This is a genomic window from Delftia acidovorans NBRC 14950 (assembly GCF_001598795.1).
GTDB lineage: Bacteria > Pseudomonadota > Gammaproteobacteria > Burkholderiales > Burkholderiaceae_C > Comamonas > Comamonas acidovorans.
Genome location: NZ_BCZP01000004.1, coordinates 1 through 226,678, shown reverse-complemented (window position 1 = coordinate 226,678; position 226,678 = coordinate 1). Strand labels below are relative to the sequence as shown.

The window sequence follows — 226,678 nt, the reverse complement described above, 5'->3', positions numbered from 1 at the left end:
GCCAAAATCTTCTGTGTCGCCAATCAAAAGGGCGGGGTCGGCAAGACCACCACCGCCGTCAACCTTGCAGCGGGCCTGGCCAAGGTCGGCCAGCGCGTGCTGATGATCGACCTGGACCCGCAGGGCAATGCCACCATGGGCTCGGGCGTGGACAAGCGTGCGCTGGAGCTGTCGGTCTATGACGTGCTGCTGGAGAACGCCAGCGTCAAGGAAGCCGCCGTGCGTTCCGATGCCGTGGGCTACGACGTGCTGGGCGCCAACCGCGAACTCAGCGGCGCCGAGATCGAGCTGGTCACCCTGGAGCGCCGCAACGATCGCCTGAAGGGCGCCCTCAAGGCGGTCGATGCCGACTACGACTTCGTGCTGGTGGACTGCCCGCCCAGCCTGTCCATGCTCACCTTGAACGGCCTGTGCGCGGCCCATGGCGTGGTCGTGCCCATGCAGTGCGAGTACTTCGCGCTCGAAGGCCTGACCGACCTGGTCAACACCATCAAGCAGGTGCATGCCAACATGAACCCCGACCTGCAGATCATCGGCCTGCTGCGCGTGATGTTCGATCCGCGCACCACGCTGCAGCAGCAGGTCAGCGACCAGCTCAAGGAGCACTTCGGCGACAAGGTGTTCGACACCGTCATCCCGCGCAACGTGCGCCTGGCCGAGGCGCCCAGCTATGGCGTGCCGGGCGTGGTCTTCGACCCGGGCGCCAAGGGCAGCAAGGCCTTCATCGATTTCGCGCACGAGATGGTGCGCCGCATCAAGAAGATGTGAGAGCCATGCAGGTGCCACATGAAACGCCGGGGCAGGGCGTTGCTGCCGAGGACATCTGGCTGCTGCCCGGCTGGCAGAACTCGGACGCCGACCACTGGCAAAGCCGCTGGGAGCAGCGCCACGGCTACCGCCGCCTGGAGCAAAACGACTGGGACCGCCCGCTGCGCGGCGACTGGAGCGCCAGGCTGCAGGAGACGGTGCTCGACGCGCCGCGCCCCGTGGTGCTGGTGGCGCACAGCCTGGGCTGCATCCTTGTGGCCTGGTGGGCGGCGCATTCTCCGCTGGCCGCCCGCAAGGTGCGCGGCGCGCTGCTGGTGGCCCCCGGCGATACCGAGCAGCCCCAGCTGCGCGAGCAACTGCCCGGCTGGTCGCCCGTGATGATGCAGCGCCTGCCGTTTGCCTCCATCGTGGTCGGCAGCGACAACGACATTTACTGCAGCGCCCAGCGCGTGCAAGCCATGGCCGATGCCTGGGGCGCACGCTTCGTCGACGCAGGGCCTTCGGGCCATCTCAACACGGCCAGCGGGCTGGGCGACTGGGACAGCGGACACGCGCTGCTGGCATCGCTTTGACAAGGACAACACCATGGTGACCAAGAAACCCAAGGGACTGGGACGCGGGCTGGAAGCCCTGCTCGGACCCAAGGTCCACGACAAGGAAGAGGGCGGCGGCCCGGTGGCCGAGACCGGCCTGCCCAGCATCCTGCAGCTCGACGTCATGGTGCCCGGCCAGTACCAGCCGCGCACCCACATGGACGAGGGCGCGCTCTACGAGCTGGCCGAAAGCATCAAGGCCCAGGGCATCATGCAGCCCATCCTGGTGCGCCGCCTGGCCAAGGGCGACCACGCCGGCAAGTACGAAATCATCGCGGGCGAGCGGCGCTTCCGTGCGGCCCGCATCGCCGGCCTGGCCGAGGTGCCGGTGCTGGTGCGCGAGGTGCCCGACGAGGCCGCCGCCGCGATGGCGCTGATCGAGAACATCCAGCGCGAGGACCTCAACCCGCTGGAAGAGGCCCAGGGCCTGTCGCGCCTGGTCAAGGAGTTCGGCCTCACGCACGAGCAGGCGGCCCAGGCCGTGGGGCGCTCGCGCAGCGCGGCCACCAACATCCTGCGCCTGCTCAACCTGGCCGACCCGGTGCAGACCATGCTCATGGCCGGCGACATCGACATGGGCCATGCGCGTGCCCTGCTGTCGCTGGACCGCGCGGCCCAGATCACGGCCGGCAACCAGATCGCGGCCAAGAAGCTGTCGGTGCGCGAGGCCGAGGCCCTGGTCAAGAAGATCGGCGCCGACTTCAGCCTGGTGCGCCAGAAGTCCAAGAAGGACGGCAAGTCGCGCGACATCAAGCGCGTGGAAGAAGAGCTGTCCGACCTGCTCATGGCCGATGTCGAAGTGCGCATCAAGAAGTCCGTGCGCCGGGGCGGCAAGCTGCAGGAAATGGGCGAAGTGGCGATCCAGTTCGGCTCGCTCGATGCGCTCAACGGGCTGATCGAACGTTTGCGCGGCGATGCACCCGAGTGATGACAACAGCTTGTAACCGTCTGTGATCTGTCGTTCTCCAGCAAAGCAGCGCTTTTTCGCAAGGGTGAATCCCGGTATATTTGCGCGCTGTTATGCGGGGTAATTGTGTGTAATCGCTGACTGGCGACGCTGCCAGTGCGTGGACGCCCATTGCCCTGGCGCTGATTCACCTAGACCAGACCAAGAGGATTACAACGTGAAGAAGTATCTTGCCCTGACTGCCATCGCTGCCGTGGCGCTGACCGGCTGCGTGACAACCGACATGCGCATGGGCTCGCCCGAAGCCAAGACCGTGGCCACGGGCGCCGCAGGCGGTGCCAGCGCCGAGAACGCCAACACCGAGCTGGAGCGTTGCGACTCCTCGCTGGGCACCATCTCCCTGGTCGAGAACCAGACCGCGGGCTGGTACACCATCCTCACCCAGCAGTACCGCCTGCCGCCCACCTCGCAGCTGCTGCGCCTGATGATCCAGCAGTCCAACTGCTTCATCGTCGTGGAACGCGGCGCGGCCGGCATGGGCGCCATGGCGCGTGAACGCGCGCTGATGGACTCGGGCGAAATGCGCGGCGGCAGCAACCTGGGCAAGGGCCAGATGGTGGCCTCCGACTACGGCCTGTCCCCCGAAGTGATCTTCAACCAGAGCGATGCCGGCGGCATGGGCGGCGCCATCGGCGGCCGCGCAGGCGGCATCTTCGGCGCGCTGGCTGCAGCCACCAAGACCCGCGAGGCCTCGGTCATGCTGGCCCTGGTGGACAACCGCTCGGGCGTGCAGGTGTCGGCTTCCGAAGGCTCGTCCTCCAAGACCGACTGGGGCGGCATGGGCGCGCTGTTCGGCGGCTCCGCTGGCGCCTCGCTGGGCGGCTACACACGCACGGCCGAAGGCAAGGTGATCGCCGCCGCCTTCATGGACGCCTACAACCAGATGGTGCGCTCGCTGCGCAACTACAAGGCGCAGACCGTCAAGGGCCAGGGCCTGGGCGGCGGTGGACGCCTGGGCGTGGACGGCGGTGCCGCACCGTCGCAGACATCGGCTCCGGGCGCCAATGCCGCCGGCATGTCGCTGCGCGCGGCCCAGCAAAAGCTCAATGCCCTGGGCTACACCGCAGGCACGCCTGACGGCTCCATGGGCAAGAACACCCAGAACGCCCTGCGCGAGTTCCAGCGCGACCAGAGCCTGCCGCAGACCGGCCGCCTCGACCGTGCCACCTCGCAAGCACTGCAACAGCAATGAGATGCAGCACCCCCTGAGTCGCTTCGCGCCTTCCCCCTCTCCTGCGGGAGGGGGACGACAGCCTCGCTGCGGGGCGGCCCTTGCTCGCTGTCCCTGGTTTGGGGCGTTTCGGGCGCATAGGTCGCGCTCGTTTCATGGGCTGTGGGAGGCGCGTCGCGCAATGAGGCTCTGACATGCGGCGCCTTCCCTGGCCGGCCCCGGCCCTTCTTGCCTGGGCGGGCGCCTGGCTTGTCTACGCCGCGCTGCAATCGACTCTAGGGCCGCTGGCCGCCTGGCTGGCGGCCTGTTTTTTGGGCGTGCTCGCCAGCCTGCTGGCCACGCCCTGGTGGCGGCGCCTGGCCGTGGCGGCGGGCTTTCCGCTGTCCTGCCTGATGCTGTGGGGGCCGGGCGGCCTGGCCGCCATCAGCCCCTGGCTGTGGCTGGCGGCGCTGGGTCTGCTGACCCTGGTCTACCCGCTCAACGCCTGGCGCGATGCGCCGCTGTTTCCCACGCCGACCGATGCGCTGCAAGGCCTGGCCGATGCTGCGCCGCTGCCCGATGGCGCCGCCGTGCTCGATGCCGGCTGCGGCCTGGGTGACGGCCTGCGCGCGCTGCGCGGGCAGTACCCGCAGGCGCGGCTCAACGGCATGGAGTGGAGCTGGCCGCTGCGCTGGCTGTGCGCGCTGCGCTGCCCCTGGGCCCGCGTGCGCCGCGCCGATATCTGGCTGGCCGACTGGAGCGGCTACCAGATGGTCTACCTGTTCCAGCGCCCCGAAAGCATGAGCCGTGCGGCCGTCAAGGCCGCCACGGAGCTGCCTGAGGGCGCCTGGCTGGTCAGCCTGGACTTTGCGCTGCCCGGCGTGGAGCCCTCCTGGCAGCGCCAGGGACCGGGCCGCCACAGCCTCTGGGTCTACCGCATGCCGCTGGGCGGTGCCGGCGAGGCCGTGGTGCATGTGCCCGAGCCCGAGGAAACGCCTTACGAAAAGGCGCGGCGGGAGCTGCAGCAGCGCCGGTGAGAGCCTGTGCCGCTCCAGCCGTGGCGTTGCACGGCCGGGGCCAGGCACTGAGTCCGGACGGCGGGCCCACACACTTCGCGCCTTTGTCTTACAGGAGAAAGGCAGGCTCTCCATGCTCCCCGGAATTGACTCTTTGTGTACGTGCGCAAGACTTGCTGTGCCTGCCATCCACAGATGCAGGACCTGCAAGCCTTGACCCATCTGCTGCGCCAGGCTGCGGTGCAGATGACAAACACAAAGATCGCCAAGATGGATATGGAACTGTCTCGTGCATGCACGGCCCGCAGCCGCATGCGTTCGCCTTCTTCTTCGCTGCCTGTGCCCCCTCGGTCCGCGTTGAAAATCCTGGCATGGGGCGTGGCCTTGTGCTGCACCCAGGCGCAGGCCCAGACGGTCACGTCCACCGGCGATGTGGTGCCTGTCCAGGTGCCCAACCCCTCGCCCAGCTGGAATGCGGGCACCACGCTGCACGTCGGCAGTACGGGCACGGGAACGCTCACCATGGACAGCGGAGGCTCAGTGACCCACTCCGGGGTCGGCACCGTGGGCTACGACCTGGGCAGCAATGGCACGGTCACCGTCCGGGGCCCGGGTTCCACGTGGAACGGTTCAGGCAATCTCGTGATTGGTGGCAGGGGCACAGGCACCTTGAAGGTCGAAGATGGGGGCGTGGTGTCAGGTGTGGTGGGTGCTTTGGGCGATGTCCCTGAAGGCGTGGGCACGGCGACGATCAGTGGAACAGGCTCGGCCTGGCGCAGCACCCAGGATTTCTTCACCAGCTTCAACGGAACGGGCACGGTCACCGTGCGCGATGGTGGTGCGCTGTCTGTGCAGGGGGGCGCCGGGACCATCACCATGGATGCTGACGCGGGTGCCGTCGGAACCCTCCAGGTGGGCGGTGGACCGGCCGACGCCGCCATGGCGCCCGGCGTGGTCGATGCGGCCCGCATCGACTTCAGCCTGGGGACCGGCACCCTGCATTTCAACCACACGGGCGCCAACCTGGGCTTTGCGCTTGCGCTGTCCAGCGTCGATCCCGGCACGCACCGCATCACCCATCAGGCCGGCACGACCACGCTGTCGGCCGACAGCTCCGGTTTCTCGGGCAGCACCGCGGTCTCCGGGGGGCGGCTGGTGGTCGCCAATGCGCTTGGCGGCACGGCGTCGGTCACGGGCGGGCAGCTGGATGTCGATGGCACGCAGGGCGGCACCGTCACGGCCAGCGGCTCCGGCGTGGTGACCGGGGCGGGCACGGTCTCTGGCGACCTGGACCAGACCGGCGGCGGCGTGCTGCTGGGCCAGCAAGGCCGCAAGCTCAGCGTTGCAGGCCTGGCGACGCTGGGCGGCGGTGCGGTGGTACAGGCGGGCCTGGGAGCGCCTTCGGTCACGGCCTTGTTCGATGTGAACGGCAATCTCACGCTGGGCGGCACGCTTGGCATCAATGACCTGGGCGGCTTTGGCGCAGGCGTGTACCGGCTGTTCGACTATCGCGGCACGCTGGCCGGGAGCCTGGCCTTCGGCGCGCTGCCGCCAGGCGTGGTGGCGGACAACCTGACCCTGCAGACTTCGGTGCCCGGGCAGGTGAACCTGCTCTCCACGGTCGGCGTGGCACTGGGCTATTGGGATGGTGGCAATGCCGCGCTCAGGGACAACAACGTGGTCAACGGCGGCACAGGCGTCTGGCGCGCCGATGGCCGCAACTGGACCGGTGCGGGCGGCGCGCTCAACGGCCCTTATCAACCCAACCCCACCGTGGCCCGGTTCCAGGGCCTGGCCGGTGTGGTGACGGCGGATGCTGGTGCGGGGGCCATCGGCATTACCGGCATGCAGTTCGATGTCGATGGCTACCGGCTCCAGGGTGCGACCCTGGGATTGCAGGGCGCGGGAGCCAACACGGTCAACGTGGCCAGCGGCGCGACGGCGACGGTGGCATTGGTGCTGTCCGGCCCGGGTGGCCTGGCCAAGGCCGGCACCGGCACGCTGGTGCTGGAAGCTGCCGGCAGCTACGGCGGCGCCACCACGGTCCAGGGCGGCAGTCTGCGTGCCGGCGCTGCCAATGTGCTGACCAGCGTTTCGGCCCATGAGGTGCAGGCTTCGGGCGTACTGGATCTCGACGGCCTGGCCCAGACCGTGGCCAGCCTGGTGAACGCGGGCACGGTGCGCCTTCCCAGGAACGGCGCTCCGGCCGTACCCGGCACCACGCTGAGCGTGACAGGCAACTACAGCGGCGGCGGCGTGCTGGCCATGGCCACGCAACTGGGCAATGAAGCGTCGCCCAGCGACCGCCTGGTGGTGAACGGCAGCGTGACGGCAGGTGCGCCCACGCGCCTGGACATTGCCAACGCCGCAGGCCTGGGCGCGGCGACCGCGGGCAACGGTATTTTGGTCGTGCAGGTCAATGGTGCGGCATCGCCTGCAGGTGCCTTCGTGCTGGCGGCGCCGCTGCAGGCCGGAGGCTACAGCTACCAGCTGGTGCAGGTGGGCAGCCACTGGTATCTGCAGTCACGCCTGGCGGGTGCCACAGGGGTGCAGCAGATTCCCGCGCTGGGCACGGCGGGTCTGGCTGGCCTGGCCCTGATGCTGGGCGGGCTGGCTGCCTGGCGGCAGCGCCGCCGCCCGGGCGCCGTGCGGGACTGAGCACGGCGGCCTGCCTCTACTTCTTCGCGCTGGCCTTGCTCACGTAGAGCGACAGCGCGGCGATCTCGGCCTCGCTGAGCGTGGCCTTGAACGAGGGCATGGCGCCTATGCCGTCGCGCAGGGCACGCGCCACGCGCGCGGCGTCGGGCTTGAGCTCGTCGAGCACGGGGCCGATGGCGCCCTCGGCGCCCGCGTCCTTGAGCGTGTGGCACAGCGCGCAGGCGGGCGTGGCCGTGGCGAACAGCTTCTTGCCCAGGGCCATCTGGGCCGCTTCATCGGCAAAGGCGGGGGCGGACAGCAGGGCGCTGCCGAGCAAAGTGCTGCCTAGCAGGGCGGTGTGGATCAGGTGTTTCATCGTGAACATGGCAATGGGGGTACGGGCCCGCCACGGTCTGGCGCCGTGTGCGGGAAGTGACGGGAGTGAAGAGAAGGGGTGGCGGGATGAGCGCGCGGGCCGTGCTCAGGCCACGGTGACGGTCACGGCGTGGTCGGCCCAGCTGGTGTTGTTGTAGCCACTCTGGTTTTCACCGCGCGTCTCGGGCTGGACCCGGCCGCGCGCGTCGGTGGCGCGGCTGGCCAGCACATGCGTGCCCTTGGGCAGGCGCGCCTGCAGCACGAACTGGCGCCAGGCGTACTTGCCCAGGTCGGGGCCGACCAGGCGCGCGGCCTGCCAGCTCTTGCCGCCGTCTGTGGACACCTCCACGCCCTTGACGGCGTCCATGCCACCAAAGGCCACGCCGTGGATCTGCACCAGGCCGGCGGCCTGCCCGCCGTCCTCGGGCAGGGGCGAGTTGATCCAGGACTTGACGCTCATCTCCTGCACCGAGGGCTGGCTCGGGTCGCCCTTGCTGCCGGGTGGCGAGATGCGGTAGCCGTGGGACATGATGTGGGCCTCGCTCTCGCGCGGCGTGAAGGCCAGTTGCTTGATGTACTTGATGTTGTTCACGCCCGTGTAGCCGGGCACGATCAGGCGCAGTGGCCCGCCGTGGGCCAGCGGGATGGGCTCGCCGTTCATCTCCCAGGCCAGCAGGGCGTCTTCCATGGCCGACAGCGGCACCGAGCGCTCGACGATGACGCTCTTGGGGTCCAGCCCCGCAGGCAGCACCTCGCCGCCCGTGCCCGTCATGTAGAGACCGCCGTCTGACACACCGCCCAGGGCCTTGACCACCTCGCGCACGGGCACGCCGCTCCAGACCACGCAGCCGGCCGCACCCACGGTCCAGGCCGTGCCGCTGGGCTTGCTGGGAAAGAAGGCCCGGCCATTGCCCGAGCACTGCAGCACCATGGCCACGGTCTCCAGTCCCAGGGACTTGAGCTCGCGCACGCTGAGGCTGCGGGGCTGGCGCACGCCCTCCACCTGCAGCTGCCAGGCATCGCGGTCGGTCACGATGGATTCGGGCGGCGTGGGCAGGTTGTTGCGCACATAGAGCTGATCGCTGGGCGTGATCACGCTGGTGCCGAAGGCGCCGCGCCGCGTCTCTATGGTGGTGGAGCTGTGGACGATGAGGGCATCGGCCTTCTTCCAGCCCGCGTAGCCGGGCAGGGGCTTGGTGGCCGGTGCTGCCGCAGCTGTCGGTGCCTGGGCCTGGGCCTGGGCTTGGGCTTGGGCCAATGCGCCCTGGTGCAGGCCGGCCAGGCCTGCGGCGGCCAGTGCGCTGGCACTGCCGGCCAGCAGGCTGCGGCGGGCGGGGGAGGTGGGCGATGTCGGCAAGTGGTTCATGGTTGTCTCCTCGTGGTGGTTGTCAGGGGGCGTGTCATGCGGCGTCTCATGGGGCAGGGGTGCCCAGGGCCTTGCTGGCCACGGCCAGGGCCTGTTTCTTCTGGGCCACGAGCACCAGCGGCCGGCCTTCGCGTGAGCGAACGACCTGCCAGTGCATGTTGGCCCACCAGCCCTGGCCGTCGGCCAGGCGCTGGGGCTGGTCGAAGGCCAGCACGGTGACGATGCCGCCCTTCTCGAAGAAGGTGGTCAGGTGGTAGGCGCGCGTGCCGTCGATGTCGCAGGGCCGCATCAGCTGGGTGTAGCCGGGCAGCTTCTCGCCGGCCGGCAGGTCCATGCGGCGCGCGACCTCGGCCTCGGGCATGAAGCTGCCGCGCAGCGTGCGCTCGTAGTACTCGTGCTCGATGGCGGCGCGCACCAGTTCAGGCGGGCGCATGGCAAACACGGCGGTGGCGGCCGAGCTGCCCACCAGCAGCGCGGCGATCAGCCGGCGCACGCCGCTGCGCGCATGCCAGGGCGTGTGGCGCAGCAGATGGGCGGGCGGCTCGCCGTGCGGCCCGGGGTCGAAGGCCAGGGCCAGTTCGGCGCGTGCGCGCAGGTCGAAGGCCGATTCGTCGGTTGTGTCCGGGGCAGTCATTTCAAGCCTTGGTATCGTGTGGCGCGCAGCGGGGTGGGGCGCAGCGGGATCACGCTGGCAGTCTCTGGAGCAGGCGCCGGGGCCGCCTGCTCCAGCGCCGCCTTCAGCGCATCGCGGGCGCGTGACAGGCGCGACAGCACCGTGCCCGGCGCAATGTCCAGGGCCTCGGCCATCTGGGCCGTGGGCATGTCGTCGAAGTAATAGAGCACCAGCACCTCGCGGTGGATGGGCGCGATGCGCGACAGCGCCTTGACCACGTCGAGCCGGTCGTCCAGCGCCGAAGGCGAGGGGGTGGGGGCGGGGTGCTGGTCCAGCGCCTCGTCATCGCTGACCAGATGGGCCGATGGCGCAAGGTGCCGGAAGGCATGGCGGCGCATGATCTGGAACAGCCAGGCCCGCGCCATTGCGGCCTCGCGCAGCTGGTGGCGAAAGCGCCAGGCGCTGGTGAAGCAGTCCTGCACCACGTCCTCGGCCAGCGCGCGCGAGCCGGTCAGCGCCCAGGCGCTGCGCAGCAGGAATCGGTAGTGCTCGCGCACCCACTGGTTGTAGCGCGACTCGGCGGTGGAGATCATGCGGCATAAGAGCACGCAGGGCGCCGCCGCATTCCATGGCCTGCCCATCGGCAAACCCTATATCGGATCAGCTATCGCGAAGAGGCGATGGCTCCCCGTCATTCCCTGATCGGCCGCGATACAGCGCCTGTTCCGACCCTGTGGGCAGCGGAGCCGGCCTGCTGCCCGAAGAACCGTGCCGGAGGCATGCCCACCGTGCGGTGCACCATGGCGCTGAAGGCGCTGGGGCTGTAGCCCAGCTCGGCCGCGATCTGCTGTATGGGCAGGCCGCGCGCGGCCAGGCTCAGGCCGTGGGCCAGCACGACTTGCTGGCGCCAGGTGGTGAAGCTGCAGCCCAACTGCTGCTGGAACAGCCGGGCCACGGTGCGCGGGCTGGCGCCGGTGTCGGCTGCCCAGTCGGCCAGGCTCTCGTGCTGGGTGGGGTCGGCCACCACGGCCTCGCAGAGCATGCGCAGGCGTTTGTCCTGGGGCATGTTCACGCCAAGGTGGACTTCGCTGGCCCGGCGCAGTTCTTCCAGCAGCAGGGCGCTGAGGTGGTGCTCGCGCTGCAGCGTGGCGGCGTCGGGTGCGGGCTGGTCATCGCTTTGCTTGGGCAGGGCCGTGATCAGCTCGCGCATCAGCGGCGAAACCTCCAGCACGCGGCAGCGTGCCCAGTCCTGCGGGTTGCAGGCCACGCCGCAGGGCGGGAGGTCCGGCAGTACGGGACCCTGGGCCGGATCGTCCTGCAGCACGTAGATGGAGACGAGATCGGCTTCCTCGACCATGGCCACGGCGTGGACCAGGCCGGGCGGAATCCACACGGCCTTGGAGGGTGGGGCGATCAGCGTGCCCTGGGGGGCCGACAGGTGCAGCACGCCGTCCAGCGAGATGGCGATCTGTGCCCAGCTGTGGCTGTGCGGTATGACGCGCGTGCGTGCCGACAGGCGGTGCTGCTTGGCGCGCACGGGGCGCTGGGGCGTGGGCACGAACAGGTGCGGATGCAGGGCCTCGACCGGCTCCATCGGCCGGGCCCTGCGCACCGACCGCAGTGCGGCTGCGGGGCAGGCGCTGGGCAGGATGTCGGCACAAGTGTCGGCAAGGGTGTGGGCAGGGGTGCCGGGCGTGGAGACAGGCTTTGGCATGTTTGCGACAGAAGTTGGCAGACTATCGCATACAAGACGAAACGCTGCTGCCTAAGATGCGGCCCATGACCGCCTCTTCTTCTTCCATGCCGGACGCCGTGGCTCCGGACCCGCTGCGCAGCGATGTGCGCACCATCGGCCTGATCGGCCTGGCGCATGGTTCCTCGCATTTCTTCCACCTGCTGCTGCCGCCGCTGTTCCCGTGGCTGATCGCCGAGTTCGGCTACAGCTATGCCGAACTCAGCGTGATGGTGTCGCTGTTCTTCGTGGTCTCCGGCGTGGGACAGGCCATGGCCGGCTTTGCCGTGGACCGCTTCGGCGCGCGCCCCATTCTGTTTGCGGCGCTGGGCAGCTTCACCGTGGCGGGCGTGGTCGCCAGCCTGGCACAGGGCTATGGAATGCTGATGCTGGCGGCCTTCTTCGCGGGCCTGGGCAATGCGCCCTTCCACCCGGTGGACTTCACCATCCTCAACAAGCGCGTGTCGGCCAAGCGCATCGGCCATGCGTTCTCGGTGCACGGCCTGTCGGGCAATATCGGCTGGGCGCTGGCGCCGCTGTTCATGGCGGGCATCACCACGGCCACGGGCTCGTGGCGCCTGGCCTGCCTGTGCGGCGCGGCCCTGGCCGCCGTCATCCTCACCATCATGGTGCTCAACCGCGAGGCGCTGGACGACCGTGCGGCCGATGCCCAGGCCCCCGCGGCGCGCGCCGCTGCGGCCGCCGTGCCGCAGGAGCATCCCATGGCTTTCCTGAAGCTGCCCTCGGTCTGGCTGTGCTTCTCGTTCTTCTTCTGGAGCACCTGCGCGCTCAGCGCCATCCAGAGCTTTGCCAGCCCCGCCATGCAGTCCATGTACGGACTGCCGCTGAGCGTGACGGCGCTCATCGTCACGGGCTACATGCTGTGCGGCGCGGCAGGCATGCTGGCCGGCGGCTTCCTCGTGGGCCGCGTGCAGCGGCTGGAGAAGGTGATCTCCATCTGCATGCTGGGCTCGGGCGTTGCGCTGTTCCTGGTCGGCACGGGCTGGCTGCCGGCCATGGCGGCTGTGGCCGTGGCCTCCATCGCGGGCCTGGGCACGGGCCTGGCCGGTCCCTCGCGCGACATGCTGATCAAGCGCGCCGCCCCGCCCGGCGCCACCGGCCGCGTCTACGGCACGGTGTATTCGGGCCTGGACCTGGGCTTTTGCCTGGCCGCGCCGGTGTTCGGCTACATGCTGGACCATGGCATGAGCCACGGCGTGTTCTACGGATCGGCCATTGCCCTGGTGCTGAGCGTGGTGTCGGCCGTGGTCGTGGGCGATGGCGTGAGCAAGAAGGGTGGCATGGCGCTGAGCGCGGGCTGATCCCGGGTCTCGCTCCCCACAAGGCCCCGCAAGCCAAGGCTTGCGGGGCCTTTGCTTTGGGCGGTGAGATGGACAAAACAGGCACGGCAATTGCGTGCGCCCTGCGCGGCGCCTGCTATCGTGCAGGCACAACTTTTTCAACACAGGAGACCTGTCCATGCGTTCCGCCTTCGCACCGCTTTCCCTCATGTTCCGCAGCGCCCCGCTGGCGCTGGCCCTTGCCATGGCCGGCCTGTCCGGCAGTGCCCTGGCTGCGCCCAAGGCCGATATCCAGGCGCTGGCGCAAAAGCACCAGCAGCCCTTGCTGGACACGCTGCGCGACCTGGTGCACATCGAGTCGGGCAGCAAGGACATGGAGGGCGTGGAGCAGATCGCCAACTACGTGGCCGGCAAGCTGCGCGAGCAGGGCGGCAAGGTCGAGATCCTGCAGCCCACCGACGTCTACCGGCTGGGTGACACGCCCGAGAAGATCGGTCCCATGGTGCATGCCGAGTTCAAGGGCAAGGGCACCAGCCGCATCATGCTGATCGCCCACATGGACACGGTCTACCTGCGCGGCATGCTCAAGGACCAGCCGTTTCGCATCGACGGCGAGCGCGCCTACGGCCTGGGTATTGCCGACGACAAGCAGGGCGTGGCCCTGATCCTGCACACCGTGGCCATGCTGCGCCAGCTGGGCTTCGACAACTACGGCACGCTGACCGTGCTGATGAACAGCGACGAGGAAATCAGCTCGCCCGGCGCGCGCAGCACCATCACGCGCATGGGCGCCGAGCAGGATGCGGTCTTCTCGTTCGAAGGCGGCGGCACCGACGGCGGCGTGCGCCTGGCCACCAGCGGTATCGGAGCGGCCTACCTCAAGGTCGAGGGCAAGGCCTCGCACGCGGGCGCCAAGCCCGAGGACGGTGTCAACGCGCTGTACGAGCTGTCGCACCAGCTGCTGCAGATGAAGGACCTGTCCAAGCCCGAGACCGGCCTCAAGCTCAACTGGACCGTGGCCAAGGCCGGCACCAACCGCAACGTCATTCCCGCCGAGGCCACGGCCCAGGCCGATGCCCGCGCGCTGCGCGTGGCCGACTTCACGGCGCTGGAGCAGGCCATGCAGGCCAAGGTGGGCCACAAGCTGCTGGACGCCAGCAAGGTGCAGCTCAAGTTCGAGGTGCGCCGCCCGCCGCTGGAGGCCAACGAGGCCTCGCGCAGCCTGGCCAAACAGGCGCAGACCATCTACAGCGATGAGCTGGGCCTGAAGATGAGCGTGATGGAAAAGGCCACGGGCGGCGGCACCGACGCGGCGTTTGCGGCGCTCAAGGCCAAGGGTGCGGTCATCGAGGGCTTTGGCCTGAGCGGCTACGGTGCGCACTCCAATGATGCGGAGTATGTGCAGCTGAACACCATCGTGCCGCGCCTGTACCTGGCCACGCGCATGATCATGGACCTTTCCAAGTAAGGGTCGGCTATCAGGCTGCACTCCTGCGTTAAGCCAAAGCCAGACGGTGGCTTGAGTCGCTTTTTCTGACCCTGCCGGGTGGTTGTTTTTCGAGGCCGGGTTTCGGCCCGGCAGCCGACTGCCCTTTCTTGTTTCGCCAAGAAAGGTCAGGTCAAAGAAGGCGACCCGGACGTCCGCGACCCTCCGCTTCGCTGCGGGCAACCTGCGTCGTGGCGGTTGCGGGGTTCGCTGCGGAACTCGCTGCGTTCACTGCGTGAACTCCGCTCAGACAACCGCAGCGAGTCAGTTGACGAAGCAGTCCTGTCCTTCGGCAGGACTGCAACCCCGCAACCACCACGCCGCAGGCGCGGCCATACGGGAGTGAACAACAGGCGCCCAGCATTTGCGGACGCAAAAAAGGGCATGCCTTGCGGCATGCCCTGAAGGCGCATCGTGGGGCGCTCTGTGTTCTTTACTGCGAAGAGATGTTCTTGTCCTTGGCGATCTTGCTCCAGCGCGTGAAGTCGGCGTTCAGGCGTGCCTTCATGGCCGCGCCGTCCTGGTAGGTGGCGATGGCGCCTGCGGCCAGCATCTTCTTTTGCAGCTCGGGCTCGGCCAGGATGAGCTTGAGCTCCTGGTTCAGGCGCTGGACCACGGCGGGAGGCGTGTTCAGCGGGGCGATCAGGCCGCCCCAGGTGTCGGCGTCGAAGCCGGGGAAGCCCTGCTCGGCCACCGACTTCACGTTCGGCAGCAGCTGCTTGGCCTTTTGCGAGCTGACGGCAATGGCGCGCAGCTTGCCCGCCTGGATGTGGGGCAGGGCCGCGACCACGTCGGCGAACATCACGGCGATCTGGCCGCCGATCAGGTCGGTCACGGCCGGCGCGCTGCCGCGGTACGGCACGTGCTGCATGTCGAAGCCGCCCAGGTCCTTGAGCTGCTCCATGGACAGGTGGCCGAAGCTGCCCGTGCCCGAGCTGGTGTAGTTCAGCGCCGGCTTGGCCTTCTTGGCGTGCTCGATCAGCTGCTGCAGGTTGGTCACGTCCGGCAGCTCGCGCGGGTTGATGACGATGGCCATGGGCAGGTCATAGACCGTGGCCACGGGCAGGAAGTCCTTGCGCACGTCGTACAGGTTGTTGTTGAACAGCATGGGCGCCAGCAGCGCGGGCATGCCGAACATGGACAGCGAGTAGCCGTCGGGCTGCGACTTGATGAAGGCCGCCGTGCCCACCGAGCCCGAGGCGCCGGGGCGGTTGTCGATGACGATGGTCTGGCCCAGGCGCTCGGTCAGGCGCTGGGCGACGATGCGCGCGGCCGTGTCGGTGGGGCCGCCGGGCGGGAAGGCCACGGTCAGCTTGATCAGCTTGTCGGGCCACTGGCTCTGGGCCCGGGCGGCGGGGGCCAGCGTGGCGATGGCGGTGGCGCAGGCGGCGGAAAGGATCTGGCGGCGCGAGGCCTGGAAGGGGGTGGAAGTCATATGTCTCCTCAAGCGGGAAGGGGTGGAAATGAGAGCCGTGGAGCGGTCTGGGTGGGAACGTCTGCGCGCTCTCAGATGATGTTTTTGGCGCGCAGTGCGGCGCGGGCCTGTTCGTCCAGGCCCAGGCGCTGCTGCAGCACCTCGTCGGTGTGTTCGCCCTGGTGCGGCGGCGGGCGGCGCACGGGCAGGCGCTGGCCGTCCAGCGCATAGGGCGGGGCCAGCACGGACTGGCTGCCGGCCTCGCTGTCCTCGAAGCGGTGCAGCAGGCCGGCGTCGGCCGTGCGCTGCGAGTTCAGGGCCTCGAACAGGCCCAGCACCTCGCCGCAGGGAATCTGCGCGGCCGTCAGGCATTCGAGCAGTTGGGCGCGCGTGAAGCGCAGCAGCTCGGCCTGCACCAGCGGCATCAGCAGATCGCGGTTTGCCGAGCGTGCGGTATTGGTGGCAAAGCGTTCGTCGGCGGCCCACTCGGGCTTGGCGATGACGTCGGTGCAAAAGCGCTGGAACTGGCCGTTGTTGCCCACGGTGATGACCAGCGGGCCGTCGGCCGCCTCGAACACGCCGTAGGGCACGATGGACGGATGGGCGTTGCCGAACTTGGGCGGGTCGCCGGCCTTGAGCAAGGCCTCCATGCCGTAGTAGCTGGTGATCATCAGGCCGCAGTCGTACAGGGCCATCTGCACATGGCGGCCGCGCCCGCTGCGCTCGCGCTCGTAGAGCGCGGCCAGGATGGCCTGGGCCGAGTACATGCCCGTGAACATGTCCACGGCGGCCACGCCGAACTTCAGCGGGCCCTGGCCCTGCTCGCCGTTCATGGCCATGATGCCGGACTCGCCCTGCACCACCAGGTCGTAGCCGGGCCGCGTGGCCTCGGGGCCGCTGCGCGAGTAGCCCGAGATGGAGCAGTACACCAGGCGCGGGTTCAGTGCCGACAGCTGCTCGTAGCCCAGCCCCAGCTTCTCGGCGCCGCCGACCTTGAAGTTTTGGATGACCACGTCGCTGTCGGCCGCCAGCTCGCGTGCGATGCGCAGGCCCTCTTCGGCCTGCAGGTCCAGCGTGACCGAGCGCTTGTTGCGGTTGGCGCTGTTGAAGTAGGAGGTGTTGCGCTGGCCCACGCGCACGCCCCAGTCGCGCGTGTCGTCGCCACGGCCCGGGTGCTCGACCTTGACGACATCGGCGCCCAGGTCGGCCAGCGCCATGGCGCACATGGGGCCGGCCAGCACGCGTGAAAGATCCAGTACGCGCACGCCGTCCAGCGGCAGGGAAGAGGGGAGAGCACTCATGCGAAACCTTGTCGAACCACGAAAACCGCAACGGGCCGGTGATGCCCGGGCAGGCCCGCATTCTTCATTCGTTTATGGACTTTGACAATCGTGCTAAAAAATGGACATTGTGTGTACTGAGGTTTGACAATGGATCTGGGCGGACTGTCCCTGCTGGTGGACATCATCGAAGCCGGCAACCTGAGCCGCGCCGCCGTGCGCCTGGGCATGAGCCGCGCCAACGTCAGCCACCGGCTCAACCAGTTCGAGCGCCAGATCGGCCAGCAGCTGCTGCGCCGCACCACGCGACAGGTCGAGCCCACCGAGCTGGGCCTGCGTCTGTATGCCCATGGCCGCGCGATACGCCAGGAAGCCATGGCGGCGGACGAGTCGGTGGACAGCCTGGGCCAGAGCCTGCAGGGCACCGTTCGGCTGAGCGTGCCCAGCGGCTACGGCCAGCTGCAGATGTCGGGCTGGCTGACGGAGTTCATGCGCATGCATCCGGGCATCACGCTGGAGGTGATCTTCGACAACGACATCGAGGACCTGATGCAGGGCGCGGTGGACTTCGCCGTACGCGTGATGACCGAGCCGCCCGAAAGCCTGGTGGCCTGCAAGCTCGGTGACGTGCTCTACGAGGCCTGCGCCACGCCGCAGTTCCTGGCTGCGCATGGCCATCCCGATTCGCTGCTGGCGCTCAAGCGCGTGCCGCTGATCACCTCGGCGCTCACGGGCCAGAAGCTGCGCACGGCCGGCATGAACGGCGCCCGGCCCACCGAGCTGCGCATACGCCCGCGCCTGATGTCGCCCAACTTCCACTTCCTGCGCGATGCCGTGCTGCAGGGCCTGGGCGTGGCCGTGGTGCCGCGCTACATGGTGGCGGCCGAGCTGGCCAGCGGAGCGCTTGAGCGCCTGCCGCTGCCGCCGGGCAGCCTGGACGTTCTGGCCACGCGCCAGTACCTGCTGTACATGCCGTCCCACTACCAGACGCGGGCCATCACGACGTTGATCGACTTCCTGCGCGAGAAGGCCGCGGCGGAGGGTCTCAGAGGCTGAAGATTTTCCCGGGGTTCAGGATGTTCTTCGGGTCCAGCGCCTGCTTGATGGAGCGCATCATCTGCACCGCGCCGTCGCCGGCTTCCTCGCGCAGGAAATCCATCTTGTGGATGCCCACGCCATGCTCGCCCGTGCAGGTGCCGCCCAGGGCAATCGAGCGCGACACCAGCTGGTGGTTGAGCTGCTCGGCGCGCGAGCGCTCGTCCTCGTTGTCCGGGTCGATCAGGTAGCCGAAGTGGAAGTTGCCGTCGCCCACGTGGCCGACGAGGAAGTAGGGAATGCCGCTGTCATCGGCCTCGCGCACCGAGTCCAGCAGCGCATCGGCCAGGCGGCTGATGGGCACGCAGGCATCGGTGGTGATGCAGCGGCAGCCGGGGCGGCTGGAGACGGCTGCGAAATAGGCGTTGTGGCGGGCCGTGAACAATCGCGTGCGGTCCTCGGGACGCTCGGCCCATTCGAAGGCGTTGCCGCCGAACTCGCCCGCAATGTCCTGCACCATCTCGGCCTGCTCCTTCACGCCCGTGGGCGAGCCGTGGAACTCCATCAGCAGCATGGGCTCCTCGCGCAGGGTGAGCTTGCTGTAGGCGTTGACCATGCGCACCGAGTTCACGTCCACCAGCTCCACGCGGGCAATAGGCACGCCCATCTGGATGGTCTGGATCACCGTGCGCACGGCGGCCTCAATGCTGGGGAAGGAGCAGATGGCCGCGCTCACGGCCTCGGGCAGCGGGTACAGGCGCACCGTGATCTCGGTGACCACGCCCAGCGTGCCTTCGCTGCCCACGATCAGGCGCGTGAGGTCGTAGCCCGCGCTGCTTTTCTTGGCGCGCGTGCCGGTGCGCATCAGCTCGCCGCTGGCCGTGACCAGTTCCAACGCCAGCACGTTCTCGCGCATGGTGCCGTAGCGCACGGCATTGGTGCCGCTGGCGCGCGTGGCGGTCATGCCGCCGATGGAGGCATCTGCACCGGGATCGATGGGGAAGAAGAAGCCCGTGTCCTTGATGGCATCGTTGAGCTGCTTGCGCGTGATGCCGGGCTGCACGGTGACCGTGAGGTCCTCGGTGTTGACCGAGAGAATGCGGTTCATGCGGCTCAGGTCCAGGCTGATGCCGCCCTCGACGGCCAGCAGATGGCCTTCGAGCGAGGAGCCTGCGCCGTAGGGGATGACCGGCACGGCATGCTGGTCGGCCAGCTTCAGCGCGTCCTGCACGTCCTGCGTGCTTTCGGCAAAGACCACGGCCACAGGCGGGGGCGCCTGGATGGCGCCCTCGTCGCGGCCGTGCTGTTCGCGCACCGCCAAAGCCGTGGAGCACTGGGCGCCGAAACGCTGGGCCAGGGCTTGGAGGAAGGCTTCGGGGATGGGGCGCTGAGCGAAGTCAGGCTGCAGGCGGACGGGGGCGACAGGGGCGTTCATCGGTGTTCTCCAGGGGGAACTGGAAAGAATACCACCGGCCCTGCCGCCCAACCGTGTGGGTCAGCCGCCAGGCATCCGGGTGTCAGCGCGGCTGGACAGCCTTGCTGAATTCATCGCGCGACAGCGATCCGTTCTTGTCGGCATCGATCTGCGCGAAATTGCTGCTCACGGCGGGCAGGGCCTCGGCCTCCTTCTTGCTCAGCTTGCCGTCCCGGTTGGTGTCGGCGCGGTCGAATGCGGCTTGCACGTCGTTGGCGCCGGCCGACGATGGAGTGGGTGCGGCTTGCACACCAGTTGCAGGGCCGCTACCGGCTCCAAAGGAGGCCTGCGAAGGAGGCGCAGCGGGAGTAGATGTCTGCGCCATGGCAGCAACGCTGCCCAGCGAAATGGCCGCGAACAACATCACGCTGCGGATTTCAAAACCAGAGACTTTGCGCAGTTGAGAGGTCATGTGTCGAACTCCTTGTCGAACGTGGAACATGACTGCATTCCACCTGTTGCAGCGCAGCAGGGCCAGCACTTTTGCCGGCTGTTGCCTGCTACAACATTTGCGTGCCGCCTGTAACGCACAATTGGGTGTTGGGCCGTTACGGGTCCGGCTTTCCACCCCCGCACCGCCAAGGAGAACGCCCATGGGCAACCGTTTGACACAGATCGCCACGCGCACCGGAGACGACGGCAGCACGGGCCTGGGCGACAACACGCGCGTCTCCAAGAACAGCGGCCGCCCGCACGCCATGGGCGATGTGGACGAGCTCAATTCCCACATCGGCCTGCTGCTGTGCGAGGCCCTGCCCGACGACGTGCGCGAACTGCTGGTCGATGTGCAGCACCAGCTGTTCAACCTCGGTGGCGAGCTGTCCATTCCCGGCTATGAACTGCTCAAGGACGACGCCCTGCTGCAGCTCGATGAAGCGCTGGCCCACTACAACGCGCAGCTGCCCCGGCTGCAGGAATTCATCCTGCCGGCCGGCAGCCGTGCCGCTGCCCAGGCCCATGTCTGCCGCACCGTGGCACGCCGCGCCGAGCGCATGGTGGTGGCGCTGGAGCAGGGCGAGGCCATGCGGCCCGCGCCGCGCCAGTACCTGAACCGCCTTTCCGACCTGCTGTTCGTGCTGGCGCGCGTGCTCAACCGCATGGATGGCGGCGACGACGTCTACTGGAAGAGCGAGCGGATGGCCCGCGCGCAGTCCGCCGAAGAGTGAACCCGCGCTGATCCTGCGCTAATCCCGCGCTAATTCCGAGTTTAGGACGGCCCATGCGCCTGCGCCACATCGAGGTCTTCAATGCCGTCATGCAGACCGGCAGCGTCAGCGCTGCCGCACGGCTGATCAACATCACCCAGCCGGCCGTCAGCCGCACCCTGCAGCACGCGGAGCTGCAGCTGGGCTTTGCGCTGTTCCAGCGCGCACGCGGGCGGCTCACGCCCACCAATGAGGCGCTGGCGCTGTTCCCCCACATCGAGAAGCTGTTCGAGCAGCTCGACGAGGTCCAGCGCCTGGCCGACAACCTGCGCCATGGCCAGGCGGCGGACCGGCTCACCGTGCTCACCGTCTTCGCGCTCAGCCGCGAGGTGCTGCCGCGCGCCGTGGCCGGATTTCGGCGCCGCCACCCCCAGGTGCAGGTCCATGTGCAGGCACTGCACACGCCCCAGGTGGTCTCGGCCCTGCTGCTCCAGGAGGCCGACGTGGGCTTCGTCATCAGCTCCGTGGGCCAGCCCGCGCTGGAGCATGAACTGCTGGCCGAGGTGGACATGTTCTGCGTGCTGCCCAAGGGCCTGCTGCCGCCTTCGCGCGTGCGCGAAGAGGGGATGGAGCTCAAGGACCTGGCCGAGCTGCCCGTGGTCGCGCTTGATGCGCGCGACCCGCTGGGCATGCGCCTGGGCCAGGCCTGCCGCGAGCACGGCGTGGGCCTGTCGCCCGTGGTCACCGTGCAGACCTACCACGCGGCCCTGTCCATGGCCGAGTACGGCCTGGGCGCCGCCATCATGGACGGCTGCACCGCCCTGGCCGCCGACCGCCGCAAGGTCCATGTCGTGCCCCTGCTGCCGCGCATCACGGTGGGTGTGAATGCACTCAGCCTGCCCCAGCGGCCAGGGTCGGTGCTGGCGCGGGCAATGACCGAGGAAATGCGCAAGGCCTTGCGCGAGTTGCTGGCTGGTTGAGGCCTGCGGGTTTCAGGCCTCCTCCATCTGCCCCACCAGTCTCTGCGCCGACCCGAACGCTAGCGTCAGCCCCAGCGCGCCATGCCCCGTCTGCAGCCACAGGTTGCGCGGACCGCCGCGCTGGCGGCCGGTGAGGGGCAGGCCGGTGGGCGTGGCGGGGCGCATGCCGGTCCAGGGGTGGAGGTTGCCGTCCAGCGGCAGGTCGGCGAAGACCTCCTGCGTGGAGCGGCGCAGGCTGGCGATGCGGCGCGGGTCGGTGCGCGTGTCCCGGCCCACGATCTCCACCATGCCGGCCACGCGCAGGCGTTCGCCGATGCGTGCGAAGACGACCTTGCGTGCGGTGTCGGTGACGCTGACCCGGGGCGCGGCGTGCGGCAGCTGCGCTGCGGCATCGGCGGTGATGCTGTAGCCCTTGAGCGGATAGACGGGAATGCGCAGGCCCAGCTGGCGCGCGTGGACCGCGCTTTCCCAGCCGCTGGCCAGCACGTAGTGGTCGGCGCGCAGCGGCAACGGGCCTGCGGCGGTGCGCAGGCCGGTGATGGCGTCGCCTTCACGTTCGAAGTCCTGCAGCTCCACGCCGTAGCGCAGTTCGGCGCCGCGTGCGGTGAGCCGGGCGGCCAGTTGTTCGCACAGCAGGCGGCAGTCGGCGGCGGCCTCGCTGGGCGTGTGTACGGCGCCTGCAATGCGCTGGGCGTAGCCGGCGAGCGCGGGTTCGATGCGCGCCACTTCGGCGGCGTTGACGATGCGCTGCGGCGCGCCACCCAGGCCCGCTTGCAGTGCCACCTGCTGCGCGGCGGCATCCAGCGCCTGCTGGGTGGGGTAGAGCACCAGCTTGCCCGGCGTGTGCAGGTCGCAGGCCAGTGCCTCGTCGGCCTGGAGCGACTCGAAGGCCTGGCGGCTTTCGGCGGCCAGGGCCAGCAGGGCGCGAGTGCCTACGGCCGAGGCATGGGCATTGCAGGCGCCCAGAAAGCGCAGTCCCCAGGCCCATTGCGCGGGGTCGGCGCGCAGGCGGAAGGCCAGCGGCGAATCCTTTTGCAGCAGCAGGCGGGGCAGCATCTTCCAGATGCCGGGATCGGCCAGCGGCTGCACGTAGGAATAGCTCAGCTGCGCGCCATTGCCGCCGCTGGCGCCCTGGGCGGGGCCCGGTGCGCGGTCCAGCACCGTAATGCGGTGGCCGGCCTGCTGCAGCGCCCAGGCCGTTGCCAGGCCGACGATGCCGGCGCCCACGATGCAGACATGCATTGATCGTTTCTCCATGCATCCGCACTGTAGGCCGCGCGCGGCGGGCCGGGCCATGGCATTTGGCACACGGGCCATGCACGCAGGTTATGGCCGGGGGCTGCTGCTGCGGGCAGGCGGCCAGCCCATAACCGGCGGGCATGGACCGGCCCGATATTGTCATTCCGCAAAGGCCGCCGCCCTTCCTACACTGGCCGCACATCCACCAAAGACGAGGAGACAAGCATGCAACTTCACACCACCGCGCTGTGCGCGGCCCTGGCCCTGGGCGGCCTGGCTGCGGCCCATGCCGACACGCTGGCCAAGGTGCGCGACAGCGGCCGCATCACGCTGGCCTACCGCGAGTCCTCCGTGCCCTTCAGCTACCTGGACAACGGCAAGCCCATCGGCATGACGGTGGAGATGTCCCAGGCCGTGGCCGAGGCCGTCAAGAAAGCGGTGAACCGGCCCGATCTCAAGGTGCAGTGGCAGGCCGTGACTTCGCAGAACCGCATGCCGCTGCTGGCCAACGGCACCATCGACCTGGAATGCGGCTCGACCACCAACAACACGGTGCGCGGCAAGGAGGTGGCCTTTGCCATCAACCATTTCTACACGGGCACGCGGCTGCTGGTGAAGAAGAGCTCGGGCATCAAAAACTACGCCGACCTCAAGGACAAGACCGTGGCCATCACCACGGGAACCACCAACCTGCAGGTGCTGCGCAAGGCCAATGCCGACAAGGCCTGGGGCATGAACATCGTCATGGCCAAGGACCATGCGGACGGCTTTCTGCTGGTGGAGAACGACCGCGCCGCGGCCTTCGGCATGGACGACATCCTGCTCTTCGGCCTGATCCCCACGGCCAAGAACCCCGGGGACTTCGAGGTGGTGGCCGACTCGCTGCAGGTCGAGCCCTATGCCTGCATGCTGCGCAAGGACGACCCCCAGTTCAAGCAACTGGTCGATGGCGTGATCGGCGACATGATGAAGTCGGGCGCGTTCGCCAGGCTGTATGACAAGTGGTTCATGCAGCCCATTGCCCCGAGGAACGTGGCCCTGGGCCTGCCGATGAGCGAGCAATTGCAGAAAAACCTGCAGGACCTCAGCGACAAACCCGCTTTTTGATTTCGGATCGCAGCATGCAGCAGCAGCTTCAGCCCCCGCGCGCGGTGGGCATTCTCGGGGGCATGGGGCCGGCCGCAGGCGCGGATTTCGTGCGCCTGTTCGTGCAGGCCTGCACGGCGCACCTGCAGCAGCAGGGCCTGCCCGTGCATGACCAGGCCTATCCCGAGCACTGGCTGGTGCAACTGCCCATGCCCGACCGCAGCGCGGCGCTGCGCCAGGACCCGCAGTCGCCCACGGGGCCGGCCCAGCACCTGCTGCAGGGCGTGGGCCGCATGGCGGCGCTGGGGGTGCGCAGCGTGGCCCTGGCCTGCAACACGGCCCATGCCTGGCATGGGCAGCTGCAGGCGCTGTTTCCGCAGCTGCATGTGCTGCACATCGCGCGCCAGGCCGCCCTGCACCTGCAGGCCGGCGGCGCGCAGCAGGCCATCGTGCTGGCCACGCAGGGCACCTATGACAGCGGGCTCTACGACGCGGCGCTGAGGGAGTGCGGCATCACCGCGCTGCAGCCCGATGCGCAGGGCCGCGCGCGGCTCATGCAGGGCATCTACGACGGCGTCAAGCAGGGCGACATGGACCTGGCCGCGCGCTGTTTCGGCGAGGTGCTGGCGCCGCTGCTGCAGCGCCATGGCGATGTGCCCGTGATCATGGGCTGCACCGAGATCCCGCTGGCCCTGCCGCAGTCGCCGCTGGCGCGCGGCGCCGAACTGGTGGACCCGGCCTGGATCTTGGCCCAGGCCCTGGCCAGCGATGCGTATGGGCCTGTGGCGATTCAATAAGTCTCCAGATGCAGCCGGCCTTCGCGCTTGAGGCGCGCGCCGACCTGCTCCCAGTCCAGCCCGGCTTGCTGCGCCACGTCGCGCAGTGCCAGCACCACGCCTTCCTCCATGCTCTTGAGCCCGCAGACGTAGAAGTGCGCGTTGTCGTCGCGCAGCAGGGCCGCCAGGTCGGCCGCACGTTCGCGCAGCAGATCCTGCACGTAGCGCCGGGGCTGGCCGGCCACGCGCGAGAAGGCCAGGTTGTTGTCAATGAAGTCGCGCGGCAGGCTTTGCAGCGGGCCGAAGTAGGGCAGCTCCTGCGGCGTGCGTGCGCCGAAGAACAGCATGAGCTTGCCGCCCTCGAATTTGCCGCTCTTGCGCAGCCGCCTGCGCCATTCGGTCATGGCGCGCATGGGGGCGCTGCCCGTGCCCGTGCAGATCATCACGATGTGCGAGCGGGGATGGTTGGGCATCAGGAACGACTGGCCAAAGGGGCCTATGACCTGGACCCTGTCGCCGATGCGTGCGTCGCACAGGTAGTTGCTGGCCACGCCGCGCACGGGGCGGCCCTGGTGGTCCTGGGTGACGCGTTTCACGGTCAGCGCCAGGTTGTTGTAACCGGGCCGCTCGCCATTGCGCGCACTGGCCACCGAGTACTGGCGCGCCACATGCGGGCGGCCCTGGGCATCGGTGCCGGGTGCGATGACGGCGATGGACTGGCCTTCGAGCACGGGGAACGGCTGGCTGCCGAAGTCCAGCACGATGTGGTGGGTCTCGCTGTCGAAGCCCGCCTCCGTGCAGTTGAGGTTGCCGACCACGGTGGCCGTGACGGGGCTCCTGGGGCCATGCAGGTTGGTGTACGGATGGGCGGCCGACCAGGGCGGCACGGTGGCGCCGTAGCTGGCGCTGCGCAACACCTGGGTATCGGCCTGGTCGTCGGGCCGGGCCGCATCCGCACCGCGCGTGGCCGCCGCCGCGATCACGGCCTGGGCCTGGCTCAGGTCCTCGGCGGCAGGTGCGTCCCCTGTGTCCTGTGCCTGAACCAGCGCCTCAGGCGGCAGCTCCTCGGGCAGCTCGTCCCAGAGCAACTGCTCGGCCACGGGATAGGCGCTCGCCAGCGGCACCTTGCGCCAGTTGTCGATGGCGCCCGTGGGGCAGGGCGAGACGCAGTCCATGCAGCCGTTGCACTGCTCGGCCAGGACCACGTAGTTGCGGTCATCGTGCGTGATGGCGCCCACGGGGCAGGTGGCCTCGCAGGTGTTGCAGCGAATGCAGATCTCCGGGTCGATCAGGTGCTGCGTGAGGATGCCGTGTTCTACCAAGGCGACTGTCATGGGCGACTCCCTGCTGGCGCGGCGCTTCAGTTGAAGCGCACGTATTCGAAATCCACGGGCTGGCGGTTGATGCCCATGACCGGCGGCGCGATCCAGCCCGCGAACTGGCCCGGCTCCACGCAGCGGCCCATGAGCGAGGCGACGAAGGCGCGGTCGGCGTCCGTGGGTAGCCATTCGCCCTCGCGCATGCGCCATTCCTGCTCGCTGACCACGCGGCCGTCGGGGCTCATGCGCACGCCGGCCAGCGCGCCGATCTGGCGGTTGAAGGCCTTGTGCGGCACGGTAAGGCGGAAATCGATGCCGGCCTTTTCCATGACCTTGTTCCAGCGGCCCACGCCCGCGTTGGAGTCCTTGATGTAGTCGTCGCGCAGCACCTCGTTGAGCGCGTTGAGCATGGGCACTTCCTTTTCCTGCAGCCTGCCGTCCACGACCTCCAGCACCTTGTAGTGCTGGTCGTGCAGGCGGTGGTCGTCCGCGCGCTTGCCTTCCTCGTAGCGGCCCTTGAGGCCGCTGCTGTAGAAGGTGGCGGCATTGCTGGACTGGTCGGCGCCGAACAGGTCGATGGTCACGCTGTAGTGGAAGTTCAGGTAGCGCTGCAGCGTGGGCAGGTCGATCACGCCGGCCGCGCGCAGGCGGCCCACGTCGTCGGTGCGCAGCTCGTTCATGACCTGGCAGGTGCGCTGCAGCACGCGCGAGACGCCGGACTCGCCCACGAACATGTGGTGGGCCTCCTCGGTCAGCATGAATTTGGTGGTGCGCGCCAGCGGGTCGAAGGCGCTTTCGGCCAGCGCAGCCAGCTGGAACTTGCCGTCGCGGTCGGTGAAGTAGGTGAACATGAAGAAGGACAGCCAATCGGGCGTCTTCTCGTTGAAGGCGCCCAGGATGCGCGGGTTGTTCTCGTCGCCGGACTGGCGCTCCAGCAGGGCCTCGGCCTCCTCGCGGCCGTCGCGGCCGAAATGCTTGTGCAGCAGGTAGACCATGGCCCACAGGTGGCGGCCTTCTTCCACGTTGACCTGGAACAGGTTGCGCAGGTCGTACATGGACGGCGCGGTCAGGCCCAGGTGGCGCTGCTGCTCCACCGAGGCGGGCTCGGTGTCGCCCTGGGTGACGATGATGCGGCGCAGGTTGGCGCGGTGCTCGCCGGGCACGTCCTGCCAGGCCTTCTCGCCCGCGTGATCGCCGAAGTGCACCTTGCGGTCGGCCTCGGCCGGGTTCAGGAAGATGCCCCAGCGGTAGTCGCGCATCTTCACGTGGCCGAACTGGGCCCAGCCCTGGGGGTCCACGCTGATGGCGGTGCGCAGGTAGACGTCGTAGTCGGTGGAGCCTTCGGGGCCCACGTCGCCCCACCAGTTCAGGAAGTTGGGCTGCCAGCTCTCCAGCGCGCGCTGCAGGGTGCGGTCTTCGCCGAGGTTGACGTTGTTGGGGATCTTCTCGCTGTAGTTGATGGCGCTCATGGTGGGGTCTCCGTGGATGTTTCGGGGCGTGCCTGCGGTCAGACGCGGTTGAAGTCGAAGCCGGCCTTCTGGCCCGTGCCGTAGAGCTTGAGAGCGCCCTTGTCGCCCACGGCATTGGGGCGGTTGAAGATCCAGTTCTGCCAGGCCGACAGGCGCCCGAAGATGCGCGTGACCATGTTCTCGCGGCTGGCAAAGCGCAGGTTGGCCTCCAGGCCCGTGAGCGCATCGGGCGACATGGCGGCGCGCTCTTCCATGGCGATGCGGATCTCGTCGTCCCAGTCGATGTCGTCGGGCGCGGCCGTGACCAGCCCCAGGGCCAGGGCCTGGTCGCCGTCCAGCGCGCGGCCCGTGGCGGCGCGCGCGGCCTCCAGCGGTGCGGCTTCCTCGTAGAAGCGGCGCTGCAGGCGCGACTGGTCGTTGACCAGGGGCAGCAGGCCGAAATTGAATTCGTCCAGCTGGATGCGCGGGGCGCGCTCGGTGTCATCGGGCAGCACCAGTATGTAGGCGCGGTCGGCCGCGAAGGCCAGCTCGGCCAGCATGCCCACGAAGCAGGAGCCGGGCTCGATCAGCGCGAACAGCGTGCGCGAGGACACATCGAGCCGCGCAAAGCTGCGGCGCAGCAGGCCCAGCGTCTCGCGCGCCAGCCAGTGGTCCTGGTGGGCCAGCAGGGCGGCGCCTGCGGCCAGCACGGCGGCGGCATCGCCTTCGGTCTTGAGCAGCCAGGTGCCCACGTCCAGCTCGTTGGTGCGCAGGTGCAGGATGGCGTCGTCCAGCTCGCGGCCCATGGCCAGCGGCCACCAGGCGTCGCCGGCCTGCTCGATGGCTTCAAGGGTGTCGGGCTGCGGACCCTGCCCAAGCGTGGGCGCCTTCACGGTCAGCGTGGCGCTGCGGCGCGCGCGGTCGATCTGCACGCTGACATGGCGGTAGTGCAGCGCATCGTCCGTGGCCTCGCGTTCCAGGCGCGTGAGCGTGATGCCCTGCGCATTGGCGGGGCGCGTGCTGCCTTCGGCCAGGCGCTGCGCGCGCTCGGCCACCACGGCCTCGAACTGCGCGGGCTTGGCCACGGCATCCACCAGGCGCCAGTCCACGGCGCGCTGGCCGCGCACGCCTTCCACGCTGGTGCAGAAGATGTCGGCCAGGTCATGGCGCACATGGCGCTTGTCGGTCACGCGCGTGAGGCCGCCCGTGCCGGGCAGCACGCCCAGCAGCGGCACCTCGGGCAGGGAGACGGAGGAGGAGCGGTCGTCGATCAGCACGATGTCGTCGCAGGCCAGGGCCAGCTCGTAGCCGCCGCCTGCGCAGGCGCCGTTGACGGCGGCCAGGAACTTCAGGCCCGAATGGCGCGAGCTGTCCTCGATGCCGTTGCGCGTCTCGTTCGTGAACTTGCAGAAGTTCACCTTCCAGGCATGGCTGGACACGCCCAGCATGAAGATGTTGGCGCCCGAGCAGAAGATGCGGTCGCGCCCGCTGGTGACGATGACGGTGCGCACCTGCGGATGCTCGAAACGGATGCGGTTGAGCGCGTCGTGCAGCTCGATGTCCACGCCCAGGTCGTAGCTGTTGAGCTTGAGCTTGTAGCCGGGCCGTATGCCGCCGTCCTCGGCGATGTTCAGCTGCATGCGGGCGATGGCGCCCTCGACGGTGAACGACCAGTGGCGGTACTGGGCGGGCTCGGTGCGGTAATCGACAGTGGGGCTGGACGGGTGCATGGACGGCCTCTTGGATGAAAAATAGTGCAGTCGCAGATACGGTGCAGGCACAATTATGCAGATTCATCCAGAAAATGCACGCAACAACACGCACGATAGTGCGTGTTTTGGGTATCTCCAGGGTAAACACCAGCCAGCACAGGCGAAAAAATCCAGGCCTGGGGCCTGGATGCCGTGGGTTGCTGCCGCCGTCTCAGCGTGCGGGCAGGAACAGTGCCTTCAGCTGATCGAAGCTCTGCTCCAGCGTCTGCCCGCTGGTATCCACCACGTGGTCGGCCTTGGCGTAGAAGCCGGCGCGGCCTTCGAGGATGCTGCGCAGATCGTCCATGGCCTCGGGATTGGCGGCCATGGGGCGGGTGTCGCCCTGGGCCACGACGCGGGCCATGTGCTCCTCGGGCTGGGCCTTGAGCCAGACCGTGGTGCAGTGCGACAGCAGCTCGTTGAAGGTGGCCGGGTCGGAGACGATGCCGCCCGGCGTGGCGATGACCACGTCGCTGTAGATCTGCACGGCCTCCTCCAGCGCGCGGCGCTCGTAGCGGCGGTAGGCGTTGGCACCGTACAGGTCGTGGATGGCGCGCACGCTGCAGCCCGCAATGCGCTCGATTTCCTGGTTGAGTTCGAGGAAGGGCACGCCCAGCTGCTCGGCCAGCATGCGGCCCAGCGTGGACTTGCCCGCGCCGCGCAGTCCGATCAGGGCAATGCGCGTGTGGCGCTGGCGGTCGCTGGGCGCCGTGCCCAGCAGCTCGCCTGCGGCCAGGCGCACGCGGCGCAGGGCCTCTTCATCGCGGCCTTCCAGCAGCTCGCGGATCAGCAGCCATTCGGCGCTGGTGGTGGTCACGTCGCCCAGCAGCTCGGCCATGGAGCATTGCAGCGCCTGTGCAATATGGTGCAGGACCAGCACCGACACATTGCCCGTGCCGTATTCGAGGTTGGCCAGATGGCGCTCCGAGACATCGGCCGCCGCCGCCAGGGCGCGCCGCGTCATGCCCCGGCGCGAGCGCAGGCTGCGCACACGCTCGCCCAGCGCCTGCAGCACCTGGTTCCTGGGGGCTTCTGAGAGGGAATCCGCCGCCCCGGCGGACTGGGCTGCCGTCTCGAACTGGTCCATAGAGTTTCCTTGAAGAGGGCGTGAATGATAAACAGTCGGGGTTAACACCAGCCATGCAATATAGTGCTTGACGCTCGATGGTGTTCTAACTATCTTTCTGATGCACGCACAATATTGCATGTTGTGCGGAAGATCACAAGTCGGGCCGGATGCCCGATGTCGAAGGAGACCCCGATGATCGACTTCACCCAGCCCTTCAATTTCGCCGCGCACCTGTTCGCGCTCAATGAGGGGCGGCCCGGCAAGATCGCCTACATCGACGACCACGGCACGCTGAGCTACGGCCAGCTGCAGCAGCAGGCGCAGCGCATGGCCAGCGGCCTGCTGGCGGCAGGCATCCACCGCGAGGAGCGCGTGCTGCTGCTCATGCACGACCGCCATGAATGGGCCGTGGCCTTTCTGGGCGCGCTGTATGCGGGCGTGGTGCCGGTGGCGGTGAACACCTTGCTCACGGCCGACGACTACGCCTACATGCTGGGCCACAGCCGCGCCCAGGCCGTGCTGACCTGCGATGCGCTGCTGCCCCTGCTGCGCCAGGCGCTGGACCGGGCGCCCAACGAGGTGCGCCATGTCTGGGTGGCCGGCGACGAAGCGGCGGCGCGCGCCGCAGGCTTTGCGCCCCTGCAGCCCTGGCTGGCGGCGCAGCCGCCGCTGCCCGCACCGGCGCCCACGCTGGGCGATGACCCGGGCTTCTGGCTGTATTCCTCTGGCTCCACGGGCAAGCCCAAGGGCGCGGTCCACACGCATGCCAATCCGTACTGGACGGCCGAGCTCTATGGCGGCCCGGTGCTGGGTCTGGGCGAAGGCGACATCTGCTTTTCCGCCGCCAAGCTCTACTTCGCCTACGGCCTGGGCAATGCCCTGAGCTTTCCGCTGAGCGTGGGCGCCACCGTGCTGCTGATGGCCGAGCGGCCCACGCCCGAGGCCACCTTTGCGCGCTGGGTGCAGCACCGGCCCACGGTGTTCTTCGGCGCGCCCACGGGCTTTGCGGGCATGCTGGCCTCGCCGCTGCTGCCCGCGCGCGAGCAGGTCAGCCTGCGCATGTGCTCCTCGGCCGGCGAGGCGCTGCCGGCCGAGATCGCCCAGCGCTTCAAGGCGCATTTCGGCGCCGACATCGTGGACGGCATCGGCTCCACCGAGATGCTGCACATCTTCCTGTCCAACCGGCCCGACGACATCCGCTACGGCACCACGGGCAAGCCAGTGGACGGCTACCGCGTGGAGCTGCGCGGCGAGGACGGCCGTCCCGTGGCCGATGGCGAGGTGGGCGACCTGTTCATCCAGGGCCCCAGCGCCGCCCTCATGTACTGGGGCAACCGCGACAAGACGCGCGAGACCTTCCAGGGCGGCTGGCTCAAGAGCGGCGACAAGTACGTGCGCGACGCCGATGGCTACTACACCTATGCCGGGCGCAGCGACGACATGCTCAAGGTCAGCGGCATCTATGTCTCGCCCTTCGAGGTCGAGGCCACGCTGATGCAGCACCCGGCCGTGCTGGAGGCCGCCGTGATCGGCAAGACCGACGCCGACGGCCTGCTCAAGACCAAGTCCTTCGTCGTGCTCAAGGACGGCTGCAGCGCCACCGAGGCCGAGCTCAAGGCCTTCGTGAAGCAGCGCCTGGCCGCCTACAAGTACCCGCGCTTCATCGAGTTCGTGGACGAACTTCCCAAGACCGCCACCGGAAAGATCCAGCGTTTCAGGCTCCGAGAGCGCGAAGCCAGTACACCCCCTGAGCCGCTACGCGGCTTCCCCCTCTCTACTCGCTGAGCGAGGGAGGGGGACGACACCCTCGGTGCGGGGCGGCCCTTCCTCGGTGTCCCTCGCTTTGGGACGCGCCAGTTTCAAGGGGCGTGGCAGTGCCATGGAGAACCGAAATGAATTGTGTGAGCAAGACCCGCAAAGCAAGACCCATCGACCACAAGGAGACACGCATGAACACCGATCGCAAACACTGGGCCGTCCTCGCCCTGACGGCCTCCCTGTCCTGCGGCGCATATGCGCAGGACAGGATCAAGGTCGGCTTCATGCTGCCCTACAGCGGCACCTATGCGGCGCTGGGCTCGGCCATAGAGAACGGCTTTCGCATGTTCGTGAACGAGCAGGGCGGCAGGCTGGGCGGGCGCGAGATCGAGTTCTTCAAGGTCGATGACGAGTCCGATCCGGCCAAGGCCACGGACAACGTCAACCGCCTGATCAAGCGCGACAAGGTCGATGTGCTGGTGGGCACCGTGCATTCGGGCGTGGCCATGGCCATGGCGCGCGCGGCCAAGGAAAGCGGGACCGTGCTCATCGTGCCCAATGCGGGCGCCGATGCGGTCACGGGCGCCATGTGCGCGCCCAACATCTTCCGTTCGTCCTTCTCCAACTGGCAGTCCTCCTATCCCATGGGCGTGGTGGCGGCCAGGCAGGAAGGCAGGAAAACCGCCATGACCATCACCTGGAAATACGCGGCCGGCGAGGAGATGACCAATGCCTTCAAGGAAGGCTTCGAGAAGGAGGGCGGCAAGGTCAGCAAGCAGCTCACCGTGTCCTTTCCCAACGTGGAGTTCCAGGCCCTGCTGACCGAGATCGCGGCGGCCAGGCCCGATGCGGTGTTTGCCTTCTTCGCGGGCGCGGGCGCCGTCAAGTTCGTCAAGGACTACCACGCGGCCGGCCTGCACAAGACCATCCCGCTGTACGGCTCGGGCTTTCTGACCGACGGCACGCTGGAGGCCCAGGGCGAGGCCGCCCAGGGGGTGCTGACCACGCTGCACTACGCCGACGAGCTGGGCACGGAGCGCGACCGGCGCTTTCGCTCCGCCTATGCCCAGGCCTACAAGCTGATGCCCGATGTGTATGCCGTGCAGGGCTACGACGCCGCCCAGATGCTGGGCGTGGGCCTGAAGGCGGCGGGCGGCGACATCGCGAAGAAGGCCGAGTTCCGCCAGGCCATCGAGAAGGCCACCATCCCCAGCCCGCGCGGCGACTTCACCATCAGCAAGTCGCACAACCCCGTGCAGGACATGTACCTGCGCAAGGTCGTGGGCAAGGAGAACCAGCGCATGGGCGTGGCCATCAAGGCCCTGGGCGATACCGGCCGCGGCTGCCGCATGTGAGGCGCGGGGCGCACTCATATACGGACGCATACGGACATCGCCATGGACCTTGCCACCTTTCTCGTGCAGTGCCTGAACGCCGTCCAGTACGGGCTGCTGCTGTTCCTGCTGGCCTCCGGCCTGACGCTGATCTTCGGGATCATGGGCGTGATCAACCTGGCCCATGGCAGCTTCTACATGATCGGCGCCTACATGGCCTTTGCGCTGTCCCCGCTGCTGGGCCAGCACTTCATCACCATGCTGCTGGCCGGCGTGGCGCTGACCGTGGTGCTGGGCTATGCGCTGGAGTGGGCCTTCTTCAGCTACCTCTACGAGCGCGAGCACCTGCAGCAGGTGCTGATGACCTTCGGGCTGATCCTGGTGTTCGAGGAGCTGCGCTCGCTGCTGGCGGGCAACGACGTGCATGGCGTGCCGCTGCCCGGCTGGCTGTCGGGCAGCTTCTCGCTGGGCGGGCTCATGAGCTATCCGTGGTACCGGCTGTTCGCCTCGGGCGTGTGCCTGCTGGTGGCGCTGGCGCTGTACTGGGTGGTCAACCGCACGCGCCTGGGAATGATGGTGCGCGCGGGCGCCAGCAACCGCGACATGGTGCGCGGCCTGGGCATCGACGTGAAGCGCCTGTACCGCATCGTCTTCGCCATCGGCGTGGCGCTGGCGGCACTGGCGGGCATGATCGCCGCACCCATGAGTTCGGTCTATCCGGGCATGGGCGGCAACGTGCTCATCATCTGCTTCGTGGTGGTGGTGATCGGCGGCATCGGCTCGATCACGGGCGCGTTGCTGGCCTCGCTGCTGGTGGGCTTTGTCGATACCTTCGGCAAGCTGTTCTTCCAGGAGCTCAGCGGCATGAGCGTCTACCTGCTGATGGCGGTGGTGCTGGTGTGGCGGCCCCAGGGCCTGATGGGGCAAAGGAGCTGAACAATGGCCGTATCCAATCCTTCTCCGGCCCTGCTGGCAGCCGCCGTGCAGCCTGTTCAGATGCCGAAGCGCGCCTGCCGATGGCAGGCCTGCGCCGTGCCGCTGGCCTGCGTGGCGCTGCTGGCGCTGGCCGGCCCCTGGTGGTCGGACTATCTGTCGGGCCTGGTGGTCAAGACCATGATCCTGGCCATCTTCGCGCTCAGTCTGCAGCTGCTGGTGGGCGGCACGGGCCTGGTGAGCCTGGGGCATGCGGCCTTCATGGGCCTGGGCGCCTATGCCGCCGTGCTGTCCGCAGGCAACGAGGGCGGCAGCCTGCCGGCCATGCTGGGCTGGGCGCTGCTGGCCTCGGGCGGCTATGCGCTGCTGGTGGGCCTGCTGAGCCTGCGCACGCGCGGCATCTACTTCATCATGGTGACGCTGGCCTTCGCACAGATGGCCTACTTCGTGGTCCACGACACGGGCATCGGCGGCGGCAGCGACGGCATCTACCTGATGGCCCGGCCCGCGCTGGGCGCCATCGACATGGAAATCCCGCGCGTGCAGTACTACGTGGTGCTGGTGGCCCTGGTGCTGGTCTATGCCTTCCTGGCCGGGCTGCGCCAGTCGCGCTTCGGCGCGGCGCTGGCGGGCATACGCGTCAACGAACAGCGCATGCGTGCGGCCGGCTTCACAACCTACGGGTACAAGCTCGCGGCCTTCGTGCTGGCTGGCATGCTGGCTGGCGTGGCGGGCTTTCTGCTGGCAGTGCGCGATGCCGTGGTCAACCCCGAGCTGCTGTCCTGGCACCACTCGGGCGAGGTGCTGCTGATGGTCATCCTCGGCGGCCTGGGCTCGCTGCGCGGCGCCGTGCTGGGCACGGTGGCCTTCATCGCGCTCAAGGAGGTGCTGTCCACGCATGCCATCGTCGGCCCCATGGCCGATCACTGGCAGCTGAGCCTGGGCCTGGCCATCATCGTGCTCGTGGCCCTGCTGCCGAAAGGACTGATGGGGCTGATCGGGCTGGCGGGCCTTGCTCGGCAACGCGCTGGAGTGCACAACGAGGCCCGCCACAAGGAGGCCGACCATGGCTGATGCGGCACTGCTTTCGGTGCGCGGCCTCACACGCCGCTTCGGCGGGCTCACGGCCGTGGGCGGCGTGGACCTGGACCTGCACGAGGGCGAGGTCCATGCCGTGATCGGCACCAACGGCGCGGGCAAGTCCACCCTGGTCAACATGCTCTCGGGCGAGCTGGCGGCCAGCGCGGGGCGCATCGCGCTCGCGGGCCAGGACGTCACGCGCATGCCCCAGCCCCGGCGCGCGCGTGCCGGCGTGGGCCGCAGCTACCAGCGCACCACCATCTTTCCCGAGTTCTCGGCGCTGGAGAACTGCCGGCTCGCGGCCCAGGCGCAGATGGCGCTCAGGCCCTGGCAGCTGGGCCTGTCCGCACAGCGCTGCGCGGCCAGCCTGCGCCAGGCCCATGCGGCCCTGGAGCGTGCGGGCCTGGCCGGGCAGGCGCTGGCCGTGGCCGGCACGCTGAGCCATGGCGCCAAGCGCCAGCTGGAAGTGGCCATGTGCCTGGCCACCGGCCCGCGCGTGCTGCTGCTGGACGAGCCGCTGGCCGGCATGGGCGCCGAGGAAACCGAGCGCATGCTTGCCCTGCTGCAGGAGCTCAAGCGCGGCCATGCGGTACTGCTGGTCGAGCACGACATGGACGCCGTGTTCCGCATCGCCGACCGCATCACCGTGATGGTCAACGGCAGCGTGGTGGCCACGGGCACGCCCGCGCAGATCCGTGTCGATCCGGTCGTGCGTACAGCCTACTTGGGAGAAGACCATGAGTGAGCCCATGTTCGCCATCGACGAGCTGCATACCTACTACGGCGACAGCCACATCCTGCAGGGCGTGAGCCTGGCGCTGGGCGCGGGCCAGGCCGTGGGCCTGCTGGGACGCAACGGCATGGGCAAGACCACGCTGATCCGCACGCTCATGGGCTATGTTCCGGCACGCTCCGGCCGCCTGCGCGCCGATGGCCACGACTGCACGGGCGCGCCGCCCGAGCGCATGGCGCGGCTGGGCATTGGCTATGTGCCAGAGGGGCGCGGCATCTTCCCCAACCTCAGCGTGCGCGAGAACCTGGTCATGAGCGCCCGCCCCGGCCTGCAGGGCGAGCGCCACTGGACGCTGGAGCGCGTGCTCGACACCTTCCCCCGGCTCGCGGAGCGCCTGGCCAACGGCGGCGACCAGCTCTCTGGCGGCGAGCAGCAGATGCTGTCCATAGGCCGCGCGCTGATGACGCACCCGCGCCTGCTCATCCTCGACGAAGCCACCGAAGGCCTGGCCCCCCTGGTCGTCGCCGAAATCTGGCGCGTGATCGCCGCCATCCGCAGCACCGGCATCTCCACCCTGATCGTGGACCGCGACTACAAAAAGGTCCTGGCCCACACCGACCGCGCCGTGGTCATGGCCAAGGGCCGGCTGGCGCTGCAGGCCGACTCGCGGGAGCTGCTGGCGCAGCCGGAGCGCCTGTCGGAGTTGCTGGGGGTTTGAGATGGTGGTGGGCGGAGGACTTCCACGCGGCATCAGAAGATGCCGCATTGCTGGAATTCCTCTCGCAGCCTTGCCACGACAGGGGCCAGCTCCAGCGTTGCAAGCCGGTTCTTCTTCAGGAAGGCGGCCCACTGCGCCTGCTTGGCCGCATCGCTGCTGAAGCCATCGCTCAATCCGGCAGGCAGGCCTGCGGGCAGCGCGAGTTGGCGGCGTTTGAAGGTCGCTGCCGTGGCACGCCGCAGTTCGGCAGGGTCCAGCGTGCCTTCGGTCATCAACACCCAGAGATCGAAGTAGTCCTTCATCCGGGTATTGGCCATGCCCAGCAGGCATATCGCGTGGAGTTTTTCGGCCACCACGGTGTACTTGGGGTAGCTGCGCAGTTGCGGTGCGGGCAGGCCGTCGAGCAGCACGGGGTAGCGGATGGTTTGTGGCGATGGTGTCACGGCATCGCCGAAGCCTATGTCCACCTGCAGCGTGATGCGTGCACCGTCCAGCGTGGCGCGCAGGTCAATCCGTACTCCGCCATAGCCGGCTTCCTTGCGGATGGCGGTTCCACGCACCGACGCGGCATCGAAGGCAATGCCGTCGTCCACGGCAATCCGGCAGATCTGGCGGAAAGCGCTCACCGCCGAGTCAACGTCGTCCAGGCCAAAGCCCAGCAGATCGGCGTCGCGGGTCGGCCTGTGCGGCTGCTCGTACCAGATGGCAAACAGCAGTGCACCCTTGAGCAGATAGCTGTCTGCATGGGGCGAGATGGACAGGCGGTACAGCAGGCGCTCCAGGCCATAGTGGGTGAGCGTGAGGTTGAAGTCCTGCCGGCGGGCGTCCGCGCATTGCTTCAAACGTGCACGGATCGAGGCTGCGATATCGCGGCTCATGATGCGGCGATGCTTTCGAGATAGGGGCGCATCACATTGCTGACGCGGTCGATGGCGGCGTAGTGCCAGAGCGCGTCGGCCGTCAGCTTGCGTTGTGCCCATCCGTCGCGCAGTGCTTCCAACGCCACATCCAGGCCGATCTTGTTGCGGTACTTGAAGCAATCGGCCACGGTCTTCGATGCGTTGAAGACGGCGACACCGACGCCATCGATCTGCAGGGTTTCCACGCCTTCGGACAGTGCCGCACCGGACATGCGGATGGCGCGCAACGCAGGCTGGTCTATGCGAGGCGTGGGCGAGTGATGGGGAATGGCCATCCACACCTCGAAGGGTGCCTGCGTTCCTATGCCGTGGACCCGCAGCGCGGACAGCAGGCAGACCACGCCCTGCGGCACGCGCAGGGCCACTTCCGCCAGCGAGCGGTGCTCGCTGAGCGGCCGGCCCGGCAGGCTGTACAGGCCGCGTGCAACACGTTCAAGGCGGCCTGCCGCGACCAGCCGGCTCAGCGCCATGGTCGGCAGGCCAAGCGCGGCAAGGTCGCGTGCGCGCAGCAGCGGCCGTTGTTCGGCCAGTGCCAGAACGGCTTGTTCGAGCGCGGAGCCAGGAGCGGGCATGCCGGAGTCTGTTGTATTGATTAGGCAATTATCAATAACTGAAGAAGAAATACAACGGACAACAGCAACGTGACCGAGAACGCGACGGTTCTCGGTCCATCAAGCGGTCAGGGCTGGGCCGCCACCGGCGGCTGCGCCGCGAGCTTGACGTTCTGCGCATGCGTGGGCGGCAGCAGCGCCATGGTCAGGCTGCAGGTGCAGGTCAGGCGGCCGGTTTCGTCGTGCAGTTCGATGGCCCAGACATGGGTGGTCTGGCCCAGGTGCACGGGGCGGGCCGTGCCCGTGACCCAGCCCTGGCGCGCGGCGCGTACATGGTTGGCCGAGACGTTCAGGCCCACGCTGCGCCAGCCTTCGGGGATGGAGCAGGCCGCGGCCACCGAGCCCAGGGTTTCGGCCAGCACCACGTTCACGCCGCCGTGCAGGATGCCGTAGGGCTGGCAGGTGCGCTGGTCCACGTGCACGCGGCCGCGCAGGAAGTCGTCACCGATCTCGGTGAACTCGATGCCCAGGTGCGAGACGGCCGTGTCGGCGCTCAGCGAGGTGATGTCTTCAAGGGTGAAGCTGCGCTTCCAGATCGGCATGGGAGAAGTCCTGTGGGTGCAACGAAAAATACGGCCCCGTGGGCCGTCCTTGCATGCTACGCCAGTCCAGGCAGCCATGCCGATGGCTGCCTGTAGCCCAGGAGACTGCGCGCTGGCGCGCTTGCGCGCCTCAGGCGCGCATGTCGCCCGTTTCGACAAAGCGCTGGTGCCAGCTCAGCGCTTCGCCCAGGATGTGCGGCGTGTGCAGCGCGCCCTGGTGCTGGGCGCGGTCGAAGTAGTCTTGCAGCTGGGGACGGAAGTCGGGATGGGCGCAGCGGTCGATGATGACCTGGGCGCGCTTGCGCGGCGACAGGCCGCGCAGGTCGGCCAGGCCCTGCTCGGTGACGATGATCTGCGTGTCGTGCTCGGTATGGTCCACGTGCGAGCACATGGGCACGATGCAGCTGATCTTGCCGCCCTTGGCCACCGAGGGCGTGACGAAGAAGGACAGGTAGCCGTTGCGCGCGAAGTCGCCCGAGCCGCCGATGCCGTTCATCATCCCCGTGCCCATGACGTGGGTGGAGTTGATGTTGCCGTAGATGTCGGCCTCGATCATGGAGTTCATGGCGATCACGCCCAGCCGGCGCACCAGCTCGGGGTGGTTGCTGATCTCCTGGGGGCGCAGGATGATGCGGTCGCGGTAGAAGTCGATGTTCTCCTCGAAGTCCCTGTAGGCGCTGCCGGACAGCGAGATCGAGGTGGCCGAGGCGCGGCTCATCTTGCCCGCGCGCAGCAGGTCCAGCATGCCGTCCTGCAGGACCTCGGTGAAGCCCAGCAGGTTCTCGAACGGCCCCGTCAGCAGGCCGGCCAGCACGGCGTTGGCCACGTTGCCCACGCCCGACTGGATGGGCAGCATCTCCTTGGGCAGGCGGCCCATCTTCATCTCGTGCGCGAGGAAGTCGATGATGGACGCGGCGATCAGGTTGGAGTTGGCGTCGGGCTGGGCGAAGACGTTGTCGCGGTCGCCCTTGTGGGTTTCGACCACGGCGACCACCTTGGCCGGGTCCACGCGCAGGTAGGGCTCGCCGATGCGGTCATCGGCATGGGTCAGGGCAATGGGCACGCGGCGCGGCGGGATGGCCGTGCCGTAGTAGATGTCGTGCATGCCTTCCATCTTGGCCGGCGGCTTGGTGTTGACCTCCAGGATCACCTTGTCGGCGATCTCCAGCCAGGTCTTGTTGTTGCCCACGGCGGTGGAGGGGATGAGGCGTCCGTCCTCGGTCACGCCCAGCACCTCGACCACGGCCACGCTCATGGGGCCCAGGAAGCCGAACCACGCATGCTGGGCCACGTGGGACAGGTGCATGTCGATGAAGTCGATCTCGCCGGCATTGATCCTGGCGCGGCAGGTCGGGTCGGTGTTGAAGGGCAGGCGCTGGCCCAGTGCGCCGGCCTCGGCCAGGGCGCCGTCCATCTCGGCGGCCGTGGAGGCGCCGGTCCAGACATTGATCTTGTAGGGCCGGCCGGCCGCGTGTTCGCTCTTGGCGTGCTGGGCGATGGCCTGGGGCAGGGCCTTGGGGTAGCCCGCGCCCGTGAATCCGCTCATGCCGACGTTGACGCCGTGGGGGATCAGGGCGGCGGCCTGCTCGGCCGTCATGGTGCGCGAAAGGAATTCTGGGAAACGTACGCGGTCTGCGAGGGACATCTATGGCTCCGGCTGACGGCTCGCGCCAGCCGGCAGGGTGCCGCAGCGCTGGCTTGCAAGCCTAAAAAAAACCGCCCCATGCAAGAACGCAAGGGCGGTATATCTCCGGAAACCGATGGTAGCAGCGCTGGCAGGGGCCCTCGGGTTTCCCCGTAAAGGCCCTGCCGCGCAGTCAAAGGCTCAAAGAATGTTTGCGTGTGCTCACATTCAGTGAATCAGTGGCTGATCGTCGCGTGCATGATCCAGCAGCGCGTACAGGATGATGGCGCCGAAAGTCGCGGTCCCGATGCCGCCCAGCGCGAAGTCGCCGAACTTGAGCGTGAAGTCGCCCGTGCCCAGGATCAGGGTGATGGCTGCCACGATCAGGTTCTTGTTCTGCGAGAAGTCCACGCGGTTGTCCACCCAGATCTTGGCGCCGGCCACGGCGATCAGGCCGAACACCACGATGGACACGCCGCCCATCACGGGCAGCGGGATCGCCTGGATCAGCGCGCCGAACTTGGGCGAGAAGCCCAGCAGCACGGCCAGGACGGCGGCCACGAAGAACACGGCCGTCGAGTAGATGCGCGTGGCGGCCATCACGCCGATGTTCTCGGCATAGGTGGTCACGCCGGTGCCGCCGGCGGCGCCGCTGACCATGGTGGCCACGCCGTCGCCGATGAAGGCCCGGCCCATGTACTGGTCCAGGTTCTTGCCGGTCATGGCGGTCACGGCCTTGATGTGGCCCAGGTTCTCGGCCACCAGGATGATGACCACGGGCACGATGAGCACCATGGCTGGGCCGCTGAACACGGGCGCGTGGAACTGGGGCAGGCCGAACCAGGCGGCGTTGATCACGCCCGACAGGTCCACGGGCTTGCCCATGCCCAGCACATTGGTGAACAGGCCGTACAGCAGGCTGGCGGCGATCAGGCCCACCAGGATCAGCAGGCGCTGCACCATGCCGCGCGTGAACACGGCCACCAGGCCCACGCAGACGAAGGTCAGGGCCTGCATCCACGACTCGAAGTTGTTGGCCGCCATGTTCTTGACGGGGATGGCCGCCAGGTTCAGCCCGATCACGGCCACCACGGCGCCCGTGACCACGGGCGGCATGAAGCGCTCGATCCAGCGCGTGCCCACCATCTGCACCACCAGGCCGATCAGCGCATAGACCGCGCCGCAGGCAATGATGCCGCCCAGCGCCACGCCGATGTTGCCGTTGGCACCCTTGCCGCCATAGGCCGTGGCTGCGATCACCACGCCGATGAAGGCAAAGGACGAACCCAGGTAGCTGGGCACCTTGCCGCCCGTGATCAGGAAGAAGATCAGCGTGCCGATGCCGCTCATGAGCACGGCCACGTTGGGGTCGAACCCCATGAGGATGGGCGCCAGCACGGTGGAGCCGAACATGGCGATCACGTGCTGTATGCCCATCAGCCCGGTCTGTGGCCAGGGCAGGCGCTCATCGGGGCCGATCACGCCTCCCCGTTGCAGCTGGTTGGCGGATTTTTCCGTCCATTGGAAAAGGCCCATGTGGCATCGCTCCTTGTAAAAAATTGGCGCGATATTAGAGGCATTTGTTTTCTGGCAGGTGGGGTGAAGCGGAAATTTTTTCCCAGTGTTTGTGCGGAGATACGCGATCCGGCCCGCAGACTTTGTCGCCCAGGTGCCAGGCTAGTGGCTTTCCCGTCTGGGCTCGCGGGCAGCGCGCGCGTACCGTGGCCGGTCATGAGCCATACCCCTGCCTTCATCCCCCAGATCCGCCTGTACCAGGACTGGCTGCGCGAGCGCCACGGCCTGCAGTTCGACAGCTACGACGCGCTGTGGCGCTGGTCGGTGACCGACCTGGACGCCTTCTGGCAAAGCATCTGGGACTACAACGCGCTGCAGTCGCCCACGCCGCACACGGCCGTGCTGGAGCGCAACACCATGCCCGGCGCCCAGTGGTTTCCGGGTGCCCAGATCAACTACACGCGCCAGGCGCTGCGCCATGTGGATGCCGCCCATGCGGCCGGCATGCCCGCCGTGGTCAGCCGCAACGAGACGGGCCGCCACCGCGAACTGTCCTGGCCCGAGCTGCGCCGCCAGGTCGCCGCCCTGGCCCTGCACCTGAAGGCCCAGGGCGTGGGCCGCGGCGACCGCGTGGCCGCCTACCTGCCCAACATCCCCGAGGCCATGGTCGCCCTGCTGGCCACGGCCAGCCTGGGCGCCGTCTGGAGCATCTGCGCGCCCGACATGGGCACCAACGCGGTGCTGGACCGCTTTCGCCAGATCGCGCCCAAGGCGCTGATCGCCGTCGATGGCGTGCACTACGCCGGGCGCGATATCGACCGCATGGCCGTGCTGGCGGAGCTGCGCGCAGGCCTGCCCAGCGTGGAGCATGTGGTCCTTGTGCCCAACCTGGACCTGCAGGCCAGCCTGGCCGATGCCGCCGACTACGGCCAGGTCACGGCCCGCGACGACGCGGCCACGGCGGCCTTCGAGCCCGAATGGCTGCCCTTCGACCACCCGCTGTGGATCGTCTACTCCAGCGGCACCACCGGCCTGCCCAAGCCCATCGTCCACGGCCATGGCGGCATGGTGCTGGTGGCCCTGCAGCTCAAGGCCCTGCACAACGACGTGGGCTGCAGCTACCACCCCAACAGCTGGGGCGAGCGCTACCACTGGTACAGCTCCACGGGCTGGGTGATGTGGAATGCCCAGGTCTCGGGCCTGCTGGGCGGCACCACCTGCGTGATCTTCGACGGCAGCCCCGGCGGCAGCAAGGACAGGCCCGACTGGGGCGTGCTGTGGCGCTTCGCGGCCGAGACCGGCGTGACCAGCTTCGGCTCGGGCGCGGCCTTCTACGCCAACTGCATGAAGGCCGGCGTGGACCTGGCCCAGTGCGGCGACCTGTCGCGCATCCGCAGCCTGGGCACCACGGGCTCGCCGCTGTCGCCCGAGGTGCAAAGCTGGGGCACGGCGCAGTTCGCAGGCATGGGGCGGCCTGATATCTGGTGGAACAATATTTCCGGCGGCACCGACTTCGCGGGCGCCTTCATCGGCGGCCACCGCGAGCTGCCCCAGCAGCCGGGCATCATGCAGTGCCGCCAGCTGGGCGCGGCCGTCGAGGCGTGGAACGAGCAGGGCCAGCCCGTCATCGACGAGGTGGGCGAGCTGGTCTGCACCCAGCCCATCCCGTCCATGCCTCTGTACCTGTGGGGCGATGCGGACGGCAAGCGCTACCTGTCCAGCTACTTCGACATGTACCCGGCCGGCCATGGCCGCGCGCCCGGTGGCGGCGACGGCCCTGCCGCCATGGGCCCGGTCTGGCGCCACGGCGACTGGATACGCATCCTCCCGGAGGGCGGCTGCATCATCTACGGCCGCAGCGACGCCACCATCAACCGCCACGGCCTGCGCATGGGCACCAGCGAGATCTACAGCGCCGTCGAGGCCTTGCCCGAAGTGCTGGACTCCATGGTCGTGGACCTCGAATACCTGGGCCGCGAAAGCTACATGCCGCTGTTCGTGGTGCTGCGCCCGGGCGTGGATCTGGACGACGCCCTGCGCGCCCGCCTGCAGGGCGCCATCCGCCAGGCCCTGTCGCCGCGCTTCGTGCCCGACGAGATCGTGCAGGTGGCCGAAATCCCGCGCACGCTCAGCGGCAAGAAGCAGGAGCTGCCCATCAAGAAGCTGATGCTGGGCCAGCCGCTGGACAAGGTGGTCAACAAGGAGGCCATGGCCAACCCGGGCTGCCTGGACTGGTATGTGGGCTTTGCGGCGCAGCATGCCAAGGCACAGGCTGCCTGATATTCAAACGGTATCAGTGGCGCGGTTTTTAATATTGGACTGCGACAGACCGGCTGCCTAGAGTGGGGTCCAACCATGGAGCCCTGCAATGAGCGTGCTTGATTCCCTTGCCCTGACCCGCATCCCCGCCGAGGACGAAGCCCTGCGCGCCGAGGTGCGCGCCTTCCTCGCCCAGGCCATAAGCGGCCTGCCGCCCCATGTGCGTGCGCGCTCCTGGGGCGGCTACAGCGCCGAACTGAGCCGGCAACTGGGCGAAAAGGGCTGGATAGGCGTCACCCTGCCGCGCGAGTACGGCGGCGGCGGGCGCAGCGCCTTCACGCGCTACGTGCTGGTGGAGGAATACTTGGCCTGCGGCGCTCCCGTGGGCTCGCACTGGATTGCCGACCGCCAGAGCGGCCCGCTGATCCTCAAGTACGGCACCGAGGCGCAAAAGCGGTTCTACCTGCCGCGCATCTGCCGGGGCGAGGCCTTCTTTTGCATCGGCATGAGCGAGCCCGGCGCGGGCTCGGACCTGGCCAGCGTGAAGACGCGCGCCGCACCGAACGACAAGGGCTTCGTGCTCAACGGCCAGAAGATTTGGACCACCAACGCCCACCACTGCCACTACATGATCGCCCTGGTGCGCACCTCGGGCGAGGCGGGTGACCGGCACAAGGGGCTGTCCCAGGTCATCGTGGACTTGTCGCTGCCGGGCGTGACCGTGCGGCCCATCACCGACCTCTCGGGCGACAGCCATTTCTGCGAAGTCTTCTTCGACAACGTGCAGCTGCCGCCCGACGCCCTGATCGGCCAGGAAGGCCAGGGCTGGGAGCAGGTCACGGCCGAGCTGGCCTTCGAACGCAGCGGGCCCGAGCGGCTGTTCTCCAGCATCGTGCTGTTCGACGAATGGCTGGCCTGGCTGCGTGCAACGGGCGAGCGCAGCGAAGGCGCGCTGCGCCTGGCCGGCCGCGTGTTCACCGAGCTGGCCCCGCTGCGCGCCATGTCGGTGGCCGTGCAGGACAAGCTGGTGCGCGGCGAAAGCCCCATCGTCGAGGCGGCCCTGGTCAAGGAGCTGGGCACGACGCTGGAGCAGTCCATTCCCGCCGCCATCGCCGACGACCTGTTCGCACGCGAGGCGTCCGAGGTTCCGCTGGAGCTGCTGCGCACCCTCAACTACGTGACGGAGGTTGCGCCTTCGTATTCGCTGCGCGGCGGCACGCGCGACATCCTGCGCGGAATGATCGCGCGTGGCCTCGGCCTGCGTTGAATAAGGTTCCCCCTGAGTTGGGGCGCGCCAGTTTCAAACGGAACGCCCAAGGCCTGGCGTCATGTGTCATGAATGGAGAGAGACATGGAAGACGATTTGTTTGCCGACGCCGCACGCCAGTTGCTGCAGGGCGAGTGCACGCCCGCGCGGGTGCGCGCCATCGAGGCCGGGGGCTCGCCCCGGGCGCTGTGGCAATCGCTGGAGCAGGCCGGCTTTGCCGATGCCCTGGTGCCCGAGCACGCGGGCGGCGCGGGGCTGGCGCTGGCGCAGCTGTTCGATGTGTGGTCGCAGGCCGGCGCCCATGCGCTGCCCGTGCCGCTGGGTGAAACCATGCTGGCGCGCGCGCTGCTGGCTGGCGCGGGGGCGGAGCGTCCACCAGGCGCCATCGCGTTGGCGCAAGGCCTGCTCCAGCCGGATGGCAGCCTGCACTGCGAACCCGTGGGCCTGGGCGCGGTGGCGGACAGCGCGCTGGTGCAGCATGCGCAGGGCTGGAGCCTGCTGCCCGTGGCGCAGGCGCAGTCCGAGCCGGCGGCCTTCTGCCTGGACGTGAACCTGCGCTGGAGCGCCGATCAGGTCCGCGCAGCACCTGCTCCCGCTATCGCCCTGCCGGGTGGGCTGGACCTGCGCACGCTGCAGGCCGGCCTGGTGGCGGCGCAGCTGGCGGGCGCGCTCATGGAGGTGTTCCAGCGCACGCTGCAGTACGCGAACGAGCGCCAGCAGTTCGGCCGCCCCATCGGCAAGTTCCAGGCCATACAGCACCAGCTGGCGGTGATGAGCGAGCATGTCTTCGCCGCGCGCATGGCGGCCCGGCTGGGTTGCGCGGGGCAGGGCATCTTCCCCGATCGGCTGCGCGTGGCCGTGGCCAAGGCGCGCTGCAGCCAGGCCGCGCTGGCCGTGGCCGAGGCGGCCCACGCCATCCACGGCGCCATGGGCTTTACCGAGGAATACGACCTGCAACTGTTCACGCGCCGCCTGCATGCCTGGCGCCAGACGGCCGGCTCCGAGTCGTACTGGCACGGTGTGGCAGGCGCCGCGCTGGTCCATGGCCACGCGGGCAGCACGCTGGACCTGATCCGTTCGACCACCGACATCACCGCATAAACCCTTGCTCAAGGAGTCTTCTCCATGTCCTTTCTGAACATCGCCCGCGACGGCGCCATCTGGACCCTCACCATGAACCAGCCCGAGACGCGCAATGCGCTCACGGGCAACACGGCCGTGGAGGAATTCGTGCAGGTCTGCGACGAGATCCGGCGCGACGCCTCGGTCAAGGCCGTCATCCTCACGGGCGCCGGCCCCATCTTCAGCTCGGGTGGCAACGTCAAGGACATGCAGCGCTTCTTCGACGACGCGCTCACGCCCGACGCCATCCGCGAGGAGTACCGCCAGGGCATACAGCGCATTCCGCGTGCCCTCAACCAGCTGGACGTGCCCGTGATCTGCGCCGTCAACGGCCCGGCCATCGGCGCGGGGCTGGACCTGACCTGCATGTGCGACATCCGCATCGCCAGCGAGACGGCCACCTTTGCCGAGAGCTTCGTGCGCGTGGGCATCGTGCCGGGCGACGGGGGCGCCTGGCTGCTGCCGCGCGCCGTGGGCCGCGCCAAGGCGGCCGAGATGGCATTCACGGGCGAGGCCATTGACGCGCAGCAGGCCCTGGCCTGCGGCCTGGTCAGCCGCGTCGTGCCCGCCGACCAGCTGCTGCCCACGGCGCGCGAGCTGGCCGACAAGATCGCCGCCAACCCCGGCGCCGTGATGCGCATGACCAAGCGCCTGCTGCGCGAGGGCGAGCACAGCACGCTGGAGTCGCTGCTGGAGCTGTCCGCCGGCTACCAGGCCCTGGCCCACAAGACCGCCGACCACCGCGAGGCCGTGATGGCTTTCGTGGAGAAGCGTAAGCCCCGGTTTCAGTGACCGGGCCCGCCCGGCCCCCGCCACGGGGGCATGGGCCGTGTGTGACACAACACAAATGGACACTCCCCGGTGCCGGCCTCCCGGCGGGAGTGGGCGCCCATGTACTGCGCACACAGTACACTTTGCGCGTCGAGAGGCAACTCTCCCATCCACCGCACTCCCAGTCCCATGGCCGTTGAAACGACGAGTACTGCCCGCCCCAGCTTCGACCTCAAGAGCGCGCAGCTGCCCGTGGTGGCCGTGGCCCTGCGGGATACCGACGTACGTGCGCTCGTGGCCGACCTGGCCCAGCGCCTGGCCGACGACCCGGATTTCTTCGACAACGACCCCGTACTGATCGACCTGGCCCATGTGCGTGATGCCGAGGAGGCCATCGACTTCGCCGTGCTCGTGGAGGCGCTGCGCTTTCACCGCACCGTGCCCGTGGCCGTGCGCGGCGGCAGCCCCGCCCAGATGGAGGCGGCGCGTGCCGCAGGCCTGGCGCCCGCGCCCGAGGCCGCACCCGTGCGGCCCACGGTGCCCGAGATCGAGATCCAGGAGGTCGTGCGCGAGATCGAGGTGGTGCGCGAGGTGCCTGCTCCCCAGGCCGACGCCCTCATCGTGGACAAGCCGCTGCGCTCGGGCCAGCGCGTCTATGCGCGCGGCACCGACATCGTGGTGCTGGCCATGGTCAGCTATGGTGCCGAAGTCATCGCCGACGGCAACGTCCATGTCTACGCGCCGCTGCGCGGCAGGGCCATCGCCGGGGCACGCGGCAACACCGAGGCGCGCATCTTCAGCACCTGCATGGAAGCACAGCTGCTGTCGATTGCCGGCATCTATCGCACAATCGAGACCGATCTCCCAGCGGACGTGGCTGCCAGGCCCGCCAAGGTGCGTCTCGACGGCGAGAAAATCCTCATCGAGCCGGTATGACACCGGACCCCTCTTCTTTGCTCTCCAGTCTTTAAGGAACCGTGCAAACATGGCCAAAATAGTCGTCGTGACCTCCGGCAAGGGTGGCGTGGGCAAGACCACCACCAGTGCCAGCTTCGCATCGGGCCTCGCATTGCGCGGGCACAAGACCGCCGTCATCGATTTCGACGTGGGCCTGCGCAACCTGGACCTCATCATGGGCTGCGAGCGCCGCGTGGTCTACGACCTGATCAACGTCATCCAGGGCGAGGCCAACCTCAACCAGGCCCTGATCAAGGACAAGCAGTGCGACAACCTCTTCGTGCTGGCCGCCTCCCAGACGCGTGACAAGGATGCGCTGACGCAGGACGGCGTCAAGAAGATCCTGGACGACCTGTCGGGCATGGACTTCGAGTACATCATCTGCGACTCGCCGGCCGGCATCGAAAGCGGCGCGCTGATCGCCATGCACTTCGCCGACGAGGCCCTGGTCGTGACCAACCCGGAAGTCTCCTCCGTGCGCGACTCCGACCGCATCCTGGGCATGCTCAGCTCCAAGACCGCGCGCGCCATTGCGGGCGAGAGCGTCAAGGAACACCTGCTGATCACGCGCTACAACCCCAACCGCGTGCAGGACGGCCAGATGCTGTCGCTGGAGGACATCCAGGACATCCTGCGCATCGAGCTGATCGGCGTCGTGCCCGAATCCGAAACCGTGCTGCAGGCCTCCAACCAGGGCATTCCCGCCGTGCACATGCAGGGCTCGGACGTGGCCGAGGCCTACCAGGACGTGGTCGCGCGCTTCCTGGGCGAGGAAAAGCCCATGCGCTTCACCGAAGCGCAAAAGCCCGGCTTCTTCAAACGCATGTTCGGGGGGAGGTAAGCGGCCATGTCCATGCTCTCTTTCCTGCTCGGAGAAAAGAAGAAGACGGCCTCGGTGGCCAAGGAGCGCCTGCAGATCATCCTCGCGCGCGAACGCGTGGGCGGCAACGGCGGCGGTCCCGACTACCTGCCTGCGCTGCAAAAGGAGCTGATGGCGGTGATCTCCAAGTACGTGGACATCGACGTCAACGACATCAAGGTGCACCTGGAGCGCCAGGAAAACCTGGAAGTGCTCGAAGTCAAGATCGAACTGCCCGACGCCTCGCGCTGAGCGCCGCCCGGCGCTGTGCTCAGCCCAGGCGCAGCGTGCAGCGCAACCCGCCCAGCGGGCTCGGCCCCATCTCCAGCGATCCACCATAGGTCTCGGCGATGTCGCGCACGATGGCCAGGCCCAGGCCGTGGCCCTGGGCCTGTTCGTCGAAGCGGACACCGCGTTCCATGGCCTGCGCAAGATGCTCCGGCGCCAGGCCTGGGCCGTCGTCATCGATCTGCAGCAGCGTCGTCGTGCCATCCTGGCATACGGTCAGCGTGACGCGGCTGCGTGCCCACTTGCCGGCGTTGTCCAGCAGGTTTCCCGCCATCTCCTCCAGGTCCGAGGCCGCGCCGCGCCAGCGCAGCCCATGGCCGGGCAGCGGCGTGGAGGTCTGGATGGACCAGGACAGGCGCCGCTGGGCGTGGATCTGGCGCATGGCATCCAGCAGCCGGGCCAGCACCTCATCCAGCGCCACGCTGCCGGCGCTGCCGGCGCCGCTGGCGAAGCGCGCCAGATGGCGGTCGATGGTGTGGGACATGGCCTGTACCTGGTCACGCAGCCACGGGCCATCGACCTGATGGCCGCGTGCCTGGATGCCGAGCACGGCCAGCGGCTTCTTGAGCGCATGGCTCAGGTCGGCCGCCTGGTGGCGCGCGCGCTCCACGACCTGGGCATTGCGCTGCAGCACCTGGTCCACGGCCTCGGCAATCGGGTCCAGGTCGGGGCCGAAGTGCCGCCCCAGCTGCGTGCGTGTGCCGTCTTCCATGTCCTGCAGCGCCTGCTGCAGGCTGCGCAGCGGCTGCAATCCCAGGCGCACCAGCGCCACCGTGCACAGCAGCAGCGCGGCGACCAGGCCCAGCTCGGTGACCAGCAGGATGCGGTCGATGCGGCGCCATTCCTGGCGCGTACCGTCCAGCGGGCCGAAGACATGCAACTGCACGCGCCTGCCCGCGACATCGAAGCTGCGGCGCAGGCCCAGCAGTTCGCGCCCCTGCGGCCCGCGCAGCGACAGCAGCGTCTCGCTGCCCTTGTGCCGGGGCCAGGGACGGGCGTCGTCCAGCTCCAGGCTGTCGTCCCAGACCGAGCGCGACTGCTGCATCCGCCCGTCCTGCTCCAGTGTCCAGTACCAGCCCGAGAAAATGCGGCCGAACTCGCCGCGATTGAGCCGCGTGCCCTGTCCGGTCAGGGGCCCAGGGGACTGCAGCTCGGCCTGCAGCCGTTCGGCACGGTCCTGCAGGCCGGCCTTGAAGCTGCGCAGCACCGCGTCGTGCAACTGCTCGCGCAGCAGCCAGCTGGCGGCCGTGCCGCAGGCCAGCGTGGCCACCAGGCTCAGTGCCAGCAGGCGCTCCGACAGGCCCCAGTGCCTAGGACGCATGGTCGCCGCTGGCCTGCTGCAGGCGAAAGCCCCGTCCGCGCTCGGTATGGATCAGGCCATGCGGGGACAGTTTGCTGCGGATGCGGCCGACCAGCACGTCCACGGTGTTGGAGTCCGGGTCCAGGTCGCGTGCGTAGACGTGCTCGCTGATGTCGGCGCGGCTGACGAGCTGTCCATGCCGGTTGGTCAGAAAGCTCAGGATGCGTTGCTCCTGCGCGGTCAGCGCAAGCGGCCGTCCTTCGAGCGTGAAGCGGTCTGCCATGGTGTCGTAGGCCAGCGGGCCTATCTGCACCAGGGGCCGGCTGCCGCCTGCTGCGCGCCGGTGCAGCACGCGCAGCCGCGTGACGACCTCCTCGTGCAGAAAGGGCTTGGTCAGGTAGTCGTCTGCGCCGGCCTGGAAGGCCGTGAGCTTGTCGCTCCAGCGGTTGCGGGCCGTGAGCACCAGCACGGGAAAGGAGCGGCCCTGCTCGCGCCAATGGCGCAGCACCGAGACGCCGTCCTGTCCTGGCAGCCCCAGGTCCAGCAAGGCGGCGTCATAGTGTTCGACGCTGCCCAGTTCCTGGGCGAGGCGGCCGTCCGCGCAGCACTCGGCCAGCATGCCGGCCTCCTGCAGGATGGCCTGCAGGCCTGCAGCAAGATCGGCGTCGTCTTCGACGATGAGCACCCGCATCAGCGCAGTCCGTCCTCTTCGATGGGCTGGCCGCTGTACGCATCCACATGCACTTCGATGCTGCGGCCGGCGCTCAGCTGCAACTCGACCTCGTAGTAGGCGCGCTGCCGGACGTCGATCTTGAGCTCGGCCTCTGTGGCGCGGGCCTGGTACTTGCGCTCCAGTTCCTCAAGAATTCGCGGCAGCGGTTGCAGCGTGGCGGCCTGCTCCCGGCTCAGGACAGGCTCCACCAGGATGCGGCCCGTCTGGGCGTCGGCGCGCAGCAGCTGCTCACGGCCTTCGCGCGTGAGCAGCTGGATCTCGTAGTAGGGCCTGGGGCTGCGCGTTTCCTCCAGCTCGATCTGCAGCACGGTGCCGGGATGCAAGCGGGTGACGGCTGCCGCCACGGCGGACATGGGTATCAGCACGGCGGTGGTCGCGCCCGGCCGGGGGATGTCCTGTCCCGTGACTGCATCGATATAGATCTCCGTGCGCTGGCCATTGGCGAGCTTGATTTCGTACCAGCGCCGGCCGTCGGCGCCGCGCTCGAGTTCGATGTCGATGACGCGCCCTTTGTGGCGCTGCTGCACGTCCTGGAGGATTTCCGCCAAGGGCCGCAGGCGCTTCGACTGCACCTCGCGGCGCACGCTTTCATGCTCCGCTGGCGTGGTGGCAGAGGCGGGCGCCAGCGGCAAGGCCAGCAAGGCAGCAAGTGCGAGGCGGAGTTTCACGGCCACGCATCTTATGTGCACGTTCTTAAACAGTGCATGAACGCGCCATTCATGCGCGGTTTAGGCGCCTTTGCCGACACTGCAGGCGGTTGCACCGATGGCCCCGCCGCGGTGCCTTTTCATCTGTTTCTTTCTGGCATCGAACACCATGCATTTTCTTCGCTTTTCCCGCTCTGCCCCGCCATTGCACCGGGTCCTGGGCGCTGGCGCGCTCTCGCTGTCCGTGCTGCTGGCCGCCTGCGGCGGTGGGGCTGACAAGCCCTCCCCCACGCCGGTCACTCCCAGCGCCAGCTATGCGTCGGGCACCATTGACGGCTTCGGCTCCATCCTGGTCAATGGGGTGCGGTATGACGAGCGCCAGGCCCGGATCACCGATGGCGATGGCGTCCTGCTGGCCAGCGATGCGCTCAAGCTGGGCATGGCGGTCCATGTCACGGCCGACCCCGTGACCACCGGCAGCGATGGTGTGGCGCGCGCCATGGCCCGCCAGATTCTTGTGCGCAGCGATCTGGAAGGTCCGTTGAGCGCGGTCGTGGGCGACCGGCTGACCGTACTGGGCCAGACCGTGATCGTCGATGCGGCCACGGTGTTCGAGGACGGCCGCGCGGCGGCGCTGCAGGTCGGCCGTGTGCTGGAAGTCCACGGCCTGCGCGATGCGCAGGGCCGCATTCTTGCCAGCCGCATCGAGATCGAGGATGACGCCGACGAGCCCTGGCGCCTGCGCGCGCCTGTCGATGCCGTTGACGCGTCGCGCCGCACCCTGCGCATCGGCGAGGCCGTCGTCAACTGGAGCGGCGTGCAGGTTGCCGCCGCGCTGGCTGCCGGCGACGTGGTCAGCCTGCGCCTGGCGCGCCAGCCCGATGCCGCCGGCCTGTGGGTGGCCACCGCACTGTCGGTGCAGCGTCCCACGCTGCCCGAACAGGCGGGCGTGGAGGCCGACGTCACCGGCCATATCACCCGCATGGACTCGCCGACCCGCTTCGTCGTGGACGGCCTGAGCGTGGACGCGGGCAGCGCCACACGCCTGCCCGCCGGCCTTGCCGTGGGCGACCTGGTCGAGGTCGAGGGCATGTTCCAGGACGGGGTGCTTCGCGCCTCCGAGGTCGAGCGCAAGCTGCGGCTGGACAGTGACGATGGCTTCGAGATCGAGGGTCGCATCACCGCTGTCGACAGCCTGGCCGGCATCTTCGAGCTGCGCGGCGTGCGCGTGGACTATCGCAATGCGCGCTTCGAGGATGGCAGCGCTGCCCAAATTGCCGTGGGGCGCGTGGTCGAGGTCAAGGGCCGGCTCTCGGTCGATGGCGCGATGGTGGTGGCCACCGAGGTCGAGTTCGACTAAGGCCTGTACACACTAGTGTGGTTCGCGTTCGCCGCAGGCCGCATCGCCTCGCTCTGCGCACGCGCGGCGGCGGGGCGCACCCACAGCAGGTAGGCGGCGCCCAGCAGCACGATCCACAGGCCGCCCACGACCAGGGCTGCACGGGTATGGGGGAAGTAGCCGAGCACGCCCAGCACCAGCAGCATGAAGCCGATGGCCGCCAGCGGCGCGGCGGGCCACAGCGGGACCGGGAACTTCAGCGCGGCCACCTGCTGCGGGCTCATGCGGCGCCGCGCCGCGAACTGCGACAGCAGGATCATCAGCCAGACCCAGACCGTGGCGAAGGTGGCGATGGAGGCGATCAGCAGGAACACGTCCTCGGGGATCAGGTAGTTCAGCGCCACGCCGGCCAGCAGCGCCACGGCCATCACCACCACCGTCATCCAGGGCACGCCATGGCGCGAGACACGGCCGAAGCCGGCGGGGGCCTGGCCCTGGTGCGCCATGCCGTACAGCATGCGGCCGGCACCGAAGATGTCGCTGTTGATGGCCGACACGGCCGCCGAGATCACCACGATGTTGAGGATGGTGGCGGCCGAGGAAATGCCCAGGCCGCTGAAGATCTGCACGAAGGGGCTGCCCTGGCTGCCGATCTGCGGCCAGGGGAAGATGCTCATCAGCACGAACAGCGTGAGCACGTAGAACAGCAGGATGCGCAGCGGCACGGCGTTGATGGCGCGCGGGATCACGCGCGCCGGGTCCTTGGCCTCGCCGGCCGAGATGCCGATGATCTCGATGCCCCCGAAGGCGAACACCACCACCGCCAGCGAGGCGATCAGCCCCGAGACGCCATGGGGCATGAAGCCGCCGTGCACCCACAGGTTCTGCACGCCGGTCGGCGCCTGGTCGGCCGCCATGCCGAAGCCGAACACCATGATGCCCAGGCCGCCGCCGATCATGGCGATGATGGCCGCCACCTTCAGCAGGGACAGCCAGAACTCCATCTCACCGAACACCTTGACCGAGCACAGGTTGAGCGCGCCGATGAAGCAGACGATGGACAGCACCCAGATCCAGCGCGGCACCTCTGGAAACCAGAAGCCCATGTAGATGCCGAAGGCCGTCACGTCGGCCAGGCAGACGATGACCATCTCGAAGGTATAGGTCCAGCCCGTGACGAAGCCGGCGAGCGGCCCCAGGTAGTCGCTGGCGTACTGGCCGAAGGAGCCGGGCACGGGGTTGTGCACGGCCATCTCGCCCAGCGCGCGCATCACCATGTAGACCGCCGCGCCCGCCAGCAGGTAGGCGATCAGCACCGAGGGGCCTGCCTGCTGTATGGCCTTGGCCGAGCCGTAGAACAGCCCCGTGCCTATGGCCGAGCCCAGTGCCATGAAGCGGATATGGCGGGCCGACAGCCCTCGGTGCAGGCTGCCTGCAGATGGTGAACTCATGCGCTGTCTCCCCCCGTCATTGGTGAAATGGCTGCCGCACCCACAGGCTTCATCAGCCTGCGGATGGGTCTGCGATCAGATGTATAAGCCTGTATATACAATATGCGCAGACACCGATTTCCCGGACCGGGGATTACCCGGAGGCGGGAAGGAACGGGAATGGGGGAGCCGCCGAAAGAGGCGACGAGAGTGCTGCCGCGGGCCCGGGCTCAGCCCAGGCCGCCCGTGTGCATGCGGCCTGCGTGGTACAGCAGCGGCGTGTGGCCGGCCTGGTGGCTGCACTGCTCGACCTCGCCGATGAAGATCACATGGTCGCCCTCTTCATGGCGATGGCGGTTGCGGCACTCGAAGACGGTGGTGGCTTCGGACAGCAGCGGCACGCCCTGGGCCGAGCTGCGCCAGGCGGTGTTGGCGAAGCGGTCCACGCCCTTGCGCGCGAACAGCTCGGCCAGGGGCTTTTGCGAGGCCGACAGCACGTGGATGGCGTAGTGCGAGCAATGCTGGAACACGGGCAGCGAGGCCGCCGACAGCGCCATGCTCCACAGCACCAGCGGAGGCGTGAGCGAGACGGAGTTGAACGAGCTCACGGTGACGCCCACCGGATGGCCCTGCGGGCTGCGTGCGGTGACGATGGTCACGCCCGTGGCGAACTGGCCCAGCGCGTCGCGGAACTCGCGCGACGAGAACGGGGACTGTGGAGGCAGGGCGGCCATGGCGGCGGAAGGCAGTGCGGAATTCACGGGTGCAAGAACCAGGCGGCAGCAAGGCCGCAGCAGGGCTGCAGCGTTTGGGACGGGCGCCCGGAGCCGGGCAGCAACCTCGCATTATGGGTGCGGATGCCGGCAGAAGCGGCCGATGGGGCCTCTGCCAGGGAGGTCTTTGCCCTGTGTGCGCGGCGCCGGCTCACAGCGCCATGCTCATCTGGGCGGGCGCGGCGTTCTCGTTCAGCCAGGCCGTCATGCGGGCCCGCGTGCAGCGCTGCAGCTGCATCAGCAGGGCATGCTCGGGCCAGGCCAGCGCGTGGCGCCGGCACAGGTCCTGCTGCATGCGCGCCAGCAGGGCGGCGGCCATCTCGGCATCGGCCAGCGCCCGGTGGGCACGCTCGGCCACGGGCAGGCCCAGGTGGGCGGTGAGCCGGCTCAGGCTGTGGCTGGGCGCCTCCGGGTAGATGCGGCGCGACAGCAGCACGGTGCAGGCAAAGGGCTGGGGTGCGGCCTCGCCGGCCAGGGCCAGTTCGGACTGCCAGAACTTGCTGTCGAAGGCCGCGTTGTGCGCCACCATGGGGGCGCTGCCCACGAAGCGCGCGGCATCGCGCATCACCTCCTCGGCGGGCGGCGCGGCTGCGACCATGGCATTGGTGATGCCCGTCAGCCGCGTGATGAAGGGCGGTATCCAGGCGCCCGTGCGCATCAGGCTCTGGAAGCGGTCCACCACCTGGCCGCCCTCGATCAGCACGATGGCGACCTCGGTGGCACGCGCGCCCTGGGCGGGCGCCATGCCCGTGGTTTCAAAGTCGATGACGGCAATCGGCTGCGGCATGGGGCGATTGTGCCCGGCAGTGCCCGACCGGCGTGCCGGGGCGGCTATTCCTCGGCCTGGCTGCCGTCGGCCGCGCCCAGGCGCTGCACGACCTGGTCGAGCAGGGCGTAGAGCTGCTCGATCTCTTCATGGCCCACCAGGCGCTCGATCTCGGCATAGGTCTCGGAGGAATGCGGCGCGATCTCGGCCACGATGGCGTGGCCGGCCGCCGTGAGCTCGAACTCGGCGCCGCGCATGTCGCTGGCGTGGCGCGAGCGCTCCACCAGCTGCCGGCCTTCCAGCGTCTTGAGCAGGCGCGAGAGGCTGGGCATGCTGATGTAGGTGGCCTGCGACAGCTCCATGGGCCGCAGCCTGTGTGTGACCGCCGCCATGGCGCGCAGCACGCGCCACTGCTGTTCGGTCAGGCCATGGGCGCGCAGCATGGGCCGAAAGCGCACCATGACCGACTCGCGGGCGCGCAGCAGCGCCATGGGCAGGGAGCGCGAGAAGGCGCGCAGCGGCTCGGGGGCAAAAGAGGGCGTGGTCTGGGGCATGTTCGGCAGCATCTGTCGGCTGGATTCTATGCAGCCGCCGCTCCCTCCCCGGAGCGGCGTTGCGGGCGCCTTGTCAGGCCGGGGCCTCAATAGGTCTGGCTTTTCGGCGCGGGGGCCGCTGCCTGCTTGAAGCGCGCAGCCAGGGCGCTGGTGGCCTGCACCAGCACGCTGGTGTCCAGGCCCACGGCCGTGAAGGTGCAGCCCAGCTCCAGGTACTTGCGTGCCAGGGCCTCGTTGGGCGTGAGGATGCCGGGCGCCTTGCCCGCGCGGCGTATGCGCGCGATGGCGTCGGCAATCGCCTCCTGCACCTCGGGGTGGCCGGGGTTGCCGATGTGGCCCATGGAGGCCGACAGGTCGGCCGGGCCGATGAAGACGCCGTCCACGCCCTCGGTGGCGGCAATGGCGTCCAGGTGGGCCAGCGCCTGGCGTGTCTCCACCTGCACCAGCACGCAGACCTGGGCGTTGGCTTCATGGGCGTAGTTGGCGCGCCGGCCCCAGGCCGAGGCGCGTGCGCCGCCCATGCCGCGGATGCCGCCCTGGCCGTCGGCCTGCGGATAGCGCGCGGCGCGCACGATGCGTGTGGCCTGCTCGGCCGTGTCCACCATGGGCACGAGCAGGGTCTGCACGCCGATGTCCAGGTACTGCTTGATCAGCATCTCGCCGACCTCGCCGTGTCCCATGGGCACGCGGGCAATGGCATGGCTGTCGGGATAGGCCGCGATGGCCTGCAGCTGCGCCAGCAGGGTGCGCGTGTCGTTGGGCGAATGCTCGCCGTCGATCAGGAGCCAGTCGAAGCCGGCGCCCGCGCAGATTTCCGCCGAATAGGCGTCGGCCAGGCCCAGCCACAGGCCGATCTGGGGTTGGTCGGCCGCAATGGCGGCCTTGAAGCGGTTCACAGGTGTCTGCATGGTGTGATTGTCCGGGCCTCAGTGGCCCATGCACAGGTACTTGGTGCTCAGGTATTCCTCTATGCCGGCGGCGCCGCCCTCGCGGCCCATGCCCGACTGCTTGACGCCGCCAAACGGCGCCACGGCCGTGCTGATGATGCCGCTGTTGATGCCCACCATGCCGTACTCCAGCGCCTCGCCCACGCGCCACACGCGGCCGACGTCGCGGGCGTAGAAGTAGGCTGCCAGGCCGTACTCGGTGTCGTTGGCCATGCGGATGGCCTCTTCCTCGGTCTTGAAGCGGAACACGGGCGCCACGGGGCCGAAGACCTCTTCCCTGGCGATGCGCATGCGGTCCGTGGCGTTGGCCAGGATGGTGGGCTCGTAGAAGGTGCCGCCCAGCGCATGGCGCCGCCCGCCCAGCACGACCTCGGCGCCGTTCTTCACGGCGTCGGCCACCAGCTCCTCGACCTTGTCCACGGCGGCCTGGTCGATCAGCGGGCCCTGGCCCACGCCGGCCTCCAGGCCGTTGCCCACCTTGAGGGCCTGCACGGCGACCTTGAGCCTGGCCATGAAGGCGTCGTACACGCCGTCCTGCACCAGCAGGCGGTTGGCGCACACGCAGGTCTGGCCGGTGTTGCGGTACTTGGAGGCCATGGCGCCCTCGACAGCGGCATCGAGGTCCGCGTCATCGAAGACGATGAAGGGCGCGTTGCCGCCCAGCTCCAGCGACATCTTCTTGAGCGTGGGCGCGCATTGCTCGGCCAGCACGCGGCCCACTTCGGTGGAGCCCGTGAAGGTCAGCTTGCGCACGGCCATGCTGGCCGTGAGCACGCCGCCGATGGCGCGCGAGGAGCCCGTGATCACGCTGAACACGCCTTCGGGAATGCCGGCGCGCTGGGCCAGCTCGGCCATGGCCAGGGCCGACAGCGGTGTCTGCTGCGCGGGCTTGACGATGATGGTGCAGCCCGCCGCCAGGGCCGGCGCGACCTTGCGCGTGATCATGGCGGCCGGGAAGTTCCAGGGCGTGATCGCGGCGCAGACGCCCACGGGCTCCTTGGTCACGATGATGCGCTTGTCGGCCCAGGGCGCGGGCACGGTGGAGCCGTAGATGCGGCGCGCTTCCTCGGCAAACCACTGCACGTAGGAGGCCGCGTAGGCGATCTCACCGCGCGACTCGGCCAGGGGCTTGCCCTGCTCGCTGGTCATGATCAGGGCCAGGTCCTCCTGGTTCTCCATCATCAGCTCGAACCAGCGCTGCAGCAGGCGCGCGCGGGCCTCGGCGGTCTGCTGCTTCCAGAGGGTGAAGGCGCGCTCGGCGGCGGCGATGGCGCGCTGCGTCTCGGTCTCGCCCATGCGGGGCACATGGCCCACGGACTCGCCCGTGGCGGGGTTGTGGACGTCGATGCGGCTGCCATCGTCGGCGGCCAGCCATTGGCCGTCGATCAGGCAGAGGTTCTTGAGCAGGCTGGGGTCGCGCAGTGCAAGCGGCATGGGAAATCTCCAATAAGGGCGGGGCAGGCGTCGGGACGACGGCGCCTAGACAAAACGGAATTGCAGGCGGCCCAGCGGGCCGTAGTCGGCATCGAACAGATCGCCAGGCTTGGCGGCTACGGGGCGCGTGAACGAGCCCGCCAGCACGGTCTGGCCGGCCTCCAGGGCCTCGCCCCAGGGCGAGAGCTTGTTGGCCAGCCAGGCCACGCCGATGGCGGGATGGCCCTGCACGCCGGCAGCCAGGCCGGTCTCCTCGACCACCCCGTTCTGGCGCAGTATGGCGCCGCACCAGGGCAGGTCAAGCACCCCGGGAACAGCCTGCCCGGCGCCGACCACGATGCCCGCATTGGCCGCGTTGTCGCTGATGGTGTCGTAGACCTTGCGTATGGCCTTGGTGTGGCGGTCGAACTGCTCGATGCGCGCGTCGATGATCTCGATGGCCGGCGTCACATGGTCGGTGGCGTCCAGCACGTCCTGCAGCGTGATCTCCTTGCCGCCGGGCAGGCCCGGGCCGCGCAGCGGCGCCTTGAGCACGAAGGCCAGCTCCACCTCCACGCGCGGCGCGATGAAGTTCGCGGCCGGGATGTCCAGCACCTGGCCCGGCGTGCAGCGGTAGAGCATGCTGTCGAGCAGGGTGCCGTAGTCGGGCTCGTCGATCTGGCTCGATATCTGCATGGCGCGCGAGGTCAGGCCGATCTTGTGGCCGATCACCTTGCGCCCCGCCGCGATCTGCAGGCGCACCCATTCGCGCGAGACGCGGTAGCCATCCTCCACGGTCATGCCGGGAAAGCGCTTGGAGAAATGCTCGACCTGCACGCGCGTCTTCTCGCTGCGGTCAAGCTCCTGGGCCAGTTGGGTCAACAGTTCTTGGGAAAACATTTCAAGGCCTGGAAAAGAGGGGGTGGAGGGTGCTGTGCTTGCCGTCGTAGACCTGGCCCGGGCTTTCATCGACCTGCACGGTCAGGCCCAGGTGGCGCTGCGCGAACAGCGGCTGCAGATGGCGGCGCGCGCAGGCCAGCAGGGCGTCGCCGGCCTGCTGCTGCACGGCGGCTGTGCGGCCCCGGCCCATGCGCAGGTTGATGTAGATGAAGCCGTAGTCGCCATCGCCGCCCGCTGCGCGGCCCGCAGCCCCGCCATCGGCCACGGCGCTGTGCGGCGCGGGGTAGGCCAGCACGCGCGTGCCGCCCGTGGGAAAGACCTGGGCGCCGTCTTCGGCACGCACGGTGAGCATGGTGTCGGCCAGGGCGCGGCACAGCTGCGTCATGTCGGTGTGCGCGTCCAGGCTGGCCGTGTAGAGGATGACCACGTGCGGCATTCAGGCCACCTCCATGGTGGCGGCCGTGCAGCTCACGGCGAAGATGGGAATGGGCTGGCAGTACAGCACCTGGCCCGCGCCGCGCGCGGCGGCGGCCACGGCGATGAAGCTGCGGATCTCGAAGCCGCCCTGGCCGCCGTCGCGGTAGGTCTCGGCGTCGGTGTACGACAGCAGCGCGTCCCGGTCGTTGCGGCACCAGCGGTCCATGAACTGCTGGTCCCACTCCCAGTTGACCTTGCCCGAGTCGGGCGTGGCCGGCCAGTGCGAGATGCCGCCCGTGCCCACGATGGCGATGCGCTCGGGCGCCTTGTCGCAGGCGCGGCGCAGGGCCTCGCCAAAGGCCCAGGCGCGGTGCAGCGGCGTCAGCGGCGGGCCCTGGCAGTTGATGTTGACGGGGATGATGTCCTTGTCATAGGCCGGCGTCAGAAAGTGCAGCGGGACCATGATGCCGTGGTCGAACTTCCACTCCTCGGCAAAGGCCACGTCCACGGTCTGCATGACCTCGGTGATCAGGCGCCGCGACAGCTCGGCATTGCCGGGAATGCGGTGCCGCTCTATGCCCAGCCAGGCCGGGTCCTCGATGGGCCCTTCGTAATGGTCTGCCATGCCGATGGCATAGGCCGGCATGTTGTTCATGAAGAAGTTGGCGAAGTGCTCGGCCGCGATGACGATCACGGCATCGGGCCGCGCCGCCTCCAGCCGTGCGCCCATGTCGCGGAAGGCGGCATGGAAGGCATCCCTGGTGGCCGGATCGGCCAGGTGTGCGCGGCCCGTGATGCCGGGCGCATGGCTGCAAACGCCTGCAAATACCAGACTCATCTCAAACTCCTGCGATCTTTTCGTTGGTGGCTGTCGTCATCGCGTAGACGCCCGCGCGCACCGGTCCGTGCTTTTGCACGCCATCGCGCATGGCCTGCAGGTAGTCGGCCCAGGGCATGCCCAGCAGCGGCGCGAAGTGCATCAGCAGCTGGCCGTTGCAGCCCAGCACGTAGAGCTTGCCGATGTCGCCATGGAACATGGCTTCGTACTCCTCGGGCTCCAGCGCGTACTCGGCCAGCAGCGCGGCGCGGTCCTCGGCGAAGCGCCGCTGCACCTCGGGCTCGCGGTTGAGCTGGAACAGGAATTTCTGCATGGTGTACAGGCTCATGGCGGCTCCCGGTGTCGGCCTCAGCCCAGCGTGATGTTGGCGCGGCGGATGATGGCTTCGTACTTGGCGATTTCGCTGGTGACGAAGGCTGCGAACTGCTGCGCCGTGCCGGCCTGCGAGACGATGCCGCCGCGCGCGAAGGCATCCACCACGGCGGGCTCGGCCAGGGCCTTGACCACGGCGGCATTGATGCGCTGCACCAGCGCATCGGGCGTGGCGCCCGGTGCCAGCAGACCCTGCCAGGAGTTGGATTCCAGCGCCACGCCCTGCTCGGCCAGCGTGGGCACCTGGGGAGCGAACTGCGAGCGCTGGCGCGTGGCCATGCCCAGTGCCACCAGCTTGCCGCTTTGCACATGGCCACGGAACTCGGGCCAGTTGCCGAACATCACGTCCACCTGGCCGCCCAGCAGGTCGGCCAGCGCCGGGCCCTGGCCCTTGTAGGGGATGTGGACCATCTCGATGCCCATCTCCTGGCACAGCAGCGCGCCCGACAGATGGGCCGAGGTGCCGTTGCCGAACGAGGCATAGCTGAGCTCGCCGGGCCTGGCCTTGGCGCGGCTGCGCAGGTCGGCCAGCGTCTTCAGGCCGCTGCCCGGGTGGGTGGCCAGCACATGCTCGGACAGGCCCATCAGCGCCACGGGCTTGAGGTCGCGCGTGGTGTCGTAGGGCAGGTTCTTCACCAGCGTCTTGTTGGCCGTGAAGCTGTTGGCCACGCACACCAGGGTGTAGCCGTCGGCCGGCTGCTTGGACACATAGTCCACGCCGATCACCGTGCCCGCGCCGGGCTTGTTCTCCACGATCACAGGCTGGCCCAGGGACTTGCCCAGCTCGGTGCCCACCAGGCGCGCCACCAGGTCGGTGGTGCCGCCCGGCGTGAAGGGCACGATGATGCGCAGCGGCTTTGCGGGCCAGGTGCCGGCCGGGCTACCGGGCTGGGCCTGGGAAAGGCCCGGGAGCATCAGCGCTGCGGCCGTGGTGGCTGCGGTGGATTGCAGGAAATGGCGGCGTTGCATGTCTTGTCTCCTCGGTTCTCTTTGTCGTTGTCGCTGGTCGCCCGTTCAGACGCCCCAGTGCGGAATATGGTGCGAGCCCAGCGAGACGGCCACGTTCTTGGGCTCGCAGAAGACCTCGTAGCTCCAGCTGCCGCCCTCGCGGCCCGTGCCCGAGGCCTTGGTGCCGCCGAAGGGCTGGCGCAGGTCGCGCACGTTCTGGCTGTTGACGAAGCACATGCCGGCCTCGATGGCGGCGGCCACGCGGTGGGCTCGGCCCACGCTCTCGGTCCAGACGTAGCTGGACAGGCCGTACTGGATGTCGTTGGCCAGGCGCACGGCCTCGGCCTCGTCGCTGAAGGGGATGATGCAGGCCACGGGGCCGAAGATCTCGTCCTGGGCGATCTGCATGCGGTTGTCCACATCGGCAAACACCGTGGGCAGCACGTAGTTGCCCTTGCGCACGCGCTCGGGCAGCACGGGCGCATCGAGCCCGCCGCACAGCATGCTGGCGCCTTCCTTCTGGCCCAGTTCGATGTAGTGGCGCACCTTGGCCAGGTGGCTGGCGCTGATCATGGGGCCGACGATGGTGGACTCCTCCAGCGGGTCGCCCACGGTGATCTTCCTGGCGCGCTCCACGAAGCGCTCGACGAATTTCGCGTAGATGCTCTTTTGCACCAGGATGCGGCTGCCGGCCGTGCAGCGCTCGCCGTTGTTGGAGAAGATCATGAACACGGCCGCATCCAGCGCGCGCTCGAAGTCGGCGTCGTCAAAGATCACGAAGGGGCTCTTGCCGCCCAGCTCCATGCTGAACTTCTTGAGGCCGGCGGCCTGCACGATGCGGTTGCCGGTCTGGGTCGAGCCCGTGAACGAGACGGCGCGCACATCGCGGTGGCGCACCAGGGGCTCGCCCGCGTCCTTGCCGTAGCCGTGCACCAGGTTGAGCACGCCGGGCGGAATGCCGGCCTCCAGCGCCAGCTCGCCCAGGCGCGCGGCCGTCATGGGCGACAGCTCGCTCATCTTGAGCACGGCCGTGTTGCCGAAGGCCAGGCAGGGCGCCACCTTCCAGGTGGCCGTCATGAAGGGCACGTTCCAGGGCGAGATCAGCGCGCACACGCCCACGGGGTGGAACAGGGTGTAGTTCAGGTGCGTGGGCGTGGGATAGGTGTGGCCGTCCACGCGCGTGCACATCTCGGCAAAGTAGTAGAAGTTGTCGGCCGCGCGCGGCACCAGCTGCTTGCCCGTCTGGGCGATGACCTGGCCGCAGTCGTTGGTCTCGGTCTGCGCGATCTCGGGCACATGGCGGGCGATCAGGTCGCCCAGCTTGCGCACGAGCTTGGCGCGTTCGGTGGCGGGCGTGTTGGCCCATTTCGGGAAGGCGTTCTTCGCGGCGGCGACGGCGGCCTGCACCTCGGCCTCGCCGCCAGCGGCAACCTCGGCCAGCACCTCCTGGGTGGCGGGGTTGACGGTCTCGAAATAGTCCTTGCCGGCGACGGCCTTGCCGTCGATCAGGTGGTCAATGCGCATGGGGATTCCTTGGCGTGTGCGATGGGTTTCAGGAGGCGGCCGGCGCGTCGCCGACGATGGTGTTGACCAGGCGGCCCAGGCCTTCGATCTCGGTGACGATCTCGTCGCCCACGCGGGAGTCGGCCACGCCGTCGGGCGTGCCGGTGAGGATGAGATCGCCGGGGTTCAGCGTCATGAAGCCCGACAGGTGGGCGATCAGCGAGGGGATGTCATGCACCATGTCGCGCGTGCTGCCGTCCTGCTTGAGCTCGCCGTTGACCCAGCTGCGCAGGCGCAGGTTCATGGGGTCGGGCACATCGGCCGCATCGACGAACCACGGGCCCACGGGCGTGGCGCCGTCGCGGTTCTTCACGCGCAGGTTGGGCCGGTAGAAGTTCTCCAGGTAGTCGCGTATGGCGTAGTCGTTGGCCGTGCAGTAGCCGGCGACCACGCTGTAGGCGTCTTCGCGGCGCACGTTGCGGCAGGTCTTGCCTATGACCACGCCCAGCTCGCACTCGAAGTGCATGTAGGCCACGTCGGCGGGCCGGTACGTTCGGCCGTGGTGGCCGTTCAGCGTGTTCGGGCCCTTGAGGAAGACCAGCGGTTCCTCGGGCGCCTTGTTGAAGGCGATTTCCTTGGCATGGTCCGCATAGTTCAGGCCCAGCGCGAAGACGGTGCCGAACTGCAGCGGCGGCAGCCACTGCACGGCGGTCTCTGCCACCAGGCGGCCATCGGGCAGCTGCACCTGTCCGTGCGGGCCTTCGGTGACCTGCAGGGTCTGTCCTTCGAGGATGACGCGTCCGTGCTTCATGCTGCTGCTCCCTGTTCTGCCACCACCGAATGCGTGAGCCGGCCCAGGCCGGGCACCTCGATGACCACGCGGTCCCCGGTCCGCGCCAGCGGCGCGCCTTCGCCCGGGCCCAGCAGCAGCACGTCGCCGGGCGACAGCGTCATGAATTCGGTCACGTCGGCCAGCAGCCTTGCGGGCGAGCGCACCAGGTCGGCAAAACCGCGCTGCCAGACCTGTTCACCATTGATGGACACCGTGAGTTCTGCCGCTTGCGCATCGAAGCCTGCGCCGCGCACCAGCGTGCCCAGCGGGCAGAAACCGTCGCGGCAGCGCTGGCGGATGGCGGGGCGGTAGTAGTTCTCGTGCGGCAGCGTGAGGTCGCTGGCGATCAGCCAGCCGGCCACATGGTCCAGGGCCGTTGCTTCGCTGGCGCGCGTGGCGCTGCGGCCGATCACCAGGCCGATGCTGGCATCGACGCGGACCTCGCCGGGATCGGCCGGCACGGCCACCGATGCGCCGTCGCGTGCCCAGGTGTTGCGTGGCTTGAGGTAGAGCACGGGGGCGCGCGGAGCGGCCTTGTAGGGCGCGCTGTCGAACTGCGGCGACAGGCGCTGCACGGTGGCCTGCTGGTTGAGCAGCGTGCCGTAGACCGTGCCCAGCGCAAGGCCGTCATCCAGGAGAAAAGGCTGAATCTGCATGGTGTGGATTTAGTTAACGTGGTAATTATTGTTTTTGCAACAAGCCCCGTCAACACGGTGGATTCAGGGTTTTCCCAGGCCGCAGCAAAAAGCCCCTGCGCGGCGAACCGTGCAGGGGCTTGGTGGGGGTACCGGGTGCGGCCAGGTGCGGCCAGGTGCGGCCGGTGCAGAAGGCGCGCGGGCGTCAGCCGCGGCGGCGGCGCAGTGTGGCGATGCCTCCCAGGGCCAGCGCCAGCAGCGCCTGGGCCAGTGTGGACAGGCCGGGCACGGGGGTGGCCGTGGCGCCGGGCGGCAGGGCCGCAGGCGCGGCCACCGCCACGGGGTCCACGATGACGCCGTTGACGGTCAGGTCGCTGTCTCCCGTCTGCCCGTCGGTGATGTCGAAGCTCACCGAGCGGCGGTCGGGTGCGAAGCGGTAGGCCGACGCGGCCAGCTCATACCAGTGCGCCGTGGGCGTGGCGGCCGTGGGGCCGTACTTCCAGAGCGTGGCCTGGGCGGGTGCGGCTTCAGGCAGGTCCATGCGGATGGTGGCCATGGAGCCTGGCGTGCCGCCCATGAGCACGAAGCTCAGGCTGCCGTAGGGCAGGCGCAGGTTGCCCGGCAGCGGGCTTTGCGAGGGCGCGGGCTGAAAGCCTGCCGAGTTCGAGGCGAACTGCCACTGGTCCGCACCCACATTGCCCGTGCCGTTGCTGACGCCTGCCGTGTTGCTGCCCGTGCCGATCTGCGTGCCGATGGGCGTGGGCTTGCTCAGGGCCAGCACAGCCGGCGCGCTGGCCGTGCCCGATGCCGGCAGGTTGACCGCATGCACGCGGTAGCTCACGGCGGGGTCCAGGCCGGTGAAGGACAGCGTGGCAGCGGTATTGGCCGCGGTGCTGACCGTGTTGCTGGCAGGGGCCGGCAGGCCGGCGGCATCCAGGCCGGCCATGACCTGTTCCCAACTGGGGACGGGCGCATTGGCAGGCAGGGCCACGGCGCGCAGGCTGCCGGCCACGCCGGGCGTGGCCTGGACCACGGCCGATGTCTGGTCCACGGCCTGGGCGGACAGGGCCACGGTGGACAGCGCCGGCACCGCCAGGCTGTCCAGGCGCGCCTTTTTCCAGGCGGCATAGGGCAGGTCCTTGGCCACGGTGCCATCGCCGTAGAAATCGGCATCGCCGCAGTCGCTGATGATGTCCACGCTGCCGCCTGCGTCCAGGCTGGCCGGCATGGCGCCTATGCCTTCGGCCGAGCAGGCGGTATTGGGCACGGTGATGGCGGCCAGGTCGGCAGCGCGCGGGCGCAGGTTCAGGGCCAGGCCTGCGGCGTTCACGCGGCCATCCCAGGAGTAGAGCTGGAAGTTGCGCGGCGCGGTGCCCGTGGCGCTGGCCGAGGGGCCGGCAATGATCAGGTACTCGCCCGCCGCGTTCTTGCGGATTTCGCGGATGCCGCGGCCGCCCAGATCCAGGCGAATCGGCTGGCCCATGGTCGCGCTGCCCTTGCTGCCGCCATCGGCCGCAGGCAGGGCCGCGAAGTTGGTCACGGGCACGATCAGCGCATGCGTGCGGCCCGTGGCTTGGTCGGCCGTGACGGCGGGCGCGCCCGGCGCCGGCACCAGCGGCGCGCGAAAGCCCAGCCAGGCGGCGCCGTTGTCGGGGCTGGTGGACATGCCTTCGATGGAAAAGCCGCTCATTGTCTCGGCCTCGGGCGCCTTGGTGGCGCCGCCGTCCGAGCTGGCCACCAGGCCCAGGTAGTTGGCGGCAAGGCCGTCATGCGCGGCCGCGTCCCAGCTGCGCAGGTCCTCGCGCAGCCAGCGGTAGTAGCCACTGGCGGCCAGAGCCGTGGAGGCGCCGGAGCCGGTCACATCCATCGCCGCCAGGCGCCAGCGGTCGGTGCGCGACTTGCCGCTCTTGTTGTTGGAGTGCGAGCCCGCCACGTACACGCGGCTGCCCAGGGCAAAGCTGGCCTCGATGTCCATTTCCTCGTCGCTCTTGCAACTGTCCAGGCCCGTGAGGCCGGGGGCGGCGCAGGCGGCGGCATCGGCCAGGCCCAGGGCGGTCTTGTCCAGCATCAGCGGCTTGATGGGCAGCCCGCCGGCCGGACCATAGGCCGAGAAGGAGTTGCCGGCCGGCAGCGCATTGCCCGAGGCATCCTGGGCGGGCGCCTCGTCGTCGCCCACCAGCATGGTGGCGGCATCGATGACGATGGCCGTCGATGCGTCCGAGCGCCCGGCCAGCCAGCGCGGGCTGGTGTTGGCTGCGGTGTTGGCCGAGGCCGCGTACTTGATGGTGCGGCTGACGGAGGCGCCGCCCGCGTTGGTCAGCGTGACGGTGATGTCGGCATAGCCCACGCCGGTGGGCGTGATCTTGAGCACGGCGTTGCCACCGCTTTGCGTCGCCACCAGGCCGTTGGCGGCGACCACGGCGAGATTGCTGGACGTGGCGCTGACCGTGGCGGCCGGATCGCTGACGGTGAAGGACAGGCCCGTGCCCGCGAGGACATCGCTGGCATCGCCGACCACGCCCGAGTACGCGGTCAGCGCGGGCAGGGAAGTCGTCGGGGGCGGGCTGGTGGTGACGGGCGCGGAAACGCCGGCCGCCCCGCCGCCGAGGCTGTTCACCGCACGCACGCGCACCTGGTGGCTGCCGGCCGCCAGGCCGTCCACGGTCTGGCTGGTGCCGAACACCGCCAGGCTGTGCGACACGGTGGTGAAGCCGTCGCTGGACAGTTCGACCAGGTAGTAGGACGCGCCGCTCACGCTGGCCCACTGCGCCTGCACGCTGTTGCCCGAGGCGCTGGCATTCACGCTCGCAGGGGCTGCGGGCACGGTAGCCGGCGGGGACACTTCGGGTGCCCAGGCCAGGCCGTACAGCACGCCGTCGATGCCCGACGCCAGCGGCTGCGGCGTGCCCGCCAGCGTGCCGGTGCGGCCCGAGGCATCGAACAGGCGATACAACTGCCCGTCGGAGCCGGTGGCCAGCAGCATGACCGCGCCCTGGCCCAGATGCACGGCTGCCAGGCCATGGGCGCCTGCCAGCGGCGCCGAGCCCCGGGCCACCCAGGTGCCCGCTTCCAGCGTGTACTTGCGCACCGTGCCGGTGCCATCGTTGTTGGCGGCCACGTAGAGCGTGTCTGCGCCCGGCGTGCCATCGAGATCGAGGAAGGCCAGGCCGCGCAGGTTGTTGCCCGCCAGGCCCGGCAGCGCGCTGACTGCGGGCGTGCCTGTCGTGGGCAGCCCGGTTCCGATCCTGTTGAGCGTGTCGCCGCTGGCAAAGGCCGCGTAGAGCTGGCCATCGGCCATGGTGATGCCCTGGGTGTTCTTGTTGCTCAGCTGGGTGGCGCTGGTGGCATCTTTCTGGACGAACCAGATGCCGCGGTTGGCGCTGGGGCTGCCGCTGCCGCTGGCCCAGGCGCGGCTGCAGTCGTCGCTGACCACGCTGCGAAAGGCATCGCCGACCAGGGCCGTACCGCCCAGCCGCGTGCCATTGCCCACCACACCGTCGGCATCGACAAAGGCCACGCCGCGTGCCGCCGCCGTCTTGGGATCGGCGCCGCCCGGTGCCACCGCATAGCCGGGGACCGTCAGGCACAGGCCGTTGGCCGAGCGGTTGAGCAGGCCTTCCGAGCCCGTGCTGCTGGCCGTCAGCGGCGTTGCACCGCCTGACAGCGGCAGCGATTGCACCAGGGTGCCGTCCACGCGGTACTCGTCCAGATACACAGGCAGGGCGCCCGTGCCGGTGCCCACGCGGTAGGCCACCAGGTTGCCCGGGGTGAACGGCGCGGACCATGCAGCGCCACACAGGGCCAGGCAGGCCGTTGCAATTGCCTTGTGCCGCCAATCCAAAGTATCCATGCGCATGCTCACCATCCCCTGTGTGACAAATCGCGCGACTGTAAAAGGCGGCTGTGACAGCCCGGTGACGGCAGGCCATGCACGACGGCGGCAAGCTGCGATGAAAAAAAAGACGGCTCCCGCGGGGGAGCCGTCTTTGGTTCATTGCGCCGTGAAGCCTGCGCTTTGCTTTTTCTGGTTATGGGCGCCGCATGTCCACGGTGCAGCGGATCAGCGGATCAGCAGCACCGGCACCTGGCTGCCGGCCAGCACCTGGGTGCTGACCGAGCCCATGACCAGGCGGCCCAGCGCGCCATGGCCATGCGTGCCCATGACCAGCAGGTCGAACTTGCCTTCCTCGGCGGCCTTGATGATGGAGTCGGCGACCGGGCCCACCTTGCTCAGGCGCGTGGCCTGCACGCCGTGTTCGGCCAGGTAGCTGCACACGGGGTCCAGCACCTTGGTCGATTCCTCGGCGTAGTACTCGTCCACCACCTCCTTGCCCAGGGCGGCGCGCGCGCGGGCCGGCAGCTGGGGCTGGACGGTGATGGCGCTGTAGCTGTGGGCGGAGCCCAGGATCTCGGGGTGCGAGGTCAGGTAGGCCAGCATCTTCTGGGTGTAGGGGCTGCCATCGACTGCGAGCAGGATGTTCATGAAAGTCCTCCTTTGGTATGGCCCAAGACTAAGCCCAAGCCGGGATGGAGTGCTTGATCCAGGTCAAGCGCGGACCGGCGCATCTGCCACCTCTGCCGCCCCTGCGGTCACGTGCGCCGGCAACTCGATGGTAGAGCGCGGGAAAAAGCCCTCCTGCTCGCCCTTGCGTGCATAGCCCAGCGGGTTGGCCACCACGCGGCAGCGCCAGGCGCTGCCATCGTCGCGCAGGCCCTCGGCCACATAGTCGCTGGGCGAATGCAGGTGGCCGTGCAGCCACAGATCGGCAAAGGGCAGCAGGTCGTCGAGCACATTGCAAAAGCCGGCCGTGCCGGGCACCAGGCCATAGCGCGGATCGGCGCTGCGCAGGCTGGGCGCGAAATGCGTGACGGCCACCGTGGGGCCGTCGAAAGGCCGGGCCAGCGCCTGGCGCAGCCATTGCTGGCAGACCAGCGACTGCTCGCGCATGGGCTCGGCCAGAAAGGGCTCGCCGCCGCGCGTGCCGCCGGTCTTGTGCAGGTAGAAGTTGGCGGCGCGGAAGGCCTTCTCGCGCAGCTTCAGCAGCCGGGTCAGGTCGCTCACGCCTTCGTGCATGGACATGGCGTCGTAGTCGCTCCACAGCGTGGTGCCCACGAAGCGCACGCCGCCCAGCACGGCGGTCTCGCGCTCCAGCCAGACCATGCCCATGCGCTCGCAGGCGGCGCGCAGGCGGGCATGGGCGGCGTCGAAGTCCTGCATGTCGTACTCATGGTTGCCCGGCACGAAGATCACGGGGCAGGGCCAGCCCGCGTACTGGGGCAGGGGAGAGAAACGCTCCAGCCCGAAGTGCTCGCCTTGCAGCAGGCTGCCGCTTTGGTAGGAGCCTATGTCGCCGGCCAGCACCAGCACGTCGGCATCGGGTGCGGGCTCGGCGATGAAATGCGGATGGGCCTCGAGGTGCAGGTCGGACAGCAGCTGGATCTTCATGCGGCCAAGTGTAGAACCTGCGCTGGCGCGCGCCCCCGCAACACGCTCTCAGGTGTGCGGGAAGGTGGCCTCGGCCGAGCGCGTGAGCGTGCGCAGCAGCCAGTCGTAGGCCTGCGGATGCTGGCCGCGCCGGCGCCACAGCGCGTCCACATGCACGGGCTGCACGTCGAAGGGCAGCTCGCGCAGCACCAGCTTGTCGGCCATGCCGGTCACGGGCACGAAGTGGCGCGGCAATATGGTCAGCAGGTTGGAGTTCATGACCACGCGCCCGGCCGTGAAGAACTGGTTGACGGTGAGCACCACCTGGCGCGTGCGGCCCAGCGAGGCCAGGGCCTCGTCGATGAAACCGAAGGAGCGGCCCGAGAAGCTCACCAGCATGTGGCGCGCCGCGCAGTAGTTGTCCAGCGTCAGCGGCACATCGGCCAGGGGATGGCCCTGGCGCATCACGCACAGGTACTCGCCTTCGTACAGGCGCCGGCTGTCGAAGGCCACCAGGGCGCCCGACTGCGCGCGCGCCGTCAGGTCGGCCAGCGCGGCGGGGAAGTAGCCCACGGCCATGTCGGCCTCGCCGGCCTCCAGCAGGCCGCGCGGGTCGCGCGTGGTCAGCGGCAGCACGCGGATGCCCACGCCGGGCGCCTCGCGCTCCAGCAGGCTGAACATGGGCGGGATCAGCGTGGCGGCCGTGGCGTCGGCCATGGCCAGCACAAAGGTGGCGGTGGCGGTGGAAGGATGGAATTCGCCCGGCGTCAGCGTGTCCTGCAGCTGCTGCAGCGCCTCCCGGATCACGGGCCACAGCGCCAGCGCGCGCGGCGTGGGCTCCACGCCCTGGCCCTGGCGCACCAGGAGCTCGTCGCCCAGGGCCTCGCGCAGGCGGCGCAGGGCGTTGCTCACGGCCGGCTGGGTGATGGCCAGCTTGTGTGCCGCCCGCGTCAGGCTGCGCTCTGCCATCACCTCGTCGAAGACGCGCAGCAGGTTCAGATCCAGTGTGCGGAAGTTCAGGGCAGACATGGCGGCGGGCGCTGAGTCATCACTGGCGTGAATGCTACAGATTCAAGATATAAATTTGAAGAGCTCTAGGGTAAACCCTATAGTTACACCTAGTCGCCCGCCACGCCGTCAAAAGCGGCTATTTAACTGGGTTTATCTGCCATGAGCAACTTCATTTACAACTCCTACTGTGTCGAGCACCCTGGTGTGGTGCATGTCTATCAAGCCGCCGATGACCGCAAGAGCGCTGCCAAGCGTTTCTCCGGCAAGCGTGGCGCCAGCGCCCTGCTGCTCGCTGCCCTGGTGGCCGCGCTGATGGTGGTGGTCAACGAGGTCGCCCACAACTGGACCGACGGCCACATGCTGGGCGCCTGGGTGGTGCTGTGGGTCGCCGCCTTCATGGGCTTGGCCCTGTTCTCCGCTCCCGCCCGCCGCGCTGCCATCATGGCCCGCGCCGGCTACCGCGCCTGGACCGAGAGCCGCCAGCAGGCCGCTGCCGACGAGCGCATCTGGAATGCCGCCCTGCAGGATGCCCGCCTGATGGCCGACCTGGCCCGCGCCATGGATCGTCAAGGCAACTGATCTCTGCCTGGGGCGCCTTTCGGCGCTCCTCCAAAAAAGCCGCTGCCCACAAGGCGCGGCTTTTTTGTTGTCTGGGGGGCGTCGTTGAAACGCCACAAAAAAGCCTCGCACTGCGAGGCTTTTTCCATGGGCTGGCGCCGGATCAGGCCGCCAAGCGCTTTTCCAGTTCGGCCTTGGTCACCAGCAGCTCTTGAGGCAGCTTGTGGGCCAGCTTGTCGAAGTGCTCGGTGTGCAGCTGCATTTCCTCGGCCCAGGCGGCCTTGTCGATGCTGGTCACGCTGGCGAACTGGTCGGCGGAGAAGTCCAGGCCGGTCCAGTTGATCTCGGCGTACTGGGGCGCAATGCCGAAGGCGGTCTGCTCGCCCTGTGCCTGGCCTTCGAGGCGGTCGATCATCCACTTCAGGACGCGCATGTTCTCGCCGTAGCCGGGCCAGACGAACTTGCCGTCGGCGTTCTTGCGGAACCAGTTGGTGGTGAAGATCTTGGGCAGGACGGCGCCCTGGCCTTCGATCTTGGCGCCCAGCGTGAGCCAGTGCTGGAAGTAGTCGCTCATGTTGTAGCCGGCAAACGGCAGCATGGCGAAGGGGTCGCGGCGCACCACGCCCTGGGCGCCGAAGGCGGCGGCGGTGGTTTCCGAACCCATGGTGGCGGCCATGTAGACGCCTTCGGTCCAGTTGCGGGCCTCGGTCACCAGCGGCACGGTGGTGGAGCGGCGGCCGCCGAAGATGATGGCGTCGATCTTCACACCCTTGGGATCGTCCCAGGCTTCGTCCAGCGCGGGGTTGTTGGTCGCGGCCACGGTGAAGCGGGCGTTGGGGTGGGCGGCCTTGGCGCCGGTTTCGCGGGCAATCTGGGGCGTCCAGTCCTTGCCTTGCCAGTCGATCAGGTGATCGGGCTGCTTGCCGGTGTCCTTGTCCATGCCTTCCCACCACACGTCGTTGTCATCGGTCAGCGCGACGTTCGTGAAGATCACGTTCTTGTCGAGGCTGGCCATGCAGTTGGGGTTGGTGTGGTAGTTCGTGCCCGGAGCCACGCCGAAGTAGCCAGCTTCGGGGTTGATGGCGCGCAGCGAGCCGTCGGCCTGGGGCTTGATCCAGGCGATGTCGTCGCCGATGGTGGTGACCTTCCAGCCTTCGAAGACCTTGGGCGGCACCAGCATCGAGAAATTGGTCTTGCCGCAGGCGCTGGGGAAGGCCGCAGCCACGTGGTACTTCTTGCCCTGGGGGTTGGTCACGCCCAGGATGAGCATGTGCTCGGCCAGCCAGCCCTGGTCGCGGCCCATGGTGGAGGCGATGCGCAGCGCAAAGCACTTCTTGCCCAGCAGGGCGTTGCCGCCGTAGCCCGAGCCATAGCTCCAGATCTCGCGCGTCTCGGGGTAGTGGACGATGTACTTGGTCTTGTTGCAGGGCCAGCTGGTCTGGTCCTTCTCGCCTTCGGCCAGGGGCGCGCCCACGGTGTGCACGCAGGGAACGAACTCGCCTTCCACGCCGATCACGTCATACACGGCACGGCCCATGCGGGTCATGATCTTCATGTTGACGGCCACATAGGCGCTGTCGGACAGTTCCACGCCCACGTGGGCGATGGGCGAGCCCAGCGGGCCCATGGAGAAAGGCACCACATACATGGTGCGGCCGGCCATGCAGCCGTCGAACAGCGGCTGCAGCGTGGCGCGCATCTCGTTCGGGGCCATCCAGTTGTTGGTCGGGCCCGCATCTTCCTTGTTGGCCGAGCAGATGTAGGTGCGGTCCTCGACGCGCGCCACGTCGGACGGGTCGGACCAGGCCAGGTAGCTGCCGGGGCGCTTGACGGGATCGAGCTTCTTGAAGGTGCCGGCATCGACGAGCTGCTGGCACAGCTGCTCGTACTCTTCCTGGGAGCCGTCGCACCAATGGATCTTGGCGGGCTTGCACAGTGCGGCCATCTCGGCCACCCAGGCGATCAGTCGGCTGTTCTTGACGTAGGCAGGGGCCTGGATGTTCAGGCCTTGCATGACGGGTGCGTTCATCGCGGAGCTTCCTTCAATTGAAAAAACCAGTTTTTCAAAGGGGACGCGCCTGTTGCCGCGCCAACTTTGAGAAACGGGCTCTTGTTCAGTCGGCGCGCGAAGGAAGCTCTTCTCGGGGCGGCGAGGCGGCGCTGGCGGAAGCTGGCGGCGCACCGGCTGGGGATTCGATTCTAGGGAGCGGTCACGAATTTGTCAGCAAACGAATGGCAAAAACTATGCATTCTGTGCATTGAAATATGCAAGATGATCTGTCTTTTTGCCTATGCAATAGGCAAACAAAAAGCCCCGCAAAGCGGGGCTCGGTGCAGGGGGCGAAGGGGCCGTATCAGGCCATGTTGACGGCGATGAAGGCCAGCAGAAACATCATCACGGCGCCCGCCAGGGGCAGGATGACGGGCATGTAGGGGACGATGGCCTCGGTGGCGTCTTCGGGGGGCGACTGCTCGCCGTGGTTCGCTGCGGGATCATGCGACATGCAAAAGCTCCTGGCTGCCAATGGGGATGCCCCATTCTAGGCAGGCCTGCCCGCCGGCGCCTTCGGGGAAAGCCATGACACAGGGGGCCAGGGGCCTGCTAGGGCTCTAGACGGCGTTGACCTGCATGCCTTCGGCCTGCAGGGCAGCGATGACCTCTTCGATGTGGGCCTTGTTGCGGGTCTGCAGCACCAGCTCGATTTCCACGCTCTGCGCGGCCAGCATGGTGAAGGCGCGCTGGTGGTGGACTTCCTCGATATTGGCCCCCGCCGCCGCCACCGTGGCCGTGATGCGCGCCAGCACGCCGGGCACGTCGCGCGCGCTGACCTTGATGCGCGCCAGCCGCCCGGAGCGCACCATGCCTCGCCCGATGATGGCCGCCAGCAGCAGCGGATCGATGTTGCCGCCCGACAGGATCAGCCCCACCTTCTTGCCCGCGAAGTGCTGCGGATGGCGCAGCAGCGCGGCCAGGCCCGCGGCGCCCGCACCCTCGACCAGGGTCTTCTCGATCTCCAGCAGCATGAGCACGGCCTGCTCGATGTCGCCTTCATCGACCAGCAGCATGTCGTCCACCAGGCGCGATACGACTTCCTGCGTGATCGCGCCGGGCTGGGTGACGGCAATGCCCTCGGCGATGGTCGAGGTGCCCATGGGCAGCCCGGCCTGGCGCACGGCATTGAACATGGACGGAAAGCGCTGGGTCTGCACGCCGATGATCTCGATGTCCGGGTTCAGCCCCTTGGCAGCCGTGGCCACGCCCGCGATCAGGCCGCCGCCGCCGATGGCCACGATGAGCTGGTCCAGGTCGGGCTGCTCGGCCAGCATCTCCAGCGCCAGCGTGCCCTGGCCCGCCGCGATCTGCTCGTCGTCATAGGGGTGGACGAAGCACAGGCCCTGCTGCTCGGCCAGCGTGTAGGCATGCTGGCGCGCCTCGGCCAGGGAGTCGCCGTGCAGCACGATCTCGGCGCCGAAGCCGCGCGTGCGCTCCACCTTCACGCCCGGCGTGAAGCGCGGCATGACGATGACGGCACGCACGCCCAGGCGCTGCGCGTGGTAGGCCACGCCCTGGGCATGGTTGCCGGCGCTCATGGCGACCACGCCGCGTGCGCGCTCCTCGGGCGAGAGCTGGGCCAGCTTGTTGAGGGCGCCGCGTTCCTTGAACGAGGCCGTGAACTGCAGGTTCTCGAACTTGAGATAGACCTGCGCTCCCGTGATCTGGGACAGCGTGCGCGATTCCACGCAGGGCGTTTCGAGCACGGCGCCGCGCAGGCGGTCGGCGGCGTTCTGGATGTCTTGGAGGCTGAGCATCACGCATTGTGGCGCACGGCGGCCCGGGCGCGCGGCAGGGCACGCCATGGATTCCCCGCAGAAAGCGCCGCACCGGCGCGATCCATAAAATGAGAATCATTCTTGTCTTTGGGGCGCACGCCGCTCCGGCTGGCCATGGCTCTTTCCTCTGTCCAAACACCTGCACGCCCTCCGCGCTGGCTGGGGCGGGGCACGCTGCGTGCCTGCGACTTCAGCGGTCCCGACTACCGCATTCTCGATGCCGAGGTCACGGCCGAGGACGCGCTGCTGGCCGGGCACCTGCAGTCCTGGCAGGTCCAGCCCGGCCTGTGGCTGCATGGCGTGGAGGCGCGCGACCTGCGCACCATGAGCACGCGTTCGCCGGCCGTGCCGGGGCTGCATCTGGTCGTGCTGCTGGAGGGCTGCGTGGACGTGGCCTTCGGCAGCCAGGGCCTGCAGATGCAGGTGGCGCCCGCCAGCCCGGCCGGTGCCCATGTGCAGGCCTGCGGCGCCGTCATCCATTCGCGGCCCGGCGACATGTTCATGCGGCATTGGCGGCGCGGCAAGTTCGAGCGCAAGCTCAGCATCACCGTGCAGCCGCAATGGTTTGCCGCCCAGGCCCTGCCCATGGTCGCGCCACCGCTGCTGCGGCACTGGATGGAGCAGCAGTTGCTGGCCATACAGCCCTGGCAGCCATCGCCGCGCGCCGTGGCGGTGGCCGAGCAGATCATCCAGCTGGCGCGCGAAGGCTCTGCGCCCCTGCTGCTGGCCAGCCGCACGCTGGAGCTGGTGCACGAGGCCGTGCAGGCGCTGGACGCGCCCGAGCCCGATCCGGCGCAGACCGTGCCGGGCGTGCTGGGCGTGCGCGAACACCGGCGCATGGCGCGCCTCAAGGCCTTGCTGGACAGCGGCGGCGACGGCTGCCGCCCTCTGGCCGAGATCGCGCGCGAGGTCGGCCTGAGCGCCAGCGCCCTGCAGCGCCAGTTCCGCCTGGCCTACGGATCGAGCATCGACGGGTACCGGCGCGAGCAGCGGCTGGAACGCGCCTGGGCCGCGCTGGAGCAGACGGGCTGCAGCGTCTCCGAGGTCGCGCATGCGGCCGGCTATTCCAGCGCCGCCAATTTCTCCACGGCCTTCAAGCGCCGCTTCGGCATCTCTCCCAAGCTGGTGCGCGCCAGGCTCTGAGGGCCAGGGCCGCCGTATGGGCTTATGGGCTTATGGGCTTATGGGCGCGCTGCGCAAACGTCGGCGGGGCTGGCGCAAACCCCGCGGGCGCCGGGCGATGCTGCAATCACCGAACGAAAGGACATTCGTCAATGACACAGCTGCAGGCACGCACTTCGGTGCGCATGGACAGGGCCGAGGAGGCCATCGCCGCCATCGTCGGGCACATGCAGGAGCACGACATCACCGTGCGCCGCGAAGGCGCGCGCTGGGTGGCCGACTACGAAGGCGGCCGGGGACAGCTGTGGCTGGAGGGCGGGCAGGTCCATGCGGAGGTGGCGGCACCCGGCGTGGAGCTGCTGCAGGACATGAAGCTCATGCTGGCCCACCTGCTGCTGGAGGCCACGGGCGCCGCCGACGGCTCCCTGGCCTGGGAGGGTGATGGCGCCGCGCTGCAGCGCCCGCCGGCCTTCCGCGAGCTGCGGGTGCTGGCCGTGCGCGACCTCACGCCGCACATGCGGCGCGTGCGCTTTGCCTGTGACGACATGGCGCGCTATGCGCAGGACACCAACATCCACGTCAAGCTGCTGTTCCCCCAGCCCGGCGTGGCCGAGCCCCAATGGCCCACGTTGTCGGCCAGCGGCCTGCTGCGCCTGCCCGAGGGTGACGGACGCCTGGACATGCGCACGTACACCATGCGTGCGATGGGTGTGGATGGCGTGGACAGCGAGGCGGGCGGCTCCCATGGATGGATGGACGTGGACTTCGTGCTGCACGAGGACGCCGGCCCCGGGTCAGCCTGGGCCGCGCGCGCCCAGCCGGGCCAGCGCATCGGCATGACCGGCCCCGGCGGGCGCACGGCCACCCCGGCCGACTGGATGCTGCTGGCCGGCGACGACACCGGCCTGCCGGCCATGCTGCGCATTGCGGCCTCCCTGCCCGCGCACACGCGCGGCCATGTGTTTGCCGAGGTCCAGGGTCCGCAGGACGAGCAGCCCGTGCAGGCGCCCGCAGGCCTGCAATGGCACTGGCTGCACCGCGGCGCTGCCGAGGCCGGCACCACCACGCTGCTGATCGACGCGCTGCGCGCCGTGGAATGGCCCGTGCCTTCGCCCGGGGCCTCCCCCTCCAGCCGCTTTGTCTGGGCCGCTGGCGAGTTCGACACCGCCCAGGCCGTGCGCCAGTGGGCGCGCGAGGAGCGCGGTCTGGAAAAGCACGAGCAGCTGGTCGTGGCCTATTGGCGGCGCGGCATGAGCGAGTCGGATTTCAAGGCCGCAAAGTAGGCCGGGAAGCAGGCCACGCAGGGGGCCGGCGCCTCAGGTGGCGCTGCGCTCCTGACGCAGCAGGAATTTCTGCAGCTTGCCTGTGGGCGTGCGCGGCAGGCTGGCCGCAAAGACGAATTCACGCGGGATCTTGTAGCGCGCCAGCCTGTCGGCCAGGAACTGCTGCAGTGCCTCGGCCTGCGGCGCGGCCTCGCCGCGCGTCACCACGTGGGCGACGACGGTCTCGCCCCATTCGGCGTGGGGCCTGCCCACGACGGCGACATCGGCGACCTGGGGATGGGCCGACAGCGCGTCCTCCACCTCCTTGGAATACACGTTCTCGCCACCCGTGATGACCATGTCCTTGGTCCGGTCCACGATGAAGAGATAGCCCGCGTCGTCCAGGCGCGCAAGATCGCCCGTGCGGTACCAGCCGCCGGGCGCGAAGGCGGCAGCCGTGGCCTGGGCGTCGTGCAGGTAGCCGTCCATCACGCTGCCGGTGCGCAGCCAGATCTCGCCGGTGTCGCCCGGGCCGGCATCCTCGCCGTCGTCGCGCACCACGCGCATGTCCACGCCGGGCAGGGCCACGCGGCCGATGGAGCCGGCCCGCTCCACCTGCTCCTCGGGGTAGAGCGTGGTGCCCGTGGGGCCTGTCTCGGTCATGCCGTAGACCTGGTAGAAGCGGTCGCTGCGGTAGGCCGTGGCCAGCTTGCGCGCCATGTCGGCGCCGATGGGGCCGCCGCCGTAGACCCAGGCGCGCACGCTGCTCAGGTCGTAGCGGGCAAAGTCGGGCAGCATCTGCAGCGGCGCAAAGTAGGAGACGGGGGCGCCGAAGTACAGCGTCACGCCCTCGTCCTGCACGGCCTGCAGGAAATGCTGCGGGTGGTACTCGCGCAGCAGCACCACGGTGCCGCCCATGTACAGCGTGCCGCCGAACCAGTTGTTGAGCGGCGAGGAATGCCAGATGGGCATGGCCATCAGCGTGCGTTCCTCGCGCGTGATGGACAGGCCCAGCGCGGCCGTGATCGCCGCCAGCGTGACGGCGCGGTGGCTCAGCAGGCAGCCCTTGGGCCGGCCCGTGGTGCCGGAGGTGTAGAGCACCTGGGCGATGTCGCCATCGGCGGGCCGCGTGCCTTCCATGGGCCTGGCGGCCGCCACCAGCGTGTCCCAGTCCTGGACACCCGGGACGGCCTCTTGCGCCTCGGTCACAAGGCGGGCGCAGGGGTGCTGCGCGGCGGCGACCACGGGCGCGAGTGCTGCGTCAAACACCAGGGCCTTGCACTGCGCGTGGTCGAGGATGTACTGCAGCTCGGGCGCCTGCAGCTTGTGGTTGACGGGCACCAGCGCGGCGCCCAGGCGCCAGGCGCCGAACAGGGCTTCGACAAAGCCCGGCGTGTTCAGGCACATCAGGGCCACGGTATCGCCCCGGCCCACGCCCTGGGCCTGGAGCACGGCGGCCGCGCGCTGCGAGCGCCGCTGCATGTCGGCATAGCTGATGGAGGCGCCGCGGTCGCGCAGAAAGGCCTTGGCGGGCGTCTTGCGCACGGCGCTGTCGAAGGCGTCGAGCAGGTTCATGTCTTGTCTCCTTATGCTTTGTTGTGTGGTGGGCCGGCGGCCGCTTCAGGCGGGCAGCGCGCGCTGCAGGATGGCGGCGATGTCCAGGCCTGCCGGGTCGAAGGCGCCCGCCACCATGGCGCCCTGCTGCGCGCCCAGGCGCGTGGCGATGAAGCCGTCGGCCATGGCGGGCGGCGCATGGCGGCGCAGCAGGCAGGCCTGGGCCAGCAGCACCAGGTCCTGCACCAGGCGGCGTGCCTGGGCCTCGAGCTGGTCAGGCGGGCCGGACAGGCGCCGTGCCAGCGATTGCGCCTGCTGCAGCAGCGCGGGCTCGCCCGCTGCCGTGTCGATCAGGTCCTGCAGCAGCAGCTGTGCGCCGTCGGGCTCGCGCGAGATGGCACGCAGCACGTCCAGGCACATGACGTTGCCCGAGCCTTCCCAGATCGAGTTCACGGGCGCCTCGCGGAACAGGCGCGCCATCACGCCCGTGTCCACGTAGCCGTTGCCGCCCAGCACCTCCATGGCCTCGCCCGTCAGCTCCACGCCGCGCTTGCAGACCCAGAACTTGGCCGCTGGCGTCATGATGCGCTTCCAGGCCCGCTCCAGCGGATCGCCCTCGTCGCCTCCACGCTCATAGGCCTGGGCCAGGCGCATGGCGATCTGCAGCGCGGCCTCGCTTTCCAGCGCCAGATCGGCCAGCACGGTGCGCATCAGCGGCTGCTCGGCCAGCTGCTTGCCGAAGACGCTGCGCCGGCGCGCATAGGCCAGGGCCTGCACCGTGGCCGAGCGCAGGATGGCGGCGCTGCCCAGCACGCAGTTCAGGCGGGTGTAGGTGGCCATCTCGATGATGGTGGGAATGCCCCGGCCTTCCTCGCCCATCAGGATGCCCCAGGCGTCCTCGAACTCGACCTCGCTGCTGGAGTTGCTGCGGTTGCCCACCTTGTCCTTCAGGCGCTGCACGCGCACGGCATTCCTGCTGCCGTCCGGGCGCCAGCGCGGTACGTAGAAGCAGGCCTGCCCACCGTGGTTCCCCTCGTTCGTGCCCATGCGCGCCACCACCAGGTGGGCATCGCACATGGGTGCCGAGAAGAACCACTTGTGGCCGCGCAACAGGTACTCGCCGCCACGCCCGCCGGCGTGCACCGGCATGGCCACCGTCGTGTTGGCGCGCACGTCGGAGCCGCCCTGCTTCTCGGTCATGCCCATGCCCAGCCACATCGATGCCTTGTCGGCCACGGGCAGGTCGCGCGGATCGTATTCGTGGCTGAACAGCTTGCCCTGCAGCTGCTGCCACAGCGCCGGTTCCTTTTGCAGCAGCGGGATGGCGGCCGTGGTCATGGTGGCCGGGCACAGCGTGCCCTGTTCGACCTGGCCGTGCAGGTAAAAACCTGCGGCCCAGGCGCTCCAGCGGCCCGCGCTGCTGTCCTCGAAGGGCAGGGAGATCAGCCCCTGCTGCCGGTATAGTCCCAGCAGCGTGTGCCAGCTCGGGTGGAACTCCACGGCGTCGATGATGCGGCCGCGCGCGTCGAAGCGGTGCAGCTCGGGCGTGTGGCGGTTGGCCTGCTCGGCCAGCTCCCAGGTGGCGCGCTCGCCCAGCTGCTGCGCATAGCGCGACAGCGAAGGAATGTGGCGCGCAGCGCCGTTGCGCCGAAGGGCCTCGGCCAGGGCAGGGTCGGCCTCCAGCAGGTTGAAGTCGGTGAGTTCGTCGACCTGGTTCAGGACGTCGTGCGTGTTCCAGGTGTGCCCTGTCTGCAAAGTCTGGCCGGTGCTCATGCGTGTCTCCGTGATCGTTGGTCTCAACGCAAAAGTCTAGGAAAAATGCCCAGCAAAGGTGTTCGGGTTTCACGGCAGCAGCCGCAGCCGCCCAAAGTGCGGCGCCGCCCCCTGCAATCGCGCGCGCAGGCCACGTCGCAGGCGCTGCAGGACGCCTTTGTTCGGCTTGTGATCGAGCAGGGCTACGAGCGCACCACGGTGCGCGAGGTGGCCGCCGTGGCCGGCGTGGGCCTGGGCACCTTCTATGAATACTTCGGCAACATGGACACGCTGGCGGCCATGTGCATCCACCGCCAGGTGCAGGCCCTGCACGCCCAGGGGCTGCAAACGCTGCAGGACAGTGCCGGCATGCCGCTGGCCACGCGCGTGGACCGCCTGCTGGACACCCTGGTCGACGGCATTGCGCGCGAGGCGCCGATGTGGGCCGCGCTGTTCATGCTGGAGCGCAAGGTGTCCGCGCCCGAGCCCTTCCGCCGCCACTACCAGGCCTATGTACAGCTGTGGGGCACGGCATTGCAGGACTGCGATCCGCCACTGCCCGCGCCGGCCCAGCCCCTGGCACGGCTGCTGCACACGCTGACCTATGGCTGGGTGTCGCAGTCGCTGCTGGCGCTGGGGCCGCAGCAGGCGCTTCAGCAGCTGCGCGCGCCGCTGGGCTGGGCCATCCATGCGCTGCTGCGCGAGGCGCAGGCTCCGTCCGCGTAGCGGCCCCCGCAGCGGCCCCCGGCGGCCTCCAGCGGCGCGGGATCAGACGCGCGGAAAGCGCAGCGTGAAGCGGGCACCGCCCTGCTCGGAGTCGTCGGCCTCCACGCTGCCGCCCTGGGAGACGGTCAGTGCCTTGACGATGGACAGGCCCAGGCCCGAGCCCTCGCGGCGGCGCTTGCCGGGCACCTGGGCAAAGCGCTGGAAGGGGTGGGCGCGCAGCTCGCTGGGCAGGCCGGGACCGGCATCGCTGATGCGCAGCACGGCCCAGGCACGGCCTTCGATATCGGATTCCACCGTCAGCGCCACGCCCAGCCATGCGCCGCTGGCCGCATGGCGGATGGCGTTGCTGACGAGGTTGGAGAGGATCTGGCGCATGCGGTCGGCGTCGGCACGGATGTCGGCCATGCCGATGTCACTGGGCGCGGGCAGGTGCATCTCCAGCTGCATGCCATGCTGCAGGAGCTGGGGGTGCAGGTGGTCCAGCGTCTCGGCCACGAGTTCGGCCAGGTCCAGGCGCTGCTTTTGCAGCGACAGCTGGCCGGCATCGGCCATGGACAGCGTGTGCAGGTCGCCGACCAGCCGGCCCAGGTGCTCGACCTGGAACAGCAGCGTATTCAGCTCGGTGTCGTCTGCGGCGATGACGCCGTCGCAGATGGCATGCAGGCGCGCCTGCAGCACGGTCAGCGGCGTGCGCAGCTCGTGCGAGATCGAGGCCGCCGTGGCGCGGCGCTCGGCCTCCAGCGTCTCCAGCGAATCGATCATGCGGTTGAAGGCCACCACCATCTCGGCCATCTCGCCATGGGCCTTGCCGGGCAGGGCGCGCGCGCTGAAGTCGCCCAGCTCCACGCGCTTGGCCACCTCGACCATGGACGCCAGGGGCCGCGTCACCAGGCGCGAGACCCAGAAGCCCACAGCCAGCCCGAAGGGCAGGCACACCAGCAGGCCGATGACCAGGGACCATTTCTCGCCGAACAGCAGATCGCCCGTCCAGTACTGGCCGTAGATCTGCATGGCGCGCGGGCTGTCTTCCAGCGACTGCGCGTTGAGTTCGTCCAGCTCGATCTGCACGGCCGGCGGCAGGCTGCTGTAGAAGTCGCGGTACTGGATCTCCGAGAACACCAGCACGCCGATGGCCAGCAGGGCAATGGTGCTGAGCACGGTGGCCGTAATCCACAGGCCGAAGCGTACCCAGATGCGGTTGGGTCTCAGTCCCAGGGCCATAGCCGGTAGCCAATGCCGCGCACGGTCTCGATCAGGCCTTCCTGGCCGGCCAGCTGCAGCTTGCGGCGCAGCTTGGACAGATGGGAGTCGATGACGCGCTCCAGCGCATCGCTCTCGGGCAGGCAGTGCTCGATCAGGTGGGAGCGCGAGAAGCAGCGCCGGGGCTGGGCCGCCAGGCAGGCCAGCAGGCGGAATTCGGTCAGCGTCAGGGGCAGCGGCAGGGCGCGGCCCTCGTTGTCGTAGACCACGGCGCTGTGCGCCTCGGCGTCGATCTCGATGGGGCCCACGCGGATGGGCGCGGGCGCCGGGTTCTTGCGTGCCTGGGTGCGGCGCAGCACGGCGCGCACGCGGGCCACGACCTCGGGCGGGTTGAAGGGCTTGACCACGTAGTCGTCGGCGCCCAGGCGCAGGGCCAGCAGCTTGTCCACATCGTCGGCCAGCGCCGTGACCATGATCACGGGCGTCTGGCTGTCATCGCGGATGGCGCGCAGCACGTCGATGCCGTCCATGCCGGGAAGGTGGATGTCCAGCAGCACCAGGTCGGGCCGCAGCAGGCGGAACAGCTGCAGCGCCTCCTGTCCGTCCGAGGCCATGCGCGAACGCAGCCCGTCCCGCTCGAGATAGGCCGTCAGGATGCTGGCGATGGCGGGCTCGTCTTCGACGACGAGCACGAGGGGGGTGGTTGCCGTTGGCTGTGCTGTGGAGTTCATGGGAAAGCTGGCAGGGCCAGGCGCACATTATGGTGCGATGCCCTGGATGCCGCCGCCCCTCCATATTGGCTCCACGAAGTCTGCAATCGCGCGCAAGGCTGGCGCTGTTCATTTCCTGCGGACCCATCAGCGGCTATTGGTAGCTCATCGTGAAGGTCGCCCTGCCATAGGCCATGCCAGGTGTCACGCTGCTGGCTGTCTGCACCAGGCGCGCGCTCAGCGGAATCTTCAGGCTGTTCTGCCCCTGTGCGACCTGGCCCGCATTCCATTGGTTGGCATTGCCCAGGCTGCCGGAGTCGGGGCCGAAGCTCACGGGCACGTTGTTTCTCAGTACCTGTATGCCGACACCCCGGGCCTTGGAATTTTGGGCCAGCGTCAGCGTGCTCGATCGGTTGGTGGCCTGGGTGGCATCCGTCAGCGTGATGAAGGCGGTCAGGCGTGTATTGGCTTCGCCTCCCGCGCAGGTCAACTCGATGCTGAAGTCCTTGGCTGCCGTGACGGACCCGATTCCCTTGAAATCGGCGAACGGGGTGGGGGCCATGGTCACGTCGATCTTGCCCGTGGACACCCGGCAGGTCGGTGGCCTGGGGCGGCTGCTGACGTTGACGGTGATGCCACTCGAAAAGAATACCGTGGCCAGCAAGTCACGGGCACTGCTGGTCCCTGAGTAAATTCGTGCGAAGCTGCCATTCAGAAAACCGCCAGAGGTGAGTTCTCCGGTTTTCACGAGCTCGATGGTCATGTTGTTGCTTGGCAGTGAATGGAACATGCCCTGTTTCAGCATGGACCCTGAATAAGGCGCGGCTCTTTCCCACGTGATTCTCATGCCCAGATTGGGGATGGAGGTGGAATATATTCCGCCGCTTTCCGTTCCAATGCCTTCTATGTAATAAAAATCATTGTCACAAGAAATATGGTAGCTGCCGGCGCCGGTATTCTGCAAAGCCATTGTCCTGGAATAGACAACGCTGCCAATCGGATAATTTTCATTGACGATGGTGGGGGTGTTGGCTGAACCTGGAAACTGGGCATTCCAGCCCTGGGAGGAACAACGGGCCCAGGATGAAATAGGGGCCATAAAGAAAATCAAGAGGAGAGGCGTGGCCAATGCATGGCGCAAGATGGCTGTGAAATACATGCTGTGAACTCCAGCCTGGAAGATATGGATCAATGCCTTGGGACAGGTGGCATAGGGCGCGATATCCGGTCAATGTACTGACCTGCATGTGGCCTTGGAATTGGAGCGTTCTGAAAATAAACTCGGAATCATCCGAGTCCACAGTGATCGGGCGGTCCGCAACTGGCTCTCGCCCGGGTTGGGGCAGAGAGGCTCCCGCAAGGCGCTGCGCTCTCCATGTTTCCTCCATAAAGCCTGCAACCTCGCGCAAGCTTGGCCGCGTCCAATGGCTATCCGGGGACATGGTTCCCTGGCCCCGTTTTCCCGGCCCTCCCCTCGATCATCCCCTCCCGCCTGTCCATCCCGTGAACCACGCCGCCGCGACGCATCGCCTCTCCAGCCTGTGCCTGGGCGCCGCCCTGGCGCTGGCCGGTTGCTCCTCGCCGCCTCCGGCGCAGCTTGACGGCTCGGTGCCCACGCAGTGGACGCAGCCCCTGCCCGCCGCCGCGCCGGGTGCACCTGGCTCGGCCGCGGCGCCCGACCTGCAGGGCTGGTGGAAGGCCTGGGGCGACGAATCCCTCAACACCCTGGTCGAGGAGGCGCTGGCCGCCAACCTCGACCTGTCCCAGGCCCAGTCGCGCCTGCGCCAGCAACGGCTGCTGGCCGGCACGGCCGGCTCGGCCTTCCGGCCCGTGTTCACGGCCGGTGCGCGCACGCTGCAGGACATTGCGGCCATCGACTCGTATTTCCACGCCAGCATCGACGTGAGCTGGGACCTGGGCCTGTTCGGCGCCCGCGAGGCCGGCGAGCGCAATGCCGCCGCCTCCGTGCTTGACGCACGGGGCCGCCTGCAGGCGGCCCGCGTGGCCCTGGTGGCCGATGTGGTCCACCGCTATCTGGACATCCGCATGGCCCAGCGCCAGCGCGCCCTGATCGACGAACAGGCACTGCTGGATGCGCGTGCCCTGCAACTGGCACAGGTGCGCCAGCAGCAGCGCCTGGGCACGGCCGAGGCCGTGCACCAGCTGCAACTGCAGGCCGGCCAGAGCGCGGCCTTGCGTGCCAGCCTGCGCGAAACCCAGGCCCGCAGCGCCCACATGCTGGCCGCCTTGCTGGGCCGCACGCGGCCCGATGCGCAGTGGCTGCAGGCCGATGCCAAGGCCCCGCTGCCCGGCCCCCAGGCGCTGGGCGTGGCCGCCCTGCCGGCCGACCTGCTGCGCACGCGCCCCGACATCCAGGTGGCGCAGGCCGCCGTGGAACGCGCGGCGGCCGAGCAGGGCATTGCGCATGCGGCGCTGTATCCGCGCTTCGTGATCGGCGGCTCGCTGCTGTACTCGTTCAACATCACCCAGAACCTGCGTACCACGCAGGACAACGCACCCACCTTCGGGCCGCAGATCGACATTCCCCTGTTCGACTGGGGCCGCCGCCGCTCCCAGGCCGACGCCAGCGAGCTGGCGCTGCAGGCCGCCATCCAGGCCTACCGCCAGAGCGTGCTCGACGGCGTGGCCGAGGTCGAGTCCGCACTGGCCGCGCTGGACGCCCAGCGCGAGCGCATCGCCTCGCTGCAGTCCACCCAGCAGGTGCTGGCCGAGCGCGAGCGCGTGCAGGACCAGCGCCTGAAGCTGGGCCTGGCCAGCGAATTCGGCGGCCTGGCGCCCCGGCGCGCCGCGCTGCAGGCGCGCAGCGAGCAGACCACGGCCCTGGCTGCCCATGCGCTGGCCTATGTGGCGCTGTACAAGGCCCTGGGCGGCGCGCCGCTGCCGGCCGAGGACCAGGACGCTGCCGACAGCGGCATGGCTCCACTGGCTCCGCTCGCACAAGGAGCGCCCTCATGATCGCCCTGGCACGCAAGACGCTGGTGCACGAGTGGCGCCGCTTCATTCCCTCCGTCTTCGCCGTGGGCTTCTCCGGCGTGCTGCTGGCCATGCAGGCCGCACTGGTGCTGGGCATCTTCGGCTCGGCCGCGCTGTATGTGACGGCTTCCTCGGCCGACCTGTGGATCGGCTATCCGGGCACGCAGAGCGTGAACTTCGGGCGCACCATCGGCCGCGATGTGGACATGCGCTTGCGCATGGACCCCGATGTCGCGGCGGTCGAGCCTTATGTCTGGGTGGACGGCGACTGGCGCTCGGACTCGGGGGCCGGCGGCGCGGCGAGCGAGCACGGCGGCGGCGTGTCGGTCTACCTGTCGGGCATTGCCACCGATGACGCCTCCATGCTGTTTTCCCACGTGCTCCAGCCCTGGCAGCGCCAGCGCCTGCGCGAGACCGGCGCCGTGATCGTGGACCGGGCCGACCTGCAGACCCTGGGCACCAGCGAAGGCGGCGTGGCCTGGGTCAACAACCACCGCGTGCAGGTGGTGGCGGCCGTGGACGGCCTGCGTGGCCTGGGCGGCGTGAACGTATTGGCCTCGCTGGCCACGGCCCGCGAGATTGCGGGCGACCCCGGCCAGGGCAGCACCTACTTCGTGGCGCGCGTGCGCCCGGGCGCCTCGGCCAAGGCCGTGAAGCAGCGCCTGAACCAGCCCACACCCAGTTTCGGCCCCTACGAGGCCTGGACGGCCAGGGAATTCGCGCGGCGCTCGCAGCGCTACTGGATGTTCGACACGGGCGCCGGCGCGGGCGTGCTGTTCATGGCCGTCATCGTCTGCCTGGTGGGCTCGGTGGTCACCAGCCAGTCGCTCAAGGCCGTGGTGGCCGCTTCCTCGCGCGAGTACGCCGTGCTCAACGCGCTGGGCGTGAGCCGCGCGGCACTGGGCCGCGTGGTGGTCGAGCAGGCCTGCTGGATCGGCGGCCTGGGCTTTGTGATGGCCGCGCTGGCCAGCGCCGTATTGCTGGCCCTGGCCATGGCCTACCGCGTGCCCGTGGCGCTGAACGCATCGGCCGTGCTGGCCTGCGCCGTGCTGGTGGCCGTGCTGTCCCTGCTGTCGGGCCTGGGCGCCATGCGCAGCCTGCTGCGTGCCGACCCGGCCACGCTGCTGCGCTGAAGACGGCCAGACCCCATGAACGTGATGAATGCCCACTCCCCCGCGCCCACGGCGGCGCCCCGCACGGCACCCAGCCTGGAAGCCGTGCGCCTGTGCAAGTCCTTTCTGTCGGGCATGGTCAGCGTGCAGGTGCTGCAAGGCCTGTCCGTGTCGCTGTACCCGAGCGAGCTGAGCCTGATCTCCGGGCCCTCGGGCTGCGGCAAGAGCACGCTGCTGTCGCTGATGTCGGGCCTGCAGGCGCCCGACAGCGGCCACGCCATGGCGCTGGGCGAGGACCTGGGCAAGCTGGGCACGCGGGCGCTGGAGAAATTCCGCCTGCGCCACACGGGCTTCGTCTTCCAGGGCTTCAACCTGTTCCCCGCGCTGACGGCCATCGAGCAGGTACAGCTGCCCCTGGGCTACATGGGCCTGCGCAGCGACGAGGCCCTGCGCCGCGCGCAGCAGGCGCTGGACGAGGTCGGCCTGTCCCACCGCGCCCACATGCGCCCGGCCGAACTGTCGGGCGGCGAAAAGCAGCGCGTGGCCATCGCGCGCGCCATGGCCAAGGCGCCGCAGCTGCTGTTTGCCGACGAACCCACGAGTGCGCTGGATGCCGAAAGCGGCCAGCGCGTCATCGACATCCTGCACCGCGCGGCGCGCAACCATGGCACGACCGTGCTGTGCGTGAGCCATGACCCGCGCCTGGTGCGCCATGCCGACCGCGTGCTCGGCATGGAGGACGGCGCCATCCGCAGCGACTGGCGCCAGACCTCCCCGTTGAAGGAAAAAGAATGAAGTACCCCCTGAGCGGCCTTGCCGCGTCCACTGCCGGTCTGGCTGCGGCGCTGGCCGCCGCCGCGCTGCTGGCGGGCTGCGGTCCTTCGCACGATGCGCCTGCCAATGCCGGCCAGGCCAGCGCCAAGGCGCAGCAAAACGGCCCGGCGGCCGTGGCCGTGGCGCGCGGCAAGATCGAGGTGGAAGGCGGCCTGCTGGACCTGTCGCCTGCCGTGGCCGGCGTGGTGCAGCAGCTGTCCGTCAAGGAAGGCCAGTCCGTGCAGCGCGGCCAGTTGCTGCTGAGGCTGGCCGACGATACGGGCCAGGCCGATCTGGCCGTGGCCGAGTCCGAGGCCCAGCTGGCCAAGGCCCGCCAGAAGGCACGCGCCGCGCGCCTGCCCCAGCTCAAGCAGACCCTGTCGCGCTGGCAGGCCGCAGCGCGCGAGGGCGCCGCCGATGCGCAGAACGTGGACGAGGCCGCGCAGGCGCTGCGCGATGCCCAGGCCGAGATCGACGTGGCCGCGGCCGAGGCCCAGGTGGCACAGCGCAAGCTCGAACAATTGCGCGCCCAGCACAAGCGCCAGGAACTGCGTGCGCCCGAGGCCGGCACCGTGGTGCGCCTGGCCACCCATGCGGGCAGCCAGGCCGTGCCCGGCACGCCGGCCGTGGTGTTGCTGCCGCAGCGCCCGCTGCAGGTGCGCGCCGAAATCAACGAAAGCTTCGCCGCTGCCGTGCGCGAAGGCATGCGGGCCACGGTGACGCTGGACGCCGATGGCGCCGCACAGCAGCAGCTGCCTTCGGCACGCGTGCTGCGCATCAGCCCCGTCTATGGCACGGCGCGGCTGCAGGACGACCAGCAGCGCGGGCCGGTGCGTGTCATCGAGTGCGTGCTGGTCTTCGAGCAAGCTCCCGCCGCCGCCGTGCGCGTGGGTCAAAACGTAAGGGTGCAGTTTCATGAATAAGCGCATTCCCCTGTATCTGGACACCGCCGCCCCCGGCTGGATGGTGCAAAGCGACTTCGACGGCACGATCAGCCTGCTGGACGTGACCGACACCCTGCTCAACCGCTTCGGCAAGCCCGGCTGGCAGGAACTGGAAGACGCCTGGGAGCGCGGCGAGATCGGCTCGCGCGAATGCATGAAGGGTCAGGTCGCGCTGCTGGACATGGACGAGGCCGAGCTGCGCGCCCACCTGGACACCATCGAGATCGACCCCGGCTTTGCCGGCTTCGTGGCGGCCGCCCAGGCCCACGGCATGGTGGTGCAGGTGGTCAGCGACGGCATCGACTACGCCATACGCCATGTGCTGGAGCGCCATGGCCTGGGCCATCTGCAGGTCATCGCCAACCGCCTGGTGCAGACCGGCGAGCGCAACTGGCGCCTGGACTCTCCCTGGGCCAGCGCGCAGTGCGCACGCGCCAGCGGCAACTGCAAGTGCGAGCGCCTGGCCGAGCAGCAGGCCCTGAACGGCCGCGTGCTCTACGTGGGCGACAGCACCTCGGACTTCTGCGTCTCGGGCCGGGCCGACTTCGTGCTGGCCAAGTACAAGCTCATCGCCCACTGCGAGAGCCGGGGCATCGCCCATGCGCCCTTCGAGCATTTCGAGCAGGCCACGGCCCTCCTCGACAAGGTCGTCCTGGGCCTGGAGGCGCTGGCATGACATACCACCCCCTGAGTCGCTTCGCGCCTTCCCGTTGCACGGCGCCCCCCAAGGGGGACGACACCTTCGGTGCGGGGCGGCGCGGCCGGCCAAGGCCCTTCCTTGGTGTCTCTGGCCTCAGGGCACGCCAGTTTCATGGTCAGAGGGCGACGCGCAGCGTCATGGAAAATTGACATGAATTTGAGTGATGGGCTCTCCTTGGTTCAGCGCAGCGAGCCTGCCACGGGGCTGGACAGCGTCTGCGTGACCGAGCATGAATTCGTCATGCCCGGCACGGGCGCGGCCGCGCGTACCGGCGTGCTGCTGGTGCACGGGCTCACGGGCACGCCGGCCGAGATGCGCCTGCTGGCCAAGGGGCTGAACAAGCAGGGCTTCACCGTCTATGCGGTCCAGCTGGCCGGCCATTGCGGCAGCATGGAAGATCTCGTGGACACGCGCTGGACCGACTGGCTGGCCAGCGTGGAGGCCGGGCTGCAGCGACTGTCGCAGCACATGGACCATGTGGTGGTCGGCGGCCTGTCCATGGGCGCCGTGCTCTCCCTGGCCGTGGCCCAGCGCCACCCCGACAAGGTGGACGGCGTCTGCGCCCTGTCCACCACCTTCCGCTACGACGGCTGGAGCATTCCCTTCTACACGCGCCTGGCCTTTTTGCTGCCGCTGTTCCGCGCGCTGGGCATTGGCCGCCACAGCGTGTTCATGGAGCAGCCGCCCTACGGCATCAAGGACGAGGCGCTGCGCGCACGCGTGGTCGAGCAGATGCACTCGGGCGACAGCGCGGCGGCCGGCCTGCCGGGCAATCCCTGGTGGTCCATCATCGAGCTGCGCCGCCTCTCGGCCCATGTGCTGGCGCGCCTGCCCCAGCTGCGCTCGCCCTGCCTGGTCATCCATGCGCGCAACGACGACATCTCGTCGGTGGCCAACGCCCATGACATCGTGCATGGCGCCAGCCAGGCCCATGTCGAGCTGGTGCTGCTGGACAACAGCTACCACATGGTCACCATCGACCGCGACCGCCGCACCGTGATCGCGCGCACCACCGAGTTCGTGGCGCGCATCGCCAGCGGTGCCGCCCCCCGCGAGGTGCGGGCTGCGGAGGCCGCACGGCATGGGCAGTGATCTCTCGCCGCTGGTCATCACGCTGTGGGTGCTGAACGTGCTGGTGGACAGCGGGGGGCAACTGGCCTTCAAGGCCGCCGCCAGCCAGCCCGGTGACCTCGACGGCCTGGCGCGCTGGCGCTTCATGGCCTCCAGGCCCTGGCTGTGGCTGGGCGTGGGCTGCTACGTGGCCGAGTTCGTGCTGTGGCTGGCCTTTCTCTCGCTGGTGCCGCTGTCCGAAGGCGTGCTGCTGGGCTCCATCAACATCGTGGCCATCATGATCGCGGGCCGGCTGCTGTTTGCCGAGAAGCTGGCACCCATGCGGGTCGCCGGAATTGTCCTCGTGTCCATAGGCGTCGCCATCGTGGGCCTCCATTGAAATGAAGCGCTTTTATTTCATCGGCTTTCTGGTGCTCATGGCCTTCGACACGCTGGCCCAGCTGAGCTTCAAGCAGGCCGGCAATGCGGCGCTGCCGCTGGAGTTCTCCACGGCCTGGCTGGCGCGCGTGTTCGGCCAGCCCTGGATCTATGGCGCCTTCGTGGGCTACATCGGCGCCTTTTTCTCGTGGATGACCTTGCTCAAGCGCGCGCCCATCGGCCCGGCCTTTGCGGCATCGCACCTGGAGATTCTTTCCGTGCTGGCGCTGTCGTACTGGCTGTTCGACGAGCGCATAGGCATGCCCCAGATCATCGGCTGCCTGTTCATCGTGGCCGGCATCGCCTGCCTGGCCGTCAGCGAGACGCAGGAGGCCGAGGGGCCCGGCGCAGACGATGACACGCCGGGCCATGCGGGCGGCAACCCGGGCGCGGGCTCGGCCAGCGCGGGCGCCGCGCATCTGGCGGCCTCGGCCGAGCACGGCTCGCACCGTGGCTGAACGCGTGCTGCCGCCCACGGCGGGCCTGCCGCTGCGCGCGGCCGACCTGCTGCCCTGGGGCGACGCGGACCTGGCGACGGCGCTGGCGCAGTGGCTGGGCGTGCCCGCCGTGCAGCTTGAATGCTCGGGCACCTCGGCGCTGATGGTGGCGCTGCAGACCCTGCGCCGCCTGGCGCCGGGCCGCAGCGAAGTCATCGCACCCGCCTATACCTGCCCGCTGGTGGCCCTGGCCGTGGCGCACTGCGGCCTGCAACTGCGCCTGTGCGATCTGCATCCCGACACGCTGGACATGGAGCCCGCGCGCCTGCGCGCCCTGTGCAGCGAACGCACCCTGGCCGTGCTGCCCACGCATCTGTGCGGCCGCGTGGCCGACGTGGCCACGGCCGTGGACTGCGCGCGCGCCGTGGGCGCCTGGGTGGTGGAGGACGCGGCCCAGGCCCTGGGCGCACGCCTGCGCGGCGAGCCCGTGGGCTGGCAGGGCGATGTGGGCTTCTACAGCCTGGCCGTGGGCAAGGGCCTGACCACCTTCGAGGGCGGCGTGCTGCTGGCGCGCGACCCCGCGCTGCGCGAGGCACTGCGCGAGACACATGCGGCCAGCGTGCGCCAGGACCGGGGCTGGGAGTTGCGCCGCAGCCTGGAGCTGCTGGGCTATGCGGCGCTGTACCGCCCCGCCGGGCTGGACCTGGCCTATGGCCGTCCCCTGCGCGATGCGCTGTCGCGCAGCGACTGGGTGCAGGCCGCCGGCGATGATTTCGACGACGCCATTCCCCGCCATGAACTGGGCGCCTGGCGCCGCCGCGTGGGCCGGCGCGCACTGGCGCGGCTGGCGGATTTCCAGCAGCAACTGCAGCGCCAGGCGCGTGAGCGCGGCGCCTGGCTGTCGGCCATCGATGGCATCGAGGTGGTGGGCGACACCGTGCCGGGTGCGCAAGGCGTCTGGCCCGTGCTGCTGCTGCGCCTGCGCGATGCCGCCACGCGCGATGCGCTGCTGCGCGCGCAGTGGGGGCGGGGCTGGGGTTTGTCGCTGCCCTTCGTCCATGTGCTGCCCGACTATGGCCGCTACGACCATGTACTGGGCCTGGCGCGCCAGGACGTGGTGGACCAGGGGCGCGACTGGGCACGGCGCCTGGTGGCCGTGGGCAACAGCCTGTGGTTCGACGACGCGCGCTTTGGCGATCTGGTCGAGGTGCTGGAAAGCGCCACAGTGTAGGCTGCCGCCTGACGCCGTGGTCCCGGCTCCTCAACTGGCCTGCTGCAGACGCTCCACCAGGCGCTCGTTGAACGCATGCTGGCCCAGCTGCCAGGTGGCCAGCGTCTGCGCGCCGATCTGCGTGTCCTGGCCGTCTCCGGCGCTCATCCAGCGCTTCCACCAGGTCGTGTAGCGCCAGGAGGACACATCGCCCGTGATGTCGCTGCCCACGATCTGGCCGGCCAGCGCGCCGATGATGTCCAGGGCCTCGCCTTCCTGCATGCGACCCTGGTCCCAGTTGGTGCGCACCACCTCGGGCGCGAACACGTCCTTGTCGATGCTCAGGTAGGTGGGCTGGGCCTGCTCGCGCAGCATGCGCGCCAGCGTGCGGGACAGGTCGGCCACGCTGGCAAAGCCGCGAAAGGCGGCATCCACGCCCAGGCGGCGCGCCCAGCCCGTGTCCACGCCTGCGCTCCAGTAGCTCAGGCGGCCGGCGCGCAGCGGCGTGAGGTAGTTCTCCCAGGCGTGCGCGCGGCCGATGTCGCCGGAGGTGATGCCGGCCACATGCACATGCGAGACGGCCGGATGCAGGGCCACGCGCCGCACCCAGGAGCCGCAGTGCACGCCCCAGGGAAAGCGCATGTTGTCGGGGTGGTTGTCCAGCACGACCACGCGCAGCGGCCGGCCCGCGGACAGGGCCTGGGCGGTGATGCAGCGCTCGATCAGCGGCCAGCTCAGGTGGTGGAAGTCGCCACTGCCCATGAGGGCCGTGCCATGCGCGGCGGGCAGTTGCGCATCGAGTGCCGCGCGGAACTGCGCAAACCGGCGCAGGCCGCAGCCAAAGCGCACCTGCTCCTGCCAGTCCTGCAGCGGCAGGCGCAGCTCGCCGGGCAAGGTTCCCACCGAGCCATCCACATCCAGCACGACCGGCTGGGCATTCAGTTCTGTTCGCTCCATTGGCGATCGCTTTCGAAGTGGCCGGCAAAGCGCCGGCCCAGTGCGCGCAGCAGCGGATTGCGGATGAAGACCGCATGCTGCGTGAAGGTGAAGCTGGCGCCCAGCTGGGCCTTGACCTCGGGGTCGGTCCAGCCGGCCACGTAGTGGCTCAGGCCGCGTTCGATGGCGTATTCAAGGTTGACCATCCAGCTCACGAAGTAGAGATTGGCCTCGCGCGCGGCCGGGTAGGACAGGCCGATGTACTTGTCGATCAGCTTGCCGCCGTGCTCGAAGCACAGGTTCCAGCCCAGCAGCGCGCCGGGCGTGCCGTCGTCCTGCAGCGCGCGGTATTCGAACACGGTGCCGCCGTTGCCTGCATCGCGCAGCAGGGCCGCGAAGAAATCGCGCGTGAGCCTGTCGAAGTGGATCTCGCTTTGCGCATACACCGCATCGAACAGCGCGTAGTAGGCATCGACGCAGGCGTCATCGGCAAAGGCCGCGCCCGTGGGAATGCGCTGCACGTGCAGCTGCGCGCGGCTCCTGAGCTTGCGGCGCAGGTTCTGGCGGCGGCTCTTGGACAGGCGTGCAAGGTATTCGTCCAGGCTGGAGAAGTCGATGGGCACATGGGCCAGGGCCTGGCCCTCGACCAGGATGAAGCCCGCATCGGCCAGCGCCTGCGCCAGCGCCCGTGCATGGGCGTTGTCGGCGTCCGGCAGCAGCGGTGAATCCTGGGGCAGGTCCTTGACGATGGTCAGCATGCGCCGGCCTGCGCGCGCACGCAGCGCGGCGGCCTGCTGGGCGGCAGGGATGCCCATGGGCAGCACGGCGTACTCGCTGACCGTGGTGCCCACGAAGTCGGTGGACAGGCGCAGCCGGCGCGACAGCCAGCCGCCACCGGGCAACGACAAAAGACGCGCCTTGAGCGCGTCGTCCGCCGTGGTCAGAAGATCGAAGGGCGCCGTGAAGGCCGGCGCCGGCCAGTCCTGCAGCAGTGCGAAGCCCTCGGGAGGATGGGCCGCGAACTGCGCGAGCAGGCCTGGGGGTTCGAGCTGGTTGTGCAGGCGCTCTGCGGGCATCGCGCCTTCAGGCCGCCTTGGCTTTCGTGAGCAACTGGTCCAGCAGGACCATGGCTTCGTCGATCTCGGGGCGCGAGATCATCAGCGAGGGCGCGAAGGTGATCACGTTCTTGTAGTAGCCGCCCACGTCCAGCACCAGGCCGCGTTTCTGGCCCTGGTATTCCAGGCCGCCTTCGAGGCCGATGTCCACCATCTTGTCCAGCAGCGCCTTGTTGGGCGTGAAGCCGTCTTCGGTGCAGATCTCGGCGCGCAGCGCCAGGCCCAGGCCGTCCACGTCGCCGATTTCCTTGTGGCGCTTTTGCAGCTCCTTGAGGCCTTCGAGGAAGTAGGCGCCCGATTCGCGCACCTGGCGGCCGAAGTCCATCTCGTGGGTCATCTTCATGACTTCCAGGCCCAGGGCCGTGCCCAGCGGGTTGGAGGCGAAGGTGGAGTGGGTCGATCCCGGCGGGAAGATGGTGGGGTTGATCAGCTCCTCGCGCGCCCACAGGCCCGACAGGGCGTTGAGGCCGTTGGTCAGCGCCTTGGCAAAGACCAGCACGTCGGGCTTGACGCCGAAGTTCTCCACCGACCACAGCGTGCCGGTGCGCCAGAAGCCCATCTGGATTTCATCGACCACCATCAGCACGCCGTGGTCATCCAGCACTTTCTTGAGGCCCTTGAAGAAGTTGGGCGGCGGCACGACGTAGCCGCCCGTGCCCTGGATGGGCTCCACGTAGAAGGCCGCGTACTCGCACTGGTTGGTCTTGGGGTCCCAGATGGCGTGGTACTCGTTCTCGAACTTGCGCGCGAATTCCCGGACGATGGAGTCCGCGTATTCCTCGGACGTCATGCCCTTGGGGCGGCGGAACGGGTAGGGGAAGGGGATGAACTGCGCGCGGTCGCCGAAGTGGCCGTAGCGGCGGCGGTAGCGGTAGCTGGAGGTGATGCTGGAGGCGCCCAGCGTGCGGCCGTGGTAGCCGCCCTCGAAGGCGAACATCAGGCTCTTGCCGCCGCTGGCGTTGCGCACGACCTTGAGCGAGTCCTCGATGGCCTGGGCGCCGCCCACGTTGAAGTGCACGCGGCCGGCATGGCCCCACTTGCGCTCCGCATCCTGGGCGATGAACTTGGCCAGCTCGATCTTGGTGGGGTGCAGGTACTGGCTGGCGACCTGGGGCAGGGTCTGCAGCTGCTCGATCATCTTCTGCTCGAGGCGCTTGTTCTTGTAGCCGAAGTTCACGGCCGAATACCACATCTGCAGATCAAGGTAGGGCGTGCCGGCCTCGTCGTACATGTAGCTGCCTTCGCAGCCCGAGAAGATCTTGGGCGGGTTGACGTAGTGGACGGTATCCCCGAACGAGCAGTACTTGGCTTCGTCGGCCAGAAGTTGGGCGTTATTGATCACAGCAAAGGGCTCCAGATATTCAGCCGCCGCAGTGTGAGCGGGCAATCTTGCTGCGCTGTCGAGTCTTTGTGTGGGGTTTGTGGAGGAGGCCCGCGCGGAGCCTGGATCGGCCCCTGTGACGTAAATGAGACAAAACAAATGATAATCATTATCAATTGATGGGAGAATCGCGGAAAGCCAGCAGGAACAATCACACACGGGGGGAGCAATGGTCTCGCAAGAGCACTCCGCGGACAGGTCGGCAGCTAGCCAGCAACCCTCTTTCCCCGATTCCCGCCATGGCTGTGTCTTCGCGTTCGTCTTTCCTCTCCCTCTCCCGCAATCCCTCGCGTACGCCGGCATTGCGGCCCAGCCTGCTGGCCGTGGCCGTGCAGGCCGCCGTGATCGGTCTGGCCTCGCCCGGCGCCTGGGCGCAGACGCATGTGCAGACTGCGGACGATGAGGCCCGGCTGATGGCACAGGCTCCCACCAAGGCGCTGGCCCAGGTCGATGTGGTCGATGCAGCCGAGCCCGTGCAGCGCACGCCGGGCGCCTCCACCACCGTCAGCGGCCCGGCGCTGGAGCAGGCCGGCAGCATGGCCGATGTGGTGCGCTACCAGCCCCTGGTCTCCGCGCCCGGCACGGCCTCGGGCACCAGCCGCAACCGCAGCAGCTTCGACCGCTCGGGCACCACGGGCTACAACATCCGCGGCATCGAGGGCAACCGCATCGGCATGGATGTGGACGGCGTCGAGATGCCCGACGCCACCACGCGCCCCTATGTGAGCCGTGTCGGCGCCAACACCTTCGGCGTGGGCCGCGACTTCATCGACCCCGAGATGTTCTCGGCCGTGGACATCCACTCCGGCACCACCACGGCGCGGCGCGCGGCCGGTGGCATCGGCGGCTCGGTGGGCTTTCGCACCAAGTCTGCCGAGGACTACCTGGTGGGCGGCAAGACCTCCTACCTGGGCGGCAAGATCGGCCACGACACGGCCGACCGCTCCTGGAACGAGAGCTTCACGGCCGCTGGCCGCTCGGGCGACCTCGACGGCCTGATCGCCTATTCGCGCCGCGACGGCCACGAGACGCGCAACCACAGCGCCATCGTCAACAGCTATCCCGACGACTGGAACTCCAACGCGCTGCTGCTCAAGGGCGGCCTGCGCATCAACCCGGCCCACCGCCTGGTGCTGTCGGCCGACCTGTACCGCCGCAAGAACGACACCTCCTTCCACGGCTGGGACACCACCAACACCAGCATCACCGAAAGCTCGCGCCAGAACAGCGACACCAGTCGCAACACGCTGCAGCTGCAGCACCTGTGGACACCGGCCGGCGCCTGGGTGGACCAGCTGGACACGCGGCTGTTCTTCCAGAACACGGACACCAACGACGTCACCGACACCACCACGCTGGCCACGGGCGCCAAGGTGCACAACGTCTCCGGCAACGAGACGCGCACCTGGGGTTTCTCGAGCACGGGCGACAAGCGCATCGACCGCCACCGCCTGAGCTTTGGCGTCAATGCATCGACACAGGACACGGAGCGTCCGTGGAACGTTTTCGCTACCGGCACGCCCGTTATGAAGCCCCAGCCCGACACCACCACCCGCCGCTACGGCGCCTTCCTGCAGGACGAGATCAGCTTCCAGGCCGGCGGCCGCCGCCTGGCGCTGATTCCCGCGCTGCGCGTGGACCGCGTGGAGATCAAGACACGCGACCTGGACAACTTCGTCTCGGGCGTGCTCACGGCCGCCGATGTGGAAAAGATTTACGGCGGCACGCGCGGCAACACCATCCTCAGCCCCAGCCTGGCCCTGGTCTATGACCTCACGCCCACGTTCAGCGCCTATGCCCAGTTCAAGCGCAGCGGGCGAGCGCCCTCGGCCGGCGAGATCTTCGGCTCGTGGAACATGGCCAGCAACTACAACGCGGCAGGCCAGTACGCCCTGGTGGGCAACCCCAACCTGAAGGAGGAAAGCAGCAATGCCTTCGACTTCGGCCTCAAGGGGTCGCCCACGCCGGGCGTGACCTTCAACAGCTCGGTCTTCTATACCAGGTACTCCGACTTCATCGCCTACACGCGCTACCTGCGCGCGGGCCGTCCCGACCTGTTCGTCAACGTGCCCGCCCACATCGGCACCATCTACCAGGCCGAGAACCGCGACAGCGCAAAGATCTACGGCTTCGAGGCCAGCGCGCGCCTGGACCACGGCCAGTGGATGCCCGCCGCCAGGGGCCTGTACTCCACCTGGGCGCTGGGCATCAGCCGCGGCACCTCCAAGTCCTACTACGCAGGCGACAAGGATGTGCCGCTGGACAGCGTGCTGCCGCGCAAGGCCATCGTCGGCGTGGGCTATGACGCACCGGCCCGGCAATGGGGCCTGAACCTGACCGGCACCTTCGTCGCTGGCAAGCAGGCCGTGGCCACCAACCGCGACAGCTACCTGAACGCGGGCACCGGCCTGACCGACTCGACCACCGAGCTGTTCCGCGTGCCCGGCTATGCCATCTTCGACCTGGCCGGCTACTGGCAGGTCGCAAAGAACGTGCGCCTGAACGCCGGCATCTACAACCTGGGCGACAAGCGCTACTGGGACTATTCCAGCACCCGCAGCCTGCAGCCCGGCGTGGCGCGCGACCGCCGCGACATCGAGCTGCTGAGCAACCCGGGCCGCACCTTCGCCGTGTCCATGAACGTTGCGTTCTGAGCACCCTGCGCACCATGCCATTGCATCCACGCCACCTTCACTTGCCGCGTGGCGCGGATCCGAGGAGTTTCTCCAGGGGCCGGCCGGCCTTCCCTACAGCGGCGGTGTCGGCCGGAAAGCCTCCACCACCATCGCAGCCGCCGCTGTATCTGCCTACTTCAGGAGTCGTTTCATGATCGAGTTCTCTCTGTCCCACCGCATGCTGGCCGCTGCCGGCCTGGCGGCCCTGCTCACCGCCTGCGCATCGCCCACGGCACCGTCCGCCAGCGGCCCGGCCCAGCCTGCGGGCGGGCATGGCCAGTCTGCCTTCATGGGCAGCTACGACGCCAACCGTGATGGCGTGGTCACGCGCCAGGAGTACGACACCGTGCGCAAGCAGCGCTTCCTGGCAGGCGACACCAATGGCGACGGCTGGCTCAGCGAGAAGGAGTACGTGGACGAGTTCGAGGCCCGCCTCAAGCAGCAGTACGCGGGCCGCCAGCCCGACGAGCGCTATGCCCAGTCCATGAAGCAGGCCCATGTGCGCTTCGGCATCGTGGACAGGAACCGCGACGGCAAATACACCGTGGAAGAAGACATGGCCGTCGCCGAACGCAGCTTCAAGGAAGCCGACGTCAATGCCGATGGCGTCGTGGACAAGAACGACGTCAAAAAGCCCTGAGCGGACATGGCCAAAACCCCATCCAAGCGATTGGCCTGGTGGCTGCCGCTGCTGTCGGCCGTGTGCATCTCCGCCCAGGCCCACACGCCCTACCTGCTGCCCACCAGCTTCGAGGCTTCTCCCCGGGTCGTCATCAGCGTGGACGCCAGCTTTGCCGACAAGTTCTTCATCCCCGAAGTGGCTTTTGGCGAAACGCGCTTCACCGTGACGGCGCCCGACGGCTCGGTCACGCCCATGGCCGATGTGCGCCAGTTCAAGACCCGCACCGTGGCCGAGCACCAACTGCCCGACGAGAAGGGTACCTACCGCGTGAGCACCGGCCCGCGCCTGGGCGCCGTCTTCCGTTCGTGGGAGCGCAACGGCAAGGTGGAGACGGCGCGTGATCCCGCCACGCCCACGCCGGCCGATGCCAGGCTGCTGAGCCACTACCAGTCGCTGTCGGTCTCCGAGACCTACATCACCGTGGGCAAGCCCAGCCGGGCCGCGCTCGCGCCCTCAGGCAAGGGCCTGGAGATCGTGCCCGTCACGCATCCGGCCGACCTGTTCGCGGGCGAGAAGTTCGACTTCACCGTGCAATACGACGGCAAGCCGCTGGCCGCGCAGAAGGTGGAAATCTTCCGCTCGACCATGGACCTGGCCAGCCAGCACAGCGTGGATGCACTGACCACCGATGGCGAGGGCCGCATCTCCTACGCCCTGCCCAAGTCAGGCATCTACCTGGCCCTGGTGCGCTACCGCGCCGACGCCCCCACCGGCGCCGCCGCGCCGCAGTACGGCAACAACTACACGCTGACCTTCAGGGTGCTGGCGCAGTAAGGGGTTCCGGTTTCACGAAAAAGGCCTGCCGCCATGGAGGTGCAGGCCTTTTCTCATGGTGCAGCCCAGCCTCAGGCGATGTGCATGAAGGCTGTGCACCTCAACCCGTGGCCACCACCCGCAACACTTCGGCGCCGTAGGCGTCGAGCTTCTTGGCGCCCATGCCGCTGATGCCCTGCAGGTCGTCCAGCGATGCGGGGTTGCGCTCGGCGATGGCTGCCAGCGTGGCGTCGTGGAAGATCACATAGGCCGGCAGGTTGTGTTCGCGCGCGACCTCGGCGCGCCAGGCCTTGAGGTTGATGAAGCGCACCTGGGCGTCGGGGCCCAGGCTGGCAGCTGCCGCGTTGGGCTGGGTGGCGCGCTTGGAGGTGCGCGTGCGTGGCGCTGCGACGGCCTCGCGCAGCTGCACGGGGACATTGCCGCGCAGCACGTCGCGCGAGCCATCGGCCAGGCACAGGGTGTCGAAGCTGTGGCCGCTGTTCTCGCTGGTGATCTTGTGCAGGCCCAGGGCGCCCGTGGCCAGCAGCTGGCGCATCACGCCGCGCAGCTGGGGCTCGCTGTAGTCCTTGCCCAGGCCGAAGGTGGAGATCTTGTCGTGGCCGTACTGGCGCACCTTCTCGGTGTCCTTGCCGCGCAGCACGTCCATGATGTGGCCTGCGCCAAAGGTCAGCTGGCTGGCCTCGTGCACGCGGTAGATGGTGGACAGCAGCTTGCGCGCGGCGTCCGTGCCATCCCACAGGGCCGGGGGCTCCATGCAGTTGTCGCAGTTGCCGCAGGCGGTCTTTGCCACGCGCTGCAGCGGCCTGCCTTCAATGTCCGTCTCTGCGTCTTCTCCCGGTGCGCCCAGGCCGTACTGCTCGCCGAAGTAGGCCAGCAGCCGCACGCGGCGGCAGTCCGTGGCCTCGGCCAGGCCCAGCAGGGCATCGAGCTTGCCGCGCATGACCTGCTTGAAGGTGTCCTCGGCCGGGCTTTCGTCGATCATGCGGCGCTGGTTGACCACGTCGGACAGGCCGTAGGCCATCCAGGCATCGGCGGGCAGCCCGTCGCGGCCTGCGCGGCCGGTTTCCTGGTAGTAGCCCTCGATGTTCTTGGGCATGTCCACATGGGCCACGAAGCGCACATCGGGCTTGTTGATGCCCATGCCGAAGGCGATGGTGGCGACGATGACGATGCCGTCCTCGCGCAGAAAGCGGTCCTGGTGCAGCTGGCGCGTCTCGAAGGGCAGGCCCGCGTGGTAGGGCAGGGCGGGCACGCCGGCCTGGCTCAGCGTCTGGGCCAGCTCCTCCACGCGCTTGCGCGACTGGCAATAGACCACGCCGGCCTCGCCCTCGTGCTCGCGCTCTATGAAGCGCAGCAGCTGGTTGCTGACGTCCTTCTTCTCGGCGATGCGGTAGCGGATGTTGGGGCGGTCGAAGCTGCTGACGAAGTGCCGTGCGCTCTCCAGCTGCAGCCGCTCGACGATGTCGGCGCGCGTCAGCGCATCGGCCGTGGCCGTGAGCGCAATGCGCGGCACGCCCGCATAGCGTTCGTGCAGCACGCTCAGCGCGCGGTACTCGGGCCGGAAGTCATGGCCCCACTGGCTCACGCAGTGGGCTTCGTCGATGGCGAACAGCGACAGCTTGCCCTGGGCATGCAGGTCATCGAGCAGGCCCAGGAAGCGCGGCGTGTTCAGGCGCTCGGGCGCGGCATACAGCAATGTGATGTCGCCGCTTTGCAGGCGCCATTCGACTTCCTGCGTCTCGTCATAGGACAGCGTGGAGTTCAGGTAGGCCGCGCTCACGCCGGCCTCGTGCAGCGCGCCCACCTGGTCGTGCATGAGCGCGATCAGCGGCGACACCACCACCGCCACGCCGTGGCCCTGCTGCTGGCGCACGATGGCCGGCACCTGGTAGCACAGACTCTTGCCGCCGCCCGTGGGCATGAGCACCAGCGCATCGCCGCCGGCGACCACGTGCGAGACGATGGCTTCCTGCGGACCGCGGAATTGTTCGTAGCCGAACACGGCTTGCAGGACGGAATGCGCGGCGGACAACGGGGACTTCTTTCGGCAGAGGCGGCTGGCGCGGGAGGGAGCGGGATGCGGGCGCTTCCCGCAAAAAATGCGCTGCGGCCCGAAGGCCGCAACAGCCGCCATTTTGCGCCCCCTCGCAAGGTCCAGGGAAGACCTGGGGTTTGAGCCGCTCTGCATCAATGGCCTTTTCCGGGCGCGAGGGTGCCATTTTCAGATTTCTCCTAGCCACCCGCTGCTGCATTCAGCTGCCGCCCAGCACCCCACGCGCAATGATGCTGCGCTGCACTTCGGACGAGCCTTCGTAGATGCGCAGGATGCGTGCATCGCGCACCAGGCGCTCCAGCGGTATTTCGCGCGTGTAGCCGTAGCCGCCGTGGATCTGCAGGGCTTCGTCGGTGACGAAGCCCACCATTTCCGAGGCATGGAGCTTGGCCATGGCCGAGTGCTGGGTGAAGGGCTGGCCGGCCTGGCGCAAGGCCAGGGCCTGCATCGTCAGTGCCCACGATGCCTCCAGGCGCAGCTTCATGTCTGCCAGCTTCCACTGGATGCCCTGTTTCGTGGCCAGTGGCTCGCCGCCGACCAGGCGCTGATTGGCCCATTGCGCGGCGGCGGCCAGGGCGGCCTCGGCCACGCCCAGGGCGGTGGCCGCCACGTCCAGGCGGCTGTTGTCCAGCACCTTCATCGCCGTCTTGAAGCCTGTGCCCTCGGCGCCCAGCCGGTGGCTGGCAGGCACGCGCACGCCGTCCAGCGATACCTCGAAGGCATGGCCGCCGCGGATGCCCATGAGCTTTTCGGGCGCCGAGACCTGGATGCCGGGCAGATCGCGCGGCACGATGAAGGCGCTGACGCCGCGCGCGCCGGCCTCCATGTCGGTCTTGGCGAAGACCACCATGAAGCGCGCCTCGGCGGCGTTGGAGATGAAGTGCTTGACGCCCGTGATCAGATAGTCGTCCCCATCGCGCACGGCGCGCGTGCGCATGTCGGCCGGGTGGGAGCCGCCGCGCGGCTCGGTCAGCGCAAAGGCGGCCAGCCATTCGCCGCTGGCGCAGTGCGGCAGCCACTGCTGGCGCTGGGCGTCGTCGCCGCCGATGAGCACGGCATCGGTGCCCAGGTAGTGGGCGCCGATCATGGACGAGGTGGCCGCGCAGGCGCGCGAGATGGCCACCAGGGACAGCAGCATGGCCGTGGGCGTGACGCCGGGGCCGCCCAGCGCCTCGGGCAGGTTCATTCCCATCACGCCCAGGGCTGCCAGGCCCGGCACATGGCAGGTGGCGGACAGTGCCTCTTCGTCCATGCGCTGCGCCAGCGGGGCGAGTGAGTCGTCGGCAAATCGGGCCACGGCATCGGCAATGGCGTGGTCTTCGGCGGTGGTGCCCAGTCGTTGGAAGTTCATGGAAGTTCGCTCAATGTGATGGGGAAGAGGGGGCCGCGCCTGCGGTGCCCAGGGCACCGGATGCGCGCAGCGCGGCAATGGCTTCGGCGCCCCGGCCCAGCCACTGCGAGAGCAGGGCCTCGGTGTGCTCGCCCAGGGCCGGTGCGCGCTCGGCGCGGTTGGGTGCGGCGCCGCTGAAATGCACGGGCTGGGTGGGCAGGCGCAGGCCGGGCAGGCGCTCGTCCTGCACCGCGCCGAGCAGGCCGCGTGCCTGGCTCTGGGGTGATTCCAGCGCCTGGGCAATGTTCCAGATGGGCGCGGCGGGCACGCCGGCCGCATCCAGCGCGGCCACCACCTGCGCCACTTCATGGCGGCCGGCCCAGGCCTCGATGGCCTCGCGCAGCGCGGGTTCGTGGGCCGAGCGTGATTCGTCGCTGGCAAAGCGCGGGTCGCCGGCCAGGCTGCCCAGTTCCATGGCCTGCAGGGCGGCGGCGAACAGCTTGTTGTTGAGCACGGCCAGCGCGAAGTGGCCGTCGCCTGCGCGGTACACGCCGAAGGGGGCCGACAGCGGATGGCGGTTGCCTACGCGGCGCGCGGGCCGGCCCGTGAACAGGTAGCGCGCCACCGAGGTGGCCAGAAAACTCAGCGTGGTGTCGAACATGGCCACGTCCACCTGCTGGCCGTGTCCCGTGGCGCGGGCCTGCAGCAGCGCGGCCAGCGTGGCCCAGGAGGCGAACAGGCCGGCCACCACGTCGCTGACGGCCTCGCCCACCACGGTGGGCGCGCCATCGGGCTCGCCCGTGGCCTCCATGAGGCCGCTCATGGCCTGCACGATGATGTCGTAGGCCGGCCGGTGGGCCAGCGGCCCGGTCTGCCCGAAGCCCGAGACGCTGACGTAGACCAGGCGCGGATTGAGCGCCCGCAACTGGCTTGCGCCGATGCCCAGGCGCTCGGCCACGCCGGGCCGGAAGTTCTCCACCACCACGTCGGCCTGGGCCGCCATCTCGTGGACCAGGGCCACGGCCTCAGGGTGCTTGAGGTCCAGCACCAGGCTTTGCTTGTTGCGGTTCATCACCGTGAACAGCGCGCTTTCTCCGTTGTTCATGGGGCCGATGGCGCGGTAGTCGTCGCCCTGCGGTGGCTCGATCTTGACGACCTCGGCGCCCAGGTCGGCCAGCAGGGCCGTGGACAGCGGCCCGGCCAGCACGCGCGTGAAGTCGAGAATGCGCACGCCGTCGAGCGGGCGGGCGGTGAGGGGGGTGGACTCGGTCATGGGTGCAGCCTTGGACGGGTGGTCTATGGCTGCATGCTGGCGTGGGATTGAATCAATGGAAAATATTCATTCCTGATTCACTGCATTTAAAAAGATGATCCAGATCAGCCTGCGCCAGCTGGAGTATTTCGTGGCCGCCGCACGCCATGGCAGCACGGCGCGCGCGGCCGAGGCCATCGGCGTGTCCCAGCCGTCCATCTCCAAGGCGATTGCCGACCTGGAGGCGCTGTGGGGCGAGGCGCTGTTCGTGCGCCGCCATGCCAGGGGGCTGGATCTCACGGCGGCCGGCGCGGTGCGCAGCCGCGAGGCCCAGGCGCTGCTGGACGGCGCACGCAGCCTGCAGGGGCCGCGCACGGCGGCGATGGCGGGCGTGCTGCGCCTGGGTTTTCTGAGCACGCTGGGCGCGCGCTGGGTGCCTGCCCTGCTGGCGCAGATGCAGCGCCTGCACCCCGGCATTGCGCTGGAGCTGGTGGAGGGCGATATCGCCTCGCTCACGCAGCAGGTGGAGCGCGGCGAGCTCGATGCGGCCCTGCAGTACGACACGGGCCTGGCGCGTCCCCGCATGGAGCTGCTGCCCGTGGCGGCGCTGCCGCCCTATGTGCTGCTGCCGCAGCGCCATGCGCTGGCGGCCAGGACCAGCGTGGGGCTGGCCGAGGTGGCCCGCTACCCGCTGGTGCTGATCAACCTTCCGCACAGCCGCGAGTATTTCCTGTCGCTGTTCCGCGAGGCCGGCGTGACGCCACTGGTGGCCCATGAATTCGCCTCCATCGAGATGCTGCGCTCCATGGTGGCCAATGGCCACGGCCTGAGCGTGCTGACCACGCGGCCAGTGGTGGACCGCGCCCACGATGGCCAGCGCCTGGCCTGCCGCCGCATCCGGGGCCGCGTGGCCCCCCAGGGCGTGGTGCTGGCCGTGCCGGCGGGCAATGCCTCGCCGCTGATTGCACCGTTCTTGAAGGTGGCGCGTGCCGTGATTGCACCGTAGCGGCGCGCAGCCCCGTGGCATGCACCACGGTGGTGAGCTGCTACCCGGGATTTTCCCCAGGTTGTATGGACAAGCTTGGTTGGCACGGCATTTGCTGTTGCTCTATGTGTTGATCGCAGGTAGATGCAGGATGCTCGCTCCATCACCGGTTTGCCGGGTAATCCTGTATATACATGTCCGGTCGGCAAAAACACACTTCGGGCTCCCGCACTGGTCTGCCTGCGGACCCCGAAACTGCCATCGCCAACTTGCTTTCCCGACCGAGGAGTGCCACATGAGTTCGATCCCCACGTTCCGCCGCCTGCCCCTGGGGCCGCTGGCCGCCGCCCTCTGCCTTGCCGCCGCACTGCAGCCCGCTGCCGCGCAGGAGACCAAGATCACCCTGGGCATGTCGGGCTGGACCGGCTTTGCGCCGCTGACCCTGGCCGACAAGGCCGGCATCTTCAAGAAGAACGGCCTGGCGGTGGACCTGAAGATGATTCCGCAGAAGGACCGCCACCTGGCCCTGGCCTCGGGCGCCATCCAGTGCGCGGCCACCACCATCGAGACGCATGTGGCCTGGAACACCAACGGCGTGCCCATCGTGCAGATCTTCCAGATGGACAAGTCCTATGGCGCCGACGGCATCGCCGTGCGCAATGACGTCAAGGGCTTTGCCGACCTCAAGGGCAAGACGGTGGCCGTGAGCGCGCCGGGCACGGCGCCGTACTTCGGCCTGGCCTGGATGCTGCACAAGAACGGCATGACCATGAAGGATGTGAAGACCGTCTCGCTGGAGCCGCAGCCCGCGGCCCAGGCCTTCGTGGCCGGCCAGAACGATGCGGCCATGAGCTACGAGCCCTACCTGTCCACCATCCGCGCCAACCCGGCGGCGGGCAAGATCCTGGCCACCACCATCGACTACCCCATGGTCATGGACACGGTGGGCTGCGATCCCAAGTGGCTCAAGGCCAACGCGGCCGCGGCCAAGGCGCTGGCCCAGTCGTATTTCGATGCGGTGGCCATGATCGAGGCCGACAAGACCAAGTCCTTCGAGATCATGGGCGCAGCCGTCAAGCAGGGTGGCGAGCAGTTCGGCAAGTCGGCCTCCTACCTGAAGTGGTCCGACAAGGAAGCCAACCAGAAATTCTTCGCCAACGAGCTGGTGCCCTTCATGAAGGAGTCGGCCGTGATCCTCAAGGAGGCCGGCATCATCCGCTCCATCCCCGAGAACTATGGCGTGATGTACGACGCCAGCTTCATCCAGTAAGCCCGCCAGGGGATGACCATGCAAGCCGCATCCACTTCCGCAGTCCAGCCGGCTAACAAGCCCATGACCCACGCCACACCGCACGCTCCCGCGCCCGCCGCGGCGCCAGCCCCCGTCCGCCGCCGCCGCATGGCGCCGCTGGAGCCCGTCAGCCCCACGGCCAAGTGGGTGCTGGGTGTGGCCTTTTTCGTGCTGTTCTTTCTCGTCTGGGCGGCTGTGACGCTGGGCGGCTTCGTCTCCCCGACCTTTCTGGCCAGCCCCATGACCATGGCGCGCGAGGGCGTGCTGCTGTTCACCGAATACGGTTTCCTGCACGACATCGGCATGACGGTATGGCGCGTGATGGGCGGCTTCATCCTGGCCTCGGTCGTGGCCGTGCCCCTGGGCATCGCTATGGGCGCCTGGAAGCCGGTCGAGGCCTTCTTCGAGCCCTTCGTGTCGTTCTGCCGCTACCTGCCGGCCTCGGCCTTCATCCCGCTGCTGATCCTGTGGGCCGGCGTGGGCGAGACGCAGAAGCTGCTGGTCATCTTCATCGGCTCGGTGTTCCAGATCACGCTGATGGTGGCCGTGACCGTGGGCGGCGCGCGCAAGGACCTGGTGGAGGCCGCCTACACGCTGGGCGCCTCCAACACCGGCGTGGTGCGCCGCGTGCTGATTCCGGGCGCCGCGCCCGGCATTGCCGAGACGCTGCGCCTGGTGCTGGGCTGGGCCTGGACCTATGTGATCGTGGCCGAGCTGATCGGCTCGTCCTCGGGCATCGGCCACATGATCACCGACAGCCAGGCGCTGCTGAACACGGGCCAGATCATCTTCGGCATCATCGTGATCGGCCTCATCGGCCTGGTGTCCGATTTCATCTTCAAGACCGTCAACCGTCGCATGTTCGAGTGGAGCACCCTGTGAAAAGGATCTACCCCCTGAGCGGCTGCGCCGCTTCCCCCTTGAAGGGGGACGACACCCTCGGTGCGGGGCGGCGCGGCCGGCGTAGGCCCTTCCTCGGTGTCTCTGAGGTGAGTCGCGCCGGTTGCAGCCGCCGTGAATATTGACAAGCGCCCTGGAGAATCGTGATGAATCTTTTGTCTATTCAAGGTGTTTCGCGCACCTTCACCAGCCACAAGGGCACGAGCACGCAGGCCCTGCTGCCTGTGGATTTCGAGGTCCGCGAGAACGACTTCGTCACCATCCTCGGCCCTTCGGGCTGCGGCAAGTCCACCATGCTGCGCATTGCGGCAGGGCTGGATTTCCCGACCACGGGCCAGGTGCTGCTGGACGGCCGCGCCGTGGACGGCCCGGGCGCCGACCGGGGCATGGTGTTCCAGAGCTACACGCTGTTCCCCTGGCTGACGGTGGCCCAGAACATCCGCTTCGGCCTGCGTGAGAAGGGCGTGAGCGAGGCGCTGCAAAAGGAGCGCAGCGACTACTTCATCGCCAAGGTGGGGCTGCGCGGCTTCGAGAACCACTTTCCCAAGCAGCTGTCTGGCGGCATGCAGCAGCGCACGGCCATTGCGCGCGCGCTGGCCAACGATCCCAAGATCCTGCTCATGGACGAGCCCTTCGGCGCACTCGACAACCAGACCCGCGTGCTCATGCAGGAGCTGCTGCTGGGCATCTGGGAGGCCGAGCGCAAGACCGTGATGTTCGTCACCCACGACATCGACGAGGCCATCTTCATGGCCAACCGCGTGGCCGTGTTCAGCGCGCGCCCGGGCCGCATCAAGGCCGATATTCCCGTGAACCTGCCGCATCCGCGCCACTACACGGTCAAGACATCGCCCGAGTTCATGGAGCTGAAAGCCCGGCTGACCGAAGAGATTCGCGCAGAGTCGCTGGCCGCTGCTGCACACTGACGCTTTTCCATGACCACTGCCCACACCATGTCTTCGCGTTCCACGGCTTCCCGACTTTCCGCAACGACGGCGGAGGTGCCCATGGCCCTGTACCAGCAGGTCAAGGACCACGTGCTGCGCAAGATCGCCGATGGCTCGCTGTCGGCCGGCGAGCGCGTGCCGTCCGAGCAGGAGCTGGTGCAGGAGTTCGGCGTGGCCCGCATGACGGCCAACCGCGCGCTGCGCGAGCTGGCCGAGCAGGGCGTGATCGTGCGCGTGGCCGGCGTGGGCTCCTTCGTGGCCGAGGAAAAGCCGCAGTCCACGCTGCTGCGCATCGCCAACATCGCCGAAGAGATCCGCCAGCGCGGGCATGACCACCGCTTCGAGCTGATCAGCGTGCGCCGAGAGTCGGCCTCGCCCGAGGCGGCGGCTTCGCTGCAGCTGTCTGCGGGCAGCTCGGTGTTCCACCTGCAGGGCGTGCATTTCGAGAACGACGTGCCCGTGCAGCTGGAAGACCGCCATGTGAACCCGCGCATGGCGCCGGACTTCATGGAGCAGGACTTCTCGCTGATCCAGCCTTCGGTGTATCTGGTGCGCAACGTGCCCTTCGACCAGATCGAGCATGTGGTGGACGCCATGCTGCCCACGCCCGAGCAGGCGCGCTGGCTGCAGATGGACGCGGACCAGCCCTGCCTGACGCTGACGCGCCGCACCTGGTACCTGGGCACGCCCGTGACCTGGGTGCACTGCGTGCATCCGGGCATGCGCTACCGGCTGGGCAGCCGCTTTCGCACCGACGGCGGATCGCACGACGGCTGAGGCCTGAAAGGCGGGGTTCCCGCTCTTGCGCTGTTCCGCTTCGATTGATATTGTATAGACAGGCATAGACATCCATCCCGGCACACCCTCCCAGACACCGACAGGGCATCACCATGAACACCATCACGACTCCCGGCCTCACCTCCCGTCCCGGCACCGCGCTGACGCTGCAGCCCGGTCAGGTCAGCCTGGCCCAGCTGCGGGCCATCCAGCAGGGCGGCGTGCGCCTGTCCATGGCGGCGTCCGCCTACGAGCGCATGCGCGCCGCCCAGGCCCATGTGCAGCACATCGTGGATGAGGACCAGGTCGTCTATGGCATCAACACCGGCTTCGGCAAGCTGGCCTCCACCAAGATCGCCCATGACCGCCTGGCAGAGCTGCAGCGCAACCTGGTGCTGTCGCACAGCGTGGGCACGGGCGATCCGCTGCCCGACGCCGTGGTGCGCCTGGTGCTGGCCACCAAGGCCGTGAGCCTGGCGCGCGGCCATTCGGGCGTGCGCCCCGAGCTGGTCGATGCGCTGCTGGCCCTGGCCAACGCCGACGTGCTGCCCGTGATTCCTGCCAAGGGCTCGGTGGGCGCCTCGGGCGATCTGGCGCCGCTGTCGCACCTGGCCTGCGTGCTGATCGGCGAAGGCCAGGCCAAGATCGATGGACAGGTGGTGTCCGGCACCGAGGCCATGCGCCACGTGGGCCTGGAGCCCTTCGTGCTCGGCCCCAAGGAAGGGCTGGCCCTGCTCAACGGCACCCAGGTATCCACGGCGCTGGCCCTGGTGGGCCTGTTCCAGGGCGAGAGCGTGTTCGCCGCCGGCCTGGTGGCGGGCTGCCTGACGCTGGAGGCCATCAAGGGCTCGGTCAAACCGTTTGACGCCCGCATCCATGAGGCGCGCGGCCAGCTTGGCCAGATCGCCGTGGCCGCCGCCGTGCGCGAACTGCTGGACGGCAGCGCCATCGACACCTCCCACCCCCATTGCGGCCGCGTGCAGGACCCGTACTCCATCCGCTGTGTGCCCCAGGTCATGGGCGCCTGCCTGGACAACCTCAGCCATGCGGCCCGCGTGCTGGTGATCGAGGCCAACGCCGCCTCGGACAACCCGCTGGTCTTCGACAACGGCGACGTGATCTCGGGCGGCAACTTCCACGCCGAGCCCGTGGCCTTCGCGGCCGACATCATCGCCCTGGCCCTGGCCGAGATCGGCGCCATCTCCGAGCGCCGCATGGCCCTGCTGCTGGACACCGGCCTGTCGGGCCTGCCGGCCTTCCTGATTGCCGACAGCGGCGTGAACTCGGGCTTCATGATCGCCCAGGTCACGGCCGCCGCCCTGGCTGCCGAGAACCAGTGCCTGGCCCACCCCAGCAGCGTCACCAGCCTGCCCACCTCGGCCAACCAGGAAGACCATGTCTCCATGGCCACCTACGGCGCACGGCGCCTGGGCGAGATGGCGCGCAACACGGCCGTCATCGTGGGCGTGGAAGCCATGGCCGCCGCCCAGGGCATGGACTTCGACCGCAGCCTGAACAGCTCCGAGCTGATCGAGGCGCAGTACGCGCTGATCCGCAGCCAGGTTCCGCACCTGGACCGTGACCGCTACCTGGCACCCGACATCGAAACCATGCGCCAGTGGGCGCTTGCCACGGACTGGCCCCAGGCCATCGTCCGCCACCTGCCCAGCCACCAGGCTGCCTGAACCCCGCAACCGCTCACCCCCCGCATCCAGGAGATCGCCATGAACGCCAACGACGCCATCCTCAACGCCAACGCTGCCACGGCTGCCACCAATCCCCGCTATGACGCCAGCCGCGTCATCCGCGCCCCGCGCGGCAGCGAACTGCACTGCAAGAACTGGCTGGCCGAGGCCGCCTACCGCATGCTGCAGAACAACCTGGACCCCGACGTGGCCGAGAACCCCAAGGCCCTGGTGGTCTACGGCGGCATCGGCCGCGCGGCGCGCAACTGGGAGTGCTATGACCAGATCCTGGAGTCGCTGAAAAAGCTGGAGGCCGACGAGTCCCTGCTGATCCAGTCGGGCAAGCCCGTGGGCGTGTTCAAGACGCACGAGAACGCACCGCGCGTGCTGCTGGCCAACTCCAACCTCGTGCCCCAGTGGGCCAACTGGGAGCACTTCAACGAGCTGGACCAGAAGGGCCTGTTCATGTACGGCCAGATGACGGCCGGCAGCTGGATCTACATCGGCGCCCAGGGCATCGTGCAGGGCACGTTCGAGACCTTTGTCGAGGCCGGCCGCCAGCACTACAACAACGACCTCACGGGCAAGTGGATCCTCACGGCGGGCCTGGGCGGCATGGGCGGCGCCCAGCCCCTGGCCGGCGTGCTGGCCGGTGCCTGCGTGCTGGCCATCGAATGCCAGCAAAGCAGCATCGACTTCCGCCTGCGCACACGCTACCTGGACAAGCAGGCGCGCGACATCGACCACGCGCTGGAGCTCATCGCCCAGCACACGGCTGCGGGCGAGGCCATCTCCATCGGCCTGCTGGGCAATGCCGCCGAAATCCTGCCCGAGCTGGTGCGCCGCGCCCAGGCCGGCGGCGCCCGCCCCGACATCGTGACCGACCAGACCTCGGCCCATGACCTGATCAACGGCTACCTGCCCGTGGGCTGGACCGTGGACGAGTGGCGTGCCGCCGCCGCCGACCCGTCGCGCCATGCCCAGCTCAAGGCCGCTGCCGCCCAGGGCTGCGCCCAGCACGTGCAGGCCATGCTGGACTTCCAGGCCATGGGCATTCCCACGGTGGACTACGGCAACAACATCCGCCAGGTGGCCCTGGACCAGGGCGTGAAGAACGCCTTCGACTTCCCCGGCTTCGTGCCCGCCTACATCCGCCCGCTGTTTTGCGAAGGCAAGGGCCCGTTCCGCTGGGTGGCCCTGTCCGGCGACCCCGAGGACATCTACAAGACCGACGCCAAGATCAAGGAACTGTTCCCCGACAACAAGCACACCCACCGCTGGCTGGACATGGCGCGCGAGCGCATCAGCTTCCAGGGCCTGCCCGCGCGCATCTGCTGGCTGGGACTGGGCGAGCGCCACAAGGCGGCCCTGGCCTTCAACGAGATGGTGAAGAACGGCGAACTCAAGGCCCCCATCGTGATCGGCCGCGACCACCTGGACTGCGGCTCCGTGGCCAGCCCCAACCGCGAGACCGAATCCATGAAGGACGGCACGGACGCCGTCAGCGACTGGCCGCTGCTCAACGCCCTGCTCAACACCGCAGGCGGCGCCACCTGGGTCAGCCTGCACCACGGCGGCGGCGTGGGCATGGGCTACTCCCAGCATGCGGGCGTGGTCATCGTGGCCGATGGCACGGACGAGGCCGCCGCCCGCCTGGGCCGCGTGCTCTGGAACGATCCGGCCACCGGCGTGATGCGCCATGCGGATGCGGGCTACGACATTGCCGTGGCTGCGGCCAAGCGCCATCAGCTGAACCTGCCCATGGTCAAGTGAGCCGCTTGCAGGACACCACGGCAATGCAGCGTTTCGACCTGAACCAGATCGCCGCCAGCCCCTGGAAGAACGGGGGCGGCAGCACGCGCGAGATCGCCTGCTGGCCGCCCGGGGCGGGCATGGAGGCTTTCGGCTGGCGCATCAGCGTGGCCACCATTGACCAGCCCGGCCCGTTCTCGGCCTTTGCGGGCGTGGACCGGCAGATCATGCTGCTCGATGGCGACGGCGTGCACCTGCGCGGCGAAGGCATCGACCATGTGCTGGACGCGCGCTGGCAGCCGTTTGCCTTCTCCGGCGATGTGGCGCTGGGCTGCTCGCTGCTGGGCGGCACTTCCACCGACTTCAACGTGATGGCGCGGCGCGGCCGGTGGCGGGCGCAGGTCCAGGTGCTGGACAGCGCTGCCGACGCCGGCCGCGCCGACGCCGGCCTGTGCATGGTGCTGCAGGGCAACTGGCAGGCGGATGGCGCTGCGCTCATCCCCGGCCAGGGCCTGTGGTGGAGCGCGCCGCAGCCCGACCCGCAGCAGCTGGCGCCGCAGACCGACGACGCGCGGCTGGTGCAGGTGCTGCTGCAAGCCTGCTGACGACCCACGACATCCAAGGAATCCACCCATGACCGAGCCCCACGCACCCGCTTCCGCACTCGCTCCATCCTCTTCGGCCGACGGCTGCTGGCAGAACCTGCGCCTGGCGCCTGACATGTTCGAGGCCGGCCAGGCCGTGGGTGACGGGGAGGATGCCTGCATCGTGGTGCAGCAGGGCCGCGTGGCCTGGGTGGGGCCGCAGCAGGCCCTGCCGCCCGCATATGCGTCCCTGCCGCGCCATGACGGCCAGGGCATGCTGGCCACGCCGGGCCTGGTCGATTGCCACACCCACCTGGTCTATGGCGGCGAGCGCGCCAACGAATTCGCCATGCGCCTGGACGGCGCCAGCTACGAGGAAGTGGCCCGCGCCGGCGGCGGCATCGTCTCCAGCGTGCGTGCCACGCGCGAGGCCAGCGAGGACGAGCTGTTCGCCCAGGCCCTGCCGCGCCTGCAGCAGCTGCTGGACGAGGGCGTCTGCGCCATCGAGATCAAGTCGGGCTACGGCCTGGCGCTGGAGCACGAGCGCAAGCAGCTGCGCGTGGCCCGGCGCCTGGGCCAGGCCCTGGGCGTGACCGTGCGCACCACCTTCCTGGGCGCGCATGCGCTGCCGCCCGAGTACGCAGGGCGCAGCCAGGACTACATCGACCTCGTCGCCGGCACCATGCTGCCCGCGCTGGCGGCCGAGGGCCTGGTCGATGCGGTCGATGTGTTCTGCGAGCGCATTGCCTTCTCGCTGGCCGAGACCGAGCAGGTCTTCCAGGCCGCACGCCGCCTGGGCCTGTCCGTCAAGCTGCATGCCGAGCAGCTGTCGAACATGGAGGGGGCGGCCCTCGCGGCCCGCTATGGCGCGCTGTCGTGCGACCACATCGAGCACCTGTCCGAATCCGGCATTGCCGCCATGCGCGGCGCGGGTTCCGTGGCCGTGCTGCTGCCCGGCGCCTACTACACGCTGCGCGACACCCACATGCCGCCCATCGCTGGCCTGCGCGCCGCGGGCGTTCCCATGGCCGTCTCTACCGATCACAATCCGGGCACCTCCCCCTGCCTGAGCCTTTTGCTCATGGCCAACATGGCCTGCACCCTGTTCCGGCTCACCGTGCCCGAGGCCCTGGCGGGCATCACCCGCCATGCCGCGCGCGCCCTGGGCCTGCAGGACGAGCATGGCCTGATCGCGGCCGGCCGTCCTGCCCACTTCGTGCTCTGGCCCGTGCGCCATGCGGCCGAGCTGGCCTACTGGTTCGGCAACCGGCCGGACTGCACCATCGTGCGCCAGGGCCGCATCGTGCGGACCCGCTGCGGGCAGGGGAGCCACTGAAAGCCTGCTCATGTCCCATGCACTGTTTCTCGATGAATTGATTTCCACCCTGGGCGCCGAAGTGGCGCAGCGCGGCGACGATGTGCCCGCGCGCTACCACACCGACTGGAGCGGCACGCCGCCCCAGCGCCCGCTGGCCCTGGTGCGCCCGCGCAGCACCGACGAGGTCAGCGCGCTCATGCGCCTGTGCACGGCCCACCGCGTGCCTGTCGTGCCCCAGGGCGGGCTCACGGGCCTGGCCGGTGCGGCCGTGCCCGTGCCGGGTGCCGTGGCCGTCTCCATGGAGCGAATGAACGCCATCGAGGACGTGAACGCGCGCACCGCGCTGATGACCGTGCAGGCCGGCGCCACGCTGCAGGCCGTGCAGGAGGCGGCCGTGGCCGCAGGCATGGTCTTCGGCGTGGACCTGGGCGCGCGCGGCAGTTGCCAGATCGGCGGCAACGTGGCCACCAATGCGGGCGGCAACGGCGTGCTGCAGCACGGCATGATGCGCGAGCAGGTGCTGGGCCTGGAGGTGGTGCTGGCCGACGGCACGGTGCTGCCCATGCTGCGCCCCATGCTCAAGAACAACACGGGCTACGACCTCAAGCAGTTCTTCATCGGCTCGGAGGGCACGCTGGGCATCGTCACGCGCGTGCTGCTGCGCCTGCGTCCCGCGCCCCAGGCCCGCGCCACGGCCCTGGTGGCCGTGCCGGACTTCGATGCGGCGCTGTCCGTGCTCGCGCGCATGCAATCGCGCTTTGGCAACGGCGTGGCGGCCTTCGAGCTGATGTGGGACAGCTTCATCCAGGCCTCCATCCGCTGGCAGAAGCTGCAGCCGCCCTTTGGCCAGGCGCATGCGCTGCTGGCCCTGATCGATGTGGACGGCAAGGACGAGGCCACGCTGCGCGCCGACGTGGAAGAGGCCCTGGGCGAGGCCATGGAGGCCGGCGAGGTGGCCGATGCCGTCATCGCCCAGTCCGTGGCCCAGGCGCGCCAGCTGTGGAAGCTGCGCGAGGCGCCGGCCGAGCTCAACACGAACATGCATCCGCCCGTCAACTTCGACGTCAGCCTGCCCCAGGCCGACATCGGCCGCTTCGCCGATGCCTGCCGCGCCGCGTTCGACGCGCGCTGGCCCGGCCACCACTCGCTGTTCTTCGGCCATGTGGGCGACGGCAACCTGCATGTCTCGGTGGACGGTGCCACCGCCAACGGCGACTGCGAAGGCGTCGAGGCCGCGCTGTACCACCTGGTCGGCGAGTTCGGCGGCAGCGTCTCGGCCGAGCACGGCATCGGCCTGCACAAGAAGCCCTATCTCGGCGCCAGCCGCACGCCGGCCGAACTGGCCGTGATGCGCGCCATCAAGCAGGCGCTGGACCCCCTGCATCTGTTCAACCCCGGCAAGGTATTCGACCTATGAACGCTCCCGCCATCCACGCGATCCACACCCTGGCACGCCCCGAAGTGCCGCCGCTGCCGCCCTACAACGCAGGCCTGTCCTCCGAGGCCGTGCGGGCGCGCTACGGCGTCACCGAGATCGCGCGGCTGGCGAGCAACGAGAACCCCTTTGGCGCCAGCCCTGCCGTGGCCCGCGCCCTGGCCGACCTGGCCCTGCACGTGGGCACCTATCCCGATGCGCAATGCACGGCGCTGCGCGCGGCCATCGCGGCGCGCACCGGCGTGCCGGCCGAGGCCATTGCCGTGGGCAACGGCTCCGAGGACATCCTGCAGATGCTCTGCCAGGCGTTTCTCTCGCCCGGCGACCGCGTGCTCACCCAGCGCCCGGCCTTCGGCCTGCACGAGATCTACCCGCGCATGATGGGCGCCCGCGTCGAGCTGCTGGAGCTTACGCCCGCGCTGGGCTTCGACGTCGATGCCTGGTGCCAGGCGCTGGCGCGCGGCCCCAAGATCGCCATGCTGGCCAATCCCTCCAATCCCGTGGGCTGCATGTTCAGCGCCGGCGATTTCGCGCGCCTGCTGGACGCCACGCCGCCGCAGACCCTGCTGGTGGTGGACGAGGCCTACTACGAGTACGCCCTGCACGCCGACGACTACCCCGACGTGCTGGCCCTGCTGCGCGGCCGCGCCATGCCCTGGATCGTGCTGCGCACCTTCTCCAAGGCCTGGGGCCTGGCGGGCCTGCGCGTGGGCTACGGACTGGCCAGCGACGCGGCCCTGGTGCAACTGCTGGACCGCGTGCGCACGCCCTTCAACGTCAACCAGGCCGCCCAGGCGGCGGCGCTGGCGGCCTGGGGCGACGAGGACTTCATGCAGCGCGGCGTGGCCGAGACCGTGCGCCTGCGCGATGTGCTGGCGCAGCGGCTGGCCGCCCTGCCTGCACTGCCTGCGCTTCGGATAGCGCCTTCGGCCGCCAACTTCCTGTTCATCGACATCGGCCGTCCCAACGGCCCCGTGAACGAGGCGCTGCTGGCCCGGGGCATCATCACCAAGCCATGGAAGGAGCCCGGCTTCGAGCACTTCATCCGCGTCTCCGTGGGCACCGAGGCCGACAACGAACGCTTCGTGCGCGCGCTGGCCGACATCCTGGAGGCCGGACAATGAGCGGCATCGACCAGACTTCCGACAGCCGCACGCTGTTCGCCGAGCACGCGCTGCTGCCCACGGGCTGGGCGCGCAATGTGCTGCTGCGCTGGGATGGCACAGGAAGCCTGCAGGCCGTACAGGCCGACGCACAGCCGGGCAGCGCGCCGCGCGCGCCCGGCCCCGTGCTGCCCGGCATGCCCAACCTGCACTCGCATGCCTTCCAGCGCGCCTTTGCGGGCCTGACCGAATACCGCGCCGAGGCCCAGGACAGCTTCTGGAGCTGGCGCGACCTCATGTACCGCTTTGCCGCGCGCATCACGCCCGAGTCGCTGGAGGCCATCGCCACCTGGCTGTACGTGGAGATGCTGGAGGCCGGCTACACCTCGGTCTGCGAATTCCACTACGTGCACCACGACCGGGATGGCCGGCCCTATGCCGACGACGCCACGCTGTCCCTGGCCCTGCTGCGCGCCGCGCGCAAGGCCGGCATGGGCATCACCCTGCTGCCCGTGCTCTACCAGACCAGCGGCTTCGGCGGCAAGCCGCCGCGCGCCGACCAGGCGCGCTTCATCCGCAGCACGGACAACATGCTGGCCTTGCTGCAGCGCCTGCTGCCCGAGGCCCGTGCCCAGGGCGCGGCCCTGGGCCTGGCGCCGCACTCGCTGCGCGCCGTGCCGCCCGACAGCCTGCGCGTGGCCGTGGAGGGCCTGACGGCGCTGGATGCGCGCGCGCCCATCCACATCCACATTGCCGAGCAGACCCAGGAGGTGGACGACTGCCTGGCCTGGAGCGGCCAGCGCCCCGTGCAATGGCTGCTGGAGCATGCCCCCGTGGACGCGCGCTGGTGCCTGGTCCACGCCACCCACATGACGCCCGGTGAATACGCGGGCGCCGCGCGCAGCGGCGCCGTGGCCGGCATCTGCCCCACCACCGAGGCCAACCTGGGCGATGGCATCTTCGACATGCCGCAATGGCTGGGCCAAGGCGGCGCCTGGGGCGTGGGCTCGGACAGCCATGCCTGCGTCAACGCTGCCGAGGAACTGCTGATGCTCGAATATAGCCAGCGCCTGTCGCTGCGCCAGCGCAACGTGCTGGCAGGCCCCGACCCGCAGGTGGGCACCGCGCTGTGGACCGCCGCCGTGCAGGGCGGCGCCCAGGCCGCAGGCCGCCCCGTGGCCGGGCTGGCCGTGGGCCAGCAGGCCGACTTCCTGGCGCTGGACGCAAACCATGTGGCGCTGGCCGGCCTGCCGGTGCAGGCCATGGTCTCGGCCCATGTCTTCGGCAGCCACCGCAGCAGCGCCCTGCACAGCCTGTGGGTGGGCGGCGAGCGCCGCGTGCAGGCCGGCCGCCATGCGCTGCACGAGGCGGCAGCCCATGGCTTTGTCGCGGCCCGCGCGGCCACCCTGCAATCCTGAGGCCCCCGCAAGCCATGGGCCCGCAAAACCCGCCAGAAACGTTCCAGAATCACACCATGACCGATACCGCTCCCCCTCCCTTCGTCTTCCACCAGGGCACGGCGCCGCTGCTGATCTCCATGCCGCATGCGGGCACCCATGTGCCGCCCGACATCGCCGCGCGCCTGACCGAGGAAGCCCGCCACGTGCCCGACACCGACTGGCACCTGCCGCGCCTGTACGAGTTCGCCAAGGCCATGGGCGCCTCCATCCTGGTGGCCACGCATTCGCGCTATGTGGTGGACCTGAACCGTCCGCCCGATGGCGCCAGCCTCTACCCGGGCCAGAGCGTCACCGGCCTGTGCCCCGTGGACACCTTCGACGACACGCCGCTGTACGCCGACCCGGCCGATGTGCCCGCGGACGCCGAAATCGCCGCGCGCCGCGAGGCCATCTGGGGCCCGTACCACGCACAGCTGCGCGCCGAGCTGGACCGCCTCAAGGCCGTGCACGGCACCGTGGCGCTGTGGGACGCGCACTCCATCCGCTCGGTGCTGCCGCGTTTCTTCGAAGGCAAGCTGCCCGACCTGAACCTGGGCACCGGCAAGGGCACGAGCTGCGCGCTGGAGCTGGCCGAGCATCTGCTGGCCATTGCGCAGACCGCGCCGGGCCACACCGCCATACTCAACGGCCGCTTCACAGGCGGCTACATCACGCGCCACTACGGCCAGCCCGAGGCCGGCATCCACGCCGTGCAGCTGGAGATGACGCAGTGCAGCTACATGCAGGAAGCGCTGCCCTTCGACTACCTGCCCGAGCGCGCCGAACAGATCCAGCCCACGCTGCAGCGCATGCTGCAGGCGGTGCTGGACTTCGTCACGACACGGCGCGTGTCCTGATCAGCCTTCGTCGTGGCAGTGGCCCGGGCAGGGCCCGCCCATGGCCACGGGCGGCGGGTCGCCCAGCCAGCGGCGCGGCCCCGGGCCGTTCTGTGCGCACAGGTCGCCGGGGTTGTGCAGCACGCAGTGGCGCAGCGACAGGCAACCGCAGCCAATGCACTGGTCCAGGCTCTCGCTGAGCCGCTGCAGCTCGCCTATGCGGTCGTCCAGCCGCTGCTTCCAGACCCGCGACATCTTCTGCCAGTCCCCGCCCGTGGGGACATGTCGGCTGGGCAGCTTGGCCAGCTGCTCGGCGATCTCCTCCAGCGTGAAGCCGATGCGCTGGGCGAACACCACGAAGGCGATGCGCCGCAGCGACGAGCGGTGGTAGCGCCGGTGGCCGCTGGCGCTGCGCACGGACTCGATCAGGTTCAGCGACTCGTAAAAGCGCAGCGCCGAGGCCTTGACCCCGCTGCGCTGCGCCACGTCGCCGATGCTGAGCAGTGGATCATCCTCGGTTTTCATGGTGGCTTTCCTTTGTGGCTTGACTTCAAGTTCACTTGAACTCGAAGAATGCGGCCATTCTGAGCGAAAGCGCAGGAACAGGGCAACCGGGTCTGTACCGCCCATGCGAGCGTCCTGGCCGGACTGCGAAATTCTTTGGCTGAGTGCTGCAATGACGCAGCTGCCGTTCATTCATACAGTAATGGGTCTCATTTGTATTGAATGGCATCGGCCGGAGGTTTCCATGTACATCGACAGCAGCAGCTTTCCCCTGGTCCGCATGGGCTACGAGCGCGACAAGGCCGTGCCCGTGGACCGCTTGCTGGAGGACTTCTCGGCCCTGCTGGCCCGCGGCCAGGCCTTTGTCTTCTTCAGCGACGGCGACATGGCCCAGGAGGAGCGCTCACCTGAGGAGCGCAAGCAGGTCGTGCTGTGGATGAAGGCCCGCCGCCCCGAGCTCAAAAGCCTGGTGCGCGCCCTGGTCCACGCCGAGCCCGATGCGCAAAAGCGCGCCGAGGCCGAGGCCTTCGCACAGATGTTCGGCAAGGCCTGGGGCTATCCCATGCTGCTGGTGGCCTCCCCCGAGGAGGCGCAGCAGCGTGCACGGGAGCTGCTCGGGTCCGATTGATGACCGATTGACATGAACTGAGAGAAACACCATGAATGCCGTGGATTCAGCCCTGCTCAAAGTCCTGCCCGAGAGGTGGGACCCCGACCATGTGGACCGTCCCGTGATCGTCCTGCCCATGCGGTCGGGCCCCGGCGACTGGGGGATGAACTTCCATGCCCACCGCAAGAGCCAGCTCATGGTCACCCATGCGGGGCTGATCACGCTGGAGACCGATGCGGGCGTCTGCGTGGTGCCGCCGCGCAGCGCCGCCTGGATTCCGGGCGGCACGCTGCACCGGGTCAGCTGCAGCGGTGCGGCCAGCGGCTACGTGGTCTTTGTCGAGGCAGGGGCCGTGCGCCCCGTGCCCGGACCCTGCCATGCGCTGGCCGTCTCGCCCTTTCTCAGTGCGCTGCTGGACCGCGTGCAGGGTCTGCCGCAGGACTACGAGCCCGACAGCGGCGATGGCCGGCTCATGCAGGTGCTGCTCGACGAGATCCAGGCGGCGCAGCCCGAAGGACTGCACCTGCCCCTGCCGCACGACCGGCGCCTGCGCCGCATGACCAACGCCCTGTGCGAGCAGCCGCAGCTGCAGGCACGGCTGGCCGACTGGGCCCAGCGCATCGGCATGAGCGAGCGCAGCATGACGCGGCTGTTCCTGGCCGAGACCGGGCTTACGGTCAACCAGTGGCGCCGCCAGCTGCATGTGCTCACCGCACTGCAAAAGCTGTCCGAGGGGCTGCGCATACAGACCGTGGCAGATGCCCTGGGCTACGAGAGCGCACCCGCCTTCGTGACCATGTTCCGCAAGGCGGTGGGCACCTCGCCGCGCCGCTTCCTGGCGCTGCGCAGTGCACCCGTGGCGGGCGGGGCCGCAGGCCTCTGAGGCCTGCGGCCCCGCGAACATCACGACAGCCGCAACCCCAGGCCTAGCAGCACGGCCACCACCATCGCACCGGCAAAGACATCCCAGCGCCGTATGCGCCGGTAGCGCAGGAGCAGGACCAGCACGATGCCGATCAGCGTGATCAGGCGCGCCTGGAACACCGTGCCCAGCAAGAAGCAGATCACGATCTGCGCCCAGTAGGTCAGCAGGCCGGGCATCGGCGATGGGCCGGGTGCCTGTGCGTCGGGGCTCGGCGCCTGTGCGGGCTGCTGCTGCGGCGTGTCCACGGCCGGCCGTGCGGCCGCAGCTGCCTGGGCGCGTGCGGCCTCGCGCTCTTGCAGCCGCTGTTCGCGCCGCTGCTGGTCGGTCTTCTCGATCACGGGTGCCGCCGGCTCGGCCGGCTGCCACCACGTCTTGCCGCTGGCCAGCGCAGGCGCCTGCCCGCTGGCGGCCAGACGCCGGAACTGTGCGCTTGCGGGCGGCTGCGCACGCGCCGCCGCGCGGTCCTGCCGGCTGGCCTGCAGCAGGGCATCGTTGGCGCGGTCGATGGGGCTGCGCGTGAGCTGGCGGGCCTGGCCCAGCAGCGGACCGCCCTGCACGGGGTCGACCTGGTACACGAACTGCGCCAGTCCCAGCAATTGCGAGGGCTGGGCTGCCTGCCCCTGCCAGTGCGCCGGCTTGCCGGCGCTGGCCTGCGTGGCGCGGTGCAGGGCGGCGCGCAGGCGCCTGCGCGTCTCGCGCGATACGCCGGGCTTGTCCGCGTTCACCACCAGCCCCGTGACCTCCTGGCGGCGGCCCTTGCGCATCACGCGCTCCTTGTCGGGGTGGGGCGTGAAGCCTTCGTCGCGCAGTATCCAGCGCACGCGGCCCAGCAGCCGGCCCACGTTGTCGCGCGCGGCCTCGCCCGAGGCGGAGAAGGTCAGGTCGTCCGCATAGCGCGTGTACACAAAGCCCAGCTGCCTGGCCAGGCCCAGCAGGCGGCGGTCCAGGCGGCGGCACAGCAGGTTGGTGAGCATGGGGCTGGTGGGCGCGCCCTGGGGCAGCACGCGCTCGCGCGCCTTGCCGCCGACGAAGAGCTTCTCGCCATCCACCTGCCAGGCCTGGGCGCGGTTTTCGCTGCACAGCAGGGCCAGGAGGGTGGCCATGGCCTCGCCATAGCCCAGATGACAGAACACGCCCTTGATGCGGCCGAAGGCAATGCTGGGAAAGAAGTCCTTCACATCCAGGTTGATGACCACGTCGTGGCCCGCATGCGGCGCGGCATTGCTCACGATGGAGCGGCCGGCCAGGAAGCCGTGCGCGGCATCGTGCGCGGGCACCTTGGCGAGGATGTTGTCCAGCACCCAGTACTGCGCGCGCTTGAGGCGCGGCATGGGCGCGGAGATCAGCCGCTCGCCGCCGGTCTTCTTTGGCAGGGTGAACGAGTGGTAGTGGTGGGTGCGGGCCACCTCGCGGTGAAAGCCCAGGAAACGCAGCTCGGCCACGGTGATGCCCATGGCATCGGCCAGCTGCGCTGCATCGGCAAGTTCCGGCAGGCCATGCCGGGCCAGCCTTTGCGGGTCGGCCTGCCGGCGTTCCCCGGCAGCAGGCGGTGCCTCACCGGCCTGCGGCCCCTGGAGGGCAGCGGAGACGCCGGGGCCCAGATAGCCCACGTGCGTGGCCCGCTTCGCATGCCAGGCCAGCGCCTTGTCGTGGCGCTCCTGGGCCTGGCGGCGTTTGGTTTCCTCGCGCTGGGCCAGCGCCTTTTGCATGCGCTCCTTGCGCATCTGGCGCAATGCGCGCTCGGGGTTCTGGCGCACGGCGATCTGCTGGCGCAGCTCGGCCAGCTCGCGCTGCAGCTCGCCCTCGCGCTGGATGTGGGCGGCGGCCAGCTGCGGCTGTCCCTCGCCCTTGGGCCAGAAGCCCAGGCGCTGCATCTCGTCGAGGATGACTTCCTGTTTGCTGGAGGCCTTGATGCGCTCGTAGATCTCGGCGCGTGTGGGTTGCGGCTGGCTCATGCGGCCACCCCGGCAAGGCGGGCCCGGCCGCTGTGCGGCGGGCAAAGAAATGGAGCGACGCGCTTCTCGTCGAAGAGCCCGCAGGGCTCACGGGACGGGAGCTGTTCGCTCGACGCCACCCCGCGACGGTATGCGTGTTTCGCTTGTGGCAAGCCACTCAGGAAAACGCATACCGTCGCTGGGGTGGCACAGTGAAAACGGCGCCCGTGGTGCATGAAACGGCAGTTCACAAGGGTGGCGAAACACCACCCGGATTGCAAGAGCCTGCGCGTCGCTCCGCGTGGCAGTGTAGAGCAATTGAGGCGGGTCACGCGATTTCTCCTTGTCCTGCGGCCTTCATCTGCGGGCCGGTCGGCTGGCGGGCGGCATCGAGCTGGGGCTGCGCCACCAGGCGCAGCGCAATCATGTGCTCGCAGGGCCCCTGGCGCAGCCGGTACTGCTGGTAGTGGTTGCAGCTGCAGCGCGCATCGGTCAGGCGCTCGTCGGCATCGAGTTCGAGCTGGGTGTCGAACAGGCGCTTGCCGTCGGCGCGCGGGATCTGGCCGGTGATGCGGCTGAACCCGTCCTTGCGGTCGATGCGCGGCGGGGCAATGGCCTTGCCGCGCACCAGGGCCAGCGCCTTGTCCTCCTCGGGGTTGGCGGGCTGCAATTGCTGCGCCGTCAGCGGCTCGCGCAGCAGTTCGCGCCAGGCGTAGCGCCCGGCGTCCAGGTCGTAGACCGCACGCCCGGCCTGCATCCAGCGTGTCATGGCCGTGTGCACCTGGGCCGGGGCCAGGCCCGTGGCCTGGGCCAGATCCTGCGCGCCGGCCTGCCAGCACGACTGCAGCTGCCGGCCCACGGCCTCGACCTGGGCAGGCGTGACCTCGGCCTGCGGCGCCATCAGGTGAAAGCGTGCGCTGGCGGCCCAGTCGTTGGCGCTCCAGCCAGACAGGCCCAGCGTGACCGTGACCAGTCCCAGCTCGATCACCCAGAAGCTGGGCATGCCGCTGCCCAGCAGGTGCACGCGCACGCGCGTGGCCTGGGAGATCAGCCGCTCCAGCGTGAGCAGGCGGCGGCGCCCCCACAGGCGGATGGTGCCGCCGCCCGTGCCCATGGCATCGCTGACGACGTGCGAGCGCCGGGTGGCCAGGAGCTCCTCCCAGGGCTCGAACACCACGGCGGGCGGCTGTCCCGGCGCCAGCTCGAAGCGCAGCGCGCGCGGGCCGTGGCGCTCGCGCCGGGCACGCAGCCGCGCGCAGATGTTGAACAGGTCCATGGGGTGCAGCTCCAGCACGGTGGCGGGCAGGGCCATGGCGCTGGAGACCTGCACGAAGCCGCGCAGCCAGCTGTCGGGCAGGTCGATCTTTTCCTCGCGCAGCGCGGGGTCACCGCCCACCTGCACGGCAAAGCCGGCCGGGTCCAGCGTCAGCCGCGTGTCCCGGTAGTTGCGGATCTTCTGGAATTCTTCGTAGAGGCTGGCCGAGTAATCGATGTTGGTGGTGCCGCAGATGCGCTCGCCCGCATGCTCGAAGGCCTCGTGCCGGATGCTGACCGCGCAGTAGCTCGATTCGTCCTGGCTGAAGGCCTCGAACAGCAGCCGGTCCGGGTGCACGGTGATCACGGGGTCGAGCACATACCACGCATCGCGGTTGGCCACGAACAGCCAGTCGAAGTACTTGCGCTGGGCCTTGTAGAAGGGGGAGAGCACTTGGTTGCGGGTCTCGCGCAGGTTCTTGAGTTCGGCGCTGATTTCCTTGGCGCGCGCCTGGGCGCCGCCGGTGTCGGCCATGAAGGTGGCGAGCATTTGCGCTTCGTGCTCCTGCAGCCATTCGCGGTAGGCCGTCTTGTCGCGGCCGCGCGTGCGCAGGTCGCTGACCACCACGCTGTGCAGCGCGGACAGCCCTTCGCGCACCTGCAGGTAGGCCGGGCCGTCGCGCCGGAGCAGGCCGTCGAAGCGTGTGGGTGGGCGCAGCAGGTCGGGCGCGAAGGAGAAGGCCTGCTCGGCCGCCGTGTCGTTGACCTGCGTGCTGCCGTAGTACTGATAGCGAAATTCCATGTCCGATCGACTCCGTGCCTTGTTGCGGCGCTCAGGTTGAAGACGGGGCCTGGCCGCGCCGCTCCGCCGCCAGGGGCTGCATGAAGCTTTGCGCCAGCTGGGGATGGCGCTGCACGATGTCGCGCAGCCCGGCCACATAGTCGGGCTGGTCGGCATGGCTGGCGCTGACCACCTGCCGCGCAAAGATGGCTGCCACCACGGCGGCGGTCTCGGGCGCCTGCACCTGGCTGCGCAGGAAATGCAGCACGCGTGTCTTGCTGGCGCGCGCGCGGTGCACCTGGCTGAGCACGGCCAGGAAGTAGGGCTGCAGCTCCTGCAGGCGCGCCGCGCGCTGCGGCGCGGGCTCGTCGGGCAGGGCGAGCAGCCATTGCGTGACGAACAGCTGCACGCTGGTGGCGGGGTGCTGGGCCAGGCGCGTGAGGAAGAGGCTGGCCTCGGGCGCGCTCATGTGCTGCGCGAGCCGCTGGCGGCCCAGGGCCTGCACCCAGGGCTGGGCGTGATCGACCCAGCCGAGCAGCAGCTGCGGCGACAGGGCGCCGTCCGGCAGCCGCTGGCCGAACATCTCGCGTGCGTACTGCTGCGTGTCGGCAAACAGGGCGTCAGCCAGCGGCAGCAGCTGTTCGGCCTGCTCGGGCAGGGTCCGGTCCATGGGGGTGAGCTGCGCATCGATGCTCTGGCGGCTCAAGGCGCGCACGTCGGCATCGGCATGCCGGGCCAGCGTGGACCACTGGCGCAGCGTGTAGACCTGCAGGTCCAGCGCCTTCAGGCCCCAGACGCCGTAGCGCTGTGCGCCCTTGGCCTGAGCCTGCAGGGCGCGCCAGATGCCCGAGGCATCGCGGGCCGGGGCCACGGCGGCCAGCGGGCCGGTGAGCAGCCGCAGCGCCGCGTCGTGGACGCCTTCGGCCTTTTCCGCGCGGAACAGCACTTCGTGCAGGCGCTCGGCGATCTGGGCGTTGCAGCGCGTGTTGTAGACGGGGGTGCCGGCCAGGCGCTCGACCAGGGGCGCTGCCGCTGCGCGCAAGGCGGCATGCGGCGATACGGCGAATTCGGCCAGCATGGCGGCCTGCTCGCACAGCAGGTCATCGGCCAGGCTGCCCATGAGCCGTATGCCGCAGGCCATGCGCGCAGGTTCCTCGGATTCCAGCAGCCCGCGCAACGCCGCCGGCGGCAGGGTCCGCAGGCCCTGCGGGTGTGCCAGCAGCCAGGCGGTGGCCATCTCCACCAGCGCCGTCACCGAATGCGCCAGCAGGTGGTGCAGCGGTGGGGCCGGGACGCTGGCGGCCTGCGCAGCCAGCGGGCCGTTGCCATCGAACAGCGCCTGCACCGCATCGCGGATATCGGCCAGCGCGGGGCTTTCGGCGTCCAGCGTGGGCAGCGCCGCCAGCAAGGCCAGGGCCACGGCTGCACCATCGGCATAAAACAGCAGGGCCAGGCCCTGGGTGCGCGAGCTGGCGGCCGGTGACAGCAGCAGGGCGGCCACCAGTTCGGCATCGCGCGCGGCGCCTGCGCGGTCACGCGACAGCCAGGCGCCCAGGTAGCTGGCGGCAGGCCCGTCGCCGCATTGCGCAAGCGCCAGCAGCCAGGGCCGGCGCGCCGCATCGTCGGTCAGCGAGACCATGCGCTGCTGCGCGATCTGAAGGCCCAGCGCAGCCGCCGGTGCATAGGTTTTGTGCAGCAGCGGCGCGGTGGCCGCTGCATCCAGGCCGTCCAGAAAGGCCTTCTGGTCCTGCAGGGCGCGCGTGAGCGACCACAGCAGCAGCGTGGACTGCGAACGGCCCACCAGTTGCAGCAGTTGCCCGGGGTGGGCGTCCCACATGGCCGAAAGTCCTTCCACGCGCTGCGCGGGCAGCTGCTGCAGGTCCAGCGGCTCGTCGGTGTACCAGGTGTGGGCGCGGGCCGAGGCATGCAGTTGCGGCCAGCGCGGCAGCAGCAGCCGGGCGGCGAGCAGCCAGCGCGATTCGGGCAGGCGGCCGGAGCGCGAGGCAGGCAGGCCCGCGCAGCAGCGGTCCATGGCCTGGAGCAGGGCTGCGGCATGGGCGGCGCTTTCGCTGTGGTCGGCCGAGGCCATGCGCCGCAGCTGGCGCCAGCCGCGCAGGCGCAGGTACAGCGAGGTGTCGCGGCTGAAGACGGCACCCTCGTCGCGCGGGCCATCGAAGCGCGCATGCAGCACGGCCAGCAGGGCGTGGTCGCGCCGCCACTCGGCACGCTTGTGGATGCGCCGCAGGGCCGGCCACCAGGCGCGCGTGAAGGGGATGCGCTCCATCCAGGCCAGCAGCTGCTGGTGGATGGCGCCGTCGTGCGCGCCCAGCGCATCGGCCGCCAGCAGCGCCTGTGGCCCAAGTGCCTGGAAGAAGGCCTGTTCGGCCTGCGGTCCGTCCTCTTTCGGGCCGTTTTTCTGCGGGGGGATCCCGGCCCACTGCGCCTGGTACTCCTGCAGCGCCGCCTGGCGTTCCTGCGGCTCCAGCAGGGCCAGCCAGGCCTGGTGCGCCAGATCGCGCGTGGCCTCGCTGGTGCCGCGTTGCGAGAGCGCCTGCAGGGCCACCGCCGCGCCGCCATCGCCCAGGCGCCCGATGAGGTAGGCCAGGCAGTAGTCGAGCAGATCGTCCCCCGTGCCCAGCAGCGCCACCAGGCGTGGAACCTGGGCATGCAGCAGGCGCTGGGCGGCGCCGCCGCGCGCGGGGTCCGCATACTCGGCCAGCCGCCACACCAGCCGGGCCTGCTGGCCCGAGGGCATCAGCCGCCAGGCGCTGCCGTCCAGGCGTTTGCACAGGGCGGAAATGGCGCCGGCCTGCAAGGCCGACTCCGACAGGCCTGGCGGCACCGTGGCCTGTCCCGGGGCCTGGCCGGGGGAGGGCGCCGGGCCTGCTTCAGCATCCAGCTCCGCAAAGCCCTCATGGGACTGCAGCACATCGCCCGCGCCCAGGCGCTGGCGCAGGTAGGCCAGCGCGCGCTGGCGTGCAGGCTCCAGCGCCTGGGGCAAGGGGGTGAGCGTGCTGTCATCGACCTGCGCGACGACGCCGGCCTTCAATTGCGTGACCTGCAAGGTCACGACATGGCGCGCTGCGGTGGCCGTGGTGTCGCCGCCCGGCATCTCCAGGGCCAGCACCCTCACGGTGCTGATGCGTTCGTTGCGTCCCTGTGGCCGGGACAGTGTGGCGTGAGCAAGCAGATTCATGCGGCAGGCATCCAGTGCTTTTCCATGGAGGGTGTCGGCGTTCGTCGGCGGTTTCTGGCGGTACCTGGCCGCCACCCTGGGTCAGATGGCCTTGCAGTGTAGTGGTGGCGTCCTGCAGGTGCGGCAACGCGCGTGTGTCCGTCTGTGCGCGCCTGTCCAGGTCTTCTCAGGTCGTTCCTGGTCAATTGCCGCTGCGCTTGTCCGATCCGGCCAGCGATATCCCCGGCAAACCGTCCTCAATTTTCGTGGTGTCTTTGCGCGCGGATCATGACTTCAAGTTCACTTGAACTTGAAGAATGCAACCCATTGTGAGCAACCGCCTGGAAGGCCTCCAGAGCCTGCGGTCCCGCCCCTTTTTCCGGCCCCGCCGCAGCCCCGGCAGCAGGGCCTTGCCCATCCCCCTCAAGGAGAGTCGATCCATGCCCGTTCTTCCACCGCCGCCGTTGCGGCGTGCCCTGTTCGGAGGCGCCCTGGCGGCGCTGGCCCTGCTTGCCGGCTGCCGCCCGCAGGCCGTGGGCGATGCCCATGCCAGCGACGGCCCGCCGCCTGCGCCCGAGGTGCTGGTGAGCGAGGTCGTGCCGACCAGCGTGCGTGTCTGGGACGAGTTCAACGGCCGCATCGATGCCGTGGAGTCGGTCCAACTGCGCCCGCGCGTGTCGGGCTATATCGAGCGCATTGCCTTCAGCGAGGGGCAGGAGGTCAGGAAGGGCCAGTTGCTGTTCGTGATCGACCAGAGGCCCTACCGCGCCGCCCTGGCCAGCGCCGAGGCCGAGCTGGAGCGCACGCGCGCAGGCGCCGCGCTGGCCCGCACCCAGGACCAGCGCGCCCGCCAGCTGGTGGCAGAGCATGCCGTCTCGCGCGAGGAAGCCGATACGCGCGCCGGTGCCCTGGCCCAGAGCGCCGCCCAGGTGCGCGCCGCCGAGGCCGCGCTGGCGGCAGCCCGGCTCAACCTGGATTTCACCGAGGTACGCGCGCCGGTCTCCGGCCGCGCGGGCCGCGCCCTGCTCACCGTGGGCAACCTGGCCCAGGCCGACCAGAGCGTGCTGACCACCGTGGTTTCGCAGGACCCGGTGTATGTCTACTTCGATGCGGACGAGCACAGCTTCCTGCGGCAGCAGCAGGCCGCCAAGGACACCAAGGGGCGGCCCGGCGTGCAGCGGCCCGTGCGTGTGGGGCTGGCTGGCGACGAAGGCTTTCCGCATGCGGGCAGCCTGGACTTCACCGACAACCAGCTCAACGCGGGCACGGGCACGGTGCGCATGCGCGCCCGCCTGCCCAATCCCGACCGCTTGCTGACGCCGGGCCTGTTCGCGCGCGTGCAACTGCAAGACGCGCAGGGCGTGGGCGGCGAGCGGCAGACGCTGCTGATCGACGACAAGGCCGTGCTCACCGACCAGGACCGCAAGTACGTCTATGTGGTGGGCGAGGGCAACAAGGCCGAGCGCCGCGACCTGGAGCTGGGCCGCATGGTCGATGGCCGGCGCGTGGTGGACAAGGGGCTGGCGGCGGGCGACCGCCTCGTGGTCGGCGGCCTGCAGCGCATCTACTACCCCGGCATGCCGATCAGCCCCAAGCCTGCTCCCGGCGACGGGCAGGCGGCGGTGGCCAAGGCGCCGGCCGTGGCCGCGCAGTGAACCGGGAAGCACCATGGACTTCTCCAAATTCTTCATAGACCGGCCGATCTTCGCGGTCGTGCTCTCCATCATCCTGTTCGCCGTGGGGCTGGTCGCGATTCCGCAGCTGCCCGTGGGCGAGTATCCCGAGGTCGTGCCGCCCAGCGTGGTGGTGCGCGCCACCTATCCGGGCGCCAATCCCAAGGAGGTCGCCGAGTCGGTGGCCGTGCCGCTGGAGGAGGCCATCAACGGCGTCGAAGGCCTGATGTACATGAAGTCGGTCGCGGCGTCCGACGGCAGCCTGCAGGTGGTCTCCACCTTCCGCCCCGACGTCGATCCCGACACGGCCGCCGTGCGCGTGCAAAACCGCGTCAGCCAGGCCCAGAGCCGTCTGCCCGAGGAGGTGCGCCAGTTCGGCGTGACCACGCAAAAGCAGTCGTCCACGCCTCTGATGTACGTGGGCCTGGTGTCCCAGGACGGCCAGCATGACGCGCTGTACCTGCGCAACTACGTCACGCTCAAGATCAAGGACGTGCTGGCACGCATTCCGGGCATTGGCGACGTGGGCATCTACGGCGCGGGCGACTACGCCATGCGCGTGTGGCTGGACCCGGACAAGGTGGCCGCGCGCCAGCTCACGGCGCCCGAGGTGATTGCCGCCATCCGCGAGCAGAACATCCAGGTCTCGGCCGGGCAGTTGGGCGCGCAGCCCAGTCCGCAGAGCGCGGACAAGCTGCTGTCCATCAACGTGCGCGGGCGGCTGAAGACGCCCGAGGAATTCGGCAGCATCGTGCTCAAGGGCGGTGCGGACGGCCAGGTCGTGCGCCTGGCCGACGTGGCGCGCATCGAGCTGGGCGCCAGCGACTACACGCTGCGCTCGTGGAGCGACAAGAAGAACATGGCGGCCGTCGGCATCTTCCTGTCGCCCGGCGCCAATGCGCTGGGCGTGGCCGAGCAGGTCTACGCGGCCATGGACAAGCTGTCCCAGGACCTGCCCGAGGGCGTGGCCTTCGAGACGGTCTGGGACCCCACGGTCTTCGTGCGCGACTCCATCAAGGCGGTGCAGAGCACGCTGATCGAGGCCGTCATCCTCGTGGTGCTGGTGGTCATCGTCTTCCTGCAGACCTGGCGCGCCTCCATCATTCCGCTGCTGGCCGTGCCCGTGTCCATCGTCGGCACCTTCGCGGGGCTGTACCTGCTGGGCTACTCCATCAACACGCTGACCCTGTTCGGCCTGGTGCTGGCCATCGGCATCGTGGTGGACGACGCCATCGTGGTGGTGGAGAACGTGGAGCGCTACATCGAGGAAGGGCACACGCCCCTGGAGGCGGCCCACCTGGCGATGAAGGAGGTCTCGGGCCCCATCATCGCCATCGCCCTGGTGCTGTGCGCGGTCTTCGTGCCCATGGCCTTTCTCAGCGGCGTGACGGGTCAGTTCTACAAGCAGTTCGCCGTGACGATTGCCATCTCCACGGTGATCTCGGCCATCAACTCGCTGACGCTGTCGCCCGCGCTGGCGGCCAAGCTGCTGCAGCCGCGCGGCGCGCCGCGCGATCCGCTGGCGCGCGGGCTGGACCGCAGCCTGGGCTGGCTCTTCCGGCCCTTCAACCGCTTCTTCGACCGCAGCGCCCACGGCTACCAGAACTCGGTGGGGCATTCGCTGCGCCGCCGGGGCCTGGTGTTCGCGGTCTATGCGGCGCTGCTGGCGGGCACGGCCGTGCTGTTCCAGGCCGTGCCGGGCGGCTTCATTCCGCTGCAGGACAAGCTGTACCTGTTCGGCGGCGCCAAGCTGCCCGAGGGGGCTTCGCTGAACCGCACGGATGCGGTCACGCGCCAGATGGTCGATGCCGCCAAAAGCGTGGAAGGCGTGGACATGGTCGCCGCCTTCGCGGGCTTCAACGCGCTGCAGTCCACGACCACGCCCAACCTGACCAGCGCCTACATCATGCTCAAGCCCTTCGGCGAGCGCACGCGCAGCGCCGAGGCCATCAATGCCGAGCTGGGCGCGAAGTTCTCGCAGATCGAGGGCGGCTTCGCCTATGCGCTGATGCCCCCGCCCATCCAGGGCCTGGGCAACGGCTCGGGCTACTCGCTGTTCCTGCAGGACCGCGCGGGCCTGGGCTACGCGGCGCTGCAGCAGGCGCTGCAGGCCTTCCAGGCCGAGATCGCCAAAACGCCGGGCATGACCTACCCGGTCAGCAGCTACCAGTCCAACATCCCGCAGCTGGAAGTCAAGGTGGACCGCACCAAGGCCAAGGCCCAGGGCGTGGCGCTGACCGACCTGTTCCAGACGCTGCAGGCCTACCTGGGATCGGTCTACGTCAACGACTTCAACGCCTTCGGCCGCGTCTGGCGCGTGATGCTGCAGGCCGACGCGGACCACCGCCAGACCGTGGAGGACATCGCCAGTCTGCGCACGCGCAATGCGCGCGGCGAGATGGTGCCCATAGGCTCCATGGTCACCGTGGTGCCCAGCTTCGGCCCCGACCCGGTGCTGCGCTACAACGGCTTTCCGGCGGCCGATCTGATCGGCGACTCCGACCCGCGCGTGCTGTCCTCGGGCGAGGTGCTGGCCAAGCTCCAGGAGATCGCGCAGCGCACGCTGCCGCGCGGCATCGAGCTGGCCTGGACCGACCTGAGCTACCAGCAGGTGGAGCAGAGCAACGCCGCGGCAGTGGTCTTCGCCATTGCCGTGATGCTGGTCTTCCTGGTGCTGGCCGCGCTCTACGAGAGCTGGACGCTGCCGCTGGCCGTGATCCTCATCGTGCCCGTGTGCATCTGCGCGGCGCTGTTCGGCGTCTGGCTGGCCGGCGGCGACAACAACGTCTTCGTGCAGGTGGGCCTGGTGGTGCTGATGGGGCTGGCCTGCAAGAACGCCATCCTGATCGTGGAATTCGCACGCGAGCTGGAGCTGCGCGGCGTGGGCATCGTCGATGCCGCGCTGCAGGCCTGCCGCCTGCGGCTGCGGCCCATCGTCATGACCTCGATCGCCTTCATCGCGGGGGCCGTGCCCCTGCTCATCGGTGGCGGCGCGGGCAGCGAGGTGCGCGCGGCCACGGGCGTGACCGTGTTCTCGGGAATGCTGGGCGTGACCCTGTTCGGCCTGTTCCTCACGCCGGTGTTCTACGTCACGCTGCGCCGGCTTTCGGGCCGCGCGCTGACGGGGCATGCGCCTGCGCATTCCACCGGGCCTGCCCAGCCCGCCTCCCTGGAGTCCCCACATGCCTGAGATACGCAAGTCCCTGAGCCGCCACGCGCTGGCGCTGGCATCCGCCGCCCTGGTGGGCGGCTGCGCGGTCGGCCCCGACTTCAAGGCGCCTGCGGCGCCGCGGGCCGCAGCGCAGTTCGCGCGGGCCGAGCCTGCACCGGCCACCCCCCAGGCCGAGCCTGACGCCGCCTTCTGGCGCCAGTTCCAGGACCCGCAGCTGACGCAGCTGGTGGAGCGCGCGCTGGGCGACAACCAGGACCTGCAGGTGGCGCTGGCGCGGCTGGACGGTGCCCAGGCGCTGCTGCGCGAAAGCCGCTTCGACCAGCTACCCACGATCACGATGTCGGGCCGGGCCACGCAGCAAAAGCTCAGCGAGAGCGAGGCCTTCTATGGCCCGCGCAGCCAGCGCAGCTACACCGCCGGATTGGCCGCGAGCTGGGAGATCGACGTGTTCGGCCGCGTGCGGCGCAGCATCGAGGCGCGGCATGCCGACCTGCGCGCCGATGCGGCCGACCTGGCGGCCCTGCAGGTGGCCATTGCGGCCCAGGTGGCGGGCAGCTACGCCGACCTGCGCGGCTGGCAGCAGCGCCTGGCCTTGGCGCAGGCCAATGCGGCCAACCAGCAGGACACGCTGCGCCTGGTGCAGCTGCGCCTGGCGCACGGCAGCGGCACCGAGTTCGACCTGGCGCGCGCCCAGGCCCAGCTGGAGGCCACGCGCTCGCGCATTCCCGCGCTGCAGGCGCAGATCGCCATGGCGCAGCACCGGCTGGCCGTGCTCACGGGCCAGGTGCCCGAGGCGCTGATCGCCGCGCTGGATGCGCCTGCCGCCCTGCCGCAGCTGCCGCCGGCCATCGACCCCGGCACGCCGGCCGGCCTGCTGCGCCGGCGCCCGGACGTGGCCGTGGCCGAGGCACGGCTGCATGCGGCCACGGCACGCATCGGCGTGGCCACGGCCGACCTGTTCCCGCGCCTGTCGCTGGGCGGGCTGCTGGGCAGCACGGCGTTGCACGGCGGCGCGCTGTTCGAGGGCGCCAGCGCCCGCAGCAGCGTGTTCCTGGGCGTGGACTGGTCCTTTCTCGACGTGGGCCGCGTGCGGGCGCGCATCGCGGCCAGCGAGGCCGGCGCCCAGGCTGCGCTGGCCCAGTACCAGCAGACCGTGCTGCTGGCGCTGGAGGACACGGAGAACGCCCTGGTGCGCCTGCAGCGCACGCGCAGCGAAGACGCCCACCTGGCGCAGGCTGCCGAGCAGCGCCAGCGTGCCGAGCAACTGGCGCAGCGCCGCTACCAGCTGGGCAGCGTGGGCCTGTACGAAGTGCTGGATGCGCAGCGCGACCTGTATGCGGCCCAGGACGCGGCCGCCGACAGCCGTGCGCGCGGCCTGCGCGCCGCCGTGGCGCTGTACCAGGCCCTGGCCGGTGGCTGGGACGGAAAGCTGCCGCCGGCCTGAGCGTGCGGCGCGCATTGCCACAAGGGACGGCCAGGCGCCGTCCCTTTTTTCTTGTCCGGCGCACCCGGTGAAAACCACGAGGACCAGGGGCTTGCCTCATTTTTTTCTTATCGGATAATTTTCTCATTGGAAAAAATGGAGCGATGGATGATGGAAAGCCAGGTTCTGGATTTCGCCGTGATCGGTGCCGGCATGGCCGGCGCCTCCGTGGCCTGGCGGCTGGCCGGTGCGGGCGCCTCGGTGCTGGTGCTGGAACGCGAGCCGCAGCCCGGATACCACGCCACGGGCCGCTCGGCCGCCATGTTCATGGAGAGCTACGGCACCGCGCAGATACGCGCGCTGACACGCGCCAGCCGTGGCTTCTACAGCGCGCCGCCTGAAGGTTTTTGCGAGCACGCGCTGCTGCAGCCGCGCAGCGTGCTCTACATAGGAACGGCCGGCCAGGAACCTCAGCTGGACGAGGCCCTGGCCATGTACCGCCGCGACGGCCTGCGCGCCGAGCGCATCGACGCGCGCCAGGCCTGCGCCCTGGTGCCCTGCCTGGAGGAGAGCCTGCTCGTGGGCGCCGTGCATGACCTGGACGCCATGGACATCGACGTGGCCGAACTGCACCAGGGCTTTCTGCGCGGCATGGCGCGTGCCGGTGCGCGGCTGCGCTGCGGCGCCGAACTGTCCGGCGCCGAGCGTGAGGTGGATGGTGATGGCCAGGGCCTGTGGACCCTGGTGCTGCAGGACGGGTCGCAGGTCCGCGCCCGCGCCGTGGTCAATGCCGCAGGCGCCTGGGCCGATGCCGTGGCCCGGCTGTGCGGCGCGCGGCCGCTGGGCATCGAGCCCCGGCGCCGCTCGGCCTTCACGTTTGCCGCACCCGAGGGCGAGGACATCCACGGCTGGCCTGCCGTGATCGGCGTGGACGAGAGCTTCTACTTCAAGCCCGATGCGGGCCAGCTGCTGGGCTCGCCCGCCAATGCCGATCCCGTGCCGCCGCACGACGTGGTGGCCGAGGAACTGGACGTGGCCATGGGCATAGACCGCATCGAGACACTGACCCGCCTGCGCATACGCCGGCCGCGCCATGTCTGGGCCGGGCTGCGCAGCTTTGCTCCCGACGACGACTTCGTGATCGGCTGGGATGCGCAGCGCGAGGGATTTTTCTGGCTGGCCGGGCAGGGCGGCTACGGCATACAGACGGCAGCCGGCGCCTCGGCCGCCGCGGCCGCGCTGCTGATGCGCGAGCCGCTGCCCGCCGAACTGCTGGCGCAGGGCGTCGATGCCCTGCGGCTGAGTCCGGCGCGCTTCGCGGCCTGACCCGTCATCCCTTTTTCACCTTTTCAGCCCCCGCAACACACAACAATCCAAGGAGACAGGCATGGGTGCATTCAAGGAAGTGAGCAGGATTGCCGGCGCCTTCGTCGGCGTCATCGTCGGGGCGGGCTTCGCCTCGGGGCAGGAGATATTGCAGTTCTTCGCGGGCTTTGGCGCCATCGGCCTGGCGGGCTGCCTGGTGGCGGCCCTGGCCTTCGTCTTCCTGTCCATGGCGTTCTCCACCATGGGCCAGCGCCTGCAGGCCGGCTCGCACAAGGAAGTGGTGCAGGCCCTGCTGGGCCGGCATGTGGGCATGGTGTTCGATGTGCTGATCACCTTCTTCCTGTTTGCCATCACGGTGGTCATGCTGGCGGGCGCGGGCTCGCTGCTGCACCAGTGGCTGGGCCTGCCCGAGGTCTGGGGCAGCGTGCTGGCCACCGTCGCCACGGTGCTCATCGTCTGCCTGGACGTGGGCCGGGTGATCGCCTTCATCGGCGCCGTCACGCCGCTGCTGGTGTTCATGACCGTGGTGGTCGCCGGCTACGTGCTGGTGACGCCCCACGGCGACATGGCTGCACTGGAGGCCGCCGCCGCCACCCAGCCCCGGGGCGCCGGCCACTGGCTGGTGGCCGCGCTGCTCTATGTGTCCTACAACGTGGTGGCAGGCATGCCCTTCCTGGTGATCATGGGCGGGCAGGCCAGCTCGCGCCGCGTGGCGCTGTGGGGCGGCGTGGCGGGCGGGCTGCTGCTGGGCCTGCTGATGCTGATGATCGCGGCCGCGATGTACTGGCGCATGGACACGCTGGGCGGCCTGTCCATGCCCATGCTGTCGCTGGCCACGCAGATCTCGCCCTGGCTGGGGCACCTGATGTCGCTGGTCATCTTCGGCATGATCCTCAACACGGCCGTGGGCATGCTCTATGCCTTCGTGGCCCGCATCCTGCCGGCCGGCACGCCGCGTTTTCGCTGGGGCACGGGCGTGGCGGGCGTGCTGGCCCTGGGCGGCAGCTTCGCGGGCTTCATCACGCTGGTGGGCATGGTCTACCCGGTCTATGGCTACATCGGCTTCGCCCTCATGGCCTGCGCGCTGGTGGGCTGGCTGCGCATGGGCCGCAGGCAGGCGCCCGGGGCCGGCCTGCGCGGCGCCTGACGGCCGGGCCTGACCCTAGAATCGGGCGGTCGCCAGCCCCGATCGCCCGCTTCATGCCCAGCCCCCGCACCAGATCCAGCCCCAGGTCCAGCCCCAGGTCCAGCACTCTCCCCACGCCAGACCAGGTCCTCGCCGCCGTGCTGCCGGGCGCCCGCACGGCCGCCGCCATGCCTGCGGGCAAGCACGAAGTGGGCGCCAAGCTGCGCAAGGCGCGCAAGGAGCGTGGCCTGACGCTGCAGCAGGTGGCCGAAAGCAGCGGGCTGGCCGTGTCCACCATCTCCAAGGCCGAGCGCGGCCAGATCGCGCTGAGTTACGAGAAGGTGCTCATGCTGGGCAACGCGCTGGACATCGACATGACACGGCTGTTCATGGTCGGGGACGCCCAGCAGGCGGCCGGCGACACGCCCACCGTGGTCAAGGACTGCTTCGAGGACGTGCAGCGCTACGAGACCGACCAGTACCTCTACAGCGTGCTGTGCGGCGCCTTCCCGGGCAAGAAGATGCAGCCCCTGGTGGCCGTGATCAATGCGCGCGAGGCCGGCGAATTCTCGGAGACCATCCGCCATGCGGGCCAGGAGTTCGTGATGGTGCTCTCGGGCCGGGTGCGCATCCTGTTCGAGAACGGCGAATCGGTGGAGCTGGGCCGCCACGAGGCCGCATATTTCGACAGCGGCGTGGGCCATGTGTATGTGAGCCTGAGCCGCCAGCCGGCTCAAGTCGTCTCTGTCTGCACCTGAAATCAACGGCACCCCCTGAGCCCCTGGCTTTGGCCGCGCCAGTTTCCATGCATCGCGCTTGGTGCTGGGGGCGCAGGCCGTTTTTCTGGGGGAATCCTCGTGCCCGGCACGGCCGCCCCGGAGTTCCTACAATCGCTGCCCATGAGCCTGCCCCAGTACACCCGCGCCAAAGAGCTTCCCGCCATCCTTGCCAAGCGCCTCGTCATTCTTGACGGCGCCATGGGCACCATGATCCAGCGCTTCAAGCTGGGAGAGGCCCAGTACCGGGGCCAGGGCTACACGGGCCCCGGCAGCGTGGGCGACCGCTTCAAGGACTTCCCGCATGACGTCAAGGGCAACAACGAGCTGCTGTCGCTCACCCGCCCCGACGTGATCCGCGACATCCATGAGAAGTACCTGGCCGCCGGCGCCGACCTGATCGAGACCAACACCTTCGGCGCGACCACGATTGCGCAGGACGACTACCACATGGCCGATCTGGCGCGCGAGATGAATCTCAAGAGCGCCCAGCTGGCCCGCGCGGCCTGCGACAAGTACAGCACGCCCGGCCATCCGCGCTACGTGGCCGGCGCCCTGGGCCCCACGCCCAAGACGGCCAGCATCAGTCCCGACGTGAACGATCCGGGCGCGCGCAACGTGAATTTCGAGCAGCTGCGCCAGGCCTACCTGGAGCAGACGCTGGCGCTGATCGAGGGCGGCTCCGACGTCATCCTGGTCGAGACCATCTTCGACACGCTCAACGCCAAGGCCGCGCTGTTCGCGGTGGACGAGGCCTTCGAGCAAAGCGGCGAATGCCTGCCCATCATGATCAGCGGCACGGTGACCGATGCCTCGGGCCGCATCTTGTCCGGGCAGACGGTGACGGCCTTCTGGCACAGCGTGCGCCATGCCAACCCGCTGTCCATCGGCCTGAACTGCGCGCTGGGCGCGGCGCTGATGCGCCCCTACGTCCAGGAACTGAACAAGGCCGCGCCCGAGACCTTCATCAGCTGCTACCCCAACGCCGGCCTGCCCAATCCCATGAGCGACACGGGCTTTGACGAGACGCCCGAGGTCACCAGCCGCCTGGTGCACGAATTCGCGTCTGAAGGCCTGGTCAACATCGTGGGCGGCTGCTGCGGCACCACGCCGGACCACATCGGCGCCATCGCCAAGGCCGTGGGCAGCACGCCCACGCGCCGCCTGTTCTACCCGGAATCGGCCTGATGGCCCGGGCGGAGCCTCTGACATGAGTTCGCCGCTGCCGCCCGTCCCGTCCCCTGCCGCAGGGCTGCCGCTGCCAGTGGCGGCGCCTGTCTCCGGCCCGGCCGCTGGCGCGCCGGTGGCGCCACAGGCTCCGTCCGCTGCGGTGGCGCCGGCCTCACCCGCTTCGCCCGCTTCACCCGCATCGTCCGCCTCACCCTCCGTTCCCGTCACGCCGCCAGCGGCCACGGCCGTGCGCTGGTCGCCCGAGATGCTGCAAAGCCTGCGCCTGCAGGCCTTCGAGCAATTGGTGGCCCAGCTGGCGCGCCAGGTCCAGTCCAGCCCCGGCGCGCCCGCGCCGCAGTGGCCGGCCAGCGGCGTGTCCGAGGCGCTGGGCCGGCTGCTGGAGGCCTTGCTGGCCCAAGTAGGTACCCAGCAGGGCCAGGCCCTGCAACTGCTGGCAGCCCAGCCGGGTTCGGCGGCCTTGCTGCAAGCGCTGGCCGCCGGCACGACAGCTGGTACAGCGGCAGGTGCAGCGGCGGCCGGAGGGCAAGCTCAGTCATCCCAGAGTCCGCAGACGGGGACATCGGCCTCTGCTCAGGCCGCCGCCGCGCCGCAGGCGGCGTCTTCCTCGCCTGCATTGCAGGCCGCAGCCTCCCTGCAGCCCTCTGCTGCCGCAGTGACGCTGGCCGTGGCAGCCGCCAAGGCCAAGGTGGTGGATGCGCTGCTGGCCGGATCGGGGCTGGCGCCGCAGGCCGGTGCCAGCGCGCCTGGAGGTGTTGCAGGCGGCGCCACCCAGACCCTGCCCGCGCTGCAAAGCTGGTGGGTGCAGCAGGGCACGCTGCTGACGCCCCAGGGCGAGCGCGGCTTCACGCTGAGTCTGCAGGTGCCCCAGGCCTGGGCCCAGGCGCAGGGCGCGGCCATGGCGCTGGCGGCCGCATCGGCTTCCGCGCCGGGTGCGGCCCCTTTCACGGCGGCGGCGGCACTGCCTGCGGGCGCTGCGCTGCCCTTGGCGGGCGCGCAGGCCGCGGAGCCGGGCCTGCGCCTGCCGCTGGATGCCTCGCTGCAGTCCCTGGCCTCGGGGCCGGTGGCCGTGGTGGTGCAGCCGCGTGGCGCCGATGCGCTGCGCACCAGCGCCCTGCTGCTGCTGGAGCTGCAGCCGCTGCGCCAGCCGGGCGGCGCCATGGCGTCGCCGGCCGGCCTGGCCTCGGTGGCTTCGCTTTCGCCTGCGCTTGCGCAGGAGGTGCAGCAGATGCTGCAGCAGCGCAACGATCCCTGGCTGCACATGGCGGCGGCCCAGGCCTCGGGCGCCTTGCCGCGCGAGCGCCGCGCCTTCGAGCACCAGTCGCATTTCTGCACCACCGAAGGCTGCCAGTACGAGGGCCGCGCGCCCTGCGCCCAGCCTTTTTGCAGCGAGATGAACCGTCTCTGGGACGTGTCGCGCACCGAGCGCAGCCGCTGACGACCTGGCCCCGGCCCGGGGCCGCCACGCTACGAAACTGACCGGGCCTGACGGTGGCGTGGTCATCGCCGGCCCCAGCTTTCATAATGCCGGCTGTCGTTCGCCATCTGCGCGGATGACGTCTTTGGCCGGGATGTGCAATGAATGTGCAGCGATCATGCTGCGATCTGCATCCTGGCTGCCTCCAAGTCGCTGCAAGCCACCAGCCCGCCGCGCACCTTCCAGCCACCTCTGTCGTGGCAACCCCCGTCGCCGTTTGCGCATGCCCCCGGGCCGCGCCGGTGTTGTGCCATCTTTCATTTCCAGGAACCCGTTCAGGATGCGTTGTACCTCCCGCTTGACCCTTGCTTCTCTCGCCGTTGCGGCTGCCCTGCCGGTGGCTGCCCAGTCATCTGCCACAGGCTCCAACGTCACCATCAGCGGTTATCTCGACGCTGGCGTGTTCCGGGATTTCGACAAGACCAGCAAGCTGGGCACGATTCAGCGCAGCAACCTGGCGATTGCCGGTTTCGAGGACCTGGGCGGTGGCCTGAAGGCCACCTTCCGGCTGAGCACGCGCTTCGACCTGGACACGGGCCTGACCGAGGACTATCCGAAGAAGCCCTTCTGGCATGACGAGTCCACCGTGGGCCTGCAGGGCAGCTGGGGCCATCTGCGCCTGGGCCGCGCGCTCAGCGCCATGTGGAGCCAGGAGTGGCAGTTCGATCCCTGGGGCAACTTCAACCGCATCGCCTCGCCGGCCTGGCACATGGCCCACTACCTGACGCCGACCGACCGCGCCAGCAACAACGGCTCGCCCGAGTACGGCCGCATGTCCAACGGCGTGTTCTACGACTCGCCCAAGTTCGGCGGCTTTTCGCTGCACCTGAGCGCCTCGCCCGAGCGTACCGAGGCGCCGGGCCGCCAGGGCCGTGCGCGCTCGGTGTCGGTCAACTACGACCAGGGCGCGGTGGCGGCCATGCTGGCGCACGAGCGCAACGGCAGCGGCGACACCGACCTGTACATGGGTGGCAAGTACCGCATCGGCACGGCAGCGGTGATGCTGGCCTATGACCGCAGCAAGTCGGGCACGCCCGGCACGGGGCCCGACAAGTCGCGCATGGTCTCGCTGGGCGCCACCTACGGCATCGGGGCGACCACGCTCAAGGCCAGCTATGCACGCCAGCGCCTGGACCGCGATACCAACAACATGCTGTCGCTGGGCGCCGAGTACGCGCTGTCCAAGCGCACCATGCTCTACACCAGCCTGGGACACCAGCGCTACGAGAACCAGAGCTCGCGCACCGCCTTCGGCGTGGGCATGGCCCATTCCTTCTGATCAATGCGCTTCCCAGCGGCCTGACTGGGCAGCGCTGGTGATCCTGGCCAGGCCTGGAGCCGGCATGGGCTGAGGGGTGGCGGGCAGGGCGGTGAGTTCCAGGCCTTGCTCCAGCTTGAAGACGCTCACGGCCTGCTGCAGGCCATAGGCCTGCTCCTGCAGGGACTGGGCGGCGGCGGCGGCTTCCTCGACCAGGGCGGCGTTTTGCTGGGTGACCTGGTCCATCTGCGAGATGGCCTGGTTGATCTGCTCCAGGCCCGCCGTCTGCTCGACGCTGGCGGCCGTGATCTCTCCCATGATGTCGGTCACGTTGCGCACGCTGGTGACGATGTTCTGCATGGTCTGGCCGGCCTGCGCCACCAGGGCCGATCCGGTGCTGACCTTGCCGTTGGAGTCCTCGATGAGTAGCTTGATCTCCTTGGCCGCATCGGCGCAGCGCCGCGCCAGGGCGCGCACTTCGGCTGCAACGACGGCAAAGCCCCGGCCCTGCTCGCCGGCACGCGCGGCTTCCACGGCCGCGTTGAGCGCGAGGATGTTGGTCTGAAAGGCGATGGCGTCGATCACGCCGATGATGTCGGCGATCTTGCGCGAGGAGGCATGGATGGCGCCCATGGTGTCCACCACCTGGGAGACCACCTCGCCGCCTTGCTGGGCGACGGCCGAGGCCGAGGCCGCCAGCTGGTTGGCCTGGCGCGCGTTGTCGGTGTTCTGACGCACCGTGACGGTGAGCTGCTCCATGGAGGCAGCGGTTTCTTCCAGCGAGCTGGCCTGGTGCTCGGTGCGCACCGAAAGATCGTTGTTGCCCGAGGCGATCTGGCTGGAGGCCGTGGCGATCGAGTCCGTGCCACTGCGCACCTGCCGGACGATGTGGATGAGGCTCTGGTCCATGCGGTGCAGTGCGTGCAGCAGCTGGCCTGTTTCGTCGGTGGTGGTGGCCTGGATGCGGCGCGTCAGGTCGCCTTCGGCCACGGCCTGGGCCACGCCCAGGGCCTCGTTCAGCGGACGCGCCACGATGCGCGCCAGCGTGAGCGCCAGGGCCAGCCCCAGCAAAATGCTGGCTCCCAGCAGGCCGACCACCCAGATGCGTGCGCTGCGGTAGAGGGCATTGGCATGGTCGTTGGCCTGCTGTCCGCCTTCGTGGTCGATCTGCACCATGCGGTCGATCTGGTCATACAGGCGTCGGCTCAGCTCCAGCGATTCGCCCTGGGCCAGCACCAGGGCTTCGTCCTTGCGGCCATTGCGCGCCAGGGCCATGACCATGGCGTGCTCCTTGGCGTACTCGTTGCGCAGCCGGCCCAGTTCGTCGTAGGCGGCCTTCTCCGGCGCGGAGCTGATGAAGCTGGCGTAGTTGTCGTAGTTGGTCTGGGTCTTCTTCCACAGCTCGCCCATGATCCTGTCGAAGGCACCGATGTCCTGCTCGCTGGTGGAGATCAGGTACTGCAGCTCGTTGACGCGGTAGCGGGCCGTGGTGGCGCGGATGTCGAGCAACATGCGTGATGAAGGCATCCAGCGCGTGGCGATATCGATGGACGCCTGGTTGATCCGGCTGAGCTGCAGCACGGCATAGAGGCCCACGAAGGTGGTCAGCGCCAGGACGGCCACGAAGGCCAGCAGCAGCTTGGAGGAGATCTTGAGATTGCGAAAGGCTTGCATGGCGAAGTCCTGTAGGCGTGTCCCTTGAACGGCAAGGGGGAAAAAGGCGTGCAGCAGGGCGCACCTTGCCTGCCGTGCAGAGCAAGGTGGAACGGGTATCAGCGAAAGAGAAAACGAGGGCCGCAGGGCCCGCTCAGGGTGGGAACCAGCCCGAGGTCCGGCAGATGCGGCCCTTGATGCGGGGCCTCATGGCGCAGGCCCTGTCCGTGCGCCTGCGCTACGGCGGGCGCTTCCCGGGCATGCCGCAGCGGCAGGGAAGATGCAGAGGATTGCGAACCATCCGCCTGCACCGTTTGGCAAGCGGATACCCGCTGCAGCCAGGCGTTCGGCGGCGGCTGCCGCGCGCTGGGGGCGGGCATTGCGGGTAGTTGTCCTAGGGACTTCGGACAGGGAAAAAGTGGCTATCTGCATCTGTGGTGGGGATTATTTCCGCACCGTCTGAGGATGAGGATGCCCACCATCTGATTTTGGATAGGACGTGTCCTAAAAGCCGTTTGCAGGCCCGCAGCCAAGCCATCCACGTCTGCGGATGGCCGGTTTCAAGGCATCGGAAACTTCAGCGCATCAAGGCGACCGGCGTCTGTCGCCAGTCGCTCAGACCACGCCCTTGCCGCGCAGCGCCTGCAGCTGCTGCGCATCCAGGCCCAGGCGCTCGCGCAGCACCTCGTCCGTGTGCTGGCCCAGGGCGGGCGGCGCATAGCGCAGCGTGGTGGGCGTGTCCGACAGGCGCAGCGGGCTGGCCGTGGTCACCACGCGGTTGATGGTCTCGCCCGCAGGCGGCGTGGCGCCCGGATAGCGCTCCTGCTCCACGCGCAGGCCGCGCGCGCGCACCTGCGCATCGTCGAAGGCCTGGCCGATGTGGTTGATGGGGCCGCAGGGCACGGCCTTGTCCTCCAGCAGCGCGATCCACTCGGCCGTGGGCCGGCCGCGCGTGAGTTCGGCCATCAGCGGGATCAGCGCGTCGCGGTGGATGACGCGGCCGGCATTGGTGGCAAAGCGCTCGTCGCGCGCCCAGTCCACGCCGGCCGCCCCGCAAAAGCGCGCGAACTGGCCGTCGTTGCCTATGGCCAGCAGCATGCGGCCGTCGGCCGTGGGGAAGTCCTGGTAGGGCACGACGCTGGGGTGGGTGTTGCCCTGGCGGCCCGGCACATGGCCGGTGTTCAGGAAGCCCGCGCCCTGGTTGGCCAGCACGGCCATGGCCACGTCCAGCAAGGCCATGTCGATGTGCTGGCCCCGGCCCGTGTGGTGGCGCGCCTCCACGGCGCCCAGGATGGCCGTGGTCGCATACATGCCGGTGAACAGGTCGATCACGGCCACGCCCACGCGCAGCGGGCCGCCGCCGGGCTCGCTGTCGGCGCGGCCCGTGATGCTCATGAGGCCGCTCATGGCCTGCACCAGCAGGTCGTAGCCGGCGCGCGGCGCATAGGGCCCGGTCTGGCCGAAGCCCGTGACCGAGCAGTAGATCAGGCGCGGGTTCAGCGCGCTCAGCGAGGCGTAGTCCAGGCTGTAGCGCTTGAGGCCTCCGGTCTTGAAGTTCTCCACCAACACATCGCTTTGCATGGCCAGCTCGCGGATCAGCTGCTGGCCCTCGGCCGTGGCCATGTCCACGGTGACCGATCGCTTGTTGCGGTTGCAGGCCGCGAAGTACACGGCGTTGTCCGAGGGATTGCCTTGCGCATCGGGAAAGAAGGGCGGGCCCCAGTGGCGCGTGTCGTCGCCCTCGCCGGGCTTTTCGATCTTGATCACGTCGGCCCCCATGTCGGCCAGGTTCTGGGTGCACCAGGGGCCGGCCAGCACGCGCGAGAGGTCGAGCACGCGCAGATGGCCCAGCGCTCCTGCGGTCTGGGTGGCCGTGTTGTGGATGGGGCTGGGGGAGGGGGTTTCTGTGTGGTTCATGGGCTGAGGCGGCTATCCCGGGCAGATGGGCCCATGCTACGGCGCGCGGGCCTGCTGCGGCTTCGCATTTGTGAAAGCGCGCGTTCGCGCACGGGCCGGCACTGCGGTTTGTACTGACGCGCGCGGCTCAGTGCCGGAGCCTGCGGCTTTCTACAATGCCGGATGGCCATGCATTTCGATCTTGTGGATCTGCGCCTTATGGTGCACATCGCCGACGCCAACAGCATGACGCGTGGCGCGGAACTTTCCTTCATCTCCCTGCCGGCGGCCAGCACCCGCATCAAGAACCTGGAAGAGAGCATCGGCACCAAGCTGCTGTACCGCACCAGCCAGGGCGTGACGCTGACGCCGCCGGGCCAGGCCTTCGTCACCCATGCGCGCATGGTGCTGGGCCAGATCGAGCATCTGCGCGGCGACATGCAGGAGTACGTGCGCGGCATCAAGGGCCATGTGCGGGTGTTTGCCAACACCACCTCTCTGGGCGAGTTCCTGCCGCCCGTGCTGCGCCACTACCTGCGCCGCAATCCCGACGTGAACATCGACCTGCGCGAGCGCCTGTCGCACGACATCGTGCGTGCCGTGACCGAGGGGCAGACCGACATCGGCATCGTCGCCGGCCTGGTGCGCACCGAGAACCTGGAGACCCTGCCCTACCGCCGCGACCGCCTGGTGCTGGTCGTGCCGCGCGGCCATGCGCTCGATGGCGAGATGCAGATGGCCTTTGCCGACACGCTGGACCTGGACCATGTGGGCCTGCACGAATCCAGTGCCATCCACGCCTTCCTGCGCCAGGCCAGCGACCAGCTGCACCGGCCCATCAAGCAGCGCATCCAGGTGGGCAACTTCGAGACAGCCTGCCGCATGATCGAGTCCGGCGTGGGCGTGGGCGTGCTGCCCGAGTCGGCCGCCAGCCGCCATGCGCATTCCATGGACATCGCCATCGTGCCGCTGTCCGATGCCTGGTCGGTGCGCGAGATGCAGATCTGCGTGCGCAGCCTGGAGGCCCTGCCGTCCTTCGCCCAGGAGCTGGTGGAGCTGCTGGTGGCCGACGCACAGGGCCGGCTCACGCTGGAGTAGCTTGGACTCAACTATTCAGTGCTTGCGCACGGCCTACGCAACTGGCGTGTTCCAAGCGCGAGACGCCGAGCAAGGGCCGCCCCGCAGCGAGGGCGTCGTCCCCCTCCCGCGAAGCGAGAGAGGGGGAAGCGGCGTAGCCGCTCAGGGGGTGTTCATACCGTCGGTGCCAGCCAGTACTTGAAGGTGCCGGTGGCCGTGGCCACCAGCTTTCCGTCTTCATCGAGCAACTGCGCCGCGCAGCTGCACAGGCTGCGGCTGGCGTGCACCACCCAGCCTTCGGCCAGCAGCGCGCCCTTGCCCGGACGGTGGAAGCGGCTGCTCATCTCCACCGTCACGGCGGTCTGCGATGGCCCACCGGGCAGCTCGCCCGCGGCGCGCGACATCACGGAGTCCAGCAGCGTCATGAGCACGCCGCCGTGCGCGGCGGGCAGCTGGTTGAGCAGTTCCTCGCGCATGTGGGGCAGGCGCACATGGACCTTGCCGGGCGGCGCGGGCACCTGCGAGGCGCCGATCAGCCGCATGAATGCATTGCGGTCGGGGGGCGGTGCACTCATACGGCTCATGCGGCGCGCGCCTCGCGCACCATGTTGCGCGCGATGATGACCTGCTGGATCTGGGTCGTGCCTTCATACAGGCGGAACAGCCGCACGTCGCGGTAGAAGCGCTCGATGCCGAACTCGGCCAGGTAGCCCGAGCCGCCCAGGATCTGCACGGCGCGGTCGGCCACACGGCCCACCATCTCGGTGGCGAACATCTTGCAGCACGAGGCCTCGGTGGAGACGTTGCGGCCTTCGTCGCGGCGGCGCGCGGCGTCGATCACCATGCACTCGGCCGCATACAGCTCGGCCTGGCTGTCGGCCAGCATGGCCTGCACCAGCTGGAACTCGCAGATGGGCTGGCCGAACTGCTTGCGCTCCAGCGCATAGTTCAGCGCGTCGCGCAGGATGCGCTGCGCCACGCCCACGCTCACGGCCGCGATGTGGATGCGGCCCTTGTCCAGCACCTTCATGGCGGTCTTGAAGCCCTGGCCTTCCTTCAGGCCGATGAGGTTGGCCGCCGGCACGCGCACGTTGTCGAAGAACACGTCGCAGGTGTGCGCGCCCTTCTGGCCCATCTTCACGTCGTTCTTGCCGAAGCTGATGCCCGGCGACTTCGCATCGACGATGAAGGCCGAGACGCCGCCCGCGCCCTTGTTGGCCGGGTCGGTGCGCGCCATCAGCGTGAACATGCCCGCATGCGGCGCATTGGTGATGAAGCGCTTGTTGCCGTTGACCACGTAGTGGTCCCCATCCCTGATGGCGGTGGTGCGCAGCGAGGCCGCGTCCGATCCCGCCTCGGGCTCGGTCAGCGCGAACGAGGCCATGATCTCGCCCGTGGCCAGCTTGGGCAGCCAGGCCGCCTGCTGCTCGGGCGTGCCGTCGATGAGGATGCCCTGCGAGCCTATGCCCACGGTCGTGCCGATCACCGAGCGGAAGGCCGGCGCGGTCTGGCACAGCTCGAAGAGCACGCGCACCTCTTCCTCCATGGTCAGCTCCAGCCCGCCGAACTGCTCGGGGATGGTCATGCCGAACAGGCCCAGATTGCGCATCTCCTGCACGATGGACTCGGGAATCTCGTCGGTCTCGGCCACTTCGTTCTCGGCGGGCACCAGGCGCTCGCGCACAAAGCGGCGCACGCTGTCCAGCAGGGCTTCGAGGGTTTCTTGGTCGCGGATCATTGCGGTGTTCTTTCTTCTCTCTACGGAATCAAAGCGCTTCGGCCGTACCCAGCACCGCCGTGGATTGGCTGGACAGCGTGCCGCCATTGCCATGGACCACGGCCGTGCGGTGGCGTCCCAGCTGGCGCTGGCCAGCCTCGCCGCGCAGCTGGCGCACGGCCTCGATCAGCGCAAAGATGCCGTACATGCCCGGGTGCACGCAGGACAGGCCGCCGCCGTTGGTGTTGACGGCCAGCCGCCCGCCGGGCGCGATACCGCCCTTGGACACGAAGGCGCCGCCCTCGCCCTTGGCGCAAAAGCCCAGGTCCTCCAGGAACAGCAGGGTGTTGATGGTGAAGGCGTCGTAGACCTGGGCCATGTCCATGTCGGCAGCGGTGAGCCCCGCCATGGCAAAGGCCTGGGCGCCGGACTGCGCGGCGGCCGTGGTGGTCAGGTCGGGCATGCAGGAGATCTGGCGGTTCCAGATGGCGGTGGCATTGCCCAGCACGTAGACGGGGGGGCGCGGCAGGTCGCGGGCGCGCTCGCCGCGCACCAGCACGATGGCGCCCGCGCCGTCCGTCACCAGGCAGCAGTCGCGCACGCTCAAGGGGCTGGCGATGGGGCGGGCCGAGAGCACGTCCTCGATGGTCAGCGGGTCGCGCATGAAGGCTTCGGGGTTGAGCTGGGCCCAGGCACGCGCGGCCACGGCCACCTCGGCCAGTTGCTCGCGCGTGGTGCCGAACTCGTGCATGTGGCGCGCGGCCGCCAGCGCATAGGCGGTCACGGGCAGCACGGGCTCGTAGGGGAACTCATAGGGCTGCGGGTCCAGGAATCGCCGCGCCGCCTGGCCTTCCTTGCGGCCGAAGGTGGCCGAGCGCTGGGCGCTGCCGTAGCACACCAGCACGGCCTTGCACTGGCCGGCCTCCAGCGCGCGGATGGCGGGCAGCAGGTGGGCGATGAAGCTGCTTCCGCCGATCATCGTGCCGTCCACATAGGTGGGGTTGATGCCCAGGTGCTCGATCACGGGCATGGTCCACATGCTGGCGTTGACGCTGCAGGTGGCCAGGCCGTCGATGTCCTGCATGGTCAGGCCCGCATCGGCCACGGCCGCATGGGCGGCGCGCACCAGCAGGGTCATGTCGTCCATGCCGGGGGCCTCGCCGCAGCCATAGGTGGCGGCGCCGGCAATGGCCACGCGCCCGCGCAGCGGGCGGTTCACGGCGGCGGCGTCCAGGGTGGATTGGGGGATACGGGCGCTCATGCTGCACCTCCCTGCGATCCCTGTGCCACCTGTCCGAGCGCGGGCTGGAACAGCACCAGGCCGCGTCCGTCCTTGCTCGCCACATGGGCGCTCACGCGCTGGCCTATGCGCACGTCGGCCGGCGAAATGCCTTCGACGCGGCCCATCATGCGCACGCCTTCGTCCAGGTCGATCAGGGCCACGTTGCAGTCGCCACCGGCATCGCTCTTGCGTGCGACGGTGCTGGTGGAGTAGACCGTGCCCTGGCCGCTGGCGCGCACCCAGCGCAGCGGGCTGGCGCCGCAGTGCGGGCACAGCTCGCGCGGGGTGAAGACATGGCGCGTGCATTGCGGGCACTGCTGTATGCAGAAGCGGCCGGCATCGAGTTCGGCCTGGTAGTGGGTCTGTGCGCTCAGGTGCATGGGCGGTATTTCCGTTCTCGGTGTTCTTGGCGCTGCACCCGGCACGCGGGCGCAGCGGCTGTCCGCCAGCATGCCCGCATCGCGGGGCCGCTTCAATTCGCCAATCTGGAAGGGTGGCTTCACCAGTGCCGGCGCCCGGCTGTCAACCCAGGGTTGCTGCCTAGGCGGGCCGGCGGGCACGGCTGCTATGGTGTTTATGCATTCCCGGCCTTTTCTTCATACCCGCCCTGCGCCGCCTGCCAGCGCACCGAGGGCGCGCCGCCGCTTTGGCACAGCGTGGCGCCACAGGAAGGCCGGCAATGGCGCGCCGCACCCCCGGCCCGTTCTCCGCTGTCGATCCCCACCCACCCAGGAGGTTTTTGCACATGACGGATACGCTGATCAAGGTTGACCTGAACCGCCCGCCCACCGACAACGAAAGAGTCCACAACCGCTGGCACCCGGACATTCCCATGGCCTGCTGGGTCCAGCCCGGCGACGACTTCATCCTGGAGACCTACGACTGGACCGGCGGCTTCATCAAGAACAACGACAGCGCCGACGATGTGCGCGACATCGACCTGACCACGGTGCACTACCTGTCCGGACCCGTGGGCGTGAAGGGCGCCCAGCCCGGCGACCTGCTGGTGGTGGACCTGCTGGACATCGGCGCCAAGCCCGACAGCCTCTGGGGCTTCAACGGCTTTTTCTCCAAAAACAATGGCGGCGGCTTTCTGACCGACCATTTCCCCTCGGCCCAGAAATCGATCTGGGACTTCAAGGGCATGTTCACCAGCTCGCGCCATATCCCGGGCGTGAACTTCCCCGGCCTCATCCATCCCGGCCTCATCGGCTGCCTGCCTGACCGGCCCATGCTGGAGATGTGGAACGAGCGCGAGCGCGCCCTGATCGCCACCGACCCCGAACGCGTGCCCGGCCTGGCCAACCCGCCGTCGGCCGGCACGGCCCACATGGGTCAGATGCGCAGCGAGGCGCGCGACAAGGCCGCCGCCGAAGGCGCGCGCACCGTGCCGCCGCGCGAGCATGGCGGCAACTGCGACATCAAGGATCTGTCGCGCGGCGCCAAGGTGTTCTTCCCCGTCTATGTGGACGGCGCCGGCCTGAGCGTGGGCGACCTTCACTTCAGCCAGGGCGATGGCGAGATCACCTTCTGCGGCGCCATCGAGATGGCCGGCTGGGTGCACATGAAGGTCAGCCTCATCAAAGGCGGCATGGCCAAGTACGGCATCAAGAACCCCATCTTCAAGCCCAGCCCCATCACGCCGCGCTATGACGACTACCTGATCTTCGAGGGCATCTCGGTGGACGAGAGCGGCAGGCAGCACTACCTGGATGTCAACGTGGCCTACCGCCAGGCCTGCCTGAACGCCATCGAATACCTGAAGAAGTTCGGCTACAGCGGCGCCCAGGCGTATTCCATCCTGGGCACGGCGCCCGTGCAGGGCCATATCAGCGGCGTGGTGGACGTGCCCAACTCCTGCGCCACGCTGTGGCTGCCCACGGGCATCTTCGACTTCGACATCAACCCCAACGCCGCAGGGCCGGTCGTCCAGTTCGACGGCAGCGTGGACATGCCCCTGTCCCCCGACCTGCGCTGACGCCAAGGAGCCCGCCCATGCCCACCTACGACTACGACTGCGCGCAATGCGGCGGCTTCGAGGCCCTGCGGCCGCTGCGCCTGCGCGACGAGCCCGCGGCCTGCCCCGGCTGCGGCACGGCTGCTGCGCGCGTGCTGGCCGCCGCGCCCCGGCTGGCGCTGATGGCCGACGGCACGCGCCGCGCCATGGATACCAACGAGCGCGCGCGCCACGAGCCCGCCAGCTCGCGTGACTATGACCATGGCTATGCGCGCTTCAAGCACCCGGCAGGCTGCGGCTGCTGCGGATCGGGGCGGCGCAGCGCCACGGTGACGGCGCCCAACGGCGCAAAGTCCGCGCCCTCGCGGCGGCCCTGGATGATCAGCCACTAGGCTGCATCGGAGTGGACCGCTTCCCAGGGTTTCCACCGCTTGGGAGCCCTGGAAGCGCGCCTTCCACATTCGCGAAACACGGCGCAGGCCGGCTTGCCCAGAATGGGCCGCGCGGCAAGCCGCCGCCCGTTGCCCGGAGTTTCGCCATGCCCCCGTCTTCCCTCCCATCCTCTTGCCCGTCTTCCTTTTCGTCGCAGCGCCGCCGCCTGCTGTCCGCCGGCGGCGCGCTGGCTGCCAGCAGCCTGTTTCCCGCAGCCCGGGTGGCCCATGCGGCCGATGCCTGGCCCACGCGGCCCGTGCGCTTCATCGTGCCCTTTCCGCCCGGCGGTCCCGTGGACACCACGGCGCGCGCCTTCACCCAGAAGCTGGGCGAGATCTGGCAGCAGCCCAACCTGGTGGACAACCGCGCGGGCGCCGGCGGCATGGTGGGCGCGGCCCTTGCGGCCAAGGAGCCTGCCGACGGCTACACGCTGTTCGTGGGCTCCATCCACCATGCGGTGAACCCGGCGCTGCAGCCGAAGATGACCTACGACATAGAGCGCGACTTCGCGCCCGTGAGCTTTGCCGCCATGTTCCCGGTCTTCCTGGTGGCCCATCCCTCGGTGCCCGCCAGCAATGTGCGCGAGCTGATCGCGCTGGCCAAGTCCGGCAATGGCCTGAGCTTCGGCTCCTCGGGCAATGGCGGCGGCACGCACCTGGCCGGCGAGCTGTTCAACATGCATGCAGGCATCAAGCTGCAGCACATTCCCTACAAGGGCAGCGCGCCGGCCATGAACGACCTGCTGGGCGGCCAGGTGCAGCTGATGTTTGCCGATGCGCCCAGCGCGCTGCAGCACATCAAGTCCGGCCGCATCAAGGTGCTGGGCGTGGCCAGCCGCCAGCGCTCGGCCATGCTGCCCGAGGTGCCCACCATTGCCGAGTCGGGCCTGCCCGAGTACGAGGCCTATTCCTGGGCCGCGCTGTTTGCGCCGGCCCGCACGCCGCCCGCCGTGCTGGCGCGCATCAACGCCGACTTCAACACCGCGCTGCGCGATGCCGCCGTGCGCCAGCGCCTGCTGACGGCGGGCGCCGAGGCCGACCCCGGCACCCAGCAGCAGATGCGCGAGCGCCTGAGCAGCGAGCTGCGCAAATGGGCCCAGGTGGTCAAGGTGGCCGGCATCCAGGCGGACTGAGCGCGGCGGCGGGCCGGAGTCGGGGCAAACCCGGCTTCGCAGCGCTGCAACCCCGCCTTTCGCAATCGCGCATAGGCGGGCCGCTATGGCCTGCTTAGGCTTGCCTTCGGTATCCAGAAAAACAACCCCGAGACAAGGAGACGGATATGCGGAAAGGCTTGATGCGAGGCGGCTTGACCAAGGCGCGCGCTGCCGGCTGCGCGCTGGGCGCTGGCCTGCTGTGGACGGCGGCGGCGCAGGCGCAGCAGATATCGGACGATGTGGTGCGCATCGGCGTGCTCAGCGACATGTCGGGCCTGTATGCGGACACGGCGGGGCGCGGCTCCGTCGAGGCCGCGAAGATGGCCGTGGCCGACTTCGGCGGCCAGGTGCTGGGCAGGAAGATCGAGGTGGTCTGGGCCGACCACCAGAACAAGGCCGACGTGGGCGCCACCCATGCGCGCACCTGGTTCGACCGCGACGGCGTGGACCTGATCGTGGACATCAACAACACGGCCGTCGCCATCGCCGTCAACAACCTGGCGCGCGAGCGCGGCAAGATGGTGATCAACACCGGCGGCGCCTCGGACATCCTCACCAACGAGCACTGCGCGCCCACGGCCATCCACTACACCTACGACAGCTATGCGCTGGCCAATGGCGCGGTGCGCGGCATCCTGGCCCAGGGCAAGAAGGACTGGTTCATCCTGGGCGTGGACTATGCCTTCGGCAAGGCCATGACGGCCAATGTGACCGACTTCCTGAAAGACGGCGGCGGCAAGCTGGTGGGCACCACCTTCCATCCGCTCAACGCCAGTGATTTCTCGTCCTTCCTGCTGCAGGCCCAGGCGTCCAAGGCCTCGGTGATCAACCTGGCCAATGCCACCAGCGACACGGTCAACGCCATCAAGGCTGCGCACGAGTTCGGCATCGCGCCCAGGCAGACCCTGGTGCCCAGCCTGCTGTTCATCAACGACGTGCATGCGCTGGGCCTGCGCTACGGCCAGGGCATGGTGCTGACCACGGGCTTTTACTGGGACCGCACCGAGGCCACGCGCGCCTGGTCGCGGCGCTTCTTCGAGAAGATGAAGAAGATGCCCTCCATGATCCATGCGGGCGCCTACTCGGCCGTCACCAACTACCTCAAGGCCGTGCAGGCCACCAGGGGAGACGACGGCAACGCGGTGGCGCGCCAGCTCAAGCAGATGCCCATCGAGGACTTCTTCGCCCAGAACGGCAAGGTGCGCGAGGACGGCCGCATGGTGCACGACATGTACCTGGTGCAGATCAAGAAGCCCGAGGAATCCAGATACCCCTGGGACTACTACAAGGTGCTTTCCACCATTCCCGGTGACGAGGCCTTCCGCCCGCTGTCCAAGAGCAGCTGCAAGCTGGTGAAGACATCATGAAGACACGCGCCGCCGTACTCACGAGAACGGGCGCAGCCGCGCCCTATGCCGACAGCCGCCCGCTGGAGATCTGGGAGGTGGACCTGGCGCCGCCCGGCCCCGGCGAGGTGCTGGTCAAGGTGGCCGCAGCAGGCGTGTGCCACTCCGACCTGTCCATCATCAACGGCGACCGTCCGCGCGACACGCCCATCGTGCTCGGCCATGAGGCCGCAGGCGTGATCCAGGCGCTGGGCGAGGGCGTGACCGACCTGGGGGTGGGCGACCACGTGGTCATGCTCTTCGTGCCCGGCTGCGGCAACTGCCAGCCCTGCGCCGAGGGCCGGCCGGTGCTCTGCGAGCCCGCAAGCCAGGCCGGCGTGGCGGGCACCCTGCTGTCGGGCGCCAGGCGGCTGTCGCGCAATGGCCAGCCCATCTCGCACTTCGTCGGCGTCTCGGCCTTTGCCGAGCATGCCGTGCTCTCGCGCCGCGGCGTGCACCGCATCGACAAGTCGGTGCCGCTGGAGCTGGCCGCGCTGTTCGGCTGCGCCGTGATGACCGGCGTGGGCGCGGTGGCCAATACCGCCAGAGTGAGCCCCGGCCAGAGCGTGGCCGTGGTGGGGCTGGGCGGCGTGGGCCTGTCCTCGGTGATGGGCGCGGCGGCGGCGGGCGCGGCCCGCGTGGTGGCCGTGGACCTCAATGCCGACAAGCTGGCCATGGCGCGCGAATTCGGCGCCACCGATACCGTCAATGCCGGCGACGAGGATGCCGTCAAGCAGGTGCGGGCGCTGACGGGCGGCGGCGTGGACCATGCCTTCGAGATGGTGGGATCGGCCAAGGCACTGGAGATGGCCTACCGCATCACGCGGCGCGGGGGCCAGACCGTGACGGCGGGCCTGCCCTCCAGCGCCCAGGCCATCAGCCTGCCGGTCTGGCACCTGGTGGCCGAGGAGCGCACGCTCAAGGGCTGCTACATGGGCAGCTGCGTGCCGCGCCGCGACATCGACCGCTACCTGGCCCTGCATGCGGCCGGCAGGCTGCCGGTGGACCGCCTGGTCACCGGCCACCTGACGCTGGACCAGATCAACGAGGGCTTCGACCGCCTGGCGCGTGGCGAGGCCATACGCCAGATCATCCGCATGGAGGCCTGAGGTCAGGCTGATAGCGAGGACCGGGGCTGCTGCTGCGGCTGTGTCCAAGCCAAGCACGGCGGTCAGGTGCCGTCGGGCAGCAGCTGGTTTTCCCAGCCGGTCAGCCGCTCGATGGCCCGGGCCACCTGCAGGAGGCGGGCCTCGTCGAAGTAGCGTCCCACCACCTGCACGGCCAGCGGCAGGCCTTGCGGTGACAGGCCCACCGGCACGCTGATGGCCGGGTGCCCGGTCACGTTGAAGGCATGGGTCTGCACCGGCCAGTGGCGGAAATGCGGCATGGGGTCGAAGCGCGGCGCCGTATCCAGGGTGATGGCGGTCAGCAGCACGTCGCAGCGGTCCAGGGCCGCGTCCACGCGGGCCGCCAGCATGCGGCGCACGCGCAGGGCGTTCAGGTAGTCCTCCGAGGACACGGTGGCGCCCAGCAGCAGCCGCGCCGCCGTGAGCTCGCCATAGTCCAGCGGGCGCGAGCGCAGGTCCTGCGCATGGATGGTGAACATCTCGGCACTGAGGATGACGCGGCCGGCCGCCAGGAACTGCTGGCTGTGGGGCAGGCTCACGTGGATGGGACGGGCGCCGGCCTCGGCCAGCAGGGCGGCCGTGCGATCGAAGGCCGAAAGGAACGTGGGCGATGCCTGGGGCGACGACTGGAAGTGGTCCTGCGGCACGCCGATGGTCAGGCCCTTCACGCCCTGCTCAAGCCCCGTGCAGTAGTCGTCCACGGGTTCGGTGGAGCTGGCCGGGTCCAGCGGGTCGTGCCCGGCCAGCACCTGCAGCGCGATGGCCGCATCCTCCACGCTGCGCGACAGCGGGCCGCAGTGGTCCAGCGTCCAGGCCAGCGGAAACACGCCGTGCTTGGAGACGCGGCCGTAGGTGGGTTTCAGCCCCACGGCGCCGCACCAGGCGGCCGGTATGAGGATGGAGCCGCCCGTGCAGGTGCCCAGGGCCAGCCGTGTGAAGCCCGCCGCAATGGCGGCGCCCGAGCCCGACGACGATCCGCCCGGGATATGGGCCAGGTCCCAGGGGTTGCGGGCCGCGGGAAACGGCAGGTCGGGGCTGGGCGCGCCGATGGCGAACTCGTGCGTGGCCAGCTTGCCCAGGATGATGGCGCCGGCATCGCGCAGGCGCCGCACCGGCGTGGAATCCTCCTCGGGCACATAGTCCAGGCTCAGCCAGGACTGGCAGGTGGTCGGCAGGCCGGCCACGTCGTAGACGTCCTTGATGGCCACGGGAATGCCATGGAGCAGCGGCAGGTCGGCGCTTTCGGCGCGTGCCATGTCTGCGCTGCGCGCAGCCTCCATGGCACCGCTGGCATCGAGATTGGTGAAGGCATGGATGTCGATGTCCATGGCGCGGATGCGTCCCAGCGCCGCCCGGGCCAGCATCTCAGAGGTGGTCTTGCCGGCGCGCAGCGCGCTGGCCATCTGCCGTATGGAAAGTTCAGGACTGCCGCGCATGGTTGCTCTGACGGGAAATGGTGGTGTGGATGTGCGAGGGACCCGCCTCATGCGCCAGTTCGTTGACGAGGCCGCGGTGCTCCATCAGCAACTGGTGCTCCGCCAGGATGGGTCCCAGCCGCTCGAAGGGGATGTCGATGCCGTGCTTTTTCAGCGCATTGAGCAATTCGTGCAGCGCATTGACATCGGGCCCTGCCAGTTTCTGCGGCGAAGGGGGTATTTCAGATTTTCGCGATGCCGGCATCACTGACCACCTTTCTCCATTTTCTGGCGTCGTCGGATACGAATGCCTTGGTGCTGTCCACGGATTTCCAAAGGGGAATGCTGCCAAGCTCCATGAATTTGCGCTGCACCTTTTCATCGGCCAGGATATTTTTCATCTGTGCATTGATGGCGTTCACTATCGCGGCCGGCGTGCCCTTGGGTGCCATGAGCACATTCCATGAGGTCTCGTTGAAATTGCCGAGCCGGGCCGGGCTTTGCTCGCTGAGCGTCTGCCAGTCGGGCATGAGGGGCGAGCGCTCGCGCGTGGCCACGCCCACGCGATTGACCTTGCCCTGGTTCACATACTGCTTGGCCGTGATCAGCAGGTCGAAGGCGATATCGACCTGGCCGCTGACCAGGTCGGCCATCATGGGCGCGGCGCCCTGGTAGGGGATGTGCAGCATGCGCATGTCGGCGGCCAGACTCAGGGCCTCGGCCGCCATGTGGCCCGCGCTGCCATAGCCCGGCGTTGCATAGGTCAGCTTGCCGGGGCTGCGCCGCGCCAGCTCGATCAGGTCCTGCACCGACGACAGCTGCAGGCCCGGGCGTGTGATGAGCACCAGGGGACTGTCGTTGATGGTGGAGATGGCTTCCAGGTCGTTGGCCACGTCATACCCGGCCTGCGTGTACAGCGCGCCCGAGATGGTCTGGGCCGTGGTGCAGATCAGCAGCGTATATCCATCGGGACTGGCCTTGGAGACCTGGCGCGCGCCGATGTTGCCCGAGGCGCCAGGGCGGTTTTCCACCACCACGTTGACGCGCAGGCGTTGTGCAAGCTCCTTGGCGATGATGCGCCCCACGACATCAGTGCCACCGCCTGCCGGGAAAGGTACAACCAGCGTGATCTGCCGGTCTGGCCAGGCCGCATGAACCAGGCTGGCAGCGACCAGGAAAATACCTCCGAGAAACAGGCTGAGGATTCTTTTCATGGGCTTGATTCATGTGGTTGCGGGGGGTGAGGATGCATGCCCTGTGCAGATCCGGGCCGACACGCCGGGATGCATCTCACGATGGATCCGGTAACTGCAGCCAAGGCCAAGGCAGGCAAAAAAATAATGAATTTGTTAAAACTATTGAAACATTGAGTGCCATAGTTTTACATCATGAAGGATGGGGTGCAAGGCCTGCGGATGCGCAATGTAGGGGTGTTGCGTCCATGCTGCAGAGGCCGGTTCCGGAAGGCAGTGGCGCGTGCGCACATCCGGACATGGGGCAGGGAAGGGGCAGGCAAGACAAAGGTTGCACCGGCAGCGGTGCCGGCGCAACTGCTGGGCGGCCCGGGCTCAGGAAACGCGCAGCGCCTGTTCCTGCAGCAGGCGCTTGAGCACCTTGCCGTTGGGGCTGGTGGGCAGCTCGGCCAGGGGCACGATGCGGGCGGGCAGCTTGTAGGGCGCCAGCCGTTCGCGCAGGTGGGAGCGCGCTGCGGCGCTGTCCAGCGTGGCGCCGGGCTGCAGCTCGACAAAGGCGATGACCTCTTCGTTGCCATCGCTCTCGGGCCGCCCGACCACGGCGCTGCGCTGCACGCCGGGCAGCTCGTTGAGCGCCAGTTCCACCTCGGCCGGATAGACGTTGAAGCCCGAGCGGATGATCATTTCCTTGAGCCGCCCCACCACGAAGAGTGCGCCGTCGGCATGCAGCTCGCCCAGGTCGCCGCTGGCGTACCAGCCGCCCTCGCGCATCACGCTGGCCGTGGCCTGGTCATCGCGGAAGTAGCCGTGCATCAGGCCGCGCCCGCGTATCCACAGCTCGCCGCGCTCGCCCACCGGCAGGCTGCGGCCCGTGGCCGGGTCCACGGCGCGCACTTCCGCGCCTTCCACCACGTAGCCCGCGCTGGTGTCGGGCCGCTGCTCGCCCTGGCGCGTGAGGTGGACCGACCCTGCGTATTCCGACAGGCCGTAGCCATGGTGCAGCGCCTGGCCGAAGGCGGCCTCCACGCGCTTTTTCAGCGTCAGGTCCAGCGGGCCTGCGCCGGTATAGACATAGCGCAGCGCAGGCGCCTGCGGGTGGGCAATGCCTTGCTCCTGCAGATAGGCCAGCAGGCGCGCGTACAGCGCAGGCGGCCCCTGCAACTGGGAGATGCCGTGGCGGGCCAGCGCATCCAGAAGATCGGCGGGGTCGAACTGCGGGCGCATCACCATCTGCGCGCCCGCATACAGCGAGGCCAGCAGCACCGTGCCCAGACCGAAGATGTGGGTCATGGGCACGAAGGCATAGCTGCGGTCCTGCGGACCCAGGCCGCGCGATGCGGCCGAGACGCGAGCGAACAGCGTCAGCGCGTCATGCCCCACCATCACGCCCTTGGGCGTGCCCGTGGTGCCCGAGGTGAAGATCAGCGCCGCCACCTCGTCCTGCAGCGCACCGGATTCGGCCACCGCCTGCGCGCGCACCGGGCTGTGCTGCATGCCGGCCAGGGCCGAGTCGCCTGCGCCAAAGCGCCGCGCGTGGCCGCTGGCGCTGTCCGATGCGGCCGAGGTGAAATACACCACGCGCGCATCGGCCTTGGCCGCAAAGGCATCGATCTCGCCGGGCGCCATGCGCGCGTTCACGCCGCAGGACCAGGCGCCCACGCGGCTGCAGGCCAGGATCAGCGCCGCATGCTCGGGGCAGTTCTCGGCCACGACCAGCACGCGGTCGCCGGGCCGCACCTGCAGCGCGCGCAGCTCGGCCTCGGCCGTGTCCGCCAGCGCGCCCAGATCGGCAAAGCTCAGGCTGCTGCCGTCGGGCAGGTGGATGAAGGGACGCTGCGGCGCTTCGGCCAGCCAGCGGTCCAGCAGATGGTGTATTCGTTGATTCATGGATGCCATGGCATGGCCTTTGCAAAATGGTGCGGCCCCACTCAGAGACACCGAGGAAGGGCCTACGCCGGCCGCGCCGCCCCGCACCGAGGGTGTCGTCCCCCTTTCAGGGGGAAGGCGCGAAGCGACTCAGGGGGTGTCAGTCCACCACGATTCCTTGCGTGACGGTGGCCCACATCGCGCGCTCCTTGGCACCGCGCTCGGCCAGTTTCTGGGGGGCGCCGGTCCACTCTTCGTAGCCCAGTTCCTTGAGGCGCTTGCGCAGCTCCGGCTGGGCCAGGGCGGCGTTGATGGACTTGTTCAGGCGGGCCACGAGTTCAGGCGACATGCCCTTGGGGCCGTAGACGCCATACCAGCCGCCCACGTCGAAGCCCTTGAGGCCTTCGATGCCGGACTCGGCAAAGGTGGGCACATCGGGCAGCGAGGCATTGCGCTGCGGCGAGGTCACGGCCACGGCGCGCACCTTGCCGCTCTGGATGTAGGTGCTGGCGGTGCTGATGATGTCCAGCATCATGCTCAGCTGGCCGCCGATCACGTCGGTCATGGCCGGTGCGTTGCCCTTGTAGGGGATGTGGTTCATCTCGATGCCGCTGCGCCGCGCGAACAGCAGCGCGCCCAGGTGGTTGGAGCCGCCCACGCCGGCCGAGCCGTAGTTGAGCTTTTGCGGATGGGCCTTGGCATAGGCCACGAGTTCGGCCGTGGTCTTGTAGGGCTCGTTGTTGTTGACCACCAGCACGTTGTAGTAGCTGAGCACGGGCGCCACGGGCGTGAGGTCACGGGCCGGGTCGAAGGACATCTTGCTCATCACGTTGGGGCTGATGGTGATGGTGGGGCTGGCCGCGAACCACAGCGTGAGGCCATCGGGCTTGGCGCGCACGACCTCGCTGCCGGCCATGGTGGCGTTGGCGCCGGGCTTGTTCTCCACCACCACCGAGGCGCCCAGCTCCTTGGTCAGCGCCACGCTGAGCAGGCGGGCGCCCTGGTCCACGGGGCCACCGGCCGAGTAGCCCACGATGAGGCGCACGGGCTGCGCGTCCTGCGCGGCGGCGGGGAGGGCGCTCAGGGTGGCCAGGGCGGTCACCAGGGACGCCAGAAGCGGGGCATAGGCCAGGGTGGCCAGGGCCTTGCGGCGGTGTTGGGCGGGCATGTGCATGTCTCCTGCAAAAAATGAATGAAGCGCTGCCGTGGCCTGCACGGCGGCGCGCCCGGTCTGCGCCGGACATGCAGGCAATGGTGCGCACGCCGGCGCTTCTTGGGAATCTGCTTTTGCCTAAGCCGGGGTTTGCCGGCTGTTAGGACGTCCTAGGAAGACAGGTCCGCGCCCGCCTGCCAGCTGGGTGCGGCGGTGACGATGGCCTCGCGCAGGAACTGCTGGAAGGCGCGGGCCGCCATGGTGGGCTGGCGGTCGGGCATGCGCACCAGGTACATGGCATTGCCCAGGCCGGAGAACACCACCTGGTCCAGCACGGCCACCAGGGTGCCGCCGGCCAGCGCGGCCGAGGTCACGTAGTCGGGCAGCAGGGCCAGGCCCAGGCCGTCCAGCACGGCGTCGTACAGAAGGCGGTAGTCGCCCGATTGCAGCGAGGGCAGCACATCGAGGGCAGCGGCGACGCCATCGTCGCCGCTGCCGGTCAGCCAGGCCAGCCTGCCGCCCATGGCCAGCGGCAGGATGAGGCGGGCCTGCAGCAGGTCGGCAGGCGCGCGCAGTGGCCGGCCCAGCGACTGCTCCAGCGCCTGCAGGCAGGCGGGTGTGGCGACGAAGTTCCAGCGCACATCGCACAGCCGCGTGGCCACCAGATCGTCCAGCGGCGCGGAGGTGATCTGCACCGCCAGATCGACCTTGGAGGCCACGAGGTCGGCCATCTGGTCGTTGATCAGCAGGCGCAGGCGGATGTCGGGATGCTCGCGGCAAAAGCCCAGGATCAGGGGCTTGAGATAGAAATGCCCGAAGCCGGTGGGCACGCGCACGCCCACCTCGCCGCTCACGGTGGAGCGCAGCTGGTGGATGGCATCGCGGGCGCGCTGCAGCTCCTCCATCATGGCCAGGCAGCGCCGGTACAGCAGCTGGCCGGCCTGGGTGAGCTCCACATTGCGCGTGGTGCGGCGCAGCAGCTGCGTGCCCATCTCGGTCTCCAGCGCACGCAGCCGGCGCGAGACGTTGGAGCGCGTCATGCCGCCGCGCTCGGCCGCCCGCGTGAGGCTCTTGGCCTCGGCGATGTCGATGAAGACGCGGCACAGGTTCAGGTCCATCTCGGCATTCTTTGCAGGGCCGGGGCCGGCCATTGTTGATCGGGAGTCACCAGGCCTGGCCTGCTGGCGAGGATTGTGGCGCCTGCCCTGCCTCCCTAGCATGGAGGAAACCATGGCGAAAGGCCGCAGACCGTGAACCAAGAAGCTTTGCAAACCGCGCCGCCGGCGCCCCTGGCGCACTACCGTGTGCTCGATCTGAGCCAGGGCGTGGCCGGCCCCTACTGCACCCACCTGCTGTCGCGCCAGGGCGCCGAGGTGATCAAGGTCGATCCGCCCGAAGGCGACTGGGCGCGCCACGTGGGCATCTCGCGCGATGGGCACAGCAGCCTGTCGGCCACCTACAACGCGGGCAAGCGCAGCATTGCCGTCGATGCGCGCCAGGCCCAGGGGCGCGCGCTGCTGCTGCGGCTGGCGCGCGAGGCCGACATCGTGGTGCAGAACTTCCGCCCCCAGGTCGTGCAGCGCATGGGCGTGGACTACGACAGCATGCGCGCGGCCGGCCTGGACCCGGTGTACGTCTCCATCAGCGGCTACGGACCCACGGGGCCGTATGCGGACCGGCCCGCCACCGACTCCGTCATGCAGGCGGACACGGGCTTGATGACCAGCAACCGCGACGCGCAGGGCCAGCCCCAGCGCGTGGGTCTGCTGCTGGCCGACATCGCAGCCGGCGTCTACGCCGCACAGGCCTGCACGGCGGCCCTGCTGGGCAAGGCGCGCAGCGGGCGCGGGCGCCATGTGGAGCTGAACCTGTTCGAGGTCTGCTGCGCCCTGCAATCCACGGTGCTGGCCGAAGACACGCTGCGCGGCGGCCTGCCCGCCGAAGGCGTGAGCGCCCCCAACGGCGTGTTCGCCACGGCCGATGGCTTCATCACCGTGCTGGCCCTGAACAACGACCAGTTCGAGCGGCTGTGCCGCGCGCTGGACCTGCCGCACTGGCTGCAGGACGCGCGCTTTGCCACCAATGCGGGCCGCATGGCCCACCGCCATGTGCTGCATGCCGGGCTGCAGGCCTTGCTGGCGCAGCAGCCGCGCGCCCACTGGGAGCAGCGCCTGGCAGCGCAGGGCGCCCTGCATGCGGGCGTGCGCACGCTGGCCGACGTGGTGGCGCACCCCCAGGCCGTGCACCGCGCATCGTTCGCCACGCTGGCGCAGCCCGGGTTCGGGCCGCTGCTGTATGCGGCATCACCCTGGCCGGCAGACGCAGCAGCCTGCGGTGCATCCCTTGGCGCCGCGCCGCGCACGGGCGAGCACACGCGCCAGATCCTGGCCGAGGCCGGCTGCACGCCGCAGGAGATCGATCAACTGATAGACAGTGAGGTTGTGCGCCAGTGCGCGGCGGAGGAAATGGCATGAGCGCCCCGGCATCCCCATCCCCGCACTCCCGCATGCAGGCCCTGGTCTGCAATCAATTCGGCGCGCCGCACGAGGTGGTCAGCCTGCAGTCCATGGACCGGCCCGGCCAGCCCCTGGGCGCGCACCAGGCGCGGATTGCCGTGGCCTACGCCAACGTCAGCCACGCCACGGGCCTACTGATCGAGGGCCGCTACCAGCGGCGCCCGCCGCTGCCCTTCGTGCCCGGCACCGAAGGCGTGGGGCGCGTGCTGGAATGCGGCAGCGCGGTGCAGCACCTGCAGCCCGGCGATGCCGTGGCCTTCATTGCCGACTGGGGTGCCTTTGCGCAGGAAACGGTGGTGCATGCATCCACCGTCTACCGCCTGCCTGCGGGCATGCCCTGGCTGCAGGCCCTGCCCATTCCCCTGTCCTACGGCACGGCCTACACGGCCCTGCACTGGCGCGCGCGCCTGCAGGAAGGCGATGTGGTGCTGGTGCTGGGCGCCGGTTCGGGCGTGGGCGCCGCGGCGGTGGAAGTGGCCCGGCAGACGCCCGGCGTGCAGGTCATCGCCTGCGCCAGCACCGAGGCCAAGCGCGCCGATGCGCTGCGCCGCGGCGCGCACCAGGCAGTCACCCCGCAGGACCTGGCCGCCCAGGTCAAGCAGGCCACGCAGGGCCGGGGCGCCTCCCTGGTCTTCGACCCCGTGGGGGGCGATCTCTTGCTGCAGGCACTGCGCGCCGCTGCGCAGAACGCGCAGCTGCTGAGCGTGGGCTTCGCCAGCGGCGCCATTCCCGCCGTGCCCATGAACCTGGCCCTGGTCAAGAACCTCACGCTGCACGGCTTCTTCTACGGCCGCTACATCGGCTGGACGCCGGCCGACGAACGCCAGGCCTTCGCGGCGCAGCTGCAGCCCGTCATTGCCACGCTGCTCGACTGGGCGGCCCGGGGATGCATCCATCCCCAGGTCAGCCAGGTCTTCGCCATGCATGAACTGCCGGCTGCGCTGGATGCGCTGCACGGCCGCAACGTGACCGGCAAGCTCGCACTCGCCATTCAAGGAGACAAGGTATGACAACGCAACGCACAGGCCCCGCGCTTTCCCGCCGCACCCTGCTGGGCGCCGCGGCGGCGCTGGCCGCATGGAGAACCGCAGGCGCGCAGCCATCCGCCGGGGCTCAGGGCTATCCCAAGGCGCCCATCCGCGTCGTCGTGCCCTATCCACCCGGCGGGCCTACCGACGTGGTCGGGCGCGTGGTCACCACGCGGCTGGGCGAGGCGCTGGGCCAGCCCCTGGTGGTGGACAACAAGGCCGGCGCCAGCGGCATGGTCGGCGCGGCCCTGGTGGCCAAGGCGCCGGCCGACGGCTACACGCTGCTGGTCAATGCCTCCATCCACGTCATCAATCCCTACGTCTATGCCAGCGCGCCCTATGACGCCTTCCGCGATTTCGAGCCGGTCACGCAGCTGGTCGATGTCCCGCTGGTGCTGGTCGTGGGCAGCCAGCTTCCGGTGCGCAATGTGCAGGAGCTGATCGCCTGGGCCAAGGCCCATCCCGGGCAGGTGAACTTCGGCTCGGCCGGCAATGCCTCGTCCCAGCACCTGTCGGGCGAGCTGTTCCGCCTGAAGACCGGCGCGCAGATGCAGCATGTGCCCTACAAGGGCAGCTCGCCGGCCCTGACCGACCTGATGGGCGGGCAGATCCAGCTCATGTTCGACTCCATGCCCTCGGCCATGCCCTTCATCGCCTCGGGCCGGCTGCGCGCGCTGGCCGTCACCTCGGCCAGTCGCTCGCCCTCCCTGCCCGATGTGCCCACCATGGAAGAGGCCGGCATGCCGGGCTTTCGCACCAGCACCTGGTACGGACTGTGGGCGCCGAAGAACACGCCCCAGGACGTGGTGCAGAAACTGTGGACCGAGTCCCGCCGCGTGCTTGCCGAACCCCAGATCGCAGCGCAATACCGCCGCCTGGGCGCCGAGCCCGTCGGCTCCACGCCCGCCGAGTTCGCGCGCTACATCCAGGCAGAGGCCCGCAAGTGGGAAGAGATCGTGAAGGCTTCGGGGGCGCGGGCGGATTGAGGCGGAAAGCTCACACCCGCTCGAACACCGCCGCAATCCCCTGGCCGCCGCCGATGCACATGGTCTCCAGCCCATAGCGGCCCTTGCGGCGCTCCAGCTCGTGCAGCAGGGTGGCCAGGATGCGCACGCCGGTGGCGCCTATGGGGTGGCCCAGGGAGATGCCGGAGCCGTTGACGTTGAGCTTGTGGTCTATGGCGCCCTGGTCGTTCCACTCCCAGCCCTTGAGCACGGACAGCACCTGGCAGGCAAAGGCTTCGTTGAGTTCGACCAGGTCCATCTGGTCCAGCGTGAGGTTCAGGCGCGCCAGCAGTTTCTTGACGGCGGGCACGGGGCCTATGCCCATGTGCGAGGGCTCGCAGCCTGCGGCGGCCCAGCCCACCAGGGTGGCCATGGGGGTGAGGCCCAGTTCGGCCAGCCGGTCCTCGGCCACGATCAGGCAGGCGGCGCTGGCGTCGTTCTGCTGGCTGGCGTTGCCGGCCGTGACCGTTCCATTGGGCATGAGCACGCGCAGCTTGCCCATGCTGTCGGTGGTGGCGTCGGCGCGAAAGCCTTCGTCGCGCGTGAACAGCACGGGGTCGCCCTTGCGCTGGGGCACCTTGACGGGGACGATCTCGTCGGCGAAGCGGCCCGCCTCCCAGGCAGCGGCGGCGCGCTGGTGGCTGCGCACGGCGTAGGCGTCGGCTGCCTCGCGGCTGATGCCGTAGTCGCGCGCCAGGTTCTCGGCGGTCTCGATCATTCCCGAGATCTTGCCGAAGCGCTCCACGGGCTGGGAGCGCTCGCGGCCGCGGTCCAGGCGGTCGTAGAAGCGCACATTGCCCGAGCGCGCACCCCAGCGCATGTCGGTGCTGTAGTACTCGATGTTGCTCATGCTCTCCACGCCGCCTGCGATCACCACGTCGGCGGCGCCGCTTTGCACCATCATGGCCGCCGTGGCCACTGCCTGCAGGCCGCCGCCGCAGCGCCGGTCCAGCTGCATGCCCGGCACCGTCACCGGCAGGCCGGCCTGCAGCGCGGCCCAGCGGCCCACGCAGGGCGTCTCGCTGCTGGCGTAGGACTGGGCGAAGACCACGTCGTCGATGCGTGCGGGGTCGATGCCGCTTTTCTCGACCACGGCGCGCACCGTGGTGGCGGCCAGCTCCTCGACCGATACCGGCCGCAGGCTGCCGCCGAAGGTGCCCACGGGCGTGCGAAGGGGGGTGACGATGGCGGCTCTGCGCATGGCGTTGTCTCCTTGGGAATCAGTGGATCAGTGGATCAGGAAAAGGCTGCGCCGCATTGGCGCAGCAGGGTATGTGCCTGTTGTTCCAGGTCGGCGCGGTGCTCCGGTGCCGCGATGTCGATCAGCCGTTTCACGCGGCGCGACAGCGTCTGGCCGCGCAGGTCGGCCACGCCGTGTTCGGTGACGATGAGGCCGGCATCGCTGCGCGGCGTGCTGACGGGGCCGGACAGCCGCGCAACGATGCGCGTGGCCCCCCTGGCCGTGGCGGGCAGGGCGATGATGGGCAGGCCGCCGCGGCTGCGTGCCGCGCCGCGCAGAAAGTCCACGGCGCCGCCCACGGCGCCCACGTAGACGCCGCCCGCCACCTCGGAGTTGATCTGGCCCGTGAGGTCCACTTCCACCGCCGAATTGATGGCGGCCAGCCTGTGGCTGGCGGCCAGCACCTCGGGGTCGTGCGTGTAGCGCGTCTCGCGCAGCTGCAGGGCGGGGTTGCGGTGTGCCCAGCGCCTGAGCGATTCGCCTCCCATGAGGATGCCGCCAATGCCCACGCCGCGGTCCTGGCTCTTGCGCGCGTGGGTCAGCACGCCGGCTTCGGCCAGGGCTGCAATGCCGTCGCCCACGGCGCCGCTGTGCAGGCCCAGGTCGCGGTGGCCGTGCAGGGCGGCGAGCACGGCCTCGGGCAGGTTGCCCACGCCCACCTGCAGCGTGGCGCCGTCTTCGATGAGGGCGGCCACATGGCCGGCAATGGCCTGTTCGGCAGGGCCGGGCGCGCTGCGCGCCTGGTCCAGCGGAGGGTGTTCGGCATCGACCAGCAGGGCGAAGTCGCCGGCCTGCAGGTGCAGGCTGCCGTGCGTCCACGGAATGGCGGGGTTGACTTCGCCGATCAGCACGCGCGCCTTGCGTATGGCGGCCGGCAGGTATTCATGGACCAGGCCCAGGCTGTAGCGGCCTTGTGCATCGGGTGGCGAGACCTGGAGCAGCACCACGTCGGCAGGCAGCAGGCCCTCGTCGATCAGGCCGGGCAGGTGGGAGTAGTGGCTGGGCAGGATGTCGAGCACGCCGGCCTGGGCCAGCGCGCGGTGGGGGCCGCCGGCCGCGTAGCCGAAGAAGTCGATGGCGTCGGCATGCGCCGGTTGCAGCGTGTCCGATGCGCCCATGCCCACGAAGACGCGCAGCCGGCCCTGGCCACCGTGCCGGGCCAGTGCATGGCGGTGCGCGACCACGGCGCGCGTGAGCGTCAGCGGCTCGGCCGTGGCCTGGCCCCACCACAGGGTGTCGCCGGGGCGGATCAGGGCCTGCAGCCTTTCTTGCAGGGCGTCCGGCGACAGCACGCTCATGGCGCGCGGTCCCAGTCGAAGCGCGTGGGCTGCTTGTCCTTGAAGCGCTGCACCGCCTCCTGGTGGTAGTCCGAGCCACGGCACATCGTCTGGGCATAGGCCTCCAGCTCGGCCATGGCGCGTGCGTCCAGCTCGAAGGCCTGGTTCATGGCCGTCTTGGCCATGCCGATGGCGGCCGTGGATGCCTCGCCGAAGCGCCGCGCCAGCGCCACGGCGGCGGCCTGCAGGGCCTCGCCGTCTTCCACGATCTCGTAGACCATGCCCAGCGACCTGGCTTCCTCGGCCTGCACGGTGCGCGCGGTGAAGACCAGCTCCTTGGCCTTTTGCAGGCCCACGATGCGCGGCAGCATGTGCATGGCGCCCAGGTCGGGCACCAGGCCGATGCGGCCGAACACGGCGCAGAACTTCGCGCGCCGCGTGCACAGCACGAAGTCGGCGGCCAGCGCCAGGCTCAGGCCCGCGCCGAAGGCCGGGCCGTCCACGGCGGCGATCACGGGCTTTTCGAGGTTGACCAGCTCGGGGAACCACTGGTGCAGGCTGCGCATGCGCTGGCGCCAGGGCAGGCCGGCCTGGCTGGCATCCATCATCTGGCTGATGTCGCCGCCCGAGCAGAAAGCGCCGCCCGCGCCCGTGAGGATGACGGTGTGCACCTGCGCGTCATCGCGCATCTGCGCCACGGCGGCGGCCAGGGCCGGGCGCATGGCCTGGTTGAGCGCGTTGCGGGCCTCGGGCCGGTTCAGCGTGATCGTGCCTATGCCGTCCTGGACGGAGGTCAATACGGGGGAGGTTTCAGGTGATGTAGTCATGGTGCCGAGGTTGGATTCTTTGAGATCAAAAGCTGGAATGTCTTGCTTGCTCCTATGCGCACCTTTGACGAGGCGTCCAAATCGGCATGTCCCAAGCCAGGGACACCGAGCAAGGGCCTGGGCCGGCCGCGCCGCCCCGCAGCGAGGGTGTCGTCCCCCTCCCGCGAAGCGAGAGAGGGGGAAGGCGCACAGCGACTCAGGGGGTGATCCATTCAAGCGAGTTCGGCGTAGCCGTGGCTCAGAACGACCTTGTCACGTTCGAGCACGCGGGCGCGCAACTGCCGCTGGCAGGGCTGGTCGGGCGTGCGCCAGATCTCGGTGACCAGGGTTTCGCCGGGATAGACGGGCGAGGTGAAGCGCACATCCAGCGCCTTCAGGCGCGCGGGATTGCGGTCGCCGCATTGGCGCAGCACGGCATGGGCCACCAGGCCGTAGCTGGCCAGGCCATGCAGGATGGGCCGCTCGAAACCGGCCTTGCGCGCCACGGCCGGGTCGGCATGCAGCGGGTTGTAGTCGCCCATCAGGCGGTACAGCAACGCGGCCTCGGGGCGTATGGCCTGGGTGTCGGTGAAGTCGGGAGCGCGGTCCTCCGGCGTGGGGCGCAGCGGCGCCAGGGGCGCGTCGCTGGGCTGGCCGCCGTCCAGCAGGCTGTAGCCGCCATCGCCGCGCAGAAAGCTGACCTGCTGCACGGTGGCCAGCAGCTCGCCCCCGGCGGTCTCCAGGCGCCGCTCGGTGACCATGATGGCGCCCTTGCCCTCACCCTTGTCCGTCAGGTGCGTGATGCGGTTGTGGCCCACCACGTCGGCGCTGGCCGGCAGCGGGCGGTGCAGCCGCATGCGCTGCTCGCCATGCAGCAGCTTCACCCAGTCGATGCCCGTATCGGCGTCGCGCGCCCAGAAGCCCGGATAGCCCAGCACCACGGCCTGCGAGGGCAGGGCGCGCAGCCCGCCGGGCGCCCCTTCGTAGAAAAAGGGCAGGGCCGCATCCGACAGCGGGTCGCTGCCCAGGCCCAGGCTCAATGCATAGAGCATGGTGTCGCGCTCGCCATAGTGCTGGCGCACGGGCTCGAAGGGGCGCTGTTTCAGGTGCTGGTAACTGATGGCCATGAATCAGCTCCGGTCAGATCGGGTCCCAGCTGAAGACATCTGCCGAGCGGTCCAGGGGGACGAACGATGCCTTGAGCGCAGGCATGCCGTGCTCGGCAATGAACTGGGGAGACCAGCCCTCGCTGCGGTGCACCGAGCGCAGCGGGCGCGGCTGGCTCATGACGAAGATCTCGTTGTTGCGCACGGCGAAGACCTGGGCGTTCACGTCGCGGGCCGCGTCGGACAGCAGGTAGACGGCCAGCGGGGCGATCTTGTTGGGCGTCATCTGCTGGATCTTGGCCACGCGCGCCTGCTGCTCGGGCGTGTCGGTGGGGATGGAGCCGATCATGCGGCTCCAGGCGAACGGCGCGATGCAGTTGGAACGCACGTTGAACTTCTGCATGTCCAGCGCAATGGACTTGGACAGGGCCGTCAGCCCCAGCTTGGCCGCGCTGTAGTTGGCCTGGCCCAGGTTGCCGATCAGGCCCGAGGTCGAGGTCATGTGCACGAAGGCGCCGCTTTCCTGCTCCTTGAAATGGTTGGCGGCCGCGCGGCTCATGTAGTAGCTGCCGTACAGGTGGACCTTGATGACGGCGTCCCACTCGTCCAGGCTCATCTTGTGGAAGAACCGGTCGCGCAGGATGCCGGCGTTGTTGACCACGCCGTCGATGCGGCCGAAGCTGTCCACGGCGCACTGCACGATGCGGCCCGCGCTGGCGGCCTCGGCCACGCTGTCGGTGTTGGCCACGGCCTGGCCGCCTGCAGCCTTGATCTCATCGACCACCTTCTGCGCCGGGCCGGCGTCCGTGCCCTCGCCCGTGGTGGAGGTGCCGATGTCGTTGACCACCACCTTGGCGCCCTCGGCCGCCATGGCCAGCGCCATGTCGCGCCCGATGCCGCCGCCGGCACCCGTCACCACCACTACCTTGTCCTGCATCATTTTCTGCGCCATGGCCTGTCGTCCCCGTTCAGTGTTCGTTGGAAAGAAGTCGGGACCAAGGATGCCGGCAAACGCCGGGCTGCGCCATTCGCCAATCACAAGGGCGGACTTCGCGGGAATGAAAGCAGGGGCGGACAGGCCGCGCCGGCCCAGCCTTCAGCGCGGCCAAAGGCTTGCTTAAGAAAACGCGGATTGCGGGCCGCCGCGCTTGCACCGACCATGGCGGCCATGACAGACAAGCAAGCTACCGACACCCTCGACGCCGCCGCGCTGGCGCACCTTCAGTCCTGGCAGGGCCGCAGCGAAACCCTGGCAGACAGCATCACGGCCGCGCCCGTGGCCGCGCTGTCGGCCACGCTGGACAGGGAAGACCCTGAGCCCACCGACGGCACGGCGCTGCCGCCGCTGTGGCACTGGATGTACTTCCTGCCCCATGCACGCCAAAGCGAGATCGGCCCCGACGGCCACCCGCGCCGTGGCGGCTTTCTGCCGCCCGTGCCGCTGCCGCGCCGCATGTGGGCCGGCGGGCGCCTGCGCTGGGAGGCAGGCAACGCGCTGCAGGTGGGCCAGAAGGTGCAGCGCCGCTCCACCATCGGCTCGGTCAGCCACAAGAGCGGCCGCTCGGGCGAGCTGCTGTTCGTGCTGGTCGAGCATGCCTACAGCAACGACCAGGGCCTGGCGCTGACCGAGGAGCACGACATCGTCTACCGCGCCGCTGCCCAGCCCGGCGATCCCGCGCCCACGCCCCAGAAGCCGCCGCTGGACGGCCAGCAAGCCTGGTCGCGCACCATCGTTCCCGACGACGTGCTGCTGTTCCGCTACTCGGCCCTGACCTTCAACGGCCACCGCATCCACTACGACCGCCGCTACGTCACGGGTGTCGAAGGCTATCCGGGCCTGATCGTGCACGGCCCGCTGATCGCCACCCTGCTGCTGGACCTGCTGCGCCGCGAGCTGCCCCAGGCGCGCGTGCTGTCCTTCGAGTTCAAGGCCGTGCGCCCCACCTTCGACCTGCATGCCTTCAGCGTGCACGGCAAGCCTTCTGCGGACGGCAAGACCGTCGAACTCTGGGCGCAAGACCACGAGGGCTGGCTGACCATGACCGGAAAAGCCACCCTGGCCTGAGACCCCTGAACACCGAGCCTTGAGACCACCATGATCGAACACACGCTTTCCAACAATTTCCCCGAAATCCGCGACGCCATCCGTGCGCTGTGCGCCGAGTTCCCTGACGAGTATTTCCGCAAGATCGACGAGCAGCGCGCCTATCCCGAGACCTTCGTGGACGCGCTGACCAAGGCCGGCTGGCTGGCCGCGCTGATCCCGCAGGAGTACGGTGGCTCGGGCCTGGGCCTGACCGAGGCCAGCGTGATCATGGAAGAGATCAACCGCTGCGGCGGCAACTCGGGCGCCTGCCATGGCCAGATGTACAACATGGGCACGCTGCTGCGCCACGGCTCGCAGGCGCAAAAGGAGAAATACCTGCCGCGCATCGCCTCGGGCGAATGGCGCCTGCAGTCCATGGGCGTGACCGAGCCCACCACGGGCACGGACACCACCAAGATCAAGACCAGCGCCGTCAAGAAGGATGGCCGCTACGTGGTCAACGGCCAGAAGGTCTGGATCAGCCGCGTGCAGCACAGCGACTGGATGATCCTGCTGGCGCGCACCACGCCGCTGGCCGACGTGAAGAAAAAGAGCGAGGGCATGTCCATCTTCATGGTGGACCTGGCCGAGGCGCAAAAGAGCGGCCTGACCGTGCGCCCCATCCCCAACATGGTCAACCACGAGACCAACGAGCTGTTCTTCGAGAACCTGGAAATCCCCGAGGAGAACCTGATCGGCGAGGAAGGCAAGGGCTTCAAGTACATCCTCGACGGCCTCAACGCCGAGCGCACGCTGATTGCGGCCGAATGCATTGGCGACGGCTACTGGTTCCTGGACCGCGTGACCAACTATGTGCGCGACCGCAACGTGTTCGGCCGCCCCATCGGCCAGAACCAGGGCGTGCAGTTCCCCATTGCCGATGCCTTCATCGAGGTCGAGGCCGCCAACCTCATGCGCTGGAAGGCCTGCGAGATGTTCGACGCCAACCAGGCCATGGGCGCCCAGGCCAACATGGCCAAGTACCTAGCGGCCAAGGCCAGCTGGGAGGCGGCCAATGCCTGCATCCAGTTCCACGGCGGCTTCGGCTTTGCCTGCGAATACGACGTGGAGCGCAAGTTCCGCGAGACGCGCCTGTACCAGGTGGCGCCGATCTCCACGAACCTGATCTATTCCTACGTGGCCGAGCACATCCTCGGTCTCCCCCGCTCGTTCTGAAATGAAGTACCCCCTGAGTCGCTACGCGCCTTCCCCCAAAGGGGGACGACACCCTCGGGGCGGGGCGGCCCTTCCTCGGTGTCCCTGGCCTTGGGCCGTGCCAGTTGCACAGGCGGCGCCAAAGTGCAATGGATTTCCAAGATGAAAAAGCAAAGTCTTCGGCCGCTTGACGGCACCACCGTCGTCTCGCTGGAACATGCGGTGGCCGCACCGTTTTGCACGCGCCAGCTGGCCGACCTGGGCGCGCGCGTGATCAAGGTCGAGCGGCCCGGCAGCGGCGACTTTGCGCGCGGCTATGACCAGCGCGTGCAGGGCCAGTCCTCGCACTTCACCTGGATCAACCGCAGCAAGCAGAGCCTGGCGCTGGACCTCAAGCAGGACGAGGCCATGCAGGCGCTGCTGCAGCTGCTGGAGGGTGCCGACGTGCTGGTGCAGAACCTGGCGCCCGGCGCGGCCGCGCGCATGGGCCTGTCCTATGCGGCGCTGCGCCAGCGCTTTCCGCGCCTCATCGTCTGCGACATCAGCGGCTACGGCGCAGACGGCCCCTACCGCGACAAGAAGGCCTACGACCTGCTGATCCAGAGCGAGGCGGGCTTTCTCTCGGTCACGGGCACGCCCGAGGTGCCGTCCAAGGCCGGCATCTCGGTGGCCGACATCGCGGCCGGAATGTACGCCTACACCAACATCCTGTCGGCCCTGCTGCTGCGCGGGCGCACGGGCGAGGGCAGCCACATCGACGTGTCCATGCTGGAGGCGCTGGGCGAGTGGATGGGTTACCCCATGTACTACGCCTTCGACGGCGCGCCGCCGCCGCCACGCACCGGCGCCTCGCATGCCAGCATCTATCCCTACGGGCCGTTTGAGGCCGGTGACGGGGGGACGGTGATGCTGGGCCTGCAAAACGAACGCGAGTGGAAGCTCTTTTGCGAACAGGTGCTGCTGCAGCCCGCGTTGGCTGCAGACGCGCGCTTCGACAGCAATGCGCGCCGCAACGCCAACCGCGAGGAGCTGCGTGCGCTGATCCTGGGCGTGTTCAACGCGCTGGATGCCGCCCAGGTGGTGCAGCGGCTGGATGCGGCCGGCATTGCCAATGCGCGCGTCAACGACATGGCCGGCCTGTGGGCCCATCCCCAGCTGGCCGCACGCCAGCGCTGGTGCAGCGTGGACACGCCGGCCGGTCCGGTGCAGGCGCTGCTGCCTCCCGGTGCCAACAGCGCCTTCGACTACCGCATGGAGGCCGTGCCCGCCGTGGGCGAGCACAGCGCCGCCATCCTGGCCGAGCTGGGCTGGAGCGCCGAGCGCATCAGTGCCCTGTGCCCGCCCCCGGGAAAAACCGCCCCCTGAAACCAGGGCGCATGCCCAAGAATGCGCCGGAGACCCAACCCATGAAAAACGACACCCAAGTGAGCATCCATCCGCTGGCCCAATTCGCTGCCTCGCTGCGCTGGGACGACGTTCCCGCCGCCGTTCAGCAGCGCGCCGAAGACCTCTGGGTGGACTGGTTCGGCTCCGTGCTCGCAGGCCAGGGCGCGCGCCCCGTGCAGAGCATCACGCGCTTTGCGCTGTCCCAGGGACCAGCGCAGGGGCCTAGCGAGATCCTGGGCAGTGCCGACACCACCTCGCCCATGATGGCGGCCCTGGCCAATGCCGCGGCCTCGCATGTGGCCGAGCAGGACGATGTGCACAACGGCTCGGTCTTCCACCCCGCCGCCGTGGTTTTCCCGCCCGCGCTGGCCGTGGCACAGAGCATCGGCGCCAGCGGCGCCGAACTCATGGCCGCCTGCGTGGCCGGCTATGAGGTCGGCATCCGCGTGGGCGAGTTCCTGGGCCGCAGCCACTACCGCATCTTCCACACCACGGCCACGGCCGGCACCCTGGCCGCCGCGGCCGCCGTGGGCCGGCTGCTGGGCCTCACGCCCGCGCAGATGCAGCATGCCTTCGGCTCGGCGGGCACGCAGTCGGCAGGGCTGTGGGAGTTCCTGCGCACGGGCGCCGACAGCAAGCAGCTGCACACGGCGCATGCGGCCGCTGCGGGCCTGATGTCGGCCTACCTGGCCCGGGACGGATTCACCGGTGCGCAGGACATCTTCACCGGACCGCAGGGCCTGGCGGCAGGCATGTCCACGGACGCCGATCCCACGCGCCTCACGGATGGCATAGGCACGCGCTGGGCCACGGCCGAGACCTCGTTCAAATGGCATGCCTCCTGCCGCCACACGCACCCGGCCGCCGACGCGCTGCTGCAGGTCATGCAGGACCACGGCCTGGCCCCCGCCGACCTGGCGCAGGTCACCTGCCACGTGCACCAGGGCGCCATCGACGTGCTGGGCCCCGTGGTCGATCCCGGCACGGTGCACCAGAGCAAGTTCTCCATGGGCACGGTGCTGGCGCTGGCCGCGCGCCACGGCCATGCGGGCCTGGACGAGTTCGACAACGAATACCTGGCTGCCACCACCGTGGCCCTGCGCGAGAAGGTGGGCATGGTGCTGGACCCTGAGGTCGATGCCGCCTACCCGCAGCGCTGGATCGGCAAGGTCACCGTGCTCACCACCGATGGCCGCACGCTGCACGGCCGTGTCGAGGAGCCCAAGGGCGATCCGGGCAACACGCTGTCGCGCGAGGAGATCACGGCCAAGGCGCTGCGACTGATCGCCTATGGCGGTGCCCTGCAGGACGACCCCGCCCAGGCCGCCGTAGCGCGGCTGTGGCAGATCGCGCACTGGCCGCGCGTGCAGCGCCTGCTTGACTGAGTTTTTGACTGAGTTTTCGCGCCGGCCCCGGCCGGCGAATCCATGGGAAAGGCGCCACCACAGAGCGCCTCCCGCTTCCACCAAAGTGCACAGGAGACAAACCATGCAACGCACCACTTCTTTCCGCCGCCGCCTCGTTTACGCAGCGGCCGCCGCCTGCGCCCTTGCCGCCGGCGGGACGACCACCGGCGCCCTGGCCGCGGCCTGGCCCGAGAAGCCCGTCGTCCTCGTCGTGCCCTACAGCGCTGGCGGCCCCACCGATGTGGTGGCGCGCCTGCTGGCCGTGCCCATGGGCCAGGTGCTGGGCCAGAGCGTGCTGGTCGAGAACACCGTGGGTGCGGGCGGCACCATTGCGCCCAACCGCGTGGCCAAGGCCAAGGCCGACGGCTACACCATCCTCATCCACCACATGGGCATGGCCACGGCACCTGCGCTGTACAAGAAGCTGCCCTATGACCCGCTCAAGGACTTCGAGTACATCGGCCAGGTGCTGGACGTGCCCATGACCCTGCTGTCGCGCAAGGACTTCCCGGCCAACAACTTTGCCGAGCTGCTGGACTACGTGAAGAAGAACCAGGAGAAGGTCTCGCTGGCCAATGCCGGCATCGGCGCCGTCTCCCAGCTGTGCGGCATGCTGTTCATGCACCAGGCGGGCGTCAAGCTCACCACCGTGCCCTACAAGGGCGCAGGCCCGGCCATGAACGACCTCATGGGCGGCCAGGTGGACCTGCTGTGCGACCAGACCACGCAGACCGTGCCCGTGATCAAGGACGGCCAGCGCGCCAAGGTCTTCGGCGTGACCACGCCCAAGCGCCTGTCCTCGCTGCCCGACATCCCCACGCTGGACGAGCAGGGCCTCAAGGGCTTCGACGTCAAGGTCTGGCACGGCATGTACGCGCCCAAGGGCACGCCCAAGGACGTGGTCATGGCCATCAACAAGGCGCTGAACGTGGCCATCAAGGACGAGAACGTCAAAAAGCGCATCGCCGAACTCAGCTCCGACCTGGTCACGCCCGACAAGGCCACGCCGGAAGGCCTGCGCACCCACCTGCAGGCCGAGGTGGCGCGCTGGGACAAGGTCATCAAGGCCGCAGGCGTCTCGGCCGAATAAACCGCTCTCCCAAGGACATCCGCATGCACGATCTGGCGCGACAGGCCACTTCCTTTCTCTTCGTCCCCGCCACGCGGCCCGAGCGCCTGGGCAAGGCCCTGGACAGCGGCGCCGACATGGTCATCGCCGACTGGGAGGACGCCGTGGCCCCGGCCGACAAGGACGGCGCCCGCCAGGCGCTGGCCCAGGCCGTGGGTGCGCTGGAAGGCCCGGCCCGTGCCCGCCTGCTGGTGCGCATCAACGCCGAAGGCACGCCCTGGCATGCGGATGACCTGCGCGCGCTGGCGCAGCTGGTGGAGCAGGGCGTGGCCGGCGCCATGGTCTCCAAGGCCGAGCGCGCCCAGACCCTGCATGCGGTGGCCCAGGCTGCGGGCGCACGGGCAGCCGTGCTGCCCCTCATCGAAAGCGTGGCCGGCCTGGACGCGGCCGACGCACTGGCTGCCGCGCCCCAGGTGGTGCGCCTGGCCTTCGGCCACCTGGACTTCCAGGTCGATGCGGGCATGGCCTGCGACCAGGGCGAGGAAGAACTGCTGCCCATGCGCATGGCCCTGGTCCTGGCCTCGCGCCGCGCCGCCATTGGCGCGGCCGTGGACGGCGTGACGGTGGACACGCGCAACCCCGAGCGGCTGGCCCAGGACGCGGCACGCGCGCGGCGCATGGGCTTTGGCGGCAAGCTGTGCATCCACCCGGCCCAGGTCCAGCCCCTGCACGCCGTCTTCGACCCCGATGCAGCGGCCGTGGCCCACGCGCAGCGCCTGCGCCAGGCCCTGGCCGAGGCCGGAGGCGGCGTCTGCGTGCTGGACGGCCGCATGGTCGATGCGCCCGTGCTCAAGCAGGCCGAACAGGTGCTGCTGCGCCATGCCTGGGCGCAACAGAGATCTGCAGCACGATCTTGATCAAAATGAGACTGAAAGACCGTTTTGCACTCAGAGTTTTCTGATTATGGTGCAAAAAGTCCAATGATTTCCCTGATGGTGAATCCATCTGCCTCGAATACGCTTGGCCAACTCGATTGATTTCGAGACGGCGGTTTCTTGATCCGGTATCTCCACCCATGGAGGCACCCAGCCAAAGGAGCGTGTGATGGCAGTGATCTCGGGGACGGCATCGAACAGCGGATTCAACGGCCAATTGAATGACCGACTGAACAACCGACTTAACAACCGATTGAATCGGCGCCAGGCGCTGGCCCTGGCGGCCGGCGCCGCGGCGGCAGGGCCCGCCAGCGTGCTGGCGCAGGCCGGCTTTGCCACACGGCCCGTGCGCATCGTCGTGCCCTTTGCGGCGGGCGGCGCCACCGACGTGATTGCGCGCATCCTGGGCGAGCGCATGGCCCAGCAGCTGGGCCAGACCGTGGTGGTGGACAACAAGCCCGGCGCGGCCGGACTGATCGGCGGCGAGATGGTGGTCCGCTCCGCGCCCGACGGGCTCACCCTGCTGCTGGGCACCACCTCCACCATGCTCACCAACAAATACCTCTACAAGAAGACCGCCTACGACCCGCTGACCGACCTCACGCCCCTGTCGCGCGTGTGCATGGCGCCCATCGCCCTGGTGGTCACGGCCGACGTGCCCGCCACCAACCTGCGCGAATTCATGGCCTGGGCCCAGGCCAACGCGGGCAAGCTCTCGTATGGCTCCTACGGCATAGGCTCGCACGGCCACCTGGCCTGCGCCGTGCTCAGCGACATGGCCGGTGCCGGCATGGCGCATGCGGCCTACCGGGGCGAGGCGCTGATGGTGCAGGACATGCTGGGCGGGCGCATCCCCATCGGCATGGGCAGCCTGCTCACGCTCAAGCCCTACATCGATGCAGGCAAGCTGCGCGCCCTGGCCGTCACCGGCACGCGCCGCGTGCCCCTGCTGCCCGAGGTGCCCACCTTTGCCGAGGCCGGCTACCGCCACGAGGCCATGGAACTGTCCGGCTGGCTGGCCATCGCCGGCCCCAGTGGCCTGCCGGCCGACCTCACGCGGCAATGGGGCGAGATCTCCAACCGCGCCGTGGCCAGCCGCGAAGGCACGGCCCGCATCATCGCCGCCGGCTTCGTGCCCGTGGATGACGACACGCCCCAGCGCTTCGGCAAGGCCTGGGCGCAGGAGGCTCCGGTCTGGGGGCGGCTGCTGCAGTCGGCGGGGGTGCAACCCGGTTGATGGCGCACAGCGGCCTTGGTTGCCCAAGGCTGCACTCATGCCCTGTGCTGTAATCGCCCCTCCTCAGGCGGCCCCGGTGGTGCAATGCCATGACGGGACAGCCCGTGGTTTCTCAAACATTCAAGAGAGGGTATTACCGTGAGTGCATTGGTCATCAAGGCCTGGAAGGCCAGCGAGCAACCCATAGACGACAAGGGCAACCACATTGCCATCACAGGCCGCGAAGGCGGCCTGGTCGCCTGGATCCTGTCCAAGGTCAACATCGATCCCACCACCACCATCCGCGTGGGCAGCGAGCGCCTGGAGTTCAGCAGCGCCTCGCTGTCGGGCACCCAGTCGCGCCTGATCCCGCTGCAGGGCATCTGCTCCACCTACTACGGCTATCACAAACCCTGGAAGACGGCGCTGGGCATCGGTGCCCTGTCGCTGTTCATGGGCGGGTCCATGATGGCCCAGAGCTTCTTTGCAGGCCTGGTGGTCATGCTGATCGGCTGGGGCATCGCCGCCGTCATCTACTTCCTGAACCGCACCCTGACGCTGGGCTTCATCGAGAACAGCGGCGTAGTCAACGGCATCCAGTTCAAGCGCTCGGTGATCGAGAACATCGACATCACCCAGGAACAGGCACGGCAGGTCTGCGAACTGATGCAAAAGCTGATCGAGGCCAAGGAAAAGCGGCTCTGACGACGCGGCGGCACGCAAGTGCCGTCCGGCGCCATCCGGCGCCGCGTGTGCCCTACGCTCAGGCCTGTGCCGGGCTGCGCGCCATCAGCTTGAAGGTGCCGGTGGCCAGGGCCACCAGGGTGCCGTCCTCGGAACGCACTTCGCCGCGCGCGAAGCTGATGGAGCGGCCGCGCCGCTCGCAGTGGGCGGTGGCGATGAGATCGCCGCTGCCGGCCGAGACGTAGTGCAGCGTGAGATCGATGGTGGCCACGCCGAAGGCCGTGGGGTCATGCGAGCGGCAGGCCGAGGCCAGGGCGCAGTCCAGCAGCGAGGCGATGGCGCCGCCGTGCACGTCGCCGCGGCTATTGGCCTGATCCGGTTGAAAGCCCATGCGGATCTGGGCGCGGTCCTCGCCGATGCGTTCACCGCTGAGCTTCATGGCGCGGGCCATGGGCATGGGCAGGCCGAAGAGGATGCCGGGCGCCTCGCCTTCGAAGGGGTTGGCCGGGTGGTCTTTGATGGGTGTATTCATGGACATGATCATCGCATTGGGCGCGGCGCTCGAGACTGGCGTGTACCGACTCCAGGGCACCGAGGAAGGGCCTACGCCGGCCGCGCCGCCCCGCACCGAGGGTGCCGCCGGTTGCCCGGATGCCCCCCTCCCGCGAAGCGAGAGAGGGCGCCGTGCACACGGGGGAAGCGGCGCAGCCGCTCAGGGGGTGACTTTCAATCCACCCGTGCACCTGTCGATTTGACGACAGTGGCCCAGCGCGTGATTTCCTTGTCGATATGCGCCTGCAGCGCCTCGGGCGTGGAGCCCACGGGCTCGTAGCCGCCGGCGGCCAGCTGGGCCTGCAGCGCGGGCTGGCGCAGGGCGGAGGCGATCTCGCGGCTCAGGCGCTGGGTGGCTTCGGCGGGCGTGCCGGCCGGCGCGATGACGGCGTACCAGCCGGTCACGTCGAAGCCTGCGATGCCCTGCTCCTGGATGGTGGCCACCTCGGGCGCCAGCGCCGAGCGCTGCGGGCTGGTGACGGCCAGCGCATGCATGCGCCCGCTGCGGATGTGGGGCATGGAGGTGGAGATGCTGTCGAAGGTCAGGTCGATGTCGCCGGCCAGCATGGCGTTGACCACGCCCGCGCTGCCCTTGTAGGGCACATGGGTCATGCGCACGCCTGCCATGGAACCGAAGTACTCGGCCGCAAGATGCCCCGTGTTGCCGTTGCCCGCCGAGCCGAAGGTGAGCTTGCCGGGGTTGGCCTTGGCGGCCTGGATGAGTTCCTGGATGTTCTTTGCCGGCAGCTTGCTGCTGGCCGCAACCACCATGGGCAGGTTGGCCACCAAAGACACGGGCGCGAAGTCGCGGCGGGTGTCGTAGGGCAGCTTGGGATAGAGGCTGTCGTTGATGGCATGGGCGGCCAGCACCATGAGCACGGTGTAGCCATCGGGCCTGGCGCGCGCCACGTATTGCGAGGCCAGCGTGCCGCCCGCACCGGGCTTGTATTCCAGCACCACGGGCTGGCCCAGCTGCTGCTGCAGTTGCACGGCCAGCGGGCGGCCCAGCAGGTCGGCACTGCCGGCGGGTGGATAGGGAATGACCAGCTGTATGGGCTTGGCAGGCCAGGCCTCGGCAGCATGGGCGGCCGGGGCCAGCAGGGCGCAGGTCGCCAGGGCCAGGCAGGACAGCAGGCGGCGGCGCGGGAGTGGGTGCATGGGCATGGACATGGGCATGGGCATGGGCATGGGGGGACTCCGTTTCATGAAGAGGACAGGGCGCCGGCCTGGTACTGCTCGCGCAGCGCGCGCTTGAGCACTTTGCCGATCTCGCTGCGCGGCAGGCTGGCGGCCAGCCGCAGCTCGGCCACGCGCTGGGTCTTGCCCACGCGGGCGTTCAGCCATTCGCGCAGCTCGGCGGCCGAGGGCGTGGCATCGGGGCGCGCCACGGCGTAGGCCACGGGGGTCTCGCCCCATGCATCGGAGGGCACGCCGATCACCGCGCATTCGGCCACCTGCGGGTGCTGCAGCAGCACGGACTCGATGTCGCTCGGGTAGACGTTGAAGCCGCCCGTGATGATCATGTCCTTCTTGCGGTCGCCCAGCACGATGAAGCCGTCCTCGTCCAGGCGGCCCACGTCGCCGCTGCGGATGAAGCGCAGGCCCTGGGCATCGAACCATTCGGCCTCCTGCGTCTTGTCGGGCAGGCGGTGGTAGCCGCTCATCATTCCGGCCGAGCGGCCCACGATCTCGCCCTGCTCGCCGGGCGGCAGTTCGCGGCCCTGCTCATCGATGAAGCGGATGTCGGCGCCCGGTCCCGGCCTCCCCACGGTGTGCAGCTTGTCGGGGAAGTCATGGCAGTGCAGCTCGCAGCGCACGCCGCCTTCGGTCATGCCGTAGTACTCGATGAGCCGTCCGGGCCAGCGGCGCAGCACCTCGGCCTTGAGCGCGGGATGGAAGGGTGCGCTGGTGCAGAACTTGTGCTGCAGGCGGCTCAGGTCGGCGCCGTCGAACCCCGGGCACTGCATCAGCCGCTGGTACTGCACGGGCACGAGCATGGTGTGGGTGGCATGGTGGCGCTCGGCCAGTTCCAGGTACTGCGCCGCGTCGAACTTGCGCATCAGCACCAGGGTGCCGCCCAGCCCCAGCGTGGGCAGGGCCGCGACCAGGGTGGTGTTGGAGTACAGCGGCGTGGCGCACAGCGAGACGGCATCGGGTCCGTAGCCGTTGTGGATGGCGCGCTGCACATGGGCCCAGCGCATGGCCCAGGACTGGACAATGCCCTTGGGCACTCCCGTGGTGCCCGAGGAGTAGATGACGTTGAAGGGCCAGTCGGGCTGGGGGTGGATGGGCGTGGGTGCCGTGCCATGGTCCGCTTCGTCCGCAGCCAGCCATTGCGACCACGGAATGCCGGCTTCGACAGCGCCGTCCAGAGCCACGCATTGCAGATCCTGTCCGGCCTGCAGCGGCCATTGCGCGGCGGTTTCCGCATCGCGCAGCACCAGCCGGGCGCCGCAGTTGTCCAGCATGGCGCTCAGGTGGCCGGCCGTGGCCGACGGGGCCAGCGGCGCCACGGCCACGCCCGCGCGCAACGCGCCCAGGAAGGCCAGCACGTACTCGGGCGAGCTGCCCGCGCAAATGGCCACCACGTCGCCGGGGCCCAGGCCTTGGCGTTGCAGGCGCAGGGCCACGCGGTCCATGCCCAGGCGCAGCGCGGCGTAGTCGAGGCTGCGGCCGTCCATGGCCAGTGCGGTGTGGCCGGGGCGCTGGCTGGCCTGCAGCGCGACGAGTTCGGGCAGCGAGCCAAAGGGCTGGCGCAGCAGGGAGGCGATGTCTTCTTGCATGGGAGGGGCGAGTGGGGAGAACTATTCCAGCGACAGGCCTGCGGCCTTGACGATCTGGGCCCAGCTCTTGCGTTCCTGGGCGATGAAGGCGTCGTACTCGGCCGGTGTCTCGCCACCGGGCACGCCGCCCAGGTCGGCAAAGCGCTGGCGCACCTCGGCCGTCTGCATGGCGCGCCGGGCCGACTGCTGGATGCGCTCGACCACGACATCGGGCGTGCCGGCAGGGGCCAGCAGGCCGAACCAGGCCGTGACCTGCATGGGCACGCCGGCCTCGGTCATGGTGGGCACCTCGGGCAACTGGGCCGAGCGCGTGGCGCTGGTGATGGCCAGCGCGCGGAACTTGCCGCTCCTGATGTGCGGCATGGAGCTGGGCAGGTTGTCGATCATGTAGTCCACCTGCTGGCCCAGCAGCGCCGTGACCGCAGGCGCGGCGCCGGGAAAGGGCACGAGCGTGACCTCGATGCCGGCCTTCTGGCGGAACATCTCCGAGGACATGTGCGGCGACTGGCCCACGCCCGAGGTGGACACGTTCAGGCGCCGGGTCCTGGCCAGCTCCACCAGCTCGCGCACGCTGCGCACGGGCGAATCGGCATGGACCACGAGGATGTTGGGCACGGAGATCACATTGGTGATGCCGCGCAGATCGCTTTCCTTGTAGCTGAGCTGCTTGTACAGGCTGAAATTGATGGCCACCGGGCCGATGTTGCCCATGAGCAGCGTGTAGCCATCAGGCCTGGCGCGCGCCACCTGGGCCGTGCCGATGCTGCCGCCGCCCCCGCCCTTGTTCTCCACCACCACCGAGGTGCCCAGGTCCTTTCCCATCTTCTCGGCCAGCACGCGCGCGGCAATGTCCGTGGTGCCGCCTGCGGCGGCCGGCACCACGATGGTGATGGGGCGTTCAGGCCAGGCCGCCGCCAGCGCGGCGGCAGGAGCCAGGGAGAAAAAAGGCAAAGCGGCCAGCAAGGCCAGCAGGCTGCGTCGGACGGTCATGGGCAGTCTCCAGTTCACTGCCCGCAACGATAGAAAACCCTGGGCCCCAGGGCACCAGGGTTTGACTGGAGATCCGCTTCGCCATTCGGAAACCCGCGCTTAGGCCCACTGGAACGCGTGCTAACCCGTTGCCGAAAAGGCGGCCACAAGAAAAAGGGCGCCGAAGCGCCTTTTCTTTTTCGCAGAATGCACAGCGCATGAAACTGGCGCGGCCCAAGTCAGGGACACCGAGCAAGGGCCGCCCCGCAGCGAGGGTGTCGTCCCCCTCCCCCGCGGAGCGGGTAGAGAGGGGGAAGGCGCGTCAGCGCCTCAGGGGGTCAGGGATACAAACCTCGCATCTCGCGCGCATGCAGGATGCGCTGGCAGGCCACGATGAAGGTGGCGGTGCGCAGCGTCACGCCGTGCTGCTGGGCCACCTGCCAGATGGCCGCGAAGGCGTCCTGCATGATGCGCACCAGGCGGGCGTTGATCTCGTCCTCGCTCCAGAAGAAGCTGGAGAAGTCCTGCACCCATTCGAAGTAGCTCACCGTCACGCCGCCGGCATTGGCCAGCACGTCGGGCAGCACCAGCACGCCCTTTTCGGTCAGGATGTCGTCGGCCTCGGTGGTGGTGGGGCCGTTGGCGCCCTCGATCACCATCTTGGCCTTGATCTTGCCGGCGTTGTCCTTGGTGATCTGGCCTTCCAGTGCGGCGGGGATCAGGATGTCGCAGTCCACGCTCCAGAAGTCGGCAGCGTCCATGGCCTCGGCGCCGTCAAAGCCGCCCACGCCGCCCTTGGCGGCCACGTGTGCCAGCAGGGCCGGCACGTCCAGGCCGTTGGCGTTGTGGATGGTGCCGGTGTGGTCCTGCACGGCCACGACCTTGGCGCCCACGTCGGCGAACAGCTTGCCCGCCGTGCCGCCCACGTTGCCGAAGCCCTGCACGGCGATGCGCGCACCCTGGACCGACAGGCCGGTCAGCTTGGCCGCTTCCACGCCCACGGTGAACACGCCGCGGCCGGTGGCCTCGACGCGGCCCAGCGAGCCGCCCAGGTCCACGGGCTTGCCCGTGACCACGCCGGTGGCGGTGGCGCCGGTGTTCATGGAGTACGTGTCCATCATCCAGGCCATGATCTGGCCATTGGTGTTGACGTCAGGCGCGGGGATGTCCTTGGAGGGGCCGATCAGCAGGCCGATCTCGCTGGTGTAGCGGCGCGTCAGGCGCTCCAGCTCACCGCGCGACAGCGTCTTGGGATCGACACGGATGCCGCCCTTGGCGCCGCCGTAGGGCACGTTGACGGCCGCGTTCTTGACCGACATCCAGGCCGACAGGGCCATGACTTCGGACAGGGTCACGTCCTGGTGGAAACGCACGCCGCCCTTGCCGGGACCGCGGCTCAGGTTGTGCTGCACGCGGTAGCCTTCGTAGTGGGCGATGGTGCCGTTGTCCAGCTCGATCGGCACATCGACGATCAGGATGCGCTTGGGGCGCTTGAGGGTTTCGACCCAGCGGGCGAGATGGCCCAGGTAGGGCGTGACGCGATCGACCTGCTGCAGGTAGTTGCCCCAGGGGCCGAGGTGATCGGCCTGCAGGTATGAAGGGATGGCGTGGTTGGTAACGCCGGCCGAAGCGGGTTGCTGCATGGTGGTTCCACACAAGAGTTGTCTGAGGGTTTTGAGCTTATTCCCGGGGCTATGCGCTGTCCAACGCCTTATGAGCGAGAGCCTTATGCATTTAATGCATAACCCTGGGGCGCCTTGTCCAGCGGACAATCGGGGCCGCTTGAGACCCACCGATGCACTCCAGGAAAGCCGCTCCATGACGAACACGCCCCGCACTCCCACAGCCTTGGCCCATGCGCTGCTCCAGGCACGCCACAGCGGCGAATTGCTGGATGCCGACGATTGGGCCGACGTGGTGCGCACGCCCGCAGATGCACAGGCCGTGCAGGCCGCCATGGCGCCCGCCCTGGGCTGGCGCGTGGCCGGTAGCCAGCAGGGACCGGGCCGCGTTCCGGGCTACTGGAAGTCTGGCGCGCCGCGCCGCGATGCCCCGCTGACCCATGCGCCGCTGCCCGAAGAAGGCGTCTGGGCCAGCCCCTCGGTCGCTGGCGGCGCGCCGCTGCACCTGCGCGGCATCGAAGCCGAGATCGCCCTGCGCCTGGGTCGCGATATCACGGCCGAGATGGCCGCCGCCCTGCAGCCCGGCGAGGGCCTGGAGCTGATCGACGGCATCACCGCCGCCATCGAGGTGGTGGATACGCGCTGGCGCCAGCACCTGAAGGCACCGCCTCTGCTGCTGGCCGCCGACGGCCTGTGCCATGGCGCCCTGGTGCTGGGACCTTGGCAGGACGCTTCGCGGCTGCTGCCGCGCGAGTCGCCGCGGGACTGGTCAGCCCAGGTCTGCCGGCTGCGCGTGGGCGCGGGGCCGCAGCAGGTGTTCACCGGAACGCATCCGCTGGGTGACCCGCTGTGGCTGCTGGCCGGCTGGCTGCAGGAGCTGGTGCACCGCTATGGCAGCGTGCCCGCAGGCACGGTGGTGACTACGGGCACGTGGAATGGCCTGGCCTTTGCCCAGGCCGGTGACCTGGTGGTGGCCGAGCTGGACGGCATCGCCGAGGCCCGCCTGCAGCTGTGAGGCTTCAGGCAGGCCATCGAGTGATCAGGTGATCTTGTAGTCCTTGAGGGCCGGATCGCCGGGCGGAAAGCGCAGGTCCAGGTTGCGCATCACCTCGCGCAGCAAGGTGGCGATCATGAGGTTGCGGTGCGTCTTGGAATCCGCGGGCACGATGGTCCAGGGCGCCCAGGGCGTGTGCGTGGCGCCCAGCAGCTGGCCGTAGGCCTGCTGGTAGTCCTTCCACTGCGTGCGCACCTTCATGTCGTTCTCGTCGAACTTCCAGTGCTTGGCCGGGTCGTCCAGGCGCTCCTGCAGGCGCGCGCGCTGCTCGTCGGCGCTGATGTGCAGCAGGAACTTGACGACCACGGTGCCCGTTTCGCTGAGCATGCGCTCGAAGTCGTTGATGTGGGCAAAGCGCTGGCGCTGCTGCTCGGGCGTGATCCAGCCGTTGACCACGGGCACCAGCACATCCTCATAGTGGCTGCGGTTGAAGACCGTGATCTCGCCTGCGCCCGGCACGCGCTGGTGGATGCGCCACAGGTAGTCGTGCGCGCGCTCTGCATCGGTTGGCGCCTTCCAGCCCACGGCGTTCATGCCCAGGGCGCTGGTGCGGCCGAAGACGCCACGGATGGTGCCGTCCTTGCCCGCCGTGTCCGTGCCCTGCAGCACGACCAGCAGCTTGTAGCGGCGGTCGGCGTACAGCAGGTTCTGCAGCGCGTCGATCTCTTCGGCCAGGGCCTCTACGGTGGCCTTGTCCTCGGTCTTGCCGTTGCCGTTGGAAAAGGGCTTGGCGCCCGGGTCGAAGTCGGCCAGGGCAATGGGCTTGTCCTTGTCGGACTTGGCGGAGCGCGGCTGCCACTGTTCCCAGAGCTTTTGCACGGCCGCATCGCGGCTGGAGAAAGGGTTGAAGGCGTCCATGGCTTGAGCGGTGGGTGAGCGGGGAAGGTCAGGGCTGGGCGCGAATGGATTGCACCTGCAGTTGCGGCGGCGCCATCGAAGGCGCGGCGCCAGCGGCGGGCCTGGGGCCGGGCTGGCCCCGGACCTCCACGTTCTGCCGCTGCCACTGCGTGACCTGCTCGGCACTCAGGCCCTTGAGCTGCCAGGTCTCGCCGGAGGCGGTCTGCAGCACGGGCTGCTCATGGGGCGCATTGCCACGCAGCACCAGACGGCCTTGCAGGGTCAGGGGCTGGCCGGCATCCGGCGCGGCGGGCGCGGCCGATGCCGAAGCGGGCGCCGGTGCGGTTGCAGGAGGTGGAGGTGGCGCGGCGCAGGCCGTGGCCAGCAGCGACAGGCTGCCGGCCAGCAGCAGGGGCAGGGCCCGGGCGACTGCGGTATGGGATGTCTGGGTCATGGAGGTCATTGCACGATGGCGGTGAGGGTGGTGCCGGCGGGAACGCGCAACTGCTCCTGGTACAGGCCCTGGGCGTCCGGCTGGCGTACGAAGGGGAAGTGGCCGCGCGCCGCGAGCTGGGCGGGCACGGTGGCGGGCAGGCGGCGTGCGGCCGCATAGCGCTGGCCGTCGATGCCCACCAGGGTGAAGTCCTGGTCCGTGCGTGCGGGCCAGCCGTAGCCGGCCGGGCCGCTGGAAGGCAGCAGGGCGATGTTGGCACCCCATCGCTGCAGCGTGACGGGCAACGAGGGGCCACCGGCCTGTGCAATGGCGTTGCCTAGCACCTGCAGCGAGTCGGGCGAGGAGGTGTTCCTCAGCATCTGCTGGTAGAAGCCCACGCCGTGCTGGCGCAGCAGATAGGCGCCCAGGCTGCCCGTGACGTTGTAGCCGAAGCAGGTGGCGTTGACATCCGAGGCCCAGCTGGCCAGGTCGCAGTTGAAGCCGGGCTTGGACATCCAGCCGGTAATGCGGCCGTCACGCATGGGATTGGTGCCGGGTGTGAGTCTTTCGGCCAGGATGTCCTCGGACATCAGGGCCGACATCTCTTCAAGGAAGGTGTCGAACATGTAGTCCGAGCCCTTGAGCGCGCCGCGCTGGTAGAAGTTGATCATGTGGATGAACTCGTGCGACAGCGTGCTGATCTGCGTGGTCAGCCCGTTGGCGCCGCCCAGGTACAGCGTTTCCGTGTCCATGTAGAACGACAGCGATTCGTTGCTGTACTGGAACTGCGAGTTGCCGGCCGTGCGCTTGAAGTTGTTCACGGCCCAGAAGTAGCCCAGCAGGCCGTAGGGCTGGCTGTCGGGCGTGAAGTTCACGAACACGATGTCGATCGGCTGGTCGGCCGCGATCAGCTCGCTGTGGGCCTGGGGCCCCCAGGGCTGGCCTGCCAGCCCCGTGACCAGGGCGTGCACGGAATCCGGCCCGCTGGAAAAGCGCTGTATCACGGTGTCCAGCAGGGCGTCGCTGACCTTGGCGCCGCCGTACTCGCTGTCTTCCAGCCACAGGTTGATGGTGCGGGTGCCCGTGGGCGTGGGCGCCGTGGTCTGGCGCCGCAGCGTGGCGCTGCGCGTCTCGACCGTGGGGCTTTCCGTGTTGACGAACCAGCTGCGCTGGCTGCCCACGGGCAGCACGGCCGCCGACACCGCGCGCGAGGGTTGCACGCTCTGCCCTGCAACCGGGGCGGGCAGGCTCGGCTTGAAGTCACGTACGCGCTGGGGGATCTGGTTGACCAGCTGCGCAGCGCTCAGCGACTGTTGCGCCGCAATGCCCTGCGCCGCTGCGGCTGGCGGCGTGAGCGTGATGGGCGGCAGGGCCACGGCGGCATCGCCGGTGTTGGTATAGATCAGCGTCACGGGCCGGGTGCCCAGATTGCGCAGGCCTACGGCAACGGGCTGCTCTGCGGCGGTGGCGTTGGTGTAGCTCCAGACGCCGACGCCCTGGCCGGAATAGGTGGTGGCGTCGGTCGCGCCGCACGAGGCGCCCGTGCAGGCGGGGCTCAGCTGTGTCGTGATGGAGTCGCCCGGCGTGGAGCCGCCGCCCCCGCCGCCGCAGCCTGCCAGTCCCGCACCCAGTGCCAGTGCAACAAGGGCCTTGCCCCCAAAGTGATCTTGAAACATGGGTTCCTCTCGATGGTCCATGTCCAGCCAGAAGAAGGAGGGCGGCCGGACGCTTGCGCAACTATCCCAGGCCTGCCTGCAGGCGGCAAGCACTGGCCGGTTTCCCGCGTGTAGGCGCAGGGCTTGCCTGCAGGTCGCAAGCCGCAGGCCTCACCTGGGCTCCAGCCGCACCGGCACCTGCAGCTGCTCCACAAACCGCCGCGCCGCCAGCCCCAGCGGGCGCTCCTTGGACCACACCCAGTCGACGAACAGCTGGGTGCCGTTGCTGATGTTGCACAGCGGAATGCGCAGCAGCGCGCCCGTTTGCAGCAGGGGCTCGGCGACGCTGAAGGGCAGCCACCCCCAGCCCAGGCCGGCCGAGACCAGCGACAGGGCTGCCAGATGGCTGTCCGTGCGCCACAGCTGGTGCGAGAACACGAAGCGCGGATCGGTGTGGGCCAGGTCGCGGCTGGCCAGCAGGATCTGGCGCGCGCCGGCCAGCTGGCCCACGTCCAGGCGTTGCTGCCCGTCCACGCCCAGTTGCCGGGCCAGCGGGTGCCTGGCCGCCATCACGGCGACCATGGTTTCCTGGCCCATCTCCTGGAAATCCTCGCGGCCGTCGATGGCCGGGCGCTCGAAGACCAGGGCCAGATGCGCGCGGCCCGAATGCAGTTCCTTGAGCGCATCGACCTGGGCTGCCACCAGCACCTCCACCTCCAGCCCCGGGAATTCCTCGACCAGCGGCTGCAGCGGCGCGGCCCAGGCCGTGGACAGCAGCTCGGGCGCGATCACCAGGGTCAGCCGCTCCTCCAGTCCCTGGTGCAGGGCCAGCGCCTGATGGTTGAGCTGCTGCAGCTGGGCGGCCAGCAACCGGGCCTGGGGCTCCAATGCGCGCGCCGCCGCCGTGGGCCGGGGCTCGCGGCCGCTGCGGTCGAACAGCTGCAGGTCCAGCTCCGCCTCCAGCTGGGCGATGGCCATGCTCACGGCCGAGGGCACCCGCCCCAGCCGGCGTGCGGCGGCAGAAAACGAACCGTGGTCCAGCACGGCAAGGAACAGCGGCACCTGGTCAGCGGGGAAGGACATGGCGGGAACCTGTCAGTTTTATTGAAAGAATCTGACTTTAACGTTCAATTCCAGACAAATAAACTGCGCCCCCTATGACCTTGCAGACACACAAAAAGGGCCTCCAGGGGCCCAAGCGCAAAGTGGTCTTCGTGACCCTGTATGAACTGATCGCCATCGCGGCCTCCAGCCTGCTGTTCATGGCCATCGGCCAGAGCGCCGGGCATTCGGGCGGCATGGCGATTGCCGCCTCCACGCTGGCCATCGTCTGGAACCTGACCTTCAACCACCTGTTCGAGCAATGGGAGGCGCGCCAGAGCGTCAAGGGCCGCTCGGTGATGCGCCGCGTGGTGCACGCCCTGGGCTTCGAGGGCGGGCTGGCCATGGTGCTGATCCCGCTGATGGCCTGGTGGTTCGGCGTCACGCTGTGGGAGGCCACGGTGATGGAGGCCGGCCTGCTGGTCTTCTTCCTGGTCTACACCTATGTCTTCAACTGGTGCTTCGACCATGTGTTCGGCCTGCCGGCTTCGGCCTCGGCGTGCGCTGCGGTGGCCCCGCGTGCTCAGGGCGAGCCGGCCTGCAGCAACTGACCGGCCACGGCGGCGGCGGCCGTGCGGGTCTCCACGCCGAGTTTCTCGAAGATGTGCTCCAGGTGCTTGTTCACCGTGCGCGGGCTCATGCCCAGGATGTCGGCGATGTCGCGGTTGGTCTTGCCCTTGCTCAGCCATGACAGCACCTCGGTCTCGCGCGGGGTGAGCGCCACCTGCTGCAGCCGGCGCGCGGCGGGCGTCTGCGGCGCCTCGTGGCTGAGCAGCACCATCGACTCCCCCAGGCCGCTGGCGCCCATGTGGCGCGCCAGCAGCTGGCGGCCATCGGCCAGGGCCAGCGCCAGATCCTGGGGGGCGGGCTGGCCCTCCTGATCCGCCTGGCCGGGCTGATCCGGCTGGCGGGCGCCGGCCAGCCAGTCCCCGGCCGCCTCCAGCGGGAAGGGCTGGTCCGCAAAGGCCTCCTCCAGCCAGCGCGATGCCTGGGGCGAGCGCCAGGCCACGCGGCCCTGGCCGTCGAGCACCACCACGCCCAGCCCCGCCACGTCCACGGCCTCCTGCGCCTGGCGCGTGGCGCGGGCGTTGCGCACATGGGTGGCCAGGCGCACCAGCACCTCGGGGATGCGCAGCGGCTTGACCACGTAGTCCACGCCACCGCTGGCAAAGCCGCGGATGATCTGGTCCGTGTCCGACAGGCCGGTCATGAACACCACGGGCACATGGGCCCAGGCCGGCGTGGCCTTGAGCGTGCGGCACAGCGTGAAGCCGTCCATGCCGGGCATGACGGCGTCCAGCAGCACGCCGTCGGGCACGGTGAGGGCGAAGCGCTGCAGGGCCTCGTCGGCGTCGCGGGCGGCGAGCACCACGTAGCCTTCGGCGGCCAGCGCGTCGCACAGCATGCGCAGGCTGTCCAGCGCGTCGTCCACCACGAGGATGACGTGGGCGTTGTGAGGGGGGTGGCTGGGGTGGCTGCTGCTGTCGGCGGTCGTCATCTGTGGCCTTTGCGGGTTCTCATTCATCGGTCTCCTCTCTTTCTTCGTCTTCTTCATCCTCTTGCTCGGGCCGCGGCAGCATGCGCGCCAGCGCATCGAAGTCGAAGCGGTTCGCGCAGGCCTGCAGCGCATCGAGCAGCGCGGCATGCGCGGGCGCCTGCTGGCGCGCCTGGCGCAGGCGCTCGCGCAGGGCGGTGGCCTGGCCCGAGCGCGCCAGCCGGGCCAGGTCTTCACGCAGGTCGGGCGGGAAGGGGGCGGCTGACGGCGCCTCCTCTGCCTTGGCCTCTGCCTGCTCTGCACGTGGCGCCGGCAGCAGCAGCGGGCGGTTGTCATGCACCCACTCCAGCCGCAGCACGCGCTCGAGCACCTGCAGCAGCTCGGACTCGGTCACGGGCTTGGCGACAAAGCCCTGGCAGCGCGCATCGGCCAGGCGCGGCGGGTCGTTGTCGAACAGGTTGGCCGAGACGAAGACCACGGGCAGCTGCTGCGCATCCCAGCGCGCGCGCAGCAGGGCGGCGGTCTGCCAGCCGTCCAGGTCGTCCATGCTGATGTCCAGCAGCACCAGGTCGGGCGGGCTTTGCTCCACGATCTCCAGGCACTCGCGGCCACTGGCGGCCTCGCGGATCTCGAAGCCCAGCGGCAGCAGCAGGCCGGCCAGCAGCTGGCGCTGCAGCGGCTGGTCGTCCACCACCAGCAGGGTGCGCCGGGGCGGCAGATAGCCGATGACGGTGTGCAGCGTGGCGGCGGCGCCCGGAGGGACCCAGGACGCGTCGGGCGCCATCTCGGGCAGGTACAGGCGCACGGTGAAGCAGCTGCCCTCGCCGGGCGTGCTGCTCAGGGTGAGCTGGCCGCCCATCAGCTCGGTCAGCAGATGGGTGATGGTCAGCCCCAGGCCCGTGCCCGCCTCGCTGACGCGCCGCCCCGCGCTGCCGCGCTCGAAGGGCACGAAGATGCGCTCCATGTCCTGCGGTTCGATCCCGATGCCGGTATCGATGACCTCGATGCGCGAGACATGGGGCCTGAAGTCCATGCGCAGCCGCACCTCGCCGCGTTGGGTGAAGCGCACGGCGTTGGACAGCAGGTTGATCAGGATCTGGCGCAGCCGCTTGGCGTCGGCCCGCACCCAGCGCGGCATGGTGCCCAGCGTCTCGACCGAGAACTGCAGCCCCCTGGCCTGGGCCTGGGGCCGCATCATGGCCTCGATGCCGTCGATCAGCGCGGGCAGGGGCAGGGGGGCGAGGTCCAGGCGCAGGCGGCCGGCCTCGATGCTGGCCAACTCCAGCGATTCGTCGATCAGCGCGCGCAGGTGCTGGCCGCTGTGCTGCATGGTGGACAGGGTCTCGCGCACCCAGCCATCGACCTGCGGGCTCTTGAGCAGGATCTGCGTATAGCCCAGCAGGCTGTTGAGCGGCGAGCGCAGCTCGTGCGTCATGCCGGCCACGTAGCGGGTCTTGGCCTGGCTGGCCTGCTCGGCATGGTCCTTGGCGGCCTGCAGCTCGGCATCGGTGCGCTTGTGGGCGGCGATCTCCTGCAGCAGCAGCTGGTTCTGGCGCTCGGACTCGTCCTGCGCCATGCGCCGGCTGTCCGTGCTCAGCACCACCCACCAGGCGGCCACGGCGCACAGCAGGGCCAGCAGCGCGAAGACCTTGAGGAAGGGGATGCGCAGCGCGCCGCCATCGACGCTGCCTGCCTGCAGGCTTTCCTGCATGTAGACCACGCCCACCATGAAGGCCGTCACCGCGCACAGCGACAGCATCACCACCAGGTACTGGCCCGCGCGGAAGTTCACCTTGGTCGCCCAGCGCGGCGGCAGCAGGGCCGAGGCCAGCGCATGCAACTGCTCGCCCGCGCGCGATCCGGTCTTGCAGCGGTCATGGCAGCGCGACTCCAGCGAGCAGCAAAGCGAGCAGATGGGCGCGCCGTAGGCGGGGCAGTGCGCCATGTCCTCGGATTCGAAATGCTTCTGGCAGACGGCGCAGCGCACGGTCTCGCCGGGCTTCCACAGGTTGCCTGCGGGCCGCGCCAGGTAGTAGCGCCCGCCCGTCAGCCAGGCCAGCAGCGGCGACAGCAGCATGGACAGCGCCAGCGCGATGAAGGGCGAGAACGCGGCCGCCGTCTCGCCCAGCAGGCCCGCATAGGCGCAGCAGGCCACGGCGGCGGCCAGCAGCATGGCGCCCGGACCCACGGGATTGAAGTCGTACAGATGGGCGCGGCGGAACTCGATGCCCGGCGGACTCAGTCCCAGCGGCTTGTTGATGACCAGGTCGGCCACCAGCGCACCCACCCAGGCGATGGCCACGTTGCTGTAGATGGTCAGCACCTTCTCCAGCGCGCCGAACACGCCCAGCGTCATCAGCAAGGTGGCGATGACCACGTTGAACACCATCCAGACCACGCGCCCCGGATGGCTGCGCGTGATGCGCGCGAAGAAGTTGGACCAGGCAAGCGACCCCGCGTAGGCATTGGTCACGTTGATCTTGACCTGCGAGATGACCACGAAGACCACGGTCACCGCCACAGCCAGCCCCGGCAGGCCCAGGGCCTGCAGCACCTGCTGGAAGCCCACCAGAAACATCTGCGTGGGCTCGGCCGCGCGCGAGGCGTCCACCCCTTCCAGCTGCATGGCCGCGAAGGCGAGAAACGCGCCGCCCGCCATCTTGAGCATGCCCATCACGGCCCAGCCCGGTCCGGCCACCAGCACCGCGCCCCACCAGCGCAGGCGGTTGGCCCGGGTGCGCGGCGGCAGAAAGCGCAGGAAGTCCACCTGCTCGCCGATCTGCACCACCAGCGCGAAGATCACGGCCGCCGCCGCGCCGAACATCAGCGGATCGAACTGGCTGCTGCCCGAGCGCAGGCCGGTGAGGCTGGCGAAGTCGCGGTACAGCTGGGGCTGGGACAGCGCCATCCACACGAAAGGCAGCACCAGCAGGAACAGCCACAGCGGCTGCGTCCAGGCCTGCAGGCGCGAGATCAGCGTGATGCCGCGCATGGCCAGCGGCAGCACCACCAGGGCCGACAGCGCATAGCACCACTGCAGCGGCCAGTCCACCACCAGCTGCAGGGCCAGCGCCATGATGGCCGCCTCCAGCGCGAAGAAGATGAAGGTGAAGACGGCGTAGATCAGCGAGGTGATGGTCGAGCCCAGGTAGCCGAAGCCCGCGCCCCGCGTCAGCAGGTCCATGTCCAGCCCGTAGCGTGCCGCGCAGACGGCGATGGGCAGCCCCGTCAGGAAGATCACCAGCCCCACGGTGACGATGGCCCACATGGCGTTGGCAAAGCCGTAGTTCAGCGCAATGGCGCCGCCGATCGCCTCCAGCGCCAGGAAGGACAGCGAGCCGAAGGCCGTGTTGGCCACGCGGAACTCGCTCCAGCGCCGAAAGCTGCGCGGCGTGTAGCGCAGCGCGTAGTCCTCCATGGTCTCGTCGGCCACCCAGGCGTTGTATTCGCGCCGGAACCGAAAGATGGTCTGCGGCGCGGGCGAGGTGCTGGCGGGGCTGTCGGGCGGGGGTGCGGAGTGCATTCCCAGGTCTAGCAAGAAACGTGCGGGGCCAATGCTGGCGCGGCTTTCAAGAAGGGTGCGTGGGGTGCGTACGCAGATGGCTACGTCAATTGACGTATGGGCGGTTTCAAGGGTTCTTCCTAATCTTGGACCCAGCGCGGAAACAAGCCGTAACCGCAACGCCAGTTTTCAGCCACTTGCAGATCACCCAACCGATCCTTACAGGAGAGTCACCATGAGCCACCCCTCCGACCCCCGCACACCTGGTTCCCCCGGCACGGAAATGGGCCGCCGCCGCGTCCTGCAGGCGCTTGGCGCCGCCTCGGTGGCCGGGCTGCCGGCCTGGTCCTTCGCCCAGCCCACGGCCCAGGTCAACACCACCAAGCTGGCCGTGACCGACACCGAAGTCGTCGTGGGTCAGCTGCACTCGGCCACGGGCACCATGGCGATCTCCGAGACCGGCTCCATCCAGGCCGAGCAACTGGCCATCGACCAGATCAACGCCATGGGCGGCATCCTGGGCCGCAAGATCCGCGTGATCAAGGAAGACGGCGCCTCCGACTGGCCCACCTTCGCCGAGAAGTCCAAGAAACTGCTCATCAACGACCGCTGCGCCGCCGTCTTCGGCTGCTGGACCAGCGCCTCGCGCAAGGCCGTGCTGCCCGTGTTCGAGAAGGAAAACGGCCTGCTGTACTACCCCACCTTCTACGAAGGCCTGGAGCAGTCCAAGAACGTGATCTACACGGGCCAGGAAGCCACGCAGCAGATCCTGTACAGCCTGGACTGGGCCAAGGCCGAGAAGAAGGCCAAGACCTTCTTCCTGATCGGCTCGGACTACATCTGGCCGCGCACCTCGATGAAGATCGCGCGCAAGCACATCGAAAACTTCCAGAAGGGCAAGGTCGTCGGCGAGGAGTACTACCCGCTGGGCAGCACCAACTTCGGCTCGCTGGTCAACAAGATCAAGCTGCAAAAGCCGGACTGCATCTTCGTGGCCGTGGTGGGCGGCTCCAACGTGGCCTTCTACAAGGCGCTCAAGGCCGCAGGCATCACGGGTGACAAGCAATTGCTGGTCACGCTGTCGGTGACCGAGGACGAGATGACCGGCGTGGGCGGCGAGAACTTCACGGGTTTTTACTCCTCGATGAAGTACTTCCAGACGCTGGACAACGAGAACAACAAGAAGTTCGTGGCCGCCTTCAAGGCCAAGTACGGCCCCAACGCCGTCATCGGCGACGTCACCCAGGCCGGCTACCTGGGCCCCTGGCTGTGGAAGGCCGCCGTGGAAAAGGCCAAGAGCTTCGACGTGGACAAGGTGGTGGCCGCATCGCCGGGGCTGGAACTCAAGACCGCGCCCGAAGGCTACGTGAAGGTGGACGCCAACCACCACCTGTGGAGCAAGTCGCGCATTGCCGTGGGGCAGCCGGACGGCACGTTCAAGGTGGTCTCGGAGTCGCCTGAACTCATCAAACCCGATCCCTTCCCCAAGGGTTACCAGTAAGTCCTGATCCGTTCAGGCAGGTGATGCGTGGCGGCCTGCGGCCTGGTGGGCGGGCCGCCGCGTGAACCGTTTCCCCCTCTCCCGATTGGCTTGCGCGCAGGAGCAGCACCATGAGTTTTTCCGACATGATGAACATCGGCCTGATGCAGGGCTTCGCGGGGCTGAGCCTGTTCGCCGTGCTGCTGCTGATGGGCCTGGGCCTGGCCATCATCTTTGGCCAGATGGGCGTGATCAACATGGCGCATGGCGAGTTCATGACCATTGGCGCCTACACCATCTACCTGGGCTCCACGCTCACGGCGCAGCACGCGCCCGAGTTCATGCCCTACTACTTCCCGCTGGCCATCGTGGCCGCCTTCCTGTTCGCCTTCGCGGCCGGCTGGCTGGTGGAGTGGGGGCTGATCCGCCACCTCTACAAGCGCCCGCTGGACACGCTGCTGGCCACCTGGGGCGTGAGCCTGGCGCTGCAGCAGTGCTTTCGCACCTTCATCGGCCCCAAGGAAGTCAGCCCCACCCTGCCTGACTGGCTGATGGGCTCGTGGGCGCCGGCCGAGGGGCTGGACATTCCCATCAACGGCCTGTTCGTGCTGGCGCTGACCGCGGTGGTCACGGCCGGCGTGCTGATCGCGCTGCACAAGAGCCGCTGGGGCCTGCGCGTGCGTGCCACGGTCAGCAACCGCGTGATGGCCAATGCCATCGGCATCGACACCAAGAAGACCGACCGCCTGACCTTTGCCATCGGCTGCGGCATCGCAGGCGTGGCGGGTGCGGCCTTCACCACCATCGGCTCCACCGGCCCCACCTCGGGCTCGCTGTACATCGTGGACGCCTTCCTGGTGGTCACCTTCGGCGGCGCGGCCAGCCTGCTGGGCACCGTGGTCTCGGCCTTCGGAATTGCGCAGACGCAGTCCATCACCGAGTTCTTCCTGGCGGGCTCCATGGCCAAGGTGATCACGCTGTCGCTGATCGTCTTCATCCTGATGCTGCGTCCCCAGGGCCTGTTCGCGTCCAAGGTGCGGCGCTGATCCCGGCGCCGGCCCTGTCCACGAGTTCCCCCGATTTCCCCTGAGTTCACCGGAGTCATTCCATGCAAGCCCTCAAAGCCTGGATACAGCGCTACCAGCTCGCCAGCCTGGTGCTGCTCACCGTCCTGCTGGCGGTGGTGCTGCCCCTGGCGCTGGACATCTTCCGCCTCAACCTGGTCGGCAAGTACCTGACCTATGCCTTCGTCGCCATCGGCCTGGTCATGGTCTGGGGCTATGGCGGCGTGCTCAGCCTGGGCCAGGGCGTGTTCTTCGGCCTGGGCGGCTATGCCATGGCCATGTTCCTGAAGCTGGAGGCGTCCGACCCCATCAGCACCAAGATCCAGTCCACGCCCGGCATCCCCGACTTCATGGACTGGAACCAGCTGACCGAGCTGCCCTCGTTCTGGCTGCCCTTCAAGAGCCTGCCGTTCTCGCTGGCCGCCGTCATCGCCGTGCCCACGCTGCTGGCCTGGCTCATCAGCTTCGCCATGTTCAAGCGCCGCGTGGGCGGCGTGTACTTCGCCATCATCACGCAGGCCGTGGCGCTGATCGTCACCGTGCTCATCATCGGCCAGCAGGGCTACACGGGCGGCGTCAACGGCATGACCGACCTCAAGACCCTGTGGGGCTGGGACACGCGCACGGACAGCGCCAAGTACATCCTCTACTACGTCTGCGTGGCCCTGCTGATCGGCGCCATCGTGCTGTGCCGCTGGATTCAGACCGGCAAGGTGGGCACCCTGCTGCTGGCCATGCGCGACAAGGAAGACCGCGTGCGCTTTTCCGGCTACGACGTGGCCAACTTCAAGGTCTTCGTGTTCTGCCTGGCCGCTGCGCTGTCGGGCGTGGGCGGCGCGCTATTCACGCTGCAGGTGGGCTTCATGTCGCCCAGCTTCGTGGGCATCGTGCCCTCCATCGAAATGGTCATCTACGCCGCCGTGGGCGGGCGCATGAGCCTGGTGGGCGCCGTGTACGGCACGCTGCTGGTCAACGCGGGCAAGACCTATTTCTCGGAGAGCTTCCCGGACCTGTGGCTGTTCCTCATGGCGGGCCTGTTCATCGGCGTGACCATGGCCTTCCCGATGGGGCTGGCCGGCCTGTGGGAAAGCCGCATCGTTCCGTGGTGGAACAGCCGCCGCAAGGGCACGGCACCTGGCGCAGCGCCTGCCGCAGCGCAGGGAGCCCAGGCAGCACCTGCCCCGGCCCCGGCCGCCACCAAGCCCACGTCCGCCCTGTCCGAAGGCATGGGCCGCCAGGGCGCCTGAACCACAGCGGGAGCACACCATGAGCAATACCGACTTCACGCTGGCCGTGGAAGACCTGACGGTCTCCTTCGACGGCTTCAAGGCCATCGACGCGCTGAACCTGTACATCGACAAGAACGAGCTGCGCGTCATCATCGGCCCCAACGGCGCGGGCAAGACCACGCTGCTGGACCTGATCTGCGGCAAGACCCGCGCCACGGCCGGCAGCATCAAGTTCAAGAACGAGGAACTCACGCGCATGGCTGAGCACAAGCGCGTGCGCCTGGGGATTGGGCGCAAGTTCCAGACGCCGTCCATCTACGAGAACCTGTCGGTCTTCCAGAACCTGGAGGTCTCCTACCCGCAAGGCCGCTCGGTCTTCGGTGCGCTGGCCTTCAAGTGCACGGAGGCGGTGCGCGATCGCGTGCAGGCCGTGGCCGCCGACATCGGCCTGGACGAGCGCCTGGACACCGAGGCCGGCCTGCTCAGCCATGGCCAGAAGCAGTGGCTGGAGATCGGCATGCTGCTCATGCAGGAGCCCGAGCTGCTGATGCTGGACGAGCCCATCGCCGGCATGAGCGCCCGCGAACGCGAACTGACGGCCGAGCTGCTGCAGCGCATCTGCAAGAACCGCTCCGTCATCGTCATCGAGCACGACATGGAGTTCGTGGCGCGCATCGCGCACAAGGTCACCGTCATGCACCAGGGAAAGATCCTCGCCGAGGGTCCCATGGACAAGGTGCAGGCCGACCCCAAGGTCATCGACGTCTACCTCGGCCACTGAGGCACGCACAAGGAATTCACATGCTGCAAGTCAAGGATCTGTACGTGGCCTATGGCCAGAGCGAGGCGCTGCACGGCATCAGCTTCGAGGGCCGCGAGAACGAAACCGTGGCCATCATGGGCCGCAACGGCATGGGCAAGACCACGCTGTTCAAAAGCCTGATGGGCGTCATGCCCGCCAAGAGCGGCCAGATCACCGTGGCCGGCCAGGACGTCACGAAGGACGAGAGCTTCCGGCGCGTGGCCAAGGGCATTGCCTACGTGCCCCAGGGCCGCATGATCTTCCCCACGCTGACCGTGGAGGAGAACATACAGACGGGCCTGGAGAACGCGAAGACGCGCCAGGTGCCCGACGACATCTACGCCCTGTTCCCCGTGCTCTGGGACATGCGCCGGCGCAAGGGCGGCAACCTCTCGGGCGGGCAGCAGCAGCAGCTGGCCATTGCGCGCGCCCTGGTCACCGACCCCAAGGTGCTGCTGCTGGACGAGCCCACCGAGGGCATACAGCCTTCCATCATCAAGGACATCGCCAAGGCGCTCAACGAGATCCGCAAGCTGCGCCGCATCACCATCGTGGTCAGCGAGCAGGTGCTTTCCTTCGCCATGGATGTGGCTGACCGGCTGTTCGTCATCGAGGGCGGCCGCCTGGTCCATGAGACGGCCCGTGCTGATACGGATGAACAGCGCATCAAGTCCTACCTCTCCGTCTGATCCGTTTTTTCCCACTGCCATCGCAAGGAGCACACCATGGCCGAAACCCTGATCAAGGTCGATCTCAACCAGTCCCCCTACGACAACCCGCAGGTGCACAACCGCTGGCATCCCGACATCCCCATGGCGGTCTGGGTGGAGCCGGGCGCGGAGTTCAAGCTGGAGACCTATGACTGGACCGGCGGCGCCATCAAGAACGACGACAGCGCCGAAGACGTGCGCGACGTGGACCTGTCCACCGTCCACTTCCTGTCCGGCCCCGTGGGCGTCAAGGGCGCCGAGCCCGGCGACCTGCTGGTGGTGGACCTGCTGGACATCGGCGCGCGCGACGACAGCCTCTGGGGCTTCAACGGCTTTTTCTCCAAGCAGAATGGCGGCGGCTTCCTGGACGAGCATTTCCCGCTGGCCCAGAAGTCCATCTGGGACTTCCACGGCATGTTCACCAAGAGCCGCCACATTCCCGGCGTCAACTTCGCAGGCCTCATCCACCCGGGGCTGATCGGCTGCCTGCCCGACCCCAAGATGCTGGCCAGCTGGAATGAGCGCGAGACCGGCCTCATCGCCACCGACCCCGACCGCATCCCCGGCCTGGCCAACCCGCCCAACGCCACCACCGCCCACATGGGCCAGATGCAGGGCGAGGCGCGCGACAAGGCCGCCGCCGAAGGCGCACGCACCGTGCCGCCGCGCGAGCACGGCGGCAACTGCGACATCAAGGACCTCTCGCGCGGCTCGCGCGTGTTCTTCCCCGTCTACGTGGACGGCGCGGGCCTGAGCGTGGGCGACCTGCACTTCAGCCAGGGCGATGGCGAGATCACCTTCTGCGGCGCCATCGAGATGGCGGGCTGGGTGCACATGAAGGTCTCGCTGATCAAGGGCGGCATGGCCAAGTACGGCATCAAGAACCCCATCTTCAAGCCCAGCCCCATGACGCCCAACTACAAGGACTACCTGATCTTCGAAGGCATCTCGGTGGACGAAAAGGGCAAGCAGCACTACCTGGACGTGACCGTGGCCTACCGCCAGGCCTGCCTGAACGCCATCGAGTACCTGAAGAAATTCGGCTACAGCGGCGCCCAGGCCTACTCGCTGCTGGGCACGGCGCCCGTGCAGGGCCACATCAGCGGCGTGGTGGACGTGCCCAATGCCTGCGCCACGCTGTGGCTGCCCACGGAGATCTTCGACTTCGACATCAATCCCACGGCCGAGGGACCACAGAAGATCATCACGGGCGGGGTGGACCTGCCCATCGCTCAGGACAAGTAAACCCGGCATACGACACCCGCTATCCACCATCTGCCAGAGGCCGCCCATGCCCACCTATGACTACCACTGCTCCGCATGCGGCGGCTTCGACGCGCTGCGCAGCCTCTCGCAGCGCAACGAGCCCGCGCCCTGCCCCAGCTGCGAGGCGGCCTCGCCCCGCGTCTTCGTCAGCGCCCCGCGCCTGGCCTGCACCAGCCCCGAGCAGCGCCGCGCCCACGACACCAACGAGCGCGCCCGGCACGAGCCCAGGCGCTCACGCGATGTGGCCGAGGGCAGCTACGCGCGCATGCGCCACCCTTCGGGCTGCGGCTGCTGCAGCGGCGCCAGCAAGCGCGGCTCCACGGTCACGGCGCCCAACGGTGCCAAGACCTTCCCGACCAAGCGGCCCTGGATGATCAGCCACTGACCGCGGCCCCTGCGCCGCACCGATGCAAAAAAGGCCCGCGATGCGGGCCTTTGTCCTGCCTGGCCGTACCGCTCAATGCACCGCGCCGATGAAGCCCGCCAGCTCCGGCGTCTGCGGGTTGGCGAACAGCTGCTTGGCCGGGCCGCTTTCGTGGATCAGGCCCTGGTGCATGAACACCAGCTGGTCGCCCACGTCGCGGGCAAAGCGCATCTCGTGCGTGACCATGATCAGCGTCATGCCCTCGGCGGCGAGCTGCTTGACCACGGCCAGCACCTCGTTGACCAGCTCCGGGTCCAGGGCCGAGGTGATCTCGTCGCACAGCAGCACCTTGGGCTTCATGGCCAGCGCGCGTGCAATGGCCACGCGCTGCTGCTGGCCGCCGCTGAGCTGGTCGGGGTAGCTGTCGTACTTGTCGCCCAGGCCGACCTTGGCCAGCATCTGGCGCGCCAGCGCCGCCGCCTCGGGCTTTTTCACGCCCTTGACCACGGTGGGCGACAGGGCCACGTTCTCGCCCGCCGTCAGGTGGGGGAACAGGTTGAACTGCTGGAACACCATGCCCACGTTCAGGCGCAGCGCGCGCAGCTGGGCGGGCGAGGGCGCGCTGCCCTCCGAGCCCTTGAGCACGGCGTCGTCCACCACGATCTGGCCGGACTGGATGGCCTCCAGCCCGTTGATGGAGCGCAGCAGCGTGCTCTTGCCCGAGCCGCTGCGGCCGATGATGGCGACCACCTGGCCGCTGTCCACGCTCAGGTCCACGCCCTTGAGCACATGGTTGTTGCCGTAATGCTTGTGAACGGCGCGCACATCAACGAGCGGCATAGAGTTTCTTCTCCAGATGGGATGCGTAGAGGGACAGGGGCCAGCACAGCAGGAAGTAGCCTGCGGCGACCAGGCCGTAGATGAGGAAGGGCTGGAAGGTGGCGTTGGCCAGCATGGAGCCGAGCTTGGTCAGCTCGCTGAAGCCGATGATCGAGGCCACGGCCGTGCCCTTGATGATCTGTACCGAGAAGCCGACCGTGGGCGCTATCGACAGGCGCAGCGCCTGCGGCAGCACCACATGGCGCATCTGCTGCAGGTAGCCCATGGCCAGGCTGGAGGAGGCTTCCCACTGGCCGCTGGGGATGGACTCCACGCAGCCGCGCCAGACCTCGGCCAGGTAGGCGCTGGTATACAGCGTCAGGCCGATGGCGGCCGCCGTCCAGGGCGAGATGTCCAGACCGGCCATGGACGAGCCGAAGAACACGATGAACATCTGCATCAGCAGCGGCGTGTTCTGGAAGGCCTGGATATAGGCCTTGGCCAGGCGGCGCAGGTTCTGGCTGCGGCCCACGCGGGCGAACAGCACCAGCAATCCGGTGGCGCCGCCCAGCACGAAGGCCAGCAGCGATAGCGCCAGCGTGGCCAGCAGGCCCTCGGCCAGCTTGGCCAGGATGGGCAGCAGGGGAATATCGGCAATCATGCGGCGTCTCCGGCAGTGGTTGCAGGTGCAGCAGGTGCAGCGGGCCGGGCTGCACGCGGCGTGCGGCGGCCCACCACGAAGCGCTGGCCTATCCAGGCCAGCAACTGGCGCAGTGCCAGGGCCAGCACGAAGTACGCCGCCGTCACCACCAGGTAGGTCTCGAACGCGCGGAAGTTGCGCGACTGGATGAAGTTGGCGGCGAAGGTCAGGTCCTGGGCGGCGATCTGCGAGACCACCGAGGTGCCCAGCATCACGATCACGATCTGGCTGCTCAGCGAGGGCCAGACCCGCTGCAGCGCAGGGCGCAGCACCACATGGCGGAAGACCGCCCAGCGGCCCATGCCCAGCGCGCCAGCGGCTTCCAGCTGGCCGCGCGGCGTCTCCTGGATGCCGGCGCGCACGATCTCGGTGATGTAGGCGCCCAGGTTGATCACCGTGGTCAGCAGGCAGGCCTGCCATTCGTTGATCTGCACGCCCAGCGAAGGCAGGCCGAAGAACACGAACATCAGCTGCACCAGGAAGGGCGTGTTGCGTATGCCCTCCACGTACACCTTGAACAGCCAGTGCAGCGGCGCAATGCGCCAGGCGCGGCTGACGCCGCCGGCCACGCCGATGGCGCCGCCCAGCACGGCGCCCGCCGCCGTCAGCGCCAGCGTGAAGCCTGCGCCCTGTGCCAGCAGGCCGCTGTAGTCGAACACGGCGCCGAAGTCGAATTGATAGGCCATGGAAGGATTTCCGGGAGCAGGGGCGCAGCGGTTACAGGGTGGCGGGCAGCGGCATCTTCATCCAGCGCTGGGACAGGCCGGTCAGGCGGCCGTCGGCCTTGAGCTTGGTGATGATGGCGTCCACCTTCTGCAGCAGCGCCGGCTCGCCCTTGGCCACGCCGATGTAGCAGGGCGTGTCCTCCACCGCGAACTTCACGTCCAGCTGGCGCAGCCTGGTGCGCTCGTTGACGGCGTTGGCCACGATGTTGCCCAGCGTCACCAGCTGCACCTGGCCCGTCAGATAGCTTTGCGCGGTGGCGTTGTTGTCCTCGTAGCGCTTGATGGTGGCCGAGGCCGGCGCCACCTGCGTGAGGGCCAGGTCCTCGGTGGAGCCGCGCGTCACGCCCACGGTCTTGCCGGCCAGGTCGGCAGGGGCCTTGATGCTCACGTCCTTGGGGCCGTAGACGCTCTTGGGGAAGGGGGCATAGGCCTGGGTGAAGTCGATCACCTTGGCGCGCTCGGCGTTCTTGCCCAGGCTGGAGATGACGATGTCGGCCTTGCCCGTGGTCAGGAAGGGGATGCGGTTGGTGCTGGTCACGGGCACCAGCTCCACCTTCACGCCCAGCTCCTGGGCCACCAGGGCGGCCATGTCGATGTCATAGCCCTGCAGCTTCAGGTCGGTGCCCAGCGAGCCGAAGGGCGGGAAGTCCTGCGGAATCGCCACGCGCAGCACGCCGGCCTTCTGGATGTTGGCCAGCATGTCGGCATGGGCTGCGCCGCCCAGGCCGGCAGCGGCCAGGGTGGCGGCCGCCAGGGCGGTGCGGATGAATGCGCGGCGGGGTGTCAGGGGGGAAGTCATGCGAAAGCTCCTTCGGAAGGTGGGGTGAGGCGAAAGGAAAGCGGGTCCGGTTCGGGCGCTGGTGTATCGGGCGCCGTTGTGTCGTGCGCCGTTGCGTCGGGCTCCGGTGTGTCGAGATCGATGCCGCTGCGCCTTGCGGCCGACAGCAGGTGGGCGCGCATGGCGCCCGCGGCACCCGGCGCATCGCCTGCGCAGACGGCCTGCACGATGGCGTCGTGCTCGCGCACGGGCTGGTCGTCGGCGCCGCTCCAGGCAAAGGGCAGGCGCAGGCTGTGGCTGATGGCCAGCTCCAGCTGGCGCGCCATGGCCACCAGGCCCGGGTTGCCCGACAGCTGGGCCAGCAGCAGGTGGAACTGCAGATCGGCGTCGGCGGCGGCCAGCAGGTCGCTGCGGTCCAGGGCGTGGGCCAGCTGGGACTGGGTCCATTGCAGCTGGCGCAGGCCGCTGTCGTCGGCGCGCACGGCCGCCAGCGCGGCCCAGCCCGGCTCCAGCACCAGGCGCAGCTCGATCAGCTGGCGCGGCGACAGCGTGCCCAGCGCCGGGGTGGCATAGGCGCGGTGCATGCGTGCACGGCCGCTGTGCGGGCCGTTGATGCGCACGCCCTTGCCCGGCTGGATCTCGACCAGGCCCAGGGCCTCCAGCATGGACAGCGCCTCGCGCAGCGAAGCGCGGCTGATGCCCAGCTGCCGGGCCAGCTCGCGCTGCGGCGGCAGCTGGCTGCCGCCGGGATAGTGGCCGCTCAGGATGTGCTGCTGCAGCGTCTGGGCCATCGAGATCGGAATGCTTTGCATGGGCTGGCGCGGGTGGAGGGTTTTGGCCTGACTGGTCAGACCACGTACCCAGCAGATAGCGAATTGCGTGCCAGATGCAAAAAAAGGAGCGTTGTCCTCAGGCACTGCAAAGAATCCGGGGCGATGGGGTATCGACAATCCGCCCCGAAGGCGCCGCCGGCGGCCCGCGCTGCCGCGCTTTGGTGCAGTGCCGCATGGCTTTGTGCAGGCCTGCCCCGAATGCGGGCGTAAAACCCGCACTGCAGGCCGCCGCCAGCCGCCGTAGAATCCCGGGCTTTGGCCCGAGGAGCGTTGCAGCGCGGCACCCGCCCATCCGTACACCGGATCGCGTGCCGCGTCAGGCTTGGGCCAGGTGCAGGTTCCCGGCCGGACCGCGCCCACGGTGCCAACGACGCTCACCTGTTGCCATGCCGTTTTTGCAGGTGAGCTTGATGTCGTCCTCTTTCACTCCCCCTCCCATGCGTCTGTCGGGCCTGGAGCCTGTCTCCATCGGCGAGGGCACGCTGTTCGTCAACGTGGGCGAGCGCACCAACGTCACGGGCTCCAAGGCCTTTGCGCGCATGATCCTCAACGAGCAGTACGAGGAAGCGCTGTCCGTGGCTCGCCAGCAGGTGGAAAACGGCGCCCAGGTGATCGACGTGAACATGGACGAGGCCATGCTGGACAGCAAGGCCGCCATGGTGCGCTTCCTGAACCTCATCGCCTCCGAGCCCGACATCGCCAAGGTGCCGGTCATGGTGGACAGCTCCAAGTGGGAAGTCATCGAGGCCGGACTGCGCTGTCTGCAGGGCAAGGGCATCGTCAACTCCATCTCCATGAAGGAAGGCCTGGATGAATTCAAGCGCCAGGCCCGGCTGATCAGGCGCTACGGCGCGGCCGCCGTGGTCATGGCCTTCGACGAGAAGGGCCAGGCCGACACCTACCAGCGCAAGATCGAGATCTGCGAGCGCGCCTACCGCATCCTGGTGGACGAGGTGGGCTTCCCGCCCGAGGACATCGTCTTCGACCCCAACATCTTCGCCGTGGCCACCGGCATCGAGGAGCACGACAACTACGCCGTGGACTTCATCGAGGCCGTGCGCTGGATCAAGAAGAATCTGCCCGGCGCCAAGGTCTCGGGCGGCGTCTCCAACGTGAGCTTCAGCTTCCGCGGCAACGACCCCGTGCGCGAGGCCATCCACACCGTGTTCCTGTACCACGCCATCTCGGCGGGCATGGACATGGGCATCGTCAACGCCGGCATGGTCGGCGTCTATGACGACCTGGAGCCCCAGCTGCGCGAGCGCGTGGAAGACGTGGTGCTCAACCGCCGCCCTGACGCTGCGGAACGCCTGCTGGAGATTGCCGACGCCGCCAAGGGCGCCGCCAAGGACGACAGCAAGAAGCTCGAATGGCGCGGCACGCCCGAGAACCCGAAGACCGTGGGCGAGCGCCTGTCGCACGCCCTGGTGCACGGCATCACCGACTTCATCGTCGCCGACACCGAAGAGGCCTACCAGCAGATCGTGGTGCAGGGCGGCGGCCGCCCGCTGCACGTGATCGAAGGCCCGCTCATGGACGGCATGAACATCGTGGGCGACCTGTTCGGCGCCGGCAAGATGTTCCTGCCCCAGGTGGTCAAGTCGGCGCGCGTGATGAAGCAGGCCGTGGCCCACCTCGTGCCCTACATCGAAGAGGAAAAGCGCCAGCAGGAAGCGGCGGGCCTGGACGTGTCCAGCAAGGGCAAGATCGTCATCGCCACCGTCAAGGGCGATGTGCACGACATCGGCAAGAACATCGTCACCGTGGTCCTGCAGTGCAACAACTTCGAGGTCATCAACATGGGCGTGATGGTGCCCTGCCATGAGATCCTGGCCCGGGCCAAGGCCGAGGGCGCGGACATCATCGGCCTGTCGGGCCTGATCACGCCCAGCCTCGAAGAGATGCAATACGTCGCCGGCGAGATGCACAAGGACGACTACTTCCGCATCAAGAAGATTCCGCTGCTGATCGGCGGCGCCACCTGCTCGCGCGTGCACACCGCCGTCAAGATCGCGCCCAAGTACGAAGGCCCCGTGGTCTACGTGCCCGATGCCTCGCGCAGCGTCAGCGTGGCCCAGAGCCTGCTGGGCGAGAACAAGGGCAACTACCTGGCCGAGATCCAGGCCGACTACGACAAGGTCCGCACCCAGCACGCCAACAAGAAGAAGACACCGCTGTGGCCTCTGGCAAAGGCCCGCGCCAACGCCACGCCCGTGGACTTCTCCCAGGCCCCCGTGGCGCCGCGCGCCCTGGGCCGGCGCGTGTTCCGCAACTTCGACCTGGCCGAGATCGCCGAATACATCGACTGGGGCCCGTTCTTCCAGACCTGGGACCTGGCCGGCCCCTATCCGGCCATCCTCGACGACGAGATCGTCGGCGTTGAGGCGCGCAAGGTGCTGGCCGACGGCCAGGCCATGCTCAGGAAGATCATCGAAGGCCGCTGGCTGCAGGCCAATGGCGCCATCGGCCTGTTCCCGGCCAACCGCGTGGGCGATGACATCGAGTTCTACGCCGACGAGTCCCGTAGCCAGGTGCTGATGACCTGGTACGGCATGCGCCAGCAGACCGAAAAGCAGATGGTGGAAGGCCCGGATGGCCAGCCCGTGATGCGCCCCAGCCGCTGCCTGTCCGACTTCGTGGCCACCAAGGAATCGGGCATCCAGGACTACGCGGGCCTGTTCGCCGTCACGGCCGGCATCGGCGCCGAGAAGAAGGACAAGGAGTTCGAAGACGCGCTGGACGACTACTCCGGCATCATGTTCAAGGCCCTGGCCGACCGCCTGGCCGAGGCCTTCGCCGAATGCCTGCACCAGCGCGTGCGCAAGGACCTGTGGGGCTATGCGCCCGACGAGGACCTCAGCAACGAAGCGCTGATCAAGGAACAGTACAAGGGCGTGCGCCCCGCGCCCGGCTACCCGGCCTGCCCCGACCACAGCGCCAAGACCGACCTGTTCGCCGTGCTCAAGGCCGACGAGATCGGCATGAGCCTGACCGAAAGCCTGGCCATGAACCCGGCCTCCAGCGTCAGCGGCTTCTACATCGGCCACCCCGACGCCGTCTACTTCAACGTCGGCGAGATCGGCGAGGACCAACTGGCCGACATGGCCGCGCGCCGGGGCATGGACATCGAGGAACTGCGCCGGTTGCTGGCGCCGAATCTGGGGTGAGAACGTTTGTCCGCGCGGACTGGTGCCGCGCGTTGCAAGAAAAAAGCCAGGGCATGCCCTGGCTTTTTCATGGACGCCGCCGCAGCGGCATTCAGCGCTCGATCAGAGCCCGATTTCCTTGTTGTACGCCTTGCGCGCCGCCACGGCCGTGTCCGTGAAGTCGGTGAACACGCCGTCGATGCCCAGGCGGTAGTAGGTCAGGTATTCCTGCACGGGATCGCCCTTGTACAGGCCGGCCAAGCGGCCCGGCTCGTTGCGGAAGGTGAAGCTGTGCACGATCAGGCCGGCCTTGTGGGCGTCGCGGATCAGGCCCGTGTCCTTGACGGTGTTCACGTCCTTGAGGCCGGCGCCGTCCTTGTAGGGCACGACGGAGTGGGCCAGGACCTGGGGCTTCCAGGGGCCGATGCCGTCGGCATAGGTCTTGATGTCGGCCAGGCCTGCGGGCGTGAGCATGGCGGCGAAGGTGCGGGCGTCGCCGGCCAGGGTCCAGCTGTAGGGGCGGCCGCTGATGAAGGTCCACTCATCGTTGGTGATGTAGACCATGGAGCCGTCGCGCAGGCTGAAGTCGTTGCCGTCGATCAGCTGCACGCCCTTGGCCTTCATGCCGGCCTGGCGCAGGTACTTGAGGCTGGCCGGGTCGAAGCTCTGGATGTAGATGGCCGAGTCCTTGGCGTTGAGCTTGTTCTGGTCCAGCAGCTTGATCACCGCATCTTCGAAGGGGCGCGAGCCGGGTGCGCCGCAGCCGTTGGCGATCGCCTGCTGGTTGTTCCAGTAGGGGTTCTTGGTCTCGGCGTAGACGGGGATGGTGCGGCCCAGGGCCTTGCCCTTGGCGGCGGCGATGTCCAGCACGTCCTGGGCGCTGATCAGGGGCAGCTTGCCGTTCCACTCGGTGGGGCGCTCGCTGCGGTTGTCCAGGATGGTGCCGGTCAGCCAGCTGCGCAGCTCCTGCAGCGTGAAGTCGCTGATGGACCAGTCGTTGCGGTGGTCCTCGCCATCGACCACCAGGGCCTTGAGCACGGACTTGGGATCGTTGGCGTCCAGCTGGTCGCTCAGGTATTGCGAGGGGCCGTTGGCAGGCACGGCGGGGTACTTCACGTTGACCAGCACGCCGGCCGTGGTGCGCTGGCGGCGTGCCACTTCGGCATTGGTCTTGGCCACGTCGGCCACGTTGGTGCTGTCGCTGAGCCAGGCGTTGTGGCGGGCGACCAGCTGGCAGTCCTTCGTCATGTGCATGTCGAGTTCGAGCATGTCCGCGCCCGCGTCGGCGGCGGCCTCGTAGGCCATGCGCGTCTGCTCCGGGAACTTGCCCGAGAAGCCGCGGTGGGCGATCACCTGGGGCTGCTTTCCGTCGAGCGTGAGGTAGAACGAGCCGCCGTCGCCGCCGCAGGCCGTGAGGACTGCAGCCGCGCACAGGGACGCGAGCAGGGGAGTGCGGGAAAAGGACATAGGACGTTGGGTCATATCCGAGCAGTGGTGGGTTGATGAACGGCGCGCAATGCGCCAACTCAGCAGCGTATGCAGTCAGCCGTGTCGGCACCATGACAGTGCGTACCGTATGGCCCAGATTGGCGTTTTAGCGACGGTCGGTGGAAATTTGCCGACCCTCCGACACAGGGTTATCCCCCGAACAGGGGCGCCAGCGTGGCGCGCAGGCGGTCGCTGGCGTCGGGCGCCTCGGGCGGGCGGATCTCCAGCGAGCGTTCCACCGTGCCGATGTGCTCCAGCAGCAGGGCCTTGGCGCCCTCGGTGTCGCCGCGCTCCAGCGCCTCGACGATGCGTTCGTGCTCGGCGCAGGACTGGCTGGCGCTGTGCGTGGACTGGAACAATGTGGCCGCCAGCGTGGTGCGAGCCGTGAGGTCGCGCAGGGTGAGCGCCAGCAGGCGGTGGCCCATCTGCTCGGCCAGGCAGACATGGAAGTCGGCCAGCAGGAAGGCGCGCGTGGCCGCGTCGGCGCCGGCAATGGCTTCCTGCTCCTGGGCGATGTGGCGGCGCAGCTGGCCGATCACGCTTTGCAGGGGGCGGCCGGCCTCGCCCAGGATGCCGGTCTCGATGATGCGGCGCGCCGCGAAGGCGTCCTGCGCCTCCTCGGCCGAGGGCTGGACCACGTACCAGCCGCGCCGGGGCTGCACCTGCACGAAGCCGCGCGCCTGCAGTTGCATCAGCGCCTCGCGCACCATGGTGCGGCTGACCGCGAAGTTGTCGGCCAGCTCCTGCTCCCCCAGCCGTTCGCCGGGCGCCAGTTTCTGGGCCAGGATGGCTTCGACGACGCGCTCGGCGATGTGCTGGGGGCTTACAGGTGTCATTGCGTTGCAGGGTGGGCAGGAGTCACGGTTGCGGGGACGGCGGCGGCGCCGGAGGGCTCGGCGTCGGGCCCCTGATTGTCGGCCAGGCCGTCGAGCACGGCATGGGCGCGCTCGCGGTCGATGTCACCTTCCCAGGCGGCGATGGCCACGGTGGCCACGCAGTTGCCGATCAGGTTGCCCAGCGCGCGGGCAATGCCCATGAACCAGTCCACCGACAGCACCAGCACCAGGCCGATGGCGGGGATGGCCGGAATCGCATGCAGCGTGGCCGCCAGCACCACGATGGCCGAGCCCGGCACGCCGTGGGCGCCCTTGGAGGTCACCAGCGCAATCGCCAGGATGGTCAGCAGGTCGGCCATGCCGATGGGCGTGTTCGTGGCCTGGGCGATGAACACGGCCGCCAGCGTGATGTAGATGGAGAAGGCGTCCAGGTTGAACGAGTAGCCCGTGGGAATCACCAGGCCCACGGTGGAGTCGCGCACGCCCATGTTGCGCAGCTTGGCCATGATCTGGGGCAGCACGCTGTCCGAGGAGGTGGTGGCGAAGACCACCATCAGCTCCTCGCGCAGGTAGCGCAGCAGCTTGATCAGGCTGAAGCCCGAAAAGCGCATCACCAGGCCCAGCACCACGAAGACGAAGAAGATCACGGCCACGTAGAACAGCAGCACCAGCATGCCCAGCTGCTTGAGCGAGCCGATGCCGTACTGGCCCACGGTGAACGAGATCGCACCCAGCACGCCCAGCGGGGCCAGCTTGATGAGGATGCCCATGATCTTGAACAGCACGTTCGACAGCGTGTCGATCAGCGCATGCACGGGCGCGCCGCGCTCGCCCAGCATGGTCAGCGCGCAGCCGAACAGCACGGCGAACAGCAGCACCTGCAGCACGTCGCCCGTGGCAAAGGCCTGCACCACGGTGGTGGGGATGAGCTTCATCAGGAAGTCCACCGTGCCGCCGCTGGTCAGCTTGTCGGCGTTGCTGGCATAGGCGCTCATGGCCGAGGCGTCGAGCTTGCTCGGGTCCACGTTCATGCCCGCGCCGGGCTGGAACACGAAGGCCAGCACCAGGCCCAGCACCAGGGCGATGGTGGTCAGCACCTCGAAGTAGATCAGCGACTTGACGCCGACCCGGCCCACGCGCTTGAGGTCGCCTGCGCCCGCGATGCCGTGCACCACCACGCAGAACACCAGCACGGGAATGATCATCTTGATGAGCTTGATGAAGCCATCGCCCAGGGGCTTGAGCTTCACGGCCCATTCAGGGGCCAATATTCCGGCGAGCACACCCAGGATGAGTGCGATCACCACCTGTCCGAACAGTGATCTGGCAAAGCGGCGCATAGTCGTCTTTCGCAAGTTGTGGAATCTTGTATGCAAGTGGATTTACAACTTGCATGCAAGAATGTAGACAAGCGAAACGCGTGCCAGCAGAGGGTATTCCCTGCAGATTTGCGGCACTCCAGAGAGCATCAGCCCTGACTTTTTCTGCATGAAATCCGCCGATGCGGGCGGGCCTCCCCGCCGTGGTGCAGGGCGGGTGGCCGTCATGCCCGCGCATGGTGCGCAGGCGGGTGCGCGTGCGGGGCGCAGGCCCCGTGGCGGGGCATGCGCGGCATGCGCGGGCGCGGTGCCTTGCGCACCGCACCGGGATCAGCGCAGGTTGCGCTCCATCGCGCGGTCCTTGATGAAGAAGGCCGCGAACAGGCCCAGCGTCACGCCGAACATCACATAGAAGGCCGGCGCCATGGGCGAGCCCGTGGAGCGGATCAGCCAGGTCACGATGAACTGCGCGAAGCCGCCGAAGATCATCACCGCCACGTTGTAGGCCATGGACATGCCGGCCGAACGCACCTGGGGCGGGAACAGCTCGGCCATCACCGTGCTGAACACGCCGAAGAACACGGCCACGAACACGCAGACCACCAGCTGGGTGATCAGCAGCTTCTGCACCGTGGGGCCGTCGGTCAGCCAGGCATACAGCGGGTAGAGCACCACCAGGTAGCCGATCAGCGAGCCGATGGTCAGCATGCGGCGGCCCACGCGGTCCGACAGGGCGCCGAAGAACGGCATGATCACCACCATCAGCGCGGCGCCGGCCATCTGCACCATGAAGGCATCGCGCATGGGCAGCTTCAGCGTCACCGTGGCATAGGTCACCAGATAGGTGAAGGTGATGTAGATGGACACCGTGGCCGTGACCACCAGGCCCATGCCCACCAGCGTCTCGCGCGCATGCGTGCGCAGCATCTCCATGATGCCGATCTGGCGCGCCTTGCCGCTGGCCTGAGCGGCCTGCATTTCCTTGAAGACCTCGGGCTCCTCCACATGGCGGCGGATGTACAGCGCCACGGGAACGATCAGCAGGCCCACGGCGAAGGGCACGCGCCAGGCCCAGGCCATCAGTTCCTCCTCGGTGAAGATCTCGGTGATCAGCGTGCCCGTGGCCGCGCCGATCAGCAGGGCCAGCATCTGGCCGGCCATCTGCCAGGAACCATAGAAGCCGCGCTTGCCGGGCGGTGCCAGCTCGATCAGCAGTGCCGTGGACGTGCCGAACTCGCCGCCGGCCGCAAAGCCCTGCAGCAGCCGTGCCAGCACGATGAACAGCGGCGCCAGGATGCCCACCGCCGCATAGGTGGGCGCCAGCGTGATCAGCGCGATCGCCACGGCCATCAGGCCCGTCACCATCACCATGGCCGCCTTGCGGCCCTTGCGGTCCCCGTACAGGCCCAGCAGGATGCCGCCCACGGGCCGCATGAAAAAGCCCACGCCGAACACGGCCGTGGTCATCAGGATGCGGTTGATGTTGTCGTCCGGATTGTCGGGATTGCTGGGGAAGAACAGCTTGGCGACGATGGGTGTCATGAAGGCGAACACCAGGAAGTCATACCACTCCAGCGCGTTGCCGATGACGGCAGCCACGATGTTGCGGGTCGAGACGGTTTGCTTGGTCAAAGCAGGGTCCATTTCCGAAAAGGGATTGAAAAGACGGCAGTCACGCCCGGGGCATGGGTCGGCGTGCCTGCCCGGGCCGCAACCCGGGCGTACACTGCTTCGCCATATGCAATGCCTATGCCATGGCCTGCGTCGTCCACGAAGGGCGGCGCAGGCCATGGCGCAGATGGAACTACATGACTACCTGGAAAAACACCCGCGACTGGCTGGAAACACTGGTCGCATTCGACACCACCAGCCGCAACTCCAACCTGGCGCTGATCGAGTGTGTACGCGATGAGTTGGCCACGCTGGGCGTGAGTGCCCGATTGTTCCACTCTCCGGACGGCGCCAAGGCCAATCTCTTCGCCACTTTGCCGGCCCACAACGGCGAAACGCAGGGTGGCATCGTGCTGTCCGGCCATACCGACGTGGTTCCGGTCGATGGCCAGCAGTGGAGCACCAACCCCTTTGCGCTCACCGAAAAGGGCGGGCGCCTGTATGGCCGCGGCAGCTGCGACATGAAGGGCTTCATCGCCGCCTCGCTGGCGCTGGTGCCCGAATTCCTGGCCACGCAGCGCGCCAGGCCCGTGCACCTGGCCTTCTCGTACGACGAGGAAATCGGCTGCGCGGGCGCGCCCGTGATGATCAACCAGCTCAAGGCCGAGGGCGCGCGCTTCGACGGCTGCGTGGTCGGCGAGCCCACCAGCATGCAGGTGGTGGTGGCGCACAAGGGCATCAACCTCTACCGCTGCCGCGTGCACGGCAAGGCCGCGCATTCGTCGCTCACGCCGCGCGGCAGCAATGCCATCGAGTATGCGGCGCGGTTGATCTGTCGCATCCGGGACATCGCCGACCACTTCAAGGCGCATGGCCCCTACGACGAATTCTTCGACGTGCCCTTCACCACCATGACCACCAACCAGATCCAGGGTGGCATCGCGGTCAACACCATCCCCGAGCTGTGCGAATTCGCCTATGAATTCCGCAACCTGCCCGGCATGTCGGTGGATGGCATCCAGGCCCAGGTCGAGTCCTATGTGCGCGACGAACTGCTGCCGCGCATGCGCGCCGAGTTCGCCGACGCGCGCATCGAGATCGAGACCGGCGCCAGCGCGCCCGCGCTGGAAGCCTCGGAGGAGGCCGCCATCACCCAGCTGGTGCGCGCGCTGACCGCCGACCAGGAAAAGCGCAAGGTGGCCTACGGCACCGAGGCCGGCCTGTTCCACAACGCCGGCATTCCCACCGTGGTCTGCGGCCCCGGCTCCATCGAGCAGGCGCACAAGCCCGACGAGTTCGTCGAGCTGGCCCAGCTCGACGCCTGCGAGCGCTTCCTCAGCAAAATGGGCACGAGTCTGTGATCACCCCCTGAGTCGCTTCGCGCCTTCCCCCTCTCTTCGGAGGGGGGCGTACGGGCAGCCGGCGACACCCTTGCTGCGGGGCGGCGCGGCCGGCGTAGGCCCTTGCTCGGTGTCCCTCGCCTTGGGGGCGCGGGAGTTTCGAGGTCAAGCTCAAGAAATCTCGTCTTGCCCCGCTCAGCGCACAGGAATGGCGATGGGCCGCAGCGGCGCGGCGTCGCCGCCGCGGATCTTGAGCGGGCCGCCGATGAAGGCGAACTCGTAGACCTTGTCGCGCGACAGATCGTCCAGCGCCACCAGTTCCATGATGGGCACGCCCTTTTGCGCCAGCAGGTAGCTGTGCAGCGGTACGTAGTCGTCGTCCACCTCGGACGGGAACGTCTCCAGGCTCAGGTTGTCGGCGCCCACGATCATGGCGCCGCCTTCCTCCACCAGAAAGCGCGCGGCATCCAGGCCCAGGCCCGGCGGCTTGGCCATGTAGGCCTGGGGCTGGCCGTACAGCTTCATGCGGCCCGTGCGCACCAGCACGATGTCGCCCTCCTGCAGCGTCACCTTCTGGCGTGCCAGCGCATCCTTGAGGTCCTGGCGCGTGATGCGGTACTGGTCGGGCAGCATCTCCAGGCCCTTGGCGGCCGCCACGTCGATCAGCACGCCGCGCGCCACCAGCGGCGGGAATTTCTCTATGCCCGTGCGCTGCCAGCCCCGGTCGCCCAGATGCTGGTCGGCGCTGAAGCCGTTCCAGATCCTGCCGCGGATGCCGAAGTGGTTGAGCGCATCGATGTGCGTGCCCGTGTGGCTGTACATGGAAAACGCCGTGCCCGTGTAGCTGCGCGTGGCGTTCATGTCCTTGCCCACGTTCATGGGATCGTCCACCACGGTGCCGCGCGGCGTGTGCGTCATCCAGAACTGGTAGTGCGGATCGCCCGCGTCCTGCCAGCTGGGCATGCCCACGTAGTACTCGGTGGCCAGGTCATAGACCTGCCCGCCCGTGATGCGCTGCAGGATGGCCGCGCGCGAGGCCGGCGTGATCAGGTTCAGGCGGCCGATCTCGTCGGCAGGCCCCCAGGGGCTGGTGCCCACGTCCTGGCGTGCGCCGGCCGGGGGCTCGTGGCCGCCATGGGCCTGGGCCGCGGTGCCCGCGAAGGCGGCGGCCAGGGCGATCACGAGAGAGTGCAGCGCCATGCGGCGAGCGAAGCGTTGGAGAGTCATGGAAAAGTCCTTGGTCTGCTGAAAAAGGGCGCGCATGCCGCGCGCGAGGGAAGGCGGAAAAACGCCGATGAAAAAAGCAAAGACGGGGGCGCTCAGGCCGCCAGGAAGTGCAGGCGTTCGCGCAGCGCAGCCAGCGACTGGGTCTGCAGCGGCGGCAGGCGCGGCGCGATCAGCGTGGGAATGGAGCGCAGGCCCATGCGCTGCGCCAGCGCGCGGTCCTGGCGCACCTGCTCCAGCGCCTGGGCGCCTTCCATGCAGCCCGCGAAGGCATTGCGCTCGAAGCCCGTGCGCGTGGCGATGTCCAGCAGCACTTCGGCGTCGCCGATGTTGCGGTGCTCGCTCATGTGGGCGTGCTGGATGGCGTCGAACAGATCCCAGTGCGCGTCATCGCCGCCCAGGATCTGGGCCGCCTGGCAGGCCAGTGCGCCGGCCATGCCGCTGGGGTACTCGAAGGCCTCGCGGCGCATGCCCTCGATGTCGATGCGGTCCTCGTCGTCATGCTCCGCGCAGGCCTGCCAGTGCTCCAGGATGACCTGCTTGGCGCGCTCCATGGAGCCGAAGGCCGCCACCATCTCGGCGCGCGAGGCCTGCAGCACGAAGCTGCGGTGGCGCACGCGCAGGCCCAGCTCGCGCGCCACCTGGCGCAGGCGTGGCGACATCACGTAGCACCAGCCGCAGACCACGTCATGGAAGAAGTCGATGGCGGGGGCGACCGCGGGCGCCGCAGCAGGCGCCGCCTGCAGGGCCTGCTGCGGCGAGGGGGGCGCCGCATCCTGCGCGGGCAGGGCGCAGGAAAAATCATTGCATTGCGTCATGCTTGTGTCCTTCATGGCTGTGATGGACGGCAAGCGTAGGCCGCAGGCCCGGCGCGAAAAAGGGGCGCGCGCTTGAGGAACTCTTAACGCGGCGTCAACAATCCTCGCCCATGGCGGCAGGCAGCTCCTCGGCCAGAAAGTCCACGAAGGCGCGCACCTTGGGCAGCAGGTGGCGCTGCGTGGGATAGACCGCGTAGACATGGCGGGCCTGCGCGGCCTGGTCCGCAAGGTCCAGTGCGACCAGCTGGCCTGCCGCAATCGCCGGCCGCGCCAGGAACGAGGGCAGGGCGCCAATGCCCAGGCCCGCCACCAGCAGGTCGCGCAGCATCAGGCTGTTGTTGACGTTGGCGCGCGCCTCGGACGGCGCCTGGGAACTCTCGCCCGCTTCGCGGGGCGCATGCGCCAGGCTGTAGTTCAGCAGCGCATGGCCGCGCAGCGCGGCGGCACTGGCCGGGCGGCCATGCGCCTGCAGATAGGAAGGGGCCGCGCACAGCATCTGCGACAGCGAGGCCAGGCGCCGCGCGATCAGCGAGGAGTCCGCCAGCTCCGCGCTCAGGCGGATGGACACATCGAAGCCCTGGCCCACCGCATCCACCAACCGGTCTTCCATGGACAGGTCGATCTGCAGCTGCGGATGGCGCTGCATGAAGCGCGCCAGCAGCGGTGCCAGCGTGCTCAGCGCAAACGACAGCGGCGCATTCACGCGCAGCCGGCCGGCCACCTGCTGCGACTGTGCGCGCACCGACTGCTCCAGCGCATCGAATTCATCAAGCAGCCTGCAGCACTCTGCGTAGTAGGCCTGGCCCGTGTCGGTCAGGCTCATGCGGCGCGTGGTGCGCTGCAGCAGCACGGCGCCCAGATGGGCTTCGAGCGCGCGCAGCTGCTTGCTCAGCGCGGCCGAGGACAGGTCCAGCGCGTCGGCCGCCTTGGCGATGGAGCCCAGTTCTACGATGCGCCGGAAGGCGCGCAAGGGGGTCAGCGTATCCATGGGGAAAAAGCAAAGAGTGGCGCGCAGCGTAGCAGGCCGCTCGGGTTTGCCGGGGCATGCCTGCGGGGGCAGGGGCGACAATCGCCAGGTACGGCGCGCCCGCCGCGCCCCTTTGTCTTCACCGAATCTGTCCATCCCATGCCCCAGACCACTCCCGCCTGCCCCCAGTGCGGCCTTGAAAACACCTATCCCGACGCCACCAGCTACATCTGCCCCGACTGCGCCTTCGAATGGCCCATGCAGGCCGAAGAAGAGTCCGGCGAAGCCGCCGCTGGCGACGGCATCGTGCGCGACGCCAACGGCAATGCGCTGGCCGACGGCGACGCCGTGATCCTGGTCAAGGACCTCAAGGTCAAGGGATCGTCCACCGTGCTCAAGAAGGGCAGCAAGATCAAGGGCATCCGCCTGGTCGATGGCGCCGACGGCCACAACGTGGACTGCAAGACCGAACTGGGCTCCATGCTGCTCAAGTCGGAGTTCCTCAAGAAGGCCTGATCATGCTGGCGCTGTCGCTTGCGGTATCGGCGGTCCTCGGGCTGCTGGCGCTGTGGGTGTTTGCGCCCTTGTTCATTGCGCTGACCGCTGGCGCGGTGGTGGCCCTGCTGCTGCTGGCACTGGCCGGCCGTACGGGTCTCACGGGACGCACCGCGCGCACCCTGCCCGTGGCGGGCTGGTGGGCCGTTGCGCTGTGCGCCGGCGCGGCCTGCGTGGCCATGCTGGTGCTGCTGCCCGACCGGCTCGATGGCGCGCCCTTCCTCGCCTTCGGCATGGGCCTGCTGGCGGCCACCTGCGCCGGGGCGCTGGTCTGGTTGACGGGCTGGCTGATCGCCGGGCGGCAGCCTGTGCAGGTGTCCTGGTGGACCGGATCGGCCCTGGCCGGCCTGGGCGCCTTCCTCGCCCTGCTGCTGGGCGGCCCCGACACGGCGGGCTGGATGGCCTGGCGCGACCAGCTGCGCGGCTACGAGGCCGTGCCGCTGCGCATCACGCTGGCCGAAGCGCCCACGGCGCAGCGCGAGCAGGCCCTGGCCGAGCTGCTGCAGCCCTTGCTGGAGCAGGGCAGCCGTGCCGTCCGCCATCGCCAGTCCACGCGCTTCGGCAACTCGGTCGAGCATGCCGTGGTGCCCGCCCGCTGGCGCATCGATGGCAGGCTGCTGGAGATCATGCTGGCCGAGAAGCCACCCGCGCCCCTGCTCAGTGCCCATGTCGCTTTGCTGGAGCAGTTCGCCGCCAGCGGCCCCGCCCAGGCGGGCCAGGCACCGTCCTGGCTGATGCTGGCCAGCGCCCAATGCCTGCCGCCACCGCGCCTGCGCGAGCTGTCGCGCCTGCTGGGCCAGGGCAGCGAGCTGCTGGCCCGCGCGCGGCGCTGCACGCAGCAGCGCTCGGCGCAATTGCAGCGCCTGTGGCCGCTGCTGGCCGGCAGCGTCGAGCGCGTGGAGGTGGGCGAGGCGCGGCGCTTTCATCCGTGGCTCGGCCTGCAGCGCTGGCAGGCTGTGGCACTTCCCGACAATCCGGAGCCCTAGGCGGGCTCCACGTCCTTCCACTGGCCGGGCTCCAGGCCGTCCAGCGTGTAGGGCCCGATGGCTGCGCGCACCAGCCGCAGCGTGGGGTGGCCAATGGCCGCCGTCATGCGGCGCACCTGGCGGTTGCGGCCTTCGCGGATGACCAGTTCGATCCAGCAGTCGGGAATGTTCTGGCGCACGCGGATGGGCGGGTCGCGCTGCCACAGCACGGGCGGCGGCTCCAGCCGGCGCGCCTGCGCGGGCAGCGTCATGCCGTCGTTGAGCTGCACGCCCTGGCGCAGGGCCTGCAGCGCGGCCTCGTCGGGCAGGCCCTCGACCTGTACCCAGTAGGTCTTCTCCATCTTGAAGCGCGGATCGGCGATGCGCGCCTGCAGCGGGCCGTCATTGGTCAGCAGCAGCAATCCTTCGCTGTCGGCGTCAAGCCGGCCTGCCGCATGCACGCCCGGCACGTCGATGTATTCCTTGAGGCCACGCCAGCGGCCCTCGGGGGTGAACTGGCTGAGTACGCCGTAGGGCTTGTTGAAGCACAGCAGGCGTGAGGGGCCGGTGTCGGGCCGGTCGGCGAAGGCGGGTCGGGCGCGCAGGGCCGGGCCTGCAAAAGGGCGCAAGGGTGGGCGTTTTCTGGGTTGCATGGACTCAGCGATTGTCGTCGGGATAGACCGCACGCACGCACTCCAGCCAGGCCCTCGCCGCGCGCGTCAGATAGCCGCTGCGCCACAGCTGCACCACGTCCCAGTGCAGTTCAGGCCCCACCAGCGGGCGGCTGGACACGCGCCGGGGGTCGAACCGCGCGATCACGTGCTCGAACATCACGGCCACGCCCACGCCTTCTGCCACCAGGTCGCCGATGAAGTCCCAGTAGCGTGTCTGCAGCCGCACCTGTGGGCTGAAGCCTGCCGCCGCGCAATGCTCCAGCACGGCCTGGTGCAGGGCGAAGTCCGAGGTGTAGAACACAAAGGGCCGCCGGGCCAGCTCGCTCCAGTGCACGGGTGCGTTCGGGTCGGGCACCTCGTGCGCGGCAAAGGCCACGCGTGTCTTCTGGTGGGCGATGGTGCAGTACTCCAGGCCCTCTCCGGCCAGGTCGCCACCCGCCTCGCCCGCGCCGTGCAGGCCCAGCGCCATGTCCAGCTTGCCGTCCAGCAGCAGCTGGCGCTGGGCGCGTGCGCCCTGCTCCTGCACATGCAGTTCCACACCCGGATGCAGTTGCTGAAAGCGCGCGATCACGGGCGCCATGTAGTGCCCGGCTGTGGGCATGATGCCCACGCTCAGGCTGCCGCGCGCAATGCCATCCACCTCGGCCACCTCCTGCAGCAGCTGGCGTGACTGCTCCAGCACCTGCAGGCCGCGCGCATGGACCACCTGGCCTGCGTCGGTCAGTTGCACACCGCGCCCCTCGCGCAGCAGCAGCGGGCCGCCCAGCTCCTCCTCCAGCGCCCGCACCATCTTGCTGATGGTGGGCTGGGTCACATGCAGCGCCTCGGCCGCACGCGTGAAGCTGTTGCAGCGCACCACCTCAACAAAGTAGCGCAGCGCGCGCAGGTCCATGAGGATTCCTTTTGTGCATGGGAAAAATGGAGATTATTCATTTTACGAATCTGAGTGCAAACCCTAGGATTGCCCCATGTCAAAGATTTCCGCCATGCCCGTCCTGCGGCCGCAGGTGTTTCAGGGTCTGCTGCACCGCTGCTGGCCGCTGCTGCGCGGCGTGCTGCAGGTGGGGCTGCTCAGTGCGCTGTGGGTGGCCATGGAGGCCGTGCGCGCGCATTTCGGCTGGGGCATGCCGGCCGGGCTGATCGGCTTTGCGCTGCTGGCCACGGGCCTGTTCAGCGGGCTGGTCAAGGCGCGCTGGCTGCAGGGCGGCACCAACTGGCTGCTGGCCGAGATGCTGCTGTTCTTCGTGCCCGCCATGCTGGTCGTCACCGAATACACCGACCTGATTCAGCACCAGGGCCTGCGCATCCTGGGCGTCATCGTGGCCAGCACGGCCTGCGTGATGGCCGCCACGGCGCTGGCCGTGGACCGCGTCTACCGACTGGAGCTGTGGCTGGCCCGGCGCCGCTCCACGCGCGCCGGGCTGCACAGGGAGCAGGAATGAACGCCATGTCCGACCAGGCCATCGGTCTGCTGTCGCTGCTGGCCACGCTGGCCTGCTATGCGGCCAACAAGCGCGTGTACCGCCGCCATCCGCATCCGCTGCTCATGCCCATCGTCGCCACGCCCATGGTGCTGATCGCGCTGGCGCTGCTGACCCATGTGCGCTACCCGCAGTACATCGCCCAGACGCACTGGCTGGTCTGGCTGCTGGGCCCCACCACGGTGGCCTTTGCGCTGCCCCTGCACGAAAACCGCCACTTGCTGCGCAAGCACTGGATGTCGATCGCCACCGGCGTGCTCGTGGCCAGTGGCGTGTCCATTGCCACCACCATCTGGTTCGCACAGGCCTTCGGACTGCCCGTGGACCTGCAAAAGGGCCTGGCCGTGCGCTCGGTGACCACCCCCTTCGCCATCGAGGCCGAGCGCGTGCTGGGCGGGCCCACCGACCTGGCCGCGCTGTTCGTGCTGCTCACGGGCGTCAGCGGAATGCTCATGGGCGAGACCATCCTGCGGCTGCTGCCGCACGTGCGCAGCAAGCTGGCTGCGGGCGCCATTCTGGGTGGTGCCGCGCATGGCAGCGGGGTGGCGAAGGCGCGGCAGTTTGGGGATGTGCAGGCGGTGGTTGCTTCGTTGGTGATGATGATTGCGGGGGCGTTGAATGTGGTGGTGGCGCCTTGGGTGAGGGTGCTGTTTTTCTGAAGTGATTTGCTGAAGTGATGCGGGAGCTGCCATCCTTGACCGGGGTTTGATGGCTGGGGCTTTTGGGGGCCTGGCTGTCTTTGGGTTTGGAGCGGGATGGGGCTGCCCGTGAGGGCGTCCGCATGCCTTGCACATGGTCTTGACTCCCGCCCACCTTGTTTGTGCCTCGATTGCTTTTGGCTTAGGTGCAATCTTTTGCCCCTGCCGGGTGGTTGTTTTTCGAGGCCGGGTCTCGGCCCGGCA

Annotated in this window: 198 protein-coding genes, 1 pseudogene and 1 riboswitch (1 of these 200 cut by a window edge); of the genes and pseudogenes, 99 read left to right on the top strand and 100 right to left on the bottom strand. The window is 68.9% G+C overall.

Annotated features, from left to right (window positions below):
* The 6 genes from DA1_RS07120 to DA1_RS07095 all read left to right on the top strand — a co-directional run.
* On the top strand, positions 1-768 hold the 3' portion of the coding sequence (locus tag DA1_RS07120; RefSeq protein WP_034397528.1) for a ParA family protein. 3 nt of this gene lie to the left of the window's left edge; the window shows 768 of its 771 coding nt (coding positions 4-771); its start codon lies off the left edge, out of view; it ends in the stop codon at positions 766-768.
* A 5-nt stretch (positions 769-773) separates the two neighbouring features.
* On the top strand, positions 774-1,340 hold the full coding sequence (locus DA1_RS07115) for an RBBP9/YdeN family alpha/beta hydrolase (protein ID WP_034397530.1): 567 nt from the start codon (positions 774-776) through the stop codon (positions 1,338-1,340).
* Positions 1,341-1,353: 13 nt separating this feature from the next.
* Positions 1,354-2,289 (top strand): ParB/RepB/Spo0J family partition protein, encoded by a 936-nt coding sequence (locus DA1_RS07110; protein WP_013799965.1) that lies wholly within the window; start codon positions 1,354-1,356, stop codon positions 2,287-2,289.
* 196 nt (positions 2,290-2,485) lie between these two features.
* Positions 2,486-3,520, top strand: a complete 1,035-nt coding sequence (locus DA1_RS07105) for a peptidoglycan-binding domain-containing protein (protein WP_013799966.1) — start codon at positions 2,486-2,488, stop codon at positions 3,518-3,520.
* A 173-nt stretch (positions 3,521-3,693) separates the two neighbouring features.
* On the top strand, positions 3,694-4,515 hold the full coding sequence (locus DA1_RS07100) for a class I SAM-dependent methyltransferase (RefSeq protein WP_034397532.1): 822 nt from the start codon (positions 3,694-3,696) through the stop codon (positions 4,513-4,515).
* Between the two features lie 255 nt (positions 4,516-4,770).
* Positions 4,771-7,152 (top strand): IPTL-CTERM sorting domain-containing protein, encoded by a 2,382-nt coding sequence (locus tag DA1_RS07095; protein WP_218017173.1) that lies wholly within the window; start codon positions 4,771-4,773, stop codon positions 7,150-7,152.
* 16 nt (positions 7,153-7,168) lie between these two features.
* Here DA1_RS07095 and sorU read toward each other — a convergent pair whose 3' ends face one another.
* The 5 genes from sorU to DA1_RS07070 form a co-directional block, all read right to left on the bottom strand.
* Entirely contained in the window at positions 7,169-7,516 is a 348-nt protein-coding gene (gene sorU / locus DA1_RS07090; protein ID WP_034397533.1) for a SorU family sulfite dehydrogenase c-type cytochrome subunit, read from the bottom strand.
* Between the two features lie 96 nt (positions 7,517-7,612).
* Positions 7,613-8,872 (bottom strand): SorT family sulfite dehydrogenase catalytic subunit, encoded by a 1,260-nt coding sequence (gene sorT, locus DA1_RS07085; RefSeq protein WP_034397535.1) that lies wholly within the window; start codon positions 8,870-8,872, stop codon positions 7,613-7,615.
* A gap of 46 nt (positions 8,873-8,918) precedes the next feature.
* Complete coding sequence (locus DA1_RS07080) at positions 8,919-9,506, bottom strand: hypothetical protein (RefSeq protein WP_012201996.1); 588 nt, start codon at positions 9,504-9,506, stop codon at positions 8,919-8,921.
* Positions 9,503-10,078 (bottom strand): RNA polymerase sigma factor, encoded by a 576-nt coding sequence (locus DA1_RS07075; RefSeq protein WP_017405078.1) that lies wholly within the window; start codon positions 10,076-10,078, stop codon positions 9,503-9,505. Before DA1_RS07075 ends, DA1_RS07080 begins: the two co-directional genes overlap by 4 nt.
* A gap of 98 nt (positions 10,079-10,176) precedes the next feature.
* The gene (locus tag DA1_RS07070) at positions 10,177-11,199 is read right to left on the bottom strand and encodes an AraC family transcriptional regulator (RefSeq protein WP_034397537.1); all 1,023 of its coding nucleotides are present in this window, start codon (positions 11,197-11,199) and stop codon (positions 10,177-10,179) included.
* 65 nt (positions 11,200-11,264) lie between these two features.
* On the opposite strand from DA1_RS07070, the gene DA1_RS07065 reads away from it, so the two are divergent.
* Positions 11,265-12,539, top strand: a complete 1,275-nt coding sequence (locus tag DA1_RS07065; protein WP_034399033.1) for an MFS transporter — start codon at positions 11,265-11,267, stop codon at positions 12,537-12,539.
* Between the two features lie 157 nt (positions 12,540-12,696).
* Positions 12,697-13,986, top strand: coding sequence for a M20/M25/M40 family metallo-hydrolase (locus DA1_RS07060; protein WP_012202000.1), 1,290 nt, complete (start codon positions 12,697-12,699; stop codon positions 13,984-13,986).
* Between the two features lie 451 nt (positions 13,987-14,437).
* Here DA1_RS07060 and DA1_RS07055 read toward each other — a convergent pair whose 3' ends face one another.
* Both DA1_RS07055 and DA1_RS07050 read right to left on the bottom strand, forming a co-directional pair.
* Positions 14,438-15,439 (bottom strand): Bug family tripartite tricarboxylate transporter substrate binding protein, encoded by a 1,002-nt coding sequence (locus DA1_RS07055; protein WP_013799975.1) that lies wholly within the window; start codon positions 15,437-15,439, stop codon positions 14,438-14,440.
* A gap of 71 nt (positions 15,440-15,510) precedes the next feature.
* Positions 15,511-16,719, bottom strand: coding sequence for a CaiB/BaiF CoA transferase family protein (locus tag DA1_RS07050; protein WP_034397538.1), 1,209 nt, complete (start codon positions 16,717-16,719; stop codon positions 15,511-15,513).
* Positions 16,720-16,848: 129 nt separating this feature from the next.
* On the opposite strand from DA1_RS07050, the gene DA1_RS07045 reads away from it, so the two are divergent.
* Positions 16,849-17,754 carry a LysR family transcriptional regulator gene (locus DA1_RS07045; RefSeq protein ID WP_034397539.1) on the top strand — a complete coding sequence of 302 codons (906 nt, stop codon included), beginning with the start codon at positions 16,849-16,851 and terminating at the stop codon, positions 17,752-17,754.
* On the opposite strand, the gene DA1_RS07040 is transcribed toward DA1_RS07045, so the two are convergent.
* Entirely contained in the window at positions 17,744-19,168 is a 1,425-nt protein-coding gene (locus tag DA1_RS07040; protein ID WP_034397541.1) for an FAD-binding oxidoreductase, read from the bottom strand. The genes DA1_RS07045 and DA1_RS07040 overlap by 11 nt on opposite strands.
* Before the next feature lie 82 nt (positions 19,169-19,250).
* Positions 19,251-19,619 carry an EF-hand domain-containing protein gene (locus DA1_RS07035; RefSeq protein WP_012202005.1) on the bottom strand — a complete coding sequence of 123 codons (369 nt, stop codon included), beginning with the start codon at positions 19,617-19,619 and terminating at the stop codon, positions 19,251-19,253.
* A 181-nt stretch (positions 19,620-19,800) separates the two neighbouring features.
* On the opposite strand from DA1_RS07035, the gene DA1_RS07030 reads away from it, so the two are divergent.
* Together DA1_RS07030 and DA1_RS07025 are read left to right on the top strand one after the other, a co-directional pair.
* Positions 19,801-20,373: a cob(I)yrinic acid a,c-diamide adenosyltransferase gene (locus tag DA1_RS07030; RefSeq protein WP_013799980.1), complete on the top strand. Its 573-nt coding sequence runs from the start codon at positions 19,801-19,803 to the stop codon at positions 20,371-20,373.
* A 53-nt stretch (positions 20,374-20,426) separates the two neighbouring features.
* Entirely contained in the window at positions 20,427-21,332 is a 906-nt protein-coding gene (locus DA1_RS07025) for a LysR substrate-binding domain-containing protein (protein WP_012202007.1), read from the top strand.
* A 12-nt stretch (positions 21,333-21,344) separates the two neighbouring features.
* Here the strand turns inward: DA1_RS07025 and DA1_RS07020 are convergent, their stop codons facing one another.
* Positions 21,345-22,574 (bottom strand): D-amino acid dehydrogenase, encoded by a 1,230-nt coding sequence (locus DA1_RS07020; protein WP_034397543.1) that lies wholly within the window; start codon positions 22,572-22,574, stop codon positions 21,345-21,347.
* Between the two features lie 222 nt (positions 22,575-22,796).
* On the opposite strand from DA1_RS07020, the gene DA1_RS07015 reads away from it, so the two are divergent.
* Both DA1_RS07015 and DA1_RS07010 read left to right on the top strand, forming a co-directional pair.
* Positions 22,797-23,678, top strand: a complete 882-nt coding sequence (locus DA1_RS07015; RefSeq protein WP_012202010.1) for an amino acid ABC transporter substrate-binding protein — start codon at positions 22,797-22,799, stop codon at positions 23,676-23,678.
* A 14-nt stretch (positions 23,679-23,692) separates the two neighbouring features.
* Positions 23,693-24,454: an aspartate/glutamate racemase family protein gene (locus tag DA1_RS07010; protein WP_034397544.1), complete on the top strand. Its 762-nt coding sequence runs from the start codon at positions 23,693-23,695 to the stop codon at positions 24,452-24,454.
* Here DA1_RS07010 and boxA read toward each other — a convergent pair.
* The 4 genes from boxA to DA1_RS06990 form a co-directional block, all read right to left on the bottom strand.
* On the bottom strand, positions 24,448-25,767 hold the full coding sequence (gene boxA / locus DA1_RS07005; protein WP_034397545.1) for a benzoyl-CoA 2,3-epoxidase subunit BoxA: 1,320 nt from the start codon (positions 25,765-25,767) through the stop codon (positions 24,448-24,450). The two genes, DA1_RS07010 and boxA, sit on opposite strands and share 7 nt — an antisense overlap.
* 26 nt (positions 25,768-25,793) lie before the next feature.
* Positions 25,794-27,221 (bottom strand): benzoyl-CoA 2,3-epoxidase subunit BoxB, encoded by a 1,428-nt coding sequence (gene boxB, locus DA1_RS07000; protein WP_012202013.1) that lies wholly within the window; start codon positions 27,219-27,221, stop codon positions 25,794-25,796.
* 38 nt (positions 27,222-27,259) lie between these two features.
* On the bottom strand, positions 27,260-28,930 hold the full coding sequence (boxC, locus tag DA1_RS06995) for a 2,3-epoxybenzoyl-CoA dihydrolase (RefSeq protein WP_034397547.1): 1,671 nt from the start codon (positions 28,928-28,930) through the stop codon (positions 27,260-27,262).
* Positions 28,931-29,123: 193 nt separating this feature from the next.
* Positions 29,124-30,038 (bottom strand): helix-turn-helix transcriptional regulator, encoded by a 915-nt coding sequence (locus DA1_RS06990; protein ID WP_034397548.1) that lies wholly within the window; start codon positions 30,036-30,038, stop codon positions 29,124-29,126.
* Positions 30,039-30,212: 174 nt separating this feature from the next.
* Between DA1_RS06990 and DA1_RS06985 the strand changes: the two genes are divergently transcribed.
* From DA1_RS06985 to DA1_RS06960, 6 genes are all read left to right on the top strand, one after another.
* Positions 30,213-31,805, top strand: a complete 1,593-nt coding sequence (locus DA1_RS06985; RefSeq protein ID WP_051941026.1) for a benzoate-CoA ligase family protein — start codon at positions 30,213-30,215, stop codon at positions 31,803-31,805.
* 164 nt (positions 31,806-31,969) lie between these two features.
* Entirely contained in the window at positions 31,970-33,133 is a 1,164-nt protein-coding gene (locus DA1_RS06980; RefSeq protein WP_034397549.1) for an ABC transporter substrate-binding protein, read from the top strand.
* A 42-nt stretch (positions 33,134-33,175) separates the two neighbouring features.
* Positions 33,176-34,048, top strand: a complete 873-nt coding sequence (locus DA1_RS06975; protein ID WP_013799989.1) for a branched-chain amino acid ABC transporter permease — start codon at positions 33,176-33,178, stop codon at positions 34,046-34,048.
* Between the two features lie 3 nt (positions 34,049-34,051).
* Complete coding sequence (locus DA1_RS06970) at positions 34,052-35,119, top strand: branched-chain amino acid ABC transporter permease (RefSeq protein ID WP_034397551.1); 1,068 nt, start codon at positions 34,052-34,054, stop codon at positions 35,117-35,119.
* Positions 35,112-35,870, top strand: a complete 759-nt coding sequence (locus DA1_RS06965) for an ABC transporter ATP-binding protein (RefSeq protein WP_034397552.1) — start codon at positions 35,112-35,114, stop codon at positions 35,868-35,870. The genes DA1_RS06970 and DA1_RS06965 overlap by 8 nt, the downstream gene beginning before the upstream one ends.
* Positions 35,863-36,576, top strand: coding sequence for an ABC transporter ATP-binding protein (locus tag DA1_RS06960; RefSeq protein WP_373861017.1), 714 nt, complete (start codon positions 35,863-35,865; stop codon positions 36,574-36,576). The genes DA1_RS06965 and DA1_RS06960 overlap by 8 nt, the downstream gene beginning before the upstream one ends.
* Before the next feature lie 32 nt (positions 36,577-36,608).
* On the opposite strand, the gene DA1_RS06955 is transcribed toward DA1_RS06960, so the two are convergent.
* From DA1_RS06955 to DA1_RS06935, 5 genes are all read right to left on the bottom strand, one after another.
* The gene (locus DA1_RS06955) at positions 36,609-37,454 is read right to left on the bottom strand and encodes a nucleotidyl transferase AbiEii/AbiGii toxin family protein (protein WP_034397555.1); all 846 of its coding nucleotides are present in this window, start codon (positions 37,452-37,454) and stop codon (positions 36,609-36,611) included.
* Positions 37,451-38,068 (bottom strand): type IV toxin-antitoxin system AbiEi family antitoxin domain-containing protein, encoded by a 618-nt coding sequence (locus DA1_RS06950; RefSeq protein ID WP_034397556.1) that lies wholly within the window; start codon positions 38,066-38,068, stop codon positions 37,451-37,453. The genes DA1_RS06955 and DA1_RS06950 overlap by 4 nt, the downstream gene beginning before the upstream one ends.
* Before the next feature lie 107 nt (positions 38,069-38,175).
* Positions 38,176-38,649 (bottom strand): hotdog fold thioesterase, encoded by a 474-nt coding sequence (locus tag DA1_RS06945; protein WP_012202024.1) that lies wholly within the window; start codon positions 38,647-38,649, stop codon positions 38,176-38,178.
* Positions 38,650-38,779: 130 nt separating this feature from the next.
* On the bottom strand, positions 38,780-40,294 hold the full coding sequence (scpC, locus tag DA1_RS06940) for a succinyl-CoA:acetate CoA-transferase ScpC (protein ID WP_034397557.1): 1,515 nt from the start codon (positions 40,292-40,294) through the stop codon (positions 38,780-38,782).
* 207 nt (positions 40,295-40,501) lie between these two features.
* A complete protein-coding gene (locus DA1_RS06935; protein ID WP_012202026.1) occupies positions 40,502-41,809 on the bottom strand; it encodes a solute carrier family 23 protein in 1,308 nt (435 codons plus the stop codon).
* A gap of 195 nt (positions 41,810-42,004) precedes the next feature.
* Here DA1_RS06935 and DA1_RS06930 point away from each other — a divergent pair, with 195 nt between their 5' ends.
* From DA1_RS06930 to minE, 7 genes are all read left to right on the top strand, one after another.
* A complete protein-coding gene (locus tag DA1_RS06930; protein WP_034397558.1) occupies positions 42,005-44,068 on the top strand; it encodes an acetoacetate--CoA ligase in 2,064 nt (687 codons plus the stop codon).
* Between the two features lie 88 nt (positions 44,069-44,156).
* Complete coding sequence (locus tag DA1_RS06925) at positions 44,157-45,314, top strand: acyl-CoA dehydrogenase family protein (protein WP_034397559.1); 1,158 nt, start codon at positions 44,157-44,159, stop codon at positions 45,312-45,314.
* Between the two features lie 84 nt (positions 45,315-45,398).
* On the top strand, positions 45,399-46,415 hold the full coding sequence (locus tag DA1_RS06920; RefSeq protein WP_034397560.1) for an acyl-CoA dehydrogenase family protein: 1,017 nt from the start codon (positions 45,399-45,401) through the stop codon (positions 46,413-46,415).
* Positions 46,416-46,439: 24 nt separating this feature from the next.
* Positions 46,440-47,228, top strand: a complete 789-nt coding sequence (locus DA1_RS06915) for a crotonase/enoyl-CoA hydratase family protein (protein ID WP_034397561.1) — start codon at positions 46,440-46,442, stop codon at positions 47,226-47,228.
* A 168-nt stretch (positions 47,229-47,396) separates the two neighbouring features.
* On the top strand, positions 47,397-48,143 hold the full coding sequence (gene minC, locus DA1_RS06910) for a septum site-determining protein MinC (protein ID WP_034397562.1): 747 nt from the start codon (positions 47,397-47,399) through the stop codon (positions 48,141-48,143).
* A gap of 49 nt (positions 48,144-48,192) precedes the next feature.
* Positions 48,193-49,005, top strand: a complete 813-nt coding sequence (gene minD / locus DA1_RS06905) for a septum site-determining protein MinD (protein WP_034397563.1) — start codon at positions 48,193-48,195, stop codon at positions 49,003-49,005.
* A 6-nt stretch (positions 49,006-49,011) separates the two neighbouring features.
* The gene (gene minE / locus DA1_RS06900; protein ID WP_012202033.1) at positions 49,012-49,275 is read left to right on the top strand and encodes a cell division topological specificity factor MinE; all 264 of its coding nucleotides are present in this window, start codon (positions 49,012-49,014) and stop codon (positions 49,273-49,275) included.
* Between the two features lie 19 nt (positions 49,276-49,294).
* On the opposite strand, the gene DA1_RS06895 is transcribed toward minE, so the two are convergent.
* From DA1_RS06895 to DA1_RS06885, 3 genes are read right to left on the bottom strand one after another with little or no spacing between them, the layout of a single operon-like run.
* Positions 49,295-50,632, bottom strand: a complete 1,338-nt coding sequence (locus DA1_RS06895; protein ID WP_034397564.1) for a sensor histidine kinase — start codon at positions 50,630-50,632, stop codon at positions 49,295-49,297.
* Positions 50,622-51,302, bottom strand: a complete 681-nt coding sequence (locus tag DA1_RS06890) for a response regulator transcription factor (protein WP_034397565.1) — start codon at positions 51,300-51,302, stop codon at positions 50,622-50,624. Before DA1_RS06890 ends, DA1_RS06895 begins: the two co-directional genes overlap by 11 nt.
* A complete protein-coding gene (locus DA1_RS06885; RefSeq protein WP_224986229.1) occupies positions 51,302-52,012 on the bottom strand; it encodes a PepSY domain-containing protein in 711 nt (236 codons plus the stop codon). Before DA1_RS06885 ends, DA1_RS06890 begins: the two co-directional genes overlap by 1 nt.
* Positions 52,013-52,160: 148 nt before the next feature.
* Between DA1_RS06885 and DA1_RS06880 the strand changes: the two genes are divergently transcribed.
* On the top strand, positions 52,161-53,351 hold the full coding sequence (locus DA1_RS06880) for a DUF5666 domain-containing protein (protein WP_034399037.1): 1,191 nt from the start codon (positions 52,161-52,163) through the stop codon (positions 53,349-53,351).
* Here DA1_RS06880 and hutT read toward each other — a convergent pair.
* The 18 genes and pseudogenes from hutT to DA1_RS06790 form a co-directional block, all read right to left on the bottom strand.
* Positions 53,348-54,781 carry an L-histidine transporter HutT gene (gene hutT / locus DA1_RS06875; RefSeq protein WP_034397568.1) on the bottom strand — a complete coding sequence of 478 codons (1,434 nt, stop codon included), beginning with the start codon at positions 54,779-54,781 and terminating at the stop codon, positions 53,348-53,350. The genes DA1_RS06880 and hutT overlap by 4 nt on opposite strands.
* A gap of 209 nt (positions 54,782-54,990) precedes the next feature.
* Entirely contained in the window at positions 54,991-55,494 is a 504-nt protein-coding gene (locus DA1_RS06870; RefSeq protein WP_012202035.1) for a flavin reductase family protein, read from the bottom strand.
* Between the two features lie 190 nt (positions 55,495-55,684).
* Positions 55,685-56,320: a 3'-5' exonuclease gene (locus DA1_RS06865; protein ID WP_034397569.1), complete on the bottom strand. Its 636-nt coding sequence runs from the start codon at positions 56,318-56,320 to the stop codon at positions 55,685-55,687.
* Positions 56,321-56,364: 44 nt separating this feature from the next.
* Entirely contained in the window at positions 56,365-56,853 is a 489-nt protein-coding gene (gene hpaR / locus DA1_RS06860; RefSeq protein WP_013800005.1) for a homoprotocatechuate degradation operon regulator HpaR, read from the bottom strand.
* Between the two features lie 86 nt (positions 56,854-56,939).
* Entirely contained in the window at positions 56,940-57,761 is an 822-nt protein-coding gene (locus DA1_RS06855; RefSeq protein ID WP_034397570.1) for an aldolase/citrate lyase family protein, read from the bottom strand.
* 18 nt (positions 57,762-57,779) lie between these two features.
* Complete coding sequence (locus tag DA1_RS06850; protein WP_034397571.1) at positions 57,780-59,234, bottom strand: NAD-dependent succinate-semialdehyde dehydrogenase; 1,455 nt, start codon at positions 59,232-59,234, stop codon at positions 57,780-57,782.
* Between the two features lie 45 nt (positions 59,235-59,279).
* Complete coding sequence (hpaH, locus tag DA1_RS06845; RefSeq protein WP_034397572.1) at positions 59,280-60,113, bottom strand: 2-oxo-hept-4-ene-1,7-dioate hydratase; 834 nt, start codon at positions 60,111-60,113, stop codon at positions 59,280-59,282.
* Between the two features lies 1 nt (position 60,114).
* Positions 60,115-60,549: a 5-carboxymethyl-2-hydroxymuconate Delta-isomerase gene (locus tag DA1_RS06840; RefSeq protein ID WP_016447338.1), complete on the bottom strand. Its 435-nt coding sequence runs from the start codon at positions 60,547-60,549 to the stop codon at positions 60,115-60,117.
* A complete protein-coding gene (locus DA1_RS06835; protein WP_012202042.1) occupies positions 60,550-61,368 on the bottom strand; it encodes a DODA-type extradiol aromatic ring-opening family dioxygenase in 819 nt (272 codons plus the stop codon). It lies immediately after the preceding gene.
* A gap of 1 nt (position 61,369) precedes the next feature.
* Positions 61,370-61,696: an aromatic ring-opening dioxygenase subunit LigA gene (locus DA1_RS06830; protein WP_012202043.1), complete on the bottom strand. Its 327-nt coding sequence runs from the start codon at positions 61,694-61,696 to the stop codon at positions 61,370-61,372.
* Positions 61,697-61,716: 20 nt separating this feature from the next.
* Positions 61,717-62,712, bottom strand: a pseudogene (locus DA1_RS06825) (tripartite tricarboxylate transporter substrate binding protein); the annotation flags it as partial.
* Between the two features lie 42 nt (positions 62,713-62,754).
* Complete coding sequence (gene hpaE, locus DA1_RS06820) at positions 62,755-64,212, bottom strand: 5-carboxymethyl-2-hydroxymuconate semialdehyde dehydrogenase (RefSeq protein WP_034397573.1); 1,458 nt, start codon at positions 64,210-64,212, stop codon at positions 62,755-62,757.
* Between the two features lie 28 nt (positions 64,213-64,240).
* Positions 64,241-65,002, bottom strand: a complete 762-nt coding sequence (locus DA1_RS06815; protein ID WP_034397574.1) for a fumarylacetoacetate hydrolase family protein — start codon at positions 65,000-65,002, stop codon at positions 64,241-64,243.
* Complete coding sequence (locus DA1_RS06810; RefSeq protein WP_034397576.1) at positions 64,999-65,679, bottom strand: fumarylacetoacetate hydrolase family protein; 681 nt, start codon at positions 65,677-65,679, stop codon at positions 64,999-65,001. Before DA1_RS06810 ends, DA1_RS06815 begins: the two co-directional genes overlap by 4 nt.
* Positions 65,680-65,863: 184 nt before the next feature.
* Positions 65,864-69,508 carry a DUF3616 domain-containing protein gene (locus DA1_RS06805; RefSeq protein WP_230590949.1) on the bottom strand — a complete coding sequence of 1,215 codons (3,645 nt, stop codon included), beginning with the start codon at positions 69,506-69,508 and terminating at the stop codon, positions 65,864-65,866.
* A gap of 210 nt (positions 69,509-69,718) precedes the next feature.
* Positions 69,719-70,141: a universal stress protein gene (locus DA1_RS06800; protein WP_012202049.1), complete on the bottom strand. Its 423-nt coding sequence runs from the start codon at positions 70,139-70,141 to the stop codon at positions 69,719-69,721.
* 63 nt (positions 70,142-70,204) lie between these two features.
* Positions 70,205-71,104 (bottom strand): metallophosphoesterase, encoded by a 900-nt coding sequence (locus tag DA1_RS06795; RefSeq protein ID WP_034397578.1) that lies wholly within the window; start codon positions 71,102-71,104, stop codon positions 70,205-70,207.
* Between the two features lie 48 nt (positions 71,105-71,152).
* Entirely contained in the window at positions 71,153-72,112 is a 960-nt protein-coding gene (locus tag DA1_RS06790; protein WP_012202051.1) for a LysR family transcriptional regulator, read from the bottom strand.
* Positions 72,113-72,253: 141 nt separating this feature from the next.
* On the opposite strand from DA1_RS06790, the gene DA1_RS06785 reads away from it, so the two are divergent.
* A complete protein-coding gene (locus DA1_RS06785; RefSeq protein WP_034397580.1) occupies positions 72,254-72,673 on the top strand; it encodes a hypothetical protein in 420 nt (139 codons plus the stop codon).
* 142 nt (positions 72,674-72,815) lie between these two features.
* Here the strand turns inward: DA1_RS06785 and DA1_RS06780 are convergent, their stop codons facing one another.
* The 3 genes from DA1_RS06780 to DA1_RS06775 form a co-directional block, all read right to left on the bottom strand.
* Positions 72,816-74,681: a phosphoenolpyruvate carboxykinase (GTP) gene (locus DA1_RS06780; RefSeq protein ID WP_034397581.1), complete on the bottom strand. Its 1,866-nt coding sequence runs from the start codon at positions 74,679-74,681 to the stop codon at positions 72,816-72,818.
* A 325-nt stretch (positions 74,682-75,006) separates the two neighbouring features.
* Positions 75,007-75,156 (bottom strand): hypothetical protein, encoded by a 150-nt coding sequence (locus DA1_RS31025; protein WP_013800017.1) that lies wholly within the window; start codon positions 75,154-75,156, stop codon positions 75,007-75,009.
* Between the two features lie 106 nt (positions 75,157-75,262).
* Entirely contained in the window at positions 75,263-76,462 is a 1,200-nt protein-coding gene (locus DA1_RS06775; protein WP_034397582.1) for a threonine ammonia-lyase, read from the bottom strand.
* Positions 76,463-76,597: 135 nt separating this feature from the next.
* Between DA1_RS06775 and DA1_RS06770 the strand changes: the two genes are divergently transcribed.
* Both DA1_RS06770 and DA1_RS06765 read left to right on the top strand, forming a co-directional pair.
* Complete coding sequence (locus DA1_RS06770) at positions 76,598-77,626, top strand: helix-turn-helix transcriptional regulator (protein ID WP_034397583.1); 1,029 nt, start codon at positions 76,598-76,600, stop codon at positions 77,624-77,626.
* Between the two features lie 131 nt (positions 77,627-77,757).
* The gene (locus DA1_RS06765; protein WP_034397584.1) at positions 77,758-78,888 is read left to right on the top strand and encodes a siderophore-interacting protein; all 1,131 of its coding nucleotides are present in this window, start codon (positions 77,758-77,760) and stop codon (positions 78,886-78,888) included.
* A gap of 33 nt (positions 78,889-78,921) precedes the next feature.
* Here the strand turns inward: DA1_RS06765 and DA1_RS06760 are convergent, their stop codons facing one another.
* Complete coding sequence (locus DA1_RS06760; protein ID WP_034397585.1) at positions 78,922-80,442, bottom strand: class I adenylate-forming enzyme family protein; 1,521 nt, start codon at positions 80,440-80,442, stop codon at positions 78,922-78,924.
* A 45-nt stretch (positions 80,443-80,487) separates the two neighbouring features.
* Positions 80,488-82,194 (bottom strand): acyl-CoA dehydrogenase family protein, encoded by a 1,707-nt coding sequence (locus DA1_RS06755; protein WP_034397586.1) that lies wholly within the window; start codon positions 82,192-82,194, stop codon positions 80,488-80,490.
* Positions 82,195-82,239: 45 nt separating this feature from the next.
* Between DA1_RS06755 and DA1_RS06750 the strand changes: the two genes are divergently transcribed.
* On the top strand, positions 82,240-82,899 hold the full coding sequence (locus DA1_RS06750) for a TetR/AcrR family transcriptional regulator (protein WP_034397587.1): 660 nt from the start codon (positions 82,240-82,242) through the stop codon (positions 82,897-82,899).
* A gap of 42 nt (positions 82,900-82,941) precedes the next feature.
* On the opposite strand, the gene DA1_RS06745 is transcribed toward DA1_RS06750, so the two are convergent.
* The 3 genes from DA1_RS06745 to DA1_RS06735 all read right to left on the bottom strand — a co-directional run bounded on the left by DA1_RS06745 (position 82,942) and on the right by DA1_RS06735 (position 85,968).
* The gene (locus DA1_RS06745; RefSeq protein ID WP_012202061.1) at positions 82,942-84,120 is read right to left on the bottom strand and encodes a sensor histidine kinase; all 1,179 of its coding nucleotides are present in this window, start codon (positions 84,118-84,120) and stop codon (positions 82,942-82,944) included.
* Positions 84,105-84,830 carry a response regulator gene (locus DA1_RS06740; RefSeq protein ID WP_012202062.1) on the bottom strand — a complete coding sequence of 242 codons (726 nt, stop codon included), beginning with the start codon at positions 84,828-84,830 and terminating at the stop codon, positions 84,105-84,107. Before DA1_RS06740 ends, DA1_RS06745 begins: the two co-directional genes overlap by 16 nt.
* Positions 84,831-84,963: 133 nt before the next feature.
* Positions 84,964-85,968, bottom strand: a complete 1,005-nt coding sequence (locus DA1_RS06735; RefSeq protein WP_034397589.1) for a fimbrial protein — start codon at positions 85,966-85,968, stop codon at positions 84,964-84,966.
* Between the two features lie 344 nt (positions 85,969-86,312).
* Between DA1_RS06735 and DA1_RS06730 the strand changes: the two genes are divergently transcribed.
* From DA1_RS06730 to DA1_RS06690, 9 genes are all read left to right on the top strand, one after another.
* Positions 86,313-87,785 carry an efflux transporter outer membrane subunit gene (locus DA1_RS06730; RefSeq protein WP_034397591.1) on the top strand — a complete coding sequence of 491 codons (1,473 nt, stop codon included), beginning with the start codon at positions 86,313-86,315 and terminating at the stop codon, positions 87,783-87,785.
* Positions 87,782-88,936, top strand: coding sequence for an ABC transporter permease (locus DA1_RS06725; RefSeq protein ID WP_034397592.1), 1,155 nt, complete (start codon positions 87,782-87,784; stop codon positions 88,934-88,936). Before DA1_RS06730 ends, DA1_RS06725 begins: the two co-directional genes overlap by 4 nt.
* Positions 88,937-88,951: 15 nt before the next feature.
* Positions 88,952-89,710: an ABC transporter ATP-binding protein gene (locus DA1_RS06720; protein WP_013800028.1), complete on the top strand. Its 759-nt coding sequence runs from the start codon at positions 88,952-88,954 to the stop codon at positions 89,708-89,710.
* Positions 89,707-90,651, top strand: coding sequence for an HlyD family secretion protein (locus DA1_RS06715; RefSeq protein WP_034397595.1), 945 nt, complete (start codon positions 89,707-89,709; stop codon positions 90,649-90,651). The genes DA1_RS06720 and DA1_RS06715 overlap by 4 nt, the downstream gene beginning before the upstream one ends.
* Positions 90,644-91,348, top strand: coding sequence for an MtnX-like HAD-IB family phosphatase (locus DA1_RS06710; RefSeq protein ID WP_034397598.1), 705 nt, complete (start codon positions 90,644-90,646; stop codon positions 91,346-91,348). The genes DA1_RS06715 and DA1_RS06710 overlap by 8 nt, the downstream gene beginning before the upstream one ends.
* Positions 91,349-91,522: 174 nt before the next feature.
* Entirely contained in the window at positions 91,523-92,464 is a 942-nt protein-coding gene (locus tag DA1_RS06705) for an alpha/beta hydrolase (RefSeq protein ID WP_034397601.1), read from the top strand.
* Positions 92,454-92,822: a DMT family transporter gene (locus DA1_RS06700; RefSeq protein WP_012202070.1), complete on the top strand. Its 369-nt coding sequence runs from the start codon at positions 92,454-92,456 to the stop codon at positions 92,820-92,822. The genes DA1_RS06705 and DA1_RS06700 overlap by 11 nt, the downstream gene beginning before the upstream one ends.
* Before the next feature lies 1 nt (position 92,823).
* On the top strand, positions 92,824-93,318 hold the full coding sequence (locus tag DA1_RS06695) for a DMT family transporter (RefSeq protein WP_034397603.1): 495 nt from the start codon (positions 92,824-92,826) through the stop codon (positions 93,316-93,318).
* Positions 93,311-94,528, top strand: a complete 1,218-nt coding sequence (locus DA1_RS06690) for a DegT/DnrJ/EryC1/StrS family aminotransferase (protein WP_034397604.1) — start codon at positions 93,311-93,313, stop codon at positions 94,526-94,528. The genes DA1_RS06695 and DA1_RS06690 overlap by 8 nt, the downstream gene beginning before the upstream one ends.
* Positions 94,529-94,558: 30 nt before the next feature.
* Here the strand turns inward: DA1_RS06690 and DA1_RS06685 are convergent, their stop codons facing one another.
* Genes DA1_RS06685 through DA1_RS06675 form a run of 3 tightly spaced genes read right to left on the bottom strand, consistent with a single transcriptional unit; the run spans position 94,559 to position 97,900 of the window.
* A complete protein-coding gene (locus tag DA1_RS06685) occupies positions 94,559-95,464 on the bottom strand; it encodes an arginase family protein (protein WP_034397606.1) in 906 nt (301 codons plus the stop codon).
* A complete protein-coding gene (locus tag DA1_RS06680) occupies positions 95,446-96,519 on the bottom strand; it encodes a GNAT family N-acetyltransferase (RefSeq protein ID WP_034397608.1) in 1,074 nt (357 codons plus the stop codon). The genes DA1_RS06685 and DA1_RS06680 overlap by 19 nt, the downstream gene beginning before the upstream one ends.
* A 7-nt stretch (positions 96,520-96,526) precedes the next feature.
* Positions 96,527-97,900 (bottom strand): aspartate aminotransferase family protein, encoded by a 1,374-nt coding sequence (locus tag DA1_RS06675; RefSeq protein ID WP_034397609.1) that lies wholly within the window; start codon positions 97,898-97,900, stop codon positions 96,527-96,529.
* 278 nt (positions 97,901-98,178) lie between these two features.
* Here DA1_RS06675 and DA1_RS06670 point away from each other — a divergent pair, with 278 nt between their 5' ends.
* From DA1_RS06670 to DA1_RS06660, 3 genes are all read left to right on the top strand, one after another.
* Complete coding sequence (locus DA1_RS06670) at positions 98,179-100,593, top strand: TonB-dependent hemoglobin/transferrin/lactoferrin family receptor (RefSeq protein WP_034397611.1); 2,415 nt, start codon at positions 98,179-98,181, stop codon at positions 100,591-100,593.
* Between the two features lie 172 nt (positions 100,594-100,765).
* The gene (locus DA1_RS06665) at positions 100,766-101,254 is read left to right on the top strand and encodes an EF-hand domain-containing protein (protein ID WP_034397614.1); all 489 of its coding nucleotides are present in this window, start codon (positions 100,766-100,768) and stop codon (positions 101,252-101,254) included.
* Between the two features lie 6 nt (positions 101,255-101,260).
* Positions 101,261-102,070, top strand: coding sequence for a DUF4198 domain-containing protein (locus DA1_RS06660; RefSeq protein WP_034397616.1), 810 nt, complete (start codon positions 101,261-101,263; stop codon positions 102,068-102,070).
* A gap of 100 nt (positions 102,071-102,170) precedes the next feature.
* Here DA1_RS06660 and DA1_RS06655 read toward each other — a convergent pair whose 3' ends face one another.
* The 3 genes from DA1_RS06655 to DA1_RS06645 all read right to left on the bottom strand — a co-directional run bounded on the left by DA1_RS06655 (position 102,171) and on the right by DA1_RS06645 (position 106,726).
* A complete protein-coding gene (locus DA1_RS06655; RefSeq protein ID WP_034397618.1) occupies positions 102,171-104,102 on the bottom strand; it encodes a RecQ family ATP-dependent DNA helicase in 1,932 nt (643 codons plus the stop codon).
* A gap of 220 nt (positions 104,103-104,322) precedes the next feature.
* Positions 104,323-105,474, bottom strand: coding sequence for an acyl-CoA dehydrogenase family protein (locus tag DA1_RS06650; RefSeq protein WP_034397619.1), 1,152 nt, complete (start codon positions 105,472-105,474; stop codon positions 104,323-104,325).
* 10 nt (positions 105,475-105,484) lie between these two features.
* A complete protein-coding gene (locus DA1_RS06645) occupies positions 105,485-106,726 on the bottom strand; it encodes a CaiB/BaiF CoA transferase family protein (RefSeq protein ID WP_034397620.1) in 1,242 nt (413 codons plus the stop codon).
* A 94-nt stretch (positions 106,727-106,820) separates the two neighbouring features.
* On the opposite strand from DA1_RS06645, the gene DA1_RS06640 reads away from it, so the two are divergent.
* The 13 genes from DA1_RS06640 to hutG all read left to right on the top strand — a co-directional run bounded on the left by DA1_RS06640 (position 106,821) and on the right by hutG (position 121,778).
* Complete coding sequence (locus tag DA1_RS06640; protein ID WP_034397621.1) at positions 106,821-107,711, top strand: LysR substrate-binding domain-containing protein; 891 nt, start codon at positions 106,821-106,823, stop codon at positions 107,709-107,711.
* Positions 107,712-107,985: 274 nt separating this feature from the next.
* Positions 107,986-108,960 (top strand): ABC transporter substrate-binding protein, encoded by a 975-nt coding sequence (locus tag DA1_RS06635; protein ID WP_012202084.1) that lies wholly within the window; start codon positions 107,986-107,988, stop codon positions 108,958-108,960.
* A 63-nt stretch (positions 108,961-109,023) separates the two neighbouring features.
* A complete protein-coding gene (locus DA1_RS06630; protein ID WP_046240485.1) occupies positions 109,024-109,863 on the top strand; it encodes an ABC transporter permease in 840 nt (279 codons plus the stop codon).
* Positions 109,864-110,027: 164 nt separating this feature from the next.
* A complete protein-coding gene (locus DA1_RS06625; protein WP_012202086.1) occupies positions 110,028-110,807 on the top strand; it encodes an ABC transporter ATP-binding protein in 780 nt (259 codons plus the stop codon).
* Positions 110,808-110,834: 27 nt separating this feature from the next.
* Complete coding sequence (gene hutC, locus DA1_RS06620; protein WP_049801468.1) at positions 110,835-111,605, top strand: histidine utilization transcriptional repressor HutC; 771 nt, start codon at positions 110,835-110,837, stop codon at positions 111,603-111,605.
* Between the two features lie 113 nt (positions 111,606-111,718).
* On the top strand, positions 111,719-113,290 hold the full coding sequence (hutH, locus tag DA1_RS06615; RefSeq protein ID WP_013800045.1) for a histidine ammonia-lyase: 1,572 nt from the start codon (positions 111,719-111,721) through the stop codon (positions 113,288-113,290).
* Positions 113,291-113,329: 39 nt separating this feature from the next.
* Positions 113,330-115,063 carry a urocanate hydratase gene (hutU, locus tag DA1_RS06610; RefSeq protein ID WP_012202089.1) on the top strand — a complete coding sequence of 578 codons (1,734 nt, stop codon included), beginning with the start codon at positions 113,330-113,332 and terminating at the stop codon, positions 115,061-115,063.
* A gap of 23 nt (positions 115,064-115,086) precedes the next feature.
* Complete coding sequence (locus DA1_RS06605; RefSeq protein WP_034399041.1) at positions 115,087-115,647, top strand: HutD/Ves family protein; 561 nt, start codon at positions 115,087-115,089, stop codon at positions 115,645-115,647.
* A gap of 28 nt (positions 115,648-115,675) precedes the next feature.
* A complete protein-coding gene (hutI, locus tag DA1_RS06600; RefSeq protein ID WP_034397625.1) occupies positions 115,676-116,962 on the top strand; it encodes an imidazolonepropionase in 1,287 nt (428 codons plus the stop codon).
* A 10-nt stretch (positions 116,963-116,972) separates the two neighbouring features.
* Positions 116,973-118,361, top strand: a complete 1,389-nt coding sequence (locus tag DA1_RS06595; RefSeq protein WP_034397627.1) for an FAD-binding oxidoreductase — start codon at positions 116,973-116,975, stop codon at positions 118,359-118,361.
* On the top strand, positions 118,358-119,503 hold the full coding sequence (locus DA1_RS06590; protein ID WP_034397629.1) for a histidinol-phosphate transaminase: 1,146 nt from the start codon (positions 118,358-118,360) through the stop codon (positions 119,501-119,503). Before DA1_RS06595 ends, DA1_RS06590 begins: the two co-directional genes overlap by 4 nt.
* Positions 119,500-120,900 (top strand): formimidoylglutamate deiminase, encoded by a 1,401-nt coding sequence (locus DA1_RS06585; protein WP_034397630.1) that lies wholly within the window; start codon positions 119,500-119,502, stop codon positions 120,898-120,900. Before DA1_RS06590 ends, DA1_RS06585 begins: the two co-directional genes overlap by 4 nt.
* 14 nt (positions 120,901-120,914) lie before the next feature.
* On the top strand, positions 120,915-121,778 hold the full coding sequence (gene hutG, locus DA1_RS06580; protein WP_051941033.1) for an N-formylglutamate deformylase: 864 nt from the start codon (positions 120,915-120,917) through the stop codon (positions 121,776-121,778).
* Here hutG and soxR read toward each other — a convergent pair whose 3' ends face one another.
* Entirely contained in the window at positions 121,779-122,282 is a 504-nt protein-coding gene (gene soxR, locus DA1_RS06575) for a redox-sensitive transcriptional activator SoxR (RefSeq protein WP_012202096.1), read from the bottom strand.
* Positions 122,283-122,505: 223 nt separating this feature from the next.
* Between soxR and DA1_RS06570 the strand changes: the two genes are divergently transcribed.
* Complete coding sequence (locus tag DA1_RS06570; RefSeq protein ID WP_034397631.1) at positions 122,506-122,889, top strand: hypothetical protein; 384 nt, start codon at positions 122,506-122,508, stop codon at positions 122,887-122,889.
* Positions 122,890-122,920: 31 nt separating this feature from the next.
* A complete protein-coding gene (locus DA1_RS06565; RefSeq protein WP_034397632.1) occupies positions 122,921-123,754 on the top strand; it encodes a helix-turn-helix domain-containing protein in 834 nt (277 codons plus the stop codon).
* Positions 123,755-123,774: 20 nt separating this feature from the next.
* Here DA1_RS06565 and DA1_RS06560 read toward each other — a convergent pair whose 3' ends face one another.
* The 3 genes from DA1_RS06560 to DA1_RS06550 form a co-directional block, all read right to left on the bottom strand.
* Entirely contained in the window at positions 123,775-125,751 is a 1,977-nt protein-coding gene (locus DA1_RS06560) for a reverse transcriptase family protein (protein ID WP_034397634.1), read from the bottom strand.
* Between the two features lie 307 nt (positions 125,752-126,058).
* The gene (locus DA1_RS06555; protein WP_034397635.1) at positions 126,059-127,786 is read right to left on the bottom strand and encodes an SWIM zinc finger family protein; all 1,728 of its coding nucleotides are present in this window, start codon (positions 127,784-127,786) and stop codon (positions 126,059-126,061) included.
* Positions 127,787-127,817: 31 nt separating this feature from the next.
* On the bottom strand, positions 127,818-130,961 hold the full coding sequence (locus DA1_RS06550) for a hypothetical protein (protein ID WP_034397637.1): 3,144 nt from the start codon (positions 130,959-130,961) through the stop codon (positions 127,818-127,820).
* A 419-nt stretch (positions 130,962-131,380) separates the two neighbouring features.
* Between DA1_RS06550 and DA1_RS06545 the strand changes: the two genes are divergently transcribed.
* From DA1_RS06545 to DA1_RS06505, 9 genes are all read left to right on the top strand, one after another.
* Positions 131,381-132,595, top strand: a complete 1,215-nt coding sequence (locus tag DA1_RS06545) for an efflux RND transporter periplasmic adaptor subunit (protein WP_034397638.1) — start codon at positions 131,381-131,383, stop codon at positions 132,593-132,595.
* Positions 132,596-132,608: 13 nt separating this feature from the next.
* Complete coding sequence (locus DA1_RS06540; protein WP_034397640.1) at positions 132,609-135,803, top strand: efflux RND transporter permease subunit; 3,195 nt, start codon at positions 132,609-132,611, stop codon at positions 135,801-135,803.
* Positions 135,796-137,229: an efflux transporter outer membrane subunit gene (locus DA1_RS06535; protein WP_034399046.1), complete on the top strand. Its 1,434-nt coding sequence runs from the start codon at positions 135,796-135,798 to the stop codon at positions 137,227-137,229. The genes DA1_RS06540 and DA1_RS06535 overlap by 8 nt, the downstream gene beginning before the upstream one ends.
* Before the next feature lie 150 nt (positions 137,230-137,379).
* Positions 137,380-138,534: an NAD(P)/FAD-dependent oxidoreductase gene (locus DA1_RS06530; protein ID WP_174549371.1), complete on the top strand. Its 1,155-nt coding sequence runs from the start codon at positions 137,380-137,382 to the stop codon at positions 138,532-138,534.
* Positions 138,535-138,595: 61 nt separating this feature from the next.
* Complete coding sequence (locus tag DA1_RS06525; RefSeq protein ID WP_034397643.1) at positions 138,596-139,681, top strand: YkvI family membrane protein; 1,086 nt, start codon at positions 138,596-138,598, stop codon at positions 139,679-139,681.
* Positions 139,682-139,734: 53 nt separating this feature from the next.
* Positions 139,735-140,418, top strand: coding sequence for a helix-turn-helix domain-containing protein (locus DA1_RS06520; protein ID WP_012202107.1), 684 nt, complete (start codon positions 139,735-139,737; stop codon positions 140,416-140,418).
* 141 nt (positions 140,419-140,559) lie between these two features.
* A complete protein-coding gene (locus tag DA1_RS06515; RefSeq protein WP_034397648.1) occupies positions 140,560-141,624 on the top strand; it encodes a homocysteine S-methyltransferase family protein in 1,065 nt (354 codons plus the stop codon).
* 22 nt (positions 141,625-141,646) lie between these two features.
* The gene (locus DA1_RS06510; RefSeq protein ID WP_034397649.1) at positions 141,647-143,062 is read left to right on the top strand and encodes a hypothetical protein; all 1,416 of its coding nucleotides are present in this window, start codon (positions 141,647-141,649) and stop codon (positions 143,060-143,062) included.
* A gap of 319 nt (positions 143,063-143,381) precedes the next feature.
* Positions 143,382-144,380, top strand: a complete 999-nt coding sequence (locus DA1_RS06505) for a porin (RefSeq protein WP_012202110.1) — start codon at positions 143,382-143,384, stop codon at positions 144,378-144,380.
* Here the strand turns inward: DA1_RS06505 and DA1_RS06500 are convergent, their stop codons facing one another.
* On the bottom strand, positions 144,381-146,033 hold the full coding sequence (locus DA1_RS06500; RefSeq protein WP_034397650.1) for a methyl-accepting chemotaxis protein: 1,653 nt from the start codon (positions 146,031-146,033) through the stop codon (positions 144,381-144,383).
* 594 nt (positions 146,034-146,627) lie between these two features.
* Positions 146,628-147,929 carry a CaiB/BaiF CoA transferase family protein gene (locus tag DA1_RS06495; protein ID WP_034397652.1) on the bottom strand — a complete coding sequence of 434 codons (1,302 nt, stop codon included), beginning with the start codon at positions 147,927-147,929 and terminating at the stop codon, positions 146,628-146,630.
* A gap of 162 nt (positions 147,930-148,091) precedes the next feature.
* Between DA1_RS06495 and DA1_RS06490 the strand changes: the two genes are divergently transcribed.
* Positions 148,092-149,006, top strand: coding sequence for a LysR family transcriptional regulator (locus DA1_RS06490; protein WP_012202113.1), 915 nt, complete (start codon positions 148,092-148,094; stop codon positions 149,004-149,006).
* 152 nt (positions 149,007-149,158) lie between these two features.
* Here the strand turns inward: DA1_RS06490 and DA1_RS06485 are convergent, their stop codons facing one another.
* From DA1_RS06485 to DA1_RS06470, 4 genes are read right to left on the bottom strand one after another with little or no spacing between them, the layout of a single operon-like run.
* Positions 149,159-149,560, bottom strand: a complete 402-nt coding sequence (locus DA1_RS06485) for a PaaI family thioesterase (RefSeq protein WP_034397653.1) — start codon at positions 149,558-149,560, stop codon at positions 149,159-149,161.
* 5 nt (positions 149,561-149,565) lie between these two features.
* A complete protein-coding gene (locus DA1_RS06480) occupies positions 149,566-150,723 on the bottom strand; it encodes an acyl-CoA dehydrogenase family protein (protein ID WP_013800068.1) in 1,158 nt (385 codons plus the stop codon).
* A 28-nt stretch (positions 150,724-150,751) separates the two neighbouring features.
* A complete protein-coding gene (locus DA1_RS06475) occupies positions 150,752-151,963 on the bottom strand; it encodes a thiolase family protein (RefSeq protein ID WP_016452203.1) in 1,212 nt (403 codons plus the stop codon).
* Positions 151,960-152,364, bottom strand: coding sequence for a Zn-ribbon domain-containing OB-fold protein (locus DA1_RS06470; RefSeq protein WP_034397655.1), 405 nt, complete (start codon positions 152,362-152,364; stop codon positions 151,960-151,962). Before DA1_RS06470 ends, DA1_RS06475 begins: the two co-directional genes overlap by 4 nt.
* 365 nt (positions 152,365-152,729) lie before the next feature.
* Here DA1_RS06470 and fmdA (DA1_RS06465) point away from each other — a divergent pair, with 365 nt between their 5' ends.
* The 5 genes from fmdA (DA1_RS06465) to DA1_RS06445 all read left to right on the top strand — a co-directional run bounded on the left by fmdA (DA1_RS06465) (position 152,730) and on the right by DA1_RS06445 (position 158,020).
* The gene (fmdA, locus tag DA1_RS06465) at positions 152,730-153,962 is read left to right on the top strand and encodes a formamidase (protein WP_034397656.1); all 1,233 of its coding nucleotides are present in this window, start codon (positions 152,730-152,732) and stop codon (positions 153,960-153,962) included.
* A gap of 17 nt (positions 153,963-153,979) precedes the next feature.
* Complete coding sequence (locus DA1_RS06460; protein ID WP_034397657.1) at positions 153,980-154,333, top strand: zinc ribbon domain-containing protein; 354 nt, start codon at positions 153,980-153,982, stop codon at positions 154,331-154,333.
* Positions 154,334-154,479: 146 nt separating this feature from the next.
* Positions 154,480-155,505: a tripartite tricarboxylate transporter substrate binding protein gene (locus tag DA1_RS06455; protein ID WP_034397659.1), complete on the top strand. Its 1,026-nt coding sequence runs from the start codon at positions 154,480-154,482 to the stop codon at positions 155,503-155,505.
* A 146-nt stretch (positions 155,506-155,651) separates the two neighbouring features.
* A complete protein-coding gene (locus DA1_RS06450) occupies positions 155,652-156,893 on the top strand; it encodes an ABC transporter substrate-binding protein (protein WP_034397661.1) in 1,242 nt (413 codons plus the stop codon).
* Positions 156,890-158,020: a zinc-dependent alcohol dehydrogenase family protein gene (locus DA1_RS06445; RefSeq protein ID WP_034397663.1), complete on the top strand. Its 1,131-nt coding sequence runs from the start codon at positions 156,890-156,892 to the stop codon at positions 158,018-158,020. The genes DA1_RS06450 and DA1_RS06445 overlap by 4 nt, the downstream gene beginning before the upstream one ends.
* A 62-nt stretch (positions 158,021-158,082) precedes the next feature.
* Here DA1_RS06445 and DA1_RS06440 read toward each other — a convergent pair whose 3' ends face one another.
* From DA1_RS06440 to DA1_RS06415, 6 genes are all read right to left on the bottom strand, one after another.
* Complete coding sequence (locus tag DA1_RS06440) at positions 158,083-159,474, bottom strand: amidase (RefSeq protein ID WP_034397664.1); 1,392 nt, start codon at positions 159,472-159,474, stop codon at positions 158,083-158,085.
* Positions 159,458-159,718: a hypothetical protein gene (locus DA1_RS06435; RefSeq protein ID WP_013800077.1), complete on the bottom strand. Its 261-nt coding sequence runs from the start codon at positions 159,716-159,718 to the stop codon at positions 159,458-159,460. The genes DA1_RS06440 and DA1_RS06435 overlap by 17 nt, the downstream gene beginning before the upstream one ends.
* Positions 159,696-160,667, bottom strand: coding sequence for a tripartite tricarboxylate transporter substrate binding protein (locus tag DA1_RS06430; protein WP_034397670.1), 972 nt, complete (start codon positions 160,665-160,667; stop codon positions 159,696-159,698). Before DA1_RS06430 ends, DA1_RS06435 begins: the two co-directional genes overlap by 23 nt.
* A gap of 354 nt (positions 160,668-161,021) precedes the next feature.
* On the bottom strand, positions 161,022-162,533 hold the full coding sequence (locus DA1_RS06425) for a class I adenylate-forming enzyme family protein (RefSeq protein WP_034399048.1): 1,512 nt from the start codon (positions 162,531-162,533) through the stop codon (positions 161,022-161,024).
* A gap of 139 nt (positions 162,534-162,672) precedes the next feature.
* Positions 162,673-163,680, bottom strand: a complete 1,008-nt coding sequence (locus DA1_RS06420) for a Bug family tripartite tricarboxylate transporter substrate binding protein (protein ID WP_034399051.1) — start codon at positions 163,678-163,680, stop codon at positions 162,673-162,675.
* A 155-nt stretch (positions 163,681-163,835) separates the two neighbouring features.
* Positions 163,836-164,816, bottom strand: a complete 981-nt coding sequence (locus DA1_RS06415) for a LysR family transcriptional regulator (RefSeq protein ID WP_080736983.1) — start codon at positions 164,814-164,816, stop codon at positions 163,836-163,838.
* 99 nt (positions 164,817-164,915) lie between these two features.
* Between DA1_RS06415 and DA1_RS06410 the strand changes: the two genes are divergently transcribed.
* The 3 genes from DA1_RS06410 to DA1_RS06400 are packed head-to-tail and all read left to right on the top strand — an operon-like array spanning position 164,916 to position 168,195.
* Positions 164,916-166,139, top strand: coding sequence for a CaiB/BaiF CoA transferase family protein (locus DA1_RS06410; RefSeq protein ID WP_174549370.1), 1,224 nt, complete (start codon positions 164,916-164,918; stop codon positions 166,137-166,139).
* A 32-nt stretch (positions 166,140-166,171) separates the two neighbouring features.
* Positions 166,172-167,191, top strand: a complete 1,020-nt coding sequence (locus DA1_RS06405) for an NADPH:quinone oxidoreductase family protein (RefSeq protein WP_034397673.1) — start codon at positions 166,172-166,174, stop codon at positions 167,189-167,191.
* Positions 167,188-168,195 carry a Bug family tripartite tricarboxylate transporter substrate binding protein gene (locus DA1_RS06400; RefSeq protein WP_034397674.1) on the top strand — a complete coding sequence of 336 codons (1,008 nt, stop codon included), beginning with the start codon at positions 167,188-167,190 and terminating at the stop codon, positions 168,193-168,195. Before DA1_RS06405 ends, DA1_RS06400 begins: the two co-directional genes overlap by 4 nt.
* Before the next feature lie 10 nt (positions 168,196-168,205).
* Here the strand turns inward: DA1_RS06400 and DA1_RS06395 are convergent, their stop codons facing one another.
* From DA1_RS06395 to DA1_RS06375, 5 genes are all read right to left on the bottom strand, one after another.
* Positions 168,206-169,414 carry an acetyl-CoA C-acetyltransferase gene (locus DA1_RS06395; protein WP_013800084.1) on the bottom strand — a complete coding sequence of 403 codons (1,209 nt, stop codon included), beginning with the start codon at positions 169,412-169,414 and terminating at the stop codon, positions 168,206-168,208.
* Positions 169,415-169,449: 35 nt separating this feature from the next.
* The gene (locus DA1_RS06390) at positions 169,450-170,751 is read right to left on the bottom strand and encodes an acetyl-CoA hydrolase/transferase family protein (protein WP_034397677.1); all 1,302 of its coding nucleotides are present in this window, start codon (positions 170,749-170,751) and stop codon (positions 169,450-169,452) included.
* Entirely contained in the window at positions 170,748-171,557 is an 810-nt protein-coding gene (locus DA1_RS06385; RefSeq protein WP_013800086.1) for an enoyl-CoA hydratase/isomerase family protein, read from the bottom strand. Before DA1_RS06385 ends, DA1_RS06390 begins: the two co-directional genes overlap by 4 nt.
* Positions 171,558-171,769: 212 nt before the next feature.
* Positions 171,770-172,663: a MaoC family dehydratase gene (locus tag DA1_RS06380; protein ID WP_034397678.1), complete on the bottom strand. Its 894-nt coding sequence runs from the start codon at positions 172,661-172,663 to the stop codon at positions 171,770-171,772.
* 13 nt (positions 172,664-172,676) lie between these two features.
* A complete protein-coding gene (locus DA1_RS06375) occupies positions 172,677-173,594 on the bottom strand; it encodes an SDR family NAD(P)-dependent oxidoreductase (protein WP_013800088.1) in 918 nt (305 codons plus the stop codon).
* A gap of 207 nt (positions 173,595-173,801) precedes the next feature.
* On the opposite strand from DA1_RS06375, the gene DA1_RS06370 reads away from it, so the two are divergent.
* The 8 genes from DA1_RS06370 to DA1_RS06335 all read left to right on the top strand — a co-directional run bounded on the left by DA1_RS06370 (position 173,802) and on the right by DA1_RS06335 (position 182,600).
* The gene (locus tag DA1_RS06370) at positions 173,802-174,707 is read left to right on the top strand and encodes an HTD2 family dehydratase (protein ID WP_034397679.1); all 906 of its coding nucleotides are present in this window, start codon (positions 173,802-173,804) and stop codon (positions 174,705-174,707) included.
* Positions 174,708-174,737: 30 nt separating this feature from the next.
* On the top strand, positions 174,738-175,904 hold the full coding sequence (locus DA1_RS06365; RefSeq protein ID WP_034397680.1) for an acyl-CoA dehydrogenase family protein: 1,167 nt from the start codon (positions 174,738-174,740) through the stop codon (positions 175,902-175,904).
* 141 nt (positions 175,905-176,045) lie between these two features.
* Entirely contained in the window at positions 176,046-177,248 is a 1,203-nt protein-coding gene (locus DA1_RS06360) for a CaiB/BaiF CoA transferase family protein (RefSeq protein ID WP_034397681.1), read from the top strand.
* Positions 177,249-177,289: 41 nt separating this feature from the next.
* Complete coding sequence (locus tag DA1_RS06355; RefSeq protein ID WP_012202139.1) at positions 177,290-178,654, top strand: MmgE/PrpD family protein; 1,365 nt, start codon at positions 177,290-177,292, stop codon at positions 178,652-178,654.
* Between the two features lie 103 nt (positions 178,655-178,757).
* On the top strand, positions 178,758-179,765 hold the full coding sequence (locus tag DA1_RS06350; protein ID WP_034397683.1) for a tripartite tricarboxylate transporter substrate binding protein BugD: 1,008 nt from the start codon (positions 178,758-178,760) through the stop codon (positions 179,763-179,765).
* A 23-nt stretch (positions 179,766-179,788) separates the two neighbouring features.
* Positions 179,789-180,661: an HpcH/HpaI aldolase/citrate lyase family protein gene (locus DA1_RS06345; protein ID WP_034397685.1), complete on the top strand. Its 873-nt coding sequence runs from the start codon at positions 179,789-179,791 to the stop codon at positions 180,659-180,661.
* A gap of 187 nt (positions 180,662-180,848) precedes the next feature.
* A complete protein-coding gene (locus tag DA1_RS06340; protein WP_034397686.1) occupies positions 180,849-181,916 on the top strand; it encodes a Bug family tripartite tricarboxylate transporter substrate binding protein in 1,068 nt (355 codons plus the stop codon).
* A gap of 138 nt (positions 181,917-182,054) precedes the next feature.
* Complete coding sequence (locus tag DA1_RS06335; RefSeq protein WP_034397687.1) at positions 182,055-182,600, top strand: hypothetical protein; 546 nt, start codon at positions 182,055-182,057, stop codon at positions 182,598-182,600.
* Positions 182,601-182,658: 58 nt separating this feature from the next.
* Here the strand turns inward: DA1_RS06335 and DA1_RS06330 are convergent, their stop codons facing one another.
* The 5 genes from DA1_RS06330 to DA1_RS06310 all read right to left on the bottom strand — a co-directional run bounded on the left by DA1_RS06330 (position 182,659) and on the right by DA1_RS06310 (position 188,526).
* The gene (locus DA1_RS06330) at positions 182,659-183,111 is read right to left on the bottom strand and encodes a PaaI family thioesterase (protein WP_034399057.1); all 453 of its coding nucleotides are present in this window, start codon (positions 183,109-183,111) and stop codon (positions 182,659-182,661) included.
* A 194-nt stretch (positions 183,112-183,305) separates the two neighbouring features.
* Positions 183,306-184,295: a tripartite tricarboxylate transporter substrate binding protein gene (locus tag DA1_RS06325; protein ID WP_155294355.1), complete on the bottom strand. Its 990-nt coding sequence runs from the start codon at positions 184,293-184,295 to the stop codon at positions 183,306-183,308.
* 38 nt (positions 184,296-184,333) lie between these two features.
* Entirely contained in the window at positions 184,334-185,914 is a 1,581-nt protein-coding gene (locus DA1_RS06320; protein ID WP_034397689.1) for a class I adenylate-forming enzyme family protein, read from the bottom strand.
* A 21-nt stretch (positions 185,915-185,935) separates the two neighbouring features.
* A complete protein-coding gene (locus tag DA1_RS06315) occupies positions 185,936-186,904 on the bottom strand; it encodes a Bug family tripartite tricarboxylate transporter substrate binding protein (RefSeq protein ID WP_034397690.1) in 969 nt (322 codons plus the stop codon).
* 317 nt (positions 186,905-187,221) lie between these two features.
* Entirely contained in the window at positions 187,222-188,526 is a 1,305-nt protein-coding gene (locus DA1_RS06310) for a Glu/Leu/Phe/Val family dehydrogenase (protein WP_013800098.1), read from the bottom strand.
* Between the two features lie 175 nt (positions 188,527-188,701).
* On the opposite strand from DA1_RS06310, the gene DA1_RS06305 reads away from it, so the two are divergent.
* Positions 188,702-189,520 (top strand): fumarylacetoacetate hydrolase family protein, encoded by an 819-nt coding sequence (locus DA1_RS06305; protein WP_034397692.1) that lies wholly within the window; start codon positions 188,702-188,704, stop codon positions 189,518-189,520.
* A 24-nt stretch (positions 189,521-189,544) separates the two neighbouring features.
* On the opposite strand, the gene DA1_RS06300 is transcribed toward DA1_RS06305, so the two are convergent.
* The 4 genes from DA1_RS06300 to DA1_RS06285 all read right to left on the bottom strand — a co-directional run bounded on the left by DA1_RS06300 (position 189,545) and on the right by DA1_RS06285 (position 193,567).
* Positions 189,545-190,417 (bottom strand): PPK2 family polyphosphate kinase, encoded by an 873-nt coding sequence (locus DA1_RS06300; protein WP_034397694.1) that lies wholly within the window; start codon positions 190,415-190,417, stop codon positions 189,545-189,547.
* 28 nt (positions 190,418-190,445) lie between these two features.
* The gene (locus tag DA1_RS06295; protein ID WP_034399061.1) at positions 190,446-190,850 is read right to left on the bottom strand and encodes a hypothetical protein; all 405 of its coding nucleotides are present in this window, start codon (positions 190,848-190,850) and stop codon (positions 190,446-190,448) included.
* A 5-nt stretch (positions 190,851-190,855) separates the two neighbouring features.
* Positions 190,856-192,505 (bottom strand): M30 family zinc metallopeptidase, encoded by a 1,650-nt coding sequence (locus DA1_RS06290; protein ID WP_034397695.1) that lies wholly within the window; start codon positions 192,503-192,505, stop codon positions 190,856-190,858.
* Positions 192,506-192,655: 150 nt separating this feature from the next.
* Positions 192,656-193,567, bottom strand: coding sequence for a LysR family transcriptional regulator (locus DA1_RS06285; RefSeq protein WP_034397696.1), 912 nt, complete (start codon positions 193,565-193,567; stop codon positions 192,656-192,658).
* A gap of 74 nt (positions 193,568-193,641) precedes the next feature.
* Between DA1_RS06285 and DA1_RS06280 the strand changes: the two genes are divergently transcribed.
* The gene (locus DA1_RS06280) at positions 193,642-194,136 is read left to right on the top strand and encodes a PACE efflux transporter (RefSeq protein WP_034397699.1); all 495 of its coding nucleotides are present in this window, start codon (positions 193,642-193,644) and stop codon (positions 194,134-194,136) included.
* Here DA1_RS06280 and DA1_RS06275 read toward each other — a convergent pair.
* Both DA1_RS06275 and DA1_RS06270 read right to left on the bottom strand, forming a co-directional pair.
* Positions 194,109-195,083 carry a response regulator transcription factor gene (locus tag DA1_RS06275; protein WP_034397700.1) on the bottom strand — a complete coding sequence of 325 codons (975 nt, stop codon included), beginning with the start codon at positions 195,081-195,083 and terminating at the stop codon, positions 194,109-194,111. The two genes, DA1_RS06280 and DA1_RS06275, sit on opposite strands and share 28 nt — an antisense overlap.
* Before the next feature lie 19 nt (positions 195,084-195,102).
* Entirely contained in the window at positions 195,103-198,603 is a 3,501-nt protein-coding gene (locus DA1_RS06270) for a hybrid sensor histidine kinase/response regulator (RefSeq protein WP_012202158.1), read from the bottom strand.
* A gap of 214 nt (positions 198,604-198,817) precedes the next feature.
* Here DA1_RS06270 and urtA point away from each other — a divergent pair, with 214 nt between their 5' ends.
* The 7 genes from urtA (at position 198,818) to DA1_RS06235 (ending at position 205,518) form a co-directional block, all read left to right on the top strand.
* Positions 198,818-200,083, top strand: coding sequence for an urea ABC transporter substrate-binding protein (urtA, locus tag DA1_RS06265; RefSeq protein ID WP_012202159.1), 1,266 nt, complete (start codon positions 198,818-198,820; stop codon positions 200,081-200,083).
* A gap of 110 nt (positions 200,084-200,193) precedes the next feature.
* Positions 200,194-201,108, top strand: coding sequence for an urea ABC transporter permease subunit UrtB (gene urtB / locus DA1_RS06260; protein ID WP_013800106.1), 915 nt, complete (start codon positions 200,194-200,196; stop codon positions 201,106-201,108).
* A gap of 62 nt (positions 201,109-201,170) precedes the next feature.
* Positions 201,171-202,373: an urea ABC transporter permease subunit UrtC gene (gene urtC, locus DA1_RS06255; protein ID WP_034397702.1), complete on the top strand. Its 1,203-nt coding sequence runs from the start codon at positions 201,171-201,173 to the stop codon at positions 202,371-202,373.
* Between the two features lie 19 nt (positions 202,374-202,392).
* Positions 202,393-203,136 carry an urea ABC transporter ATP-binding protein UrtD gene (gene urtD, locus DA1_RS06250; RefSeq protein ID WP_012202162.1) on the top strand — a complete coding sequence of 248 codons (744 nt, stop codon included), beginning with the start codon at positions 202,393-202,395 and terminating at the stop codon, positions 203,134-203,136.
* A 20-nt stretch (positions 203,137-203,156) separates the two neighbouring features.
* Positions 203,157-203,846: an urea ABC transporter ATP-binding subunit UrtE gene (gene urtE, locus DA1_RS06245; protein ID WP_012202163.1), complete on the top strand. Its 690-nt coding sequence runs from the start codon at positions 203,157-203,159 to the stop codon at positions 203,844-203,846.
* A 36-nt stretch (positions 203,847-203,882) separates the two neighbouring features.
* The gene (gene fmdA / locus DA1_RS06240; RefSeq protein ID WP_012202164.1) at positions 203,883-205,112 is read left to right on the top strand and encodes a formamidase; all 1,230 of its coding nucleotides are present in this window, start codon (positions 203,883-203,885) and stop codon (positions 205,110-205,112) included.
* Between the two features lie 46 nt (positions 205,113-205,158).
* Positions 205,159-205,518 carry an FmdB family zinc ribbon protein gene (locus tag DA1_RS06235; protein WP_034397703.1) on the top strand — a complete coding sequence of 120 codons (360 nt, stop codon included), beginning with the start codon at positions 205,159-205,161 and terminating at the stop codon, positions 205,516-205,518.
* Positions 205,519-205,590: 72 nt separating this feature from the next.
* On the opposite strand, the gene DA1_RS06230 is transcribed toward DA1_RS06235, so the two are convergent.
* Genes DA1_RS06230 through DA1_RS06210 form a run of 5 tightly spaced genes read right to left on the bottom strand, consistent with a single transcriptional unit; the run spans position 205,591 to position 209,331 of the window.
* A complete protein-coding gene (locus DA1_RS06230; protein ID WP_034397706.1) occupies positions 205,591-206,337 on the bottom strand; it encodes an amino acid ABC transporter ATP-binding protein in 747 nt (248 codons plus the stop codon).
* The gene (locus DA1_RS06225) at positions 206,324-206,977 is read right to left on the bottom strand and encodes an amino acid ABC transporter permease (RefSeq protein ID WP_012202167.1); all 654 of its coding nucleotides are present in this window, start codon (positions 206,975-206,977) and stop codon (positions 206,324-206,326) included. Before DA1_RS06225 ends, DA1_RS06230 begins: the two co-directional genes overlap by 14 nt.
* The gene (locus DA1_RS06220) at positions 206,974-207,702 is read right to left on the bottom strand and encodes an amino acid ABC transporter permease (protein WP_016448704.1); all 729 of its coding nucleotides are present in this window, start codon (positions 207,700-207,702) and stop codon (positions 206,974-206,976) included. Before DA1_RS06220 ends, DA1_RS06225 begins: the two co-directional genes overlap by 4 nt.
* A 31-nt stretch (positions 207,703-207,733) precedes the next feature.
* Entirely contained in the window at positions 207,734-208,540 is an 807-nt protein-coding gene (locus tag DA1_RS06215; RefSeq protein WP_013800110.1) for a transporter substrate-binding domain-containing protein, read from the bottom strand.
* Entirely contained in the window at positions 208,537-209,331 is a 795-nt protein-coding gene (locus DA1_RS06210; protein WP_034397708.1) for a FadR/GntR family transcriptional regulator, read from the bottom strand. Before DA1_RS06210 ends, DA1_RS06215 begins: the two co-directional genes overlap by 4 nt.
* Before the next feature lie 277 nt (positions 209,332-209,608).
* Positions 209,609-209,735, top strand: a riboswitch (S-adenosyl-L-homocysteine riboswitch).
* 27 nt (positions 209,736-209,762) lie between these two features.
* Between DA1_RS06210 and metH the strand changes: the two genes are divergently transcribed.
* Entirely contained in the window at positions 209,763-212,519 is a 2,757-nt protein-coding gene (gene metH, locus DA1_RS06205) for a methionine synthase (RefSeq protein WP_230590951.1), read from the top strand.
* Between the two features lie 102 nt (positions 212,520-212,621).
* Here the strand turns inward: metH and DA1_RS06200 are convergent, their stop codons facing one another.
* The 4 genes from DA1_RS06200 to DA1_RS06185 all read right to left on the bottom strand — a co-directional run bounded on the left by DA1_RS06200 (position 212,622) and on the right by DA1_RS06185 (position 217,785).
* Positions 212,622-213,965, bottom strand: a complete 1,344-nt coding sequence (locus tag DA1_RS06200) for a glycerophosphodiester phosphodiesterase family protein (protein WP_034397710.1) — start codon at positions 213,963-213,965, stop codon at positions 212,622-212,624.
* Between the two features lie 170 nt (positions 213,966-214,135).
* Positions 214,136-214,822, bottom strand: coding sequence for a GntR family transcriptional regulator (locus tag DA1_RS06195; protein WP_034397712.1), 687 nt, complete (start codon positions 214,820-214,822; stop codon positions 214,136-214,138).
* Positions 214,819-216,162, bottom strand: a complete 1,344-nt coding sequence (locus DA1_RS06190) for a C4-dicarboxylate transporter DctA (RefSeq protein WP_034397714.1) — start codon at positions 216,160-216,162, stop codon at positions 214,819-214,821. The genes DA1_RS06195 and DA1_RS06190 overlap by 4 nt, the downstream gene beginning before the upstream one ends.
* A gap of 309 nt (positions 216,163-216,471) precedes the next feature.
* Positions 216,472-217,785: an MFS transporter gene (locus DA1_RS06185; protein ID WP_012202177.1), complete on the bottom strand. Its 1,314-nt coding sequence runs from the start codon at positions 217,783-217,785 to the stop codon at positions 216,472-216,474.
* 164 nt (positions 217,786-217,949) lie between these two features.
* Between DA1_RS06185 and argE the strand changes: the two genes are divergently transcribed.
* On the top strand, positions 217,950-219,113 hold the full coding sequence (gene argE, locus DA1_RS06180; protein WP_013800116.1) for an acetylornithine deacetylase: 1,164 nt from the start codon (positions 217,950-217,952) through the stop codon (positions 219,111-219,113).
* 174 nt (positions 219,114-219,287) lie between these two features.
* On the opposite strand, the gene DA1_RS06175 is transcribed toward argE, so the two are convergent.
* The 3 genes from DA1_RS06175 to DA1_RS06165 form a co-directional block, all read right to left on the bottom strand.
* Positions 219,288-220,319: a cyclase family protein gene (locus DA1_RS06175; protein WP_016452163.1), complete on the bottom strand. Its 1,032-nt coding sequence runs from the start codon at positions 220,317-220,319 to the stop codon at positions 219,288-219,290.
* Between the two features lie 92 nt (positions 220,320-220,411).
* Complete coding sequence (locus DA1_RS06170; protein WP_034399065.1) at positions 220,412-221,134, bottom strand: DsbA family oxidoreductase; 723 nt, start codon at positions 221,132-221,134, stop codon at positions 220,412-220,414.
* A gap of 94 nt (positions 221,135-221,228) precedes the next feature.
* Positions 221,229-222,122, bottom strand: coding sequence for a LysR family transcriptional regulator (locus tag DA1_RS06165; protein ID WP_034397717.1), 894 nt, complete (start codon positions 222,120-222,122; stop codon positions 221,229-221,231).
* A 138-nt stretch (positions 222,123-222,260) separates the two neighbouring features.
* On the opposite strand from DA1_RS06165, the gene DA1_RS06160 reads away from it, so the two are divergent.
* Positions 222,261-222,617 (top strand): zinc ribbon domain-containing protein YjdM, encoded by a 357-nt coding sequence (locus tag DA1_RS06160; protein WP_013800120.1) that lies wholly within the window; start codon positions 222,261-222,263, stop codon positions 222,615-222,617.
* 2 nt (positions 222,618-222,619) lie between these two features.
* Positions 222,620-223,642 carry a hypothetical protein gene (locus tag DA1_RS06155; RefSeq protein WP_034397720.1) on the top strand — a complete coding sequence of 341 codons (1,023 nt, stop codon included), beginning with the start codon at positions 222,620-222,622 and terminating at the stop codon, positions 223,640-223,642.
* Here DA1_RS06155 and DA1_RS06150 read toward each other — a convergent pair.
* Entirely contained in the window at positions 223,639-224,274 is a 636-nt protein-coding gene (locus DA1_RS06150; protein ID WP_013800122.1) for a pseudouridine synthase, read from the bottom strand. The two genes, DA1_RS06155 and DA1_RS06150, sit on opposite strands and share 4 nt — an antisense overlap.
* Positions 224,275-224,278: 4 nt before the next feature.
* Positions 224,279-225,187 carry a LysR family transcriptional regulator gene (locus DA1_RS06145; protein WP_034397722.1) on the bottom strand — a complete coding sequence of 303 codons (909 nt, stop codon included), beginning with the start codon at positions 225,185-225,187 and terminating at the stop codon, positions 224,279-224,281.
* A gap of 76 nt (positions 225,188-225,263) precedes the next feature.
* Here DA1_RS06145 and DA1_RS06140 point away from each other — a divergent pair, with 76 nt between their 5' ends.
* Both DA1_RS06140 and DA1_RS06135 read left to right on the top strand, forming a co-directional pair.
* Positions 225,264-225,737: a CidA/LrgA family protein gene (locus DA1_RS06140; RefSeq protein WP_012202183.1), complete on the top strand. Its 474-nt coding sequence runs from the start codon at positions 225,264-225,266 to the stop codon at positions 225,735-225,737.
* Between the two features lie 5 nt (positions 225,738-225,742).
* The gene (locus tag DA1_RS06135; RefSeq protein WP_013800125.1) at positions 225,743-226,435 is read left to right on the top strand and encodes an LrgB family protein; all 693 of its coding nucleotides are present in this window, start codon (positions 225,743-225,745) and stop codon (positions 226,433-226,435) included.
* The last annotated feature ends 243 nt before the right edge of the window (positions 226,436-226,678 follow it).

Coding starts and splice junctions, on each gene's coding strand:
- DA1_RS06160 (WP_013800120.1), top strand. CDS start 222,261: ATGCCCCAGACCACTCCCGCCTGCCCCCAGTGCGGCCTTGAAAACACC.
- hutH (WP_013800045.1), top strand. CDS start 111,719: ATGAACACCATCACGACTCCCGGCCTCACCTCCCGTCCCGGCACCGCG.
- DA1_RS06510 (WP_034397649.1), top strand. CDS start 141,647: ATGAGTTCGCCGCTGCCGCCCGTCCCGTCCCCTGCCGCAGGGCTGCCG.
- hpaE (WP_034397573.1), bottom strand. CDS start 64,212: ATGCGCATTGACCACCTGATCGACGGCAAGGCCGTCGCCGGCAAGGAC.
- DA1_RS07035 (WP_012202005.1), bottom strand. CDS start 19,619: ATGACCTCTCAACTGCGCAAAGTCTCTGGTTTTGAAATCCGCAGCGTG.
- DA1_RS07010 (WP_034397544.1), top strand. CDS start 23,693: ATGCAGCAGCAGCTTCAGCCCCCGCGCGCGGTGGGCATTCTCGGGGGC.
- DA1_RS06650 (WP_034397619.1), bottom strand. CDS start 105,474: ATGAACTTCCAACGACTGGGCACCACCGCCGAAGACCACGCCATTGCC.
- DA1_RS06370 (WP_034397679.1), top strand. CDS start 173,802: ATGGCGGCCATGACAGACAAGCAAGCTACCGACACCCTCGACGCCGCC.
- urtA (WP_012202159.1), top strand. CDS start 198,818: ATGAGCCACCCCTCCGACCCCCGCACACCTGGTTCCCCCGGCACGGAA.
- DA1_RS06380 (WP_034397678.1), bottom strand. CDS start 172,663: ATGGCCATCAGTTACCAGCACCTGAAACAGCGCCCCTTCGAGCCCGTG.
- DA1_RS06565 (WP_034397632.1), top strand. CDS start 122,921: ATGAATGCCGTGGATTCAGCCCTGCTCAAAGTCCTGCCCGAGAGGTGG.
- DA1_RS07055 (WP_013799975.1), bottom strand. CDS start 15,439: ATGACTTCCACCCCCTTCCAGGCCTCGCGCCGCCAGATCCTTTCCGCC.
- hpaR (WP_013800005.1), bottom strand. CDS start 56,853: ATGCCCCAGACCACGCCCTCTTTTGCCCCCGAGCCGCTGCGCGCCTTC.
- DA1_RS06500 (WP_034397650.1), bottom strand. CDS start 146,033: ATGCAAGCCTTTCGCAATCTCAAGATCTCCTCCAAGCTGCTGCTGGCC.
- sorT (WP_034397535.1), bottom strand. CDS start 8,872: ATGAACCACTTGCCGACATCGCCCACCTCCCCCGCCCGCCGCAGCCTG.
- DA1_RS06280 (WP_034397699.1), top strand. CDS start 193,642: ATGACCTTGCAGACACACAAAAAGGGCCTCCAGGGGCCCAAGCGCAAA.
- DA1_RS06385 (WP_013800086.1), bottom strand. CDS start 171,557: ATGACTACATCACCTGAAACCTCCCCCGTATTGACCTCCGTCCAGGAC.
- DA1_RS06200 (WP_034397710.1), bottom strand. CDS start 213,965: ATGTCCTTTTCCCGCACTCCCCTGCTCGCGTCCCTGTGCGCGGCTGCA.
- hutC (WP_049801468.1), top strand. CDS start 110,835: ATGTCTTCGCGTTCCACGGCTTCCCGACTTTCCGCAACGACGGCGGAG.
- DA1_RS07060 (WP_012202000.1), top strand. CDS start 12,697: ATGCGTTCCGCCTTCGCACCGCTTTCCCTCATGTTCCGCAGCGCCCCG.
- DA1_RS06490 (WP_012202113.1), top strand. CDS start 148,092: ATGGCCATGCATTTCGATCTTGTGGATCTGCGCCTTATGGTGCACATC.
- boxC (WP_034397547.1), bottom strand. CDS start 28,930: ATGCACCCGTCCAGCCCCACTGTCGATTACCGCACCGAGCCCGCCCAG.
- DA1_RS06185 (WP_012202177.1), bottom strand. CDS start 217,785: ATGGACCCTGCTTTGACCAAGCAAACCGTCTCGACCCGCAACATCGTG.
- DA1_RS06455 (WP_034397659.1), top strand. CDS start 154,480: ATGCCCCCGTCTTCCCTCCCATCCTCTTGCCCGTCTTCCTTTTCGTCG.
- DA1_RS06670 (WP_034397611.1), top strand. CDS start 98,179: ATGGCTGTGTCTTCGCGTTCGTCTTTCCTCTCCCTCTCCCGCAATCCC.
- boxB (WP_012202013.1), bottom strand. CDS start 27,221: ATGAGCGCCATCAACTACAGCGAGAAGATCCCCAACAACGTCAACCTC.
- DA1_RS06725 (WP_034397592.1), top strand. CDS start 87,782: ATGATCGCCCTGGCACGCAAGACGCTGGTGCACGAGTGGCGCCGCTTC.
- DA1_RS06340 (WP_034397686.1), top strand. CDS start 180,849: ATGGCAGTGATCTCGGGGACGGCATCGAACAGCGGATTCAACGGCCAA.
- scpC (WP_034397557.1), bottom strand. CDS start 40,294: ATGTCCCTCGCAGACCGCGTACGTTTCCCAGAATTCCTTTCGCGCACC.
- DA1_RS06975 (WP_013799989.1), top strand. CDS start 33,176: ATGGACCTTGCCACCTTTCTCGTGCAGTGCCTGAACGCCGTCCAGTAC.
- DA1_RS06350 (WP_034397683.1), top strand. CDS start 178,758: ATGCAACGCACCACTTCTTTCCGCCGCCGCCTCGTTTACGCAGCGGCC.
- DA1_RS06895 (WP_034397564.1), bottom strand. CDS start 50,632: ATGCGTCCTAGGCACTGGGGCCTGTCGGAGCGCCTGCTGGCACTGAGC.
- DA1_RS06530 (WP_174549371.1), top strand. CDS start 137,380: ATGGAAAGCCAGGTTCTGGATTTCGCCGTGATCGGTGCCGGCATGGCC.
- DA1_RS06970 (WP_034397551.1), top strand. CDS start 34,052: ATGGCCGTATCCAATCCTTCTCCGGCCCTGCTGGCAGCCGCCGTGCAG.
- DA1_RS07030 (WP_013799980.1), top strand. CDS start 19,801: ATGGGCAACCGTTTGACACAGATCGCCACGCGCACCGGAGACGACGGC.
- DA1_RS06325 (WP_155294355.1), bottom strand. CDS start 184,295: ATGCCCATGCACCCACTCCCGCGCCGCCGCCTGCTGTCCTGCCTGGCC.
- DA1_RS06745 (WP_012202061.1), bottom strand. CDS start 84,120: ATGGCCCTGGGACTGAGACCCAACCGCATCTGGGTACGCTTCGGCCTG.
- sorU (WP_034397533.1), bottom strand. CDS start 7,516: ATGTTCACGATGAAACACCTGATCCACACCGCCCTGCTAGGCAGCACT.
- DA1_RS06175 (WP_016452163.1), bottom strand. CDS start 220,319: ATGACTCTCCAACGCTTCGCTCGCCGCATGGCGCTGCACTCTCTCGTG.
- DA1_RS06495 (WP_034397652.1), bottom strand. CDS start 147,929: ATGAACCACACAGAAACCCCCTCCCCCAGCCCCATCCACAACACGGCC.
- DA1_RS06625 (WP_012202086.1), top strand. CDS start 110,028: ATGAATCTTTTGTCTATTCAAGGTGTTTCGCGCACCTTCACCAGCCAC.
- DA1_RS06750 (WP_034397587.1), top strand. CDS start 82,240: ATGCCCAGCAAAGGTGTTCGGGTTTCACGGCAGCAGCCGCAGCCGCCC.
- DA1_RS06475 (WP_016452203.1), bottom strand. CDS start 151,963: ATGAGCGCCCGTATCCCCCAATCCACCCTGGACGCCGCCGCCGTGAAC.
- DA1_RS06440 (WP_034397664.1), bottom strand. CDS start 159,474: ATGCGCGGCAGTCCTGAACTTTCCATACGGCAGATGGCCAGCGCGCTG.
- DA1_RS06935 (WP_012202026.1), bottom strand. CDS start 41,809: ATGGGCCTTTTCCAATGGACGGAAAAATCCGCCAACCAGCTGCAACGG.
- DA1_RS06355 (WP_012202139.1), top strand. CDS start 177,290: ATGAAAAACGACACCCAAGTGAGCATCCATCCGCTGGCCCAATTCGCT.
- DA1_RS06990 (WP_034397548.1), bottom strand. CDS start 30,038: ATGGACCAGTTCGAGACGGCAGCCCAGTCCGCCGGGGCGGCGGATTCC.
- DA1_RS06890 (WP_034397565.1), bottom strand. CDS start 51,302: ATGCGGGTGCTCATCGTCGAAGACGACGCCGATCTTGCTGCAGGCCTG.
- hutT (WP_034397568.1), bottom strand. CDS start 54,781: ATGAGTTCACCATCTGCAGGCAGCCTGCACCGAGGGCTGTCGGCCCGC.
- DA1_RS06680 (WP_034397608.1), bottom strand. CDS start 96,519: ATGCCCGCAGAGCGCCTGCACAACCAGCTCGAACCCCCAGGCCTGCTC.
- DA1_RS06945 (WP_012202024.1), bottom strand. CDS start 38,649: ATGCCGATCTGGAAGCGCAGCTTCACCCTTGAAGACATCACCTCGCTG.
- DA1_RS06560 (WP_034397634.1), bottom strand. CDS start 125,751: ATGAGCCAGCCGCAACCCACACGCGCCGAGATCTACGAGCGCATCAAG.
- DA1_RS06520 (WP_012202107.1), top strand. CDS start 139,735: ATGCCCAGCCCCCGCACCAGATCCAGCCCCAGGTCCAGCCCCAGGTCC.
- DA1_RS06275 (WP_034397700.1), bottom strand. CDS start 195,083: ATGACGACCGCCGACAGCAGCAGCCACCCCAGCCACCCCCCTCACAAC.
- DA1_RS06835 (WP_012202042.1), bottom strand. CDS start 61,368: ATGAGTCTGGTATTTGCAGGCGTTTGCAGCCATGCGCCCGGCATCACG.
- metH (WP_230590951.1), top strand. CDS start 209,763: ATGTCGTCCTCTTTCACTCCCCCTCCCATGCGTCTGTCGGGCCTGGAG.
- argE (WP_013800116.1), top strand. CDS start 217,950: ATGACTACCTGGAAAAACACCCGCGACTGGCTGGAAACACTGGTCGCA.
- DA1_RS06630 (WP_046240485.1), top strand. CDS start 109,024: ATGACCCACGCCACACCGCACGCTCCCGCGCCCGCCGCGGCGCCAGCC.
- DA1_RS06770 (WP_034397583.1), top strand. CDS start 76,598: ATGGCTCTTTCCTCTGTCCAAACACCTGCACGCCCTCCGCGCTGGCTG.
- DA1_RS06660 (WP_034397616.1), top strand. CDS start 101,261: ATGGCCAAAACCCCATCCAAGCGATTGGCCTGGTGGCTGCCGCTGCTG.
- DA1_RS07095 (WP_218017173.1), top strand. CDS start 4,771: ATGGAACTGTCTCGTGCATGCACGGCCCGCAGCCGCATGCGTTCGCCT.
- DA1_RS06710 (WP_034397598.1), top strand. CDS start 90,644: ATGAATAAGCGCATTCCCCTGTATCTGGACACCGCCGCCCCCGGCTGG.
- DA1_RS06925 (WP_034397559.1), top strand. CDS start 44,157: ATGAGCGTGCTTGATTCCCTTGCCCTGACCCGCATCCCCGCCGAGGAC.
- minE (WP_012202033.1), top strand. CDS start 49,012: ATGTCCATGCTCTCTTTCCTGCTCGGAGAAAAGAAGAAGACGGCCTCG.
- DA1_RS06545 (WP_034397638.1), top strand. CDS start 131,381: ATGCCCGTTCTTCCACCGCCGCCGTTGCGGCGTGCCCTGTTCGGAGGC.
- DA1_RS07045 (WP_034397539.1), top strand. CDS start 16,849: ATGGATCTGGGCGGACTGTCCCTGCTGGTGGACATCATCGAAGCCGGC.
- DA1_RS06880 (WP_034399037.1), top strand. CDS start 52,161: ATGCATTTTCTTCGCTTTTCCCGCTCTGCCCCGCCATTGCACCGGGTC.
- DA1_RS07065 (WP_034399033.1), top strand. CDS start 11,265: ATGACCGCCTCTTCTTCTTCCATGCCGGACGCCGTGGCTCCGGACCCG.
- DA1_RS06270 (WP_012202158.1), bottom strand. CDS start 198,603: ATGCACTCCGCACCCCCGCCCGACAGCCCCGCCAGCACCTCGCCCGCG.
- DA1_RS06665 (WP_034397614.1), top strand. CDS start 100,766: ATGATCGAGTTCTCTCTGTCCCACCGCATGCTGGCCGCTGCCGGCCTG.
- DA1_RS06985 (WP_051941026.1), top strand. CDS start 30,213: ATGATCGACTTCACCCAGCCCTTCAATTTCGCCGCGCACCTGTTCGCG.
- hutU (WP_012202089.1), top strand. CDS start 113,330: ATGAACGCCAACGACGCCATCCTCAACGCCAACGCTGCCACGGCTGCC.
- DA1_RS07100 (WP_034397532.1), top strand. CDS start 3,694: ATGCGGCGCCTTCCCTGGCCGGCCCCGGCCCTTCTTGCCTGGGCGGGC.
- DA1_RS07040 (WP_034397541.1), bottom strand. CDS start 19,168: ATGAACGCCCCTGTCGCCCCCGTCCGCCTGCAGCCTGACTTCGCTCAG.
- DA1_RS06960 (WP_373861017.1), top strand. CDS start 35,863: ATGAGTGAGCCCATGTTCGCCATCGACGAGCTGCATACCTACTACGGC.
- DA1_RS06715 (WP_034397595.1), top strand. CDS start 89,707: ATGAAGTACCCCCTGAGCGGCCTTGCCGCGTCCACTGCCGGTCTGGCT.
- DA1_RS06915 (WP_034397561.1), top strand. CDS start 46,440: ATGTCCTTTCTGAACATCGCCCGCGACGGCGCCATCTGGACCCTCACC.
- DA1_RS06315 (WP_034397690.1), bottom strand. CDS start 186,904: ATGACCGTCCGACGCAGCCTGCTGGCCTTGCTGGCCGCTTTGCCTTTT.
- DA1_RS07070 (WP_034397537.1), bottom strand. CDS start 11,199: ATGCCAAAGCCTGTCTCCACGCCCGGCACCCCTGCCCACACCCTTGCC.
- DA1_RS06535 (WP_034399046.1), top strand. CDS start 135,796: ATGCCTGAGATACGCAAGTCCCTGAGCCGCCACGCGCTGGCGCTGGCA.
- DA1_RS06295 (WP_034399061.1), bottom strand. CDS start 190,850: ATGACCCAGACATCCCATACCGCAGTCGCCCGGGCCCTGCCCCTGCTG.
- DA1_RS06595 (WP_034397627.1), top strand. CDS start 116,973: ATGTCCCATGCACTGTTTCTCGATGAATTGATTTCCACCCTGGGCGCC.
- DA1_RS06285 (WP_034397696.1), bottom strand. CDS start 193,567: ATGTCCTTCCCCGCTGACCAGGTGCCGCTGTTCCTTGCCGTGCTGGAC.
- DA1_RS07020 (WP_034397543.1), bottom strand. CDS start 22,574: ATGCATGTCTGCATCGTGGGCGCCGGCATCGTCGGCCTGGCAACGGCC.
- DA1_RS06320 (WP_034397689.1), bottom strand. CDS start 185,914: ATGCAAGAAGACATCGCCTCCCTGCTGCGCCAGCCCTTTGGCTCGCTG.
- DA1_RS06300 (WP_034397694.1), bottom strand. CDS start 190,417: ATGGACGCCTTCAACCCTTTCTCCAGCCGCGATGCGGCCGTGCAAAAG.
- DA1_RS07015 (WP_012202010.1), top strand. CDS start 22,797: ATGCAACTTCACACCACCGCGCTGTGCGCGGCCCTGGCCCTGGGCGGC.
- DA1_RS06830 (WP_012202043.1), bottom strand. CDS start 61,696: ATGAGCCTGTACACCATGCAGAAATTCCTGTTCCAGCTCAACCGCGAG.
- DA1_RS31025 (WP_013800017.1), bottom strand. CDS start 75,156: ATGTCGCATGATCCCGCAGCGAACCACGGCGAGCAGTCGCCCCCCGAA.
- DA1_RS06810 (WP_034397576.1), bottom strand. CDS start 65,679: ATGCAGATTCAGCCTTTTCTCCTGGATGACGGCCTTGCGCTGGGCACG.
- DA1_RS06395 (WP_013800084.1), bottom strand. CDS start 169,414: ATGCGCAGAGCCGCCATCGTCACCCCCCTTCGCACGCCCGTGGGCACC.
- DA1_RS07115 (WP_034397530.1), top strand. CDS start 774: ATGCAGGTGCCACATGAAACGCCGGGGCAGGGCGTTGCTGCCGAGGAC.
- DA1_RS06470 (WP_034397655.1), bottom strand. CDS start 152,364: ATGCACCTGAGCGCACAGACCCACTACCAGGCCGAACTCGATGCCGGC.
- DA1_RS07080 (WP_012201996.1), bottom strand. CDS start 9,506: ATGACTGCCCCGGACACAACCGACGAATCGGCCTTCGACCTGCGCGCA.
- DA1_RS06310 (WP_013800098.1), bottom strand. CDS start 188,526: ATGCAGCAACCCGCTTCGGCCGGCGTTACCAACCACGCCATCCCTTCA.
- DA1_RS06135 (WP_013800125.1), top strand. CDS start 225,743: ATGTCCGACCAGGCCATCGGTCTGCTGTCGCTGCTGGCCACGCTGGCC.
- DA1_RS06195 (WP_034397712.1), bottom strand. CDS start 214,822: ATGACACCTGTAAGCCCCCAGCACATCGCCGAGCGCGTCGTCGAAGCC.
- DA1_RS06485 (WP_034397653.1), bottom strand. CDS start 149,560: ATGAGTGCACCGCCCCCCGACCGCAATGCATTCATGCGGCTGATCGGC.
- DA1_RS06445 (WP_034397663.1), top strand. CDS start 156,890: ATGAAGACACGCGCCGCCGTACTCACGAGAACGGGCGCAGCCGCGCCC.
- DA1_RS06360 (WP_034397681.1), top strand. CDS start 176,046: ATGAAAAAGCAAAGTCTTCGGCCGCTTGACGGCACCACCGTCGTCTCG.
- DA1_RS06870 (WP_012202035.1), bottom strand. CDS start 55,494: ATGGCCGCCCTGCCTCCACAGTCCCCGTTCTCGTCGCGCGAGTTCCGC.
- DA1_RS06740 (WP_012202062.1), bottom strand. CDS start 84,830: ATGAACTCCACAGCACAGCCAACGGCAACCACCCCCCTCGTGCTCGTC.
- DA1_RS06210 (WP_034397708.1), bottom strand. CDS start 209,331: ATGCAAAGCATTCCGATCTCGATGGCCCAGACGCTGCAGCAGCACATC.
- DA1_RS06950 (WP_034397556.1), bottom strand. CDS start 38,068: ATGCCCGCTCCTGGCTCCGCGCTCGAACAAGCCGTTCTGGCACTGGCC.
- DA1_RS06760 (WP_034397585.1), bottom strand. CDS start 80,442: ATGAACCTGCTCGACGCCTTCGACAGCGCCGTGCGCAAGACGCCCGCC.
- DA1_RS07075 (WP_017405078.1), bottom strand. CDS start 10,078: ATGATCTCCACCGCCGAGTCGCGCTACAACCAGTGGGTGCGCGAGCAC.
- DA1_RS06330 (WP_034399057.1), bottom strand. CDS start 183,111: ATGAATACACCCATCAAAGACCACCCGGCCAACCCCTTCGAAGGCGAG.
- DA1_RS06570 (WP_034397631.1), top strand. CDS start 122,506: ATGTACATCGACAGCAGCAGCTTTCCCCTGGTCCGCATGGGCTACGAG.
- DA1_RS06765 (WP_034397584.1), top strand. CDS start 77,758: ATGACACAGCTGCAGGCACGCACTTCGGTGCGCATGGACAGGGCCGAG.
- DA1_RS06605 (WP_034399041.1), top strand. CDS start 115,087: ATGCAGCGTTTCGACCTGAACCAGATCGCCGCCAGCCCCTGGAAGAAC.
- DA1_RS06225 (WP_012202167.1), bottom strand. CDS start 206,977: ATGATTGCCGATATTCCCCTGCTGCCCATCCTGGCCAAGCTGGCCGAG.
- DA1_RS06480 (WP_013800068.1), bottom strand. CDS start 150,723: ATGATCCGCGACCAAGAAACCCTCGAAGCCCTGCTGGACAGCGTGCGC.
- DA1_RS06920 (WP_034397560.1), top strand. CDS start 45,399: ATGGAAGACGATTTGTTTGCCGACGCCGCACGCCAGTTGCTGCAGGGC.
- DA1_RS06400 (WP_034397674.1), top strand. CDS start 167,188: ATGACAACGCAACGCACAGGCCCCGCGCTTTCCCGCCGCACCCTGCTG.
- minD (WP_034397563.1), top strand. CDS start 48,193: ATGGCCAAAATAGTCGTCGTGACCTCCGGCAAGGGTGGCGTGGGCAAG.
- DA1_RS06815 (WP_034397574.1), bottom strand. CDS start 65,002: ATGAAGCACGGACGCGTCATCCTCGAAGGACAGACCCTGCAGGTCACC.
- DA1_RS06235 (WP_034397703.1), top strand. CDS start 205,159: ATGCCCACCTATGACTACCACTGCTCCGCATGCGGCGGCTTCGACGCG.
- DA1_RS06930 (WP_034397558.1), top strand. CDS start 42,005: ATGAGCCATACCCCTGCCTTCATCCCCCAGATCCGCCTGTACCAGGAC.
- DA1_RS06720 (WP_013800028.1), top strand. CDS start 88,952: ATGAACGTGATGAATGCCCACTCCCCCGCGCCCACGGCGGCGCCCCGC.
- DA1_RS06640 (WP_034397621.1), top strand. CDS start 106,821: ATGATCCAGATCAGCCTGCGCCAGCTGGAGTATTTCGTGGCCGCCGCA.
- urtC (WP_034397702.1), top strand. CDS start 201,171: ATGCAAGCCCTCAAAGCCTGGATACAGCGCTACCAGCTCGCCAGCCTG.
- DA1_RS06190 (WP_034397714.1), bottom strand. CDS start 216,162: ATGCGCCGCTTTGCCAGATCACTGTTCGGACAGGTGGTGATCGCACTC.
- DA1_RS06375 (WP_013800088.1), bottom strand. CDS start 173,594: ATGGCGCAGAAAATGATGCAGGACAAGGTAGTGGTGGTGACGGGTGCC.
- hutG (WP_051941033.1), top strand. CDS start 120,915: ATGGGCCCGCAAAACCCGCCAGAAACGTTCCAGAATCACACCATGACC.
- DA1_RS06420 (WP_034399051.1), bottom strand. CDS start 163,680: ATGCCCGCCCAACACCGCCGCAAGGCCCTGGCCACCCTGGCCTATGCC.
- DA1_RS06170 (WP_034399065.1), bottom strand. CDS start 221,134: ATGACGCAATGCAATGATTTTTCCTGCGCCCTGCCCGCGCAGGATGCG.
- DA1_RS07025 (WP_012202007.1), top strand. CDS start 20,427: ATGCGCCTGCGCCACATCGAGGTCTTCAATGCCGTCATGCAGACCGGC.
- DA1_RS06780 (WP_034397581.1), bottom strand. CDS start 74,681: ATGAACGCACCCGTCATGCAAGGCCTGAACATCCAGGCCCCTGCCTAC.
- DA1_RS06390 (WP_034397677.1), bottom strand. CDS start 170,751: ATGAGCGTGCTGTCGCCGGACGCCCTGCAAGAAAGGCTGCAGGCCCTG.
- urtE (WP_012202163.1), top strand. CDS start 203,157: ATGCTGCAAGTCAAGGATCTGTACGTGGCCTATGGCCAGAGCGAGGCG.
- DA1_RS06435 (WP_013800077.1), bottom strand. CDS start 159,718: ATGCCGGCATCGCGAAAATCTGAAATACCCCCTTCGCCGCAGAAACTG.
- DA1_RS07110 (WP_013799965.1), top strand. CDS start 1,354: ATGGTGACCAAGAAACCCAAGGGACTGGGACGCGGGCTGGAAGCCCTG.
- DA1_RS06365 (WP_034397680.1), top strand. CDS start 174,738: ATGATCGAACACACGCTTTCCAACAATTTCCCCGAAATCCGCGACGCC.
- DA1_RS06635 (WP_012202084.1), top strand. CDS start 107,986: ATGAGTTCGATCCCCACGTTCCGCCGCCTGCCCCTGGGGCCGCTGGCC.
- DA1_RS06775 (WP_034397582.1), bottom strand. CDS start 76,462: ATGCTCAGCCTCCAAGACATCCAGAACGCCGCCGACCGCCTGCGCGGC.
- boxA (WP_034397545.1), bottom strand. CDS start 25,767: ATGACAGTCGCCTTGGTAGAACACGGCATCCTCACGCAGCACCTGATC.
- DA1_RS06645 (WP_034397620.1), bottom strand. CDS start 106,726: ATGACCGAGTCCACCCCCCTCACCGCCCGCCCGCTCGACGGCGTGCGC.
- DA1_RS06755 (WP_034397586.1), bottom strand. CDS start 82,194: ATGAGCACCGGCCAGACTTTGCAGACAGGGCACACCTGGAACACGCAC.
- DA1_RS06215 (WP_013800110.1), bottom strand. CDS start 208,540: ATGACTTCCCCCCTGACACCCCGCCGCGCATTCATCCGCACCGCCCTG.
- DA1_RS07050 (WP_034397538.1), bottom strand. CDS start 16,719: ATGAGTGCTCTCCCCTCTTCCCTGCCGCTGGACGGCGTGCGCGTACTG.
- DA1_RS06735 (WP_034397589.1), bottom strand. CDS start 85,968: ATGTATTTCACAGCCATCTTGCGCCATGCATTGGCCACGCCTCTCCTC.
- DA1_RS06405 (WP_034397673.1), top strand. CDS start 166,172: ATGCAGGCCCTGGTCTGCAATCAATTCGGCGCGCCGCACGAGGTGGTC.
- DA1_RS06220 (WP_016448704.1), bottom strand. CDS start 207,702: ATGGCCTATCAATTCGACTTCGGCGCCGTGTTCGACTACAGCGGCCTG.
- hpaH (WP_034397572.1), bottom strand. CDS start 60,113: ATGTTTTCCCAAGAACTGTTGACCCAACTGGCCCAGGAGCTTGACCGC.
- DA1_RS06345 (WP_034397685.1), top strand. CDS start 179,789: ATGCACGATCTGGCGCGACAGGCCACTTCCTTTCTCTTCGTCCCCGCC.
- DA1_RS06700 (WP_012202070.1), top strand. CDS start 92,454: ATGGGCAGTGATCTCTCGCCGCTGGTCATCACGCTGTGGGTGCTGAAC.
- DA1_RS06425 (WP_034399048.1), bottom strand. CDS start 162,533: ATGAATCAACGAATACACCATCTGCTGGACCGCTGGCTGGCCGAAGCG.
- DA1_RS06840 (WP_016447338.1), bottom strand. CDS start 60,549: ATGCCGCACGTGGTCATCCTCTACACGGCCAGCCTGGACGCGCACACC.
- DA1_RS06800 (WP_012202049.1), bottom strand. CDS start 70,141: ATGAACATCCTGCTCGCAGTCGATGGCAGCCCCTACACCCAGAAGATG.
- urtD (WP_012202162.1), top strand. CDS start 202,393: ATGAGCAATACCGACTTCACGCTGGCCGTGGAAGACCTGACGGTCTCC.
- DA1_RS06145 (WP_034397722.1), bottom strand. CDS start 225,187: ATGGACCTGCGCGCGCTGCGCTACTTTGTTGAGGTGGTGCGCTGCAAC.
- DA1_RS06855 (WP_034397570.1), bottom strand. CDS start 57,761: ATGCAGACACCTGTGAACCGCTTCAAGGCCGCCATTGCGGCCGACCAA.
- DA1_RS06590 (WP_034397629.1), top strand. CDS start 118,358: ATGAACGCTCCCGCCATCCACGCGATCCACACCCTGGCACGCCCCGAA.
- DA1_RS06695 (WP_034397603.1), top strand. CDS start 92,824: ATGAAGCGCTTTTATTTCATCGGCTTTCTGGTGCTCATGGCCTTCGAC.
- DA1_RS06460 (WP_034397657.1), top strand. CDS start 153,980: ATGCCCACCTACGACTACGACTGCGCGCAATGCGGCGGCTTCGAGGCC.
- DA1_RS06540 (WP_034397640.1), top strand. CDS start 132,609: ATGGACTTCTCCAAATTCTTCATAGACCGGCCGATCTTCGCGGTCGTG.
- DA1_RS06305 (WP_034397692.1), top strand. CDS start 188,702: ATGACGAACACGCCCCGCACTCCCACAGCCTTGGCCCATGCGCTGCTC.
- DA1_RS06955 (WP_034397555.1), bottom strand. CDS start 37,454: ATGAGCCGCGATATCGCAGCCTCGATCCGTGCACGTTTGAAGCAATGC.
- DA1_RS06805 (WP_230590949.1), bottom strand. CDS start 69,508: ATGGATACTTTGGATTGGCGGCACAAGGCAATTGCAACGGCCTGCCTG.
- DA1_RS06230 (WP_034397706.1), bottom strand. CDS start 206,337: ATGCCGCTCGTTGATGTGCGCGCCGTTCACAAGCATTACGGCAACAAC.
- DA1_RS06790 (WP_012202051.1), bottom strand. CDS start 72,112: ATGTCTGCCCTGAACTTCCGCACACTGGATCTGAACCTGCTGCGCGTC.
- DA1_RS06795 (WP_034397578.1), bottom strand. CDS start 71,104: ATGAAGATCCAGCTGCTGTCCGACCTGCACCTCGAGGCCCATCCGCAT.
- fmdA (WP_012202164.1), top strand. CDS start 203,883: ATGGCCGAAACCCTGATCAAGGTCGATCTCAACCAGTCCCCCTACGAC.
- DA1_RS06165 (WP_034397717.1), bottom strand. CDS start 222,122: ATGGATACGCTGACCCCCTTGCGCGCCTTCCGGCGCATCGTAGAACTG.
- DA1_RS06965 (WP_034397552.1), top strand. CDS start 35,112: ATGGCTGATGCGGCACTGCTTTCGGTGCGCGGCCTCACACGCCGCTTC.
- DA1_RS06785 (WP_034397580.1), top strand. CDS start 72,254: ATGAGCAACTTCATTTACAACTCCTACTGTGTCGAGCACCCTGGTGTG.
- urtB (WP_013800106.1), top strand. CDS start 200,194: ATGAGTTTTTCCGACATGATGAACATCGGCCTGATGCAGGGCTTCGCG.
- DA1_RS06505 (WP_012202110.1), top strand. CDS start 143,382: ATGCGTTGTACCTCCCGCTTGACCCTTGCTTCTCTCGCCGTTGCGGCT.
- DA1_RS06585 (WP_034397630.1), top strand. CDS start 119,500: ATGAGCGGCATCGACCAGACTTCCGACAGCCGCACGCTGTTCGCCGAG.
- DA1_RS06415 (WP_080736983.1), bottom strand. CDS start 164,816: ATGGCCGGCCCCGGCCCTGCAAAGAATGCCGAGATGGACCTGAACCTG.
- DA1_RS06555 (WP_034397635.1), bottom strand. CDS start 127,786: ATGGAATTTCGCTATCAGTACTACGGCAGCACGCAGGTCAACGACACG.
- DA1_RS06980 (WP_034397549.1), top strand. CDS start 31,970: ATGAACACCGATCGCAAACACTGGGCCGTCCTCGCCCTGACGGCCTCC.
- DA1_RS06865 (WP_034397569.1), bottom strand. CDS start 56,320: ATGCCGCAGCCGATTGCCGTCATCGACTTTGAAACCACGGGCATGGCG.
- DA1_RS06140 (WP_012202183.1), top strand. CDS start 225,264: ATGTCAAAGATTTCCGCCATGCCCGTCCTGCGGCCGCAGGTGTTTCAG.
- DA1_RS06685 (WP_034397606.1), bottom strand. CDS start 95,464: ATGGAGCGAACAGAACTGAATGCCCAGCCGGTCGTGCTGGATGTGGAT.
- soxR (WP_012202096.1), bottom strand. CDS start 122,282: ATGAAAACCGAGGATGATCCACTGCTCAGCATCGGCGACGTGGCGCAG.
- hutI (WP_034397625.1), top strand. CDS start 115,676: ATGACCGAGCCCCACGCACCCGCTTCCGCACTCGCTCCATCCTCTTCG.
- DA1_RS06515 (WP_034397648.1), top strand. CDS start 140,560: ATGAGCCTGCCCCAGTACACCCGCGCCAAAGAGCTTCCCGCCATCCTT.
- minC (WP_034397562.1), top strand. CDS start 47,397: ATGGCCGTTGAAACGACGAGTACTGCCCGCCCCAGCTTCGACCTCAAG.
- DA1_RS06155 (WP_034397720.1), top strand. CDS start 222,620: ATGCTGGCGCTGTCGCTTGCGGTATCGGCGGTCCTCGGGCTGCTGGCG.
- DA1_RS06150 (WP_013800122.1), bottom strand. CDS start 224,274: ATGCAACCCAGAAAACGCCCACCCTTGCGCCCTTTTGCAGGCCCGGCC.
- DA1_RS06525 (WP_034397643.1), top strand. CDS start 138,596: ATGGGTGCATTCAAGGAAGTGAGCAGGATTGCCGGCGCCTTCGTCGGC.
- DA1_RS06850 (WP_034397571.1), bottom strand. CDS start 59,234: ATGCCGCTTGCACTGCGCGACCCCAGCCTGCTCAAGAACCTCTGCCTG.
- DA1_RS06430 (WP_034397670.1), bottom strand. CDS start 160,667: ATGAAAAGAATCCTCAGCCTGTTTCTCGGAGGTATTTTCCTGGTCGCT.
- DA1_RS06705 (WP_034397601.1), top strand. CDS start 91,523: ATGAATTTGAGTGATGGGCTCTCCTTGGTTCAGCGCAGCGAGCCTGCC.
- DA1_RS06290 (WP_034397695.1), bottom strand. CDS start 192,505: ATGTTTCAAGATCACTTTGGGGGCAAGGCCCTTGTTGCACTGGCACTG.
- DA1_RS06450 (WP_034397661.1), top strand. CDS start 155,652: ATGCGGAAAGGCTTGATGCGAGGCGGCTTGACCAAGGCGCGCGCTGCC.
- fmdA (WP_034397656.1), top strand. CDS start 152,730: ATGACGGATACGCTGATCAAGGTTGACCTGAACCGCCCGCCCACCGAC.
- DA1_RS06550 (WP_034397637.1), bottom strand. CDS start 130,961: ATGAATCTGCTTGCTCACGCCACACTGTCCCGGCCACAGGGACGCAAC.